Genomic DNA, 219,755 nt, shown 5'->3' with positions numbered 1-219,755 from the left:
GCGCTACGGCATCGTGAAAAATCTCGGCACCTTCAATCCGCTGAAAGTGGCGTTCCACGAATGGATCGGCATGTTCAGGGATGTGTTCGCGCCGGGGCTAACGCTCAGCGATCGCATCAACTACCTGATCAAGCCGCCGGGCTGGAGCCATGACGGTTCGCGCGAGACTTCAGAGAGTTTGAAGGCGGCCCATGTCAGGAGGAACCCGGGCGAGGCGGGCAAGCCGGGGCTGCCGATGGTGAGGGCTGAGCTGGCGGAGTAGGGGTTACTCCGCAGCTTCGGCAGTTTCTGGTTGCGCCGGCAATCCCAGCCACTCTCGGCAATCAGCCCGCGCACGCGACGTGATCGCGTGGCGCTTGGCAACCGTTTTGTCCTTGCCGCGCAGGCGCTTGCCTTCGGTTTTCGGCGCCTCTACCGGCGGGAACAGGCCGAAATTGACGTTCATCGGCTGGAAGGAGCGTTTGCCCGGCTCATCGTCGGAGACGATGTGGCCGCCGGTGATGTGGTTGAGCAGGGCGCCGAAAGCGGTGGTGAGCGGCGGCAGCGACGGTGCGTGGCCGAGCCGCTCGGCGGCGGCGAAGCGGCCGGCGAGCAGGCCGATTGCCGCGCTCTCGACATAGCCCTCGCAACCGGTGATCTGGCCGGCAAAGCGCAGGCCCGGCCGCGACTTCAACTGCAGCGAGCCGTCGAGCAAGGTCGGCGAATTGATGTAGGTGTTGCGGTGCAGGCCGCCCAGCCGAGCGAAGTCGGCGTTTTCCAGGCCCGGAATGGTGCGGAACACGCGCACCTGCTCGGCATGCTTCAGCTTGGTCTGGAAACCGACCATGTTGTAGAGCGTGCCCAGCGCATTGTCCTGACGCAGCTGCACGACGGCATAGGCTTTGACCGTCGGATTGTGCGCATTGGTCAGCCCCATCGGCTTCATCGGCCCGTAGCGCAACGTCTCGACGCCGCGTTCGGCCATGATCTCGATCGGCAGGCAGCCGTCGAAATAGGGCGTGCCTTCCCATTGCTTGAATTCGGTCTTCTGGCCGTCGATTAGTGCCTGCACGAAGGCGAGATACTGCTCCTTGTCCATTGGGCAGTTGATGTAGTCCTTGCCGGTGCCGCCGGGGCCGACCTTGTCGTAGCGCGACTGGAACCAGCAGGTGTCCATGTCGATCGTGTCGAAATGGATGATCGGGGCAATGGCGTCGAAGAAAGCCAGCGCATCGGCGCCGGTCGCCTCGGCGATCGACTGGGCGAGCGAAGGTGCTGTCAGCGGGCCGGTGGCGATGATCGCCTGGTCCCACTCCGCCGGCGGCAAGCCCGGCACTTCCTCGCGCTCAATGGTGATCAGCGGGTGCGCTTCGAGTTTTTTCGTAACCGCGTCGGAGAAACCGTCGCGGTCGACGGCCAGGGCGCCGCCGGCCGGCACCTGGTTGGCGTCGCCGGCGCTCATGATCAGCGAGCCGGCCAGCCGCATTTCGGCATGCAGCAGGCCGACGGCGTTGTTTTCGGCATCGTCGGAACGGAAGGAGTTGGAACAGACGAGTTCGGCCAGACCGTCGGTCTTGTGCGCATCGGTGCCGCGCACCGGGCGCATCTCGTGCAAGATGACGGGAACGCCGGCTTGCGCTGCCTGCCAGGCGGCTTCGGAGCCGGCGAGGCCGCCGCCGACGATGTGGATTGGATTTTTGCTCATGAGCGCCGGAATAATCGCTTGGCGCGCGGTTTGCAATTGGTCGGCTGCGCGCGTGGGCCGTTGCTGTCCCTCGCAACCACTGCGCAAGGGTGTCTGTTTACACAACAGGAAAATAGGGATATTTCATGTCCTTAATATAAGCTTGATCGGTATCGACCCGGAAACCCATTGATGATCCTGAAAAGCCAAGTCGAATGGGCGCTGCACTGCTGCGCCATTCTCGCGGGCCTGCCTGCAGGGCGCTACCTCTCCACAAAAGCGCTCGCCGAATTCCACGGCCTTCCCAAGGAGTATCTCTCCAAGGCGCTGCAAAGCCTGTCGCAAGCCGGCCTCGTGGATACGACGCTCGGTCCGTCGGGCGGGTACCGGCTGGCGCGGGCGCCGGCCGAGCTGACTTTCCTTGAGATCGTGGAAGCGGTGGAGGGCAAGTCGCGGACGTTTGTATGCACCAATATCCGCGAAAACAATCCGTGCCGTCCGCAGGGCTATTGCGAAAGCGGCCCTTGCGCAGTGTCTCGCATCATGTGGGAAGCCGACGAGGCCTGGCGGGCAAAATTGCGCAGCGTCAGGCTTTCCGACCTCACCGAAGCGCTGGCGCAGGAGATTCCGTCGGAGCTTTGGAAGAACAGTTTCGAATGGGTGCTAGAGCGCGTCGGATGAGCGCATGACCCTCGCTTGCGGCTGGTCAGCCGTCGCCGGCAAGACGACGGCATAGCTCTGCGGCGACATTGCAAGGGAAAGACCGTTCGCCTCGCAATGGCGATGGATAGTGTCGATCACTTCATTCCTGGCAAGCAAGCGGTCGGCCGGACCAGCCACGCAGAAGAACAGATCCATCCCGATTGCGACCGCATCGATGTCCTTGAGCGCGACGAGCGGTGCCGGCTCCTTGACGATCCGTTGGCACTTCTGGAGAACCGCGTGCATGGGCTCCTCGATGATGTGCGGCGCGTGCGTCGCCGCAATCCGCATGGTCAGCGTCATCAGCTGCCTCTCGTCGGGACGGCTTAGATTGGTCAGGCTTAGTTTCGCCAGCACGCTGTTGGGCAGGACGACGATGTTGTTGGCGCCGGTGAGCAGGTGGGTGGAGCGCCAGGTTGTTTCGACGATGCGTCCTTCCGTGCCGTCGCCCAGCATGATCCAGTCACCGAGCGTGTAGGGACGCCCCAGCGTCAACGCGACGCCGGAAAAGACGTCACCAAGCGTGTTCTGCAGCGCAAGGCCGACAATGATGGCAACCGCGCCCGACGTTGCCGCCAGCGTCGCTATGGGAACGCCGAAGACGAAACCCGTTATCGACAGCGCCACGCCCAAATAGATGACAGCGACGACCAGTTCCTGGAGCAGGCGCGCTTCTCGCGGCCGATGTTCCACGGCAATGTACAGGCGCACAAAGCCGATAAGCGTCCAGGCAAGGTGTATCCACCAGAGGATGCGCGCCGACTTCGCCAGATACGCGCCCGCGCCTTGGATATCTGTGAGATCTGTCTCAGCCACCCAATGCGGCAGGATACCGCTGAAGCCGAGCACCGCGGTCATGCCGGCGAAGAACAGAATCTGGACGACCAGGCGTGCCATCGGACGCCCACGGCCCTGGAAATACCAAACGACAATGCCGGCAAGCCCGAGAAGATTGATCAAGACCAGAGGCAGATGATCGCCGAACATGGGTCCCCGATAGGATACAGCTCACAGGCTAGGCCGGGCGCCAGGATGGCGTCCGGCCTTTTCGGCCTACTTCGTGACCGGATAGGTCAATTCTTTCTGGGCGGTATCGACCACGAAGACGGCCAGCAGTTTTGCCGGCTTGGTCTTGCTGCCGTTCTCGCTCACGCTGTGGCGGTCGCCCGGCATCTCCGAAAAGCTCTCGCCGGCCTTGTAGACCTTGGCCGGATCGTCGTTGACCTGGCTGCGGATGGAGCCTTCCAGAACCGTTGCGTAGATGAAGGCCGAGCTCGGATGGGTGTGGGCCTCGGAGAAGCCGCCGGGACCATATTCAACCAGTATGCCCTTGATGCTCTTGCCCGGCACATTCGGCAATTCATGTTCATAGACAAGCGTGACTTTGGCGGCTTTTTCGCCGGCGTGAGCATCCTTGGCTGCGGCCGGGCTGGCCAGGGCTGCCGTCAGGATGACGGCCGCGGCGATTGACTTGATCATTTCGAAGCTCCTTTTCTTGTGTTGGCAATGCGCTGCGCTGCGGCGCAGCCTTGGCGGTCATCTCCGCGCCGCGGTGGCGAACCACTGCTCGAAGCTGATGTGGCCAAGGCGGGGATTGTTGTCGGAGACGAGCGAATTGTCGTTCAGCCTGGCGCCGAAATAGAGCGCCCCCGGATCGGTGACGACCTTGCGGGGGTCGCCGGAAGCCTTGAGGTAGCGAGCGACGAGCTCGCTCATACGCACACGCTCCGGACCGGAAATCTCGATCGTGCCGTTGATCGGCGCGGCGAGCGCGACATTGGCCATGGCGTCGGCGACATCATCGGATGCGATGGGCTGCACATAGGCCGGCGACAGATGCACGGCCTCGCCGACAGCGCCGGATTTGGCGATGGCGGGCAGGAATTCCATGAACTGCGTGGAATGAACGATGGTGTAGGGAATGCCGGAGGCCTTGATCAGCTTTTCCTGGGCGAGCTTGGCGCGGAAATAGCCGGCATCCTGCAGGCGTTCGGTTCCGACAACCGAGAGCGCGATATGGTGCCTGACACCGGCAGCCTTGTCCGCCGCGAGCAGGTTGCGCCCTGAAATCTCGAAGAACTCCATCGCGGCCTTGTCCTCGAAGGAGGGTGAGTTGGCGAGATCGATCACGACCTCGGCGCCGGCGAGCGCCTCTTTCACACCTTCGCCGGTGATGGTGTTGACGCCTGTGTTCGGGGCGGCGGCGATCACCTCGTGGCCCTGCTTGCGCAGTCGCTCAGTGGTTTTGGAACCGATGAGGCCGGTGCCGCCGATGATGACGATTTTCATGATGCTCTCCATTTGCTGTCGCGCTGTCGCGCCACGTCGATTGATGGGTTTGCTCTGGGAAAGGGGGTTAGTTCAGGCCGGCCTTGTCGAGGCCGTAGAACTTGTCGGCGGAACCGGGCACGGCCTTGAAGGCGACACTGACGCGGTTCCAGGCATTGATGGCCATGATCGAGAAGGTCAGATCGGAGATTTCCTTTTCCGAAAGCTGCCCACGCACACGCTCATACAGGTCGTCGGGAATGCCGCCTTCGGGAAGTTTGGTGACGGCTTCGGTCCAGGCGAGGGCGGCGCGTTCACGCGGAATGAACAGGGTCGATTCCCGCCAGACGGCGACGTGATAGAGCCGCAGCTCGCTCTCGCCGTGGATCTTGGCTTCCTTGACATGCATGTCGAGACAGAAGGTGCAGCCATTGATCTGCGATGCCCGGATGTGGACCAGGTCGCGGATCGTCTCCTCGATCGCGCTATGCGCCTCGGCCATGCTGAGGTCGGAAAGCTTTTTGAACAGCTCGGGCGATTGTTGGGCGGCGTTCAGGCGCTGTGTCATGGCTTGTCCTTTGGGTTTTGAGGATATTTTATGTCCTTAAGGACAATTAATATCCATAATAGCTGGACAGTAAAGCGCCTGCCGCCTAGGATGCGGACATAAGGCTTATGTCGAAAAGTAATGGCGATGAGGATGGACGTTGTATCGGCGTTGCGAACGTTCCTGCGGGTGGCGCAGACAAGGTCCTTCTCCGCGGCCGCGATCGACCTCAATCTGACGCAGCCGGCGGTATCCCGGCAGGTCTCGGCGCTGGAAGCGCATCTGAAGACTCGCCTTCTGCATCGCACGACGAGCGCGCTTGCCCTGACGGCCGAGGGTGAACAGATGCTGCCGATGGCGCTGCGTGTGGTGGAAGCGGTCGAAGCGTTGAGCGAAGCGAGCGGCACTGAGGGTGCAACGGTGTCTGGAAAAGTGCGGCTCAGCCTGCCGGCGCCGCTCGGGCTCTCCATTAGCGACCGCCTCGCAAGGCTGCTGGACGATCATCCATCGCTTGCCGTCGAACTGATCTTGCGGGAGGAAGCCTCGGATCTGGTCGCCGATGCCATCGATCTCGAGGTACGCCTCGGGCCGGTCGGGGACAGCAGCCTGATCTGCCGCCGGATCGGCTGGACGACGGCGTTTCTCGTGGCCTCGCCCAGCTATCTCGAGGCGCGCGGTACACCGCAAGCGCCGCAAGACATCAAAGGTCACAGCTGCATTTGCTACAGCCGCGCCGGCGATGGCCGGTCATGGTCGTTCTCCAATGGATTGGATGAAGTGGTCATGCGCGTTGAGCCTCGTCTGGTCGCCAACAATTCAATGGCTGTCCATCGGGCGACGCTGGCCGGAGCAGGACTTGCGGTGCTCTCTCATATCCTGGCCGGGCCGGACGTCGAAGCAGGCAGGCTGGTCAAGGTGATGCCGGATTTTCCGCCGACGCGGCTGCCGATCAACGTCGTCTACCCATCCCGCAAGAACATGCCGTTGCGTGTGACGACGGTGCTCGACTTTCTTATCCAGTCTGTTCGCGGCGACGCTCTGATGGCAGCGTAAAAGCCCCTTGATCGACCGCATGCACTGCTGAAAAACCTGCCCTGAAACGACAACACCCGCCGGGGGAGGATCCGGCGGGTGTCGTTTTGGGGGCCGATCCTCGGGAGGAGGTGGGGATCGGCCGTATTCGTCATCGCCGGGGAGGAGGTCGGCTTTGACGAAATTCTTTTCGCCGGATCGAGGGAGGCGAAATCCCTAGGAAACAACGCCCGCCGCGGGAGGAGGTGCGGCGGGCGCCGTTTTGGTGGTCAACCCTCGGGAGGAGGTAAGGGTTGGCCGTATCCGTCAGGGTCGGGGAGGAGGTCGACCCTGGCGAAATTCTTGCCGTTAGAAGGTCGCCTTGCGGGCGACGATCTTGATCTCGTCGCGGACGATACCGAGATCATGGAGCTGGCGGTTCGAAAGGCGACCCAGCTCGGTAACGGTGTCGCGATAAACGCGCCAGTTACGGTAGTTGCGGATCAGGTTCATTGTCGTTCTCTTTTTCAAAACTGGTTCGGATCATTTGCGATCCGAAGAGGATTAGACCGCCTTGCGGGCGACGTAGTGGATGTCGCTGCGGCTGATGCCGAGGTCGGTCAGTTCACGGTTCGACAGGCGGCTCAGCTCGGAGACGGTGTCCCGGTAGCGGCGCCAGTTGCGGTAGTTGCGGATCAGGTTCATGGTAGTACTCGTTTCGTCTTTCTTCGGATCATTCCGTTTGTGTACGAATGGAAAATAGGTGGGACTATATCGATTTAAAAGTGCCATTGACGCATGGCAGCAATGCAAATTGTGCAATGCAACATTAACGCGCGTTCACGGCTTCGACATAAAGAAACCCGAATCGAAAAATGCCTAGAGTCGGATGATTTCAGGTCTGTTCGACCTGAAATCTGAATCCGCCTCTAAACTAAGAGATAGAGCATGATGTCGCCCGAAAACCGCGTCACACTTTTCGGCATCATGCTCTGGCGTCAGCGGTTTGACGCATCGGCTGACAAAAGGCCAAAACTGGGGGGAGAAGCGGCATGGCGAGCTATTCGTCACGGGTGAGGACGGATATCGGGCGTTGGCTGCAGGCCGGCCTGATCGACGCGAAGACGGCCGATGCGCTGACGCGGGACGTCGACGCAAACGAACGCAAGTCGCTGAGCTTCGGCACCATCATGGCGATGATGGCGGCGCTGTTGTTCGGCGCCGCGATCCTGCTCTTCGTTGCCGCCAATTGGGAGGCAATCCCGCGGCTAATACGGGTCGCGGCACTCTTTGCCGTCATTCTCGCCGGCTATGTCGGCGGCGCGGTGCTGAAGACGCGCGACCAGGCGGCGATGGGCGAGGCACTGTGGATCGTGGCTGCAGCGGCGTTCGGTGGATCGATCGCGCTGATCGGCCAGATGTACCATCTCACGGGTGACGAGGCCTCGGCCATCGTCACCTGGGGCATCGGCACAGCACTTGCCGCGGTGGCGTTGCGCTCGAACCCGCTGACCGTCGCTGCCGTGGGCATATCCGTGGCCTGGCTGTTCGTGCGCGAGTTTGACTTCTACAACCGCACCGAATTCCTGAATTTCTTCGTCATCATGGCGCCGGTGCTTTTTGTCGTCTCGTTCTGGACGCGCAGCCAGCCGGCCCGGCATCTGATTATTCTCTCGGTCATCTTCTATATCGCGGTGCGCGGCATGGACCACAACACGCTGCTGCTGGCCATCCCGCTGGTCGTGGTGTCGGTGTTGCTGTTTGCCGTGGCAATCTTCGCCGCTGAGCCGGTCGACCGGGTTCTGCAACTCGGCGGGCGGCTGCCATTGCATGCCTTGATCGGCTTTCTGACAGGCTTGTCAATGATTCAGTTCGAGCTTGGCGATCACAGCACCTTCAACGGCGGCTTTGCCATCGCCTCGGTCGTGGCGCTGGCCGGCATTGCCGCGGCGGTCATGCTGGGCGGGCGCGAGAGCAGGGGGCTGCGCTGGGTCGCCTATGCCGGCTTTGCCTTCGAACTCGCCGTCATCTACGTGGTGACACTGCAGTCGATGCTCGACACGGCCGGCTTCTTCCTGGCCGCAGCTGTGCTGTTCGGCATCCTGGCCCTCGTCATCATCCGCGTCGAAAAACGCATGAAGGCCCCGGAAGGAGCGGCAGCATGATGTCGGGAAAGAAACTTGTCATCTCGGCGCTGATCCTGGCGCTGGCGCAGATCGGCTTCCTGAGCTGGATCATCGTCGGCCGCGCCGCGATCCTGCGCAACGGCACGGAGGTCTTGCTGAAGATCGAGCCGGTCGATCCGCGCGACCTGTTGCGCGGCGACTATATTATCCTCGGCTACGAGATATCGCGCCTGCCGGTGAAGCTGATCGCCAACATTCCGGCCGGACAGCTCAGCACCGAGAACACACCGATCGTGCTCCGGCTGAAGCCGGGCGCCGACGGCTATTGGCATGCGACCACTGCCTGGTTCGGCAAGGCGCCGACGCCGCCGGCCGCCGACGAAGCCGATATTGTCGGCCAGGTCGCGCCGGGCTGGACGCTTGATCCCGAATCCACAATCGCACCGCAATATGGCATCGACCGTTTCTACCTGCCTGAGGGACAGGGCATCGCTATCCAGAACGACATGCGAGTGCGGCCATTCGGGGTGCGCATCGCGCTCGCCGCCAGTGGCGAGGCGCAGATCAAGGCGCTGATGGACGGCGACAAGACATTGTTCGAGGAACCGCTCTATTAAACTCATTCCAGGGCCTGGATTTCGGTAGACATCGATCGCTTCGCCCAGACGTAAACCAGACGGGCGGGAAACCATGCCAGTTGCGCTGACGACACGCGAAGACATCAATCTCGACTCTGTGTTTCGTGTCGCATGGAAAAACGACCGAGTCGAAATCAGCGACAAGGCCGTGCAACGCATTGCCGAATGCCGCGCCTCGTTCCTTAAACTCATCGAGTCCGATCCTCCGCCGGTCATCTATGGCGTCACCACTGCCATGGGCGAGCTGGCGAGCCGCAAGCTCGAACCTGACGAGCGGGACCGTCATGCGCGCATCAAGGCCTTTGCCGCTGCCACCTCCTTTGGCGATCCGCTGCCCGAGCGCGTGGTCAGAGCGATCGTGCTGGCACGGCTGACCAATTTCATCGAAGGCAATGCCGCCACCACGCCACGCATTGCGCTGGCCGTTGCCGCAATGCTCGACGGCGGACCGATGCCAATGGTGCCGTCGCAAGGGCAGGGCGGCGCCGGCGAGATTCTGGCCCTCTATCCGCTGTTTGCCGAGCTTACCGCTGGCCTGGAGCTCGAAGTGAAGGAACGGGGTTCGCTGATCAACGGCTCGCCTTGCGCGGCGGCACTGGTGGCCGATGCGGCGCTGGCGGCGCGGCGCCGCATCGCCATGGCGCACAAGGTGTTTGCGCTGTCGATCGAAGCGTTTCGCGCCCCGCTCGAGCATTATGATGCCGCGCTCGACGGGCTCTGGGGCGATGAACACGAGGCGGCGGCCTTGCGCGGGTTGCGGCAGTTCCTAGTCGGCGCCGGCGACAGGCGGCGCAACTACCAGGCGCCGGTCAGCTATCGCATCGTGCCGCGTGTGCTCGGCCATGCGCATCGCGCGCTGGCAGGCGCCGAGCAGGCGGCCACCGTTTCGCTGGCTTCGATATCGGACAACCCGGTCTACATTCCACCCGACGCGGCACATCCGCTGGGACGCTGCATCTCCACCGGCGGCTATCATAATGCCATGGCGACGCCGGCATTGGACGATCTGGCGGCGATCTGGGCCGATCTCTGCCTGCTCTGCGACCGCCATGCCTCAAAGCTGCTCAACGGCAAGGTGTCGCTGCTACCGGACCTGCTGATGACCGGGCGGCACTGGGCCGACAGCGACGGCCACGGCAATGTCGGCTATGTGCCGATGGCAATCACCGGCTATCTCGAACAGGCCAAGCTGGCAGCGCAGCGCACGTTCATCCCGGGCACCGAATCGGCAGGCGCCGGCCAGGACGACGTCGCCACGACAGCGTTCTTTGCCTGGACCAAGGAGGCGACCGCTGGCCGCTGCCTCGACGCCGCGATGGCGATGCTGGCGATGATCGCCTCACAGGCGCTGCACGTCACCGAACGCACCGCGCCGCCGGCGCTGCAGGACTATGTCACGGATATCAGGAAGATCGTGCCGCCGGTCGATGCTGACCGGGTGCTGGGGCCGGAACTGGCGAAGCTGGCGGAGTGGTTCACGAGCCAAGCGTTTGAAGTGTAGGGCGTCGCGCCAGTCCTCCTACGCCAAGGCTTCGGAGGACACCCTTTGCTCTGACGAGCCTCAGGTGGCCTGCCACCCGAAGCTCGATAGAGCGAAGGGTGGTGCGGGTAGAGGGACTCGAACCCCCACGCTTTCACGCCAGAACCTAAATCTGGTGCGTCTACCAATTCCGCCATACCCGCGTGGCCCGGCAATCCCATGTAGCCATCATTCTGTCAATGTCGGGGCGAAAATGGCGGTCATTCGCTGCAACGCGAAGATGGTTGAAAATTAGCCTCGCCTGTGACAAAAGGCGTGTCAAATGTGACGGGACGCGCCGATCCGCTTCTGCAGAATGTGATAAGAAGTAGGAAAAACAAGAACTTATTCACATCTTGGAACGCAGTTTGGAAGAATTTGAGCCGTAATTTCGGTCAAATCGCCAGGTTCCGTACCAAAAGCCATTCCCGGCAAGATTGTACCGGCAGGCTGTGAACGGCAGAAGGCCGTGGCAGTCTCTTTGGTGAAGATAAAGGTTTTACGATGCAGGTCACCGAAACGCTCAACTCCGGTCTCAAGCGCGAGATCAAGATCACCGTGCCGGCCGGTGATATGGAAGCCAAGCTGATGGCGCGGCTGTCCGACGCCCGCAACAAGGTCCGCATCAACGGCTTCCGTCCCGGCAAAGTGCCGGTCCAGCACCTGCGCAAGGTCTACGGCAAGTCGTTCATGGCCGAAGTGGTCAACGAGATCCTCAACGATTCGACCCGTTCGATCATCACCGGGCGCGGCGAAAAGGCCGCCATGCAGCCCGAAGTGATCATGACCGAGGACGAGAAAGAGGCCGAGAAGATCCTGGCCGGCGGCGCCGACTTCGAATTCCGCCTCAACTACGAGGTCATCCCGGCGATCGAGATCAAGGATTTCTCCGACATCAAGGTGACGCGCCAGGTGTTCGAAGTGCCGGACAGCGAGATCGACGAGCAGGTCCAGCGCGTCGCCGAATCGGCACGCAGCTTCGAGCCGAAGACCGGCAAGGCCGCCGAAGGCGACCGCGTTTCGATCGACTATGTCGGCAAGATCGACGGCGAGGCCTTCTCCGGCGGTGCCGGCACCGACCAGCCGCTGGTGCTGGGCTCCAAGGAATTCATCCCGGGCTTCGAGGACCAGCTGATCGGCTCCAAGGCCGGCGACGAGAAGCAGGTCACGGTCACTTTCCCGGAAAACTATCAGGCGGCGCATCTGGCCGGCAAGGAAGCCACCTTCGACGTCACCGTCAAGGAAGTGTCCAAGCCCGGCGCGCTGGAAATCAATGACGAGATGGCCAAGAATCTCGGCCTGGAATCGCTGGAGCGCCTGCGCGACGTGGTGCGCGGCCAGATCGAGAACCAGTTCGGTTCGATGACCCGCCAGAAGGTCAAGCGCCAGCTGCTCGACCAGCTTGACGCAGCCTATTCGTTCGAAGCGCCGTCGAAGCTCGTCGATGCCGAATTCAACAACATCTGGACCCAGGTGAACCGCGATCTCGAAGCTGCCGGCCGTACCTTCGCCGACGAAGAAACGACGGAAGAAGAGGCACGCGCCGAATATCTGCGCCTTGCCGAGCGCCGCGTGCGCCTCGGCCTGGTTCTGGCTGAGATCGGCGAGAAGGCCGGCGTCACCGTTTCGGACGAGGAATTGCAGCGTGGCCTGTTCGAGCAGGTGCGCCGCTACCCGGCCAACCAGCAGCAGGAAGCCTTCGAGTTCTACCGCAGCAACCCGGAAGCGCTGAACACGCTGCGCGCGCCGATGTTCGAGGAGAAGGTCGTCGACCATCTGCTCGGCCAGATCTCGGTCACCGACGTCAAGGTCAGCAAGGAAGAGCTGATGGCAGACGACGAGGAGGCCGACACCGCCAAGGCCAAGCCGGCCAAGAAGGCCGCTGCCAAGAAGGCCGACAAGGCTGAAAAGGCCGACGACGCGGAAGAGCCCAAGAAGAAGGCCGCGCCGAAGAAGAAGGCCGCCAAGGACGCCGAATAAGCGCTCGACGACAAGATCAGAAAAGGCCGCCCTCGAGGCGGCCTTTTTCGTTGTGGCGGCTCGAGCCACGGCAGACCACCTAAACCTTTGTACGGTCGACCTGTTCTACCTGCCGGCCAGATTCTGTGGTACACAGGTGCCGCAATTCCATTTGGGGGAGAAGCGGAGAATCCGTTCTGCCGTGCAAGGCGCATGCTGGCGGTATCGGCATGCGCAGATCGTCTCGGGCAAATTTGACGACCAGGGAGGAAATGCCATGCGCTTGGTTGCGTTTTTCGCTGTCGTGTCTGTTGCAACCTTCATCGCCAATCCATCGCGGGCACAGGATGCTGCGGCGGGCGAGAAGGTCTTCACCAAATGCAAGGTCTGCCACGTCGCAGACCAAGACACGAACAAGATCGGCCCGTCGTTGCACGGCGTTATCGGCCGGACGGCCGGCACGCATCCGGATTTCAAATATTCCGAGGCCATGATCGCGGCCGGCGCATCCGGCGTCAAATGGGATGAACCGACGCTGACCACCTACCTTCACGATCCCAAGGCCATGGTCAAAGGTACGAAGATGGCGTTTCCCGGCCTCAAGAAGGACGAGGATGTCGCCAACGTCATCGCCTATCTGAAGCAATTTTCCCAGTAGCTTGGCTCTTCGGTCGGCCAGGCTGCCCGTTTTCCATTGATGGTCGTCTCAAATGTCGGTCAAGGAAAGCCTCAAGGATACCGGCGTCCGCTTCTCGGAAGCGACGGCCGGCGATTTCTTTGCGCTCTTGAAGCCGCGGGTCATGGCGCTTGCCGTCTTTACCGCTTTCGTCGGTCTGATGGTGGCGCCCGGCGCGATGAACCCGGTCATCGCCGTGATCGCAATCGGTGCGATTGCGGTTGGAGCGGGAGCGGCCGGGTCGCTCAACATGTGGTACGATGCGGACATCGACGCGCTGATGTCACGCACATCAAAGCGGCCGGTTCCGTCAGGCCGTGTCACGCCCGGCGAAGCTCTCGGCTTCGGCTTGGTGCTTTCCGCGTTTTCGGTCATGACGCTCGGTGTGCTGGTGGGATGGCTTGCCGCGTCGCTGCTGGCCTTCACCATCTTTTTCTACGTCGTCATCTATACGATGTGGCTGAAGCGCTCGACGCCGCAGAACATCGTCATCGGCGGCGCGGCGGGTGCCCTTCCGCCGATGATTGGCTGGGCGGCGGCCACTGGCGCCATCGGCATTGAAAGCCTCATTCTGTTCCTGATCATTTTCCTGTGGACGCCGCCGCATTTCTGGGCGCTCGCGCTGTTCAAGGCAGGCGACTACGCCGCTGCCGGCATCCCGATGATGCCGAACGCCGCCGGCCAGGCCTCGACCAGAAGGCAGATCTTCGCCTATTCACTGCTCCTGGCGCCAATCGGCGTGCTGCCCTGGGCGTTCGGATTCGCGAGCGGGTTCTATGGGATTGTTTCGGCTGCGTTGGGCGCGGGTTTCATCTGGTACGCCTGGAAGGTTCTGGTCATCCTCGACAAGGAGATGAAGCCGGCAAAGGCGCTGTTTGCCTATTCGATTTTCTATCTTTTCGCGATCTTTGCCATGCTGCTTGCCGACACCATCGCGCTGCGCGCGTTCATGTCAGCCGGAGGTTGACAGCGTTGCACATCGGGATCGGCTCACGCTGGCAGAGCACAGAATCCCAGGATCAGCAGAGCGACGACGCCAAGGCCGAGCAGCAGAATGGTTTTTCCGTCCATGACCTACACCTTCGATTGAGAGGATATCGAAGAAGGGCCGCAAGAGCCAGCGCATGACCTTCCGCTCCTTCGTGACAAAAGGGCGACAAGTTCCAGGCAATGGAGTATGTTGATTTCGGTGCAGGTCGCGGTTTTGCGTGGCCAGTCATGCAGAACGGCAGCACCGTGAAACCGCGACCGTACCGGACCTGGTCTGGAGGAACGGGCATGGCAAGTTTTCACGTCATTGCAGGCGCCAGCGAAACGCTGGAACACACCAAAATTCGAAAAATCGGTATTTCCGATCTTTTCGATGCGCTCAAGCGCGGTGTTGACGATTTCATGGTCAAACCGTCGCACATCGTCTTTCTCTGCCTGCTCTATCCGCTTGTCGGCGTCGTGCTTGCTGCCTGGACTTCGGGCGCCAATGCGTTGCCGTTGCTGTTTCCGCTGGTATCCGGCTTTGCGCTGATCGGTCCATTCGCAGCGATCGGGCTCTATGAGATCAGCCGCAGACGAGAAGCCGGGCTCGACACCTCCTGGAGGCACGCTTTCGAGGTCAGGAATTCTCCGGCCGTGCCGGCCATCGCGGCAGTCGGGATCATGCTGTTTGCCATCTTCATCACCTGGCTTTTGACAGCGCAGATGTTCTATCAATATCTCTTCGGCCCGGCTCCGCCGGAATCGATATCCGGCTTCATCAATGAGATATTTGCCACCGGGCGCGGTTGGACTCTGATTATCCTGGGGCACGCCATCGGCTTCGTCTTCGCGGTGGTGGTGTTGTGCACGACAGTCGTCGCCTTCCCATTGTTGCTCGACCGCGATGTCGGCGCCTACGAAGCCATCCACACCTCGGTGCGAGCGGTGCTGGCAAATCCGATCACCATGGCTGTCTGGGGACTGATCGTCGCCGTCGCCCTGATCATCGGCTCGCTGCCGGTGTTTGCCGGGCTGGCGGTCGTGCTGCCGATCCTCGGTCACGCCACATGGCATGTCTACCGCAAGGTTGTGGAACCGCCGTCGCCGGTCAGGCCGACGAGTTGACGATATCCGGCTGGTCTGCACCGGCGAGAGTGCCGGTGCAGACGGTTGATTTTTCAGTAGGCAGCGTGGCTGAAGCGGGCGTGACGCGCGTCCATGGTCAGGTTGCGGAAATCCTTGCCGCTCACATGCACCAGCGTCCTGTGGTCGCCGCCCTCGAAATAGACGTCGGCGGCTTCGCCGAGGCTGTCGTCGAGGATCACCGGGACATCATAGGCCGCGCCGATCGGCGGAATGGCGCCGGCGTCACAATCGCCGAAGAGGGAGACCACCTCGTCTTCGGAGGCGAGTCCAAGACGCCTGTCCATGACGTCCTGCAGTGTACCGAACTCGATTCTGTGCGTGCTTGGGACCACGGCCAGCGCATAACCGAGTTCGTGGTGAACGACCACCGATTTAGCCATCATGCTGCCGGGCACATGCGCGGCAATGGCGGACTGCCTGCTCGTCGATGTGCGATGATGGGCGACGGTGTCGTAGGAGATTCCTCTCCCGTCAATGTAGTCCTTCAGTCTGTTTGCGATCGTCATCTTCGGCCTCCCTGCTGGAGTTCGCGGCGCATTGGAAACGAAGGCAATCATTCCCCTCCGATCGTTTCCAATAATAGCAAGATGGATCAGCCGCCGCTTGTTTCAAGGCAGCAGCATGTCGACCCGGACCGCAGTCAGGATCCTGCGGTTCCTGACTGGAAATGCCGCGGGCGAAGCCTCAAATCCGGATTGCGCGTCAGGGCCCCGGCCCGAAAAACACCATCCGGGTGAAAAGCGTGTAATCCGCTTCGAAGAGCATCATCGCCACGAACACCAGTATCAGAACCGGCGGCAGGATGATCGCATAGGTCAGTGCCAGCCGCTCCCAGGCCATGTGCATGAACACGGCGACAATCAGCCCCGCCTTGAGGATCATGAAGATGAGGATCAGCGACCATCTGAGATAGCCGTGGAGGCCGAAATAATCGACCAGATAGGAACAGGTGCTGAGGATGAACAGCCATGCCCAGACCACCAGATAGAGCTTGATCGGGTGTTCCTGATGAACCTCCGCCTGGGCGACGCCAGTCGCTGGCGCGTCATGCGCATGACCAGCGTGAAGTGCGTGTTGCCCCAGGCCGTTTGCGGTTGCTTCAGCCATGTCAGCCTCTCACCAAAGATAGAAGAATGCGAAAATGAACACCCAGACCAGATCGACGAAATGCCAGTATAGCCCCATGATTTCGACGTTCTCGTATCGACCCCGGCGGCTGGTGAAGAAGCCGGGACGTCCGACGTCGTAGTCTCCACGCCAGACCTTTCGCGCCACGATGATGAGGAAGATCACCCCGATCGTCACATGCGTGCCGTGGAAGCCGGTGATCATGAAGAAAGTCGAACCGAACTGCGCCGCGCCCCACGGATTGCCCCAGGGCCGTACCCCTTCGGTGATCAGCTTGGTCCATTCGAAGGCTTGCATGCCGACAAAGGTGGCTCCCAGCGCTGCCGTCAAAAGCATGAGGATTGCCGTTTTGCGGCGGTCGCGGCGATAGCCGAAATTGACCGCCATGGCCATCGTTCCGCTGCTCGAGATCAGCACGAAGGTCATGATGGCGATCAGGATCAGTGGAATGTCCGAACCGCCGATACGAAGCGCAAAGACCTCGCTCGGGTTGGGCCACGGCACGCGCGTGGAGGCGCGCGCGGTCATGTAGGAGAGCAGGAAGCAGCCGAAGATGAAGGTGTCGCTGAGCAGGAAGATCCACATCATGGCCTTGCCCCAGGACACGTTCTTGAACGCGCGCTGATCCGAGGACCAGTCGGCGGCAATGCCTTGCCAGCCTGCGGGCCGCGACTCCGTTTGGCCGGTATGCGTCAGCGTCGTTTCTGCCATGCTCCTCGACCTCCTAGGTCAGCAACTGCCGGCAAATATCGATGAACGTCGCGGCCCAGCCGGCCAAAAGAGCGAAGATGGCGAGCCAGACGAAAAGCAGGAAATGCCAGTACATGGCGCACAATTCGACGCTGAGGCGAAGCCGTTCCGGTCGTGCTCCGTTCCAGGCGCCCGCGGTTGTTCTGCCCAGGCCCACCAGCCCTCCCACTATGTGCAGGCCGTGCATCCCGGTTATCAGGTAGAAAAAGCTGTTGGCCGGATTGGAGGCCAGAAAATAACCATCGGCGGTCAGGTCCCGCCATGCCATGAGCTGCCCGACGAGGAAGGCGATCGCGGTGAGCCCAGCTGCGGCAAGGCCGAGCCTGACCGTGTCCATCTGGCGCTTACGCGCCGCGACCGAGGCGCATTGCAGCGCGATGCTGCTCAGGACCAGCATGCCGGTGTTGAGCCAGAGCAGGCGTGGCATGGGTAGCGGCTGCCAGTCCGACAGCGCCATACGCATAAAGTAGGCGCTGGTGAACAGCGCGAACAGGCAACCGACGACGGCGAGGAAGACGCCGAGACCGATCTTGGCGGTCGGTAGGCCCGACCGGTCGAAGGGGACAAAGTCTTCCGCCACACCTTGCTCGAGCCATGGTTTCGTCATCAGCCGCTGATGCGAGAGCCACCAGCCGGCAAAGCCGGCGATCACGAGCAGGAAGACCAGGATGACGCTCATGCCGGCTCCCTGGAGGGGCCGAAGGTGCCCGGCACGTTTTGCGGAATGAAGTCCTCCTTGGCGCCCGGCACGCTGTAGTCATAGGCCCAGCGATAGACGATCGGCAGCTCCTTGCCGAAATTGCCGTGCGCCGGCGGCGTCTGCGGCGTCTGCCATTCGAGTGTCGTGGCCCGCCATGGATTGCCACCGGCCTCGCGGCCATGGCGGATGCTCCAGATCAGATTGAATAGGAACACGATCTGGGCAAAGCCGACGATGAACGCCATGATGCTGATGAACGAGTTCAGGTGGTGAGCCGATTCCGTCATGACCGTCACATCGGTCATCTCGGCATAGCGCCGCGGCACGCCCATCAGGCCGATATAGTGCATGGGAAAGAAGATCAGGTAGGCGCCGAGGAAGGTGACCCAGAAATGGAACCGGCCGAGCGTCTCGTCGAGCATCCGGCCGGTGACCTTCGGATACCAGTGGTAGATCGCGCCGAAGATAACGAGGATGGGGGCAACTCCCATGACCATATGGAAGTGGGCGACGACGAACATCGTGTCCGATAGCGGGACGTCGACGACGACGTTGCCAAGAAACAGTCCGGTCAACCCGCCATTGACGAAGGTGACGATGAAAGCCATGGCAAAAAGCATCGGTATGGTGAGGTGGATGTCGCCGCGCCACAGCGTCAGCACCCAATTGTAGACCTTAATTGCGGTCGGGATGGCGATGATCAATGTCGTGGTGGCGAAGAAGAAGCCGAAATAGGGGTGCATGCCGCTGACATACATGTGGTGCGCCCAGACCACGAAGCTCAGCGCGCCGATGCCAACGATGGCCCAGACCATCATGCGGTAGCCAAAAATGTTCTTGCGCGCATGCGTGCTGATCAGATCGGAAACGATGCCGAAGGCTGGAAGCGCTACGATGTAGACTTCGGGGTGGCCGAAGAACCAGAACAGATGCTGGAACAGGATCGGGCTGCCGCCATTGTGCTGCAGCTGTTCGCCCATCTCGACGACTGCGGGCATGAAGAAGGAGGTGCCGAGCGCGCGGTCGAGCAGCATCATCACGCAAGCGACGAACAGCGCCGGGAAGGCCAGCAACGCCATGACAGTCGCGGTGAAGATGCCCCACACGGTCAACGGCAGGCGCATCATTGTCATGCCGCGCGTGCGGGCCTGCAGCACCGTCACGACGTAGTTCAGGCCGCCCATGGTGAAGCCGATGATGAACAGGATCAGCGAGACGAGCATCAGAATGATGCCCCATTCCTGGCCGCCAGGCGTGCCGGTCATGATGGCTTGCGGCGGATAGAGCGTCCAGCCGGCACCGGTGGGTCCGCCAGGCGCAAAGAAGCTCGACACCAGAACCAGCACTGCAAGCAGGTAAATCCAGTAGCTCAGCATGTTGACATAGGGGAAGACCATGTCGCGGGCGCCGACCATCAGCGGGATCAGATAGTTGCCGAAGCCGCCGAGGAAGAGTGCCGTGAGCAGGTAGATCACCATGATCATGCCGTGCATGGTGATGAACTGGTAGTAGGCTTCCGGGGTGATGAAGTCGAACGTGCCGGGGAAGCCGAGTTGCAGGCGCATCAGCCATGACAAGACCAGGGCGACCAGGCCGATAGCCGTTGCGGTCCCCGAATACTGGATCGCGATGACCTTGGCGTCCTGCGAGAAGACATACTTCGTCCACCAGCTGTGCGGATGGTAGAGTTCCATTTCCGCCACTTCGGCGGGCGGGACGGCATCTGCAGGCGTGACATCGACCATGGGAGCACCTCCGTGCCCTTCAGCGGGACCCGACAGTTTCGAGTTTTGCCGCAACTTTCAAAGCTGACACCGTGGCATTGCCCGGCGCCTGTTCCGCCGAGCCCGTCTGCTGGGGCGCCGATAATTGCGCGAACGTCTGCTGCTGGTCGAGCCAGGCCACATAGTCTTCCTGGGTGTCGACCATGACGATGCCATGCATCATCGGATGCCCCTGGCCGCACAGTTCGGCGCACAGAACCTGGAAGGTTCCGGTCTTGGTCGGGGTGAACCAGAAGTAAGTGACCGAGCCCGGGATCATGTCCATCTTGGCGCGGAATTCCGGGACATAGAAATCATGCAGCACATCGATCGAGCGCAGCAGCATCTTGACCGGCTTGCCGACCGGCAGATGCAGGTCGGCCGCTTCGACCACGACATCATCCTGGCCGTTGGGATCCTTGGCGATCACGCCCAGCGGATTTTCAGCGGTAACGTCACGGGTGTCGGATGTGCCGAGCTTGCCGTCCTTGCCGGGCAAGCGGAAACTCCACTGCCATTGCTGGCCAACGACTTCGACCACGGTTGCGTCGCTTGGAACGTTGACGAACCGGCTCCAGACGAACAGCCCGGGGACCAGCATGGCGGTAACACCCACGCCGGTGACGATCGTCAACCACCATTCGAGCCGCCTGTTCTCAGGTTCGTAGGCAGCCCGGCTCCCCTCGCGATGACGGAAGCGGAAAACGCAATAGGCCATGAACAGCACCACGGCGGCGAAGACGACGCCGGTGATCCAAAAGGTGATGATGATGGTGTTGTCGATATAGTCCCAGTTCGAGGCAATCGGAGTCCACCACCATGGGCTCAGGAAGTGGAACAACACCGAGCCCAAGACGATCAAAACGAGTACAACCACGATGGGCATGTCCCGTTCCTCCCGGTATTCCAGGGGCGTGAAGCCGTCGCTGGAAATACCAAAGTGCATCATGCGTGATTTGCGATGGAAATTCTAGAGCCGGCTGTGGAAGGGGCGAAAAATCGCTTTTGCGGCGGCGGCCGGGGCTCGGCACCGGATCAAAGCGCCTTGATGACAATGCAACCGGCCAACAGCAGCACGACGCCGGCGAGCCGCATGCCTGACACCAGCGCTGCGGCAGGCGGAACCAGCCGAACGTGTCGACGAAAATGCTGGCGACCTGCTGGCCGGCCACCGTCAGGCTGACGGCAGCCGCTGCGCCAATGACAGGGATGGCGGTGAACACGGTCGTGACATAGGTGGCGCCGGCGAACCCGCCGAGCCAACCCCACCAGGGCATCGACGACAGGCCTGCGAGGCGGGGGCGGGGCGCCTTGCTCAGGGCCAGCGTGGCCAGAAGCACCGCGGCCATGGCCAGCATCGCCACTAGGAACGAAATGGTGCCGACAGCAAACGGCGCGCCGCCAAGATCGTGCCGAAGCAAAGCGTTCACCGCGCCTTGCACCGGCAGCACGGCGCCGGCCAGCAGCGCCAGGCCGATCCAGCCCAGTTTCGACGGCGCGACATTGTCGGCCGCGCCCTTCTGTCCGAGAACGATGAGGGCCGCGCCTGCAAGCACGACAAGCATGCCAAAGGCAGGCCCGGCGCGCAGGCCGGCCTCCGGAATGCCGAGCCAGCCGAATGTGTCGAGGGCGAAGGACGCAAGCATTTGCCCGGCGATGAAGAGGCCGACCGATACGACGGCGCCGAGGCGAGGGAACAGAAGAATGGTTGACACGACGTAGAAGGCCGAAGCCATGCCGCCAATCGCGTGCCACCATTCGGCGTTGCGAACGGCCAGCAGCGCGGGCGCCGTTCCTGTAAGGGCCGTGACCGACAGCAGCACGATTGCGCCGACGGCGAGCTGAAGCGTCGTCGCGGCAAAGGGCGAGCCGACCGCCTTTGACAGTTGGGCGTTGGCGCCGGCCTGCACCGCGAGCAGACTGCCGGCAACAAGCGCCAGGGGTATGAAGAGGATTTCCATTTTGTTTCCTGAATTTTTGGGGCGTGTGAGCGTTGTGGCGCCGACTGGCCAGTCGGCTAAGCGGCGGCCGACGCTTCGGGCAGGGCGGGAACGGCAATGCCTCGGATGACAGCCGGGCGCCGGCCGATGGCCGCATACCACCGCGCCAGGTTTGGTGTGTCATCGAGGCTGAGGCCGAGCTTGATGACGCCCGCATGGATCCATGGCCAAGTCATCACATCGGCAATGCCGTAGCTTTTACCAACGAGGTTCTCATGGTTATTTAGCCGGCTCTCCAACACACGAAAGACGCGTCCGGTCTCGCGCTCGAAACGGCCGATCACGTAAGGCATCTTGTCCGGCGCGAAGACCTTGTAGTTCCACAATTGCCCAAGCGTCGGGCCGACATGGGCGGCCTGGAACAATGTCCAGGTCAACGTATCGTCCGCTTCCTGCGCGCTGGTCGGCTGAAGCTTGCCTGATCGGCGCGCCAGATAGTGCAGGATCGCGCCGGATTCAAAGACGGTACGGCCGGCATCCCGGTCGACGATCACCGGAATCTTGTTGTTGGGGTTGAGCGCCAGGAAATCGGGCCTGGTCTGGTCGCCCTTTTCGATATCGATCAGGCGGACGGAATAGGGCAGGCCGACCTCTTCCAGCATGATCGAAGCCTTGTGCCCGTTGGGTGTCTGGTAGGTGTAAAGTTCTATCGGCGTCATGGCTGTCTCCGCGACTGTCTTTCGTCGTCGGCTCCATATGGCGTGCGCGCCGGCGCAGATCGATCTGCCGATTTGCCTATTCGCTCTGCGTTTTCGCACAGGAAACACTTCTTTCGGCTCGCAGATCGCAGCGCTCTCCTCTATCTATCTGCGGAAATGCACAGCTCACGCGACCAAATCGACTGGGAAGATTTGCGTATGGTGCTGGCCGTCGCGGAGGGCGCTTCGCTGGCGGCGGCAGCGCGGATCCTGGGCGTGAACCACACCACTGTGCTGAGGCGCGTCAATGCGTTCGAGGCGCGGCTTGGCATCCGTCTTTTCGATCGGCTGCCGACGGGCTATGCGCTCACCGCCGGCGGCGAAGAGCTGCTGGGTGCGGCGCGCACAATGGCTGAGACGGTCAATGAGCTGGCGCGCAAACTGTCGGGGCAGGATCTCAGGTTCGAAGGCACGTTGCGGGTCACGACCACGGACACGCTGATGGTGTCGGTGCTGCCGCCGATCCTGACTGCGTTTCGTGAGCTCCATCCCGGCATACGGGTCGAGGCGATGACGCAAAACTCCATCGCCAATTTGACGCATCGCGATGCCGACGTGGCGATCCGGCCGGTGTCGCAGCCGCTGGAAATCCTGGTCGGCAGGCGCATCTCGGGCGTCGCCTTCGCCGCCTACGCGGCGCGCGCCTATGCCGAGACGCTGCCAGCGGAGCCGAAATTCGGTTCGCTGCGCTGGATCGCGCCCGATGACAGCCTGGCCAACACAGGTGTTGCTCGCTGGATGCGGTCGTCACTGCCGGATGCCGAGATAGCCATGCGCGCGGATTCCCTGGTGACGATGTCCCACGCCGCCGGCGCCGGCATGGGGATCGCCGCACTGCCCTGTTATCTCGGCGACAGCCTGCCCGGGCTTGTACGGGTCGGCGGGCTGATCGAGGAGATAGGCTCGGCGCTGTGGGTGCTGGTGCATGACGATCTGCGCCGCACGGCGCGCGTGCATGCCTTTACCAAATTCGTCTCCGGCGAATTGCAGCAGCGGCGCGATCTTCTGGAAGGCAGGCTCGGCGGCGTGCGTGACGTGGACGCCAACTGAAGCGCGTGCGTTCGGGCCCAGCAAAAAGCCCCAGAGCTTTGGCGAGAGCCAAGGCGCGCGATCACGAAGCGGTGACGGCCGTAACGAAGGCTCGGCAGGCTCCGAAGACTGGATGAAGGCGCCGGGCGAAGCATTTGCGGCGCGTCCCAGCCGAAGTCTGGGCGCGATCCGCCAACCTCTCAAGGAATCCACGATCATGATAAATCGCCGTACTTTCTCCACCGCGCTCGTCGCCGGGGTGGCGACGAGCCTATTGGCCGGCTCCCACACGACGCGGGCGCAGACGGCCCCCAAGGTTCGCAATGTCGTCCTTGTCCATGGCGCCTATGCGGATGGCTCGTGCTGGTCGGAGGTGGTTGGCCTGCTGCAACAGGCCGGCCTCAGCGCAACCGTCGTCCAGCATCCGCTGACCACGCTGGAGGCTGGTGTCGAAGCAACGCGCCGTGCGATCGCCCTCCAGGATGGACCGACGGTCCTTGTCGGACACTCTTTTGCCGGCATGATCGTCACCGAGGCAGGGATGGATCCAAAGGTTTCCTCGCTCGTCTATGTCGCCGCGCGCGCGCCGGATGCGGGCGAAGATTACACGGCGCTCGCCAAGACTTTTGCGGCGCCGCCCGCCTCCGCCGGGCTCGTCTGGTCCGAAGGCTATGGCAAGCTCAGCGAGGAGGCTTTCCTGCGGGATTTCGCCGGCGACATTCCTAGCGAGAAGGCGCGCATCCTCTGCGCCGTCCAGGGGCCGATCTCTGACAGGCTTTTCACTGGAAAGACAACGCAAGCGGCCTGGCGCTTGAAGCCAAGCTGGTATGCGGTCTCGACCGAGGATCGCACGATCAATCCGGATCTCGAACGCTTCATGGCAAAGCGCATGAATGCAAAGACCATCGAAGTGAAGGCAAGCCATTTGTCGCTGATCTCTCACCCCGACGTGATCGCAGGGCTCATCTCGCAAGCGGCCGGATCGCTCAGCTAGCGCGATTGGCCGAATCTGGAGCGGCATGGTGGCGGCCTCGCCGGGTGACCTGCCTGGCGAGGCGTCTTATGACCCCGTGGCCCGACAAACAGGCACCGTGTCATTTACATCCTCGCCTTGAACGCTAAGCTCCTCGGCCTAACCCATCTCTAGCTTCAGACCGCATTCGCCGTGCCAGGAACCTCATGACATCCGATAACAAAGCGCGTGAACATTTCGCCATCGATCTCGCGCAGCGCGCCGGCGAGCTCGGCCTGAAGTATTTTCGCGATCTCGACAATCTCACCATCGAGAGCAAGGGCCATCAGGATATGGTTTCGCAGGCCGACCGCGAGGTCGAGCTGTTCATCCGCGCGGCGATGAAAGCTGCCTACCCGGGCGACGGCATCGTCGGCGAGGAACATGCCTCGGTCACCGGGTCGACCGGGCATGTCTGGGTAATCGATCCGATCGACGGCACTGCGAATTTCGTGCGCGGCATTCCCGCCTGGTGCGTGGTCATCGCCTGCGCCAAGGACGGCGATACCGTCGTCGGCGTCATCCACGAGCCCTCGACCGGCGAGACCTTCCATTGCCGCAAGGGCGGTGGCGCGTTTCTCAACGGCAAGCCGATCAGGGCAAGTGCCGCCACCAGCCTGACCGAAGGTTCGGTCGGCACCGGCTTCTCCAATCGCGCCGAGATGCAAAATATCGTTACGCTCATCCGCTCGCTGACTGCCGAAGGCGGCGTGTTTTTCCGCAACGCTTCGGGTGCGCTCATGCTCGCCTATGTCGCTGCCGGCAGGTTGCTGGGCTATGTCGAGGAGCACATGAACGCTTGGGATTGCCTGGCCGGCATGCTTTTGGTGGAAGAAGCCGGCGGCACAATCGTCAAGCCGGACCCGAGAACCGTTTTGGAAAAAGGCACGCTGGTTATCAGTGCCGGCAACGGTGTGTTCGCCCAGATTCGCGACCTCTGCGTCGAACCCTTCAAGCTTTGATCAGGACCGGTCCGCGCTCCGGAAAGCCGATTCCGACGGCGTCGCCGGCCTGAAACGGTGCATCGACGTTTCGCGACAGCACGAACACGTCGCCAAGCGCCGTGGCAACGACCAGTTCGAGATGGCTGCCGGCATAGGTGACCTTTGCGAGCGTGCCTGCGATCGTCTGCGGCGCGCCGGCAGGACCGATCTCGATGCGGCTTGGACGGACGGCCAGCTGCGCAGGGCCGGCCTGGTGGCCACGCGCCGGCAGTTTCAAGGCAAGCGTGCCTAGCCGGACGGTAGCTTCGTCCCTTTGCACCGCGACCACCTCGCAATCCAGGATGTTGGCCTCACCGATGAAGTCGGCAACGAACGCGTTGGCTGGCGCGTCGTATAGTTCGCGCGGCGTACCGTCCTGCGCGACCACCGCCTTGTTCATGACGATGATGCGGTCCGAAACCGCAAGCGCCTCTTCCTGGTCGTGCGTGACATAAACCACGGTCAGCCCGAGTTTGGTCTGGATCTCCCTGATCTCCTCGCGCACATGCCGGCGCAGCTTGGCGTCGAGGTTGGAGAGCGGCTCGTCGAACAGCAACACCTGCGGTTCGAGCACCAGCGCCCGCGCGACCGCCACGCGTTGCTGCTGACCACCCGACAGTTCGCTGGGCAGGCGCGCCCCGAAACCGGTCAGGCCGACTAGCTCCAGCCCGGCGCGGGCGCGGGACGCGGCCTCCTTCTTGTCGTGGCCGGAGAAGCGCAGGCCGTAGGAGACATTTTCCATCACCGTCATATGCGGGAACAGTGCATAGGACTGGAACACCATTGACACGTCGCGGTCGGTGGCCGGCAAGCGCGTTACGTCGTTGCCGCCGATGAGGATACGGCCGCTGGACGGCATCTCCAGGCCGGCGATTATGCGCAGCGTCGTCGTCTTGCCGCAGCCCGAAGGTCCCAGAAGCGTCACAAGCTTGCCGGCCTCGATCGCAAGCGAAATGTCGTCGACCGCCGGCGTGTTGGCGCCTGGATAAGTCTTGGTGACATTTTCGAAGGTCACCGAGGCAGCGTTGCCGCGAATTTCGGCCATCACCCGGCTCCTGCTATTGTTGTCGGGCCACTTGCCGTTCCCGGCAGGCTGACATTGGTGCGCACGCTCCAGCCGCCGTCGCCCTTCTGGATGCCGCGCCGGCCGATATTGCGGCTGCCGACGACCAGTTGCATCAGGCCGATAACCACCAGCATGACGACGATCAGAACCGTCGAATAGGCGATGGCAATGCCGTATTCATTGTTCTCGACACGGCCGACGATGTAGCTGGTCGAAAGATCGTAACGCGCGCTGACCAGGAAGATGACGGCGCTGATCGCGGTCATGGCGCGCACGAAGGAATAGACAAGCGCCGCCAGCATTGCCGATCTCAGCAAGGGCAGGATGACGCGTCTGAAGGTCTGCCAGGAGTTGGCGCCAAGCGTCAGCGAGGATTCATCCAGGCTGCGGTCGATCTGCGACATCGAGGCGACACCGGCGCGCACGCCGACCGGCATGTTGCGGAAGATGAACGACAGCACGAGGATGATGCCGGTGCCGGTCAGTTCGATCGGCGGCACGTTGAAGGCTATGATGTAGCTAACGCCGATGACGGTTCCCGGAATCGCGAAAGACAGCATGGTGGCGAATTCGAAGGCATTCTTGCCGCGGAAATTCTGGCGGACGAGGAGATAGGCGGTCAGAAGCCCGATGCCGGCGGTCAGCGGCGCCGATATCAGCGCGATCTCCATCGTCGTCCAGAACGAACTCCACGCCGACCCCGACCAATGGATGCCGAATTCATTCCAGCTGACGGCGAACGCTTTCTTGTAGTGCTGCAGTGTCAGGCTCTGATCGACCCCCCACAGCCTGACAAAGCTGCCGTAGAAGATAACCGCGTAGACCAGCACGGTGAACGCCGTCCACAGGCCGGCGATGACATAGAGCGCACGTGTCAGCCCGTCCGGCAGGCGCGGATGGACGCCGGCGTCGCCCTTACCGGTGACGGTGGTATAGGAACGCCTGCCGATCCAGAAACGCTGCGCATAGAAGGCGCCAAGCGTGAAGCCCAGCAGCACCAGCGCCAGGATCGCAGCAAGTGCGGCATCGTTCTGCGCGCCGACAATGGCGAAGAAGATTTCCGTCGACAGGACGTCGTAGTTGCCGCTCAGCACCAGCGGATTGCCAAAATCGGCCATGCTTTCGATGAAGCCGAGCAGGAAGGCGTTGGCGAGGCCTGGCCGCATCAGCGGCAGGGACACGGTCCAGAAGGTCTGCCAGCGGCTGGCGCGGAGCGTCTGCGAGGCCTCTTCCATGGATGGGCTGACGCCTTCGACAACGCCGATCAGAACCAGGAAGGCGATCGGGGTGAAAGCGAGAACCTGGGCGATAAGCAGGCCGGGAAGGCCATAGACCCAGCGCGTCGGCTGGATGCCGAAGACGCCGGCCACGCTCTGGGTCACCGCGCCCGACAGCCCGAACAACAGGATGATGGCAAGGCCGATGACGAAGGCCGGGGTGATGATCGGCAACACAGTCAGCGCACGCAGCAGCTTGCCATAGCGGAAACCGGTGCGTGTCACGACAAGCGCGAACACCAACCCTAGAAACATGGTCAGCAGGCCGACGAGCACGGCGAGCAGCAGCGAGTTCCAGGCAACGCCGCACCGGCTGCCGCCGGCGAGACAGTCCAGGCTCCACAAGCGCGAACTGAACAGCTTGGCCAGGAACGCGACAAGCGAATAGCCACCGTCGTCGGTCTGCATGGCGTTGGCCAGCATCATCAGGATCGGCATGAATATGAAGATGGAAACCACCGCGACCACGAAGCCGATCGAGCTGACGACGAATACGTCGCCACCGACGGCACCGCGCGCGGCAATGCCAAGGGTGAGCAGAAACAGAAAGGCGCCACTGACCAGCAGGGCGCCGTAGCCCATGCCGAACTGGCGGTCGCCAAGATCGCCGAACAGGCTGGTTAGCCAGCTGAACTGCCAGCCGTGCAACCCGATGGCAAAGCCCTGGAACAAAAGCCAGCCAAAACCGGCAGCGCCGACAATGACCAGCAGCCGACCGAAAAACGGATCGGATTTGTTGCGACCCCACAGCAGCAGCGGCGCCGCCAGCAGGAAGCCGAGCGGCGCCAGCCACAGTTTTTCGCCCTTGAGGGCCAGAACCAGCGCTGGAGCGAATTTGCTATCGAACGGGTAGCCGTCGAACAGCCAGGAAAAACCGAAGAACCCGTCTTCGATGCCGTACCAGGGCAGCAGGGCAAACCCCACCCAGCCGATCGCCATCCAGAGGACGACGATCGGTTCGAGCGGCCCGCGGGTTTGGCGAAAGCGCATCTGCTATTGGGGCAGCGACGCGACCTCTTCGTCCCATTTTTTCAGCAGGCGCTTGCGCTCTTCGCTCGATCCATACTTCTTGAAGTCGTAGTCGATCAGCTTGATGGCAGCGAGGTCAGGCGCCTTGTCGGAGGTTTTTGCCGCCTTGTTCGACGGAACTTGGAACGACCCCGCATCCTGCGCCGTGGACTGGACATCGGCCTCGAGCGCCCAGTCGTAGAATTTTTTCGCGGCCTCCATGTTGCGGGCGCCCTTGATGATCGATTCCGAGCCAATCTCGTAGCCGGTTCCCTCGCAAGGAGTGACCGGAACGATCGGGAATCCGGCGACGACCTGCGACACGGCGTCGTGGATGAAGACGATGCCGATCGTGGTCTCGCCAAGCCCGGCGGCCTTGATCGGTGCCGAGCCCGACTTGGTGTATTGGTTGACGTTCTTGTGCAGGGCTTTCAGGTACTCGAAACCCTTGTCCTCGCCGAACAGCTGAACGATGGTCGCCAGCATGTTGTAAGCTGTACCTGAGGAATTCGGGTTGGCGACCTGGATATGCCCCTTGTACTCCGGCTTGGTCAGATCGGCCCAGCATTTCGGCTCGGGCAGATTGTTCTTGGCGAGCAGATCCTTGTTGTAGCCGAAGCCCAGCGCGCCGGAGTAGATGCCGACCGTGCGGTGGCCGGATGTTTCAGCCTGCTTGATCGCCCAGGGCTGCAACTGGTCGAGCAGGGGCGATTTGTACTCCTCGGTCAGACCTTCCTCGGCCGCCTGCAGGTGTGGATCACCGGTGCCGCCCCACCAGATGTCGCCCTTGGGATTGGCCGCCTCGGCGCGCAGCTGGGCATAGATTTCGCCAGCGCTCTTGCGGGTCATGTCGACGGTGATGCCGGTCTTTTCCTCGAAGGCCCGCGCCGTCTGCTGACACCAGACCTCGTCGACGCCGCAATACATGGTCAGGCTTTCGGCGGACGCCGATGACAACGCGCCCCACATGCCGGCGGCAAGGATACCGGCGCCGAGAATCGCCCTTTTTATCATGTTGAATTCCTCCCTAGGTTATTTGCCGACTTATGAAACCCAGATAGGCGGAAAATTCAAGTTGGAAGGTGGCTGGCAAGTTTTTGCTTCGAAATACAGCCGAATTTGATCTTTCTGCGGTGCCGCGACCCGCAGAAAGCAAGTGGACTGCGGCTTGCCTGGCTTAGATCAGCAGCAGGCCCTTCATCGAGGCATTGCCCTTCTTGCCGATGATGATGTGATCGTGGACGGCGATGCCGAGCGGCTTGGCGCTGTCGATAATCTGCTTGGTCATCTCGATGTCGGCGCGCGACGGCGTCGGGTCGCCTGAGGGGTGGTTGTGCACCAGGATGACGGCGCTGGCCGACAGTTCCAGCGCGCGCTTGATCACTTCGCGCGGATAGACCGGCGTGTGGTCGACGGTGCCGACCTGCTGCACCTCGTCGGCGATCAGAACGTTCTTCTTGTCGAGGAAGAGGATGCGGAACTGTTCGCGGTTCTCGAACGCCATGGCCGAGCGGCAATAGGCAAGAAGCTGCGTCCAATTGGACAGCACCTCGCGGTCGCGGACTTCGGTGCGTGCCATGCGCTGCGCGGCAGCGGCAATCACCTTCAGGTCGACGGCCACTGCGGGGCCGATGCCCTTCACCTCCTTCAGCAGTGCCACCGGTGCGCCAAGCACTTCGCCGAATGTACCGAAGCGCGCCAAAAGCGCCTTGGCGATCGGCTTGGTGTCGACGCGCGGGATCAGGCGAAACAGCAGCAGCTCGAGAAGCTCGTAGTCGGGCAGGGCGTCCGCGCCGCCCGCAACGAAGCGCTCGCGCAAGCGATCACGATGGCCGTGATAATGCGGCTTCTCCGTCGGTTTGTCTTTTGGCGCCTTGTCCTTCGCCGGCGGTTCAATCCACCGCTCGGAGAAGAACCCTCTTTCGTCGTCGCCACTCTTCCCCATCCATCCCCCCGAAGGCTTCCGCATGAGACTAGAGCGACAGGCTGGCAGCGGTCGAGTGCTTTTCGGCGACGAGCGTAAGGCCGGGGGTGAACGGCCTGCGCCTGGCCAAGCTGAGGCCTCAGAGGATCAGGCAGCTGCTGTGGTCCGGCGCTTCATTCGGCCGGCGCGGTTCGATTGCGAAACTGCTGTGCCATCCAGTCGATGAATACGCGCAGGCGCGGCGATAGTTGACGCGTGGGTGAATAAAGAACGTGAACCGGCAAGGGCGACGGCGGAAAGCCTGTGAGCACCTCGACCAGCGCGCCGCTGGCCAGCTCCGAGACGACCCGGTAGCGTGGCACCTGGATCAGCCCAAGACCAAGGCATGCGGAAGCGACATTGGTCTCGGGGCCGGTCACAGTCACATTGGCAGGCAAGGTGATCCGGCGGGGCTTGCCGTCGACGCTGAAGACGAGCGGAATGATCTCGGCTGCCTCGGGCGACATCAGCCCGACCATTTCGTGTCCCGCAAGATCGTCGGGCGTCTGCGGCGTGCCGAAGCGGCTGAGGTAGTCGGGGCTGGCGAAGGTGCCCCTTTCCAGCGTCGCCAGGCGTCGCTTGATCAGCGGACTGTCGGACAGTTCGCCGGCGCGCAGCAGGCAGTCGAACCCCTCACGGATCATATCCAGAGGCTGGTGCATCTCGCTGATGTGCAGCCGGATGTCCGGATACAGCTCGCGGAAGCGGGGCAGGCCCGGCAGCAGGAAATACCGCGCCTGGGTGCCGTGCATGTCGACGCGGACCAGGCCTGATGGCTTGGCGCCGACAAAGGCGCCCTCGGCGTCTTCCAGGTCGGCGACCAGGCTGACGCAGCGCTGATAATAGGCTTCGCCGTCCAGTGTCGGGCTGACCTGACGGGTCGTGCGCTGCAAAAGCCGCACGCCCAGCCGTGCCTCCAAACTCTTGACCGCATCGGTGACGGATGAGCGGGGCAGGCCCAGGTCGTCGGCGGCCTTGGTGAAGCTGCGCCGTTCGACGATACGGATGAAGACGCGCATGGCGTCGAAGCGATCCATTGTTCGAAATCTCGAATGATGATGTCGGATTATGCCTGATTATCCGCTAGGCGGGAAGGCGCATCTTGTTGGCAGCCGATCAACGGCACTCAACAAGGAGACAGACCATGACCAACCAGATCAACCAGGCCGGCAAGATCGCCCTCGTCACCGGCGCCTCGGGCGGCATAGGTGCTGCCGTCGCCGCGCGCCTCGCCAAGGACGGCTTCACCGTCGTCGTGAACTATGCCGGCAATGCGGCTGCTGCAGAGGCGGTCGTCGCCAGGATCGAAGCGGCCGGCGGCAAGGCGGTGGCGGCGAAGGCCGACATTTCGGACGCTGCCGCGGTGACGCGTATGTTCGACACGGTCGAAACCGCTTTCGGCGGCATCGACGTGCTGATCAACAACGCCGGCATCATGAACCTCGCCACCATCGCCGACAGCGACGATGCGCTGTTCGACCGCACGATCGCCGTCAATCTCAAGGGCACCTTCAACACGTTGCGGGAGGCGGCAAAGCGCCTGCGCGACGGCGGCCGGATCGTGAATTTTTCGTCCAGCGTCGTCGGCCTGCTGCAGCCGACCTATGGCGTCTATGCCGCCACAAAGGCTGCCGTGGAAGCGATGACCAGCGTGCTGGCCAAGGAATTGCGCGGCCGCAACATCACTGTCAACGCCATCGCCCCGGGGCCGACGGCAACCAAGCTTTTCCTCGACGGCAAGCCGCAGGATCTCGTCGATCGCCTGGCCAAATTGGCGCCTCTCGAACGCCTCGGTCAGCCCAAGGATATCGCCGACGCCGTCGCCTTCCTGGCCGGCCCGGACGGCGCCTGGATCAACGGTCAGACCCTGCGCGCCAATGGCGGGATCATCTGATCCCGCAACCGCTTCAATCCCTCAAAACCTCAATCAAGGAACCATCGTCATGTCCAAATTCGTCATCCTCGTCACCGGCGCGTCCTCGGGTTTCGGCCTGATGACCGCCAAGTCGCTGGCCGAAGCCGGCCACACCGTCTACGCCACCGTGCGCGAGACGACCGGGCGCAATGCACCCCAGGTCGCTGCCGTCGCCGCCTGGGCCGCCGAGCACAAGGCCGATCTGCGCACCGCCGAACTCGATGTGCAATCGGACGCCTCGGCCGAGGCTGGCATCGCCCACATCATCGCCGATGCAGGGCTCGATGTCATCGTCCACAATGCCGGTCACATGGTGTTCGGCCCGGCCGAGGCCTTTACCCCCGACCAGTTCATCCAGCAATACGACGTCAATGTTCTGGGGGCTCAGCGGGTCAACCGCGCTGCACTTCCGCACCTGCGCGGACAAGGCAAAGGCCTGCTGGTCTGGGTCGGCTCGTCCTCGACGCGCGGCGGCACTCCGCCGTTCCTGGCGCCCTATTTCGCGGCCAAGGCGGCGATGGATGCGCTGGCCGTGTCCTACTCCACCGAGCTCGCGCTATGGGGGATCGAAACCACCATCATGGTTCCCGGCGCCTTCACCAAGGGCACCAATCACTTTGCGCATTCCGGCAAGCCGTCCGATGCGGCGCGGGCCGCCGAATATGAAGCCGGGCCCTATGCCGGTATCGCCGATCGGGCGTTGAAGGGGCTGGCCGGCCTCGAGCCCGCCGATGCCGACCCGTCGGAAGTGGCGCGCGAGATCGTTCGCATCGTGGATATGCCGTTCGGCAAGCGGCCGTTCCGCGTCCATGTCGACCCGTCGCAGGATGGTGCGGAGATCGTCAACTGCGTTGCCGACCGCATGCGCCGGGAAATCTACCGCAACATCGGCCTCGAAGACCTGCTGCACCCGGCTGTTGTCGGCTGAGGCAACGGGGTGTGTGTTAGCGGGTCGTCAACCGGCCCGACAAATATCGACCGCTCAGGCCGGCAGGCCGGGGCGGTCGAGTTTGTTCGGCGACAGGGTAAAGATCTCGCAGCCGGTGTCAGTGACGCCGATCGTGTGTTCGTACTGCGCCGACAGCGAGCGGTCGCGGGTCACCGCCGTCCAACCGTCCGACAGCACTTTCACATGCGGGCGGCCAAGATTGATCATCGGCTCGATGGTGAAGATCATGCCCGGCCGCATCTCGACGCCTTCGCTTGAGGTGCCGTAGTGCAGGATGTTGGGCGCGTCGTGAAACAGTTGGCCGACGCCGTGGCCGCAGAAGTCGCGCACCACCGAGCAGCGCTCGGCCTCGGCATAGGTCTGGATGGCGGCGCCGATGGCGCCGGTGCGGGCGCCGGACCGGACCGCCGCGATGCCGCGCATCAGGCATTCATGGGTGACTTCAAGCAGGCGCTCGGCAGCGCGCTTGATGGTGCCGACCGGATACATGCGCGAGGAATCACCGTGCCAGCCGTCAAGGATGTAGGTGACGTCGATGTTGACGATGTCGCCATCCTTCAAGGGCTTGTTGTCGGGAATGCCGTGGCAGACGACATGATTGATCGAGGTGCACGACGATTTGGTGTAACCGCGATAGTTCAGCGTCGCCGGCAGCGCGCCATGGTCCATGCCGTACTCGAAAACGAAACGGTCGATGGTCTCGGTGGTGACGCCCGGCTGGACCATCGGCACCAGCTCGTCGAGGCAGCGCGCGGTGAGGTCGCAGGCCTTGCGCATGCCGGCAAAGCCTTCCTCGCCGTAGAGGCGGATCTGGCCGGTGTTCCTGAGGGGTGCCGTGGCGGCGTCGAGATAAGTGACCATAGTGTCCGTTTTGCCTGTAAGCGGGCGATGCATATCAGCCCGTTCGAAAATCTCTCCAGATTTGGCATTGGAAGCCGCAAGGTTCAAGGAAGAACTGCCGGCGAGGGGCTTGCGCCGGCGATATTCATGCCTTTCGGCGGTGTTGTTCCTTGTTCTGCTCGGGCGACCGAAGCTTTTCTTTTGGGGCTCGGTCGGCTAGGTCGGTGGAGATATCAGGAGATCTTGCCTTCCAATGGCGGTCAAGCGCGCAAAATCAGTCATGACGCCGATCAGGGCAACCTGCTCGGGCCTGATGGCGTTGCTGCTGCTGTCGCTGCTCAGCCTGTTCCAGGTGGAAGCAACGGCATCGGCGACCGCAAATTTGGGCGGACCGAGCATCAGTACTGCGCGCCAGGGCGATGCCGTGGCGCTGCTGCGCGTCACAGCCAAGGCGCAAGGGCTCGAAATCCGCGCCGGCCGGCCGGTGCCGGCCAAGGCCGTCAGCGGCAATGCAGCGGCGATCGCGCCTGCTACCGGCTTGTTCCTGCTGGACCAGGCTTGGCCGGTCCCGGCAGCGGCGCCATCGGCGTTTATCTCGGCGCCGCGCGTCCATGCCAACCAGCCACGGGCGCCGCCATCCGTTTAGGCTGAGCGCGGCTTAAAGCCGCATCTTTCAATCATCCCATTGTTTTCGCGTCGCGATTCCGCGGCGGCCGCAGGCCGACCATGGATTCGCGTGACGCGCCGTTTTTCGGAGTCTTCCATGCAACGCATAAAAACAGTCAAAACGCTCACCCGCGCGGTCTCGGCCGCCTTGTTCCTTTCGGTGCAGGCGCTCATCTGCATCGGCACGCTCTACTGGGCGATCGCCGAGACGCTCGGCATGGCGGGAACGGCCGCACTGGTGCTTGCCGCGATCTTCGCTTTGCCCTCGGCCTATGTGCTCTTCATCGCCGTGCGTATGGCCTATGAGGCCGAGACCGATCCGGCGAACCAATAGGGCCAAGCGCTCCCCGAATGCCGAGACCGCACTGACGACACATTTTTGGGCGAAAGGCGGTCGAAGCAACTTTTCGGAACGAACGGCGTTGCTGTGGTCGACGCCAGTTCGGGAGACTTGGAAATGGACAGATTGCAATTCGAAGTGCCGGTGCGTATCGCGCCCGCGCCCGGGCTGCCGGTAGAGGAGATCTACAGCGTCGAACAGGCGCTGGATGTCCTGCATGAGTGGCCAAAGAAGCGACAGGGCAAGGTCTATGAAGCGGCGTTCAATGCCTGCTTTGGTGCCACGGTGGATGTGGTCAAGACCGAGGACGCCTGCCGCGCCTTCATGGCGTTCTGCCGGGTGAGTGGCCTGCTGGCCAGGGACATGATGATTACGGCCAAGCGAAGCGGCGGCGAGGCGAGGGGCCTGCGGTTCTAGAGCCCTTTGATCTGGAGGCATGCCAACCGACTCGCTCAGATCGACGCGGACTCCGCAGCGTTAAGGTTCCGTTTCCGACTTCAGAGCTAGGCATGACGCATAGAGCAGCGTCTGATTCGTTGCGTCAGTGTCATGGTGCAGAATATGTCCTCAGCAAATGTGCGCGCCTTTCCGCTAGACCGGCAGACCATGCTGGTACGCGAGGTGGCGGCCAGGCTGGGCAGGCTACATGGCGACACGGCCACCTCCTTCTGGAAGGCCACCGCGCGCGAACTCCTCGACAAGGCGATTGCGGCCGGCAGCGACGCGGCTTCCGCCGCCAACGATGTCCGCCGGTTTTTTGCCGCCGTCCAGGACGAGATGCATTTTAAGGCGGACGATGCCGCACCGGGGCAGCGCCAGACGCGCACCCGCTTCTAAACCTGCGCAAACAAGCCCGCCGCCCGACATCACTGGCTCACAGGCGCTGATGCCAGCCGTGGCCCGGTCTTGGCGTCGATAATTTCAGGTTTTGTACTGTCGATCATGCCATCCCAGCCGCCGCCGAGCGCCTTGTTGAGCGCGACATAGTCGGTGGCAATGGCGATGCGGCTTAGCAGCAGACTGTCCTCGGCCGAATAGAGCGAACGCTCGGCATCGAGCACGTCGAGAAGGCTACTTTCGCCGGACTTGAACAGCGTGCGCTCGAGATTGGCGGCCTCGCCATAGGATTTTACGGAAGCGGCAAGCTTGCCGTTGCGGATGCGCTCCTGGCGCAGCGCAACGATGGCGTTTTCGACATCTTCCAGCGCCGTCAGCACGGACGCCTTGTAGGCAATGAAATACTGGTCGCGCTCGGCCCTGGCGACGTCGACCGCAGCCTTCAACTGCCCGGCGTTGAAGATCGGCACGCTGAGCGTCGGCCCGAACGACCAGCCGATGGTGGAATTCTTGCCGAGGTCGCCGAGTTTGAAGGCCGAGGTGTCGATGTTGCCGGTGAGGCTGACCGAGGGATAGCGGGCCGCCTCGGCCTGGCCGACCTTGGCAGTGTACTGGGCGTACTGCCGCTCGGCCATGCGCACGTCCGGCCGGGTCAGCAAAATGTCGGCCGGAATGCCGGTCGGCAGCGGCAGGCGCGGAGCCGGGATCGGCGCGCCGCGCTTCAACCGCTCGTTCAGCGCCGCCGGCGGGCGGCCGGTTAGAACGGAAAGTCGGTGTACGGCTTGGGCGTAACTGGCCTCGAGCGAGGGGACATCGGCCGCCGTGGCGCTTGCCTGTCCCTGGGCTTTGGCGACGTCGGCGGCCGTCCCCGTGCCGGCCAAAAGCATGGTGCGGGTCAGCGCCGCGGTCTGCTGTTGCGAGGCAGTCGTGCGCCGTGCGAGCTGGATGCGCGCCTGGTAGCCGCGTGCCTGGGCATAATAGGATGCGACGTCGCCAACCAGGGTCAGCAGGGTCGAACGCAGCTCCTGCTCGGAAGCGTCCACCCCATAGCGGGCGACCTCGACGCCCCTGCGGTTGGCGCCGAACAGGTCGAGCTCCCAACTGGCGTCGAAGCCGGCCTGGTAATAGCTGTAGGCATCGCCGGCGCTTCCGCCTTCCGTGGTCGCGGCGGTCTTGCTGCGGGTGGCGGAGCCACTGCCGTCGACCGTGGGAAACAAGGTCCCGGCGCTCTGGCGGTAGCTGGCGCGTGCCTGGCGGATCTTGGCCTTGGCGGTGGCGACATCGAGATTACCGGCAACCGCTTCCTCGACAAGGCTGTTCAACTGCGGATCGCGCAGGCGCTGCCACCATTGCGACAGTTGCGGCCTGGCCGGTTTGGACGACTTCTGGTTGCTCCATGCTGCCGGCATCGCCAGGAACGGCTTCTGATAGTCCGGCCCGACGACACAGCCGGAGAGCACGGCGGCGGTAAGTATAGGCGCAAGCGTCCGCCTCGCGGCCCGCGAGCCACGTTCAAAACCTGTCATACGAAAACCCTTATTGCTGGTTGGCTGCTGCTGTCGCTTCGCCCTGTTTAGCCGCCCCGCCCTTGAAGATGCGCCGCACCGTGACGAACAGCAGCGGCACCAGGAACACGCCGATCACCGTCGCCGCGATCATGCCGCCCATGACGCCGATGCCGACGGAGTTCTGCGCGCCGGAGCCGGCGCCGTTGGCGATCGCAAGCGGCGTGACGCCGAGAATGAAGGCCAGCGACGTCATCAGGATCGGTCGCAATCGTTGTCGCGCCGCCTCCAGCGTCGCCTCGACCAGACCCATGCCGGCCGTCTGCCGCTCGATGGCGAACTCGACGATCAGGATGGCGTTCTTGGCGGCAAGGCCAATCGTGGTCAGCAGGCCGACCTTGAAATAGACGTCGTTGGTCTGGCCGAACAGGCTTGCCGCAAGCAGCGCGCCGAAGATGCCGATCGGCACCGATAGCATGACCGCGAACGGGATCGACCAGCTCTCATAAAGCGCTGCCAGGCAGAGGAACACGACCAGGGCCGAGATCGCATAAAGCGACAGCGCCTGGTTGCCGGAAAGCCGTTCCTGGTGCGACAGCCCGGTCCATTCATGGGAGTAGCCGGGCGGCAGCTGCGCCACCAGCCGGTCGATCTCGTCCATCGCCGCGCCCGAGCTGATGCCGGCGGCCGCAGCGCCCTGGATCTCGACCGCGGCCGAACCATTGTAGCGTTCAAGCCGCGGCGAGCCGAATGTCCAGTGGCTTGAGGCGAAGGAGGAGAACGGCACCATGGTGCCGGCGGAATTGCGGACCTGCCATTTGTCCAGATCCTCCGGCTGCATGCGGAAGTTCGGGTCCGACTGCAGGTAGACCGGCTTCACCCGTCCGCGATCGATGAAGTCGTTGACGTAGTCGCTGCCCCAGGCCGCCGACAGCGTGTTGTTGATGTCGGCAAGGTTGACGCCGAGCGCGCTGGCTTTCTCCTGGTCGATGTCGACCGAGAATTGCGGCTGGTCTTCCTGGCCGTTGGGCCTTGTGGCGGTGAGCACCTTGCTCTGCGCGGCAAGACCCAGCAGTTGGTTGCGGGTCTGGATCAGCGCGTCATGGCCGGCGCCATTGACGTCCTGCAGGTAAAAATCGAAGCCGTTGGTGTTGCCAAAGCCCTGGATGGCGGGCGGGGCGAGCGCGAAGACCTGGGCGTCCCTGATCTTGCGGAAGGCGCCCATGGCGCGGCCGGCGACCGCTTGCGCCGCCAAGGCCGGCGATTTGCGCTGGCTGAACTCCTTCAACGGCACGAAAGCAATGCCGACATTCTGCCCGGCGCCGCCGAAGCCGAAGCCGGAGGCGGTGAACACCCCTGCGATGGCATCCTTTTCATCGTTGAGATAGTGGTCCGTGACTTGCTTCAGAACGCGCTCAGTGCGGTCCTGCGTCGCGCCGACCGGCAGCGACACGCTTGTGATCAGGATGCCCTGGTCCTCTTCCGGCAGGAAGGAGCTCGGCAGCCGGGCAAACATCCAGCCCATGGCGATGACGATGGCGAGGAAGACGGCGAGGAAACGCCAGGAGCGGTTGATGATGCCGTGCGAGCCGTCACGATAGGCCGTCGTGCCGCGGTCGAAGACGCGGTTGAACCAGCCGAACGGACCGGTCTGTGTCGCATGGTCCTTGGGCCGCCGCAGGATGGTGGCGCAGAGCGCCGGCGTCAGCACAAGTGCGACCAGTACGGACAGGATCATCGCCGAGACGATGGTCACCGAGAACTGCCGGTAGATGATACCGGTCGACCCGCCGAAGAAAGCCATCGGCACGAACACCGCCGAGAGCACCGTGGCGATGCCGACCAGCGCGCCGGTGATCTCGTTCATCGATTTGCGCGTCGCCTCTTTCGGCGACAGGTCTTCCTCCTGCATGACGCGCTCAACATTCTCGACCACGACGATAGCGTCGTCGACGAGCAGGCCGATGGCCAGCACCATGGCGAACATGGTCAGGGTGTTGATCGAATAGCCGAAGAAGGACAGCACGCCGAATGTGCCGAGCAGCACCACCGGCACGGCGATGGTCGGGATGATGGTGGCGCGCAAATTCTGCAAGAAGACGAACATCACCAGGAAGACCAGCACGATCGCCTCGAACAGCGTCTTCACCACCTCCTCGATGGACAGCCGGACGAAGGGCGAGGTGTCGTAGGGGTAGACGACCTCGACGCCTTGCGGGAAGGTCGAACTCAGCCGGTTGATCGTCGAACGCACCGCTTCCGCCGTGCTGATGGCGTTGGCCCCGGTCGCCAGATTGATGGCGACGCCGGCTGCCGGCTTGCCGTTGTAATTGGCTTGCGTCGTATAGCTTTCGGCGCCGAGCGCGACGGTGGCGACATCGTTGAGGCGGACCAGCGAGCCGTCGGTCTGGCTCTTCAGGATGATGTTGCGGAACTGTTCGGCGGTCTGCAGCCGGCTCTTGGCGGTTACCGTTGCATTGAGCTGCTGGCCCTTGCGTTGCGGCAGGCCGCCGAGCTGGCCGGCCGACACCTGCGTGTTCTGCGCCTCGATCGCGGCGGCCACGTCGCTTGGCATCAGGGCGTATTTGGCGAGCTGGTCGGGGTCGAGCCAGATGCGCATGGCATAGCCGGACCCGAAAAGCTGCGTCGAGCCGACACCCGCGACACGCTTCAGCGTGTCGTTGATGGTGGAGTCGACATAGTCGGCGAGATCGGTCGAGTTCATCTTGCCGTCGCTGGAGACGAAGCCGATGACCATCAGGAAGCCGGTCGAGGATTTGGAGACAGTGATGCCGTTGCTCTGCACCACTTGAGGCAGCTGCGACTGAACCAGCTGCAGCTTGTTCTGCGTCTGCACCTGCGCGGTATCGGGATCGGCCGCGGTGGTGAAGGTCAGCGTGATCGAGGCCGCACCGGTCGAGGTCGACGTCGCCGTCATATAGTCGAGATTGTCGATGCCGGTCATGCCTTGCTCGATGACCTTGGTCACCGAGTTTTCCACTGTCTGGGCATCAGCGCCGGGATAGGTGGCGCTGATGTTGACCGTGGTCGGCGCGATCTGCGGGTACTGCGAGATCGGCAGCGTGGTGAGGGCGAGCAGGCCGCCCAGCATGATCACGATGGCGATCACCCAGGCGAATATCGGCCGGTTGATGAAGAATGCGGACATCGGCTCAGTTCCCGGTCTTCTGGGCGTTGGCGGCCACCTCGGAGGTCGCAGGTACGGCCGAGGAGGTCTGCGCGCGGTCCTTGACCTCGCCGGTTGCCTCGTCGATCGTCACCTCGACGCCGGTCGCATCACCGCCCGGGCGCACCAGTTGCACGCCCTCGACGATGACGCGGTCGCCGTCGCCCACACCGGAATCCACCAGCCAGCTGTTGCCGACGGTGTTGCGCACGGCGAGCACACGCTGCTCGACCTTGCCGGCAGCATTGATGACCATGGCGGTCGCTTCACCCTTGGTATTGCGGCTGACGGCGCGCTGCGGCACCAGGAAACTGTTCTGGGCGACGCCTTCTTCGACCAGCGCGCGCACATACATGCCGGGCAAAAGCAGGCGATCCGGGTTGGGGAACTGAGCCCGCAGCGCAAAAGTGCCGGTGGACTGGTCGACATTGGCGCCGGCGAATTCCATCTTGCCGGTCTGCGTATAGACGGTGCCGTTGTCGAGCTTCAGCTTGACGCTGACATTGGGGCCGCTGAACTTCAGCCGGCCTTCATTGATCGCCTGGCGCAAATTGAGCAGGTTGGTGCTCGACTGCGTGACATCGACGTTGATCGGATCGAGCGCGCGGATGGTGGTGAGCACGGTGTCCTGGTTGGCGGTGACCAACGCTCCCGGCGTCAGTGACGACTTGTCGATGCGGCCGGCGATCGGCGCGGTGATCTTGGTGTAGTCAAGATTGATGCGCGCGGCTTCGACACTTGCCTTGGCCGACGCTACATCCGCCTGTGCCTGCGCCAGCGTCGCGGCGGCATCGTCGTAGTCCTGCTGCGAGACCACCTTCTGCGCCAGCAGCCCGGCATAGCGGTCGAACTTGGCCTGTGCGGTCGGCACTGCTGATTCAGCCTTCTGCTGCGAAGCTTTCGCGCTATCCAGGGCTGCCTGGTAGCTCGCGGGGTTGATGAGATAGAGCGGCTGGCCGACCACGACCTCGCTGCCTTCCTGGAAAAGCCGGGCCTGGATAATGCCGTTCACCTGCGGGCGGACATCGGCGGTCAGCGAAGCGCTGGTGCGTCCCGACAGTTCGGCGGTGATGGCCACCGACTGCGGATGCAGGGTGACGACACCGACCTCGGGCCGGCCGGCAGCGCCCATGCCTGCCGGAGCCTGGGCTCCCTCCCGCGAGCAGGCTGCGAGAAAGAGCGTGGCGCAAAGGGCGGCCCAGGATGCGGATCGACGCAACGGCAGAAAGGACTGGCTGGACGGGAGTGGCATGGCGTCGGTCATCTTTCGCTGGAGTTGCGGTCGAAGGTCATGGCGATCGGAAGGTGGCGGCAATCGGCGCTGCCCGCTTGCGTGCGGCGTCGAGCAATTCCTCGAAGCGGCTCATCCTGCGCTCCTTCTCGGCGGCCAGGGCGTGTTCGACAAGCAGAATGAAGTTTTTGGCAGAATGAAGTCTTGGCCGCGATGCCCAGCATCACCAATAGGCCAATAGACAGCGTTTCGCCAAGCGCTTTGCCCGTGATCGGCAACGGGCGGTCCTTACGCAATTTTCTTGTCATCAAGGGCGGCGCTCGACCGTGTCGAAAACGGCAGCGACAGGCGCCAGGCGGCGAAGCTTAGCCGGATCGCACCTTTGAGTGTGTCCGCCGGCAGGACCGGCTGCGCGGCTCGCGCGCCATGGCCGGTCGAGCCGGCTGGGCCATACGCCGCGATCAGCCGCAGCATCATCAGGGCTTCCCACATTGTCGTGCTTTCGTTGCTTGATGGCGGCCGGAACCGGCGACATAGTTTTTACGCAATTCCCAAGGGAAAGCGCTGTGCGCTTTTCCCGGGAAAACCGCTTCACACTTTTCCTGGAATTGCTCCACGGGAGAGGGAACCGGCCGGCCCGACACGGGCGTCAGCGGGCCGGCCGGCGCAGCCGGTCAGAGTTGCTCGTCAGTCCGGGGTAGGGCATTGGGAGCGTGTCTGTCATGGCCAGGCAGACCTCCTGGACCGGCTGCGTCCGGCGGATGGCCCCAGGGACCGGGGGGTGGTCCATGGGGTTCCGCCGAGGCAAGAATTTCAAGCTGTTCGGGCGTCAGTTTGGTGCGAAGGGCTGCGATGGCGTCCTTCAACTTGGTGGCTGCGACCGCGCGCTCAGTAACATCGTCGGCCAGCCTTTCCTGGAAGGCGAAGGGATCGCGGGGACCTTGGTCGGCTTTGCCGCCGGAGCCATCTGCGGCTCCAGGACCACGATTGCCGGAACCACCGGGGCCATGATCGGGACCGGGCGGCGCCAGCACCGCCTGCAGCGCGCTGGTGTAGTCGCGCCAGGCATCGAGCTGTTCGCTTCGTACCCCGATGCGGGTTTCAAGCGCGGCGAGCCGAGCTGCGAGCCTGAATTGCGGCGGCGGACCCATGCGATGCGAATCGAAGCCCTCCGGTCCGTGCCAGGCAGGCCGGTGCGGCCAGGGACCTTGATCCGGTGAGCCTTGATCCGGCGGACCCTGGTCGGGACCGCCTTGCATTGCAACAATTTGCGGTGGCTCGCCGGGCGGCGCGACAAAATCGACGTGCTGCGCAAGGGCGGGATGAATGGCGACCGCGGAGAACAGGCCGAGCGCCAGAAGTCTGCTTTGCATGACGTAATCCTTTCCCACATGCATCGGATGGCAGCAGGATAGGGGGCCTTTTTTTCCGCTTTGCTTCGGTGTGTTGCCGAAGGTTTCCAGCAAAGGGAGATTTGTTTCGGAACGTTTCTGGCGGATTGCTGGCAACATTCGGTTGCAATTTTATCTGCTGTGCGCCAGCGGCTTGCCTATAATCGGCGCGGTAACCGGCAAAGGGCATGTCGCAGGCAATGCAATCGCAACCCCATATCCTCGTCGTCGACGATGACCGCGAGATCAGGACGCTTCTCGGGCGCTACCTCGACGGCCAGGGCTTTCGCGTTTCGATGGCGGCGGACCGGCGCGAATGCGAGCAGAAGCTCGGCGCCGGCCAGTTCGACCTGATCGTGCTCGACGTCATGCTGCCCGATGGCTCGGGGCTGGATATCTGCCGGGGCTTGCGCGACCGCAAACCGCATATACCGATCATCCTGCTGACGGCCCTGAAAGAGGATGTCGACCGCATCATCGGACTGGAACTCGGCGCCGACGATTATATCGGCAAGCCGTTCAATCCGCGTGAGCTCACCGCCCGCATCCGCGCCGTGCTGCGGCGCGCGGCGCCGGAGGAGTTTGCGGCACCACGCGCGCGCATCTACCGCTTCGCCAGCTACACGCTGGAGCCCGACACCCGTAGAGTCACGGATGCGGAAGGGGTTCCTGTCGATCTGACCGGCGCCGAATTCGACCTGTTGCAGGTGTTTCTCGACCGGCCCGGCCGGCTCTTGTCGCGCGACCAGCTGCTCGATCTCACCCAAGGCCGCGAGCGCGAACCGCTTGATCGCTCGGTCGACGTTTTGATGAGCCGGCTGCGCCGCAAGTTCGGCGAGACCGGCGAGGGGCCGCTGTTCAAGACAGTGCGCAATGGCGGCTACCAGTTGACCGCGCGTGTCGAGGCCGTGGAGGCCGAGATATGAACTCGCTGCGCCGGCGGCTCATTTTGTTGCTGGTCGCTTCGATCGTCGGTGTGGTCGGCCTGGCCACCGCCGCCGTGATCAGCGTGCGCGGCGGCGGGCCGCCGCCGGAACTGACCGTGCCCTGGATTGCGCAACAGATGGAACTCGTGGTGCGGCTGCAGCCCGGCCCTGTCCCTGATGTGCTGAACGTGCAACTCACCGATCATCCCGCCGGCGGCAAGGTCGCCCGTGCCGAAACGGCGATGCTCAACGACATACTGCGCCGCCGGGGCTTCGACCTCCGGGCCATCGTCAGCGACAAGGCGGACGAACCCGGACAAATCGCATCGGTGCAACTGCCCGACGGCCGCTGGGCGATCATGGAGGTGCCGCACGTCAAGCCGCCAAGGCGAGAATGGCTGGTTCTGGCCGGCTGGATCTCGCTGATCGTGGCCGGCGCCACGGCGGTGTCCGTCTATTTCACGTCGGTGTTGATCCGGCCGCTGGAAATGCTGGAGGCCGCTGTCTCCAAGATCGGGTCGGACGGTGTGCTGGCGTCGGTGCCGGAAGTGGGCTCGGCCGAAGTCAAGGCGACCGCGCATGCGCTGAACCAGCTCTCCGCCCGGCTGAAGACGGCGATGGAAAGTCGCATGCGGCTGGTCGCTGCCGCCGGTCATGATCTTAGAACCCCGATGACACGCATGCGGCTGCGCGCCGAATTCCTCGACGACGACCGCGATAAATGGCTGCACGACCTCGACGAGCTCGACCGCATCGCCGACAGCGCCATCCGGCTGGTGCGCGAGGAGGTCAACCAGGACGCGGTGGAACCAGTCGACCTGGAAAGGCTGGTGCGCGACATCGCCGCCGAGATGCGGTCGCTGGGACACCAGGTGTCGGCCGACCACCTCGACAAGGTCTCGGTGCGGGCAGGGGCACTCGGTCTGCGCCGGGCCTTGCGCAATCTGATCGTCAACGCCGCCACGCACGGCAAGGGTTGCAGCGTTTCGCTCACCGCTGCCGACGGCCGCGCCGTCTTGGCAATCGCCGACCATGGCCCCGGCATCCCGCCGGAATTGCTAAACAAGGCGTTCGAACCATTCTTCCGCGTCAACCCCGCCCGCTGGCAATCCATCCCCGGCGCCGGTCTGGGCTTGGCCATCGCCAAGGAAATCGTCGAACGCTATGGTGGAACCATCACGCTGGAAAACCTGCCGGGCGGCGGGCTTTTGCAGACGGTTGGGTTTGAGGCGGTTTAGCGCGCGGCCAGACTCCTCGGCGATCCCGGTGCCGGCGCGGTCCGAATCGGCTATGCCTGCGCCATGCAGGAAACGTCTCTCTACGTCCCGGTGAAGCGGTTTCTCGAGAGCCTGGAATTCACGGTCAAGGGCGAAATCGGCAATTGCGATATCGTGGCGGTGCGCGATGGCGAGCCGCCGGTGCTGGTCATTTGCGAATTGAAACTGCAGTTCAACCTGGAACTTGTCCTGCAAGGCGTCGATCGGGCCGCCGCCTGCGACGAGGTATGGTTGGCGGCGCGGATGTCGGCGCGTGGCAAGGGCCGCGAGCACGACCGCCGTTTTCGCGCGCTCTGCCGGCGGCTCGGCTTCGGGCTTCTGGCTGTCAGCAGCAAGGGCGAGGTCGAATTGCTGCTCAGCCCGGCCGCTCTGCTGCCGCGCCGCGACCCGAAGCGGCGCTCGCGGCTGATGGAGGAACACCGGCGCCGGCGCGGCGATCCGGTGGTCGGTGGCGGCTCGCGCGCGCCTGTTATGACCGCCTACCGGCAGGATGCGCTGGCCTGCGCCGCCGCCATGACCGACGGCCCGAAGCGCCCGCGCGATCTGAAGGCGATTTCGCCACGGGCGGCCAGCATCCTTCTGGACAATGTCTATGGCTGGTTCGCTCGGGCCGAGCGTGGGGTCTATGCGCTGACCGAAGGTGGCCACGCCGCCCTGCAGCGCTGGCCGCAGGTGGCGCACGACCAGGGGTGAGGATTTTTCGCAGTGCCTGCAGCGTTACTCCTTGGCGGCGCTCAATCGCCGGTAGGAGACGCCATCGAAACTTGCCGTCACAAAGTCGGTGGCCGACATCTTTCGTTTGCGGCCGTCGCTGCAGCTGTAGAGCGGCCAACCGACATCGCTGCATTCGCTGGCGGCGCAAAAGCGGGCAAGGCAATTTCCGACGGTCACCCGGAAGCCGCCAGTGCCTGCAAAACCCTGCAGCAGGCTGCCGTCCGCCGCACGCCATGTCCGCGCCCTGAATTCCGCGCGCAACGACCATGGCTCGAGCGGGACCGCCAGATTGGTCTCACCGATGCGCCCGGCAAGGTTCAGGCGGCTGCGCGCCATGCCCGACGTGTAGGCAGTTACAAGGTCCGATTCGGCCGCATAGGCCGAGGCTGTGCTGGTGCGATCAAGCACATGCGAGATACGGTCGCCTGCCTCTGCCGGCTGTACCAAGGCCGCCGTCAAGGCGAGGAAGGCAAAGCAGGCTTGCAGACCATTCCAGCCGCCGGCCTGCCACCGGTCCGTATGCGATGTCTCCCAAGCCAGCATCCTGCCGATCCCGCCCGTGGCGTCTGCCACAATCTGCCGTCATCGATGAAGGCACAATGACAGCTGGATCCTGACATCACCCGGTAAAGACGGCGTTGCCATTCGGATGATGGATGCATCACGGACTCGAATGCCGCGCTTTACTCCAGCCCCTACGCCGATGCGCCCCCGGAAGGCTGCGAGAGTTTGCTGATCGCCAGGGATTTTCTGTCGCCTGTCGCGACGAAGGAATTGGCCGGCGCGCTGCGCACCCCCGCCGACCTGCTCGGCGCTTCACTCATCCACAACGAGCGCCCGACCGGCTGGGTGGACTGGCTGCGCAGCGTCGGCGTCGAGCCACAGGCGGGCGCCAGGACGGGCGAGGCTCTTCGCCGGCGGTAGGATGGCGGCCCGCGGAAACGCTCGCTGGTGGGGCTAGTAGCGGCCCAGCGGTCAAGGGCGGGGGGCTTGGGGTTTGACCACCGGGCCTAACCGGCGTGAGGGCGCCGGCTGGCAAGGGATCATACGCCGACATAACGTGTTGTAGAATGGGCTCCTTCCGTTCCCGAACCGTGCAGGAGACGTTCCTTTACGTAAGGGAAGGCTAAACAAACCCGCCGTCGCTTGGCGATGGTCCAGGCGCCGCGCTATATCAGCCGGATGGGCCACCAGCAGTCCGCCGCGTGCCCCCACGCGACGGACCTCTGATGGGAGCGGCTACATCCCTAAGGAATCGACCGCTTGTAGATGTATTGTGAACTGCCGGGATCGCGTTAGCCTATGGTGTGATCGCGGAAGCCCGAGAGAGGAGATTGGCGCCTGGGGCGAAGGGGCTAGGCGATCACGACATTGAAAAGGTCTGGTGGGCGGCTCGCGTGCTGCATTTTCCGAAATTGAACGTCTCGACTTGGTTCGAAGGGTCCGAGATCATGGGCATCACGCATGGGTCGCACACGGTGCTGGGCAAGGGTGAACGCGCGCTGGCGAAGGCGGCTAGTCGTTAACCCGCCCTTGATTTTCTTGGATCCAGCTTAGCGTAGCGGTACATCTCATTGGAGCCGATCACACCCGACTCCCCTTCAGAGAAGTTAGTTCGTGACGGCCCCGCAGCGGTGAATACTACACCAGCCACCTCAAACGCATGAAGTAGGGCGGCGAGCTTCGTGGGACGCGGAATCCTCCGCCCGTTTTCAAAGTCGCGTATTGTCCCTTCGCTCAAACCGCTCTTGGAAGCGAGCCGCACCTGAGACCAGTTCAATAGCGCCCGTGCCGCCCGTGACTGCTCTGGTGTCATCACCAGGGTCGAAGTGCTTTCGCCCCTGCCGTCCTGCTGGCTGACGCCGTGGTTCCTAATGTCGTCGGCCATGACCGTTCCTCCTGGCAAAGAACAGCGGCTGACAGCGAATGTTCCATCTCGCTTACATAAGAGACAGCTACGGAGCCGAACCAGACAATGAGACATTAAGCCCGCCGTCAGGTCTTAGTCAGCAGCCTGACTTTTGAGAGCCTTCGCCGAGCGAGTTTGCGAGCCGTATCTGCGAGGTGATTGCCAAAGACTTCTGTGACGAATGCAAGGGTCATCAAGTCGATCAAAAAATCGCCGATCGCGCCCGAGACAACGTAATCGGACCTAGGTCCCATGTGCAATGCGCCTGACGTCGGAACGCGGAACGTTTGCTGAAGCGCTACGCTCGGCAGTGTCATTCGCGTCGTTGTATTGGGGAGGTGGCTTAACGCCAATTTCGAATGAGTTGAAGGACGAGTACCTGGAATTTGAGTGCCCCAACTGTTCCCATGTAATGGTGAAAAAGGGCTCGTGGTTCAAGGTTATATCGAGCTTCAACTGCGACCAATGCGACGCGAGGATAAGGCTTGGCTATCCGGACAAGCTCACACTTTTTGAACAAAAAAGCGAAGCAGGAACCTGTCTGTACGGTGAGAGTTCAAGCGGGCCGGCAGTGCGTTGGGGTGGCGGGTTGAACGTCGGGCCTGACCGGCCCGGGGGCCAAGCCGGTTTGGTGGAATCGTTCATTAAGCGATGCTTATAGAGCCTGAAGGTGGCCGACGCGATCTTGGCCGGTGAGAACAGTGAAATCCGCGCCGGCCACCGCGGAATACGGGAACCGCCCACGGAAATTAGCGCTCTCCGAACGATCGGTAACGATTGGTTAAGGATGTACAGTGAGTCCTGGTTGAAGCCACCTCTGAGCGCATTAAATCCCCAAGGTCACCGGCGATGTATGGACATCGGTGCTTGGAGTTCGTTGCGCTTTCGCCCCGGGATTAGAGGTGGGCATCATGACCCAGCCAAGGATATCGGCTTCCGACTGCAATGTCTTGCGTGGCGCCTTCCTAAAATGCGTCATCGAAAAGAACATCCCAGAGGACCGATGGCGTGATGAGGCTGCCCTGTTGATCCGAGACTATACGGATAGTGATGACGTAGATTCCAACTTGCTGGAATGGATCATACGGACTGGCACTATCTAGCTGATGCGGCTGCCGGTCAAAGGAGCTCGGCCGGCTTTTTGCTATATAAGCGGAACCTGATATTTTGCGCCTGGTTTCAGATACGGCAGCGGCCCCCCGCTGCTGGCCGAGGGCCCCAACCCTTGGCCGGGCCCGCATCGCCCCCAGCGGTGCAGGCCCACTCACTCTCCAAAGTTGCAATGGTCTTTGCCTTGGTTCTGCAGGGCCGTTTTGCAGCGATGCGAGCCGTTTTCATGCCCGCGGCGCGAGCCAGCAGGTCGGGCTTTCTCTCTTGCCGCTTATGTCAACCGCCCGATGAGCTTCCTGCCTTCCCTTGCGCGAGCCGGAATGCGTAGTTGTTACGGATGTGGTTGTTGAAATAGCGGCCCTTAGCAAACGCAGATTGAAACGCGGCAAAGGCCTCAACCGGTACGTCCAAGAACTCGTAGTGCTTCCCGCTGGCTACAAACCAGACTGAGAGAACCCGGGTGTTTGGGTCATAGTCGAACTTGCTGATCGAGGTCGACGGCATGGTTGGTTGAGGGTCTTCGGCAACCGCCCCGCTCCTAGTTGTTCATTTCAAGCGGCTCGTGATCCGGCTGCTCGTGCCACATCACCTGGCGAAAGTCGCGCCGGTCGACCTTCTGGCCGCAGATCGGGCATGTGTGAAAATGGTCGTGGCCGTCTGCCTTCGGCTCGTGGGGCTTGCCGGGCTTAGGTGGTCCAAGGTCCGCAATTCTCGTCATTTGGCAAAGTCCCGGGGCACGCCATCCTCAAGACTGAATTCATGCGTGCTTCTCGCATCCTCATCGACCACACGAAACCAGTGTTCCTGAAGAGTTCGAGGCGACACTCGTTGCCCAGTGACTTTCTCTACCGCTGATATCGGATCATCGGCGTTTGTGGCATGGGACGAGACACGCTCGTCTCCATGCCACTCTTCCACTTGGTATTCTGGCATGCTGGCCTACCTGTCGCTTCCCATTGCCTTCGCTTCCCGCTCCAGCGTCGCGCGATTGTTCCCGTGCTTGGCGATCAGGTCTTTCACCTGCTGGGGCGTGATCCCGACCTTCTTGGCGAAATACTGGACCTCATAATCGTCGCCGGTTTCGCTGGGAGGATACCGGCCGATGGTGCTTAGTTGACTTGTTCGACCTCAGGAGCAGGCGCTTGGTCGGTCGATGGCACCGGCGTGCAATCTTGCCCCTTGCACTCCTCGACGTGGTCCTCGGCCGGCGGCAAGCAATTTTGCCCCTCGCAATGAACCGGCGGCTGCTCTGGTACCGCTGCGGCGTTCGGCGACACAGGCTGATCTTCGGCGCGAACCGACACCACGCCTGCCAGGCCGATCATGGCCGCGCACAAAAGCGCTGTTCGCAGCAAGTTCATTCCCGACCTCCACGGCTGAGAGCGAATGGAACTTATACTTTCGAACCGGGGCCGACATACCGTCACCCGCGAACGACGTTAACAGCGCGTTTCCGCCGGGATGTGACGCGCCGCTGCCGGCGGGTGTGGCTTGTGGGCCTCGTAACCTAAGCGGCGCGCCGTTGGGGGATATGGAGACCCGAACGGGCTCGACGAGGGTCCACGGCGGTCACAATGTTGTGGTGGTGATCGCAGTAGACACGATCTGGCGAAGTTGGCCCGGCACAAAAACGGTAGCCGCCAGGTACTGACGGGTCTTCGCTCACCGGGAAGCGGCACTGATAGACGCCGAGCTGAATGAGGGGAATGTCTCTCGAAGTTAGTCTGGTATTTTCAGGCATGATGGTTTTCAGGTTCCTTGGTTCATAGCCATTTCTGGCTGACAGCCGCAGTGCGACCCGTCGGGCGAGCTTCTCTCGATTTGGACGGCTTTGGATCACCATATGGTGCTGGTCGCACCGTCAATGAAGCCCGACGCCCTGCTTTTGAAGCCAATAGTTTGCGACTTAAGGCCACACCTGCGCCACTAGTTGTGCCGCTTTTTCGTTCGTTCAGAGCAAAAAGGAATGCTGGCTTAGGACATTGGTTAACCGCGAGCGGCCGACGGGGATTGGTAAGCGGCGCTAAAACAGTCGTGACGGTCCAGCCATTCAAAATAATCGACCTGAACTAACGAGCCCCTGCTTCGCCAAGCCTACCTTGGTGCGGAGACTCACCGACGCGGAGATGCATTTCGGGCCCCCTATCGGGTCCGCAGACATCAGATCACAATCAAGTCCTTGAAATATCTGGTACGCCCAAGGGGAATCGAACCCCTGTTACCGCCGTGAAAGGGCGGTGTCCTAACCGCTAGACGATGGGCGCGCTCAGACGAAGCGGCTTATAATTGCGTTGTTGCCAACCGGCAACCCATCAGCCGCCAGATGCGACAACTTTTTTCAAGAAGGGCAAGAACGGCTGTTCGGTGAGGCAGGCGGGCTCCGTAGTCGCGCGGAGATTGCATGTCTGTGGAGATTGGCCGAAGCGTTCCTCACGGTCATCCACGGGCGGAGCAAGGAGCGTAGCGACGCAGCGCAGACCCGAGGATCCATGCCGCGACGTTTGAGCGTCGCCACGGTGCAGAATTCTGCACCGCTGCGTTCTGCGGCTGGAGTCCTGGCATGGATCCTTGGGTCTGCGCTCCGCTTCGCGTCGCTGCGCCCAAGGATGACGAAGTCGCGGAGGCTTCGGCTAATCTCGAACGTTGCTCATAGCTAGCCGGAAGGAACGGTGGGCTGCTGGCAGCCCTCAACCCGTTTGCCGTATGTGGGCTTAGCCCCGCCGGCGGCAGCGCCAGTTCCAGTCGCGCTCGGGGCCGACGTCGACGTGGACGGATTCGGTGTGGCAGTAGGTGCCGACGCCGCCGCGGCCGGGCATGGTCCTGATATAGCTCGCCAGCTCCCATTTGGAGACGCCGGGAACCTGGATGTCGGCGGCGGCGCAATACATGTGCAGCGAATTCTTGGCGCCGTTGGCGCGGCGGTTGCGGGCCGGGTCGCGGTAGCCGGAGGTGACCATCATCTTGCGCCCGTAGTGGCCTTCGATGGTCTTCAGCACGCGCACCAGCGACGGCTTCAGGCAGGCGACGTCGACGCTTTCGTTCTGCTTCAGCAGGCCGTTGGGCGCCAGCCGGGCTAGACCGGCGGCCGAGGCCACCTGATAGCTGCCGCCCGAGCCTTCGTCCTCGTTCAGATCGACGTCGCTTTCGTCGTCGATGCCGGATTTGCGCTTGATCTCGAACAGCGCCGTCTGGCGCACGCCGGGCAGCGCATCGGCGCCGGTGATATGGCTGCTGCTGTCGTCGCCGAGCGAGGCCAACTGAACCGGCTTGTCGGCCGAGGTGGCAGAAGCCAGCGTGACAATGGGCTTGGCGGGCGCTTCCTTGGACTGGGCAGCAACCGCAGGCTGTTCGCCCGAGCGGGAGTTGATCAGCGGAGCGGGTGCAGCCGAGGCTGGTGCCGTGCTGAACAGCGAAGCGAAGAAACCCTTCTTCGGCGCATCGACCTGTTGGGGTGCGGCGGCCGTCACGTAGACTTCATTGGTCGCGGGGGTCGCGGGTGCCGCGGCCGTCGGCTTCGGTGCGGTCTCGCCGGCATCGGCAGCGGCAATCTTCTGCGCCGCGTCGTCCGTTGCGGCCGCAGTCTGTGCCGGCTGCTGCAGCGGCTGCGGCGTCTGGCCGACGATGGCTTCGGCGCCCGCGGGGACAGTGACCGGGAAGCCGGTTCCGGGCTTGGCCAGCGGCACATAGGCGACCTGCTCGGGCAGCGTCGCATCGCCCGCGGCCGTCATCATCATCTGTGGCCCCGTCGACGTGATCTGCGCGGTCGATGTGACCTGCACGGTCGAATCGCCCGGCGCCGCAGGGCTGGTGCCGGAAGCCGCGGCGATGTCAGAAGCAGTGGCGTTGTAGCCGGGCATGCCGACCGACATTGTAGGGTCGCCGGCGGAGGTGCAGGACGCCAGAAGCACGGAGAAAAGTGCTGCCGCTATTGTGCGACCCTCTCTCCCCGCGAGACGCGATCCTACTGATTTCAAAACTAAATTCCCCCTCGGTGTCCGGTCGGCCTGCTATTGGTGCGGCGTCGAAACGTTCACGTCCAATAACCCTATGTTCCCAAACCGGAAACGAGACTTGTGTCAATTCTGCAAGCCTCTGAATTAATCGCTCGTTGGAGGCGAATTGAGGCTACTTGATGGTTGACGACACCATTTCGCCCCGTTTTGCCGGTCCGTCAACTCACCAGACATTACAGTCTGTTACACACGCACCTTGACATAGGTGCCGGGGGCATCACCCAGGGTTTTCATATGGTTGCCCGGTTTGCGGGCCGGAACGAGGGTGTCGTCCTGGGTCTCGATCCAGTGCTGCCAGTGCGTCCACCAGGAGCCGGGATGCTCCACTGCATTGGCGAACCACTGGCCAAAATCGCCCACCGGCTTGCCGCCGGTCCAGTACTGATACTTCTTGGCCGCCGGCGGATTGACGACACCAGCGATGTGGCCGGAGCCGGCCATTACATACTCGACGTCGCCGCCGAAATATTGCGAGCCGAGGAATACCGAAAGCGCCGGCGCGATGTGATCTTCCTTCGATGCCAGATTGTAGACCGGGATGGTGACGTCGGCGAGCGAGACAATGCGGCCGGCGAGTTCCATCACGCCTCGTGTGAGATTGTTCTCGAGATAGCAGTTGCGCAGATAGAAGGAATGGTTGGCCGCCGCCATGCGGGTGGAATCGGCGTTCCAGTAGAGCAGGTCGAAGGGCAGGGGATCCTTGCCGCGCATGTAGTTGTTGATGACATAGGGCCAGATCAGGTCGCCCGAGCGCAGCATGTTGAAGGCGGTCGCCATCTTGGTGCCGTCGAGGTAACCCTTTTCGTTCATCGACTTTTCGACCGCCGCCACCTGGTCCTCGTCGACGAACACTTTCAGGTCGCCGGCATGGGTGAAGTCGACCTGCGTGGTGAAGAAGGTCGCCGACTTGATGCGGTTGTAGCCTTCCTGCGCCAGGAGCGCGAGTGCGGCCGCCAAAAGCGTGCCGCCGACGCAATAGCCGATGGCGTTGACCTCCTTCTCGCCGGTCGCCTTCTCGATCGTGTCGAGCCCGTATTGCAGGCCTTCGCGGATATAGGCTTCCCAGCCCTTGGCGCCGTGGCGCTCGTCGGGATTGATCCAGGAAATGACGAAGACGGTGTGGCCCTGCTCGATCGCCCAGCGGATGAAGGATTTTTGCGGGTTGAGATCGAGGATGTAGTATTTGTTGATCCACGGCGGACAGATCAGCAGCGGCCGCTTGAGCACCGTTTCGGTCGTCGGATCGTATTGGATGATCTCGGCGACATCGCTGCGCCCGACCACCTTGCCGGGTGAGGTCGCGACATTCTTGCCGATCTCGAAGGGCGAATAGTCGGCTTGTCTCAGCTTCAAGTCGCCCTTGCCGGCGGCTATGTCCTCGGCCAGCATCTTCATGCCGCGCACCAGGTTTTCGCCGTTGGAGGCGACGGTTTCGCGAAACAGCTCCGGATTGGTCAGGATGAAGTTCGACGGCGAGATGGCGTTGGACACCTGCTTGACGTAGAAGCTCGCCTTGTGGCGGGTGTGGTCGTCGAGGCCTTCGGCGTGCTCGACGAGGTCGGCCGCCCAGCGCGAGGTGACGAGATAGGCCTGTTTGAGGAAATCGAAGAACGCGTTGCGGCCCCACTCAGGGTCCTGGAAGCGCTTGTCGCCGCGCTCCGGCTTGACCGCATCGTCGGGCGCTTCGGTATTCGGGCTGATGCGCTGGATGGCGTTTCCCCAGACGGTCATGTAGCCGGCGAACAGCCGCGTCTGCGCTTCCAGCGCGCGCTGCGGATCGGCAAGCCAGTATTCGCTGAGCTTGGAGAAGGTTTTGACCATGTCGACTACGGGCTCGGCGACGTGATCGCGCACCTCACCTGTTTCACGCGGCTCGGCCCAGGCGGAGGCCGCCTTGCCGGCCTGCTCGACCATGCGCGCCATGTTCAACGCGAAGCGTTCCGGGTCTTTCACCAGATATTGCTCGACGGTCGAAGATTGATCATCTTCCGCTTTGCTCGAATCAGGTGTTTTGGACATGGCTCGCGGGGTTCCTCCCGAGGCGTTTTCTTGACATATTATCATGGGACATCTGACCGGGTCCAATGCGCTGTACCCCGGCTGCCAGGAAAACAATATGACGATTAACACCGGCAAGACCATTTTTTCGGGGGCAGGCCGCTTTTGCCGCATCGCTGTTGCGACAGCTTTTCTGGCGCCAGGGCTGTTGGCAGCAGGCGGCTGCACCAGCGCCAACACCGGCAACGGGATGAATGTAGGCCTGACACAGGGCGCGCAGGACACCGGCTCCTATCCCAATCTCAACATCCCGCCGCAGGTGGCGGCAAAGCAGCTCACGCCCGAGGAAAGCAAGGCCAAGCTTGACCAGCTGAAAGCCGAGCAGCAGGCGCAGGCGGGCAAGGGCGGCGGCGGTGTTCCGTCCACCAGCCCGGCGGCGCTGAACTCGCTGGCGAAGAACCACGGCAAGGATACGCTGAAGCAGATCGAAGCCAAATGCGATCCCGCCCTCGACCCTACCTGCAAATAGGGCTATATGGCGCGCCGAAAGCCCATCTTTGCCAAGGTCCGCTTTGCCAAGCCAACTCTGCCAAAGCCAATTCTAATCGTCTGGAACTGACATGGAAGAATTTCACAAGGTCCGCCGGCTTCCGCCCTACGTGTTCGAGCAGGTCAACCGGCTGAAGGCCAGCGCCCGTTCGCGCGGCGCCGACATTATCGACCTTGGCATGGGCAATCCGGACCTGCCGACGCCGAAGGCGATCGTCGACAAATTGTGCGAAGTGGTGCGCGATCCGCGCACGCATCGCTATTCCTCCTCGCGCGGCATTCCCGGTCTGCGCCGCGCCCAGGCCGCCTACTATCAGCGCCGCTTCGGCGTGAAGCTCAATCCCGACACGCAGGTGGTGGCCACGCTCGGCTCGAAGGAAGGCTTCGCCAACATGGCTCAGGCGATCACCGCGCCCGGCGACGTGATCCTGTGCCCCAACCCGACCTATCCGATCCACGCTTTCGGCTTCATCATGTCTGGTGGCGTCATCCGCTCACTGCAGGTCGAGCCGGATGACGGCTTCATTCCGGCGCTCGAGCGCGGTGTCCGCCATTCGATCCCGAAGCCGCTGGCGCTGATCCTCAACTATCCGTCGAACCCGACGGCGCTGGTCGCCTCGCTCGATTTCTACAAGGACGTCGTCGCCTTCGCCAAGAAGAACGACATCATCATCCTCTCGGATCTTGCCTATTCGGAGATCTACTTCGACGGCAATCCGCCGCCTTCGGTGTTGCAGGTGCCGGGCGCCATCGATGTCTGCGTCGAGTTCACTTCGATGTCGAAGACCTTCTCCATGCCCGGATGGCGGATGGGCTTTGCCGTCGGCAATGAGCGGCTGATTTCGGCGCTGACGCGGGTGAAGTCTTATCTCGACTACGGCGCCTTCACGCCGATCCAGGTGGCGGCGGCATATGCGCTCAATGGCGACGGCGCCGACATCGCCGAAGTGCGCGAGGTCTATCTGAAGCGCCGCGACGTCATGGTCGACGCCTTCAGCCGCGCCGGCTGGACCATTCCCGCACCAGCGGCCTCGATGTTTGCCTGGGCGCCGATCCCGGAGCCGTTCAAGCATCTCGGCTCGCTCGAATTCTCCAAGCTTCTGATCGAGCACGCCGACGTGGCTGTGGCGCCGGGCATCGGCTTCGGCGAACATGGCGACGATCATGTGCGCATCGCACTGGTCGAAAACGAGCACCGGATCCGTCAGGCGGCGCGCAACATCAAGCGCTTTCTGGCGTCTAGCGCCAAGCAGCCGAACAATGTGGTGCCGCTCGCCGCGCATCGCTAAGGTCGTCGCACATCTTAATTGAGCAGAGTTTGAGGGGCGTCGCCGGACATGGCTGAAGCGTTGCGTGTTGGAATTGCGGGTCTCGGCACCGTCGGCGCTTCGGTGGCGCGCGTGCTGCGCGACAAGGCGGCCGAACTGACGCGCCAGTGCGGCCGCGACGTCGTTGTATCAGCCGTTTCGGCCCGCGATGCCAAGCGCGATCGCGGCGTCGATCTCGGCGCCGCCAAATGGTTCGACGATCCGGTCAAGATGGCGCAGACCGCCGACATCGACGTCTTCGTCGAACTGATCGGCGGCGACGAAGGGCCGGCGCGCTCGTCGGTCAAGGCAGCGCTTGAGGCCGGGCGCCATGTCGTCACCGCCAACAAGGCGCTGCTGGCCAAGCACGGCGTCGCGTTGGCCGAAATCGCCGAGAAGAAGGGCGTGCTGCTCAACTACGAGGCGGCGGTCGCCGGTGGCATCCCGGTCATCAAGACGATGCGCGAGGCGATGGCCGGCAATTCGGTTACCCGCGTCTTCGGCATCCTCAACGGCACCTGCAACTACATCCTGACCCGCATGGAGGCCGAGGGCATTTCCTTCGACGCCTGCCTGAAGGACGCGCAGCGGCTGGGCTATGCCGAGGCCGATCCGACCTTCGACATCGAGGGCCATGACACGGCGCACAAACTGTCGATCCTGACCAGCCTGGCCTTCGGCACCAGGATCGCCGCCAACGACATCTACATGGAAGGCATTTCCAACATCAGCCAGGCCGATATCCGCGCCGCCGGCGATCTCGGCTACCGGATAAAACTGCTTGGCGTAGCGCAGCGCACCGACAGCGGGATCGAGCAGCGCGTGCACCCGACCATGGTGCCGACCGCCTCGGTGATCGCGCAGGTGCACGGCGTGACCAATGCGGTGGCGATCGAAACCGACATTCTAGGCGAACTCCTGCTCTCCGGCCCCGGCGCCGGCGGCAATGCCACCGCCTCGGCGGTGGTCGGCGACATCGCCGACATTGCCAAGAGCCGGCCGGGCTTCCAGCACGGTCCGGTTTTCGGCCTGCCGGCCAAGGAATTGCGCCCCTACAAGAAGGCGCAGATGCGTAGCCATGCCGGCGGCTATTTCATCCGGCTGACCGTGCATGACCGCATCGGCGTCTTTGCCGCAATCGCCAAGCGCATGGCCGATAACGACATTTCGCTGGAATCGATCGTCCAGCACGCGGCCGGGCCGGAAACCGATGCGCAGAAGACAGTGATTCTAGTCACCCACGAGACGACCGAAGCGGCGGTGCGCAAGGCTGTCGACGGCATCACCAAGGACGGCCATCTGACTGACAAGCCGCAGGTCATCCGCATCGAGCGGGCTGGGTGAAGGGGAGTCATATTTTCCCTTTAATCGATTGATATTGCTGCGATTTCGAAAAATTGACGCGGCAAGTCTTGCCCTTGTCATGGAGCTTTGACACAAGAAGCGCGCCCCTAGAGCATGAAGCCGAAAAGTGTGAAGCGGTTTTCGGATGACATCATGCTCTATCTCTTTGACTTAGAGCCGGATTCAGATTTCAGGTCGAACAGACCTGATATCATCCGGCTCCAGCGGCGGCACGTTGTGAACGAGGATTTCTCCCGATGAATGTGGCCCAGAACATTGTCGCCGGTCTCGACCGGATACTCACCATGGAAGTCGTGCGCGTCACCGAGCGCGCCGCGGTCGCGGCCGCCAGACTGCGTGGGCGCGGCGATGAAAGGCCGCCGACCAGGCCGCGGTGGCACGGTGGTGATCGGCGAGGGCGAACGCGACGAGGCGCCGATGCTCTATATCGGTGAAGAAGTCGGCAGCGGCATCGGTCCGGCGGTCGATATCGCGCTCGATCCGCTCGAAGGCACGACGATCTGCGCCAAGAACCTGCCCAACGCACTGGCCGTCATCGCCATTGCCGAAAAGGGCAGCCTGTTGTTTGCCCCCGATGTCTACATGGACAAGATCGCCATCGGCCCGGGCTATGCCGAAGGCGTCATCGACATCGACGCGTCGCCGGCCGAAAACATCGCCAGCCTGGCCAAGGCCAAAGGCGTCGCGGTCTCCGAAATCACTGCTTGCATCCTCGACCGTCCCCGCCATGAAAGGCTGATCGAAGCGGTGCGTGCCACGGGTGCTGCGATCCGGCTGATCGGCGACGGCGATGTCGCCGGCGTCATCCACACCACCGATCCGGAAGCGACCGGCATCGACATCTATCTCGGGACCGGCGGTGCGCCGGAAGGCGTGCTGGCCGCGGCAGCGCTGCGCTGCACCGGCGGCCAGATGCAGGGCCGGTTGATCCTCGACACAGCGGAAAAAGTGGCGCGCGCGGCAAAAATGGGCATTGCCGATCCGAAGCGGGTCTATCGCGCCGAGGACATGGCGCGTGGCGACGTGCTGTTTGCGGCGACCGGCGTCACCGACGGCAACATGCTGGCCGGCGTGAAGTTCGGCAGCAATTACATCACCACGCACACCATCGTGCTGCGCTCGTCTTCGCGCACCGTGCGCGAGATCAAGGCGCGTCACCAGGATCTGGAAAAGTTTTGAGACTTTCCTGTTTGGCCGTCGCATATTGCCGGAAATGACAATCTGCAGACGACCCCTCCTATGACGGGCGACAAACGCCTTTTCCTCGATGTCAGGCAGTCCGCGACCGGTGTTTCATGGGAACACCGGTTGAGCGAGCGGCAGGACATGACGGCGCTTGCCATCGCGCAGGGCCACGGCGTGCCCGACATTGTCGCGCGCGTGTTGGCTGGGCGCGGCGTCACCGCCGACCAGGCTGAGCGCTTCCTCGATCCGACGATCCGCGACCTGTTGCCCGACCCAGCCTCGCTGACCGACATGGACAAGGCTGCCACCCGTATTGCCGAAGCGGTCATGGCCAAGGAAAAGGTGGCGATCTTCGGCGACTACGATGTCGACGGCGCCGCCTCGTCGGCACTGCTCAGGCGCTTCCTGACGCATTTCTCGGTGCCGTCTGAAATCTACATTCCGGACCGCATCTTCGAGGGATATGGCCCCAATCCGGAGGCCATGCGCGAACTGGTCTCGCGCGGCGCGACGCTGATCGTCACCGTCGATTGCGGCACCAACAGCGCCGTTTCCATCGACGCGGCAAAGGCGGCCGGCGCCGATGTGGTGGTGCTCGACCACCATCAGGTCGGTGGCGCGCTGCCGGAAGCGACCGCGGTCGTCAATCCCAACCGCGAGGACGATCTTTCCGGGCAAGGCCACCTTTGCGCCGCCGGCGTCGTCTTCCTCGCCCTGGTGCAGACAGCCAGGATCCTGCGCAGCCGCTTGCCCGATGCCGCGCAGCCGGACCTGCTGTCGCTGCTCGACCTGGCGGCGCTGGCGACCGTCTGCGACGTCGTCCCGCTCGTCGGCGTCAACCGCGCCTTCGTGGTCAAAGGGCTGCAGATGGCGCGTCAGCAGAAGAATGAGGGGCTGGCCGCCCTGGCGCGGGTGTCGCGCATCGGCGAGCCGATCAGCACCTTTCATCTCGCCTATCTGATCGGGCCGCGCATCAATGCCGGCGGCCGCATCGGCGACGCAGCCCTTGGCAGCCGGCTGCTCGCCACCGACGATCCGGTCGAGGCAGGCACCATTGCCGAGACGCTCGACCGGCTCAACCAGGAACGCCAGCAGATGGAGCTGGAGATGCTGGCCGCAGCGCGCGCCGAGGCCGACGCCGAGCTTGCCGGCGGCAATGGCCCGGCAGTCATTGTCACCGCCAGCACCAATTGGCATCCCGGCATCGTCGGGCTGATCGCTTCGCGGCTGAAGGATCATGCGCGCCGGCCGGCCTTTGCTATCGCCTTCAACGCCAATGGCATCGGCACCGGGTCGGGCCGTTCGGTGTCGGGCTTCGACCTCGGACGGCTGGTGCGCGAAGCTGCCGATGCCGGGCTGATCGTCAAGGGCGGCGGCCATGGCATGGCGGCCGGCATCACGGTGGAGCGCGCAAAACTCGGTGAACTCCGGGCCTTCTTCGAGGAGCGCGCGGCGGCCGAGGTGTTCCGCCTGCAGGACGAGGAAAGCCTGGCCATAGACGGTGCGCTCGCCGCCGAAGGGGCGACATTGAGCCTGCTCGATGCCCTGGAGAAGGCCGGTCCGTTCGGGGCCGGCCATGTCGCGCCGGTGTTCGCGCTGCCACGCCACCGGCTGGCCGACGCGCGCGCAGTCGGCACCAACCACATCCGCGCCGACCTGCAGTCGGAGAGCGGCGGCCGCATCCAGGCGATCGCCTTTCGCGCGGTCGATACCGCGCTCGGCGAATTCCTGTTCAAGAACCGGGGCAAGACGATCCATGTCGCCGGTTCGTTGTCGGGCAATTACTGGAACGGCAACCGCTCGGTGCAGTTTCGCATCAGCGATGCGGCCAAGGCCTGAGATTACTGGATTGGTTTAGGCCAGAACCGTCTGCAGCCGCTTCAACTCGCCGATCTGCGCCATCGTCGCGTGGTAGCCGAGGCTGATGGCCTCGTCGGCGCGGTGGAATTCGGTCAGGCCGATATGGCTGAGCTTCGGCTGCAGCGACATGTCGGGCGGATCGCCGGCCAGCCTCGCGCGCGAAATCCGGTCCTGGATGATGTTAAAGGCCTCGACCATGACGCCGGTGATGCCGAGGCGCGTCTGGTGCGCCTGGTGGTCGGGGTCGGCCTGGCCCGGCCGAGGCGCGTCCTTCTCGATGAGCAGTTCGCCGGCGCTGTGCTTGATGACGGCGGCGCGGCCGAACAGATCGTAGTGAAGGTTGACCGCGACGACCAACGGCTGCTCGTAGGCGCGACAGACCGAGACCGGCACCGGGTTGACCAGTGCGCCGTCGACCAGCACGCGGCCGTTGCAATTCACCGGTTCGAACACGCCGGGCAACGCATAGGAGGCCCGCATGGCGGTGATCAGCGAGCCGCTCGACAGCCAGATCTCATGGCCGGTGCGGATTTCCGCGCCAACGGCGACGAAAGGCTTTGTCAGGTCTTCGAAACGGATGCCGGCCATGTGCTCGCGCAGCCTGGCGTCCAGCTTCATGCCGCCGAACAGGCCGCTGCCGCGCAGATTGAGATCGAGCAGGCCGAAGATGCGGCGCTTGGTCAGGCTGCGTGCGAATTCCTCGAGCTCATCCAGCTTGCCGGCGATGTAGCAGCCGCCGACCAGCGCGCCGATCGAGGTGCCGGCGATCATCGAGACTTCGATGCCAGCCTCGTCGAGCGCGCGCAGCACTCCGATATGCGCCCAGCCGCGTGCGCAGCCGCCGCCCAGCGCGAGCGAAATGCCTGTCTTCCCCGCAGGTTGCGGGTCAGGCACGCCGCCGGACGATGAGGGGCCATTGGCCTCCCGCGCGTCTGGTCTGCTACGCAATGACGCCCATTCGAGCATCATGATCTCCCATGTCCCGTGTCCGTTCTAAAGGAAGGACGTTTGAAAATAGTGAATATGGGTGGTTTGTGACTGTTGAATGGTTCACTTCCGATACGTTTGGTCCGCATCGAACAGCGGTTTGCTGCCATCGTCGGCAAGCGTCGCCTTGCCGTCGTTGAGCCCCACCGTCCGATAAAAGCATGAACGCCGGCCGGTGTGACAGGTTGCGTCGTGGCCCAACACATTCACGCGAAGCCATAGGGCGTCCTGGTCGCAGTCGGTCCGCATCTCGACGACCTGCTGAAAATTGCCGGAGGTTTCGCCCTTTTTCCACAGCGCATTGCGCGAGCGCGACCAGTAATGGGCGATACCGGTTTCCAGCGTCAGCGCCAGCGCCTCGGCATTCATATGCGCGACCATCAAAAGCATGCCGTCTTCGGCGTCGGTGACCACGACGGTGACGAGACCGCCGGCGTCAAAGCGCGGTGAAAACACCGCGCCTTCTTCCAGAGCCTTCTTGTCCGATGGAGCTTTGGGGAATTCCAGTGCCGACATCGCCGGTCCTTGATCTAGCGATGCCGACGAGGGGCCTCGAGGCCGCGCACCATGGTGACGAAACGGACCTGTTCCTCGGGCGTGTCCTTGAACACGCCGGTGAAGGTCGAGGTCAGCGTGGTGGAGCCTTGCTTGCGGATGCCGCGCATGGCCATGCACATATGCTCGGCCTCGATCATGACGGCGACACCGCGCGGATTGAGCACGTCCTGGATGACGCCGGCGATCTGCGCGGTCATGGCCTCCTGCGTCTGCAGGCGATGGGCAAAGATATCGACGACGCGGGCGATCTTGGACAGGCCGACGACCTTGCCGTCCGGCAGATAGCCGACATGCGCCTTGCCGATAATTGGCACCATGTGATGCTCGCAATGCGAATGGAACTGGATGTCCCTGACGATGACGAGATCGTCATAGCCGGCGACTTCCTCGAAGGTGCGGCCAAGTTCTTCGGCCGGGCACATGTCGTAGCCGTTGAACATTTCGAGGTAGGCCTTGGTGACGCGCTTGGGCGTGTCGATCAGGCCTTCGCGGTTCGGATTGTCGCCGGTCCAGCGCAACAGCGTGCGCACGGCGGCCTCGACCTCGGCTTCGCTCGGTCTGTCGGTGACCGGCTTGTCCAGATAGTCGGAGGGGGGCATGATCTTCTTGATGACGGCATCCATAAAGGCGTCTCCCGTAGTTCCTCTCTCAGGAGGAACGAGTTGAACGGACCACGACCTTTCGGGTGCTGGAAATTCGCCCGGCTTCCAGCCCGCAAGCGGCGTGAACGAATGGGCAAGGACGGCGGCTTTGCGTTGCCTTGTCGATACCCGACTGCCAGCATTATATATGGTCGTGCCCAGCGAATGAAAGACGCCATAGCGGCAATCGCTGTTCGCTTGGCGGCGACGGATTGGAAAAATATGATTGACGACGTCTACAATGCGAAAATTCTGGGTTTTGCCGGAAACATCGCACGCATCGGCCGGCTCGATGATCCGGACGCGACGGCACGTGCCCATTCCAAATTGTGCGGCTCGACGGTGACTGTCGACCTCAAGATGGACGATGGCGTCGTCACCGATTTCGCCCATGACGTGAAGGCCTGCGCGCTTGGCCAAGCCTCATCCTCGATCATGGCTCAGCATGTCATCGGCGCCAGCGCTGACGAATTGCGGGCTGTGCGCGACACCATGCTGAAGATGCTCAAGGAAAACGGGGCGCCGCCAGAAGGTCGTTTCGCCGATCTGAAATATCTGGAGCCGGTGCGCGACTACAAGGCGCGCCATGCCTCGACCATGCTGACCTTCGATGCCGTAGTCGATGCCATCGGCCAGATCGAGAAGAAACGCGCCGAAGAAGCCGCCTGACCTTGCTGTTTGACCGCCAGAGCCTGGTGTTTTTGCTTCGAGCCCTGCTGGCTCGCTAACTACCCGGTGGCTACAGCCTTCGTTTCCTGCGCGCGTCTGCTTTCGGCAAATTCGCTTCTCACCCAGTCTGCAAAGGCTTTGGCCGGCTCCGGCAGGTCGTTCAAACTCCTGGCCACCAGCCAGTAGGCGCCGGATGCGACATCGATGTCGAACGGCTTGATCAGCGCGCCGGACGCGATCTCCTCACCGATCTGCAAAAGGTCGCCCAGCGCCACGCCGTGTCCGAGCAGGGCCGCCTGCTTCGACAGCGACACATCCGCCAACATCGGGCCGCGCGCCGGAATGGCGTCGGCGGCCACGCCGGCTGCCTCGAACCAGCGCGCCCAGCCTTGACGGTTTTCCTCGTGCAACAGCGTGTAGCGGGCGAGGTCGAGCGGCTTTTCGAGAGGAGGGCCCGACGCCAGCAAGGCCGGCGACACGACCGGTGAATCGACAGTCGAAGCGAGCCATTCGGCCTCGCTGCGCGGCCATGAGGTGGCGTGCGCGCTGAAGCGCAAGGCAAGTTCGGGCTGATCGCTGCGGAACTCGATCGGCCTTGGGTCAACTTCGAGGGAAACGTCGATATCGGGCCGCAACTTGCTGAAGCGGTTGAGCCGCGGCAACAGCCATACCGAGGCCAGCGATGGCTCGACGCTGACGCGGACCACCGACTGAGCCGGGGCCGCCACCAGGTCCGAAAGCAGCCTGTCGATGTCGTCGAAACTTCTGACCAGCTGATCGAGCAGGCGCTGGCCCGCCTCGGTCAGTTCGACCCGGCGATGATGACGGTGAAACAGGGGTTGCCGTAGGAACTGCTCGAGCTCGCGGATCTGCCGGCTGATCGCGGCCTGCGAGACGAACAGCTCCTCGGCGGCCCGGCTGAAACTCAAATGCCGGCCGGCTGCCTCGAAACTTCGCAACGCTGTCAGGGGCAGCCGGCCGCGCTTCATTCGCATAACCCAAAGTTATCCGAAGCGGAAATTATACTCGTTTGAATGCGAAGACCAGTGGGCGTCTAATCCGTCTCAAAGGAGACACGGACATGATCCAGTTTCTGGAAATCTTTGGCGATGTGATGCGGATCGCGACGTTTCAATGGCGTGGCGACAGGCGGCATCACGCCCCGCGCATTGAGGAACGGCCGGCCACCCGCTGGGCGAGTCCAACGGAGCGGCATCCCTTTCGTCGCTCGCGACCCTGATGCCGACAGGGAAGCAAGTGAGTGAACGGGATTGCGTTTGCCTGCCGAAGCTCACATCTATCGGCTTGGAAGCGCAAGCCGATCCCGAAAAACGGGTTCGGATCACGTTCAGAAAGAGATCGCCGTGGGCGACCAGCACCGGCATGTGCATGCCACCGGACAGACCCAGCGCGGGCGCAACTGGCCCGGTCCCTGGCGCAGGACGCCCGGCCGCATTTTCGGCACGTCGCTGGTGCGGCTGTACCAGCTGACGCTGTCCGGCTTTGTCGGCAACTCCTGCCGGCATCTGCCGACCTGTTCCGAATACGCGCATGAGGCGATTGCCCGGCACGGCTTGTGGGCCGGCAGCTGGATGGGGTTGTTTCGCGTGCTGCGCTGCGGGCCGTTCGGAACGCATGGCATAGACCGTGTTCCGGAGGTGCTCGCCCCACGCTATGTCTGGTTCACACCTTGGCGTTATTGGCGGATCGGCAAGAAGCGCGGCGAGGCCTGACGGCGACGCTCTTGGCCCTTGATTCAGATCGCCAAGGCCGCATTTCTTTACGGTCCGGTAGGGTTAACAACGGCCTGCACAAAGACTGCGCATTTGAGTCAAAATCGAGCCAAGACAACTCGCTAAGCGCCTCCTGTCATTCCCAGGAGAGCTCACATGCGTCGGATCGAAACCCATCCCTTTATCATTGCCGCGGTCCTGTTCCTGCTGGCCTGGTTTTTGGGGTTTCCGATGCGGGCGCACTCGGCGCCGCTCGGCGATGTCGCATGCACGCTGATCCAGGACGCGGCGAGCGGCGAGACGCTCTATCAGAACGGCGTCTGCGACCAACGCGTCAGCCCGGCTTCCACCTTCAAGGTGCCACTGGCGCTGATCGGTTACGACAGCGGCATCCTGAGTGACGCGCATACGCCGAGCTGGGACTACAAGCCTGAATTCAAGGCCGTGAAGCGCGACCACAAAACCGTCGATCCGACGATCTGGGAGCGCGACTCGATCGTGTGGTATTCGCGCGAGATCGTGCGCCGGCTCGGCGCGAAAAGCTTTGCCGGCTACGTCTCGAAATTCGGCTACGGCAACATGGATGTGTCGGGCGATGCCGGCAAGGACAACGGGCTCACGCAATCCTGGATAAATTCCTCACTGCAGATATCGCCGGTCGAACAGACAGCCTTCCTGCGTCAGCTGCTTGCCGGCAAGATGCCTGTTACGGCCAACGCGCATGAGATGACCCAAGCCATCCTGCCGAGTTTTCAGGCCGGCGACTGGACGGTGCAGGGCAAGACCGGCAGCACAAGGCTCGGCAACAGCAAGGACAAGCGCTCGCTGGGCTGGTTCGTCGGCTGGGCCGAAAAGGGCGGCCGCCGGATCGTCTTTGCCCGGCTGGTGGTCGACACCAAGCCGGTCGACACGCCGAAAGGCCCTGCGACGCGCACGGCGTTCCTGAAGGATTTGCCGCAGCTGGTGAAGTGACCTTGCGTGGCTTAAGCGCTCCGGCGGGCACAGATGAGATGGCCGCCGGAATTCCTTGCCTCTGCCTTTGGCGCCCTGGAGAATTGGGCGGCGATCTCGCTGCTTTCCAGATCTTCGATCTCATCGAAGCCGAGTTCGCGCAGCGATCGCGCCAGCGCGGCGGGGACGAAGAAGCTGATCCAGGGCTCGCCGACAGCGGCGACGCGCGCTGCATGGAAGGAGAGGGCAGCCTGTCCCGCCGCATCGCGGTTCTCGGCCGGCTCGCTATAGTCGAAGACGACCTCCGAACCGGGCATTCCGGCAATCCAGGACAGGGTGCTGAAGATTGCGTCTTGGGTCAGATAAGGGACAACACCCAGCCAGATGAAGAAACTGGGCTCGGCTGGCCTCAAGCCGGCTAATGCCAGTTCGTCCGCCGGGTTCTGCCGCTCGAAATTGACTGGCACGAACGTGGTCGCCGGCGGTTCGGCAAGGCCAGCATCGGCGAGGCATTTGCGTTTCCAGGCCTGCGTTGCCGGATGATCGACTTCGAACACCGCGACATCCGGGTACGGATTGCGCAGCGAGAAAGTGTCGAGACCGGCGCCGAGCACCACCACTTGCCGGACGCCCCGGCGCACCGCCGCAGCCAGCCGGTCCTCGGCGAGACGGGCACGCGAAGCCACGAACAGGCGCATGCGCCGGCTGCGCTCATCTTCCTGGTCGAGCTCCTTTGCCGTCGGTGCGGCATCGCCCAGAATCGCACTCGCATATGGGTCGCGAAACAGCGCCGCCTGCGGTGAGAACTGCTGGAGGGCCCGCATGCGCGCGACGCCGAAGGCGGTCCGGTTGGGTTTTGCGTCTTCCATGCCGGGGATTCCAACCTCGTGTCGGGGAAATTCGCAAGCCTGTGCGACTGGCCTGCGACATCTGTCGCGCCAATTCCTGACGGCTGCGCCAACGACGGCTCTTTACCTCTTACCGTGCTGCCTCTAAAACCCGCCCGCTGCCGGATGCCTCCGGCTTCACACCACGACCACCCGCGCTCGTTTGCGGGACTGGATAGGAGATACCTGATGCTGAATTCCGTTTCCCTGACATTTCCCGATGGCTCCGTCCGCGACTACGACGCGGCGATGACCGGTGCTGGGCTGGCCGAATCGATCTCGAAGTCGCTGGCCAAGAAAGCCGTCGCCTATGCCATCGACGGCACTGTGCGTGATCTTTCCGACCCGCTCGGCAAGCCCGGCAAGGTCGAGATCATCACCCGCACCGATCCGCGCGCACTGGAGCTCATCCGCCACGATGCGGCGCACGTGCTGGCGGAGGCCGTGCAGGAGCTGTGGCCGGGAACGCAGGTGACCATCGGGCCGGTGATCGAGAACGGATTCTATTACGACTTCGCCCGCAACGAGCCGTTTACGCCGGACGATTTCCCGGTGATCGAAAAGAAGATGCGCGAGATCATTGCGCGCAACAAGTCGTTCACCAAGGAAGTCTGGTCGCGCGACAAAGCGAAAAAGGTCTTTGCCGAGAAGGGCGAGCGCTACAAGCTCGAGCTGATCGATGCCATTCCCGAGGACCAGGATCTCAAGATCTATGCCCAGGGCGACTGGTTCGACCTCTGCCGCGGCCCGCACATGGCCTCGACCGGGCAGATCGGCAACGCCTTCAAGCTGATGAAGGTGGCCGGTGCCTATTGGCGCGGCGATTCGAACAACCCGATGCTGACCCGCATCTACGGCACGGCGTGGGCCGACCAGGCTGAGCTCGATGCCTACCAGACGATGCTGGAGGAGGCGGAGAAGCGCGACCACCGCAAACTCGGCCGCGAAATGGATCTGTTCCATTTCCAGGAAGAGGGGCCGGGCGTCGTCTTCTGGCACGCCAAGGGCTGGAAGATGTTCCAGAACCTGGTCAACTACATGCGCCGCCGCCTCGACGAACAGGGCTACCAGGAGGTCAACGCGCCGCAGGTTCTGGACAAGAGCCTGTGGGAGACGTCGGGTCACTGGGGCTGGTATCGCGACGCCATGTTCAAGGTGACGGTGGCCGGCGACGACACCGATGACGACCGCGTGTTCGCGCTGAAGCCGATGAACTGTCCGGGCCACGTGCAAATCTTCAAGCATGGGTTGAAATCCTACCGCGATATGCCCGTAAAACTTGCAGAATTCGGCAATGTGCATCGCTACGAACCGTCCGGCGCGCTGCACGGGCTGATGCGCGTGCGCGGTTTCACGCAAGATGATGCGCATATCTTCTGCACCGAGGATCAACTCGCCGCCGAGTGCTTGCGCATCAATGACCTGATCCTGTCGACCTATGCTGATTTCGGGTTCGACGAGGTCAGCGTGAAGCTGTCGACGCGACCTGACAAGCGCGTCGGCACCGACGAGGCCTGGGACCACGCCGAAGCGATCATGAACAGCGTGCTGGATACGATCAGGACGCGGTCGGGCAACCGCATCAAGACCTCGATCAATCCGGGCGAGGGCGCCTTCTATGGGCCGAAGTTCGAGTATGTGCTGAAGGACGCCATCGGCCGCGAATGGCAGTGCGGCACCACGCAGGTCGACTTCAACCTGCCGGAGCGTTTCGGCGCTTTCTACATCGGTTCGGATTCGGAAAAGAAGCAGCCGGTGATGGTGCATCGCGCCATCTGCGGCTCGATGGAGCGCTTCCTCGGCATCCTGACCGAGCACTATTCCGGCCATTTCCCGCTGTGGTTCGCGCCACTGCAGGTGGTGGTGGCGACCATCACGTCCGATGCCGACGACTATGCCCGCAAGGTTGTCGCGCAATTGAAGGCGGCAGGGCTTTTGGCCGAAGTGGACCTGCGCAACGAGAAGATCAACTACAAGGTCCGCGAGCATTCGCTGGCCAAGGTTCCGGTGATCCTCGTCTGCGGCAAGCGCGAGGCGGAGGAGGAGACGGTCAACATCCGCCGGCTCGGCTCCCGCGACCAGGAATCGCTGACGCTGGCCGATGCGCTCAAGTCGCTGTCCGACGAAGCCACGTCGCCCGACCGCAGACGAAACGCGGCCTGAAGCATCAATATCTGCAGGAATGGCGGTGGAGCGATCCACCGCCATTTTCACATGCCTGTCACGCCAACCCTGTAACGAGCCCACATGCTCAAGCTGAAAATGCGGGAAAGACCGTTTCCCGAGCTGTCCTACGCCAATGCGAGCCAGCCCGCGCTGACGCGCTGGTTCATCCATTCCATTGAAGGCCTGTCGGGACGTGACCGCTATGCTGCGCTCTACGATTTTTGGCGCCGACAGGTGGTGCCGACCGGCGAACGCGTGTTCAGCCGCATGCTGGAGCTGATCGACGTCAAGGTGCGCAGCGCCGATCAGTGGCCGCCGGCGAAACTGCCGGACACACCGCTGGTGATCGTCGCCAACCATCCGTTCGGCATCGGCGACGGCATTGCCGTGCTGTCGCTGGTCGAGCAGCTCGGACGTCCGTTCCGCGTCATGATCCACAAGGATCTGCTCAAGATCCGCGAGATGGAACCGTACTCGCTGCCGATCGACTTTTCCGAGACCAAGGACGCCGTGAAGAACAACATGGCGGTGCGCCACGAGGCGGTTCGGCTGTTGAAAGAGGGCGTCACCATCGTCGTGTTTCCGGCCGGAGGCGTCGCCACCGCGCCGAAAGGCTTTGGCCGGGCGCGTGATCTGCCGTGGAAGATGTTTCCGGCGCGCCTCGTACAGGATGCCAAGGCGTCGGTGGTGCCGATGCATTTTTCCGGACAGAACGGCCGGCTGTTCCATCTGGTCAGCGGCCCCATGAACATGGCCGAGCGCGAGGGAAGGGTGGCGAAATTCGTCGGCAAGGCGTCGCTGACGCTGCGCCTTTCGATGCTCATCCGCGAATTCGCGCGGCTGTCCGGCAAGGCGATCGACGTGCGCGTCGGCAATGTGCTGAACTGGGCCGAACTGGAGCCGCTGCGCGATCGCAAGACCTTGCTCGACCGCCTTCATCGCGGCGTCTTCGATCTGGCGCCCGATGCACCGGGTGGCGGCGTCCATTTCCTGCCGCGCCGCCTGCGCAAAGGCCGCCTGAGAAACGCTAACTAGTCGGCGCCTTCCTCGGGATCGATCGCCGAGGCCTCGGTGGCCAGGACCTCGATCTCCTGGTTCTGTCCGGCAACGACGGTAAAATCCTTCTGGTAGATGCGGTCGCGGTTCTTGGCGATGATGGTGTATTGGCCTTCGGCCAGCACCATCGAGGCGAAGGCGCCGACGGCTTCCTTGATCGGATCGCCGGATTCGTTGAGCAGCGACCAGGATGTATCGGCGATAGCTTCGCCGCCAGTCTCGCGCACCAGCTTCATGGTCATTTCAGCCGCACGATGCTCGACCGTGGCTTCGGTCAGCTTGCCGGCCTCGACGCGTATGTCGGAGCGAATGACGGCATTCACCGCGCCATAGGTGGAGACGACATGGTAGACGCCGGCGTTGAGCCGCACGACGCTGTTCGGCTCGACATCGGGGATGATCAAAGCGCGGTCGCCATTGGTTTCCGCGGTGCCCTCATAGATGGAAAAGCGCAGCTTTTTCGGTGGAATGCGCACGCCGCCCGACAGCACCGCGTCGAGCTTGAGGCCGCCGGCATCGAGCACCAGGCTTTCGCGCTTGGCGTCCTTGCCGACGGTGATGCGCTTGGTGGCGCCGGCGCGTCCGTAGGAGGCGTGCACCAGATAGCTGCCCGGTTCGAGCTGGAACACCGCGGTGCCGCCATGCGCGGACGCCACCATCGGTAGCTTGCCGTCGCTGGCCGCCTCCGGCTTGAACACGCGCCAGACGATGCCGCGCGTGATATCGGCGCCCTTGTCGGTAAGTTGGGCCGAGAGCGTTATGGCGCCACCGCCACTAAGCGCCAGCGACGTCCCGCTCTTGGGCGATGTATAGCTCGAAATATCGGGGAGTTTCAGATTGAAGATGCCGTCGGCATTCTGCGCCATGGCCATTGAAGCCGGCACCATCAACAGCGCGGCGGCGAGCCAAATCAGGAAAAGGCGCAATGTCCCCTCAAACATGCCTTGCGTTGAAGCCCAAGGCGGTGGCAATTTCAAGGCTTAAGAGTCCGATCCGCCTTGGCAACAGGCTCTTTCGTCCGGCGCGTCCGCGCCAATTGCCCGAGCCGCCCCGATCCGCAAATGGCGCGCTTCAGCTCAAAATCGAGTGCTTTAGGAGACCAGGCCCCATGGCGTCGCCGATCATCGACTTCCTGCTGACCCGAAATTCCGCACCGATTCCTGAATTGAAGGAGCCGGCGCCCAGCGATGCCGATATTGCGACCATGATCGCGGCTGCAAGCCGTGTGCCCGATCACGGCCGGCTGGAGCCCTGGCGCTTCATCCTCTATCGTGGCGAAGCGCGCGTCGAGATCGGCAGGAAGCTGGCCGCCCTTGCCGAACAGCGCGAAGGGCCGTTGCTGGAAAACCGCCACAACCAGGAGCTGGCGCGGTTTTCGCGTGCGCCGCTGGTGATCGGCGTGGTGTCGGTTCCGAAGGACAACCCAAAAATCCCGCAATGGGAAATGTTCCTGTCCGGCGGCATGGCGGCGATGAACCTGATGATCGCGGCCAATGCGCTGGGCTACGGCACCAACATGATCAGCAACTGGTATTCCGACGTGGCCGAGGGCAGGGCACTGCTGGGGCTGGCGCCGCAGGAACGCGTCGTCGGCTTCGTCCATATCGGCTCCTACCAGGGGCCGGCGCCGGAACGGCCGCGGCCCGATCCGGCAAAGCTCTATGCCGACTATACGGGGCCGTGGAAGGCTTGAACGCGTGCCGTCGTGAGCCGGCGCATCCGTGCCGACGAGCGGCCGTTGGGCGGCGTTACACTCAACGGGACTAAGTAGAAACGCCCGCAGCGCCGGCCCGGGCCAGGAGCCGTTCGGCCAGCCGCAGATGCGGCCGGTCATACATCTTGCCGTCAATGCCGACCACGCCGGGATTTCCGGCAGCTTCGAACGCTGCGACGATGGCCTGCGAGCGTTCCACCGCCTCGGCCGATGGCGTGAAGGCGGCGTTGATGATCGGCACTTGCGCCGGATGGATCGCCATCTTGCCGGTAAAGCCGTCACGCTCGGCCCCGGCGCATTCGGCTTCGAAGGCAGCCATGTCACGAAAGGCGGGGAAGACCGTGTCGATCGCCGCGACTTCGGCCGCGCCGGCAGCGAGGATGGTCATGGAGCGGGCAAGACGGAAGACATCGGTATAGCGGCCGTTGTCGTCGCGCGCGGCGCGCGCACCGATCGCAGCCGACAGATCTTCCGCACCCCAGGTGAGGCCGGCAAGCCGGGCGCTTGCCCCCGCATAGCTCGCGGCGGCAAGCACGCCGGCAGCGGTCTCGGTGATGATCGGCAGGATTTTTATGCCGCCGTCCGGCAATCCGTTTTCGGCTTCGTGGACGCGGAGCTTTGCGGAGAGCTGCTGAACATCCTGGCCGCTGTTCGACTTCGGCAGCATGATGCCGTCGGGTTTGACTGCCACCAGCGCTGCAAGATCATCGTCGGTCAATCCGGTCGAGAGATCGTTGACTCTGATATAGATGGCGGAGCTTGTCTGCTGCCTGTTGCCGGCAATGAAGCGTGCCGCGATCTCGCGCGCCGCCACCTTGTTTTGTGGCGCGACGGAATCCTCGAGGTCGACGATGACCACGTCGGCGCCGGCGCCAAAGCCTTTCTCCAGCTTCTTTTCGGAATCGCCGGGCACAAACAGCAGCGAGCGCATCAGATCGCCTTTTTCATCATCATCGCTTGGCGCGTGCATTTGGCGACAAGCACATCGCTCTGATTGTAGGCGCGATGCTCGAACTCGACGATGCCGCGGTCCGGCTTCGATTTCGATTCCCGGACCGAGAGCACCGTCGTCTCGACACGGATGGTGTCGCCGTGGAAAACCGGGTGCGGAAACACCGTCTCCTTCATACCGAGATTGGCAACCGTCGTGCCGACGGTGATGTCATTGACGGAAATGCCGATCATCAGGCCGAGCGTGAACAGTGAATTGACCAGCGGCTTTCCCCATTCGCTTTTGGCGGCGAAGTCGAAGTCGATATGCAGCGGCTGCGGGTTCAGCGTCATCACCGAAAACAGCATGTTGTCGCTTTCGGTGACGGTCTTGCGCAGAGTGTGCCTGAAGACATGGCCGACGACGAACTCTTCGAGATAAAGCCCGGCCATTATCATTCTCCTCTGCTGCCTGACGGGTGATAGGCGCTGCCCATGCCTCCCGCAAGCCAGTTAATAAACATGGTGAACCGTTCGTAAACCTTTTCTGCCTAGGGTCATTCCTGGGGCCGGAAGCTTTCCGGCAAGGGGCATAAGCAGGCAGTATGGTTGTCTCGCATTTTCTCAAATGGATCTACACGGCGAGGGTTTCGGAGCGTGCCGCGGCGGCGAGCGCGCTCGCCCGCGCCTATATCAATTCCGACCTGCCGTTCGAGGACCGCTGCGCCGCCGAGGCGGCGCTGACGCTGCTGCTCGACGATGCCTCGTCGAAGGTGCGGCTGGCGCTGGCCGAGGCACTGTCGATGAGCCATCACGCGCCGCTGCAGATCATCAGCGCGCTCGCCTCCGATCAGCCGGAAGTGGCAGCCCTGGTGCTGGCGCGCTCGCCGCTGCTCACGGATGCCGATCTGATTGACCGCGTTGCGGCCGGTCACAAGGCGACGCAAAAACTGATCGCCGACCGGCCGGTCGTCTCGATGGCGGTTGCCGCGGCCATTGCCGAGATCGGCGAACCGGAAGCATGCGCCGCGCTGCTCGCCAATGACGGTGCCGATATTGCATCGCTCAGCTTTCGCCGCATGGCCGAGCGGCATGGGCATATCGCTCATTTGCGCGAGGCCATGGTCACCGATATCAGGCTGCCCGCCGACTGCCGGCACATGCTGCTGGTCAAGCTCGGCGAAACGCTGAAGGGTTCACCGCTGGTCATGGCGCTGATGGGGGCAGCCAGAGCCGAGCGCGTCACGCGCGATGCCTGCGTCAAGGCTTCGGTGCGGTTGGTCGAATGCACGCGCACGGAGGAACATGGCGCACTCATCGAACATCTGCGCCTGCGCGGCGACCTGACCGCAAGTTTCATCATACGCACCATTGCCCATGGCAAGGTCGACTTTTTCGGCTCGACCCTGGTCGCGCTCAGCCAACAGTCGGAGCAACGGGTGCGGGCGCTGCTTGCCGGCGGACAAGACGTTGCGCTGCAGGCGCTGTTTCGCGGCGCCGGTCTTGCCGCTCCGACCCACGCCATCATCCTGCGCGCGCTCAAGATCTGGCGCGAAGTCGCCAACGGCAAGCGCGTCGCCGGCGTGCAGGAAGTCAGCTGGCTGATGCTGAAGGAACTCGGCGGCCAGTCCACGGAGGGCGATCTCGCCGGCCTCGTCAAGTCGATCCATCTCGACGCGCTGCGCGAAAATGCGCGTGGTCACGCACTGGCAATTGCCGCAGCTTGACGTCCTAGCCCCGATCCTTGGCGAAGAAATCCGGGAAATCCTCGATCGCTGCGGCGATGATGCGCAGCGAGGCTGCGATCTGCAGCGTGTCGGCACTGCCGCTGCGCTCTGAAAGGCCGGTCGCATATTGCCGGGCGACGGCGATGGTTGCCGTCTGCGGATCGCCGGGTGCGCGAAAGAGCAGTTCACGCGCCAGACCGCGCAGGAAATTGCCGATCGAAAGCGCGGTTTCGGAAGGCGTGGCCGGGCTCTGCTGCGCGGTGCGCAGCCGCAGGATCTCGAGACCGACGGTGACGGCGGCAACGCTGCCGCCGAGGACGGCATCGCCTTTCCTGCCGGCATTCTGCAAGAGTGGCATCAGCTGGTTGATACGGTCATAGGCCAGGCTCTCAAAAGCCGAACGCCGCGGCATACGCTCATGCAGGCAAAGCCGGGCCAGGTCCTCTCGCATGGCGCGCACGATGCGGTTGGCCGCAAGCCACGGGTCGGCGGGCAACACAACGATGAAGACGCCGATCGCCAGCAGGATGCCGACCAGCACCGACGCCGAGCCGGCGAAGAACGGGCCCGGAGCATAGGTCATCGCCTGATGCGGGCTGAGGAAGGCGAGGAAGTTGATGGCAAAGGCGGTCGCCACGCCGACGGTGCGCGGATTGGCCATGCCCAGCGCCGTCGGAATCAGGATCGGCACGACAAATAGCGTGAACCAGCCGAAGCCGGGCAGGGCGGGCAGCGCGACCTGGCCGACAAGGAAGGCAAAGGGCAAAGCCAGCAGCGTTCCCCTGAAGAACCCCCATGACACCTGAACCGGGTCAGGCCGGGCGGCGAAAAGACTGGAGACGACGGCCACGAGAATGACGGTGCCGGCGGCATCGGACCATTTCGTCGTCAGCCAGAAGGCGGCGACCGCCAGCGTGGCGAGGGCCGCGCGTATGGCATTGCGAAAAGCGCCGGGGTAGTCGCGGTGCACCACCAGCGCGGGCTGCTGCCTGTTGCCTTGACCAGGACGGGTCACCGGTGCGCGCAGGGCATCCAGACCGCGCAGCACCTGCCTGAAGGCTTCGGCGAAATCGGCGGCGATGGTGAGGCGCGTTATGGTGCCGACCCTGTCGTCGCCCTGATCGGTCGAGGCGTCGGGCATTTGCCGGGCCTTGCCGGCGATCGCGTCAAGCCGCGTCACCCAGGGCGACGTGTCGTCCAGCGCCTCGGACGTGGCTGCAAGTTCGCTGACCAGCGACTGCAGTTCGGAGCGCACCGGGATGAGTGCTGCGTTTTTCGGCGCGGCGTGCGAATGCAGCGCGCGCGCCGCCGACAGCGCCGACAGGAGCTGGCCGATAGTGCGCCGGACCGGATGGGCGCGGGTGGCGAAGCTCGGCGCTTCGAGCCGGGCATAGGTGCGCATCTCGGCCAGCGTCTGGGCGTCAGCAATAAGCTTGCGGTGCAGGCCGGCTAGCGTCGCCGGGTCGCCGCCGGAAAAAGCGCCGCCTGCATAAATGGCAAGGTCGAGGATGCTGCGCTTCAGCCTGGAGATGATGGCGTCGGCCGCCAGCTTGGGCAGGATCAGACGGCTCGTCAGCCCGGCACAGACAATGCCGAGCACGATCTCGGCGCAGCGCGCGACAGCGAGATCGACGATCACATGCGGCTGGCCAAAAGCCGGCAGCCCGATGATCATCGCGGTATAGCCGGCAAGTGCGGCGCCATAGGCTTCCGGGTTGCGCAGCAGCGACGAAGCCAGCGTGCACAGGCCAATCCAGACGGACAACGCCGTGACCAGCAGCCAGGGGTTGGTGCCGAAAACGGAGGTGATGCCGATCGCCGCAAGCCCACCGGCCAGTGTGCCGAGCAGCCGGTAAAAGCCTTTCGCCAGCACCATACCGGCGACCGGCTGGGCGACGATGAAGACTGTCATCATCGCCCATTGCGGGTGTTCGAGTTTTAGCGCGTAGGCAAGGAGAAGCGCGATCAGGCCGGCCGAAACGGTGCGTAGCGCGAAAATCCAGTCCGAGCGTGTCGGCTGAGCCAGCCCCGCCAAACTGGCTTCGAAATAGCTCTTCAGCCGCGCCCAGATCACAAGCTGGTCTCCGTATCGGAAGCGCAGGCTAGACCGGCTGACGCTTAGATATCCAGCACTTCCGTCGCGGCGAATTCGGCGCGTTCCTGGATGAAGCGGAAGCGGGCCTCAGGCTTGGTGCCCATCAGCTCATCGACCCTGTCCTTGGTGGCTGAATCGATTTCGTTCACATCGACCCTGAGCAAAGTGCGCTTCTTCGGGTCCATGGTGGTCTCCTTAAGCTGCGCGGCCATCATCTCGCCCAGGCCCTTGAAGCGGCCGATTTCGACCTTGGCACGGCCAGTGAATTCGGTGCGCAACAGCTCGTCCTTGTGCGCATCGTCACGGGCATAGGCGACCTTGCCGCCTTGCCGGATCGAATAGAGCGGCGGCACCGCCAGATAGAGATGGCCGTCGCGCACCAGGCCCGGCATTTCCTGGTAGAAGAAGGTGATCAGCAGCGACGCGATATGGGCGCCGTCAACGTCGGCGTCGGTCATGATGATGACGCGGTCGTAGCGCAGATCCTCGTCGCGGTATTTCGAGCGCGTGCCGCAACCGAGCGCCTGGATCAGATCCGAAATCTGCTGGTTGGCGGCCAGCTTGTCGTTGCCGGCGCTGGCGACGTTGAGGATTTTTCCGCGCAGCGGCAGGACGGCCTGGCTGGCGCGGTCGCGCGCCTGCTTGGCCGAGCCGCCGGCCGAGTCGCCTTCGACGATGAACAGCTCGGCGCCGGCTGCGGCATTCTGCGTGCAGTCGGCGAGCTTGCCGGGTAGCCTGAGCTTGCGCACCGCGCTCTTGCGCGACACTTCCTTTTCCTGACGCCGGCGCACCCGCTCGTCGGCGCGCGCGATCACCCATTCCAAGAGCTTGGAGGCTTCCTGCGGATTGTCGGCCAGCCAATGGTCGAAGGGATCGCGGATGGCGGTCTCGACAATGCGAATGGCCTCGATCGTTGCCAGCCGATCCTTGGTCTGGCCGACGAATTCCGGCTCGCGGATGAACACCGAAAGCATGCCTGCCGCCGAGATCATGACGTCTTCGGAGGTGACGATCGAGGCGCGCTTGTTGCCGACGAGATCGGCATAGGCGCGAAGCCCGCGTGTCAGCACATTGCGGAAGCCGGCTTCGTGCGTGCCGCCTTCGCCGGTCGGGATGGTGTTGCAGTAGGAGTTGATGAAGCCGTCGCCGCCGAACCAGGTCACCGCCCATTCCAGCGAGCCGTGGCCGCCCTGCTTCTCGCTCTTGCCGGCGAAGATTTCCCGCGTCACCTGGAAGTCGTCGCCGAGCGATGCCTTGAGGTAGTCCTTCAGGCCGCCGGGGAAATGGAACTCCGCCTTGGCCGGCGTCTGGTCCTTTTCCTTGATCAGCGACGGATCGCAGCTCCAGCGGATCTCGACACCGCCGAACAGGTAGGCTTTCGAGCGCGTCATGCGATAGAGCCGTGCCGGCTCGAAGGCTGCGCCCTTGCCGAAGATCTGCTCGTCGGGATGGAAGCGGATCTTGGTGCCGCGGCGGTTGTGCACTTCGCCGAGCTGCTCCAGCCCGCTCACCGGAACGCCACGAGAGAATCTTTGGCGGTAGAGCTGGCGGCCTCGCGCCACTTCGACTTCGAGATGGTCCGACAGCGCATTGACGACGGAGACGCCGACGCCGTGCAGGCCGCCCGAGGTCTCATAGACCTTGGAGTCGAATTTGCCGCCCGAATGCAGCGTCGTCATGATGACTTCGAGCGCCGGCTTCTTGAATTTAGGATGCGGATCGACCGGGATGCCGCGGCCATTGTCGGTAACGGTCAGAAACCCGTCGGCCGAAAGCTCGACGTCGATGAAGGTGGCATGGCCGGCGACCGCCTCGTCCATCGAATTGTCGATGACCTCGGCGAACAGATGGTGCATCGCCTTGTCATCGGTGCCGCCAATATACATGCCGGGACGGCGCCGCACCGGCTCCAGCCCTTCCAGCACCTCGATGTCGGCAGCGCTGTAGCCTTCGCTGCCATCCTTGGTCGCAACGGGACGCTTCGCGGCCTGCACCAGCGGATCAGCTGGGCGCGCCGTTGTCCGGGTCGGTTGGGGCTGCTTTTCCAGATTGCCGAAAAGATCGTTGTTGTCGTCCATGCCTGCCATAGAATCCGGTGCCGCGAATCACCCGTCGATACTGCCACGCTTTTCAGCGCCAAGCGACGGAAGTTCCTGTTACGTTCGGGGATTTAACCCCTTCTTATCCTAAAACCTTTCGATAACCAAGCCGGCGGAAATAGGTCCGTGCGGACCGGCCGGGATTCCTGAATCTTTAACCAAGCGGCCTAGTGTGGGCCTCAATAAACAAAAGACCATCAGGGTGTCAGGGGTTAGTTGTGAGGGGCAAGGCCATAACCATGATCGGAATCGCCGCCGTCTTCGGCGCGATCTCGATCTTTGCCGCGGATTTCTGGGTCAAGAGCCAGGCCAGGACCGATGCCGAGGAAAAGACGGCGGCGATCCCGGCGCCCGTGACCCCAAAAGTTGAGTTCAAGACCATTGTGGTGGCCAACGCACCGCTGCGTTACGGCATGGAACTCGACCGCGCACAGCTCACTGAAATCCCATGGTCGGAAGAGTCCGTGCCGCAGGGCGCCTTCACCACCATCAACGCATTGCTTGCCGAAGGCAGCCGTGTTGTGCTGTCGCCGATCGAGATCAACGAGCCGGTGCTGCTCAGCAAGCTGTCGGGGCCGAACGGCCGCGCGACGCTGTCTAACATGATGACGCCCGGCATGCGGGCGGTGACCATCCGCACCGACGAGATCGCCGGGGTCGGCGGCTTCGTGATGCCGGGTGACCGCGTCGACGTGGTGCTGACTCGCGATGCCGGTGAAATCCAGGAAGTGGCCAAGAATGCGCAAGGCGCGGCCGGTTCGACCGTTACCTCCGAAATCGTCGTCTCCGACGCCAGGGTGCTGACCGTCGGGCAGGGCGCCGACGAGCGCCAGACCACGCCGCAGATCGCCAATTCCGTAACCATCGAGGTAACAACGGACGGCGCGCAGAAAGTGGCGCTTGCCCGCACCGTCGGCACCTTGTCGCTGTCGCTCCGCTCCTCCGCCGACGGCGGTGCCGCAAAGGACGGCGTCACCACCATCTCATCCTTCGGCGGGTCGGTCGCGTCCAGCGTTCAGGCCGCTGCCGGCGCGCTGTTCACGGCCGCGACCAAGGAGCCTGAGAGGCCGAAATTCAAGACGATCATCGTGACGCGCGGCACGCAGGTCGAGGAATACCAGGTTCCTGCGCGGGACCAGCCATAACTGCCGGTGGGGACCGGGCGAGGGACGGGACAGATGTCGGGACTTCATGCATATCGGATGACGAAAGGGCTGCGCCCAATGCGGGCGTTTGCGATGGCGGCTTGCCTCGCCGCGGCCGCAATGCTCGGCCTCAGCGCGCCGGCCAGGGCCGACAACGACATCGTCTATGTGTCGTCGACCAAGAATGCGTCGATCAAGGTGGCCAAGGGCAAGCCGAAGACGATCATGACCAATGCCGCCTTCTACCAGATCGTCATCGGCGATCCGGAGATCGCCAACGTCAATCCGCTGACCGACAAATCCTTCTATGTGCTGGGCAACAATCTCGGCACCACCGGAATCGCGCTGTTCGACGAGAACAAGCAGCTGGTCGGCACCGTTGACATCGAGGTGACGTTGGACACCGACCAACTGGCCAGCACCATCCGCGCCAGCGTGCCGGACGCCAAGATCAAGGTCGGCTCGGCCAATGGCCGCGTCGTGCTGTCGGGCGAGGCGGACGACGCAGTCGCCGCCGAGAAGGCGAGCAAGATCGCCAGCCGCTTCTCCGGCAATGAGGAAGTGATCAATTCGGTCAACATCTCGTCCTCGCAGCAGGTTCAGCTCAACGTCCGCTTCGTCGAGATCAACCGCCAGGCCGGACAGGATCTTGGCGCCAAATACAGCGCCAATTTCGCTTACGGCCTTGGCGGGCGAGACGTCACCATCGAGCCGGGCTCGTTGCCGGCGGCGGGCAATGGCGAGATCATCGGCCGGCTGCTGTCAAACGGCCTGTCGATCGACGTTGCCATCAAGGCACTGGAGGAGCGCGGCCTTGCCAGGCGGTTGGCCGAGCCCAACCTGATCGCCCGTTCGGGGCAGACGGCAAGCTTCCTCGCCGGCGGCGAGTTCCCGATCCCGGTTTCCGAGGACAATGGCAAGATCTCGGTCAGCTACAAGAAATACGGCGTCAGCCTGGATTTCACGCCGACCGTGCTGAAGGACGGACTGGTCAGCCTCGACATCGCGCCGGAAGTGTCTTCGATCGATGCCTCGGCCTCCTACAATATCGGTGAGATTTCGGTGCCGGGCTTTATCGTGCGTCGCGCCAGGACATCGGTCGACCTGAAGAACGGCCAGAGCTTCATGATCGCCGGTCTACTTCAATCGCAGAACGACATCACCACGTCGCGTCTTCCCGGCCTCGGCAAGCTGCCGGTGCTCGGCCCGCTGTTCTCCTCGAAATCCTATCAGCGGCGCGAGACCGATCTGGTGATCATCGTCACCCCCTATCTGGTCAAGCCGGTCGATCCGTCGAAGAAGTTGCTCGAGCCGACCGACGGCACGCAGCCGGCCAGCAATGTCGACTATTTCCTCAACAACACCGAAGAAGTGAAGGCGTCCGACGCCAACCGCGCAATGGCAATGGCCAGCGGCAGCACGGCACAGCCGGCCCCGGTCACCACGGTCGGGCATTTCCTCGACCTGCCGAAGGATTGAAGCCATGCGCATGGGACCATGCATCGCCCTGCTGTTCGCCGGCCTCGCCAGCGGCTGCACCAGCGACGACTATATCCGCAGCGAGGGGCCGACGACGGCCGCCGGCAACGCGCAGGCTGCCAATACGGCCATGCAGATGGTCGATCCCTGGAAGTACGGCGTCCAGAACACCAGGCTGCTGGTGCCGGCGCAGCGCAGTGAGGCGGCGGTCAACGCCGCCGATCAGGCGGCGGGCGCCAAGGCAGTGCAACCAACGTCGACAACCGATTGATCTTCCTGGCGATTTTACCGGGAATGACCTGACAGGCTGACAAAATGGCAAGCGGCATCAAAACCAAGAAAATCCTGCTGGTGTCCAGCGACCGGACCTTTGTGCAGGATACGCGCACCGCGTTCGCGGCCTCGGAGGTGATCCAGCTTTCGACCGTCGAGAAGAACATTTCCGAACTGCGCGGCGAGGTCCAGGAAGCCGATTTCGGCGCGCTCATCGTCGACATGGATGCGGCGAAGCTGGAAGAGATCGAGTCGCTGCAGCGCATCATGCGCCGGCTCGAAGGCCGGGTTCCGGTCGTCGTCGTCACCCAGGAGTTCAACGCCGCCGCGGTGCGCATCCTGGTGCAGCTGCAGGTCGCCGATTTCCTGGTCAAGCCGATCACCACCGCAGACCTGGTGCGCTCCGCCATCCGCGCGCTGCAAGGGCCGGGACGCGAGGAAAACACCGAGTCGCAGATCTACACCTTCATGCCGGCCGCCGGTGGCGTCGGCACCACGACGCTGGCGTTGCAAACCGCCTTCCAGCTGCATCATTCGGTGACGCGCGGCGCGTCGACCTGCGTGGTCGACCTCAATTTCCAGCAGGGCGCCTGCGCCGAATATCTCGACCTTGAGCCGCGCTTCGACATCACCGAAATCGAGAACCAGCCCGAGCGCCTCGACCGGCAGCTGCTGGATGTGATGCTGTCCAAGCATGCCAGCGGGCTCTGCGTGCTGGCCGCCCCCACACATCCATCCGAAATGCGCTCGTTCAAGACCGATGTCGTGGTGCGCATGCTCGATCTCGTCTCGGCCTATTTCGACAATGTCGTCATCGACATGCCGCGCACCTGGTTTCCGTGGACGGAGACGGTGCTGCTCGGCTCCAACAAGCTCTACATCGTCGCCGAAATGACGGTGCCGTGCCTGCGCCACACACAGCGGCTGATCCAGGCAGTCTACGAGACGGCCGGCAAGGAAGTGAAGCCCAATGTCATCGTCAACCGGTTCGAGCAGAAGATGTTCGACAACGGTATCAAGCAGGCGGATGTGCAGGAAATCCTCGGCGAGCATTTCGTCGGCGGCATCTCCAACAATTACCGGCTGGTGCGCGAAGCGGTCGACCGCGGCGTGCCGCTGCACGAGATCGACCCGAACGCCAATGTCGTCAACGATCTGAAGAAGATCATCCTGCCGGAAGAAGCCGTGGCGACGCCGGAGAAATCACGCTCGCTGTTCGGCATCGGCAGGGGACTCCTGAAGAGGAAAGCGGGATGACCAGTCGCTTCTCGACCCTGCAGAACCGTGACGTCCGCCCGCTGAAGCCGGCCGATGCCGCGCCGGTCGCGCATCATGCGGTGGTCATTCCGACGATCCGCAAGGCCTCGCCGCCGAAGCCAGATACAACGCCGGGAAAAAGCGCCAACAAGGTGCTCGACGCCCGCGTGCGCATTCACCGTCTGTTGCTCGAGGAAATCAACCTTGTCGCGCTGGAGCGCCTGCCCAAGGAAGAGATGCGTCGGCAAGTGCAGGAATTCGTATCGGAAAAGACCCGTCAGGAGCGGATGGCGATCAACACCGTCGAGCTCGAGTCGCTGGTCGACGACATCGTCGACGAGATGGTCGGCCTCGGTCCGCTGGAGCCGCTGCTCAAGGACCCCGACATCAACGACATCCTGATCAACGGCCACCAGAACTGCTTTGTCGAAAAACGCGGCAAGCTGCAGCAGGTCCACATCCCGTTCAAGGATGAGGCGCACCTGTTGCGCATCATCAACAAGATCGTCGCCGCCGTCGGTCGCCGGGTCGACGAATCGCAGCCGATGGTTGACGCCCGCATGCTCGACGGCTCGCGCTTCAACGCCGCCATCCGGCCGGTGGGCGTCGACGGGCCGCTGGTGTCGATCCGCAAGTTTTCCAAGAACAAGCTCGGCCTGCACAAACTGGTCGAGTTCGGCGCCATCACCCAGAATATGGCCGAGGTGCTGGCCGCCGCCGTGCATGCCCGCAAGACCACCATCATCTCGGGCGGCACCGGCACCGGCAAGACGACGATGCTCAACGCGCTGTCGGCCTTCATTCCGGAAGACGAGCGGCTGATCACCATCGAAGACGCGGCCGAACTGCAACTGCAGCAGCCGCATGTCGCGCGCATGGAAACGCGCCCCGCCAACATTGAAGGTCATGGCGAACTGAAGCAGCGCGACCTGGTCAAGAACGCGCTGCGCATGCGCCCCGACCGCGTCATCCTCGGCGAGTGCCGCGGCGAGGAGGCCTTCGACATGCTGCAGGCGATGAACACGGGCCATGAAGGTTCGATGGCGACCATCCACGCCAACACGCCGCGCGACGCCATTTCACGCCTGGAGCAGATGCTGGGTATGACCGGCATGCCGATGACGGTGCAATCGATCCGCAGCCAGATCGCCAGCGCGCTCGACCTTATCGTCCAGCTGACGCGCCTCTCCGACGGCAAGCGCAAGGTGACCAGCGTCGCCGAGGTGACCGGCATGGAAGGCGACGTCATCCAGATGCAGGAGATATTCCGCTTCGTGCGCACCGGCATGGAAGCCGACGGCACCATCCTCGGTCACTACGAGGCGACCGGCATTCGCCCGCGCTTTCTTGAGGATCTGCGCAATATGGGCATCGAATTCCCCGGTAAATATTTCGAACCCGGCCGACCGCAGGAGTAGGCTGGTGTTCGAGAGTTTCAGCCCGATCTATGTCGTCTATGCCGCGGCAGCGCTGACCGGCATCATGATCGCCGAAGGCTGCTATCTGCTTTTTGCCGGCCGTAGCGACAAGCGCCTGGCCATCAACCGGCGCATGAAGCTGCAGGAAAACAAGATCAGCCAGGAACAGGTGCTGATCCAGCTGCGCAAGGAGCGCGGCCTGGACGCCGGCACCTCGCTGTTCTCGCCCGATCGTTTTCGCGCCTTGCGCACGCAGTCGGGCATGGTGATGCCGTTGCCGAAATTCCTGATGATCACGACGGGCGTGGCACTGGCGATGATGCTCACCGCACTCTGGTACGGTCTGCCGCTGCTGCTCGCCATCTTGCTGTTTGTGATGCTCGCGCCACTGCTGCCGGTGCTGGTGCTGCGTACCAAGCGCAGCCGCCGGGTCAAGCGGTTCGGCGTGCAACTGCCGGAAGCGCTGGAGTTGATCACGCGCGGCCTTAAGGCCGGGCATCCGGTTCCGGTGGCGATCTCCATGGTGTCGCGCGAGATGCCCGATCCGATCGGCACCGAGTTCGGCGTTATCTCCGACGAGGTGACCTATGGTTCCGACCTGGTCTCGGCGTTGAACTCACTGTTCGACCGGGTCGGCCAGGAGGATCTGCCGCTGTTCGTTACCGCGGTGTCGATCCAGACGAGTTCGGGCGGCAATCTGCGCGAGATCCTCGACGGGCTGTCGACGACGATCCGCGAACGCGGCAAGCTGCGCCGCAAGGTGCGCGCCATTTCGACGGAAGGCCGCATGTCGGCCTATATCCTGACTGCGGTGCCCGCGCTGCTGTTCGCCGCCATCATGGTGCTGATGCCGCAATTTTACAGCCAGGTCTGGGATGTGCCGAAGACCTGGTACCTGCTGGGCGGCTCGGTGTCATGGCTGATGCTGGGCAACATCATCATGTTCAAGATGTCGAACTTCCGGTTCTGAGATGGAACAGATGATCCAGTTCCTCGCCTCGCTGGCGCCGACCTCGATGATGCCGGTGGCCGCGCTGCTGCTGGCATTGGGCGGCGGCGCGGTGGCATGGCCGCTGGTGTTGGCCAAAGGCGACCGCAACGATCTCAAGCGCCGGCTCAAGGTCGACGACAGGAAGGCTCCCGAACAGGTCGAGGCGGCGCCGAAGAAGAGCCAGAGCGTCGTGCGCGAGAAGGCGGTGAAGCGGGCGCAGGAATTCTACGCCAAGAGCGATCCGGAAAATGTCGCCCGGCTGCGCATGAAGCTGATCCAGGCGGGCTATATGGAGCCGCGCGCGGTCGGCACGTTCTTCCTGATCCGCTTCGGCTGTCTCGTGGGCACAGCGATCGGCGCGTTCCTGGTCAATCAGTGGATGGCGAGCGCCGATTCCACCGCGACCAGCCGCTGGACCTTCATCATCCTGTCGGGAGCCGCCGGCTATTTCGTGCCCGGCCTGGTGCTCAGCCAGAAGGTGCGGGAAAAAATGCGCGAATACCGCAACGGCTTTCCCGACTTCATGGATTTGATGATCGTCTGCTCCGATGCCGGCATGAGCATGGAAGCCGGCATCGAGCGCGTCTCGAAGGAACTGGCCAAGACCTATCCGTCGCTCAGCCAGAACCTGCAGTTGGTGTCGCTGGAACTGAGGGCTGGCCGCAGCCTCGACGATGCCCTGAAGGCGCTCGCCGACCGCCTCAGCCTTGACGAGGTGCGCTCCTTCGCCACGCTCCTGCAGCAGTCCAAGGAACTCGGCACCAGCCTCGCCGGGGCGCTGCGTGTGTTCTCCGACGAAATGCGCCACAAGCGCATGTCGCTGGCCGAGGAAAAGGCACATGCCTTGCCGGCCAAGATGTCGGTGCCGGTGGTGGTGTGCATCCTGCCGGTGGTGCTGATGATCGCCGTCATTCCGATCATCGTCAAAATGACTGCCGCGCAGTAGATACGTCGGAGCCGCCCGGCGACTTCCTGCGGTTACTCTCTTCAATTAGCCCTGCCTGGATTTCGCGGGACCCGGCCAGTGTGGCCGCTTCGGCAAAACCTGCAGATGAGTGATCAGCCAATGCGAATAATCTTGTGCACCGTCTTCCTCTGCCTTGCCACGGCTGGCTTGTCGCCTGCCCAGGCTGCGGCCGGCAACTGCGGCGATGCTGCCGCTCTCGTGCAGCAGGCCTATCCCAAGGCTCGAAAGAGTGCTGACGGCACCTCGTTCACACTCGAGCCCCATACCAGCATCGCTCAAACCCTCCGGGACGGCGATACGCCGTTCGGTTTGGTCTGCAAGGTCTGGCCCGCCCATGACGAATTGTTGCTGGTCGCGGTGCCGCTGATTGACAGCTCCCAATCCAGCGACGACCGACACGTCGGCGATATCGAGTTGCTGGTGGTCGACCGGAACAGCCTGCAGGTGCGCCAGCGGCTGCTCCAGCCTGATCTGATGACGGATGACGCCATCGCAATCCGCGAGATCGAGTTCGACACCGGCCGCTATGGGCTGGCCCCTGGTATCACCGCCTTCGGCCTGCGCATCGAGATGGCAAACCATTCGCAGCCGAATCCTTTTAGCGAGACCGATCTGCGGCTCTATGCGGTTGACGGCAACGGCCTGCGGGTGGTGCTCGCTGGCATGATCGTGGCAGGCAGTGGCGGCGAGGGCGATACCAACTGCGCAGGATCGTTTCATTCCACTCAGGTGACGCTGACCATGGGCCGGGCGATACATCACGGCTATCACGACATTCATGTGGTCGAGCGATCGGATACCGATAATCCATTTCCTGATGCGAACGGGGAGTGCCAGTCCCATCCCGGCAAGTCCACAGGCCATACCTATCGGCTGCGTTATGACGGCAGCCGCTATCCGGTTCCGGCGGCGCTCAACGCCTTGGAACCTTGAGGCCGGTGGCGTCGATGCCGATCGAAGGCTGCGCCTCGTGGTTAACGGACGGTGTGCCGGAAACCAAATTTTCAGCGCATTTCAGCACTGAAGCTTAATCGCTCTCCTGTACACATGATCCCCAGAGAATGACCCGATAAATCGGGCGATTGGGGCAGGGGCATGCGTCACAGAAGTCTCACTGCAATGGCCGCGCTAGCGGCCGTCTTGGCGGTCAGCGGTTGTACGACTGAGAATGTCGACAAGACCAAGACCACATCGATCCAACCGGCGGCAAAGGACGTCAGCACGTCCGACCTGGCGCAGGGCAAGGCGCAGTTCCGCGACGCCAATTACGGTCTTGCCGAACAGCATTTCCGCAAGGCCGTGGAGCTGAAGGCCGATAGTGCCGAGGGATGGATGGGGCTGGCGGCGTCCTACGACGAGCTCGGCCGCTTCGACTTCGCCGACCGCGCCTATGACCAGCTGTTGAAGGTTGCCGGGCGCAAGCCGCAGATCGTCAACAATATGGGCTATTCGCAGCTGCTGCGCGGCAACAAGCAGAAGGCAAGAGCCCTGCTGATGGAAGCAAGGGCAGGCATGGCCGACCCGACCGTGGTCAACGCCAATCTGGCGCTGCTCAACAAGGGGTGAGGCTTCGCAACCGTCGTTTGCGGTATCTGCCGCGATCTATCGACGGTTTGTAAACCCTGTCGGAAATTTGCACTGCAAGCCCGGTCAAAAACGGTATCTCGAAGCGGCCGCTCGCCTATGATGCGGTGTAACCGACGATCCCTGAAGGCTGTCGTTCACCCATGCTGGATTTCAGTTCCCTCCTGCTGGCGGCTGCGCTGTCGGGCACATGCCTCAGCGTTACCATGTTTGCGATCTGGTTCACGGCGCCGCGTGCGCGCTTTGTGCTGACGGTGGCGTGCGGCATCCTGGTCCTTGTCGCCCATGTCATCGTGTTCTGGCGCTACACAAGGGAGCCCAATCCCTGGCTTTCCCAGGCAGCTCTGGCGCTGCTCAGCCTCGGTTTCCTGGCCCTCTCGCTTTCGGCCATGCAGTATCTCGGTGTGCGCGACCACAGTCGAGCCGTCCTGCCGACCCTGCTTGCGATGGCGATCTGCGCCGGCGTGACCTATCTCGGTTTCGACGGTGTCGGTTTCATCCTCACCTATACGACGGTAACGGTGCTGCTCGCCTCGATCGGGGTGATGTTCTGGGTAAAGGGCGGCGGTCATGATCGCGGCATTCTTCTGGTCGTCTCGGCCTTGAGCGGCGTCTGTGGTCTGTCCTTCGGGCTCTGCGGCGCGGTGCTTCTGGTCAAGGGCCAGTGGGTGCTTGGCGTCGCGCCCGACAATTGGGCCGAGCGGCTGAATTCCGTCGTCGCGGTCGCATGCATGACGGCGCTCGGCGCGCTGACGCTGTCGCTGCACCATTTGCAGGCGCAGATCGAACTGAAGGCCGAGACCTTGACCGACCCGCTGACCGGCCTGATGAACCGGCGGGCTTTGAATTCACTCTATGGCGAGCGCGTCTTCGGTCCGTTCATGTCGGTCGCCATGTTCGACCTCGATCATTTCAAGCGGACCAACGATGTCTATGGCCATCCGGTCGGCGACCGGGTGCTGTGCCGCTTCGCCGCAATCATCAAGAAGTATGACAGGGCCGGCGTCCACGCCTTCCGGCTGGGCGGCGAGGAGTTCGCGCTGGTCATGTCGCGGATGACCGAGGACAAGGCCTACGATCTCGCCAGCAAGATCGGCGTCGCCTTCGGTACGGAAGTGGTGCCGACGCCGCGCGGTCCGCTGCGCAGCAGCGTCAGCGGCGGCATCGGCTTCGGCGCGGAGGGCGGCAGCAGCCTCGACGAGGTGCTGGCCGAGGCCGACAAGGCGCTCTACGCGGCCAAGCACGCCGGGCGAAACCGCGTGCTGATCCTGGACAAGACGAGCAAGGCCGACGGGCCGGCCTTGCGTTCTGCTTGATCCATTTGCTTTTCCGCAATTCCCAAGGGAAAGCGCTGCGCGCTTTTCCCGGGAAAACCGCGTCGCATTTTCCCGGGAATTGCCTGTAGCCTCTACTCGGCGGCGCCGAGATATTCCGACAGCGGCGGGCAGGAACAGACGAGGTTGCGGTCGCCGGCGACATTGTCGATGCGCGACACCGGCGGCCAGTATTTGGCCGCGGTATCGACGTCTCCGGCGGGGTAAGCCGCTTCCAGCCGTGAATAAGGATGCGTCCACTGGCCGGCAAGCATTTCGGCCGCCGTGTGCGGCGCGTTGACCAGCGGGTTGTCCTCGAGCGGCCATTCACCCTTCGCCACTTTGGCGGCCTCGCCGGCAATGGCGATCATCGCCTCGCAGAACCGGTCGAGCTCGCGCTTGGGCTCGGACTCGGTCGGCTCGACCATCAGCGTGCCGGCGACCGGGAACGACATGGTCGGCGCGTGAAAACCGTAGTCGATCAGGCGCTTGGCGATGTCGTCGACACTGATGCCGGCGCTTTCCTTGAGCACGCGGGTGTCGAGGATGCATTCATGCGCGATGCGATCGTGCCTGCCCTTGTAGAGAAGCGGGAAGTACGGCGCGAGCCGCGTCGCCACATAGTTGGCTGAGATGATTGCCGTCTCCGTCGCCTGCTTCAGCCCGCCGGCGCCCATCATGCGGATGTACATCCAGGTGATCGGCAGGATGGAAGCGCTGCCGAACGGGGCAGCCGACACGGCATGCGCCGAGCCTTCGGTGACATGACCCGGCAGATAGGGCTTGAGATGCGCCCTGACGCCGATCGGGCCGACGCCCGGACCGCCGCCGCCATGCGGAATGCAGAAGGTCTTGTGCAGGTTCATATGGCAGACATCGGCGCCGATGTCGGCGGGTCGCGCCAGGGCGACCAGCGCGTTGAGGTTGGCCCCGTCGAAATAGACCTGGCCGCCATGCTCATGGATCAGGGCGCAGAGGTGGCGCGCGCCTTCTTCGTAGACGCCGTGCGTCGAAGGATAGGTGAACATCAGCGCTGCGAGATTCTTGGAATGCTCGTTGGCCTTGGCCCGCATATCGTCCATGTCGATATTGCCGTCTTCCAGGCAGCGCACGACGACGACGCTCATGCCGGCCATGGCCGCACTCGCCGGATTGGTGCCATGCGCGGAGGAGGGGATCAGGCAGATGGTGCGATGGCCTTCACCGCGCGCGCGGTGATAGGCGCGGATGGCGAGCAAGCCGGCATATTCGCCCTGGCTGCCGGCATTGGGCTGCAGGCTGACGGCGTCGAAGCCGGTAATCTCAGACAGCCAGCCCTCCAGTTCGCCGACCATCGCGCGATACCCCTGCGAATGGCTGGCCGGCGCGAAGGGGTGCAGATTGGCGACGCTCGGCCAGCTGACCGGCATCATTTCGGCCGCCGCGTTGAGCTTCATGGTGCAGGAGCCCAGCGGGATCATGGTGCGGTCGAGCGCCAGATCCTTGTCGGCCAGCCGGCGCAGCAAGCGCATCATGTCGGTCTCGGAGTGGTTCTCGCGGAAGACCGGCTGGGTCAAAAACTCCTTGCCACGCGGCTTGCCGGGCATTGCGCCGGCTTCGGCGGTGCCTGGCTTGGCGCCGAACAGGGCGGCGATCGCCTCGAGATCGGCTTCGGTCGAGGTTTCGTCGAAGGCGATGCTGATGCGGTCGGCATCGATGATGCGCAGCAGCCGGCCACCCTTTTCAGCGGCAGCCGCAATCGAAGCAGCCTTGCCTTTCACTTCGGCCGTCACTGTGTCGAAACGGCGTAAGCCGAGCACCGAAACGCCTGATGCCTTCAGGCCTGCCGCGAGGCGATTGACGAGCTCATGGATGCGCGCTGCAATCGCCTGCAGTCCGGCGGGGCCATGCCAGATCGCATAGGCCGTCGCCATGTTGGCAAGCAGCGCCTGCGCGGTGCAGATGTTGGAGGTCGCCTTGTCGCGGCGGATGTGCTGTTCGCGTGTCTGCAGGGCGAGACGATAGCCCGGGCGGCCTTTGCTGTCGGTGGACTGGCCGACGAGGCGGCCGGGCATCAGCCGGGTCAGTTTGTCGGAGACGGCGCAGTAGGCGGCGTGCGGGCCGCCAAAGCCCATCGGCACGCCAAAGCGCTGCATCGGGCCGACGGCGATGTCGGCGCCGAGCTTGGACGGGGCATCGGTCAGCGTGAGCGCGAGCGGATCGGCGATGAAGACGACGACCGCACCGGTGGCGCGGGCCTTGTCGATCGCCGCCTTGTGGTCGCCATAGACACCAAACGTGTCCGGCCAGGAAACGAGCAGAGCGGCGGTGTTGTCGTCGATGGTCTCGCCGTCGATCTCGATGCCGAGCGGTTCGGCGCGGGTGCGCACGACGTCCAGCGTCTGCGGATGTGGCGTACCGGCCAGCGCCACCTTGGTGCGCTTGTCGCGATGATGGCGCAAGGCGATGCCGACGGCTTCGGCCACCGCCGTCGCCTCATCGAGCAGTGAGGCCGAGGCCACGGGCAGCCCGGTCAGCTCGGTGACCAGGGTCTGGAAATTGAACAGCATTTCCAGGCGGCCCTGGCTGATCTCGGCCTGGTAGGGCGTATAGGCGGTGTACCAGGCCGGGTTCTCAAACAGGTTGCGCTGGATGACCGGCGGCACATGGACGCCGTGATAGCCGGCGCCAATGAAGCTCTTCAGCACCGTGTTCTTCGCCATGGTCGCCGACAATTCGGCCAACGCCTCGGCTTCGCTCGCCGGTGCGGGCAGCGTCAGCGGCAGGTCGAGGCGGATCGACTGCGGCACGGCCTGGCTGATCAGCGTCTCGACGGAGGGAACGCCGATCACGGCAAGCATGGCTCTGACATCATTGACATCAGGGCCGATATGGCGGGCCGAGAAGGGGGTAAGTGCTGCGCTCATCGTTTTTAAGTCCTGTTATCAGCCGATATGGGCTTTGTAGGCGGCGTCATCCATGAGGCCGGCGAGCTGGCCTTCGTCGGCAAGCTTCATCTTCCACAGCCAGCCGTCGCCGGTCGCCGCCGAGTTGACCAGCGAAGGGTCCGAGGACAGTGCGCCATTGGCGTCGGTGATCTCGCCATCGACCGGCGCATAGACGTCGGAGGCCGCCTTGACGGATTCGACAACCACGGCCGTATCGCCCTTGCTCAGCTTCGTGCCGATTTGAGGCAGTTCGACAAAGACAAGATCGCCAAGCTGTTCCTGCGCATAGTCGGTGATCCCGACGGTGGCGATGCCGCCCTCGACGCTCAGCCATTCGTGATCTTGTGTGAAATAGGTTTTTGCCATCGGGATTTATCCTTTGCGGTAGCGATGAGGAGTGAAGGGCAAGGAACTGATATCGATCGGGATTTTCGTCCCGCGAACGTCGGCGAAGAGTTTTGTCCCTGGCTTGGCCAGGGGCGTTGACGCGTATCCCATGGCGACGGGGTGGCCGGCCGAAGGGCCGAAGCCGCCTGATGTGACATGGCCGGCCGCATTGCCGTCGGCGTCGAACAGGGCAGCACCGGCGCGCACCGGTTGGCGGCCGTCCGGCTTCAGGCCGACGCGCTTTTGCGCCGCGCCACGCTCCAGGATCGCCCGCAAGGCGTCGGCACCGATGAAGGATCCGCTGGCACGGAGATCCTTGGGGATCGCCCACATCAGGCCGGCACTGGCCGGATCGATTTCCGGCGTGATGTCCTGGCCATGCAGGCAGAGGCCGGCCTCCAGCCGCAGCGAGTCGCGTGCAGCAAGGCCGATCCACAACACGCGCTCGTCCTCAAGCAATTTCGCAACCAAAGCCCGCGCATCCGCTTCCGGCAGGCCGATCTCGAATCCGTCCTCGCCGGTATAGCCGGAGCGGCTCATGAACCAGTTCTGCTTCGGCTCGATGCCGTGCATGAACAGCAGCGAGCCGGTCTCAATGCCGGCGCGGGACAAGGCAGCCCACGCTTCGGGTCCCTGGATGGCGAGAAAGACGCGGTCAAGCGCCTCGACCTTCACATCGAAATCCGCCGCCAGCGCGCGCAAATGCTTCTCGTCCTCAACAGCATTGCCGGCATTGGCGACCACCATGAACCTGGTATCGCCGAGCCGGGTGACGATCAGGTCGTCGATGATCCCGGCGGCCTCATTGAGGAAAAAGGTGTATTTGGACTGCGAAATGTCGAGCGCGCCGGCATCGAGCGGGCAGGCGCGGTTGAGCAGGGCGCCGGCGCCAGGGCCGCCGACTTCGAACAGCTTCATATGCGAAATGTCAAACAGGCCGGCATGTTCGCGGGTGTGGAGGTGCTCCTTCATCACGCCGGCCGGATAGGTCAGCGGCATCGACCAGCCGGCAAAGGCGCCAAAGCGCGCGCCGGCGGCGGTGTGTAGGTCCTCGAGGGGAAGGTGTTTGGTATCGTCGCCCGTCATGTCATCTCCAGAGTCGCACGCAATCGGCCGCTGCTGGCGACCAGTCCGTGCCCCTCTGTCTGAAGCCTGAGAGACTCGCGCAACCGGAACTCTGTCAGCGGCGCTTACACCTTCGGCGCGGGGGCAAGCCCCGACTTTCCAGAGTGTCTTTCCCGTCTACGGTTCTTTTGCCTGAGAGATTTCGGGCGATTTCCCCTTCGGCGGCAGCTCGCGCTGCTCTCTCCCGCAAACAGGTAGGACTCAGACCTGAGCCCTCGACGCGCCATCCATAGCTTGTCGGCGACACGTTGTCACCTGCCAGCGACATCTTCCTGACAAGTCTTCGCTAACCACGCCGTTTGCCGGTTTTTCAAGACACTGCTGATAGTTTGGCCGGTAGTTGGGTTAGCACGACGGACGGGGACTGACAGATGGGCGAACGGATCGGGAGCGCACCGGTGGCGGGGCTGACTTCGAAAGATCGCATCACGGCGGAAGATGTCGTCATGTTGCGCCGCGAAGTGTTCGCCGATGGCGTGGTGAGCCGTGGTGAGGCCGAGGCGCTGTTCGCGCTTGACGCCACGGCCAGGGACAAATCCCCGGAATGGCCTGAATTCTTCGTCGAGGCCGTCACGGATTATATCGTCCACCAGGAAAAGCCGGCGGGCTACATTTCCGAGGACAATGCCGACTGGCTCATCAGGACGATCTCGCGTGACGGGATGGTCGATAGTCGCACCGAGCTGGAGCTCCTGGTGCATGTGCTGGAGAGGGCGAAATCATCGCCCGGCCGGCTGTCCGCCTATGCGCTGGAGCAGGTCGCCCATGCGGTGGTCGACGGTAAGGGGCCGCTGATGCTTGGCGGCACGCTGGTTCCCGGGCTGGTCGCCAAGGCCGAAGTCGATCTGTTGCGCCGCATCCTCTATGCCTATGGCGGCGACGGTAACATCGCCATCACCCGCACCGAGGCCGAAGTCCTGTTCAGGATCAACGAGCAGACTTCCGCCGCCGGCAATGATCCGTCCTGGAACGAACTGTTCGTCAAGGCGCTCGCCAATTTCGTCATGTGTTCGGCCGGCTACGAAGCGCCGACGCGCGAGGCTGCCTTGCGCCGTGACAGCTTCTTCGAACAGGCCGAGCCTGAGATTGGCGGCTTTTTCAGCCGGATGGTGTCGGGCGGGCTCGCCGGCATCATGGAAGCCTATCGTTCGCCCGGCGATATCGAGGCCGAGTGGGAATCGAAGAACCGGGCTGCCGAAGCGCTCGCGCGCCGTGCCGAAACGATCGATGCCGGCGAGGCAAAATGGCTGGCCGAGCGTATCGGCACCCACCGCCCGCTGCACGACAATGAACGCGCGCTGCTGACGCTGATCAAGCACGCCTCGCCGGAGATTCACCCGGCGCTCAAGCCACTGCTCGACAAGGTGGCGTGAACTCGATCGGCAGGCTCAATCAAATCCCGCCATACCAGTCGTAGCCATTGTCTTCCCAATAGCCGCCGCGGCCGCCGCCGACAGCGGCAAAACTGTCGACGAGTTCTATTCTGTAGAGGTATTTCGGCATCTTGTAGCCGAGCTGGCGCTCGACGCGCACGCGCAGCGGCGCGCCGTTTTCGACTGGTAGCGGCTTGCCGTTGACGCCGTAGGCCAGGATCGTTTGCGGATGACGGGCATCGATCAGGTCGATGCTGCCGTAATATTTGATCTCGCCGGAGAGGCTGCGGTCGATCGTGTCGAGGCAGTGGAACATGACGTAGCGCGCCTGCGGCTTGACCACAGCCTGATCCAGCACCAGCGACAGCGGCGTTCCGGTCCATTTGGCGATGCAACTCCAGCCTTCGACGCAGTCATGCCGGGTGATCTGGGTGCGGCTCGGCATGTTCTGCAGCTGCTCGCGGCTGAGCGACAGCGGCTTTTCGACCAGGCCCGTCACTTCCAGCCGCCAATCGGCGAAATTGTTGGCGAGCAGGCCTTTGTAGGTGTCGTCGTCGGGCGCGGTCACGCCGTTCGGCCGCTGCGGCTGGCGGATGTCGGCCTCGGAAAATTCCGGCGCCAGCGCGTCGCGGCCGGCAAGCCAGCGCTGCGCGCGATAGGTTAGGCCGTTGGCGTTTTCGAGGAAGCTGCGCAGGCCGTCGCCCATGCCGAGCTGGCTGTCGAAGGCATCGCAGCCCGACAGCATGATGCCGGAAACACCGAGGCTGGCACCGGTCAGGAATTTGCGGCGGCTGATCTGGAACTTGGCCATGTCAGACGCTCCTCTCGGCGGGTTTGTCGTCATGCGCGGGAGGATCGGTGCGGTACCAGCCGGTGATGATCGAGCGCAGTTCGTTGATCGGGCCGGCAGCAAGGATCATCAGCATGTGGATGATGAAAAACCCGACCAGCAACACCATCACCGTGAAATGGATGGTGCGAGCCGTCTGCCGGCCGCCGAGCACCTCGTTGAGCCAGGGCAACACCGAATTCATGCTCGGCGACATGGCAAGGCCGGTGATGATCATCAGCGGCAACAGCACGAACAGCACGCCGCCATAAGCCATTTTCTGCAGCGTGTTGTATTCACGGGTGTGGTGAAACCTGAGCTTGGCGTGGTCGATAATGTCCTGCGGCAAGCGCTTGAGGTCGTCCAGGCGCGGAGCCAGATCACGGCGCAGGTGGCCGTTGACCAGGCTGGCGACCAGCCAGACGACCAGGGTGGTAGTCAGTATCCAGGCAAAGAAGAAATGCACGACGCGGGCGGTGCCGAGGTCGTAGTAGGACGGGATCGTCGCCCAGGACGGGAAGGCGCGCGAAGTTTCCTGACCGGCCGGGCCCGACCAGCCGAGCACGCCGGTGGTGTCGAAGCGATGGCCGAAGATCTCGGTATAGCCGCGCGGACCGGTCGTGGTGTTTTCGGCGCCGATGGCAAAGACAGTGTTGTTGTACTCGAAGCCGGATTGCTTGCCGATGTAGAGCTGCGGGCGGGCGTTGAAGATCTGCAGACCGGACAACAGCATGAAGAATAGCGAAATCGCCCACAGCCAATGCGTCAGACGGGTCCAGCGCGATTGCCGGTAGATTAGCGTCTTATCCTTCGTCGCGGCGGCATCGGCCCCGGCGTCAGGCTGGCTCATGGCAACGGTATTCATCTTTTTCCTTGCCTTCTGGCTGCGCGATCCTGGCATGGCCGCGCAAGTCGTTCTCCTCCCAATACGTCGCTATCGAAAGCGATGTTTCATGCGATCACGTTTTTATTACGGGCAGATTCTCATTACGGGCCCGAATTGCCAAGGCTGACCGCGAGATTGACGACGGCAGCGACGATGACCGTGTTGAAGAAGAACGACAGGATCGAATGGACAAGCACGACGCGGCGCATATGCGAGGTGGTTATCGCCGTGTCGGCAGTCTGCGCGGTCATGCCGATCACTGTCGCGAAATAGAGGAAATCCCAGCCATCCGGCCGTTTGCTGCCGGGAAAATCGAGGCCGCCGACCGGCATCTTCTTCTTTGTTTCGGCATCGATTGCGTCGCCGTCCATCCAGTAGACATGAGCATAGTGAAGCGCCGCCAGGGAGTGGATGGTGAACCAGCCAAGCGGGATCGACAACATAGCAATACCGAGTTCGGTCGGGTCGCGGTCCTTGTGGTTGATCAGCAGGAACAAAAGGACGATGGCGATGCTGACGACACCCAGCGTAATGGCAAAGATGCCCAGCACCGGCAGGTCGACCTCGCGCGCATTCTTGCTGAGATAGCGACCGGACAGCAGCGGCATCTTGGCGAGGACGAGTGCGATGAAGACGACGAAGAAGGCGTCGGCAGCGATCGAGACGGAATAGGCAAGCGGCAAGCCCGCGATCAGCGCGATAACCAATGCCGGCAGACCGACGCATGCCGACACCAGGAATTGCTTGTGTCGGTGCAGCGGGTTCGTGATGGGGATGTCTGTTGCCATGGGCCGGCCTCGGGTGCCGTTTCTATTCCGGTGTGACGGATTTCAGCGCCCGCCGCAAGATACGGTCGAGTTCACCCAGGAAGCGCGAGCGGTCCTGCGGCGCAAAGCTGGCATTGTAGCCCTTGCTCTCGCCGGTCTCGCGCAAATGCTGCTTCAAATCGCGCATCGCCACCGCCATGCCGATGGTTTCGGGCGTGAAAGGGCGACCGGTTGGCCCAAGCACATGGGCGCCCAGCGCCACGGCGCGGGCGGCAAGCGGAATGTCGGCGGTGATCACGATGTCGTTGGATTTCGCGTTGTCGACGATCCAGTCGTCGGCGGCGTCAGCACCCTTGGAAACGACGACGTTGCGGATCATCGGATCGCGCGAGGGACGAAGCCCGCCATTGGAGACGTAAGTGACGACGACGCCATGGCGCTCGGCGACCTTTTCGATCTCGGCTTTCACCGGGCAGGCGTCGGCGTCGACGTAGATCTGGGGAGGGTCGACGCTAGTCGCGTTCATAGCGTGTGAACTTCAAATTATAACCGCGCGGCTCGGCGCCGGGCGGTTCCTCGGCCTCGGTGTCATAGACGTAGATTTTCCCAGTACAAGCAAATCCGACATGTTGGCCGATGGTGCGGATCATATCGGTCGCTTGATCGGAGTTATAAGCCCAGACGCTCATGCCAAAGAAAGCGGGTCCCGCGTCGGCAGTTCCGTACTCCGCGTTTGGAGACACCACTTCGCCGTCGGCCAGCAGCGTGTAGTGATGAAAGTCGGTTCTCACCCGCCCATAGCGGAGCTTCAACTTCCAGTTTTTGAAGCCCCTGAGATTCATCAACTACCCGGTAGCAATACGCGGTGGCCTGGGGAGAAGGGCTGGCGTCGCAAGCCAGCCCTCTCGTTTCATTCAGGCCGGCAGCGCGCCGGATTTCTTCGCCGTCCAGGTGGCGATATAGTCCATCAGACCGGGGTTGAGGCAGTCATAAGGCTCGAGCCCGATCGACTTCAGCTGGCCGCGGATACCGTCCATCCGCTTGGGGTCGACACCGGATTCGATGATCGACGACACGAAAGCGGTGAAGCCGGGCGGTGACCAGCCGTCCTCCTCGAAACGCTCCGGATGGATGAAGGTCAGGCCCTTGAACGGATGATCGCGCTCGACTGGGCCATGCATGTGGACGCCACAGCCGGTGCAGGCATAGCGCTGGATGAGCGCTGAGGGATCAACCACCTTCAGCTTGTCGCCGTTCTCGGTGACGGTGACGTCGCCGGTGCCGGCGACCGCCACGACCGAGAACACGGCGCCTTCTGGTTTCCAGCACTTCGTGCAGCCGCAGGCATGGTTATGGGCGATCTGACCCTTGACCTTTACCTTCACCGGCTTGCTGGTGCAGGCGCAGACCAGCGTGCCGCCGGCAAAGCTCGCGCTTTCCTTGGGCAAGCCATTGTCGATTTTCGGATGCAGTTTTTCAGGCATTTTCTTCCTCCCTTGTTGAACCCGTGCAACTTCAGTCGCTGGCCCTTCGGTCGGCGGCTCTTCTCCTCAGTAAACGACGACGCTCCGGATCGACTTGCCCTCATGCATGAGGTCGAAGCCCTTGTTGATGTCTTCCAGCTTCAGCAAATGCGTGATCATTGGGTCGATCTGGATCTTGCCGTCCATGTACCAGTCGACGATCTTCGGCACGTCGGTGCGGCCGCGCGCGCCGCCGAAGGCGGTGCCCATCCAGGTGCGGCCGGTGACCAATTGGAAGGGTCTGGTCGAAATCTCCTGGCCGGCGCCGGCGACGCCGATGATGACCGACTTGCCCCAGCCGCGATGCGAGGCTTCCAGCGCCTGGCGCATCACCTTGGTGTTGCCGGTGCAGTCGAATGTGTAGTCGGCGCCGCCAATCTGGTCGGCGCCTCGCTTGGTCATGTTGACGAGGTGCGGGACGACGTCGCCGTCGATTTCCTTCGGATTGACGAAATGCGTCATGCCGAAGCGCTCGCCCCAGGCCTTTTTGTCGTTGTTCAAATCAACGCCGATGATCATGTCGGCGCCGGCGAGCTTCAGGCCCTGGATGACGTTGAGGCCGATGCCGCCGAGGCCGAAGACGACGGCCGTCGCGCCTTGCTCGACCTTGGCGGTGTTGATGACAGCGCCGATGCCGGTGGTGACGCCGCAGCCGATGTAGCAGATCTTGTCGAAGGGAGCGTCCGGATTGACCTTGGCGACCGCGATCTCGGGCAGCACGGTGAAGTTCGAGAAGGTCGAGCAGCCCATATAGTGGAAGATCTTGTCCTTGCCGACCGAGAAGCGCGACGAGCCATCGGGCATCAGGCCCTGGCCCTGGGTGGCGCGGATGGCGGTGCACAAATTTGTCTTCCTGGACAGGCAGGACGGGCACTGCCGGCATTCCGGCGTGTAGAGCGGAATGACGTGGTCGCCCTTCTTGACCGACGTCACGCCCTTGCCGACATCGACGACGATGCCGGCGCCCTCGTGACCGAGGATCGCCGGGAACAGGCCTTCCGGATCGGCGCCCGAGAGTGTGAATTCATCGGTATGGCAAATACCGGTCGCTTTGATCTCGACCAGCACCTCGCCCTCGCGCGGTCCGTCGAGGTCGACCTCCATGATCTCCAGCGGCTTTCCGGCGGCGACAGCGACTGCGGCGCGGGTTTTCATCGGACAATTCCTCCCATGCGATTTTGGCTCCAAGGTTTCAGGTTTTGGCCGCTCCAGCAACTGCCAGATGAGGCAAAATGCCCGCTTTCTTGACGCAGATAGCACACCATCGGCCAATAAGCTGACCGGGTCGGGAAAGGATCGGTTATGCATGCCAATCTGCTGCTTGCGGCACTCCTCGATGTGCTGACATTTCTGGTCCATGCTGCCGGGCTGATCATGCTCACGCAGCTCATCGCCTATCTGCTGGCCCATCCGTTGCTGGACGGCAGCCAGGTGGAAAAGGTGGTTGCGCTGGTGGTGCTGGCGCTCGGCATGTTCGTGCTTGTCTGCGTCGAACTGGCGCTTTGGGCCACCGGAATGGTGGCCGTCGGCGCCTTCGCAGAGTTCGACACTGCCTTCTATTTCTCTGCATCGGCCTTCGCCACGATCGGCTTCACCGACGTGGCGCCGCTGGCCGAGTGGCGGCTGCTGGCGGCAATGGAAGGCATCACCGGCTTCCTGATCATGGGCTGGTCGGCCGCCTATCTCGTCACATCAGGCATTCGCTTCGGTCCGTTCGAGCGCGACAAGCATTTTTGAAACAGGCGCCTTGGAGCATGCTTTTGGCATGCGTATGCCGCCACTTGAGCCACAACCGGATAGTCCATAGAACAGGACGGCTTCGCCGGAGGAACGACGTCTGCATGTTCACGAAAATCCTGATCGCCAATCGCGGCGAGATCGCTTGCCGCGTCATCAAGACGGCGCGCAAGATGGGCATCGCCACGGTTGCAGTCTACTCCGACGCCGATCGCGACGCCGTGCATGTCGAAATGGCCGACGAAGCCGTGCATATCGGGCCGTCGCCCGCCGCGCAAAGCTACCTCCTGCCTGAGAAAATCATCGCTGCCTGCAAGGAAACAGGCGCGCAGGCCGTGCATCCCGGCTACGGGTTCCTGTCGGAGCGGGCCGCCTTCTGCGAAGCGCTAGAGGCCGAGGGCATTGTCTTCATCGGCCCGAAACCCAAAGCGATCAAGGCGATGGGCGACAAGATCGAATCGAAGAAGTTCGCCAATGCGGCCAAGGTTTCGACGGTGCCCGGCTGGCTTGGCGTCATCGAAAATGCCGACCATGCCGAAAAGATCGCCGGCGAGATCGGCTATCCCGTGATGATCAAGGCCTCGGCCGGCGGCGGCGGCAAGGGCATGCGCATCGCCTGGAGCCAGTCGGAAGTGCGCGACGGCTTCGACCGGGCGCGTTCGGAAGCCAAAAGCTCGTTCGGCGACGACCGTGTCTTCATCGAGAAATTCGTCGTCGATCCGCGCCATATCGAGATCCAGGTGTTGGCCGACGCGCAAGGCAATGCGCTCTATCTCGGCGAGCGCGAATGCTCGATCCAGCGCCGTAATCAGAAGGTGGCGGAAGAGGCGCCGTCGCCTTTCCTCGATGCCAAAACCAGAAAAGCGATGGGCGAGCAGGCCGTGGCTCTCGCCAAGGCGGTCGACTATCAGAGCGCCGGCACCGTCGAGTTCATCGTCGATGCTGAAAAGAACTTCTATTTCCTTGAAATGAATACACGATTGCAGGTCGAGCATCCGGTGACGGAGCTCGTCACCGGCATTGATCTGGTCGAGCAGATGATCCGCGTCGCTGCCGGCGAGAGGCTGGCTTTGAAGCAGAGCGACGTCAAGCTGAACGGCTGGGCGGTGGAAAGCCGGCTCTATGCCGAGGATCCCTACCGCAACTTCCTGCCGTCGATCGGCCGACTGACGCGCTATCGGCCGCCGGAGGAGGGCACGTTCGGCGATGTCATCATCCGAAACGACACAGGCGTCACCGAGGGCTCCGAGATTTCGATGTTCTATGACCCGATGGTGGCAAAGCTCTGCACCTGGGCGCCGACGCGTATCGAGGCGATCGATGCCATGTCGGAGGCGCTGGACAGTTTCGTCGTCGACGGCATCGAGCACAACATTCCATTCCTGGCAGCGCTCATGCAGCATCCGCGCTGGCGCGAAGGCCGGATATCGACGGGCTTCATCGCGGAGGAATATCCGGATGGTTTTGCGCCGATCGTCCCCGACGCTGACGAAAAAGCCGTGCTGGCGGCAATCGCCACCGCGGTCGAGCTTCTGCGCCGCGACCGGCTCGACCGGCTAGGCGGCCGGCTGGCGCCGCATTCGGGTGCGCTCAAACGCGACTGGGTGGTGAAGATCGGCGAGGATTATCTTTCCGCCTCGATCCTGGAAGGCATGGTCTCCATCCCGATGGAAATCGACCTGTCGGTCAATGGTGGCAAGGCGCTGACGGTGACTTCCGATTGGCGGCCGGGCGATCTGATCTGGCGCGGTCATGTCGGCGCCCGCAGGGTCACCGCGCAGATCAGGCCGCTGCCGAATGGCTTGCGCATCGCCTGGAAAGGCATGTCGGTGAACGCACGCGCCATGCTGCCGCGCATAGCGGAGCTGGAACGGCTGATGCCGGAAAAGGTGGCGCCGGACACGTCCAAGATGCTGCTTTGCCCGATGCCTGGCCTGGTCGTGTCGATTGCGGTTGCCGAAGGGCAGGAGGTCAAGGCGGGTGAAACGCTGGCCGTGGTCGAGGCGATGAAGATGGAAAACGTTCTACGCGCCGACCGTGATCTTGTCGTGTCGAAGCTCAACGCCAAACCTGGCGATAGCCTTGCCGTCGACGCGGTGATCATGGAGTTCGCCTGAGCAGGCTGGAATGCTGTGGTCGGCGGTCGTTTGTGCTGGACTGGTATCGCGCGGTCCCGGACAATACATCTCCATCGACTCAAAGCCTTAGGCAGCGCGAGAAATCATGGCGGATGACAGACTTCCACGCGATCCCCTGAAGCGCGAAGCAGCGATCGCCGCTTCGCGCCCGGAGGCACCGGCGCGGCCGTTCATCCATCTGCGCGTGCATTCGGCGTACTCGCTGCTCGAAGGCGCCTTGCAGGTCGGCGCCGTTGTCGGTCATGCCGTCAAGGACGAGTGCCCGGCCATCGCCGTCACCGACACCAACAATCTGTTCGGTGCACTGGAATTCGCCCAGAAGGCGGTGAAGGAGGGCATCCAGCCGATCATCGGCTGCCAGATCGATCTCGCCTTTTCCGGGGAGACCAGCGACGCGCAGCGCGACCGCCGCCGTCATGGGCCGGAGATGCATGCCGTGCTGCTGCTCGCCGCCACCGAGGCCGGCTATGGCAATCTGGTCAGGCTGGTCAGCCAGGTCTATCTGGAGACGCCGCCGGGCGAGGCGGTTCATTTGACGACCATGATGTTGGAGGGCCATAGCGATGGCCTGATCTGCCTCAGCGGCGGGCCGCGCGGTCCGATCGGCCGGGCGCTGAAGGAAGATCGCCGCGACCTCGCCGAAGTAAGGCTGCTGGCGCTCAAGGCGCTGTTTGGCGACCGGCTCTATGTCGAGTTGGACCGGGTTTCCGGCTATGACCGCGCCATCGAGAAATCATCGGTCGATCTTGCCTATATCCATGGTCTGCCGCTTGTCGCCACCAATGAGGCGTTCTTCTCCGCCCGCGACGACTATGACGCGCATGACGCGCTGATCGCCATTGCCGAGGGTTCGGTCGTTGCCGCCGACAACCGCCGCCGCCTATCGCCGGACAATTTCCTGCGCAGCCAGGCAGATATGGCACGACTGTTCGCCGACCTGCCGGAAGCGATCGACAACACCGTCGAGATCGCGCTGCGCTGCTCCTATTATCCCAAGACCCGCAACCCGATCCTGCCGCGTTTTACCGGGGGCGATGTCGCCGACAATGAGGTGGCGCTGAAGGCCGAGGCCGACGAACTGCGCCGCCAGGCCCATGAAGGGCTCGATGCGCGGCTGGCGGCGCATGGACCCACTGCCGGCTATACTGTCGAGCAGTATCGCCAGCGGCTCGATTTCGAGCTTTCCATCATCGAGAAGATGAAATTCCCCGGCTACTTCCTGATCGTTGCCGACTTCATCAAATGGGCGAAGGCGCAAGGCATTCCGGTTGGGCCGGGCCGCGGTTCGGGCGCCGGATCGCTGGTTGCCTATTCGACGACCATCACCGACATCGACCCGCTGCGCTTCTCCTTGCTGTTCGAGCGCTTCCTCAATCCCGACCGTGTGTCGATGCCCGACTTCGACATCGACTTCTGCCAGGACCGGCGCGAGGAGGTTATCCGCTACGTCCAGCAGAAATACGGCCGCGATCAGGTGGGGCAGATCATCACCTTCGGTACGCTGCAGGCGCGTGCCGTGCTGCGCGACGTCGGTCGTGTGCTGCAGATGCCTTACGGCCAGGTCGACAAGCTGTCCAAAATGGTGCCGCAGAACCCGGCCAATCCGGTAAAGCTCGCCGACGCCATCGCCAACGAGCCGCGCTTTGCCGAAGAGGCCGAGAAAGAGCCGATCGTCCAGACGCTGCTCGATATGGCGCAGAAACTGGAAGGCCTCTACCGCCACGCCTCGACGCATGCCGCCGGCATCGTCATCGGCGACAGGCCGTTGTCGGAGCTGGTTCCGATGTACCGTGATCCGCGTTCGGACATGCCGGTCACCCAGTTCAACATGAAATATGTCGAGCAGGCCGGGCTGGTGAAGTTCGACTTCCTCGGCCTGAAGACGCTGACGGTGCTGGAGACGGCGGTGAAGCTGATCCGCCGCCGCGGCATCGAGATCGACCAGGCGACGATCCCGCTCGACGATCCCGACACCTACGCCATGCTGTCGCGCGGCGAAGTGGTCGGCGTGTTCCAGGTGGAAAGTGCCGGCATGCGCAAGGCGCTGATCGGCATGCGGCCCGACTGCATCGAGGACATCATCGCGCTGGTCGCGCTCTACCGCCCCGGTCCGATGGAGAACATCCCAACCTACAACGCCAGAAAGCATGGCGAAGAAGAGATGGCATCGATCCACCCCAAGATCGACCATCTGGTGAAGGAGACGCAAGGCGTCATCGTCTACCAGGAACAGGTGATGCAGATCGCGCAGGAGCTGTCGGGCTATTCGCTCGGCGAAGCCGACCTTCTGCGCCGCGCCATGGGCAAGAAGATCCGTGCCGAGATGGACAAGCAGCGCGAGCGCTTCGTCACGGGCGCCGTCGAGCGCGGCGTCGGCAAGCCGCAGGCAGACTTCATCTTCGATCTTCTGGCCAAGTTCGCCGACTACGGCTTCAACAAATCGCACGCCGCGGCTTATGCCGTGGTTTCCTACCAGACCGCCTATCTCAAGGCGCATTACCCGGTCGAATTCCTGGCGGCGTCGATGACGCTCGACATGGGCAACACCGACAAGCTCGCCGATTTCCGCCAGGATGCGCTGCGCCTCGGCATCGAGGTGGTGGCGCCGTCGGTGATGACCAGCTTCCGCAATTTTGAGGTCGGCGAGAACCGCATCTACTATTCTCTTGCCGCGCTGAAGGGCGTTGGCGATGCGGCGGTCGAGCACATCGTCGCGATGCGCGGCGAAAAGCCGTTCAAAAACCTCGCCGATTTCTGCGAACGGGTCGACCCGAAGATCGTCGGCAAGCGGGTCTTCGAAAGCCTGATCATGGCCGGCGCGCTCGATTGTTTCGGCCATGACCGCGCCCAGATGATGGCCGGCGTCGAGCGGATGATGGGGCTGGCCTCGCTGGCCCAGCAGAACGCGATTTCGGGCCAGCACGACATTTTCGGCGCGTCACTTGGCGCGCAGCAACAGGCGCTCAATTTGCCGCAGACCGATCCGTGGCTGGCCGCCGACCGGCTGCACCGCGAATTCCAGGTGGTCGGCTTCTATCTCTCGGCGCATCCGCTCGACGAGTACAAGGCGGCTTTGCAGAAAATGCGGGTGCAGAACTGGGGCGAGTTCTCGGCCGCGGTCAAACGCGGTGCCGCCGCCGGGCGGCTGGCTGGCACGGTCACCACCAAGCAGGAGCGCAAGACCCGAACCGGCAACAAGATGGGCGTCATCGCCTTTTCCGACACGTCGGGCCAGTATGAAGCTGTTCTGTTTTCAGAGGGGCTGGCGCAATATCGCGATCTGCTCGAGCCCGGCCGTTCGGTGGTAATCACCGTTTCGGCGGAGGACCGGCCAGAAGGCGTCAATCTGCGCATCCAGACGGTGCAGTCGCTGGAGGATGAGGCAAGCCGTATCCAGAAGGCGCTGCGCATTTTCGTCAGGAACGATGGACCTGCCTCGATGATCCAATCCCAGCTCGCCCAGCGCGGCGAAAGCCAGGTGAGCATCATCGTTATCAAGGAAGAGGCGCAGGGCGAGGTCGAGATTGCCTTACAGGGTGGCTACCGCGTCTCGCCACAGATCGCCTCGGCGATGCGTGCTGTGCCTGGCGTGGTCGAGGTCGAGCTCGTCTAGGCTGCGCTGATGCTCAGGCGATGCCGACGGCAATCACATGGACGTCGGCCAGCGCGGGCCTCGAGAACTATATCGACGAGCTGTATTTCACCGTCGCCACGGTGACGACCACCGGTTTCGGCGACATCGTGCTGCCGGGGATCGCCGGCAAGCTGACCGCAATCGTCACCATGATCATCGGAATATCGCTGTTCGTCAGGCTGGCGACGGCGATCTTCCGCCCCGCCAAGGTGTTCTTTCCCTGTCCGCAATGCGGCCTGCAGCGGCACGAGCCGGACGCCGTTCATTGCAAAGCCTGCGGCCACTTGCTCAACATACCTGATGAGGGGAACTGACCGGGTGGATCGCTACGACGCCGCCATTTCGGCCGGTTTTGGCGCCTTGCGCTGCAGGTTGAGCAGGTTGCCCATCAGGATCAGCAGGGCGCCGCCGGCGGTAAAAATGTCGATCTGCTCGCTGTAGAGCAGCCAGCCGACCAGCGCCGACAGCGGCACGCGCAGGAAGTCCATCGGCGAGATGATGGTGGCGTCGGCATAGACGAGCGCGCGGGCCAGGCAGAAATGCGATGACATGCCGGTGAAGGCGATGACGAAAATCCACGGCCAGAGTGCCAGCGAGGGATTGCGCCACTCATAGAGCGCCGGCACGAGGCCGACCGCCGACTGGATGACCAGCATCCAGAAGATGATGCGCACGACGCTGTCGGTGCGCGTCAGAGACTTGACCAGCACCAGCGAAATGCCGAAGCAGACGGCTGCGCCGAGAACCACGAGGTGGCCCGGATCAATGGAGCCGACGCCGGGGCGCACGATGACCACCACGCCGACCAGGCCGAGCACGATCGCCGCCAATCTTGGCCGCGACAGTTTTTCGCCAAGGAAGCTGACGGCCAGGATCGCGGTCCAGATCGGTGTGGTGAATTCGATCGAGATCAGCACCGCAAGCGGGATCAGTGTCAGCGCATAGAGCCAGGCCGCCTGGCCGGTATAATGGATGACGTTGCGGGCGATATGAGCCAGCGGTCGCCGCGTGCGCATCGCGGCGAAACCGCCGCTCATCATCACCAGCGGCAACAGGATGAAAAAGCCGATCATCGAGCGCAGTTCGAGCACCTGGAAGACGTTGAGCTCCGCGGTGGTGGCGCGGCCGGCGACCGACATCGTCAGGAACGAAGCGATCGACAGCGCCATCCAGCACGCGGCTTTGGGGATCGAGGGAGCAGGGGCCATGCGCGCTATGTCGCAAGCCGGGACTTCTATCGCAACCGCTAGGCGACGCATTCGACTGGGCCAGACCCGTTGCAAAACAGCCAAGCAGGAAGTGGAACCTGACACGACGGCAGGCGTTGGTTCCCGATATTGGCCAATTCCTGGGCGCATTGTTCTTCAACATCAACGGGGGAGAGATACCAATGAAATCATTCGCGCGATTTCTGCTATCCGGCTGCCTGATAACTGCGAGCGGGGCGGCCCATGCCGACGAGGCGGATTTTCTCAGTTCCCTGCAGGGCAATTTCTCCGGCAAAGGGACAGTCAAGGTCACGACCGAAGCACCGACGGTGAACGTCTCGTGCACTTTCAATTCCGACGCGACGTCGACATCATTGTCGCTTGACGGCAACTGCCGCGGTCTGATCGTGGTGACGCGCGCGATCAGCGCGGATCTGAAGGCCAGCGGAGCGAAATACACCGGCGTCTATGTCGGATCGCGCACCGGGCCCGCGCAACTCGCCGGCAGTCGTTCCGGCAACGCGATCAATCTCGGTATCAGCTGGGCGACGGAGGTCAATGGCGACCGCAAGGCGCGGTTGACGGTCGAGAAAACCAGCGGCGACGGAATGCGGTTGACCGTTACCGACGTCGATCCGAAAACCGGCAAGAGCGTGGTGACGAGTCGCATCGATCTGCAGCGCATCTAAGCCGATTACTCTTCGATCGGCTCCGGCGGGTTGGCGTTGCGGCCCTTGCCGAAGGTGTAGCCGGTTTCCACCGCCTTCTTGCCGAACTTGTCGCGCAGCGTGTCGATGGCGCTTTCGGCCATGGCTCGCTTGCGCGAGCCGACATCGACGAGATCGGGCGGGTCGGCCTTCCCGTCATCCGAGAGATCGCTGACGCCGATGCCGAGCAGCCGGTATTTCGTGCCGTCGGCTTCCTTGCGCAACAGATCAAGCCCGGTCTGGAAAATGCGATCGGCCAGCCTTGTCGGGTCGCCGAGCTGGCGGTTGCGGGTGCGCAGCTTGAAGTCCTGCGTCTTCAGCTTCAGCACCACGGTGCGCCCTGCAATGCCTGACTTTTTCAGCCGCGCCGAAACCTTTTCAGACAGCCCTCGCAGCACCGGGACCAGCTCGTCCATTTCAGCTATATCAGTGTCGAAAGTGGTTTCGGCCGAGACGCTTTTTGCATCCTGATCGGGGTCGACACGGCGGTCATCCTGGCCGCGCGACAGATGGTAGAGCCGGGTGCCCATCACACCATAGCGGCGCATCAGATCGACGCGCTCCATGCGCTGCAGCTGGGCGATGGTGCGGATGCCGTCGCGTTCGAGCGTTGCGGCAAACGCCTTGCCGACGCCCCAGATCAGCGTCACCGGCTGCTCGGCCAGGAAACCCAGCGCCTCGGCCTCGCCGATCACCGAAAAGCCGCGCGGCTTGCGGAAGTCGGAGGCGACCTTGGCCAGGAACTTGCAGTAGGAGAGGCCGGCCGAAACGGTGATGCCGATTTCCTTTTCGACGGTCAGCGAAAAGCGCGCCAGCACCACTGCCGGCGGCATGCCGTGCAGGCGCTCGGTGCCGGCAAGGTCGAGAAACGCCTCGTCAATCGAGAGCGGTTCGACCAGCGGCGTCAGGGCCTGCATCAGCGCGCGCACCTCGCGGCCGACGCGGACATATTTTTCCATGTTGGGCGGGATGACGACCGCCTCCGGACAGGCCTCGAGCGCCTTGAACATCGGCATTGCCGAGCGCACGCCCTTGATGCGGGCGATGTAGCAGGCGGTGGAGACGACGCCGCGCTTGCCGCCGCCGATGATCAGCGGCTTGTCCTTTAGCGCCGGGTTGTCGCGCTTTTCGATCGCCGCATAGAAGGCGTCGCAATCGATATGGGCGAGATGCAGACGGTAGAGCTCGGGATGACGGGCGAGCCGGGGACTGCCGCAGCGCTCGCAGCGTCTGACATCGCTGCGCTGAAGGGTCAGGCAGTCGCGGCAAAAACCGTGCTCGGGATTGTTGACAGGGGCCGCCATCGCTGCGAACATAAAGAGAACAAATGCAATGGTACGTCAGGACGGGAGCCGCCACAAGCGGTTAGCCGGGAGAGAACTCATGAGCACGACCATAGCGCCGCTGAAGCCCGACCTATGGGCGGATTTCGAGGATCTTTTCGGCAAGCAGGGCGCCTGCTACGGCTGCTGGTGCACCTATTTCAGACAGGCGCCGGCGGCGCGGCGCGCCAGCGACAAGCAGCGCAACAAAGATCTTATCAAGGCGCGCATCGAGGTCGGGCCGCCGCCGGGGCTCTTGGCTTTCGAGGATGGGGTGGCGGTCGGCTGGATGCAGATCGGCCCACGCGCCGACGTGCCCGAATGGAACAATCGGGGCAGGGGTTCGGCGCCGGTCGATCCGGCAGACGCCGCCGATCCCGGCGTGTGGGCGATCTCCTGCTTCTTCATTCGCGCCAGTGCGCGCGGCAGGGGCATCAGCCATCGCCTGGTCGAGGGCGGCATCGCCTTTGCCCGCCAGAACAAGGCGCGGCTGGTCGAGGCCTGTCCGATCGATGTGTCGCGCGATTCGCGTTCGATCGGCCTGTTCGTCGGCTCGTCGCGTGTGTTTGAAAAGGCCGGCTTCGAGCGGCTTGTCGAACGCAAAGCCGGCCGGCCGCTGATGCGGCTGGTGTTGTAGCAGGCGGCCAGCAATCCCATGGGTCTTGTCTTGCGGCTGTGATGGTATTTCCCTACCAGTGGCAGAAACGGTTTTGACGGCCGCAATAGAGTGGAGGATCGATATGAAGCGCGTTTTGCCATTTGTTTTGCTTCTTGCCTGCAGCGCACCGGCGTTTGGCCAGACGGTCGACAGCCAGGGCGCCAAGCAGCTCACCGACAATCTGGCGCACTATTTCGGCAAGAAGCCTTTCGACATTGGATTTGTAAAAGTCTCGGTCGAAGGCGATGCCTACAAGCTTGCATTCGACTTCAAGCCGCTCGTGGAAATGATCGGCAAACAAGACGGCTTCAAGTTCGATTTCAGCCCCTACGCGCTTTTGACCAAGCCGCGCAGCGACGGCGCTTGGGATGTATCGGCCAATTTCACTGCGCAAGGCTCGATGGAGTTCAACGGTGATCGGGGTCCGCAAAGCGCGAAGATGTCGTTCAAGGGTCATAGGCTCGTTGGCATCTACGATCCTAAACTCGCGGCTTTCAGCTCCGCGACGTCGTCGCTGGAAGGTATGACGATGACGTCGCAAGACCCCACGCAGCGCACGGATTTGAGCACAGGCGCTGGAACCGCGACCATAGGCGCCACCAAGGGCCAGAATGGCGGTGTCGATTTCACCATGGGTCAGACGGTTGCGGATTTTAACGAGACGGTCACGATCGGCAGCCCAGGCAGCGGGCAAAAAATCCCGCTGACGCTGAAGTCGCCGGAATTGTCGGTGGATGCAAAAGGCAAGGGGGTGCGTACGAAGCCTCTCTTGGACCTGCTGGCATTTGCCGTAGCCAATGAGGACGAGGCGAAACTGAAGGCCAACCAGGCGGAGCTCAAGTCGCATCTGCTGGCCGCGCTGCCGCTTTGGGAGCGGATCGATGGGGCGTACAACTTCAAGGATGTGCGTGTCGTGAGCCCGACCGGTAATTTCGGCGCGGCCGAGGTCGGCATCGCTTTCGGCATGGACGGCATAGCCCGCAACGGAACCATCAACTACGCGATAAAGGCGTCGGGTCTTTCGATGCCGAAAAATCTTATTCCAAGCTGGGCCATCGCGCTGCTTCCCACGGATCTCGACCTCGATTTCGGTGGCGCCAACATCGATCTCGACACGATGGCCAAAAAGGCGATCGAGGCTTTCGATCTCAACAAGAACCCGCCGCTTTCGCAGGAGTTTGGTGACGGACTGAAGAAAGAGTTCCTGGCGAACGGCCCGAAGATCGTCATCGGCCACAGCACGGTCAAGGGCGGCGGTGCCGAAATCGCGCTGGAAGGCGACATGACGTTTCCCGATGGCGGGAAGCCCGATGCCAACGTAACCATCGACGTCACCGGCTACGACAAAATCGTGGCGGCCTTGCAAGAGGCGGCGAAGACAGATCCGCAGGCGTCGCAGGCTTTCACCGGGGCGCTGGCCATCAAGGGATTTGCCAAGACCCTGCCGGACGGCCGTATCGAATGGGTGATTAACGCCAGGCACGACGGGTCGGTGACGGTCAATGGCGCCATGCTGAAAGGCTCCGATCCCGTCGTCGAAGACAACGCCGATCCGGGTGCAACCCCTGGGACAGCGAAGAAGCCCTGAGCGCTGGACTCAGAGGCGGCTACTCAGAGTCCCAGCGCGCTGGCGATCTTTGGCGCCGCCTCGCGCCAGTCCTCGACCGAGACGATGTCGTCGGGCACCGGCGGCAGGTAGGCGCGCAGCGAATTGTCGGCCATCAGATGGAAGAGATGGGCATCGGCGACTGAATTGCGCGCCGAGATGAGGTTGGCGGGCTGGTCGTCGACAAAGGCCACCGGCCGGCCTTTGCTGCCGCGCAACTTGGCCACCGCCGGTCCCTTGGCCATCTCGGTGGTCAAAAGTGGATAGGGCAGTCCGAGCGCGTCCAGATGGGCGCGGCGCGCCGCGCGATGGCGGTGCGGCATGGCGGTCAAAAGGACGATTTCGGCGCGGTCGCCGAGACTGGCAAGGGCTTGTTCAGCGCCGTCGGTGACGCTTTGCCAGTCGGCCTGCGCGTCGAAGAAATCGCCAAGCAGTGCCGTCACCTTCGGCTGTTCGATCAGCCGGCCGCTCGCCGTTTCGGCGATGTTGCCGGTGAGGCGGAAGGAGGCCAGCGTGAGCCCAAAGCCGCGCGATTTCAGGAAATGTGGAAACGGTCGGATGAATTCGAGCACGACATCATCGACGTCGAGGATCAGCAGAGGCCGGTCGTCGGCTGCAAGTTCGGCGATCTGGCGTGCCGTCTCGGGATCGTCGCTCATATCGAATGCTCATGGTCATCGCCGCCAAGCGGCAGCGCGCGCAACGCCTTGCCGACGGCAGCCGGTGGGGTGCCGGTTTCCTCGGCAAAGCGAAGCAAAGTGGGTTCATGGGCAAGGATGAACTGCAGGACGCCAGCCAGAAAACCCGGTTCGCTGGCCGCCCGGCGGATGGAATGCGCCTCGATGCCGGTGATTGCCAGGAAGCGCGGCAGGAGTTCGGGGTCGGCGGCGACGAAGCCCAGTGCCTTCACGGCAATGGTTTCCGCCTCCTCGCGCATTGACGCTGCGTTTGCCATCATTACCTTCTGGTTTGCGGAAATGAGTCTCTTTTCCGCAGTAATGGCAAGCGTCGCTTGCGGCAAGCCACCGCCCCAATCCAGTGTGGTTTTCGAGGTGGAATCCGAAGGGCTTTTACAGCTGCGGGTTTCCGTTTCGTCAATCATATTGTCGTAGAGTGAAGGAGGGTTTGGTGTGCTCCGACAAGGGCGCATGACGGCGGGTTTCAGGCAGAAGCCCGGCCGGGACGGGAAATCGATGCCTAAGAAGGTGATGATCGTCGAGGACAATGAGCTCAATATGAAGCTCTTTCGGGACCTCATCGAAGCCAGCGGTTACGAGACGGTGCGCACGCGCAACGGCCTCGAGGCGCTCGATCTGGCGCGCCAGCACCGGCCGGACCTGATCCTGATGGATATCCAGCTGCCGGAAGTGTCAGGCCTGGAAGTGACGAAATGGCTGAAGGAGGATGACGACCTCCGTTCCATTCCGGTGATTGCCGTCACCGCCTTCGCCATGAAGGGCGACGAGGAACGTATTCGCCAAGGGGGCTGCGAGGCCTACATTTCCAAGCCGATCTCGGTGCCGCGTTTCATCGAAACCATCAAATCCTATCTGGGTGACGCCTGATGCCAGCACCCATTCCAGCCGGAGCCTTGTGAAATGACTGCGCGGATTCTCGTCGTCGACGACATCCCTGCCAATGTGCGGCTACTGGAGGTTCGGCTGCTGGCCGAATATTTCGAGGTGCTGACCGCCTCCAACGGGCTGGATGCGATCGAGACCTGCGAAAACGGCAAGGTCGATGTCGTGCTGCTGGACGTGATGATGCCCGACATAGACGGGTTCGAGGTCTGCAAGCGGTTGAAGAGCGATCCGGCCACGTCGCATATCCCGGTGGTCATGATCACCGCGCTCGACCAGGTTTCGGACCGGGTGCGCGGCCTTGAGGCTGGCGCCGACGATTTCCTGACCAAGCCGGTCAACGATTTGCAGCTGATGACGCGGGTCAAGAGCCTGGTCAGGCTGAAGTCGCTGACCGACGAGTTGCGTCTGCGCGCCTCGACCACCCGCAACATCGGCATCGAGGGGCTGTTGAGCCGCAGCTTCACGTCCGAGGACGCGACGCCGAAGGTGTTGTTGATCGACGAGCGCAAATCCTCCTTCGAACGCGTCCAGAAAATGCTGCGGGGCAGCGCCGAGCTCGACATTGCCACCGACCCGCATGCCGGTTTCTTCCAGGCTGCCGAGGCGCCATACGAATGCGTGCTGATCTCGACCGGTTTTGCCGATTTCGATCCGCTGCGGCTATGCTCGCAATTGCGTTCGCTCGATCGCACCCGCTTCCTGCCGATCATCCTGCTTGCCGAGGAAGGCGAGGAGGGTCGCATCATCCGCGGCCTCGAACTCGGCATCAACGACTATCTGATGCGGCCGATCGATCAGCAGGAGCTGATGGCGCGGCTGCGCACGCAGGTGCGCCGCAAGCGCTATAACGACCAGCTGCGCGCCAGCGTCACCCAGACCATCGAGATGGCGGTGACCGACGGGCTGACCGGGCTGCACAACCGGCGCTACCTCGACAGCCATCTGCAGACGCTGTTCGACCGCGCCGTGGCGCGGCGGCGGCCTCTGTCGGTGATGATCACCGATCTCGACCGCTTCAAGACCGTCAACGACGCGCATGGCCATGATGGCGGCGACGACGTGTTGCGCGAATTCGCCCGGCGGCTGCGCAAGAATGTCAGGGGCATCGATCTTGCCTGCCGCTTCGGCGGCGAGGAATTCGTCGTGGTGATGCCGGACACGGACGGCGCGGTTGCGGAAAAGGTTGCGGAGCGCATTCGCGCCGAAATCGCCCAGTTGCCGTTTGCCATCGGTCAAGAAGGCAAGACCATCGAGGTCACGGTCAGCGTCGGCGTGTCGTCGGTGCTGAACGGCGCTGACACGGTCGCGGCGTTGATGAAGCGCGCCGACGTGGCGCTTTACGAAGCCAAGAGCGGTGGCCGCAACCGCGTCGTCGCCAAGGCCGCGTAGATCCGACGCCGAATTATCCAGTCAACCCGATAGGGTTAGGAATTTACCTTAATCCAAGCGATTCCCGAGCCTTGGTTAAGAAACTGTTGATTTTCATACGTTGTTGCGCAAATGTGCACTGCAAGAACTAAGGCGATGCGGGCACGAGGGTAGACAGCCGCATTGCTCCGAATACCCCATGATGCTCAGGTCCGCCGCATCTCCTGGGTCCGTGGGGTCGGCCGGCCGGCCTTGGCACATAGTGGCCTCCTCGTACCGCTGCCATACGCCGACCGGCCCCCTTTTTTGCCAAAAATTACTTGAACCCTCCGCGTCAGGCTGCCGAGATTTCTGGCTTTTCTGAGCCTACAAAACAAAAACGCCGCCCCAAGGGACGGCGTTTTAAAGACGTGTGGAAAACCAGATTACTTGATCTTGGTTTCCTTGAACTCGACGTGCTTCTTGGCGACCGGATCGTACTTGCGGAAGGACAGCTTGTCCGTCTTGGTACGGCTGTTCTTGCTGGTCACGTAGAAGAAACCGGTGTCGGCGGTCGACAGAAGCTTGATCTTAATGTTTGCGGCTTTGGCCATTGTATCAGTCCGTTATGTTCGTGGGGTTTTGGCCGCTGGAGCGGGGGAAAACACCCGGACGCGGGAAACTTGGCGCGACACATAAAGAACGTGCCCGGAAAGTCAAGCCCGGCGCACCAGCTGTGACCGAGGCAAGCCGCCCTTTGGCTTGAAATCACGCGCGTTGCGCTATCGGCGCTGCCGCTTTCTTCCAGTCGCCGGTGGTGTTCCACCAGCGATTCGGATTGGCGCGATCGTCCAGGCCCTTGGAGCGGCTGGCGAGGATCGGCTGAATGCGGATCACCGGCTCCTGACAGGAATGCGCCTGGAAAATCGCCTCGACGACGCGGGCGGCGAGCATCTGGTCATCGGGCAGTTCGAACGAGACCTCGACCGTGCCGGGGCGGCGGCGCAATTCGGTTTCGGCGCCGGCGGCAGCACCTTCAAGTGGCCTGTAGCGTTCGATGCCGTGCGCCGTTTGATAGGCGTTACGATCGTATTTGCCCATGGCGAGCGGGGCGATCGCGACCACGGCGTCCATGATGCGGTCGACATCGGCTGCCGGGGCCTGGAAGCTGACAAGCAGCAGAAGCGTCATGCGTAACGATGTGGTTTCAAAGCCGCTGTCGATCATCGCAGTATCCTCAAACTCGGGTGTTTTGGGACACCCTTTTAGCTGAGGCCTCCTGACACGGTTCTGTCAGCAGCCATGTCTTTGCGTTGTGGAAAAGGGCTTGCCGCGGCGGGCTACAACAGGAGCTTGCGGATCAGCCTGACGCTGACCAAGGCGATGTAAGCGCCGAAGAACAGGCCGAGCGACCAGCCAAATCCGGATGGGCCGAACGCATCCATGCCGATGCCGATCGCCTGCGGGCCGAGCACCATGCCGACACCGTAGCAGAGCACGAAGGCGGCGTTGGCCGAGGCCAGTTCATGGCCGGAAAGCTGGGAGCCGAGATGGGCAAGGCCGATCGTGTACATGGCGGCCACCACACCGCCCCAGACGAACAGAAGCGCCGCCATCAGGTGCCAATTCTGAGCGAAAAACGGCATGAAGATGGTGCCGGCAAGCCCGACCGCGGCGCAAGCCAAAAGCAGATAGCGGCGGTCGCTGACGCGGTCGCTGATCATGCCGATCGGAATCTGCAGCAGCACGTTGCCGAGACCGATCATGGTGAGGAGAAGGGCTGCATCCGCTTCGGAATAGCCGATGCGGTTGCCATAGACCGGGAACAGCGCAAAGCCGCCGGTCTCGACGGCACCGAACACGAGCACGGCGGCAGTCGCCGTGGGTACCAGCCAGATATAGCGCAGGAAGTGGCTGGTCTCGCCGTCGACCACAATGGTGGGGCTTTCGTTGCGCGCGGCCAGCACGGGTATCGCGGCCAGTGCCACCAGGACGATGATGACGCCGAACGGCCTGAAGCCGGTGCTGCCGATATGAGCGAAGATCCAAGGTCCGGCGGCAAAGCCGAGCGACAGCACGGTGGCGTAGATGCCGAGCACCAGGCCACGCCGGCGCGGCGGCGCCGATGTGCTGATCCAGAATTCCGACAGGATGAACAGCACCGTGAGCGCGATGTGCAGGACGATGCGCAGCGGGAACCACATCCAGAAGTCCGGGGCGAAATGGAAACCGACAAAGGCGAGAGCGCCGGCGACGATCATGGCAACCATCGTCCAGGCGACGCCGAAGCGCATCGCCAGCGGCGTGGCGAGCGGGGCGCCGGCGATCGAGGCGAGGCCGGCGACCGCCGTGTTGAGGCCGATCATCGAAGCCGAATGGCCGCGCGTCTCCAGAATGACGCTGAGCAGCGGCATGCCGAGGCCGATGGCGATGCCGACGACGCTGATGGACGAGATCGCAGCCACCATCGGTAGCCAGTGTACGCGTTCGTCGCCCTCTTGCTGGGTATCGACCGTCATGGGATGCCTAATTACTCGATGCTAGTAAATTTCGGGGGGCTAAAGAATTTCGCGAACGAAGCGGTTGCGGACAAGCCGGTAGAACGGCGCGGAGCCACCGGGGCGCAGCAGCGGATCGTCGGCAAGCCGCTTTTCCAGCTCCTGCAGGATCGTCCGGGTTATGTCGGGGATATCAGCCTCTCTCGCCTTGGCCAGCGGCAACCAGACCAGTTCTTCCAGCTCATTGGTCGGACCGCCACTCGGCAGCTCGACGGCGACGTCGCTGCGCCAGGCGCTGAAGAACCTTGTGTCGAAACGACGCACGCGATTGGGCGGGGTGATGGCGCGGGCGACGAAGCGCAGCGGCGCCAACGAAGGCTGGACGCCGTGCTCGACAAAGCCCTGCCAGTCGCGTTTGTCCGTTGCGAAGGCGGCCTTGCGGCCGATGAGCAGGCCGGCTTCCTCATAGGTCTCGCGGATGGCCGAGAGCGCGATGGCGCGGGCCCGCGACCGGCTGATGCGGCCTACGCTGGCGGTGAGCTTGGCTTCTTCCTCGGGATGAAGCACTGTGGCAACGGCAATGCGGCTGTCGGCCGGATCGGTGCGGCCGCCGGGAAAGACGAATTTGCCGGGCATGAAAGCGTGGCCGGCATGGCGCCGGCCCATCAGCACCAGCACCTCGTCGCCCTGGCGTTCCAGCAGGATCAGGGTCGCGGCGTCGCGGGGACGCATGGGCTGGCTGCTATGGGCGATCGTGCCCCGCTCCATCCTGTCGACTTCCGCCTTGGTCATACCTTCCATGCGCAGGACCTAGCGGAAACTTCTGGCAAACGAAAGTGGCCTTTCACGGTCGGCATGTTGCGCCAGGCGACATTGCCCGATGCGGGTCAGGTTCCGGGACGTGGCTCTGTCGCGTCCTTTTCGCCGCCGAAGCCGTGCATATAGAGCGCCCATTGCAGTCCGATAACGGCGCCCTTGACCGGTTGCAGCAGAGCGACCGACAGCGCGATGGTCAGCGGTACCCAGATGGCGATGTGCTGCCACGTGGAGAGCGCCGAGGTCGCCTCGACAGCCATAAAGGCGCCGAGAACGATGTGGCCGACAATGACGATGACGAGATAGGCGGGCAGGTCGTCGGCGCGGTGGTGATAAAGCTCCTCGCCGCAGACAGCACATTTGTCGACGCTCTTGGTGAAGCCGGCAAACAGTTTGCCTTCGCCGCAATGCGGGCAGCGGCCAAGCGCGCCGCGCTTCATCGCCGTCCATAGCGGGCGGGCGACCCGGCCCGAATGATGTTCGCCGCCGAAAACCTGTTCCTGGATCCCCAGTTCGCTTGCCATCCCTAATTCTTTCGGCATTTACCGCCTCCTGCCGCGCGACCCCGGGCGCGATTGCGACGCACGGGCGCGGCCTTTTGCCTTGTGAAACGACCTCTTGGAGCCGGGCAGGGGCTTCGGGTCGGTCAGCATTTCGAACCGCATCGCGCCAGCCATCGGCGCCACCTCGATCAGGCGAACCTCGACGCGGTCGGCAAGCTGATAACCCTTGCCGGTGCGTTCTCCGAACAGCGATCGCGCGGTTTCGTCGTATATATAGTAATCGCCGTTCAGACTTGACACCGGGATGAAACCATCCGCGCCAAACTGCGGCAATTGGACAAATAGTCCTGCCTTGGTGACGCCGGAGATGCGCGCGTCGAAGCAGTCATCGATGCGCTCGGCGAGATAGGCGGCGATCAGCCGGTCGACCGTGTCGCGCTCTGCCGCCATGGCGCGACGCTCGGTACCGGAGATCAACACCGCCACGTCTTCCAGCCGCGCCTCCTCATCCTGCGTCAAACCGCCCGGGCCAAGCCCGAGTGCGGCAATCAGTCCACGATGCACGATCAGATCGGCATAGCGGCGGATCGGCGAGGTGAAATGCGCGTAGCGCTTCAGGTTGAGGCCGAAATGGCCGATGTTCTTGGGCGAGTATTCGGCCTGGCTCTGCGAGCGCAGCACCACTTCGTTGACCAGCCCTTCATTGTCGGCGCCACGCACGCGCTCGAGGATGCCGTTGAACTGGGCGGGCCGCATCTGTGCGCCGCGCGCCAGCGACAGGCCGAGCGTCTGCAGGAACTCGCGCAGCGATTCCTGCTTGGCCAGTGACGGCGCGTCATGCACGCGGTAGGCCAGCGCCTGCTTCTTCGCCTCCAGCGTTTCAGCCGCGGCGACATTGGCCTGGATCATGAATTCTTCGATGAGCTTGTGCGCGTCCAGCCGTTCCGGGACGATGACGCGGTCGACCGTGCCGTCCGGCTTGAGCATGATCTTGCGCTCGGGCAAATCGAGTTCCAGCGGCTGGCGGCCATCGCGGCCGCGCTTGAGGATGGCGTAGGCGTCCCACAGCGGCTTCAGCACCGTGTCGAGGATCGGCCCGGTCTTGTCGTCCGGCACGCCGTCTATCGCGGCCTGAGCCTGCGGGTAGGCGAGCTTGGCCGCCGACTTCATCATGACGCGGTGGAAGGTGTGGCGGAGCTTGCGGCCGTCGGCCGCAAAAATCATCCGCACGGCGAGCGCCGGCCGGCCCTGGCCTTCGCGCAGCGAACAGAGGTCGTTGGAGATGCGCTCGGGCAGCATCGGCACGACACGATCGGGGAAATAGACCGAATTTCCGCGCTTCAGCGCCTCGCGGTCGAGTGCGGTGCCATAGCGGACATAGGCCGCCACATCGGCGATCGCCACGGTGGCAATCACGCCGCCCGGGTTCTTCTCGTCGAGGTCCGGCGTGGCGAACACCGCATCGTCATGGTCCTTGGCGTCGGCTGGGTCGATGGTGACCAGCGGCAGGTCGCGCCAGTCCTCGCGGTGAGCAAACGTCGCCGGCTTGACCGCTTCGGATTCGGCGATGACGTCGGCCGGGAAAATATGCGGAATGTCATGCGCATGGATGGCGATCATCGAGACCGCCTTTTCACTGGTCAGCGAACCCAGCACCGCCAGCACTTTTGCGCGCGGCAGGCCGTAGCGTGACGCGCGCGCCGGCTCGACCTCGACCAGGTCGCCGTTCCTGGCGCCGTTCTGGAATTCCTTGTCGACGATCAGCTCAGGTTGGCGCCGTTCCACCGGCTCGATGCGGAAAGTGCCGTCCTTAAGGATGCGGAAGACGCCGAGCACAGCATCGGTCCGCTTCTCGAAAATCTTCATCACCCGCCCGGTATAGGCGGGGCCGGTCGGTTCATCGGTCGGGAAGGTTTTGGCCAGCACGCGGTCGCCAATTCCGGGCGCCGGGCCGTTGCCGCCGCGCGAGACGCGGATCGAGACGACGGGCGGTTCGCCCGGGCCCACGGCCTCGGCCGGATGCGCCAGCAAGATGCCGTCGCCGTCGCGGCCAAAAATGTCGAGTATGGCGACATGCGGCAGGGCGCCGACACGGGCCAGCCGCTTGCGCTCCTTGGTCAGCACGCCTTCGTCCTGCAGGTCGCGCAGAATGTCCTTCAACCAGATGCGGTCGTCACCGCGCAGCGCGAACGCCTTGGCGATTTCGCGCTTTCCCGCGCGGTCGGGATTTTCGGCGATGTAGCGCAGGATTTCGTCACGCGAGGGCCGGTAGTCATCCTTGACCTTGGCCCTGGTGTCGGCGGTGCGCGGATCGCCGTGGCTTCTACCGGTGATCCTGCGCGCCACGCTGCTATCCCTTTTTCTTCGCCGCCGGCTTCTTGGTCGCCGACTTCTTGGCAGTGGTTTTCTTGGCTGCAGGCGCCTTGGCGGCTGCCGCCTTGCGGAACGGCTTCTTGCCGCCACCGCCCTTGGCTTCCTTCTCGGCGATCAGCGCCAGTGCATCCTCGACGGTCACCGACTGCGGATCCTTGCCCTTGGGCAACGTCGCATTGACCTTGCCGTAATTGACATAAGGCCCGTATTTGCCGTCGCGCACGACGATCTTGCCGCCGCCGTCGGGATGGTCGCCCAGTTCCTTGAGTGCCGCGGCAGTGGCGCCATTGCGGCCGCCTTTGCCCTTCAACTGCTTCTCGGCGATGACCGACACGGCGCGGTTGAGGCCGATCGAGAAGACGTCCTCGATGCTGTCTACATTGGCATAGGTGCCGTCATGCAGCACGAACGGACCGTAGCGGCCAAGCCCGGCCGAGATCATCTTGCCGGACTCCGGATGCTTGCCGACATCGCGCGGCAAAGAGAGCAAAGCGAGCGCCTTCTCATGGTCGATTGTATCCGGCGTCCAACCCTTGGGCAGGCTGGAGCGCTTGGCTTCCTTGCCGTCGCCGCGCTGGATGTAGGGGCCGAAGCGGCCTGAGCGCAGCGTGATTTCCTCTGATGTGTAGGGGTCCTTGCCCAGTACCTTGGTGCCGTCCTCGCCGCCGCCATTCTCGCCATTCGGGTTGGCGGCGTCGCCGAGCTGGCGGGTGAACGAGCATTCCGGATAGTTCGAGCAGCCGACGAAGGCGCCGAACTTGCCGAGCTTCAGAGACAGGTTGCCGGTGCCGCATTTCGGGCAGATGCGCGGATTGGAACCGTCTTCGCGGGCGGGGAATACCAGCGGCGCCAGTTCCTCGTTCAGCGCGTCGAGCACGTCGGTGACGCGCAGTTCCTTGATGTCGGCGACCGCGCCGGAAAAATCCTTCCAGAAGTCGCGCAGCACGTCCTTCCAGGCGAGCTTGCCGTCGGAAATCTCGTCGAGCTTTTCCTCCAGCGAGGCCGTGAAGTCATATTCGACATAGCGTTCGAAGAAGCTTTCAAGGAACGCCGACAGCAGGCGGCCTTTGGCCTGCGGCACCAGCCGGCGCTTGTCGATGGTGACGTAGTCGCGGTCTTCCAGCGTCTTCAGGATCGCGGTGTAGGTCGAGGGACGGCCGATGCCGAGCTCTTCCAGCTTCTTGATCAGCGACGCCTCGGAGTAACGCGGCGGCGGCTCGGTGGTGTGCTGGGTGGCGTTGATGGCCTGGCGCGCAAGCTGCTCGCCGGCGCGAATCTCGGGCAGGCGGCGGTTTTCCTCGTCCTCCGCGTCATCGTCCTTCTGGTCGGTGTAGGCGGCAATGAAGCCGTCGAAGCGGACGACCGAACCGACGGCGCGAAGCTCCGCCGTGCGCGCGCCGTTGACCGCCTCGATTTCGACCGTGGTGCGCTCGATCTCGGCCGACTGCATCTGGCTGGCGATGGCGCGCTTCCAGATCAGCTCGTAAAGCCGCAGCTGATCGGAATCGAGATACTGCCTGACCGAAGCCGGGGTGCGCATGAAATCGGTCGGGCGGATCGCCTCGTGCGCTTCCTGGGCGTTCTTGGCCTTGGTCGTGTACTGACGCGGCTTTTCCGGCAGATATTTGGGGCCGAATTCCTTGGCGATGGCGTCACGTGCGGCATCGATCGCCTCGGGCGCCATCTGCACGCCGTCGGTTCGCATATAGGTGATCAGGCCGGTGGTCTCGCCGCCGATCTCCATGCCTTCATAAAGCCGCTGTGCCACCTGCATGGTGCGTGTGGCCGAAAAGCCGAGGCCCGACGAGGCCGCCTGCTGCAGCGTCGAGGTGGTGAAGGGCGGGCCGGGATTGCGCCGGGTCGGCTTGGCTTCCACCGACAGCGCCTTGAAGGTTGCGCCCTCGAGCATGCCCTTGATGTCGTCGGCCTGCGCCTTGTTGGCGATATCGAGCTTCTGCAGCTTCTTGCGCTCGAAAGCGGTCAGCCGCGCCTCGAAATTCTCGTTGCGCGGTGTGCCCAGCAGAGCGGCGATCTGCCAGTATTCCTCGCGGATGAAGCGCTCGATTTCGGATTCGCGGTCGCAGACCAGACGCAGCGCCACCGACTGGACACGGCCGGCCGAGCGAGCGCCCGGCAGCTTGCGCCACAGCACCGGCGACAGCGTGAAGCCGACGAGATAGTCGAGCGCCCGGCGGGCGAGATAGGCATCGACCAGCGGTCCATCGATCTGGCGCGGATTGGCCATCGCTTCCAGCACCGACGATTTGGTGATGGCATTGAAGACGACGCGGCTGACCGGCTTGTCCTTCAGTGCGCGCTTCTGCTTCAGCACTTCCAGCACATGCCAGGAAATGGCTTCGCCCTCGCGATCCGGATCGGTGGCGAGGATCAGGCCATCGGCATCCTTGACCGCCTTGGCGATGTCGGCGAGGCGCTTGCCCGACGCGGTATCGACCGCCCAGGACATGGCGAAATCCTCGTCCGGGCGCACCGAGCCATCCTTGGCCGGCAGATCGCGGACATGGCCGAACGAGGCCAGAACCTTATAGTTCTTGCCGAGGTATTTGTTGATTGTCTTTGCCTTGGCCGGCGATTCGACGACGACGACGTCCATGAGTTCTCATATCAGCTGTGGTGCGGCAGAAGGATTCCGCTGCGCGCGACGAAATCTCGTTCTATTTGTCGCTCACATGGCCGCCCTTTTGCATCCGGTCAAGGGGAGGCGGCCAAATTGCCGGCACGTCTGACGCAATACACTCTAAGAGTGTATGGAGAAAATCACAGAATTCGGGGACGTCCGGTTTGGGCGTCAAGTCTTGAACAAACGACTCAGAAGCTGCGGCCGGTCCGTCCTTCGAGCTGCCGAAAAACGAAACTGGCCACCGGGTCGCTTGGAGCCGGCAGCCAGTTGGGTCCCGCCGATCGGCGGGGATAGAGGTTCGAAGATCAGTCGGCCTTGACGATGTGCCAGACTTCGCCGACGCCGTCGCCGGTGACGTCACCAGCCTTCTTGTCCTTGATGAAGGTGTAGACCGGCTTGCCGTCATAGGCCCACATCTTGGTGCCGTCGGTGCGGTCGACGATGGTCCATTCGTCGTCCGCCTTGGCGCCGTCGTCGGCCTTCAGCGGCGGCCAGTTGGTGGCGCATTTATCGTAGCAATTGCTCTTGCCCTTCTCGTCCTTGTCGTAGGTATAGAGCGTCATGCCGTTGGCATCGGTGTAGATCTTGGTGCCGTTGACTTCGGCTTCCTTCCAGGCTTCGGCGGCGAAGGATGCAGCGGTGCTGAGCAAAAGCGCGGCCAGGCCAACAGTTATCGTTTTCATAGAAATCTCCCTGGGTATCCGAAGAAGCGCGCAGAAATCGCGGCTTCGCTCTGTGAACGCTTGGCGAGGGGCGTTTCTTCCCTGGCTTGGTCATCTGACGATGGGCCGGTAACAATTCCTCCGGCCGAGCCGTACCTGTAGCCAAATGCCACACGATGGTGATTGGCGAACATAGTTTTGCATCGCTATATCGGCGCCAGCGAATTTGGAGTTTCGGGATGGCATTGGATATCGGCTATGTCAGCGCGGTCGGAGCGGGGGCAATCTCGTTCCTGTCGCCTTGCGTGCTGCCGCTGGTGCCGCCCTACCTCTGCTACATGGCCGGCGTGTCGGTCGACGACTTTCGCGGGGACAATGCCGGTGTTACGGCCAAGGCCGGCGCACGCGGCGCGCTCATTTATTCCTCGATCGCCTTCGTTCTCGGCTTCTCCACGGTGTTCGTGGCACTCGGCGCCGGCGCCTCGACCATCGGCCATTGGCTGCGCGTCTGGCAGGAACCGCTGGCGATGGCCGCCGGCGTGCTCATCATCCTGATGGGGCTGAATTTCCTCGGCATATTGCGCATTCCGCTCCTGTCGCGCGAGGCGCGCTTCCAGTCGCAGGGCAAGCCGGCGAACGCTGTCGCGGCCTACGTCATGGGTTTGGCCTTCGCCTTCGGCTGGACACCCTGCATCGGCCCGGTGCTGGGGCCGATCCTGACGCTGGCCGGCGGCCGCGAGACGGTGGGCGAAGGCGCGCTGCTGCTCGCCGCCTATTCGCTCGGCCTTGGCATCCCGTTCCTGATCGCCGCCCTGTTTTCCGGCGCTTTCATGCGCTTTCTCGGCAAATTTCGTGTCCATCTCGGCCGCGTCGAAAAAGCCATCGGCGCCCTGCTGGTCGTCGCCGGCGTGTTCTTCCTCACCGGTGGGGTGCAGACCGTGTCCTACTGGCTGCTCGAGAATTTTCCGGTGCTGGGACAGCTGGGATAGGTCGCCTGCCAAACTGCACCGCAAACCCGCTGATTAAGAGTCAGCTGCTCTATGGTCTCACCGGAATTTAACCGCATTGGTGCAGCATGGCGCCAGATGCTACCACTCTGCGATTCCTGATCCCTTTCATACGGTTGTCCTTCCATGAGCCAGAGATCCTGCCTGTCCGTCATCCTCGCCGCCGGCGAAGGCACGCGCATGAAGAGCGCGCTGCCTAAGGTGTTGCACCAGATCGCCGGGCTTCCGATGGTCGCGCATGTGGTGAAGGCAGCGGAAGCCGCCGGCGCCGGCAGCCAGGCGCTGGTGATCGGCCATGGCGCCGATGAGATGCGCAAGGCGACGGCGAAATTCGCGCCCAAGGCCGAGACCTTCGTGCAGGAGAAGCGCTTGGGCACCGCGCATGCCGTGCTGGCCGCGCGCGATGCGATATCAAAGGGTTATGACGATATTCTCGTGATGTTCGGCGACACGCCGCTGATCGAGGCCGAGGCGCTCGCGAACGCGCGGCAAAAGCTGGCCGAAGGAGCCGCTGTGGTGGTGATCGGGTTCCGTCCGCCCAACCCGACCGGCTATGGCCGGCTGATCGAAACAGGCGGCAAGCTCAACGCCATCCGCGAGGAGAAGGATTGCAGCGCCGAGGAGAAAAAGATCGGCTTTTGCAATGCCGGCATGATGGCGGTGGCCGGCAAGCATGCGCTCGATCTGCTCGACCGGGTCGGAAACAAGAACGCCAAGGACGAGTATTATCTGACCGACATCGTCGAGATCGCCGGCGCGAAAGGCCTCGATGTCGTTGCCACCGAAGCCAGCTTCGAGAGCGCGCTCGGCATCAACAATCGGGCCGAGCTGGCGCAGGCAGAAGGCATCTGGCAACAGCGTCGGCGGCACGAGGTTATGCTGTCCGGCGTTACGCTGATTGCGCCCGAAAGCGTGTATTTCTCGTATGACACGGAAATCGGCGCCGACACCATCGTCGAACCCAATGTCTGGTTCGGCCCGGGCGTGAAGATCGCTGGCGGCGCGAAAATCCACGCCTTCAGTCACATCGAGGGCGCAACCATTGCCTCCAACTGTGACGTCGGGCCGTTCGCGCGGTTGCGGCCGGGCGCCGATCTCCGCAACAAGGCCAAGGTCGGCAATTTCTGCGAGGTCAAGCAGGCAGTTATCGAGGAAGGCGCCAAGGTCAACCATCTGACTTATATCGGCGACGCACGAGTGGGTGCGGGCGCCAATATCGGCGCCGGCACCATCACCTGCAACTATGATGGCTACTCGAAATTCTTCACCGACATTGGCGAGGGCGCCTTCATCGGCTCAAACTCGTCGCTGGTGGCGCCGGTGACCATCGGCAAAGGCGGCTACATCGCCTCGGGCAGCGTGATCACCCAAAGCGTGCCCGACGATGCGCTGGCTTTTGGCCGCGCCCGCCAGAAGACGATCCCCGGCAAGGGCAAGGAATTGCGCGAGCGCTTTGCTTCGGCTGCGGCGAAAAAGAAAGCCGCTGCCGACCACTAGGGTCAAAACCAATCAGCCGGTTGCCGCCAACGGGCGAGATGGTGGAAAATGGTCGCGCGCGGGGACGGCCTAAGTAGCCTCATCTGCCAACAGGGCGACCATTGCGGATCAAGGACGGCGCTATGACGCGCGCTTGCTCGCGCAGGCCTATGGGCGTCCTGGGGGCTGCTCTTGCGGAAACTTGTCTTCATGGACGATTGCCACGGCCCGCTCAAGGTTGCCTCTCACCTCGAAACCGATCCAGTGGCCATCCATCAGGTGCGTTTGTCTCGGGCAGGCGAGGAAATAGCTCCCGGCCTGCTGCGCAACAAAGTTGAGTTGTCTCCGCTCATTAATTTTGATCCCATCCAGCGGAGTGGTGTACGCTCCCCAGATCGCGTCCGAAGCCTTCAACTTCACTGGCATCTCTGACTGAGCATAGACCCTGGTCACCATCAGGCCGTGCCAGAAATTCGAGGAGCCGTTAATGAATTCGATCTGTACCGACCATTGCTCTGGCACGATGATCGAGAGATTGCCGCCCCAGTAGCCATTGAAGTCGATAATGTCGGTCCGGATGTTGTCCCTGCGGTACCGCTCGATTTGGTTCCAATCGGCAACAATCCTATGGCCACCGCCTTGGCCGCGGGATCGTTTTTGATCCAGCTCGGGACGAAAGGCTCCCCAGCCAGTGCAATTCCAGGCAACAATCCCAGGGCGAAGGCGAGGAGGGCAAGGTGGGCAAAGCGCGCCATCGCAATCAGAGGCTCCTCCGAGGCGGGTTGGCCGAGAGCAATCGACCGCAATCGTGGTCGACTGGGCCTGTTCCTTAAGCAGAAACTAATATCACAATTGGAACCCGGGTCACAGCGTCACATGGATGGGTGCTCGGCTGGGTCTGCGATGGTCGAATTCCGTGGCTCAGAGTGATTGGTTCTGACCCTACCGGTCAGCCGGCAGGCTCCGTATCCTCGCCGAAAGCGGGGTCACTTCGATCCTGCCGACGATCGATTTGTAGAACTCAGGCAGGTCTTCGGCAGGGATCCAGTATTCCAGATGCGCCTTGCTGCCGGCGTGTTCGACCCGGTACCGGTCGAGAAAATCCTTCAGCACGTCGAACCGGGTCACAAAACCGGAGCCGCTGGCCCAGAACCAAGCGCTTGAAAAGCCGAACGATTGCAGTAACCGGATTGCAATAGCGGTCTGTCATGGTGCATTGCGAGCAAGACCCGTTCCGCTGACACGGAACGAAACGCAAATTGACTTTCACGGCAGGCCGGCAATCCCTAGATAGCGCTGGGTTTCTGCAGGGAATCGGGGTAACGGCCATGTGCGGCATCGTCGGAATTGTCGGCCAACAGCAGGTGGCGCCGCTCATCGTCGACGCGCTGAAGCGGCTCGAATATCGCGGCTATGACTCGGCCGGTGTCGCCACCGTCGAGAAAGGCGCGCTCGGGCGCCGCCGCGCCGAAGGCAAGCTGATCAACCTCGAACGCCGGCTGAAGGACGAGCCGCTCGACGGCACGATCGGCATCGGCCACACACGCTGGGCGACGCACGGCGTGCCCAACGAGACCAACGCGCATCCGCATTTTTCCGACGGCGTCGCCATCGTCCACAACGGCATCATCGAGAATTTCGCCGAGTTGCGCGACGAATTAATCCGCGATGGCTATTCGTTCTCCTCGCAGACCGACACCGAGGTCGTGGCGCATCTGGTGGCGCGGGAACTGGCCAAAGGGCTGAAGCCGGTCGAGGCCGCGCACCAGGCGCTGAAGCGGCTGGAAGGCGCCTTTGCGCTGGCCATCATGTTCACGGGCGATGAGGACCTGATCGTTGGCGCCCGCAACGGCCCGCCTCTGGCTGTCGGCCATGGCGACGGCGAGATGTTTTTGGGCTCGGATGCCATCGCGCTGGCGCCGTTCACCAATTCGATCACCTATCTCGAAGACGGCGACTGGGCGGTGGTGCGCCGCGAGGGCGTCACCATCTTCGACATCGATGGCAAAAAGGTCGACCGCAAGCGCCAGCAATCGCTGTCGACCTCCTTCATGGTCGACAAGGGCAACCGCCGCCATTTCATGGAAAAGGAAATCCATGAACAGCCGGAAGTGATCTCGCACACGCTGGCGCATTATGTCGATTTCGTCTCCGGCGTGTCGAGACCGCTGGAGCTGCCGTTCGACTTCGCCAAGATCGGCCGGTTGGCGATCTCGGCCTGCGGTACCGCCTATCTCGCCGGCCTGATCTCAAAATACTGGTTCGAGCGCTATGCGCGGCTGCCGGTCGACATCGATGTTGCCTCCGAATTCCGCTACCGCGAAATGCCGCTGTCGGCTGATGACGCCGCCTTCTTCATCTCGCAATCGGGCGAGACCGCCGACACGCTTGCCTCGCTGCGCTACTGCCGCAAGGCCGGCATGAAGATCGGCGCCATCGTCAATGTGCGCGAATCGACCATGGCGCGCGAATCCGATGTCGTGCTGCCGACGCTTGCCGGGCCGGAGATCGGCGTCGCCTCGACCAAGGCTTTCACCTGCCAGCTGTCGGTGCTGGCGTCGTTGGCGGTGCGCGCCGGCGTGGCGCGCGGCACGATCTCCAAGGACGAGGAGAAGACGCTGGTGCGCGCGCTTTCGGAAGCGCCGCGCTACGCCAACCAGGTGCTGAAGCTCGAGGAGCAGATCGAGCGCATCGCGCGCGAAATCTCGCGCTACAAGGACGTGCTCTATCTCGGCCGCGACACCAATTTCCCGCTGGCCATGGAAGGCGCGCTAAAACTCAAGGAAATCTCCTACATCCATGCTGAGGGCTACGCCGCCGGCGAGCTGAAGCACGGCCCGATCGCGCTGATCGACGAGAACATGCCGGTGATCGTCATCGCCCCGCATGACCGCATCTTCGAAAAGACCGTGTCGAACATGCAGGAAGTGGCGGCGCGCGGCGGCAAGATCATCCTGATCACCGATGCCAAGGGCGCGGCGCAGGTCAGCGTCAAGACGATGGAGACCATCATCCTGCCCGACGTGCCGGAAATCATCTCGCCGATCATCTACGCGCTGCCGATCCAGATGCTGGCGTACTACGCCGCCGTCTTCATGGGCACCGACGTCGACCAGCCGCGCAATCTGGCGAAATCGGTGACGGTGGAGTAGGTTCCTGGCACGAACTCGTATCAGTCATTGATACTTCATGTTGCAAGTCACCTTGTATCAGAGTATGATACAAGGTGAGGGGTGCAACTTTGATCGTTTCGTTCAAAGGCAGGGCGGTCGAAGCGGTTGCAGCGGGTAAGGCACCGAAAGGCTTTCCGTCAGATTTGGTCGCTCGCGCTGAGCGTCGTCTTCGAGCAATCGACAATGCCGTCCAGCTGAACGACCTTCGATCGCCGCCCGGAAACCACCTCGAACCTCTGAAAGGAGGTCGTGCCGGACAGCATTCGATACGCATCAACGACCAATGGCGCATCTGTTTCAGGTGGACCACTGCAGGTGCCGAAGACGTGGAGATCGTTGACTACCATTGAGCGGGCACTCGCCCTAACCCTTTGAGGATATTGATGCCCAAGTTCGCACGCCCCATTCACCCCGGAGAATTCCTGCGGGAAGAGTATCTTGTTCCACTCGGCATGAGTGCCGGTGCGCTCGCGAAGAAGCTCAACCTCCCGCGCACCCGTATCGAGCGCATTGCCAAGGAGGAGATCGGTCTGACCCCCGACACAGCCTTGCGCCTCGCCCGTTTTTTCAACACGACGCCTCAGTTCTGGATGAATTTTCAACAGGCCTATGAACTGGAAACCGAGGCCGAGAAACTGGCGCCGGAACTTGAGAAGATCGAACCGCTCGAAGCGGCGGCTTAATCGGTTCTTTAAAAACTTCGTAGTTTCAAAGCGACTTCGGGTTCACTAATGTTGCGCTGCAACCCGCGCCCCCCGGTGAACCATGTCCGATGCTCCCAGAACTTCAGGCATGACCCGGTTGAGGAACTATTTTCTCACAGGCTTCATCGTCTGCGCGCCGCTGGCGATCACCGCCTATATCGCCTGGTCGTTCATCGGCTGGGTCGATTCGTGGGTAAAGCCGTACATTCCGGCACGCTACAGCCCCGACACCTATCTGCCGTTTCCGGTTCCGGGTTTCGGCCTGATCGTGGCGCTGATCCTGATCACGCTGATCGGCTTCATGACCGCCAACATTGTCGGCCGAGCCATCGTCAATTTCGGTGAGCGACTGCTGGGCCGCATGCCGCTGGTGCGCGGCATCTATGGTTCGCTGAAGCAGATTTTCCAGACGGTGCTGTCGAACAAGGGCGACATGTTCCGCCAGGTCGGGCTGGTCGAATATCCGCGCAAGGGCGTCTGGTCGCTTGTCTTCGTCGCCAGCGAGAAGGAGACCGAGATCAACCGGAAGCTCGACCAGGAGGGCGACCCGATGATCGCCGTGTTCATGCCGTGCACACCGAACCCGACCACCGGCTTCCTGATGTATGTGCTGAAATCCGACATTGTGCTGCTCGACATGACGATCGAGGACGGCGCCAGGCTGATCGTTTCGGCCGGGCTGGTGGCGCCCGAGGTCAAGCCGAAAATGATGACGGTGAACGGTGAGCCGATCGAAGGAGATCTCGCCAATCCGCCGCTTGGCGCCCTGGCTCAGCCGGCGCGCAAAAGCCGAACAGCCTCGTCGCGGCCGAACAAATAGAGCAACAGGCGCAGCGCGTCGCCACGCTCGGATTGCAGTTCCGGGTCGCGCGACAGGACCAGCCTTGCATCGTCGCGGGCGGCTTCGAGCAGGTCCGCATGCGCCTCGATGCGCGCCACCTGGAAGCCCGGCGTGCCGGATTGGCGGGTGCCCAACAACTCGCCTTCGCCGCGCAGTTTCAGATCCTCCTCGGCGATCAGGAAACCGTCTTCGGTCTCGCGCATCACCGACAGCCGGCGTTTGGCCGTCTCGCCGAGCGGGTCCTTGTAGAGCAATACGCAAGAGGAGGGCTTGTCGCCGCGCCCGACGCGGCCGCGCAACTGGTGCAGTTGCGCCAGACCAAAACGCTCGGCATGCTCGATGACCATGATCGTGGCATCCGGCACGTCGACGCCGACTTCGATCACCGTGGTGGCGATCAGGATGCGGGTCTCGCCGACCTTGAAGGCGCGCATCGCCTCGTCCTTTTCGGCGCCCTTCATGCGGCCATGGACGAGGCCGATGCGGTCGCCGAACAAAGGTTGCAGCGAGGCAAAACGGTCCTCGGCCGACATCAGCTTGATCTCTTCGGATTCCTCGACCAGCGGGCAGATCCAGTAGATTTTCTGACCATCGGCAACGGCGTCGAGCATGCGGCCGACCAGTTCGTCCAGCCGCTCCAGCGGCAGGGTGACGGTACGGATCGGCTGGCGGCCGACCGGTTTTTCCGTCAGCTTGGAGACGTCCATGTCGCCGAAAGCGGTCAGCACCAGAGTGCGCGGGATCGGAGTCGCCGTCATCACCAGCATGTCGGGCGCGTCGCCCTTGGCGGTGATGGCAAGCCGCTGGTGGACACCGAAGCGGTGTTGCTCGTCGACGACGGCAAAGACGAGGTCGTGATAGGTCACCGTTTCCTGAAACAGCGCATGGGTGCCGACGACGATGTCGATGTCGCCGCTGGCAAGACCTGCCAGCGTTTCGGTGCGCTCGCGGCCCTTCTCCCGGCCGGTCAGGATGGCGACACGCAGGCCGGCCTGTTCGGCCAGCGGCGTGATCGTTGCCAGATGCTGGCGCGCCAGGATTTCGGTCGGCGCCATCAGCGCTGCCTGTCCGCCGGCCTCGACGGCGCGCGCCATGGCAAGCAGCGCCACCACCGTCTTGCCTGAGCCGACATCGCCCTGCAGCAGGCGCAGCATGCGTTCGGGATCGGCGAGATCGGCGTTGATTTCGGCGAGTGCGAATTCCTGGCTGCCGGTCAATGAATAGGGCAAGGCTGCACGCAGTTTCTCGACAATGCGGCCGTCGCCGATCAGCGGTCGGCCCGACAGGCGGCGCACTTTTGCCCGCACCAGCGCCAGCGACACTTGGCCAGCGAGAAATTCGTCATAGGCGAGGCGCCGCCATGCCGACCCCTCGATGGCGACATCGATCGGGTCCGAGGGATGATGGATGCGGGCGAGTGCGTCGCCAAAGGCCGGAAAAGTCTGCTTGCGCATGAAGGCACCGTCCTGCCATTCCGGCAACTCCGGCAGCCTTCCCAGCGCCTGGCCGATGGCGCGGCGCAGCACCTTGCCCGAAAGGCCGGCGGTGAGCGGATAGACCGGCTCGACCAGGGGCAGGGTTTCCGCTTCGCTGACCAGGGCGATATGGTCGGGATGGACCATGGTCGGGCGGCCGTTGAACCACTCCATGCGGCCGGAGACGACGACGTGCTCGCCCACCGGCATCGCCTTTTCGAGATAGGCGGCATGGGCGTGGAAGAAGGTCAGCCCGATCTCGCCGGTGTCGTCATGGGCATAGACGCGGTAGGGCACCGAGCGGTTGCCGCGCGGCGGCGGCTGGTGACGGTCGATGCGCACGTCGAGCGTGACGATGGCGCCTGCCGGCGCGAGCGCGATGCCCGGCCGGTTGCGGCGGTCGATGACCGAGTTTGGCAGCACGAAGAGAAGATCGCCGGCGCGCGCGGCGCGGTCGCCGAGATCGGCCGCCACGACCTTCTCGATCAGCGCGCCGACCTTCGGCCCGACGCCGGCAAGCGAAGTGATCGGAACGAACATAGGGTCGAGGAGGGAAGGTCGCATGCCTTACCCTCCCCCTTGTGGGGGTCCGTAGGACGGGCGAGACGCGTGGCTCGCCCCGGCAAGTCGATCCGCGAAGCGGAGCGGGGTGGGGGTCGGTGCGCGTCTAACTTTCGAGGAGGTCGGTAGGTCAGCGCCGTACCCCCATCCCGTCTCACCCGCTTCGCCTTGCGAAGCGTGCTCGCCGACCCTCCCCACAACGGGGAGGGTGGTGCGCCGGCGATATCCGCCAGGACAGAGGGAGGTGTTGTCAGGAGCGTTGGCCACGTGCGGATGTTTAGACGCCCACCCGGCTGTTGCAAGGCTGACACCGCCCTCTATCCACGCTATATGCGCCGCACCAAGCGAGGATGCGGCACGATGACCGGGACGAAACGATCGAGCGAGGGGCTGGATATCAGGCGCCGCAAGCTGCTGTTCCGCTCCTGGCATCGCGGCATGCGCGAGATGGACCTTATCCTCGGCACCTTTGCCGATGCCGAGATCGGCGCCTTGACCGGCGACGAAATCGACCAATATGAAAGGCTCCTCGACATTCCCGACACCGAATTCCTGTCCATGGTCACCGGCGAGCGCCCGGTTCCCGGGGATATCGACTGTGCCGTCCTGCAAAAGATCCTGGCATCGCGCCGGACCATGACATTCTAAACACAAGCAATTCCAGGAAACGTGCGAAGCGGTTTTCCGTCCGGAATTGCGACAACCAAGACCGTGCAATCATGAGCCTCATCCCCAAAATCGGTCTGCCGAAAGGCCGCGCCGGCCAGTTCATCGTCGATGGCGTCGCCGACGGCTACGAAGCCTTTGCGCTGGTGCAGGCGATCCATGAGATCGCGCCCGACAAGCCTGTGCTGTTCGTGGCGCGCGACGGCCAGCGCCTGCCGGCGATCACGGAAGCACTGACTTTCGCTTCGCCCGGCCTGCCGGTGCTGGAGCTGCCGGCCTGGGACTGTCTGCCTTACGACCGCGTCTCGCCCGGTTCGGACGCCGCCGCCAAGCGGCTCGATGCGCTGACGGCGATGATCGCGCTGGCGAAAAAGCCGCATCGCGCGGTGATCCTGACCACGGCCAATGCGCTGCTGCAGCGCATTCCGCCGGCCGACCTTGTCGAGGCACAGACCTTTCACGCCAGGCCCGGCAACCAGATCGACATGAACGCGCTGGTGTCGCGGCTGGAGATTTCCGGCTTCGAGCGAGTGCCGACGGTGCGCGGCGTCGGCGAGTTCGCGGTGCGCGGCGGCATCCTCGACCTCTACGCGCCCGGCTGGACCGAGGCTCTTCGGCTCGACTTCTTCGGCGACACGCTGGAATCGATCCGCGTCTTCGACGCCGCCACCCAGCGCACCACCGGCCAGCGCAAGTCGATGGCGCTGCAGGCGATGAGCGAAGTGGCGCTGACGCCTGAAACCATTAGCCGCTTCCGCCGCTCCTATATCGAAGCCTTTGGCGCGCCGCAGCGCGACGACGGGCTTTATGCGGCGGTGAGCGAGGGGCGGCGCTTTGCCGGCATGGAGCATTGGCTGCCGCTCTTCTATGAGCGGCTGGAGACCGTGTTCGACTATCTGCCGAATGCGCCCGTCATCTTCGACCATCTGGCGCATGAGGCGCTGGCCGAGCGCCATACGCTGATCCTGGATCACTACGAAGCGCGCCGCAAACAAGCGGATGCCGCCTTGAAGGATGCCGTGCCCTACAAGCCGGTGGCGCCGGACTTGCTCTATCTCTCGCCGGAAAACCTCGTCGCGTCGCTTGGACCGCGCGAAGCCATCGACTTCACTGCCTTCGATGCGCCAGACGTCGGCGCCAAAAAGGTCTTCCATGGCGGTTCGCGCCACGGCCGCAGCTTTGCCGAGGAGCGCGCCGACCCCAACGCCAATGTCTTCGACGTTGTCGTGAAGCACATTGCAGACGAGCGCGCGGCGCGCCGCCGCGTCATTGTCGCCGGCTGGACCGAAGGTTCGCTTGACCGTCTGGGCCAGATCCTGGCCGAGCATCATCTCGGCAATCTCGTGTCGGTGGCGACGCTGGCCGAGGTTGAAAAGCTCGAGCCCGGACAGGCCGCACTTGCGGTGCTGCCATTGGAATCCGGCTTCGAGACCGAACAGCTGGTCGTCATCGCCGAGCAGGACATTCTCGGCGACCGGCTGATCCGCCGTTCCAAGCGCAAGAAGCGCGCGTCCGACTTCATTGCCGAGGCTTCGTCGCTGTCGGCCGGCGATATCGTCGTCCACACCGACCACGGCATCGGCCGCTTCATCGGCCTGCGCACCATCGAGGCGGTCGGCGCGCCGCATGACTGCCTGGAGATCCACTATGCCGGCGACGACCGGCTGTTCCTGCCGGTGGAGAACATCGAGCTTCTGTCGCGCTATGGTTCGGATTCGGCCGAAGCCTCGCTCGACAAGCTCGGTGGCGGCGCCTGGCAATCGCGCAAGGCACGGCTGAAGAAGCGCCTGCTCGACATGGCAGGGCAGCTGATCCGCATCGCCGTCGAACGGCAGATGCGCTCCGCCCCCACCATGGTGCCGGCGGAAGGGCTTTATGGCGAGTTCTCGGCGCGCTTCCCCTATGAGGAGACCGACGACCAGCAGGGCGCGATCGATTCCGTCATGGACGATCTCGGCGCCGGCAAGCCGATGGATCGGCTGATCTGCGGCGATGTCGGCTTCGGCAAGACCGAAGTGGCGCTGCGCGCCGCCTTCATCGCGGCGATGGAAGGGTTCCAGGTCGCGGTCGTCGTGCCGACGACGCTGTTGTCGCGCCAGCATTTCAAGACGTTTTCGCAGCGCTTCTCCGGCCTGCCGATCCGCGTCGCCCAAGCCTCGCGGCTGGTCGGCGCCAAGGAACTGGCGGAAACCAAGAAAGGCATCGCCGAGGGCCAGGTCGACATCGTCATCGGCACCCACGCACTGCTGGGCTCGGCGATCTCGTTCAAGAATCTCGGCCTCTTGATCATCGACGAGGAGCAGCACTTTGGCGTCAAGCACAAGGAACGGCTGAAGGACCTCAAGACCGATGTCCATGTGCTGACGCTGTCGGCGACGCCGATCCCGCGCACCTTGCAGCTCGCCTTGACCGGCGTGCGCGAGCTGTCGCTGATCGCCACGCCGCCGGTCGACCGCATGGCAGTGCGCACCTTCATCTCGCCCTTCGATCCGTTGGTGATCCGCGAAACACTGCTGCGCGAGCGCTATCGCGGCGGCCATTCCTTCTATGTCGTGCCGCGCATCAGCGATCTCGCTGAAATCCATGATTTCCTGCGGGAATCTGTTCCCGAGTTGAAAGTGGCGGTGGCCCATGGCCAGATGCCGCCGGGCGAACTCGACGACATCATGAACGCCTTCTATGACGGCCAGTACGATGTGCTGCTATCGACCACCATCGTCGAATCCGGGCTCGACATCCCGACCGCCAACACGCTGATCATCCATCGCGCCGACATGTTCGGCCTGTCGCAGCTTTACCAGCTGCGCGGCCGTGTCGGCCGCTCCAAGGTGCGGGCGTATGCGCTGTTCACGCTGCCGGCCAACCGCAAGCTGACCGACACCGCGGAACGGCGGCTGAAAGTGCTGCAGTCGCTGGACACGCTCGGCGCCGGCTTCCAATTGGCCAGCCACGACCTCGATATCCGCGGCGCCGGCAATCTTCTCGGCGAAGAACAGTCCGGCCACATCAAGGAGGTCGGCTTCGAGCTCTACCAGCAGATGCTGGAAGAGGCTGTCGCCGAGGTGAAGGATTCCGGCGAGGTCCAGGATGGCGGCTGGTCGCCGCAGATCGCCGTCGGCACGGCAGTCATGATCCCGGAAAGCTATGTGCCGGACCTGCAGCTCAGGCTGGCGCTCTATCGCCGCCTTGGCGATCTCGAAAATACCGAGGAGATCGATGCGTTCGGCGCCGAACTGATCGACCGCTTCGGTCCGCTGCCGGAAGAGGTGAAGCATCTGCTCAAGATCGTCTTCATCAAGGCGCTCTGCCGCAAGGCCAATGTCGAAAAGCTGGATGCCGGGCCAAAGGGCGTCGTCATCCATTTCCGCAAGCGCGAATTCTCCAACCCGGTCGCGCTGGTCAAATACATCGGCGAGCAGGGCTCGCTGGCCAAGATCAGGGCCGATCACAGCGTGGTCTTCATCCGCGACTGGCCGACCGCGGAGAAGCGTCTGGCGGGCTCGGCGGTCGTCATGACGCAGCTGGCGCGGCTGGTCGAGAAGGCCGCCTAGGGCGGGGCTTCGCCTAGCAAAGGTCTCTCCGGAGGTCTGCGACGATTGGAGCCATTGAGGTATTTGGGCCCAAGGCGTCAGATGGATTCTGCAACTCATCGCTGAACGGGGAAATCCATGAACCCGCAGACCTTCGATGAATACTGGCTCGGCTATCTTGCCGGCCATTCAAAAGCTTCGACCCGGCTTATCCACTATATCGGCCTGTTTTTCGCGCCGCTCGCAGGGATCGCCGCATCCTTTCTGGTCGTCTGGTGGGCCTTTCTGGTCATCATTCCGTTCTTCTATGTCGCCGCTTTTCTCACTCACCCTTTCCTCGAGCACAACAGCAACAAGCCGTTCGCGGATCGGCCGTTGTGGAGCGCCATCGCGCTGCTGCGCATGCTTGCTCTCGATCTGACCGGCGGGCTCGGTCGCCAGCTCCGGCGGTTGAACGAGGTCGCCCGATAGGCATGGCGAGCGTGGTCGTCGCTTTCTGCTCGGCCATTCTGCTGCTCGGCGCGGGCATTCATCTCTATTGGGGTTTCGGTGGGCGCGTTGGCGCCGGCGTCGCGTTGCCGCAACGCGAGGACGGCACTCCCGCCATCAAGGAGACGGCCTTTGGGGCGATGGCGGTAGGGTTGATCCTGGCGCTGGTGCTGCTGCTGGTTCTTGGCTTCGCCGGTGCGGTTCACCTGCCATTACCGCAATCCTTGCTGAAGGCCGGCATCATCTTGTGGGCGCTTATCTTCACCGCGCGAGCGTTGAGCTGGTCCCGGTATTTCGGGCTGTTCAAGCGGGTCAGGACCACACGTTTTGCCAGCTACGACAGCTGGTTCTACAGTCCGTCATGCCTGCTGTTGGGGCTGGGCCTTTTCTATCTCGCTTTGTCACAGGCAGCAGAGTGAGCCGCCGGCCACCATTCGCCAGCACTTGAATTCCGGTCTAGAATAGGAAATCGGCTTCGTGTATGGAGCCGCGATCCCCATATGGGGCGGGAATGGCGGGCAACAGCTCGCTGGAAAGAGCGTTTGGGTGCAGCGATGACGAAATGGTCGCCGAATTCTTGGAGAGCAAAGCCGATCAAGCAGGTTCCTGCCTATCCGGACCTTGCCGCGCTGAAGAACACGGAAGCCCAGCTCGCCACCTTTCCGCCGCTGGTTTTTGCAGGTGAGGCGCGCAAGCTGAAGAAGCAGCTTGCAGCTGTCGCTGCCGGTGACGCATTCCTGCTCCAGGGCGGCGATTGCGCCGAGAGCTTCGCCGAGCATGGCGCGGACAATATCCGCGACTTCTTCCGCGTCTTCCTGCAGATGTCGGTGGTGCTGACTTTCGCCGGCGCGCAGCCGGTGGTGAAGGTCGGCCGCGTTGCCGGCCAGTTCGCCAAGCCGCGCTCGTCCGACAACGAGACCAAGGGCGAGGTGACGCTGCCGAGCTATCGTGGCGACATCATCAACGGCATCGAGTTCGACCCAAAGTCGCGCATTCCCGACCCGGCCCGCCAGGAGATGGCTTACCGCCAGTCGGCGGCGACGCTCAACCTGTTGCGCGCCTTCGCCCAGGGCGGCTATGCAAGCCTGGAGAACGTGCATAGCTGGATGCTGGGGTTCGTCTCCGACAGCCCGCAGGGCGAGAAATATGGCAAGCTCGCCAACCGCATCACCGAGACGATGGATTTCATGAAGGCCGTCGGCATCACCTCGGAAACCAACTATGCCTTGCGCGAGACCGATTTCTACACCAGTCACGAAGCGCTGCTGCTCGGCTACGAAGAGGCGCTGACCCGCGTCGATTCAACCTCGGGCGACTGGTATGCAACCTCCGGCCACATGATCTGGATCGGCGACCGTACGCGCCAGCCCGATCATGCCCATGTCGAATATTGCCTCGGCATCAAGAACCCGCTCGGCCTCAAATGCGGCCCGTCGCTGACGCCGGATGGCTTGCTGGAACTGATCGACCTGCTAAATCCGGAGAACGAGCCGGGCCGGCTGACGCTGATTGCCCGCTTCGGCTCCGACAAGGTCGCCGACCATCTTCCGAAGCTGGTGCGCGCGGTGCAGAAGGAAGGCCGCAGCGTGGTGTGGTCATCCGATCCGATGCACGGCAACACCATCGAGGCCGCCGGCTACAAGACGCGGCCGTTCGACCGCATCCTCAAGGAAGTGCAGACCTTCTTCGAGGTGCATCGCGCCGAAGGCACGCATCCAGGCGGCATCCATGTCGAGATGACCGGCAAGAATGTTACCGAATGCACGGGCGGCGCCCGCGCCATCACCGCCGAGGAGTTGCAGGACCGCTACCACACCCATTGCGACCCGCGCCTCAACGCCGACCAGGCGATCGAGCTGGCGTTCCTGGTCTCCGACCTGTTGAAGAAGAGCCATCCGGTCCAGCACAAGCAGGTAGCCAACGGTTGAACCTGTTTGCAGGCTGAAGAGAAAAAGCGCCGGCGAAATCCGGCGCTTTTTTGTTGATCAGCGGCCGCGTTCCCAAAGCAGGCCGTTGAGCCGGGGATCATTGGCGAAAGCGGTTCTGGAAAACTCGATGCGCCTTTCCGGAAACTCACAGATCGCCTGCACGCCGAACGAGCCGAGCCGGATGCGCCAGGTATGCGGCTCCAGCGGCTTGGCCTTGGCGAAGCCGCGGCATGCCAGCAGCGCCACGTTGGCGCCTTTGGGATCACGCGCCGAGCGGTAGCGGATCGCTTCCAGCCCGGCCTCGCGCGTAACGTCGGCAATTGCCTGGCAGGCGGCATAGTCGGTCGGATGCGTCCACTGAGCCTGGTCGCGGTCAAGCGGTGGCCGCGTTAAGTCGACAGCTTTGTGGGTGCGGATCGCGGCTGCGAAAGCGGTGTATTCGGCGGCGTCATGCGGCCATGGTGTGTCGGGCGAATCGGCAAAGAACAGCAAGCGGTAGAAGGCCATTTCGGCGACGGCGGTCATGATCGTCTCCGCCGCGTAATAGACGCCCAGGGTGCGGCCGGCGCGGCGGAAGCGCGAGCCGTAAGGGTAGATCGAGCCGTAGCGAAAGGGCGTCGCCAGGAGATAATGGAGATGCCGGCATTCCATGGGAGTCTGCGGCTTGGTCTCCTCGATCAGATCCTCGATCAGCGCCTGTTCGTCCAGCGTGTCGACGATTTTCAGCGTCGAGACGCGGTGCTGCGCCTCGACCATGCGCCAGTATTTGCCGTCGAGCCGTACGGCTTCAGACGAGAGCGCGTCGGGAGTCCAGATAGGCAATGACATCGACAAGCCCGGTGATGGTGAGGATCTTTTCAAGCGGGCTGCCGTCGAACGCCGTGTTGGTGTTCTTGAGCCATGCCCGGGCGATCGCCTCGTCACCGCCGACAATGGCGTCGAGCGAACGGAACAGCCGCACGAACAGCACCGCGAGTTCGAATGGCTTGGTGCCGCGCTCGAGCAGGAATTCCTGCCTGCGCATGCGCGAAACCGTGGCTTCCGAGACGCCGATGATCGACGCCAGCGTCCTGGCGGTAATATCCATAAGCTCGGCGGCGCGCAGCGTGGCCTTGGTCAGAACCGCGTTTTCGGCCGTCTTGGCGGCAGCATTGGGTTGTGAAACAGACATGGCCTCTCTCTTTCCATGGAAAATATAGGCCATGAAAATTCATATGGAAAGAGACCATGCTCGATAAATTTGCCCACGTCCGCGAATTGGCTGTGCGCCGAAGCGTCAGTCTTTCTTGTAGAGCAGCCAGTTCTTGCCAGTGCGGCCGGCCATTGTCGAATGCCTGGTGACGCGGTTGCGCCCGCCGACCTTGGAGCGGTAGAGCGCCCGATCCGCCTTGGTGTAGAGATCTTCCGGGCTTTCGGCCTCGGAAGCCATGCAGATGCCCATGGAAACGGTCACCGTGCCGTAATTGGTGCCGGTCTGGCTGCTGGTGAAGGGCGTCTGTTCGATCAGCACGCGGATGCGTTCGGCGATCTCGTAGGTGGTATCCTCGCTGGCGCCCTCGATGATCAGCGCGAATTCCTCGCCGCCGGTGCGGGCAACGAACATGTCTTCACGGATGCTGGTCTGGAAGATTTCGGCGATGATCTGGATGATCTTGTCACCGACCGGGTGGCCGTAGCGGTCGTTGATGTCCTTGAAATGGTCGATGTCGGCAAGAATCAACGCGTTGAACAGGATGCCCCTGTTGGAGGTGTAAATCCCGGTGATTTGCTTGTCGAAGGCGCGGCGGTTCCAGATATGGGTCAAGGGATCGGTGTCGGCGAGCCGCTTGTACTCCTCGAGCTTCGACTTGACGCTCTCCAGTTCCGCCGTCTTGTCGCTGAGCGTGGTGGCAACCTGCCTGCCATGGTCGAGGGTCGAATTGGTGGCGACCGCCATGGCGTTGGCGACCTTCTGCAGCAGATCCTGTGAAAGCAGGCTGCGGTTGGCGAGGCCGCTCGACGTCTCATCGAGGATCTTGCCGTATTTCTCGATATGGCTGCGTTCGCTTCGCAGCAGCAAGGCGATATCCTCGAGTTCCCTGGCCAGCACATCGCGCGCCTGCTCGACAATGCCTGGACCATGGTGCTGGGCAAAGAAGGCGCGGCCGATGCGGTCGAGTTCGTCCTGCGTCGGCCGGTTGCCGAGCGCCACGACGGCAAGGCTGAGTTCGCGATTGGTGCCTTTCAGCGCTTCGTAGAAGATCTCGTAATTGCGCGGCAGACCAAGCACGCCGAGCTGGCGCATGGTCGTCACAACAGCTGTTGCAATGTCGCTGTTTCGGTCGGTCTGGGCGGCTGCCGGCTGCATGTTCTGTTCACTCTACCCCTGGGAACCATCGCAGACTTGCGCGTGCGAGATGTCGCCGACCGGGGGAGAACCAGCCGTATTTCGGATCATCTTACGAAGGACGCGTCCCCGATCGCGGCCTTCGCTTGGCAGCGACCATAAATGCGCTGGCGCTAAAGTTTCCTTAATGTGCCGCTAGGTGACGCGACTATTCTACTTCAGGCTGCAGGGAAGAAGCGCGAACACGCCCATCTCGTGTCGCATTTGCTCGTACCTGGCCGCCGCAAAACTGAAATCCTCTCCGGTGGCGGTGGAGCCGTGAACGATGGCCGGTGGAGGGCAGGGATGAGTGATATCAGCAGCGGATCTTGCCTGTGCGGGGCGGTGCGTTTCCAGACGCGAGGGCCGCTGCGCGGCGTGATCTATTGCCACTGCTCGCAGTGCCGCAAGCAGAGCGGGCATTTTTACGCCGCAACCAACGTCGCCGATGACAACATCACCGTAACAGGGTCTGAGAATATCGCCTGGTACGAAGCATCTTCGTTTGCCCGGCGCGGCTTTTGCAAGACATGTGGCTCGGTGCTGTTCTGGAAGCCGGGCCAGGATGCCTACGTCTCGGTTCTGGCCGGGTCGTTCGATGGGCCGACCGGGCTCGAGGGCGAATGCCATATCTTCGTCGGCGACAAGGGCGATTACTATACGATCGACGATGGGCTGCCGCAGTTCGAGAGGTCGACGCCGACCATCAAGGTCGCGGACGAATGATTTTTGGTATGGCTGCCTTATTCCCTTGATCCAGCCATTGCGATATCTCCTGCCGGTGATTCGAAGGGGATGCGCGGGCAATGCAGCGGCTGATCGATGCTTTCTTCAATTCGGTGCGGGCTTTTCGCAAGCTCGCAGCCAGCGAAAAGGCGTTCCAGCAGGAGCTGATGCTGCTCGTGCTCGCCTTGCCGCTCGGCTGGTTCGTCTCGGTGTCGTGGCGGGGCTATGCGCTGCTGATCGGCGCCGTGCTGCTTTTGATCATGGTCGAGGTGCTGAACACCGGTATCGAGGCTGCCTGCGATGCCTTCAGCCGCGAGTTCAACGTCGAAATCCAGCTTGCCAAGGATTGCGGCTCGCTGGCGGTGCTGATTTCGGTAATCATCGTCGCCGGCGTCTGGGGCATCGCCATCATCGAGCGCATCACGGGTCTACCGATCTAGAACCTGCGTTCCTATCTGTCAGTCACTAAAGGAGACTGACGTTGAGCGAAGCCGCCAATTCCCTCTTGCTTGAACGTGCCGGCCTGCCGGACGATTTGCGCTGGCTGGCGCAGAAATACCCGCGCGAAAACTGGCAGGGTCACACCAACATCCATGGCCTCGCCAATATGTGGCTTCAGCGGCACGACATGTTTCGCGAGCTCGGCGGCATGCTGACTAACGGCATTGGCGACTATCGCGAGGGCAGGCTGACGGCACCGGATTTCGCGCGCTGGTTCGCGCCGCGGCTCAACCATTTCCTCGGCAATCTCGACGGCCACCACAATGTCGAGGACTATCAATATTTCCCGGCTTTCGCCAAGGCCGAGCCGCGCCTGAAGCGGGGCTTTGACATACTCGATGCCGATCACCATGCCATCCATGACGGGCTGGAGCGCAATGCCGAGACCGCGAACGCCTTCATCCGCACGCTCGAGGAGAGCGAGGACAAACAGCGCTTCGCCGCCGATGCCTATGCCGACGAGAACAGCCGGCTGATCGCCATGCTGAAACGGCATCTTGCCGACGAGGAGGATTTGATCATCCCGCTGATCCTCGACCGTGGCGACCGCGCTTTGGTCGAGGACGACGACTGAGCTTCAGCCGGCTTCGCTCTCGCGAGCGTCCTTGGCGCGCTCCTTGCCGGCGACGGTGCGGGCGATGAGCCAGGCAAGGATGGCGACGGCGAGCCCAATGCCGAGGGCGATCAGCAACCTTTCGTGATGGAGCAGTGCCTTGCCGACCATCTGCTCGGCGCCGAGGCCGAAGACATAGCCGATGCCGCAGAACAAGGCTGCCCAGACCAGCGACGAGATGGCGTTGAGGATGACGAAGCGCGGCACCGATATGCTGGCGAAGCCGGCCGCGATGCCGCCGACCAGGCGCAGACCGTAAATGTAGCGGTTGGACAGCACGAAGATGTTGGGATGCGACGAGACGAGGCGATAGGCGTGGTTGAAGCCGGGACGCGCCTTCAGTTTCAGTACCCTGGGATGATCGGCGAAGCTGCGGCCGAGGACGAAGAAAAACGTGTCGCCGACGAAGGCGCCAATGGCGGCCGCGAGGAAAGCCTTCCAAGGGACGAAGACATGCTGGTGGGCGAAGAAGCCGCCAAGGATGGCAGCGCTTTCGCCTTCGGCGACACAGCCCAGGAAAACCGCGATCAGCCCGTATTGCTCGATGAGGTGATGGACGATCCCGGTCATTGAGACGTTTGCCGGCCTGACAGTCTTTCGTCGATGCGGCTCACCTGTTCGGCCAGGCGCGCTATGTCCTCGCGCACGCCGATGATCTGGCTGTGGCGCAGTTCGTCCAGCTTTTCATGCAGCGCCATGATCTCGATCTCGGCCTTGAGATTGACCTCGTAGTCGTGCGCGGCATCGATGCGGTCGCGCGCGGCCTGCCGGTTCTGCGACATCATGATCACCGGCGCCTGCAAGGCAGCAATCATCGACAGGACGAGATTGAGGAAGATGAAGGGGTAGGGGTCGAACGAATCTCGCCCCAGCAGCCACCAATTGGCGCCGATCCAGAGAACCAGGAAGGCGATGAAGGACAGGATGAACGTCCACGAACCGCCGATGCGGGCGATGGCATCGGCGATCCGGTCGCCGGCCCCCTGAAGCCCGGCGAGACTGTCGTTGATGTCCTGCGAGATCGGCTTGCGATCGACGGTGCTTTGCAAGACCCGCCGCTCAAGCTCGCTGAGGGTCTCAGGCGTTCGCCTCAGCCAGCGGTCGGCCAGTTCGGGCACGGTCTTATGCATGGTCGCCTCCATGGTCAGCGTCTGGCCTAGACCTAGAGGCTACCGGTGCGCACGGGAAGTGGTAGATTGCCGCGTCCATCCATACTGAAGCAGGGCGGCAATGGCAGACTTCCAGAAGATTCGTGCCCGTGCTGCAAAACGCAAAGGCGGCGACGCCGTGCTGACGTCGCTGCTCGGGCCTTCGCCCGATAACGCCGCCGTGGCCAAGATCACCGACGACCGCATCCTGTCGACGATGGCCGAGCGGGTGTTTGCTGCCGGCTTCGTCTGGCGCGTCATTGAACAGAAATGGCCGGGTTTCGAGGAAGCGTTCCTGCATTTCGAGCCGAAGCGACTGTTGTTCCAGCCCGACGATTTCTGGCACGATCTGACGGCCGACAAGCGCATCGTGCGCAACCCGCAGAAGATCAAGTCGGTGCGCGACAACGCCGCCTTCGTCGAGCGTGTGTCGAAGGAGCATGGCGGCTTCGGCAAGTTCTTGGCCGAGTGGCCTGCTGACGACCAGGTCGGGCTGATGGCATATCTCGGCAAGCATGGCAGCCGGCTCGGCGGCAACACCGGCCAATATTTCCTCCGCTGGCTGGAATGGGATGCTTTCGTCATTTCGGCCGATATGGCGGCCGCCCTGCGCTACGCCGGCCTCGACATCGCCGAAGGCCCGACGTCGAAGAGGGATCTCGACAAGATCCAGGCGCAGATCAACAAATGGGCACAGGAAACTGGCCTGCCGCGCCGGCACATCTCGCGCATCCTGGCGATGTCGATCGGCGAGAACCATTCGCCGGAGGCGCTGCGCGAATATATGGGCGAGTAGGGCTGTCGCCCTCAGGACACGATCGAACTCGATCGGTCTGGATTGGTCCAAACGAACGCCATTGCCGGGGCAATTTTGCCGCGCTAAACCGCAGGCATGACCAAGAAGACCGCTCCCGATATTCTGCGCATCGCTGTCGCCCAGCTCAACCCCACGGTCGGCGATGTCGCCGGCAATCTTGCCAAGGCGCGCGAGGCGAGAGCGGATGCGGCCCGCCAGGGCGCCGACATCGTGCTCTTCACCGAGCTTTTCCTTGCCGGTTATCCGCCCGAGGATCTGGTGCTGAAGCCGGCCTTCCTCAAGGTTTGCGAAAAGGCTGCGCAAGACTTCGCTGCGGACACCGCCGATGGTGGGCCGGGCGTCATTATCGGGACGCCGCTGAAGCGTAAGAGCGGCACCCACAATTCGATCATCTTCGCCGATGGTGGCAAGATCCTGGCCGAGCGCTACAAGCTCGATTTGCCCAACTATGGAGAGTTCGACGAGAAGCGCGTCTTCCAGGCCGGACCCGAGGCTCAGGGACCGGTCAACTTCCGTGGTGTGCGCATCGGAATTCCGATCTGCGAGGACATCTGGGGAGACGTCGGCATCTGTGAAACCTTGGCTGAAAGCGGAGCCGAAATCCTGCTGGTGCCGAACGGCTCGCCCTACTACCGCGCCAAGATGGATGTGCGCCATCAGGTCGTTATCCGCCAGGTCATCGAAACCGGTTTGCCGATGATCTATGCCAATCAGATCGGCGGCCAGGATGAGTTGATCTTCGACGGCGCTTCTTTTGCGATCGGCGCCGACAAGTCGCTGGCTTTCCAGATGAGCCAGTTCGAGGAGACTGTCGACGTCACCACTTGGAAGCGCACGGATGCCGGCTGGGTCTGCTCGGAAGGGCCGATGTCGAAAATACCCGAGCGCGAGGAAGCGGACTACCGCGCCTGCATGCTGGGCCTGCGCGATTACGTCAACAAAAACGGCTTCAAGAACGTCGTGCTCGGCCTGTCCGGCGGTATCGATTCGGCGATCTGCGCCGCATTGGCCGTTGATGCGCTCGGCGAGGAGCGGCTACGCGCGGTGATGATGCCCTACCGCTACACCTCAAAGGACTCGCTGAAGGATGCCGAGGACTGCGCCCGCGCGCTCGGCTGCCGCTATGACATCGTGCCGATCTTCGAGCCGGTCGAAGGGTTTCTGCATGCTCTGACGCAGCTTTTCGAGGGCACCAAGGAAGGCATCACCGAGGAAAACCTGCAAAGCCGCGCGCGCGGCACGATCCTGATGGCGATCTCTAACAAGTTCGGCTCGATGGTCGTCACCACCGGCAACAAGAGCGAGATGTCGGTGGGCTATGCCACGCTCTATGGCGACATGAATGGCGGCTTCAACCCGATAAAAGACCTCTACAAGATGCAGGTCTATGCGCTGTCGCGCTGGCGCAATAGCCATGTGCCGCCGGGCGCGCTCGGGCCGTCGGGCGAGGTGATCCCGAAAAACATCATCGACAAGGCGCCGTCGGCGGAATTGCGCGAGAACCAGACCGACCAGGATTCGCTGCCGCCCTATCCGGTGCTGGACGATATTCTGGAGTGCCTGGTCGAAAACGAGATGGGCGTCGATGACATTGTCGCGCGCGGCCACGACCGGGCGACGGTGACGCGCATCGAACATTTGCTCTACATTGCCGAATACAAACGCCGGCAGGCAGCGCCGGGTGTGAAGATCACCCGGAAGAATTTTGGCCGCGACCGCCGTTATCCCATCACCAACCGTTTCAGGGATCGCGGCTAAAATCCTGATTTCATTCGAGAACCTTGGGGGAGACCAGGGGCGGCATCACTTCAGCGACCTGATGGAAGTCGATTTGGTCGACTTCAAATCCAGCACCGACGTTACGATCGCGACCGCCGACCAGAAGGCTTATTCGGTGGTGCCGTGACAGTCCTCCATATCTGTTGTTGCAAAATAACATCACTGGTTGGACCAGTTACGCTTTTGCGCGTGCGCCCCGTCTTGGCGATCCGTCATGGCGTCTCTATAAGGACCCCTCCGCAATTGTCTTGCGGGAGGTCCGAATGGCAGTATTTCACATGGTAATGCGAGGCCGCGAAGCCTAGGTCTCACCCGGCGTCCGGCGAAGGTTTGCCCTTCGCGCCGATGCCGGGCCGAGTACAGGCTTCTGCCGATGCCGGTCGCCACCCGATATCCAGGGCGCGCCGCCACCTATGCCGAACCTCCGCAGCCCCGGGCGAATTGCCCAGCGCGGTTTTCAATTTTCGACTTTACCGGGACCGGGCACGTTTGCGCCCGGATGACATCATGGCTCGTTTTCGAATCGATCTGCGCGCTAGCGCCTTTCGCAGTGTTCTTGGCTTTACGCTCAGCCACTGGCGACGCCAGCCCTGGCGGCTTTCGCTGATCATGGGCGGCTTCCTGCTGTCGACGCTGGCCGACGTCTTGACGCCGCTCTATTCCGGCCGGCTGGTCGATGCCGTCGCCAGCAATGCGGCGGCCGACAATGTCGCGTGGAATGCCGCGATGGCAGCCTTCTTCGCGCTCATCGGTCTCGCGCTGACCGGCGTGGTGCTGCGCAACCTCGCCTTCATGGGCATTGTCGAGCTGACGCTCAAGATGATGGCCGACATCGCCGCCGACGCGTTCCACCGCGTGCAGCGCTTCTCCACCGACTGGCACGCCAACAGCTTTGCCGGATCGACGGTGCGCAAGATCACGCGCGGCATGTGGGCGCTCGACCTGCTCAACGACACGATCCTGATCGCGCTTTTGCCGTCGGTCGCCATGCTGATCGGCTCGACGCTGCTGCTCGGCTGGTTCTGGCCGCTGATGGGGCTGGTCGTGGCAGTCGGCTCGGTGCTGTTCATCATGGTGACGGCGCTGCTGTCGCTCGGCTATGTCGCGCCCGCGGCACGGCTTGCCAATGGCTGGGATACGCGGCTTGGCGGCTCGCTTGCCGATGCGGTGAGCTGCAACGCCGTGGTCAAGGGTTTTGGTGCCGAGACGCGCGAGGAGACGCGGCTTGCCAAGGTCGTTGCCAAATGGCGCGCGCGCACGCGCCGCACCTGGGTGCGCGGCACCATCAACGGCACCACGCAAGGCGCCATGTTGCTGGTGCTGCGGACGGCGGTGATCGGTCTGTCCCTGATGCTGTGGACCTGGGGCCAGGCGAGCACCGGCGATGTCGCCTTCGTGCTGACCTCGTTCTTCGTGCTGCAGGGCTATCTCAGGGATATCGGCACGCATATCCGCAATTTGCAGCGTTCGATCAACGACATGGAGGAACTGGTCGATTTCCAGTCGCAACCGCTTGGCATCGAGGACCGGCCCGGGGCTGCGCCGATCCGGATCACGCAGGGCGCTATCCGCTTCGACAACGTCACCTTCCACTATGGCAGTCATCGGCTGCCGCTCTACCGCGACTTTTCGGTGGAGATCGCGGCCGGTGAACGCGTCGGGCTGGTCGGTCATTCGGGCTCAGGCAAGACGACCTTCGTCAAGCTGATCCAGCGCCTCTATGACGTCAGCGGCGGCAGGATCCTGATCGACGGCCAGGACATCTCTCAGGTGGCGCAGGCGTCGCTGCGCGCCCAGATCGCCATCGTCCAGCAGGAGCCGATCCTGTTCCACCGCTCGCTGGCCGAGAACATCGCCTATGCCCGTCCGAACGCCACGCAGGCCGAGATCGAGCATGCCGCGAAGCTCGCCAGCGCACATGACTTCATCACCAGCCTGCCGAAGGGGTACGGGACGCTGGTCGGTGAACGCGGCGTGAAACTGTCGGGCGGCGAGCGTCAGCGCGTGGCGATCGCGCGTGCCTTCCTGGCGGACGCACGCATCCTGATCCTGGACGAGGCGACATCGAGCCTCGATTCAGAATCGGAAGTGCTGATCCAGCAGGCGATGGAGAGGCTGATGGTCGGCCGTACAACGCTGGTCATCGCGCACCGGTTGTCGACGGTGCGAGCGTTGGACAGGCTGCTGGTGTTCGATCGCGGCAAGATCGTCGAGGAGGGCTCGCATGACGAGCTGATCCGGCTGAAGGGCGGCATCTACCGCCGCCTGTTCGAGCGCCAGGCACTGGAACTGACCAAGGGCCTGGTGGTCTGAGCTGAAAGCAGAGCCCTGTCCGAGGGGATAGGGCTCTGCTTGGTTCATCCAGGCATTCTCTCGAATGGTTGGAGCACGGGATCGATCGTGTCCCAGGCGTGGCCCCGAACGGTGTAAGTGACCGCCTGCGGGTTGAACTGGCCGGGATCGTCGAGGCTGGTCGCGTTGATCGCCGTCACCTCCGGCATGGCGACGAAGGTCACGTATACCGGCGTTCCGCAGGTCGGGCAGAAGGCCTGGATTTTCTCGTTTCCGCTGTCTGCGATCATCCGCCAGGTGCTCGGCTGGCCGCTGATCTCAACGTCAGCGCGCCTGCCGAAGGTTACATAAGAGCCATGACCCGTGCCGCTGCGCTTCTGGCAATCGAGGCATTGGCAGTGATTCTGAAAGATCGGCTCGCCGCTCGCCTCATAGCGGATCGCGCCGCAGGCGCAGCCGCCGGTAAAGTGCCTGGTCATTGTGGTTCTCCTGCTGGAAACTTGCTTCAGGCCGATTTCGGTTTGGCGAACAGGTCGATTCCGCTGCCGGTTTCGAGGAAGGATTTCATGCTGGACAGCACGGCCGGCCAGCCCTGGCTGATGCCCTTGGCCATGCCGCTGCCGGCCTCGAGTTCGTCATGGCTGACGGTCAGCTTGACCATGGCGTCATATTCCTCGATGGCGAAGGTCACCCGGCTTTGTTTGGTCGGGTCATCGGCTTGGGACGCGTTGGCCCAGGTCATGACCAGACGGGTCGGCGGCGAGATCTCGACCACCTTGCCGACGAGTTCGACGGTGCGCTCGTCATTGGCGCGGATGTGTTCCCATTTCGAGCCGGGCTTCCAGTCGGAGACGTTCTCGTGGGCCCAATAGCGCTTGGCGATATCGGGCTTGGTGATGGCCTCGAACACCTTTTGCGGCGTCGAGCGGATGTAGGTCACATAGACAAAACTGGTGGTTTCTCGGGTCATTGGTTGTCTCCTTCGAGTTCCTGTTTCAAGTCGTGCAGCAGGCTCAGCCGCTGCCGTTCGAATTTGCGCACCCACCGCTCGTAGACTTCATGCAGCGGCACGGGGTTGATGAAATGCAGCTTTTCGCGGCCACGCTTGACCGTGCTGATCAGATTGGCCGCCTCCAACAAGTCGATGTGCTGGGTCGCGGATTGCCTCGCCATGTCGAGGTTTTCGCAAAGCTGGCCCAGCGTCTGTCCGTTCTTCTCGCACAGAAGATCGAGCAGCTTCCTGCGTGTCGGGTCACCCAGCGCTTTGAAAACCTTGTCGGCGTCCATCGGTCTCACTCATCCTGCAATACAATATGCAGGTAAATACCTGCATGTCAAGCGCGGCTGTCGATGTTAGGCTGAAATGAGGTAGCCGGCGTTTCGGTGCCGGATGAGAGATGGTCATGTCATTAATTGCGCAGTTTTTGATATTGGCGTATCGTACTTACTGACAGGAGATGTGCTATGAACGTGTCATTGGGAGATCGCTGGGAGGCGTTCGTCGCGGAAATCGTTAAGCGCGGCCGCTATGGTTCGGCGAGTGAGGTCGTTCGCGAAGGCTTGCGTCTGGTCGAGGAGCGCGAGGAAAAACTGAAGGCGCTGAGCGCCATGCTCGACAGGTCATTTTCTCAAGGCGGTGAGGCTTCGGAAGACGCCATCGATGCCGCTCTTGAAGCCAAGGCTGAGGAACTGGCAAAGGCGGGTTTCTAAGCCATGCCACGCCTGCGAATGCTGCCGTCGGCACAGGCTGACCTTGTTCATTTGCTGGAGCACATCACCCACGAAAGCGGCAACCTGCAGATCGCTATGCGATTTGTCAGCGCGCTGCGGCAGAAATGCCGCGACCTGGCGACCTTGCCGGCGACCATCGGCCGGGCACGCCCGGAACTACGGCCAGATGTGCGAAGCGTTCCGTACCGGGGTTATGTGATCTTCTTCCGCTATCGCGAAAACTATCTCGAGGTGGCCAACATCATAGAGGGACATCGTGATATTGACGCACTATTCGCGGAAGACGATGGCGACGCATGAAGTAGCGGCCGGCGGCAAGCGTTAGTGTGCCGCTAGAAGCCCTAGCGCCGTGTCTAGGTTTTAACGACGAATTTGTCCGGATCGGCGCAGAAATGGGCGATGATCTGGCAAAGATCGGGCTCGTTGATCATGCGCACGGCCTCGGCCGCGTTGACCCATTTACGGGTGCGCGCGCGCTTTTCCTTCCAGCGGTCGGAGACACGCTCGACCTGCATTGGAAACACCAGCACTTCGCAAGGCACTTCCTCGCCGGACGCCAATGCCTTGGCGTAGAAGTAACGGCCAGCCTCGAAATGAGAGATCTTGCCGCGCAATCCGGCTTCCTCGCCGGCCTCGCGCGCCGCGGCCTCGCAGAGCGGTTCCTTGGCCTCGGGCCAGCCCTTGGGCAGCACCCAGCGGCCTGTGTCGCGGCTGGTGATCAGCATGATTTCGATGCCGTTTTCGGTGGTGCGCCAGGGTAGCGCGGCAACCTGAAGACGGCACGGCGCGGTGCCGAAGAGTCGCCGGACCCTTTCGGCCATATGGCTGTGCGTCGTTGGTCTCGTCAGCATCGGAGAAGCTACCCCAGCCCTCAGAATCGTTTGCCGTCACACGAATCTTACGGCGAAGTGTAAGTCATAAAAGTAAAAAACGTCACACCAACCCGTCAAAATCCGCCAACAGGTGTCGATCCAACAGAATATTGTGTCTTACGGCGCCAGTTTCCACAGCAAACCGCGCGGGCCTTGCCACTTGGGCGGATAAAGGGGTGCTGCGAATCAGCCGGCGTGATCGTCGGCGATCGGCTTCTGGTAGGTAAAACCCATATCCCAGGGAAAGTAGATCCAGGTGTCCTGGCTGACTTCGGTGACAAAGGTGTCGACCAAAGGCCGGCCTTTCGGCTTGGCATAAACCGTGGCGAAATGCGCCTTGGGCATCATGGCGCGCACGATGCCGGCCGTCTTGCCGGTGTCGGTGAGGTCGTCGATGATCAGCACGCCGACGCCGTCATCGGTGAGCAGGGCGGGCGTGATCTCCTTCAGCACCTGCAACTGCCCTTGGCTGGTATAGTCGTGATAGGAGGCCACGCAGACCGTCTCGATGACGCGGATGCCAAGTTCGCGCGAGATGATGGCGGCGGGAACCAGTCCGCCACGGGTGATGCAGACAATGGCTTTCCACTGACCCTTGTTGGCGCCGGCAAGCCGCCAGGCGAGCGCCCGGGCATCGCGGTGGAACTGGTCCCAGGAGACCGGAAAGGCTTTTTCAGGAAGAGACATGGTCGCGCACTCCGCAGGGCGCGCAAGCCGCGCGCAGTCACGATGGAATGCGCGCGGAATTAGCTGGAAAGCCTTGGTCTTGGCAAGGGCCGCATCGATTGTAGGTTTAGCGCGACAGGAAAGCCGCCACCGGCACGGTGCGCAACACGGTGCGTGTCACGCCGCCGAACAGAAGCTGGCGCAGCCAGGAATGGCTGTAGGCGCCGAGCACCAGAAGGTCGGCGCCGGTTTCTGCGATCCGGGTCTGGATGACGTCATCGATCGAGGCATTGCCCGACTGCTGCACCGAAACACTGACGGTGGCGCCATGCCGGGAGAGCGCCGCGGCGATCTCCGCGCCGGCTGCCTCCGGATTGTCGTCCAGTGTATCCGGCGGATCGATAACAAGAATATCGGTCTTTTCGGCTTCGATGATGAAGGGCAGGGCGTCGAAGGCGGCGCGTGCGGCTTCCTTGCTGCCGTTCCAGGCCAGCAGCACATGTTTGAATGTGGTGACGAGTGGACCCTCATGCGGCACCACCAGCACCGGCCGGCCGGCATCATAGACCAGCGTGTCGACATCGGCGCTCGGATCGCCGCCGGTCTCGCGCTGCGCGGCGATGATCAAATCGGCCGCGCGTACGCTGGAAATGCCGGTCAGCGCACTGTCGCCCGAAAAGCTCTCGAGGCTGCGCCATTCGAAGGAAAGGCCCGTTTTTTCGATCCGCCCGAGGAAAAGCGCCTGCAGTTTTTCGGCGCGCTCGCGATTCATGTCGGCGGAGACCTGCAGGAACTCGGTGTCGGGAAAGCCGGTGGCGGAAGTGTAGGGCACGGGCAGCGCTTCGGCATGAATGCCGATGAGGTGGCTCTCGAACCGTTCGGCAAGCGGGATGGCACAGTCGAGCACGCGCTCGGCATCCTGTTCGTTCTGCAATATGGCGACGATGGTCTTGAAGCGCATCGGAAATCCCTCAAATCTGCCGGCGCCAGATGCGCCCGAGGGAAAACGTCAGAGTATGGCGCTTGGTTCCGGCTCGGCGACGGGCCGCGAACCCAGCTCAGCTGGCGGCGGTGAAGCCGGCCACCATCGCCTCAACGTCCTTGCGCGCCGAATCCAGCGCCTCCTGGCTGCGGGCGCGGACGACCAGCTCCGTCCAGAATTTGCCGTCGCCATATTTCGGGTAGGAACCGATGATCGTGTCGGGATGCGCCTTCTGGATGTCGCCCAAGGGACCGCCGATCAGGCCTTCGCCGAACGGGCAATGGACGGTGGCCGACAGCATCTTGGTGCCGGCCTTCAGCGTCGGCACGACATTGTCGAGCATGGCCTGGAAGATCGCCGGCACGCCGGCCATGACATGGACATTGCCGATGCGAAAGCCGGGCGCGACGGAGACCGGGTTGTCGATATGGTCGGCGCCGCGCGGCATGCGTGCCATGCGCTTGCGCGCCTCGGTGTATTCGATGCCGCGCGCGGCATAGCTCTCGCCCAGCATGGCATAGGCCTTGGCGTCGTATTCGCATGGAACACCAAAGGCCTCGGAGATCGAATCGGCGGTGATGTCGTCATGCGTCGGGCCGATACCGCCGGTGGTGAAGACGTAGGTGTATCGAGCGCGCACGGCATTCACCGCCGCGACAATCTCGTCCTCCTCGTCGGGGACGATGCGCACTTCCTTCAGGTCGATGCCGATGGCCGTCATGATGTCGGCGAGGTGGCCGATGTTCCTGTCCTTGGTGCGGCCGGACAGAATCTCGTCGCCGATGACGAGCATGGCGGCAGTGACGATTTCGGGCATGGAAGGCTCCGGTGGAAGGTGCCTCAGGGCAGACGGATCGCCTGGGCAGACAAGATCGCCTGAGATAGCGCGACATGGGGCGGGCGGCAATGCCGTCAGAAGCCGGCAGGCTGCCTTGCCGTGCGTCCGGCGGTGGGTGATGGTGTGCGCCGGTTCGCTCCCGGGTGAAACATGCTGGTATCGATTCTGCTGTGGCTCTTGGTCGGCCTGTTGGTGCTGGCTCTCGTCATCGTCGCCTGCCTGGTGGCGGCGACGCTCTGGATTGCGGCCAAGGCCGAAAGACTGGTGTCGGCCAGCGGACAGTTCGTCGAGATCGACGGCAACCGCATCCACTATGTCGAAACGGGCGAGGGGCGGCCGATCGTGTTCGTGCACGGACTTGGCGCGCAGCTCCACCAGTTCCGGCACACGCTGTTTAGCCGCTTTGGCCCGGGCTACCGGCTGATCGCGCTCGACCGGCCGGGATCGGGCCATTCGGTGCGGGCGAGAGGAGCCACCGGCCGATTGCCGGAACAGGCCGAGATCGTCAGGCGCTTCATCGAAACGCTCGGGCTGGAAAGGCCGCTCGTGGTCGGCCATTCGCTGGGCGGCGCCGTCACGCTGACCCTGGCGGTGGAACATCCCGAGGCGATTTCCGGCATCGCCTTGCTGGCGCCGCTGACGCATCTGGAAGCCGGCGTGCGCGAGCAGGCGGGCCTGCTCTATATCCGCTCGCGGCTTTGGCGCCGGATCATGGCTTATACCGTCGCTGTACCGACGAGCCTCCGATATGCGCGGCAGACCCTGGAGTTCATCTTCGCGCCGCAGGCCGTTCCCGCCGACTACATGGTCCATGGCGGCGGATGGCTCGGGCTGAGGCCAAGCCATTTCCATGCGACCTCCACCGATTTCGTGGCGGTCGAAGAGGATCTTGGCCGCATTGAGCAGCGTTACGGCGAGATCGCCATGCCGGCCGGTATTTTCTTCGGGAGCGCCGACCGCGTCATTGCAATGCGCATCCACGGAGAGCCAATGAAGGATAGGATCGGCGGGCTCGATTCCGAGACGGTCGATGGCCTCGGCCACATGCCGCAATTCGCCGACCCGGACCGCGTCATCGCCTTCATCAAGCGCATCGCCGAGCGGGCATTTTTGCCATAGGCATCACCACGACCTCACGACAATTTCACTGAACCATTCGGCGGATATCCAGATTTACTCCGTGTCGCACCCAAGGCGGCAGATACGGAGTAATTCAATGTACAGGAAACTTTTCGCACCATCTGTTCTGACGATCGGTCTCGCCACGTCGGCGATGGCTCAATCATCTGACGGAACCTCCTCCAACCATCGCAGCTGGTGGCCGTTCGGCAACGAGCGGTCCTCGACCGTCGACCAGAGCACCACCGGCAGCATCAATGCCGACAGCTCAGGCGGCCAGGGCTATATCGGTCCTGCCGGGCCGTGCGCCTCTGACCCGTCAGGACCCTACGGAAATGTGAGGCCCAACGTGAACGATCAGTATTGCGGCAAATAATCGACGCAGACTCTCGACTGACCGGCAGGATGCCTGAAACAGGCATCCACGGCCGGCAACGATATCAAACAACCAAGGATTAGTCGGAAACTTCGGTCTGTGGCCGATCGCGGCCGTCGGCCAGTTCGTCGTGCCACTTGCCGTCGGCATCCTCGTACTGGATGCCGTCTGTCGCGCCGGCGACCTGCTGCTCGGCAGAGGCGATCTCGGCGGCGCGCAGAGCGTCCTGGTGGGTGGGGAATGTCTCCGAGAATGTCGAACCGACCTTGTAGGCCCAACCCCCGTCATGCTCGACGATCTTGTAAGTCAGCTTCGCCATGAAATCCTCCGGTTCGTCCGTTCGTTCTATGCGGCCGGTTCTTCAATGCAATTTGGCGTCGGGCAACCGGTCTTCGGGAACCAGCACTTCCGATTCCTTGGCCGCTTCGATCAAAGCCCTGCGCGCATCGGCCGTCGAACGATAACCTTCCAGCACTTTGAGGCAAGTGTCGAGAGCATCACGATGGCGCGGGCCGCGATTGAGCGGCCAGACAGTCATCAGACACTCCGCCGCTTCCTGGGTGCTGCGGATCTGGCGATATTTGCCGACGTGGCCGAGTTCGACCACGACGGGCGTTTCAAAAGGTTTGTTATCCATGATGGCCGCAACGCAAAGCAGCCAATTTGGTTGCAAAAGTGGCAGTCAGCCTGCGCCCAAACGTCTCATAGGCCTCTCAGTAGCCGCAGTCGTTGCGCAGCCAGCGCGCGTTGGCCCAGCCGGTCCGGCCCTTGAAGTCGATCTGGTACCAGTTGCCGCGACGGTCGAAGATTTCGGTGTGGTCGCCGTTGAACAGTTGGCCGATCATGCGCGACGACGAGTTCGGCCGCGCGCGTACGGCAAGAAACCCGCTGCCTGAGTCCAGATCGTAGTGCCTGGACAGGCCATGCACCGTACCTTCGCAATATTGCGCGCCAACCGGAGATAATGCAGCGAACGACAGCGCGACCACCAGAGCGGCGGCCGCGGGATAGAGTGCCCTTGATACCATGACTTTGCTCCCAACCCGGCCGCAAAGGCGACCTTACCCCACGGAAACAGTGTGGGTGGATTAAAGCGAAGCTGCTGCAGCCTGTCCAGCGAATGCGTTTTTGCGCATCCGTCGGTGCAGCCTGCTTAGACCTTCATCCAGTGCTGCATCGTCGTCACCGAGCGGGCAAGCTGCGGCGCCGGATGAATCGTCTCGGCGAATGTGGCGGCAGCGCGCCAGCCCCAGCGCGGATCGGCGAGGAAGGCGCGGGCCAGCGCCACCATATCGGCGCGGCCGTCGGCGACGATCGCCTCGGCTTGGCCCGGATCGTCGATCAGGCCGACGGCCCGCGTTGGAATGCCGGCGCCCTTGCGCACCGCTTCAGCCAGATGCACCTGATAGCCGGGGCCGGTCGGCAGCTTCTGCAAGGGAGAATTGCCGCCACTCGAGCAGCAGAGATAGGCAATGCCCAGCGCTTTCAACGCCTTGGCCACCTCGATCGCGTCCGGTCTTTTCATCGATCCTTGACCACGCCCTGTCAAAGAAGATCGCGTCAGAAATAACACGCGTGCTCGCAGCAGATGGGGTGGTAGTTTGGCGCGACATCCGTTACCCAAACCCGTGGAATCACCATACAAGGGCTATGACGAAGCCGCTAATCCACGATTTGTTTCGCACCATGAAAGCCGAACTCAAGACGGTCACACTCATGCCACCCATTGCAGAACGGCTGGGCCGATTGACGGACGTGTTGTATCCCCTCTTGGTGTCGATACCACCTCTTAGATCGCACTACTTTGGGCTTCTGCGGGCGACACGGTCGATGCCGTCACGGTCGAACTCGTGAAAACGTTTCGTCGACCCAAGGCACCACGCAGCTCGTTGACACGTCGACGTTTGATACTTCTCTGGGTAGCGACTACAACCTCTTGAAGTCGGCAAGCCCTAGGCGCATCCGCTGGCCTTCCGCGAAGGCTAGAGCGAACGATTCCAGTTCGAAGGATCGGGTTAGTTCTTGGTCATCCTCGACCACGCGGACGAACCATTCGCCGCAGGCTTCGACCACTTCAATGCACGGCGATACCTTGCCGGCAGGCTCCACGCTATCCATCGCAGCCTCCATACGAAAGCAGTGGCAACGTCGCGTTTTATAAGTCTGCCGAAACCGGCCTTTCAATAAAAAAAGATGGTACGGAAACGTACAAAACGGCATCACGCATCCTGGCAGGACGGCAAGTGGCAAACTCGCCGGGCGAAGACCCCCACGACCTCAAGCCCGGCGAGCCTCACAAACCTGATCAGAGTACGCGATCAGGACCGGGGTCAGCCGGCAAACCTGCGCTGCAAGATTGATGCCGACAAATCTCATTCGAAATGGCACAGGCTCACATCTGCGCGCCAATCAGAGAATTGGAGGAGCCGCTATAGCCTCATTGACCATAACACCACCAGTGCCACCACGATACCGACCAAACAGTATGCGACCCAGACGCTGGTCACGGGTCCTGCTTAATCTGCAAATCGTGCTGCACGTGAGCGCACCTTACCGCTGCCCTTCGGCGCCGCCGTGAAGATATAGGCCCATCCGCCGGCGGTTCTTCATTGCCTCCAACATGACTTCGAACACGCTGCCTACGTCTTCGCTGGTGGCCGCCTCAGAAACGGCTTCTTGGTCGACTGGCCGTCAAGATTCTTTATCGCCGTTTGGATTTGGCGCCGGCGCCTCGCGCACATCTCGCGGTGGCGGGTCGATATGTTGAGGCTCCGGCGATGCGTCCTTGTCCGGACGGACTGGCGCCTTCCTCTGCATGCCCAAAGAACCGACATAGCCGCTTCTTGTTCCCACACACGCTCTGATATTTTAGCAGCAGCGAAACAAAGTCCCCGCTCCCGCGTTGAGATTTCGTCCACAAAGGGGAGAAACTCGCAAATGGATCCGGCAACTGCAGCAATGATGGTTCTGCTGTCGTGCAGTCCAGGCCAGGCTGTCTGCAAACCGCTCGATCCGTCACCGGCCAAGATGTTCGTATCCCTTGACGAATGCCGGGTTGCGTTGGCCAACAGGCTCGCAGGCGCCCCCAACGGGGAGATCGTAGGGCGATGCAGTCCGGTCGACCCATCCGCTACAGGTTCCCTTCCCGCGGGATACAGGACGGTTGTCGTCACGCGGGGCAAGGGCGCGAATGCGGTGAGCAGTCGCTACATCGTGCTGCACAAAGACTGAAGCCCGCCACCGTGAGGAAGCCGGCACGGCCGCCCGAGCTACTCCAAAGGCGGCTCTTCGCTCGGCGGAGTCAAAACGGTAATATCCATTCTGGCGATTGTCGACGCGGCGCGCCCCTGCGCACCAGGATCTGTGTCGCCACTTTCTGCCACCATAGCCTTGGCGCGATGTCCTACGCTATCCGCGCTTTTGCCTGGAGCAAACACTTCGCCCGGTTCTGTCTTTGCGGGTTTCGGTTGAGTTTCCGGTGCCTGCCGATGTTGATTGCCAATCGCCGAGACCATTGATACCTCCGCTGATGAGGCCATGACCTTACCTGTCAAGGCTGTAGCGAGCCTGACCATTCTAAACTGCCGGCCACCGTGAGGCGGCGGACTTCAAGTCGCCAGCGTGGGCAACTGTCGTGCCGATAGGTGAGCTCCCACGACGTCGATGTTGGGATATCTCGTCGGTTCAACCTCAGTCCCCTTGATGCCGCATCGGTTTCGCCCGACAATAGGGAACAATTTCGCCCGCCATGTGTTACGCAGTTATGGACTTTGCGGACCCCGGACCCAGAATGGCAGTTGATCTTCTGACGATGCGAGTCGCCGATGCCGAGCAGCGCATCAAGCAGACCGAACTCGCGCTGGTACTCAGCGAGAAAATGGTGGCTGAGAACCTCGCCGCATCCAGCAGGATACGATCTGCGCGGCGGCGTGTCGTGAAATCCGGTCTGACGACAATCGACCCAACAGCGCTGAAACAGTTCGCACAATAATCGCACTCCACTGCGGATAATGTGGGAGAGGTTGTTTGCAGCCCTTGGCGGTGATCGGCCAATACGTCGCAGGAACCAAAGCGTTCGGCAGGGGTTGGTGTTCCGAAGGGATCGCAACCAAAAGGACGCGGAACAATGGACCTGATGAACTTGGAACTGGCCAGAGCGCGACAGAGCGTCGGTCGGGCAAAGTTGGATCTCGAACGCGCTGAAAACTTGCTCGATGAAGAGGGCGGCGTCGCCGTGAACCTCGCCTTGTGTTGCCGAATTCGCTCTGCGCAACGGCGCGTGGTCGAGGCTAGGCGGCGGCTGACGAAGATCGATCCCATCAAGGCAAATTGACCGATGATCGCGACCCTGAACCCCGAAATCGCGAGAAGTGGGCCCATCTATCGCCCGGCGCAACTCGCGCTACTCCGGCATCAGTTGATGCAACACTTCGAAAGCACCGACTCTGCGGCAAGGCAGGTCGAGGACGAGCTGGCCAAGCTGTCCAAAGCAACCGCTACAGATCGGCAAGCGCCCCACATCTGAAACGGGCAGGTCACCCGAAGCAGTTGCCTCAAATGTCGAGATAGCCGGCAGCGACAAGCATAGCCTTGTATCATCGGGCAAATCGGCTGGGCACACGGCTGAGGTAGCCGGAGGCGCCAATATCCCAATGCGCGCCCAGTGCAACTTCCGGACGACTAGGCGACCGGGATTCGCGGGTCAAGCCCGATAATGCGCGCGCCGAAGTGGAGCCGTGGTTCAGCCCGAAAGCGGATTGAGTCTCAGGTGCTGGATCAGAGTTTTATTACCCACGACGTCGCTCCAGTCGCATCAATCGCCGATTCCATCGTCACTATGCATCGCGGTTCTGCGCTACGGAGCCAAGGGCAAGGTTCTCACCAGCCTTTCGTGCGACCCAACAGCGTTTGCCCATCCGCAGCGCTAATTCGGAACAACCAATGACAATAACGATAGATGGCAACGCCAGCTGGCGCGACATCGCGCAGGTGAGCGAAGGCGAATCCCTGGCGCTCAGTCCGGCAGCGTGGGAGAGGATCGCCTTTGCGAACCAGATCGTCGCTTCCATCGTCGAAAAAGGCATTCGCGCCTATGGCGTCAATACCGGGGTCGGCGCATTGGCAAGCAAGGTGGTGGCGCCTGCGCTGCAAAAGAAACTGTCGCGCAACATCATTCGCAGCCACGCATGCGGTGTCGGTGACCTGGTGCCGAGACGCGGCGTGCGCGCCATCATTGCCGCTCAAGTGGCAAATTTCGCGCATGGCCATTCCGGTGTAAGCCCCGCAATCGTCCGTAATTTGCTCACCTTTATCGAGCGCGACTGCATTCCCGACGTGCCATCCAGGGGATCGGCCGGGTATCTGACGCACAACGCTCATGTGGCACTGGTCTTGATCGGTGAAGGCAGTGCAACCGTGGCAGGTCGCTCGATGAGCGGACTGGAAGCGCTTGCCGAAATGGGTCTGGAGCCCCTGGAGCTTGGCGCGAAGGAAGGCTTGAGCCTCGTCAATGGAACGGCGTGCGCGACCGGCCTGACCAGCATCGCCGTGCAGCGCGCGGAGCGCTTGCTGGGATGGGCTGACGCCGCGGCCGCTTTGACGCTTGAAGCCGCAGGCGCACAAATGCCGGCCTTCGGCGAGCAGATCCTGGCGATGCGGCCCTCACCCGGCATTCAGGATGTGGGCAAAGCGCTGCGCGGCTGGCTTCACGGCAGCGAGCTCATCGCGCTTGCTCACGGCAGTCGCACGCAGGACGCTCTCAGTCTTCGCGCCGTGCCGCATGTTCATGGCGCCGCCCGCGAGGTGTTGGACCGGTCCGCTGAGCTGGTTGACCGTGAATTGGCTGCCGTCACGGACAATCCCGCGGTATTCGGGTCGTTGAACGATCCTCAGGTTGTCTCGGAGGCGCATGCGGTGGCGCCGGCGCTCGGACAGGCCGCCGATGGCCTGACGATCGCCTTGGCGCAGGTGGCCGGTATGAGCGAGCGTCGCATCGACCGTCTCGTCAACCCACTCGTCAACAATCTGCCGGCCTTCCTTGCCGATGAGGACGGCAGCAACTCCGGCTTCATGATTGCCCAATACACCGCCACGTCGCTGAGCAACGTCAATCGCCGCCTGGCCGCGCCGGCCGCGACCGACGGTGGCGTCACATCCGGCCTGCAAGAGGATTTTCTGGCGCATCCAACGGTGGCAGCCAACAAGCTGCTCGCCGTTATCGACAACGCGGAATACATTTTGGCAATCGAACTCATGGCCGCCGCGCAGGCCCATGATTTTCTGGCCGAGCGCGGTGCACGCGCGCCCGGCACCGACGCCATCTACCGCATGGTCCGGGACAACATAGCGCACTATGCCGACGATCGGCCTCTATCCGGGGACATGGAGGAATTGCGCAACTTCATCCGCGAAGTGGACGTGCCACCCTGTCCGCAGCCCACCGAGTGAGGCCCGCCGAGCTTCGCGGAGCTAAGCCTTCAGCGGGTACAGTTTCAGGTGCTGGATCAGGATGATCGTCTTGGCGTCTATGATGCGGCCGTCGGCTATGCCGGCGAGCGCCTCGTCGAGCGGCATTTCGAGCACCTCGATGTCCTCGCCCTCTTCCGGTGCGCCGCCGCCGGCCGAGATGCGGTCGGCAGGTGAATAGCGCGCCACGAAGAACCACAGTCGTTCGGTCACGCTGCCCGGGCTCATATAGGGCGCAAACAGCCGCTCGATGTTCTCTAAGTGATAGCCGAGCTCTTCCTCGGCCTCCTTGAGGATGGCGGTTTCCGGGTCGTTTTCGTCGAGCAGACCGGCGCAGGCCTCGATCAGCGGTTCGCGGTGGCCGGTGACATAGGCGGGATAGCGGAACTGCCGCACCAGAAGAACCGTCTGGCGCTCGGGATCGAAGGGCAGGATCACCGCGCCGTCGCCACGATCGTAGGTCTGGCGAATCTGCGTCTCCCACTGCCCGTCGCGCCGGCGATAGTCGAGGATGGTCTTCTTCAGGACCGCCCAGTCATCGGACAGGACTTCCTCCGAGCGGATACGGATGCGATCTTCCATGATGAACTCCATGCTGTCGGCGCCATGGCGTAACCGCGAACCGTTTTTCGCGCAACCAGGACGGCAAAGCTTCACCGTCTCGTGTCTGGTGCCATCAGCTGCCATCGCCTAAATAGCTGCAATCCCTTCCCCGGAGTTTCCTGATGACCGCAGCGCTTTTCCAGCCGATCACTCTCGATGGCCTGACCTTTCCGAACCGCATCGCGGTGGCGCCGATGTGCCAATATTCCGCTGATGACGGCTCGGCCAGCGATTGGCATCTCTACCACTGGATGAATCTGGCCATGTCGGGCGCCGGCATGGTCACCGTCGAGATGACGGATGTCGAGCGGCGCGGCCGCATCACCCATGGCTGCCTTGGTCTCTACTCGGACGACAATGAGGCCGCCGCCCGGCGCACGCTGGATGCGGCCAGGCGCGTCGCCGCGCCGGGAACGAAATTCGGCATTCAGCTTGCCCATGCCGGCCGCAAGGCCTCGAACCGAAAGCCTTGGGAAGGCGGCGGGCCGCTGCGGCCGGGCGAGGATCCCTGGCAGACCGTCTCGGCCTCGGCCATCGCCTATGACACCGGCTGGAATGTGCCGCATGCGCTGGAGGATGAGGAAATCCTGCAGCTCATCGAACGGTTCACCGAGGCCGCAAGGCGGGCCGAGCGCGCCGGCTTCGACTTCCTTGAGCTGCACGCCGCGCACGGCTACCTGATCTTCCAGTTCCTGTCGCCGCTTTCCAACCGGCGCACCGACCGCTGGGGCGGATCGCTGGAAAACCGCATGCGTTTTCTGCTTGAGATCGCCAAATCGGTGAGGAAGGCCGTTCCAAACCTGATGCTTGGCGCACGCCTGTCGGTAAAAGACTGGGTCGATGGCGGCTTCACCAGAATGACGATAGCGCCACCGCCGGCCCGCAAAAGGGTGGTGACGACCAGGGTGAGGATTCCGATGATGCCAGCGGTGATATCGGTGAGCACCAGACCGGCGAGCATCAGAGTGGCGAGCATCAGAGTGGTGAGCACCAGAGCGGTGAGCATGCCGGTGGCGAGGGCGGCGGCAGCGGTGGCGAGGGTGGTGGCGACGGCGGCGGTGACAGCGGCGGTGACGACTGACATAGGCGGCTTAGCCGGACACCCGAAGGACCAGTTGCCCCAGATGTAAGCTTCGGCTAAATTATCTTGCGACGAGAATTCAAACCCTTACCCTCGTCAATCTGTGACGCCCGCTGGCTCCCTGGCGGGCTTTTCTTGTGAGGAACCTATACCGGTTTTCCGTGGTTGAGGGTTCCGATCGCGTTACCACTGATCACTTTATACCCGCCAACATCAGTAACGCCGTCGCCACGTCTATGACGCTGCACGCAGGCTTGTGCGGGAACGTCGCCTGGTCCTGGGTCGGGCCGGTTCCGCTGCCACGCTGCCAACACCAATGGCGCCCTCACGTTCCCTTGCACTCGTTACTTTGTGCAAGCGCTCATATGGCAACAACCCTTTGACGCGCGCACTGAGCGCAGCGATTTCTCCCCGCATGTCCTCGCATTCCTGCCTCTGGACATCGGACTGCATCTGTTCGGAGGCGTACTGGACAGAGAGCTGCGAGAGGTCCGCAGTCAACCTCGAAAGGCTCAGCTTATCAGCTTCGCTCTCTTTCATGAGATCAGAATACCTTTCATCTGCAACCTGCTTTTCGGCCATGGTATCGCTCCATTGAGCCGTCAGCCTGGCGATCTCACCGGATGCTTCGCTTGCCTTGCTCAGCGCCACGTCCAGTCGCGATTGAAGGCTTTGAATTTCAGAACGCAAGCCGCGTATCTCCGCAAGAGTGCGTGCGCGTTCGGCTTCCCTGTCATCTTCCGTGATGCGTGCGGCTTCTGTCATTTCCGACAATTTCGCCTGCATGATCTCAAGCGACTTCTGCAGCCGCGTTTCCTCTTTCTCGCTCTTGCCAAGCGCAGCCAGCAGTTCCGAATGCCGCGCCGCGTCGTTGGCATGGATGGTCGATAGCTCATCGAGCCTGCGCCGCGCCTCAGCTTCGCGCTTTTGTGCCTTGTCGAGGTCGATCGAAAGCCTCACATGCTTTTCCCGCAAAGTGTCGTTTTCCCGTGAGCGCCTATCGGCCTCGGCCGTTCTCACCGAAAGAGCTTTGGCAACCTCGCTGAATTCCGCTTCCCGCTTTGCGCTGGCATTGGCTGCCTCCACCAGTTCCAGCCTTACTGCGGCCAGTGCGCCGCGAAGAGCGTCCCTGTCCTGAACCAGACTCGCCTCACGCTGCTGCATGGCACCGAACGCGCTCTCGTGCTCGCGCTGCTTCCTCGTCACATCGTGCAGTTGTTCGGACAGGACCTTCTGTTCCGCAGTCAGGTTGGCGTTTGCTATTTCCAGTTCGTTGGCGCGAAAGAAGTCTGCTTGAAGGATGTGGAAGAATTCGCGTGTGTAGTGGTGTGAGGTTGCAACCTCCAGAAGCTTCGCTTTGACTTCCTCCAAATGCTCCTCAGCATCGTCGAACAGCCTCTCAAAAGAGCCCAAAGCATCGAGCCGGCTCTGCGTATGCGAAGTCAGCTGTCGAGGAGCTTCAACGGAAACGCCCTCAAGTTGAGGGGCATCGGTCTCTATCGCGAGGTCGTCTTTCGGGACACTATCGTCCTGCGATGGAGCCATATCGTCGAGGCTCAGGGAGTTGTTCAAGGCCTCGGCTAGCTCTATCTGGAGTTCCTCGGCAGCCTTTTCCACTTTGTCATAACGTTTGATAAAGTTCGGCAAATTCATATCAAGCACTCCCTACGCAACATAACCTTTTTCGACGCCACTTTAAGCCACCTTTAAGGCGAGAGGTTCATGCATTTGAAGGGCAAGATGCTGGAGTGATTACAACGCTATCCGTGGATATCTAAGATCTTCGGATATATCCGTCACCTGACCTCAAGACACGCTGACCGAAACAGGCACCGGCGGGGCCTTCTGCGGTCAGGACAGATCGCGGGACTTCCGCCAACTCGCAGCGCGTGCTTGTGTATCCAAACTTGGAAACGCAACCGCAGGTTTCGCGCCTTCCATCGGATACGTGCGTTAGGCATCTATTCGTTCATGAGCGATCGCGGCATTCACTTCCTGGACGAATGGATGGCAGAACACCTTCTGCACGTCACCAACGATGATCCAGCCACGGCCGTCGACCTGGCTGACCAGGTGATTGAAGCGGCGAAAGAGCAGGGTATAAGCGCCGACGAGATTAGCGAGGAAGTTGGCAGCGTATTCAAAGTCATTCTCGATATGATGCAGCGTCGCGGAAGCGATTGGGCAGAGTAGAACCTTCCTGTGGCGAGAGATGCGATTGTGCCCTACACCGCTCCTCCTTCGTGATAAGATATTGTCCAAGCGGATCGGCTGGCTCGGCGCCGTCTCTTGCCGGGGCAGGCGGCACGAGATCAGAGAGCTTGGTCATTTTCGGGAAAGGTTGCCGATAAGCGGAGTTTTTCGCTTCGGCGGGACGTAGCTTTCCACCAGGCGGACATGCTCGGCGTCGACCGTCACCAACGGCCGGAGGCTGATGGTTACCTTATCGCCGTCGATGCGAGTGACATGGCCGGTTAGCTCCATATGCTGGCCGATCACGGCCTTTGAAGTGGAATCGACAACCGAATGCGGGAAGGCATAGGAGGGGATCGTCACACTGATGCGATCGCGTGTCACCCGACCGCGCACAATCGCCGTGACGGCGACCTCATCGCCTACTTTGATATTACCCCGAGCCATGCTGAAGATTCTGGCGCGGCCTGCCGGTTAGTCAAGGGGTTGCTAATATGCGACCCGAGGCGCAAAGTTTCCGACAAATGAGGCTTGTTTTGATCGCGCTTGTCGTCGCTCATAACTGGTATTCCGGCTACCATGATCCGGTCACCGGCTATGAATGCTGCGATGACAAGAAGGACTGTCGAGTCATCAGCTCACGTCACGTCGAGCCGTTGCCGGGCGGCGATTTCAATATTCGCACGGGGTCCAAATCCCCCTATTTCATCTCCAAGAACCGCGTCATGGAGAGTGAAGACAGTCAGTATCACATCTGCACGTCCTCCCCGCCTTTGACTATCCGCTGCTTCTTTGCGCCGCACACGGAGGCCAGCCGCTAGCTTTGCCTCTCGGAGACGTGCGGCGCTACTCAGCCGCAGGGGGCTTCACCGGCCCTGTCATGTTCGGCTGGATGAATGGCGCCCGCTTGCCGGTGATGGTCTCGATCGACTTCAACAACGGTCCGTGGACCTCACGAAGCGTTTGGCAGTGCTCGCTGTGGTACGCCAGGAGGGGACCGATGATGCTCTTGTGCAGCGCCTCTGCTGCCACGAGGAAGCGCTCGATTTCGTCCTGCGAAAGCTGTTTTGAAGGTTTGGTTCTGGCCATTGGCGAACTCGGTTTGAGGAGATCGCCGCAACGAGGATTATAATCCTACATGGCACACCAGCTGACAAGCGTTTTTGAGCGGAGGCCGACCTTCGAGAGGGGGCTTAGGGGACTTCAGTCTTAGTTGAGCGATCGCTAATATGCCTGTAGCTTGGGCAGTGCGGGAAACCCGAATACCAAATGTCCCATGGGTAGCATCGGACCAGTTCGCCGCATTATCAGAAGGCTGTCCTAAGTGCTCTCAACTGTATTGCGGGAAAAGCTGGTTTGCGAATGCGGTCGCACCGGGTATTTGAAACTACGAGAAGACGCTCAGCCCCTCAGCGGCACCTGGGAATCCTACAGCTTGGAGGGTTTCGAGGGCAGCAGCCTGACGATCACTAGTTCGGGAAATATTTCGGGCGACAAGTTGGCCTATCTCCATCCTTTGTGTCCTCAATGCAGTCAGTGGGGCAAGGTGAAGTATGCCAGCCGTGCCTGAGCCCGCAAGACATGCTCGAATGGATCGTGCGCAAGTAGGCGCTACCCAGCCATAGATGAGTGGCCGGCAGGGTTGGGTTGCCTTGTGGGGCTAATGTCATGCCGGCCACTGCGGGTGAGTTTGGTCCCCCGCGCGGATGACCCTATGGGTGTATTAGCAATCGCGCAATTAACCCGTATGGACTACCCCGCCGTAGGAGGCCGCGCCGGCCCTCTCAGGTTCCATTGAATAAACCTAGCTTTCTGCCCGGTGATTTTCTCGCTCGATTTCATAAGCGGCCCGTGGACCTCACGAAGCGCTCGGTAGTGCTCAGCTGTGGTACGCCAGGAGCGGCCGGACGATGCTGTTGTGCATCCTCTGCTGCCACGAGAAAGCGGTCGATTTCAGCCTGCGATAGTTGCTTCGAAGGTTTGAACGCTTTGGTGAATGCAACGTCTCGCGCGCGAAGTGTTTCGAAAAGAGACGCTAGTGCGGCATGCAGCTTGCTTCCTCGAACCGGCAGGAGGTAACCACATGATACTTTCACGAGATCGGAACGAAGACGATATGATCGTCCAATGTCCTAACTGCAAGCGAATGATGATCCGCAAAGGGCGCCTGATCAAAAGCGCCAAGTCTCTGACATGTGAGGCTTGTGGTAATGAGATCCGCCTGACTTATTCGTACAAAATGGCAATCTTTGAAAACCGCAGGCCACCATCATAGTTGTCCGGCCGAATTGCCAAAAGCTCGACGGTTGGCTGGAACAGGCAAGTGGCCGACGCCAGGGGTTGGGGAACCTCGGGTGGGGCAGGCGTCAGTCAAAAACAGGCAGTGAGCAACCCCACCCGGCGCCCCGTAGTGACGGCAGGCCGCGCCCCCAAACCCATGACCCAGCGCAGCCTACCGTCCCATAAGGTACGCGGAAACAAAGCAAGTAGTTGCAGAGAAAATGGCCGGCGTCGTGTGAGTTGGGGACTCGGGTGGGTTGGCGCCGGCCAGGGCGGGTGGGGTTCCACCGCTTGGAAGCATAGGCGGGGCAGTGGCGGCGAATATGGTGCGATCGCGCAACTCAGTCGCTGGCCGGCAGCATCAGCACTGCGACCGCAAGGACGGCCACAGGAGGTAAACTGCCATGCCGATCATTTCGCGCTGCCGGTAGCGCTACAAGGCGCCAGCGAGCATCACAGCGGAGGCGCTGCTGTTACCGCCGGAAAGCGGTTCCGAAATCTCACATCGTCTAAAGGTCAGGGCCTGAATGTTGCTAGGGTCGACATATGATGAGCGCAAAGATCTGGCGAAGGTCATAGGCAGCTTCTACTCGATAAGGAGCCGTGTGGTTCGTGGGGCAGTCGTCGGACCGTTGCCAAATCAAATCGACACGATAGGCCAAGCTCAGGTACTTGCAGAAAGGCTTCTACGGCTTGAGATTGACATGGGTCGAACACCGGATTTCGCAGCGATCGATCTCGGAGGAGCTGCCTAGTTGGCTCTGTCGGTTACCCTAGCCTAATGTCATTAGGGTAGCCAGAAATTCGACTAGGGAGAAATTGTCAATTGATTTCAGTGTGGTGCGGACGACGGGAATCGAACCCGTACGATCAGAGATCGAGGGATTTTAAGTCCCTTGCGTCTACCAATTCCGCCACGTCCGCAGGCCAACCCTTTTCAGACGCCAGTGAAAACCCGTCAAGCCATCTTTTGCCGAGTGTCGCCACTCGAATTCATGAAAGGTGGTTCGTGATTTTAAAACAATTGGTTGTTGCGAAAATCTCAGTCGATCAGTCGTAGGCCTTCCGAGTTGTGACTGCACTCATTCATACACATTGGGTATGGCTTGCCTGTCGTCTGGACACACTTCACCCTGAGGCTGCTCAGTGGACCAGACAGTTGGACGGGCAGAGATCAATTCGCTCGCCAAAGCGTTTTCGCCCAGCAGAGTGGCAACAAGGTCATTGATGTTCCACGCGCCTCTTGTGCGCCCCGTCCGCGATAGATACGGGCGTGACCCGACTGTGACTGGGGCTCCGGGCGTTAGCGATCATTGCCGGATTATTGGTGGGATGGCCTAGGCCGGTTTTGCAAATTAGCGCCCTCTAAATAACGGGATATATCTGGGACTTAAGGCCTACGCATTGGTCGCAAGGCAACTGGACTTATGGTTAAGTCAGAAATCTCTTATGTTTCACAGATACTTAGCTGTAAAAAAAGCTGCCTCCAAAGCATTCAAAGGTTAACCGTTCGTTAAGCGATAGTTGACTCATCCCGGTTTTGAGGAAGACGATCAGCATCGGGACCGGGGGATGAGCACCTACAGGGGCACCTTTGTCCGGGTAATGGGTAAAAAGGGGTAGACAATGACTAAGCTTCTCAAGCAGTTCCGCGACGATGAAAACGGCGCGGCCATGGTCGAATATTCGATCCTCATCGGCATCATTGCCGTCGCATCGATTGGCTTCATCATCGGCATTGGCGGTTGGGTCACTGGCCGCTTCACGGGCCTTTGCACTGCCATGGACAACTCGGGCATCGGCTCTTGCGCTTCGGGTGCGGGCAGCTAATTTGACTATATCGCGCGCCTAACCAGTGCGCATGCGATAGATGGCATGGGGTGGCTGGAGGTCGCCCTGCGCCAGGCTATCGGCCTAGAGGGAGCCGGTGTTCATAGCGCCGGCTCTTTTCGTTGTCTCAGTTCGAAAGACTCGCCAGATGCCCTTAGCATCGCCAGCGCGCGGTAGTCGTCGGCATCGCCAATTGGGGATACCGCGGCGAGAAGTGGTGCATGAAGCTAGAGCCGACTGGCAGCCATTGCCGGAGCGCTATCGGCTCGAGCCAGAGCGCCAGAAACAGCGCGAGCTCGACCTATTCCGAGAGCGGGTCCAGAAGCGCTGCCTGCAGGCCACAGCGAGGCGCCAAGACACGCACGGGCTGACTCCAAAGGATTAGCGGAACCTAATTTGCTGCCGCAACTTAATCTCGCATGGACGAACAGCCGAACCGTAAGAAACTTGTGCCCGCCCCTCAGCCAAGGCGGGGCGTGAGCAAGGGGGTATTGGTAGCGGCCGCGGCGCTGTTTCTTGTCTCCTTCGTTCTGGTCGCTTTTTGGTTCCTTCAATGAGCAAGCGCGGAATCGACTTCCTAGAAAAATGGATGGCGGAGCACCTGCCGAACGCCTTCACCGACGATCCGGCGGCAATTACCGACCTTGCCGATCAGGCTATTCGGGCGGCGGAAAAAGAAGGCATCAGCCTGGAAGAGATCAGCGAAGAAGTCGGCAGCGTGTTCGACGTCATCTTCGATGCGATGCAGAATCGTGCCGGCGGCGAGGGTGGATGACCGTGCCGAAATCGAAAAGGTTCTGGATCGCTACAGGGATTCTGGCAACGCTCGTCATCGTTGCTCTGGTGCTGTCCCTGTCCTTTGCGGCTCTCTCACCCCATTGAAGTCAAGTGGACGTGAGAGCGGCCCGACTGCCGAACACCAGGGCAAGGCCAAAGTAGCCGGGCCAAGGCATGGAAAGAGTTCCGCTCCTCCCCAGCCCGACGGACAGCATCGCGCCGGTTGAGCGCGAGCAAGGATATTAGGCTGCGCCGTTTCGCTGCTGGCGTGTTTGCTGCTTTTAAAAGCTATGGCTACGGACCCGCCCTAACCGATAGGCCGGCCGATTCCAGGGCGGCCCGGCACCTTGGCCGAGGAAGCCAAGTACGCGCCGGGCCTGGCCGGGGCATGGACCTCAAAACCGGCTTGGAATCTATAACGCTCCCAAGCGGGTATGGGCGAAACATACAAACGAAGGACGCGATCTAGGCCGCGGCTTGCCGATAAGCCGCGGCTTATGCGATATTCCGGCGTTCTCCCAAGCGAGGCGCGGCATGCTGGCACGAACTCCCTTCACCGAGATCGAGATCGAGGACGTCGGCGTCTATCGTTTGCCGAGCATGTGGCAGCGACATAGGATCAAGCGCATCAAGCGCAGCGACCGCGACGTTGCCGCCCTAGCTTTCGGTTGCGGCATGACGGTTCGGCAATTTCGAAAGCTGCCGGCCGACAAGCAGGCACTCGTTCGGCAAGCCTGGCTGGTCCTGATCTCCCCGAGAAACACATAGCCGCCAGCGCTGCCCCATGCGGGGCGCCAAGACGCGCGGGGGGGTCGGCGGTGTAGGACAGCGGCCAGCCGAAACGCGCCCTGGCGAAGGCTCTGGGTCGCTGCCGGATGCGCACCTGCGCTTGCGCCATCATATCAGACAAGCCTAATGTAATTCATGATCTGGGGATCGAGGGGTTGCGTCGGCGCATGCGGGTTGGGCGCTATCATCGCCGCAGCCTCCGCTTTCGGAATGCCGTCGGCATCGGCACATAGTTGGTACGAAAAACAGTGCTGCCAGGACGAGCATTGCGAGCCAATGGCGGATGGCACCGTTCGCGAAACAAGCAAGGGCTTCAAGGTGCCGTCCGGTGAATTGCTGCCTTACGGGGACGGCAGGGTGCGTCAGTCACCCGACATGCGTTTCCATTGGTGCCATGCCAACAAATCAACGGTAGGCCGGCATCGTGAATTCCCATCTGGCAACCCTGACATTACGATCTGCCTGTACGTGCCGCCCAGGTCATTCTGACATTCTGCTGCCAACCTACATCGTCAGCGTGTTCGAGAAACCGCACTGGCGGACCGCAACGATTTCAAGCGCAGGGAATGGCCGGTGCGACCCGGGGCTCTCGCTTGGGGGTACAGGCCGCACCGGTCACTGCGGGTTTGATTAGATCTCCTCCCCGCGCTGAACAACGTATTTACATATTAGAAATTGCGCAACTAAGCCGATCGGTCTACCCAGACGTAGGCGGCTGCGCTGGCCCTGTCATGTTCTGCTGGATGAACGGCGCCCGCTTGCCGGTGATGGTCTCGATCGACCTCAACAGCGGTCCGTGGACCTCACGAAGCGCTTGGTAGTGCTCGCTGTGGTACGCCAGGAGGGGACCGATGATGCTCTTGTGCAGCGCCTCTGCTGCCACCAGGAAGCGTTCGATTTCGTCCTGCGAAAGCTGTTTTGAAGGTTTGGTTCTGGCCATTGGCGATCTCCGTTGAAGGGGTTCGCCGCAACGAGGACTATAATCCTACATGTCGGGTCGACTGGCAATTGCCGATGCCTAGCTTGACGCGAATTATTCCCGGGAGGAGCCGAGCAGAAAAGCCCGTCCAAACCTGAGATTTTTGTAGCCTCCTTTGTCAGGTTGGGGTTCATCAAGGCTTCGGCGATGCGCTGGAGGGACATCCTGTTTTCGATCGATCTGAGTTCATTATCGATCTGGTTGATGTTGTCGATCTGCTCGAGAAAGTCCTCGATCGACAAGTCCATCTCAGGGAATTCCAACTTACTGGTTGCTGACACCAGGAAAAACTCGACACCATCCGACTTCACGCTGTGTCGAAATGGCGTATGGGCCACTCGATTTCGGAGTTCACCGCATTGCGGGCACGCGTTGCCAGCGCGTCGAAAGCTTTTGCCTTTTCCTTGTCGCTTATGAAAAGTCGACCAGTGCTCGCAATGTTTTGACCTTGTCGTCAAAGCCCATGTTCCGGCAGACGATGGCAAGCCGCGCGCCTTGAACGCCCATAACCTGGCCGATCGCTTCATTAATGCCAACTTCGAGGAGCGCAAAATATCCCATGAACGCACCGACGAGCGTGAAGGCCCTGGTGTCGGAATCAAGATTCAAGAGGTGGGCTTTTATCAGCATCTCGGGAGCATCGCGCCCAAGCTTCGCCCCCGCAAGGGCGCGCTTGACGATTTCAGCGAATGAGAGCGTCGACCTGATCGCCAGCTAAGCTTCCATGCTCTACCAGAGCCGCCGCGACGCGTTTCATCGCTGCCCGGTGTTGGATAACTGCCAAGCGCGCCTTCGCTCGCAGGCGAGCCTCGTGGCGGTCGAAGACATCGTCGCCAACATATGAGGCACCGGGCAATCCGAGCCAAGCGAGGCAGGCCGTTGCGCGCTCGCAATCAACGTCTTCACCGACGTCGACTGTTCCGAGAATGATCCGCTCGGCTTCGGCGGCTAACCCAGGCCGCGTTATTCGCAATTTGAATTCGGTCAACTGTGGCGGAAATACAACTGCATGTATCGGTGCGCGCTGCTACCAAAGGGTGGGTTTACGGGAGATCACCTATGAAGAAGCTGCTTCTTGCTTTGTCGTTGTCTCTGCTGGCGTCATCGGCCTATGCTGCCGATGCCATCATCGCAGAAGCCGCGCCGGTTTTTAGCTGGACAGGCGGGTATATCGGGCTTCAGGCAGGCTATGCTTGGGGTAATGGCAACGTAGACCAGATCGGTGGACCGGGCTTTATCGACACAGACCCTGACGGGTTCCTTGGAGGCGTCTACGCCGGTTACAACTATCAGATGTCGAACAACATCGTGATTGGTGCGGAATTGGACATCGTTTATGCGAATGTTGATGGCAGCGGCCAAGTATTCCTCGCTCCTGGTGTCCCAGCCGGCGTCACCGCCACCGAAGAACTCAATTGGAGTGGGGCGGCAAGACTTCGCTTGGGGTATGCCGCTGATCGCTTTCTTCCTTATATCGCGGGTGGCGTTGCGTTTGGCGACATAGACATAAGCAATGATAACGGTCCAGGTTCGTTCGGAGATACATTCACAGGATGGACAATAGGCGTGGGCTTGGATTATGCCATGACCGACAATCTGCTGCTGCGCGCCGAGTATCGCTATACTGACTTCGGCAACAAATCATTTGAGGATTTCGGTTCGGAAGTTGATCTGAAGACCAACGAGGTTCGCTTCGGCATCGCCTACAAATTCTAGTCCTCTGAAGGCCCTATAGAGAGCCTGTCGCAAACCGCGACGGGCTTTTTCTTTGCGCAGGAATCAGAAGAAATATCCCGGCAATGCGTCGTCGGCGGGAATCTCAATCAACTGCCGGCAACGAGATGCGGGCTTCAGCCCTAACAACCTTTCGCCCGCAGCTACAGTTGCGCTGATCGAAGGCGATCGAATGTATTTGCAGGTTTGAGGCCAACGACCTGAATTTAACGCGCCGTCAGCGCGCGAAATAATAGCGCATCGAGCCTTTTTTTCCGAGAACCGTACTGTACCAGCACATGCCATGCAGTGTTTATGCTATTTCTTCAAAAGTGTTTGAACGCGATTCTGCGGGCAATTGGTAACAAGTATTGAGCACCTCTAATTTTCGACCCGAGATTCAGGGGCTGCGCGCGATCGCTGTCTGTTTCGTGGCGGTATTCCACGTTTGGCCGCATCTGGTTCCTGGCGGCTATGTCGGCGTCGATGTGTTTTTCGTCATTTCCGGATATCTCATCACGGGCGTTCTGCTGCGCGAGGGGGAGCGAACCGGAAAAATAGACCTTCTCGCCTTTTATGTTCGCCGCGCTCGACGGCTTTTACCCGCCGCCATGCTTGTACTGTTGCTCGTCGGCCTGTTGACTCCATTTTGGCTCCCCTCGGCCCTTTGGCGAGACGGTACGAACGAATTGGCCTACAGCGCCTTCCAGTTGGAGAACTGGCGTCTCGCCGCGAAGGCAATTGATTACCTGGCTGCGACCAACGCTCCGAGCCCAGTCCAGCACTACTGGTCACTGTCCGTCGAAGAACAATTCTACGTTGTCTGGCCTGGGCTGATCATTTGCGCTTTCTGGGCTTCGCGGGCGCTGCGTTTGTCCTCGCGTACCTTGCTTCGAATTCTATTCGGAGCCATCGTCGCCGGCTCGCTCGCCTCCTCGGTGTGGCTCACTTTCACAGACCCCGCGCCAGCTTACTTCGTCACATATACGCGAATCTGGGAACTTGGCCTCGGGGGGCTGGTTTCTCTGGGTGTGCCCGCGTTTGAAGAAGGAGCTAGGCGGTTTCTTGGGTTTGCCGGCGTTGCGGCGATATTGGCTGCAGCGTTCCTGTTCTCCACCAAAACGCCATTTCCGGGATATGCGGCGCTGTTGCCAACGGTAGGGACGGTATTGGTGATCGTCTCGGGCCAAAGCACTTCGCAGCTTAGTGCGTTTGTCCTGCTGAAGATGCGGCCGTTCCAGTTCCTCGGCGATATTTCTTACTCGCTCTATCTCTGGCATTGGCCGATAGTCGTCTTCTTCACGCAGCAAACTGGCGAGGCTATCAGCTTTTGGGGCGGCCTGGCCGTTCTTGCCGCAAGCGTCGGTCTGGCCGCCATCTCGAAGGTGTATGTCGAGGACCGCTTCAGATTTCCGCAGCCGTCGGCGACGTTACGTCGCCGGCTCGTCGGATTGGCCGCTCTTTTTGCTCCTGTCCCGCTCGTGTCTCTGATTGCGTTCTGTGCGGTCTCGATAGCAATTGCGCGACAGCAAGCACTAATCTCGGGCAACCCAGACGATTATCCAGGCGCCAGATCGTTGTTCTCCAACAAACCCGTGCCGAAGGTGGACGCCTATGCCCCCTCCTTGCCGACGATAAAGCGGGACCTCCCACAAACGGATGGTTGCCGGCCGCCCTCTGATGGTGGCGAGCCTGTCGGTTGCCAGTTTGGCGACCCAAACGGGCGCCTCAAGGTATTTCTGGTGGGCGATTCCCACGCTGAACAGTGGGTGCCGGCGTTTGAAAGGACCGCGGCGGATCGTGGCTGGAATGCAAAGAGCTTTACCAAGCCCGGGTGCCCACTATTTCCGACGATGACCCTATTCGCGAACACCGATCGTCCGTTTCCGGATTGCCTGAAATGGGGGCAGTACGTGTTGCGAATTATTCAACAGCAAAAGCCTGATGTTGTCATTCTGGGGCAGAGAGACAATCTGCGTGCTTACCCCGACGACGGGAAGCAAGTGCCCGTCAGCGATACGTTGGTGCAATTGTGGCGCAACGTCGAGGCGTCGGGTGCCAAGGTGATCGTCATCGCCGATACTCCATATTGGGGAGTGAAGCCCGAGCTATGCCTGGCTCGGGACCGTCACTGCTCCATTCCGTATAAGTTCGTCGCGGGGTCCGATCCTCTCGTCCTCGCTCAGCGCCTCTATCCACATGTTGCACTCGTCAATTTCAATGACATCGTGTGCCCAAGCGGCGATTGTCCCGCGGTTATCGGCAATGTCTTTGTGTGGCGCGACACCGATCACCTAACCGCAACCTATTCACGCTCTATGGCCGACGTATTTGGCAGGCGCATCGACGGCGCGATCACGGTGAATTAGCGATGCAGGTGTTGTTTTCTGCGTTGGCGATCGGACATCACCACGGCGCCTCTACCGACGAGTTCGCCATTCAAAACAAGATGTTGCCGAGGATATCAGAGTCTTGAGGACAATCAGAACTTGTAGCTCAGGTTGATGCCGACCGCGTTCAGCTTCACATCCTGATCGCGATCGTTGAAGGGTTGCGCCACGTCATAGTGCTCGGAGCCGAAATCATAGTAGCGATACTGCGCGCCGACGATGAACTTGTCGGTCAGCGCGTAGTCGACGCCGGCACCCACGGTCCAGCCGACGTTCGTGCGCGTGCTGGCGAACGACGCCCCCGCGACTTGCGACGTTTCGATGCCAGCAAAGGCGACGCCGCCGACGCCATAGACCAGCACGCGGTCCATGGCGAAGCCCGCCTTGGCGTTGACTGATCCGAACCACTTGATGTCGGTGCCAAATATGCTTCCAAGGCCAAATTCCGCCGTGCCATCGATCGAGGAATAGTTGAGCTCCGCCTCGGCGCCGATAACCGCCTGATCGAACTGCCAGAGGCCAGCGACATGGCCGCCGACGAAACCGCCGTCAATGTCGGGCGAGATGGAAAACGGCGCGCCTTCTGTTCCTGATATGTCGGACTGGCCCCAGCCATAGCCGGCCTGCAGGCCGGCGTAGTAGCCGGTCCAGTCGAAGCCCGGTTCGGTCATTGGCACTGCCATCGGGTCGGCGGCAAAAGCCGGCGCGGCCAGAACAATCAGCGCACTTGCGAACGTCAGGCGACGCATTGAGTTCTCCGAAATGGCGGTTCAGAAGACGTCTTTTCGGAAGGTAACCCTATTCGCCGCAAAACGGAACCCATTGTTCAACAATCGAAATACGCCTGTTGCTGCGCGCTATTCTCTATTTGGCGTCGATGAAGTCCAGCGCCGCCTGGCTATATTCGTCTGGCGCCTGCAGCATGGCGAAATGACTGGCGTTGGGCAGGATGATGAGCTTGGCGCCTGGAATGACGGAGGCCATGTATTCGGTGTGTTCGCGCTTGATCGCCTCGTCATGATCGCCGGCGACGATCGCCGTCGGCGTGGTGATCTTGGCGAGCTGTTCCTTGGTCCAGGTAGGCTCCGACTCCCACATGTGGCTGATCTGCGAAACGAAGGCATCGTACTGGTCCGGCGTCTTCGACATCTTCTTGTAGTCGCGGCCGGGGCGTTCGATGTAGGCGGCAAAGGTCTTGTTGGTCATCACGCCGGATCGACGCCATCGGTGGTGACATTGGCGGCCTGCGCAAAGAGCCTGGTCAGCCGCTCGGGATGATGCAGCGCGATGTCGATACCGATAATGCCGCCGTCGCTCCAGCCGACAAGAGCGGTCTTGTCGATCTTGAGGTAGTCGAGCAGGGCCAGATAATCGGACGCCATGAGGTCGTAGCCGTAAGGTTGCTCGGTGCGGGTGGAGCGGCCATGGCCGCGGCTGTCGGCGACGATCACCTTGTGGGTCTTGGACATAGTCGCCACCTGGCTCGCCCAGATATCGGCGTGGCCAAGGCCGCCATGGATCAGGAGGATCGGATCCCCGGCGCCGAAAACGGCATAGTACATCTGGATGCCGTTGACCGGCGCATAGCCGCTCTGATCCGGTTTGGGCATCGCCGCCGGCTCCGGCAGCGTCAGCCAGCGCTCCTCGGCGGATGCAAAGCCGGCCGAGATCAGGAACAGGGTGACGAAGACGAACGCTTTCAGGAACCGGGTCATGACTTCACCTCAGGAGGTTTCGTCCTTGGGTCGTTTCGGCCTCGGACGATTGCGAAGGTCGATCTAACAGTCTTCCCGTGTGCGGAGTCAACGAACGCGGGTTTCGCGGCCAGTACAAAAAGCGAATTGCGGGGCAACAGCAGCCAGCGACCTCGAGCGCTATGATTAGCACTCACTAATATGCTATAGGCAAAATGGTGAGGGGCTAGTTCCATGAGACAGTTGCTCGGGCACTTTGCGTTGGCGTGGCTTGTGCTGCCCGGCGATGCGGACGCTCGTGATTGGTATACGGGAAAGACTGATCCCGTTCTTCACTATGACTGCTGCGGAAACAAGGATTGCCGCCCCATCGACTCCAACGACGTCAGGATGACTAAAGACGGGTATTTTGTCAGGCTGCATCCTGCCTACCTGAATGAGTCACAAGAAGCAGAGTGGTTCATCCCGAGAGAACGTGTCCAGGCTGCGCCTGATGATCGATACCACATCTGCGAGCGTCTGATGACGTTCTATCGAACGATCATTCCCCATATGAAGTTCGAAGCCTACCAGAGATACCGATGGACGTGCTTCTTTGCTCCGATGGGTACCGGCTCAATCGATTCGGAATGAACGTCACAGACTGGATTTCAAACTGACCCACTACCGGGTTTCGGGCTGGCGGCGTGAATTGAAATTTCAATCCGTGCCGCCCGCCGCAACGCGTCCGGTTCCGCCTGTGACGGCAATCGCAACAAAAAACCCGCCTCGGGGCGGGTCATTGGCGCAAATCAGCACCATCTACAAAACAATAGCATAAGTGCCGGCACAAATAAACCTCGCCGAGCGGATTTCGCCCGCAATCGCTGGCCAAAGCCATGCCGGCTTGGCACAGTCGGGGCAAACAGGAGTCTCCTATGGCAAAGACCGCGCACGCGACGAAACCCAAGCCTTGGACCGAGATGGCGACCCATCTGGTCGATGTCGCGACCGGGCGCAAGCCGGCCGATCTCGTCATTCGCAACGGCCGCTGGGTGAATGTGCATTCGGGCGAGATCATCGCAGGCACCGACATCGCCATTGCCGGCGGTCGCTTTGCCTATTGCGGGCCGAATGCCAGCCACGCCATCGGCCAGGGCACCAAGGTGGTCGACGCCGGGGGCCGCTATCTCGTGCCCGGCCTTTGCGATGCGCACATGCATGTCGAGAGCGGCATGGTGACGGTGACCGAATTCTGCCGTGCCGTCATCCCGCACGGCACCACCTCGATGTTCATCGATCCGCATGAGATCGCCAATGTGCTGGGGCTCCCCGGTGTGCGGCTGATGCATGACGAAGCTGTCGCCATGCCCATCAACGTCCACGTCCAGATGCCGTCCTGTGTGCCTTCGGCGCCGGGGCTGGAGCATGCCGGCGCCGAACTGACGGTTGCCGATGTCACCGAAGCGATGACCTGGGAGAACATCATCGGCCTCGGCGAGGTGATGAATTTCCCCGGTGTCGCCGCCAACGATCCGGTGATGTCGGGCGAGATCGCCGCCACGGTTAGGGCCGGCAAGACTGTTGGCGGCCACTACGCCTCGCGTGATCTCGGCCTGCCGTTCCACGGCTATGTCGCCGGCGGTCCGGAGGACGACCATGAGGGCACGCGCGCCGAGGATGCGATCGCGCGTGTGCGCCAGGGCATGAAGGCGATGCTCAGGCTCGGCTCGGCCTGGTACGATGTCGCCTCGCAGATCAAGGCGGTGACGGAGAGCGGGCTCGACCCGCGCAACTTCATCCTGTGCACCGATGACAGCCATTCCGGTACGCTGGTGCATGAAGGCCATATGGACCGGGTGGTGCGCCACGCCATCCAACAGGGCCTGAAGCCGGTGACGGCGATCCAGATGGCGACGCTCAACACCGCCCAGCATTTCAAGCTGGAGCGCGAGATCGGTTCGATCGCGCCGGGACGGCTGGCCGACCTGCTGGTCGTTTCCGATCTCGCCGCCATGACCATCGACGAGGTCTATGGCCGCGGCGTCAGGCTGGCCAAGGCCGGCAAGCTCGAGATCGACATCCCGGCCTATGACTATCCGAAGACGGCCAAGAACACGGTCAAGCTCGGCAAGAAGCTCAAGGCAGGCGACTTCGATATTGTAGCGCCCAAGGGCGCCAATGAGGTGCGGGTGCGGGTCATCGGCGTCATCGAGAACCAGGCGCCGACGCGAGCGCTTGAGGCCGACCTGCCGGTCGAGGACGGGCTGGTCGCCATGGATCGCCGCAACGACATCTGCCAGATCGCGCTGGTCGAGCGCCATCGCGGTACGGGCGGCGTCACCAACGCCTTCGTCTCCGGCTTCGGCTATATGGGCGACTGCGCCCTGGCCTCCAGCGTGGCGCATGACGCCCACCACATCATCTGCGTCGGCACCAACAAGGAAGACATGGCGCTGGCCGTCAACCGGCTGGGCGAGGTCGGCGGCGGCGTGGTGTTGTTTTCAAAGGGCAAGGAACTGGCGCTGGTCGAAATGCCGATCGCCGGGCTGATGTCGGACGAACGCGCCGAGATTGTCGCCGCCAAGGCCGAAAAGCTGACCGAGGCGATGCGCAAGATGGGTTGTTCCCTGAACAACGCCTACATGCAGCACTCGCTCTTGGCGCTGGTCGTCATTCCGGAGCTCAGGATTTCCGATGTCGGCCTGATCGACGTGACGACGTTCCAGAAGGTCGACCTTTTTATCTGACAGACCCGGCTGTCATCCGCCGGTGGCGATGGTCAGCACCTTGAACGGGGTGGTGATGACGACTTCGGCCATGGAGCCGACCGCCTTGCCGATCCCTTGGCCGATGTCGTCAAACTCGCCCGGATCGTTCGATCGCAGGGCGGCTGGTGTGCGCAGCCGGTCACCGAGCAATTGAACCAGGATCGGATTGTCCGCGAACTTGGCGTGGTTCAAACGGTCACCGCCCTTGGTCTTGGTGAGATCCGCCACGACCACGCCATAGCTGGCGAGGTCGGCCGCGTTGCCGTAGTCGCCGACGCGCGGCTTGTCGCCGGAGATAATGGACGACAGCTTCAGCGCACGGTCGTCTCCTGAGAGCAGGATGGCGAATGGCTTGTCGGGTTTGCCGTAGCGGATCATCTGTTTCTTGAAGACGTCGACATCGATATCGGGCGAGGCGAGGACGACGTAGCCGAGCTTGCCGCCGAGATCGCGGTCGCCGGCGATGGCGAGCTGGCGCAGCGCCTCCATCGTCACCCAGGTGCCCATCGAGTGGGCGATGATGTCGATGCTTTTCACCCGGGTCTTTGCGAGCATCCTGAGCGTCGCCTCGAGGTCGTCGCGCGCGGCGTTGGCGCTTTCCTTGTCATAGATATAGCCCGTGGTCTTGCCGCTCGAAGCCCAGGAAAACAGCACCGGCGTGCCCGGATATTTGGTGTCGTGGGCGATTTGCGTCAGCCGGTAGACGCCATCGTCGAAACCGTTGTTGAAACCGTGCACGAAGACCAGGGCGCGGTCGCCGTTTATGGCGATGTTGGCGCCGACAGCCTTGGCGAATTGCGAGGCGTCGCCATAGTGGACGACGTCGGTGGCGGTGAACTGCTTGGCCGGGTTGGAGTTGGCCGAACCCTTGGCGCGCTCGATGGCGCCGAGCTGGTGCACCTTCGGCACGGTGACGTCGACGCGGGCGTAGTTGGTGGTCAGCGAACGGTCGCCGTCGAACACCTGGCGCGGATCCTTGGTCGCCGGCTGGCGGGTGGTGGCGACGAAGATTTCGTGCGTGGCCGCGATGTCGGAAGCAGGCACCGACACCGTCGTCTTGTTCAAGAGGTCATGCGTGTTCTGGCCGGCGCAGCCGGCGACAGCGAGCGCGAACGCAAGGACGAGGACGGTCTTCCAACGCACGTTCACGCGGGCTCCCGCTGGCGCATGGCGCCGATTTTATTGTCGATAGAGGCAGAGACCGGCCCGGTCCAGTTGAAAATGAGCGGGCCGGGCGGCATTTGCGAACTCACGCGGCGACAGTAGCCGCAGGGCAACAGCCTTATTGTCCGAGCGCGCTAATGCGGTCGGTCACCGTCTGGTCGCTGGCAAAGCCGTCATCCTCGCGCAGCCGCTGGCCGATCATCTTCACCAGTTCGGGGTTGTCGGCGAATTTGGTGTGGTTGAAGCTGTCAGTTCCCTTGACCTTGGAGAGGTCGACCACGGTGACGCCATAGGCGGCGAGGTCCGCGGCATCCTTGTAGTCGCCGACGCGCGGCCGTGAGCCGGCGATCAGACCGGAGAGCCGCAGCGCTCGGTCATCGTCGGAGAGCAGCAGGATGAACGGCTTGTCGGGCTTGCCGTAGCGGCGCATCTGGCTCTTGAACACGTCGACATCGATGTCGGGCGAGGCGAGCACCACATCGCCGAGCTTGCCACCGAGATCGCGGTCGCCGGTGATGGCCATTTGGCGCAGCGTTTCCATGGTGACCCAGGTTCCGAGCGAATGGGCGACGATGTCGATGCGCCGCGCGCCGGACTGCTGCAGCATGCGCAAGGTCACTTCGAGCTGGTCGCGGGCAGCACTCGCACTTTCCTTGTCATAGACATAGTCGGTGGTCTTGGCGCCCGATGCCCAGGAAAACAGCACCGGGGTGCCGGGATAGCCGGAATCGTGGACGATCTGGGTCAGGCGGTAGACGGCGTCGTCGAAGCCGGTGTTGTAGCCATGCACGAAGACCATGACGCGGCCGCCGCGCGCGGCGATATCGGCGTTGAGCGCGGCGGAGAATTTCGGCTGCGCATCGTAGCCGACGACCTCGGACGCCATGAAATACTTCGCCGGGTCGTTGGACTTGCCGCGCGAGCGGCGCTCGATCTGGCCGATCTGGTGGACGCCGGGAACGGTGACGTTGACGCGGGCATAGTTCAGCGTCGCGGAGCGTTCGCCGTCGAAAACCTTGTTGGGATCGTCGGATTTCTTGCGTGTCGTGGCGATGAAGATCGAGTGATTGCCCGAGATTTCGGTCACCGGCGTGGACATGACGGCGCTGCCGAGCAGTTCCTCGGTTTTGCGGCCGCCGCAGCCCGCCACAAGCAAGGCAAGCGCAAGAATGCAAATCGTCTTCAAACGCACGTCAAAATTCCACTTAAGCCCAAAAGGGCCATCCACCCTCCGCGACACCTCCCGGACAGGGCAAGTGCGGCAGAAGTAAGTCGTGTCCAGCCTAAATGCGTTCAGCGCCGAGCCACGGTCATCGCACTGTTGCGCGAAAGCCAAAATGGCGGCAGGAACGCCGGGATGTTGGAGAAGGGCAGCACCTCGGGCTTCAGCCTTATGCCGAGCACGTCCACCATGAAGGCACGGCGCGCCTCGATGCGGCGCCAGGCCTCGGGATAGCGAGCCGCGAACTCCTCGCGCAAGGCCTGGTCTGCGAGCGCGATGCCGTCCTCGATGTTGGTGGTGAAATAGCTGGTTCCGGTCGCCGGGATGATGTCGACCTGCAGCGCCATGCCCGATTGCAGCTTGATGTCCGAACCGGAAAACACCGGCGAATGCATCCATTCGTCGATATGGACGAGATGGCCGGGATTAAGCGAGACGCCGAAGAATGGATCGCCGATGCGGTCATGCACGGCTTTCCACAGCACGCCGCCAGTAACGCCTATGCCGACGGTCTCGTACCAGTCGACGACGGCGGCGAAATAGGGCGCGACCAGTTTGTCGACATAGTCGTTTATCCCGCGCGGCAGTTCCTGCGCACTCTCGACCAGGAAGCCGGCGCGGGCATTCAGCGAACCCTGGATGCCATAGGCCATGGTGATCGGATCGCCGCGCTTGATGATGTCCAGGCGCGGGCTTGGCAGGCCGTAGGGCGCACGCTTGCCGGCGGACAGCATCGGGTGGCAGCACAGAGGCAGGCCATTCATCCCCATCAGCCGCGCCGCCTGCAATTCGCTCATGCCGGGCTCGATATCCCTGAGCACATTTCGCAGGCCTTGCGAGGAAAAGGTCGCTGCGAATTCGAAGGATGCCAGCTGGTCGGTCTCGTTGATGGCGCGCAGACCATCCGTTGGGTTCATCAGATGGTTGGCGGCATTGACCACCGCGCCCTTGTCGCCGGCCAGTGTGCGCAGCGTATCGGCGATGAAGGACGGCAGGTCGAGCGTCGCCTCGCCAAACCCGCCATCGCCGGGGCCGAACGGCTTCCAGCCGATGGCGCCGATCTTCTGGCCGGTCGTCAGGCCGCAGGCGGCAAGCGTGTCGGACAGGGAGGCGGAGCGGTCGCGTGGCTGCGCCGGCAGCGAGAAGGTCTGGTAGAGGACGCGCTCATAGGGTCCGTCGCAGATTTCGGCATAGCCCCAGCCCTCATTGCCGACGAGAAGTTTTGGCTGGTTGCCTGGAACGATGACCAGCAGCGTCTCCTCGAAACGCGGGTCGTAACCACTGAGGTAGGCGACATTGGCGGCATGCTCGCGGTCGCCATAGACGGCGAAGGCGTCGAGCCCCGCCTCGGCGCCGCGCGCCAGCAGAGCCTCGATGCGCGTCTCGTAGGTCCGGCGTTGAAGCACAGGCATCACCGTCGGCTCACCGAACTCGGGAAGCGCTACGGTCTTCAGGGCAACAGCCGAAACAGGCATGGACGGCTCCATCGGATTTTCCTGCTGGCGCGTCAAAAGCGGCCGCGCGGCATCGGTGGCCGCAAACGGCGAATTGTGCAATAGGCTTGGCATTCCAACCACGTGATCACGGGCGCCATGAACAGTTTCTCCTCCCGCGTCGCCATTGCTGCCGCAGCGATCCGCGAAATCTTTCCCGAAACGCCGCTGCAGGAAAACGACTATCTGTCGAAGAAGACCGGGGCGCGGGTGCTGTTGAAGCGCGAGGATCTTTCGCCGGTGCGCTCCTACAAGATCCGCGGCGCCTTCAATTTCTTCCGCAAGGCGCTGGCCGCCGGCAACGAGGCCGAGCTTTTCGTCTGTGCTTCGGCCGGAAACCATGCGCAAGGCTTTGCCTTCGTGTGCCGCCATTTCGGCAAAAAAGGCGTGGTCTTCATGCCGGTGACGACACCGCAGCAGAAGATCGACAAGACGCGGCTGTTCGGCGGCGATTTCGTCGAAATCAGGCTGGTCGGCGATTTCTTCGACGACTGCTACCGCGCCGCCTTCGAATTCACCGAAAGTTCGGGCGCGCATATGGTGCCGCCCTTCGACCACAAGGACATCATCGAGGGGCAGGCGACGGTCGCCTATGAGATCGCGGACCAGATGCCCGGTGCGCGCATGCCCGACATCATTATGCTGCCGGTCGGCGGCGGCGGCCTGGCGGCCGGGGTGACGCACTATTTCGCCGATCAGCAGCGCGAAGCCCGCTACGTCTTCTGCGAGCCTGCCGGGGCGCCGAGCCTGCATGAGAGCCTGGCCAGCGGAAAGCGTATCAAGCTCGCCAATGTCGACAATTTCGTCGACGGCGCGGCGGTGGCCGAGATCGGCCGCGAGCCGTTGCGCCACCTCAAGGAGTTCGCCGCTGACGCCGTGCGTCTGATCCCCGAGAACCGGCTCTGCGCCACCATGATCGAAATGCTCAACATCGAAGGCGTGGTGCTGGAGCCGGCTGGCGCGTTGGCGATCGATGCGCTGAAGGATTTTTCGCGGAAGGAGATCCGGGGCAAGACCATCGTCGCCGTGGTGTCGGGCGGCAATTTCGATTTCGAGCGGCTGCCCGACGTGAAGGAGCGGGCGCTGCGCTTCGAGGGCCTGAAGAAATACTTCATCATCCGTTTCCCGCAGCGGCCCGGCGCGCTGCGCGACTTCTTGGAAATGCTCGGTCCCGACGACGACATTGCCCGCTTCGAATATCTGAAGAAATCGGCGCGCAATTTTGGTTCGGTGCTGATCGGGATCGAAACAAAGGACCGGCGCAATTTCGACCTGCTGAAGGCGAATTTCGAGGCCGAGGGCGTCCACTATCAGGACATCACCGACAACGAGACCCTGGCGGGGTTCATCATATGAGCGCCGCAGTCTTTGTTGCGCTGTTTTCCGGCATCAATGTCGGCGGCAACCGCATCGTCAAGATGGCGGAGTTGCGGGCGTTTTTCGAGGAACTCGGCTTCACCGATGTCGCCAGCTATGTGCAGAGCGGCAATGTCGTGTTCCGCGCCAAGAAGGGAGATGCGGTCACGCTGACCAAACAGCTTGATGCAGCGTTCGAGAAGAAATGGGGCTTTCATTCGCGCATCATGGTGCGCGATCTCGGCTGGTTCGAACGGCTGGTGAGTGAAAATCCCTATCCGGAGGTGGCCGGCGACCCGACCAAGCTTCACGCCTATACGCTTGAGCGCCAGCCGACGGGGGACGAAATTGCCAGGCTTGCCGAAAAGTGCACCGGCCCCGAAAGCTTTGAGGTCAAGGGCGATGTGCTCTACCTCAAGGCGCCGGACGGGCTCGGCAAATCGGCGTTCGCCAACATTCTTCCGCGCGTGCTCAAAGTACCGGGCACCGCGCGCAACTGGCGTTCGGTGCTGGCGCTGCTGGAGATGGCCGGCCAGGCCGGCGCAAAATAGAGTTATGCCGGCGCGTGCTTCCAATCGAAGGTCAGTTCTTCGCGGAAAGCAAAACGCTTGATGTGATCGGCAACCACACTTTCCAGGCGCTCCAGCGATCCGCCTTCATCCGTCGACACCGTGATATGTAGCGCTGCCGCATCGGCATCGAGAACCGTGCGGCCGAGCGACAGATCGATGGTGCCATGGTTCGGATCGAACTCGACGGGAAATTTGTGTGCCCAGTGCTTGCACAGCTGCTGCAGATAGCGGCTGGCATAAGCGGTGGTGACATCGACACGGCTGGTCGGCATGAATGAATTCTCCTGGACGGAGCGCTGGCTTTGACTGGCTCGCGCGTCAGGCAGGTAAATAGGTGCGGTCGCCCGAAATGGCAAAGGCGGCCGGCTTGGTCGCGCGGCCGCCTCGCTCAAGATGGCGTGATCGCTACCAGGTGCCGGTGTTGGGCATCGACGCCCACGGCTCGGCCTTGGGCTTGGCCGGTCCCTTCTGCAGCAGCTCGAACGAGATGCCATCCGGCGACTTGACGAAGGCCATGTTGCCGTCGCGCGGCGGCCGGTTGATGGTGACGCCATTGTCCATCAGATGCTGGCAGGTGGCGTAGATGTCGTCGACCTCATAGGCGAGGTGGCCGAAATTGCGGCCGCCCTTGTAGTCCTCCGGATCCCAATTGTAGGTCAGTTCGATCAGCGGTGCCTTTTCGGCGATGCCGCTCTCTACGTCCTCGGAGGCGGCGAGGAAGATCAGCGTGAAGCGGCCCTGCTCGTTTTCGTAGCGGCGCACTTCCTTCAGGCCGAGCTTGTTGACATAGAAATCGAGCGAGACATCGACGTCGGCGACACGGACCATTGTGTGGAGGTAGCGCATAGGATTTCCTCGGGGATGTTTGGGTTGCGAGGCAACATAGGGTCCACCCCGCCGAAGGGCAACGAGCACCGGACCGAAAAAGCGGTGGCCGGTTTTGGAAAAGTCAGATTGCTCTGACAAAAGCGTCGGACACCAAGTGGTTGCCGATTCCGGCAAAATCCTGCGCAAATTGCCGACCGGTTGACGGCCTGGACAGATCGTCATTGCGGCCGCCAGCAACGCCGGCAAACAACAAATCAGCTATTCTTGTATCCAACCGTGAAAAAAGGCACGGCAGGTCTTGCACACCTGGGAAGCGGCGGTGTTAATCTGATGTCAAGAATCACTTGCGGTTTTCTTGAAAAAAGGGGGCGTTCTTATGGGGGATAGGGCCTCTTTCACGAGGCGGGATGAGAACCTTGACGACGCCCTGAAGCGCGACAGTGGCGGCGATACCGCCGATCTGGTCGAAATCGCCGGCGCCATCAAATGGTTCGACGTGGCCAAGGGCTACGGCTTCATCCTTCCCGATGACGGTTCTTCGGGCGACATCCTCCTCCATGTGACCTGTCTGCGAAAGGACGGTTTCCAGACTGCATTGGAGGGCGCGCGTGTCGTGTGCCTCGTCAAGCACGGCGACCGCGGCTTGCAGGCGTTCCGGGTGCTGTCCATGGACACCACCACCGCGATCCATCCGGCCGAGATGCAGGAACAGCGCACCCATGTGTCGGTGACGCCGGAAAGCGGTCTCGAACGGGCGCTGGTGAAGTGGTTCAACCGCACCAAGGGCTTCGGCTTCCTGACCAGGGGCGAGGGCACCGAGGATATCTTCGTCCATATGGAGACGCTGCGCCGCTACGGAATCACCGAACTCAGGCCCGGGCAGGTTGTTCTGGTGCGCTTCGGACGCGGTGACAAAGGCCTTATGGCTGCCGAGATTCACCCCGATATGGGCACCTTGCCGGTCGCGCATTAGGACGCGAGCCATCCCGACGAATTCGGGACGGTCTCTTTCCTTGTTTTCTTGGTTTCACCACGATCTTATCCGAATACCTGAGACCACTTTTGGGGATCATGGTTTCCGGTTGAGGATTTCAGATGGCGCACAGGAACTGGCTGACTGCGGGAGCGCTCTGCGTCATCGTTGCCGTGGCCGCCGGCGCCTACTTCTATTCGGGGCGGCCGACCGCATCCCAGCAGGCTCCCGCCGGCGACAGCCAGGCGATGATCCTTCCCGTCGACCCGACGCCGCTGGTCGTGGCGACGAAAGGCGGAGACAAGTCCTTCTCCATCGAAGTCGCGAACACCGAAGCAGAGCGCGAGGCCGGCCTGATGTTCCGCCAGGACATGGCGGACGATCATGGCATGCTGTTCGTCTTCGAGATGCAGAAGCAGGTCGGCTTCTGGATGCGCAACACGCCGATGCCGCTGGACCTGATCTTTGTCGGCCAGGACGGCAAGATCCGGGCGGTCAAGCATGGCGAGCCTCAATCGGACGCGGTCATTTCACCGGGTGTGCCGGTGCGCTTCGTGCTTGAGCTCAAGGCCGGCACCGCCGCCAAAAACGGCATCGAATATGGCGATCTGCTGCGCCATCCGGCCGTTGGCACGGTGCCCGGGCCTGGCATGCCGCCGGCGGACAAGGGCGATTCGCCCACGCCCGGCGCCGGCTGAGCGGCGTCGATGCAGTTCTTTTCGCATGACGGGTTCGATCTCGCCTTCCTCGACCGCCAGCCGGCGTCGGGTAAGGGCGATCCGGTGCTGATGATCCACGGCTTTGCCTCCAGCCATTATGTCAACTGGGTATCGCCGGGCTGGTTCAAGACGCTGAACGACGCCGGCTACCGCGCCATCGCCTTCGACAATCGCGGCCATGGCTCGTCGTCGAAGAGCTATGACGAGGCCGACTACACGCCGGCCAAAATGGCCTCGGATGCGGCAGCGCTGCTCGACCATCTCGGCATCGATCGTGCGCATGTCATGGGCTATTCGATGGGCGCGCGCATCTCGGCGTTCCTGGCGCTGTCCGATCCGGACAAGGCGGCGACGCTGGTCTTCGGCGGCCTCGGCATCGGCATGGTCGATGGCGTCGGCGACTGGGACCCGATCGCTGAAGCGCTGCTGGCCGATGATCCGGCCGCCACCAGCCATCCGCGCGGCCGCTCGTTTCGCGCCTTTGCCGATCAGACACGCAGCGACCGCCGGGCGCTGGCGGCCTGCATCGTCACCTCGCGGGAGCTGCTCAGCGAAGATGACATGACGCGCATTGCCCAACCGACGCTGATTGCGGTGGGGACGACAGACGATATCGGCGGTTCGCCCGATGAACTTGCCGCGCTGATGCCGAACGCCAGGGCATTTCACATCGATGGCCGCGACCATATGCTGGCCGTCGGCGACAAGATCTTCAAGCAGCGCGTGTTGGAGTTTTATGCCGAAAATCCGCTCTGACGCGGACCGCAAGGGGGCAATGTGGTGCAATGGGGAAGGGGCGCGGCCGCCGTTCCAGGCGAGGTCGTGCAGACAAAGCTCGGCAAACGTTCAGTTATACTGGCGCTGGCTGCCTTTGCTGCCGGAGCGGTTGCGATCGCCATCATGGTGGCGTTGCCGAGCGACGCATCGCAGCTTACGCAGGGCGTTGCGACGGGCTTCTTCATGCTGGTGTTTCTGCTGGCAGCTCCGGTGGCGCATGTCGCCGGCGTGGTCTTCGGCGTGATGGCGCTGGCGCGCTCCAACGACAGTCGCGGGCTTGGGCTGCTGGGGATTGTGCTGAACGGGCTGTCGGTGGCGGGTGGGCTGACGCTGCTGGCGGCAATGGCATCGACGATCGGCGCTTTCACGTGATTGCGCGCGAGCTGCCGCCTTGCTGCTTTTCGCGGTACTGGTGCCGCTTTGGTTGATCTTCTCGTCACCTACATGGAAATGCGCCAGGCCAATCCGGCGCCTGCCCGCGTCAAGCCGGCAGCCGGCGCCTCGGTTGCGCTGGAGAGGCTGGACAGCGCCAGTTACATCAGCCTCTACCGCGCCGTCGGCGAGCCTGTGCAGTGGGATCAGCGGCTGCGCATGGCGGCGGAGGACCTCGAGCGCCTGCTGGCGCTGCCGTCGACACACATTTACGTGCTGCGCGTTGGAGGCGAGGCAGCCGGCCTGTGCGAATTCAACGGCGTCGGCCAGCCTGACGTCGAGCTGGTTCACTTTGGGCTGGTTCCCGCCTTCCAGGGTCGCAGGCTCGGGCCGTTCCTGCTCGACCAGGCGCTTCGCGCCGTCTGGTCGCATGCGCCGCAAAGGGTCTGGCTTCATACGGACACCTATGACCATCCGGCCGCGCAATCGGTCTACAGCCGCGCAGGTCTCAAGCCGTATGAGCAACGCATGGAAACTTTTCCGGACTAGCCGGCTTTCCCTGCAGAGTTTCTGGTCAGTCAGCCGCGAGTGCCTCGATCGAGCGCGCTATGTTCTGCCTCGCCTGCGGTTCAAACCGCTGCCGGAACTCATCGGTGTGGAAGATGTGGTCTCGAGCGAGGAAAGTCTTCAAGACAGCGCCGCGCCCGGCGCGCCACATCGGCTCCTCGACCCAGGCATATTCCTGTCGGACCGCGCGCTCATAGGCGTCGAACGCATCCGGCTCGGCGCCCAGGATCGACAGATCCATGTCGAGGAAGAGGCTGGCGTCGCGTATTGCCGCTGCATCGTCGAAGGACGGCAGCTGGTGCGTTGATGTAGCGAGGATCATCGCAGCGATGCGGCTCAAGCGTTCCGCATCGGTGCGTCCAGCCAGGTCTTTCTCGGCAAGGGCCGCACTTTGCGCCTCATTGTCCTTGGCCTTGCTGTCATAGATGGCGTCGTGGAACCAGATTGCCGCTTCGACGGCTTCGGGGTCGTGCAGCAATGCGTGATAGTTCTCGGCCAGCGCCAGCATCGCCTCGATATGTCCAAGGTTATGGTAGTGGCGGTCTTCGGCCCGATAGAGCTCCGAGAGTTGCCGCTTCAGCGGTTCGTCGATCAAGGGCTGGTCTTTCAAGTTTGTCATGCGTCCAGTTAACCGATCTCAGCCCCTCGGAGTCAAAACCAATCATTTCGAACCTTGCGCGGGCAGGGGCTCTGGGGAATGTTGCCATTCCATTCAACCAGGAGGCTGCCATGACGAATACCTTGCCGGGGACGATCGACATGAAGCTGGAGGCCGTCATCATCGCGGTTGCGGACGCAGAACGTTCCAAGCGTTTTTATGGCGGCCTCGGTTGGCGGCTCGACGCCGACTTCGTCGTCGGCGATGCGTTCCGGGTGGTGCAGTTCACGCCACCGGGTTCGCCATGCTCGATCCATTTCGGCAAGGGCCTGACGACAGCCGCGCCAGGCTCGGCAAAGGGACTTTATCTCGTAGTATCCGATATCGTGGCGGCGCATGCCGAACTCGTGGCACGCGGCGTCGAGGCCAGCGAGGTGTTCCATCGTGCGGGGCCTGGGCAGCCGCCGGTCAGCGGCAGGCATCCGGAAGGGCGCAGCTATTCGTCCTATGTCACGTTCAGCGATCCCGACGGCAACAGCTTCATCGTGCAGGAAATCACCCAGCGTTTGCCCGGCCGCGTGGACGCCAGCGACACGATATTCACCTCGTCGGGCGAACTTGCCGCGGCACTGCGACGCGCGGCGGCGGCACATGGCGAGCACGAGAAGCGGACCGGCGGGAAGCACGATGTGAACTGGCCCGACTGGTATGCAGAATATATGGTGGCGGAACAGGCCGGAAAGCCGCTGCCGACCTGAAAGGCTCGGCATCAGGCGGGTCCGCTGGCCCCGTTTCCTGGGCGGGCGGTGATCAAGGGTTCGTTTTCCATGGTGGCTTGAATCCGCGTGAACCAAATCCATTTGATCAGTGACTAAGGAAAATTGAGTTCAATCGTGCTATGATCTGGCCTATATGTGCAACAAGCCGGCAGGCCGGAGACGTCGATGAACAGCATTACGATAGCCCGCCCCACAATGGTGCAGCCGGTCGATCCGATCTGGCGCTCGATCCGCGACGAGGCGATGGAAGCGGTCAACCGCGACCCGCTTCTGGCGGCGTTCCTCTATTCGACCATCCTCAACCAGGAGAGCCTGGAAGAGGCGGTCATCCACCGGCTGGCCGAGCGGCTTGCGCATCAGGATATCGGTTCCGACCTCATCCGCCAGACCTTCAAGTCGATGCTGGCCGACGACAAGGAATGGTCGTCGATCGTGCGTGTCGACATCCAGGCCTATTACGATCGCGACCCGGCCTGCGACCGCTTCATCATGCCGGTGCTCTATTTCAAGGGTTTCCACGCCATCCAGACGCACAGGCTGGCGCATTGGCTGTGGAATCAGGGCCGCAAGGATTTCGCGCTCTATCTGCAGAGCCGCTCCTCCTCGGTGTTCCAGACCGACATCAACCCGGCCGCCCGTATCGGCAAGGGCATCTTCATCGACCACGCCACCGGCCTCGTCGTCGGCGAGACGGCGGTGATTGAGGACGACGTGTCGATCCTGCACGGCGTGACGCTGGGCGGCACCGGCAAGGCCGGCGGCGACCGTCACCCCAAGATCCGGTACGGCGTGCTGATCGGCGCCGGCGCCAAGATCCTCGGCAACATCGAGGTCGGCCATTGCTCGAAGATCGCGGCAGGCTCTGTGGTGCTGTCGCCGGTGCCGCACAACAAGACGGTTGCCGGCGTACCGGCCCGCGTCGTCGGTGAGACCGGCTGCGACCAGCCTTCGCGCCAGATGGACCAGCTTTTGCCGTCGCAGTCGATGGACCAGGTCGTCAGCTTCGACATCTGATTTGCACGATCCGGTGTGCCGGGCTGAAGTCCGGCTGCCGGCGCTGTTGCCCCTTAACTTCGCGTTCTATCCAGCCGGCTTGCCTTTACATCGCCATTGTCGACGTGCCAGAAGCGCGTTCCAACGAGCAAGCCCGACGATCGGAGAAGACTTTTGAAGCCGGACGAAATCAGAAAGCTGGACGCCTATTTCAAGCGCGTCTTCCACAATCCCAAACTCGAAGTGAAGGCGCGGCCGCGCAAGGAAGATTCGGCCGAGGTCTATGTCGGCGACGAGTTCCTCGGCATCGTCTTCAAGGACGAGGACGACGGCGACTATAATTTCTCGATGGCGATCCTCGACATCGATCTGGCTTGAGCCCAGAAGGCTACAGACTTTAGCGATCGGCGGCAGCCAGCCGCACCATCGTCATCCCAGGGCAAAGCAGCCGCGCAGCGGCGTCGCGGAGACCCTGGGATCAATGCCGGGGCATCGGCCAGGAACGCGGCGGTCCAGAACTGCCTTCTCTGCTCTTCCAATAGCGAATTCTGCACCGCTTCGCCGCCTGAAAAGGCACGGACTGGATCCTCGGGTCTGCGCGATCGCTTCGCGCCCGCTCCGCCCGTGGATGACGAATGGGGCTATCTCGCTGCCTTGAGGACACGCGTGGCCTCGGCGACGATTGCCGCGTCAAGCGTCGGCCAGTTGCCCAGAAGTTCCCGGGGAAAGCGGTAGGTCAGGCTGAGGCTGTCGCCGACCTGAATGTCGCGCTCGCAGGGCGCCAGCGATTCCTCGGCACTTGGTCCGCTCAGGCAGCGGGCGACGAACGGATCCTTGCCGGTGCGGCCGGCAACCGCGAGCACCTCGTTGAGATAACCTGATTTTTCGCTGAAGCCGTAAATCATCGTGCCGCCGGGGCCGGGCGTTCCGGGCTGGTCGATCAGCGCGCTGTAGATTGGCGCGAAACGGCCGCTCATGTCGCGCGACATCATCTGCGGTTCGAACGACAGGAAGATGATGTTTTTGGCCGTTCCCGTGTGGTTGAAGTCGTCGCGGGCGGCTTCGCTGTAACCTTCCATCTGGGGATAGCGCAGATAGAGGTCGAGGCGCGAAGCGATGCCGTCGCGGCGCGCCTGCAGGAAGCGGATGGCGTTGGCCGGCACGGCAATGACATTGTTGCCCATTACCACCCGATGGACCGTGGTGTCGTCGGTATAGCCGGCCATGGCGATCGAGCGGCCGAACCATTTGCCGCCAAGGCTGATCGCCAGCGACAACAAAGCCAGTGCCGCAAAGGCATAAAACACCCGCTTCATCAGCACGGAATCGACGACGTTGAATTCTTCGGCGGTCGCTGCCTGCTTCATCGCAATCCCCACAATCGCCGCCTTCTGTCCTTGGACGGCACAACTTGCCACGGCATGGCTCTTGCAGCGCGGCTGTCGGATGCGACTGTGCGATTTCATGGTAAACGGAAGGTAAAGATGAGCCTGCTGCTGCCCGTTCTGTTCGCTTTTGCCGTCGGCCTCACCGGCTGCGGGCTTGCCGGATCCGTGATGGAACTGGTCGCGGGCCGCCGGCTGGCCTTTGCCGAGCCTTATGTATCGCCGGCGCACATCCTGCGCTCGCTGGCAGCGACCGCTTGCGCCGGGCCGTTCATGCTCGCCAACGATGCTCTCGATGCGCGGCGCGAAGGCCGCATTTCGACGCTGATGCTGATGTCCTGCGGCTGCACCGTGATGGCCTGGGCGCTGGCGCTGGGCATCGTTCTGATCGCCATTGCCTCGTGGGGCGTCGGCTCACCTGGAGCAGTTCAGCTTCTGGTGGAGTCGCTGGCCCGATATTTGTCTTGAACGGAAAACCACTACGCGATTTTCCCCAGGAAGAACCGCCACGCGGTTTTCCTTGGATTGTTTTAGGGTTCGTTCCGCCTGAGACGAATCGGAGACTAAAATGCCGACCTATGCGATCGACGGAAAGGCGCCTCGTTTCGAGGATGCCGACAGCAACTGGATTGCGCCCGACGCGACGTTGATCGGCGACATCAAGGTCGGCCGCAATGCCGGCTTCTGGTTCGGCGCGGTCATCCGCGGTGATAATGAGCCGATCGTCATCGGCGCCGACAGCAATGTCCAGGAGCACACGGTGATGCACACAGACCCCGGCTTTCCGCTGACAATCGGCCATGGCTGCACCATCGGCCACCGCGCTCTGCTGCATGGCTGCACGATCGGCGACAACAGCCTGATCGGCATGGGTGCCATCGTGCTCAACGGCGCCAGGATCGGCAAGAACTCACTGGTCGGCGCCGGCGCGCTGGTCACCGAAGGCAAGGAGTTCCCCGATAATTGCCTGATCGTCGGCTCGCCCGCGCGGGTGATCAGGCCGCTGGACGACGCCGCGATCGCCAGGCTGCGCGCCTCGGCCGCGCACTATGTCGCCAACGGCAAGCGGTTCAAGGCCGGGCTGAAAGAGACGTAAGGCCAGCCGGACAATCCGTATCGCCGACAGTTCCATCGCAGTCCAACTTACCGTCTGTTGGAGCCAGGCCCGGCCATTGCATCGCGCAGCAATGAAGCGCCGGCCTCAAAGCCGGAATTGTCGGCTTCCTCGAGGGGCGTCGTATAGTCATCAATCCGGGTTTCGAGCGCCGGGTCGGCGCCTGCGGCCAAAAGAAGGCGGATCGCATCGACACTGCGGATGGCCACCGCATAGTGAAGCGGCGTCCAGTCGTTCACGCCCCGCATGTCGGGGTCGGCGCCACCGTCGATCAGCATCCTGACGATTTCCAGCCTATCGGTTCGGTCTGTGGACAGCGCGGCAATGATTGCCGGAAACCCACCGTGATCGTGATAATTCGGATCCGAGCCGGCATCCAGCAAGGTCGAGATGAACCCGGCCGGGCTCCAATAGATCGCATACTCCAGCGGATGGCCGAGGCCGAGCTCGAACGGCATGTGCTCGTCGAACCAGCGGGGCGAGCCGCCCAATGCTACGCCGAGCCCCTCGAAATCGCCGGCCTTGAAGGCATCGTCGATCGCTTTGAACAGGCGATGGCGTTCGCATCGATCTTCCGGGATTTCCAACATCGCCGTGATCCAGGGGTGAGACCAACGGCATATAGTGCTTCGATCTTCTGTGTCTGAAAAGGTGCGTCGCGATCTTCAGGTGCGCCTGACGGCTCGATGAGGTCAGTGACCTTTCGATATCAAGCGTTCATCGTCGTTTTGGTGGTGCACTTCTTGGCAAACATTAGTGCCCAAATTGACATCGGGCACCTCTTGGTCGCTTATTGTTGCAACTGAGACATGACCGTTAATACGTAAATCTAAGTCGTGGAGGTAGCTTACTTGCATGCCACCTGAGCTTGTCGAGCTGACAGCGAAACCTATTCTGCTAGTCGTCATTTTCGTTGCCGGCGTCCTTGCGGGCATACTCGTGGAGCGTTTCTTATCGAGGAGGCGGCGGCAAGCAGGGAGGGAAAGGAATCGCGCGCGCTGGGCGAGAGAGCGCAGTGGAGGCGACATCCTTAGCGGCCTATGGGTCGCCCCGAAGCCTGTTTCCGCGCCACCGAAACCGACTGATCCTGCCGACCAGTTGCGGATTGTTATGGAGGCGAACTTCACTATTCAGCCGCTCCTCAACAGGAGCGAAGTGCGCGTCTTCAAGGAACTTGATCGCATGGTGATCGGCTGTAATCCGGGATGGCAGGTGATGGCCCAAGTGTCATTGGGCGAAATTCTGCGAAGCAAGAATGCCGACGCCTACAGCTGCATCAACTCGAAACGGGTGGACCTTCTTCTTGTAGATGAGAATTGTCTGCCACGACATGCAGTCGAATACCAAGGTTATGCTCATCATCAGGGTGCGGCCGCAGCGCGGGACGCGGTCAAAAAGGAAGCATTGCGGCGAGCAGGCATTAGCTATCACGAGATCGTTGGCGGCCAAACGACACCTTCCGAACTCAGGCGGTTGGTTGAGAAGCTCGTGGACAAGCCTTCGGCGGATTAATAGCTCGCCTATGTTTGGGGCGTGATGCCCCTGTCTCGGGTTCGACCAAAACCGCTGCCCTTATGCCTTGCGGTGGAAATGGTGGAGCCGGCCCGGGGACGGGGCCGGCTCCTAAAACCCGGTCGTTGGGGACGGGGAGGGTGGGGACTCGACCGGGCTTTCTCGTCGCGTCCTGAGCGGACGTGATTCTTGTTTGGCGTCCTAGCGGACGCTGGCAACCGCGTCGGCGCGGCCGTCATTGATCGTTACCCAGACGCCGGAATTCGTGTCGGACTGGCGCTTCAGATAGGTGTAGTCGGTGTCAGTCCAGGACAGCACCTTGGACTCCAGATTGTCGAGGATGAACTCGCCGAGGCTGGTGCGCACGGTCAGCACCGCATGGCCGTCGCCGTTCGGCTGGCGCGCTACGGTCATCAGCAGATTGCCGGCCGGAACGCCGAGCGCCATCAACTCGCGGCGCTTCTCCAGCGCATAGTCCTCGCAGTCGCCGAAGCCGCTGTCGGGGTAGGACCAGACCTCTTCCTTGCCCCACATTTCCATGTCGGTGCGCGGCACGATCCGGATGTTGACCGAATTGTTGATGCTGACGATCGACGACCACAGCTTGCGGGTCAGTTCGACCGGCGCCTCCTTGGGTGTGCGCTGCGCGCATTCCTGCGGCAGCTTCTGACAGAATTCGTAGTGACCGACCGGCTGTGTGGTGCGACCGCCAGTGTGCATGTAGGCCGGTCCCGCTGCTTGCGCCGTTCCCCAAGCGGAAAGCTGCATCGCCATTGCCAAGAGCAACAGCTTGCCCCACGTCTTCGCCATTTGGTCAGTCTCCCCGTTTGAGGAGACAATGACACGGGTCGATTTATTTCACGCAAAAACCCGAAGTAGACATTGAGTAAAACCCCAATAGAATAAGCGTAAAATTTGATCTATTTTAATATAAAATCGTTCAGACACGGGCGCAAAAGTCGGAGCTTTTGCAATGCGGTCGCTGGCCGCAGGCGTGGATTTCAGGCGTTGGCGGCGGTCCCGCATCCTTGCGTGCCGACGCGGGATGTCGGGCAACAAAAAACCGGCCGCGAAGGGCCGGTTCGTTTTCTTGCTGCGTGTTCGTTCAGGCGCGCGGGGCGTTGAACTCGGAATCGAGCGTTTCCGGGCGCTGGATGACAGCGAATTCTATGGCGACGCCGTCCTCGAAATGACGCACCACCTGGCCGCGCATGGTTCCAAGCATCACCTGGATGCCGATCGCTGGCTTGACGTCGATCTCGACCGCCGCGCCCGACAGGGACAGGTCGATAATGCGGCACTGATACTGGCGCCCATCGGTGAGCTGCAGCACGCTGGTCGGGTTGCGCGGCGCCACGCGTTCGTGGCGGCGATCTTCCGGCAGGTCGAGCTCATGCTTGTTGGCAAGCCAGGTCAGCTGCGCGGCAAGCTTGTCCTTCTTGCGGTCCGAGGCAATGACGGTCATGGCAAAGCCGTCCTGCGAGGTGCGCGTCACTACGCCCTCGATGCGGCCGATATGATCGATATAGGCAATGACTTTTTCGCCCGGCATGCCGACACGGTCGGTGCGCAGCGCGACATTGCCCGGCGACATGTCGACAACCTGGCAGGGGTGTTCGGTGCGGTCCTCCAGCATGAAGCGTCCGTAGATCTTGACCCGGACGCGCTGAAAGTTACGCCTTTCGGCGCGGGACGGCGCATATTCGACCGCCGCTGACCTCATGACTGCCTACACCCCGTTGGGATTCCCGCGTCGTGCGTGGAACTTCACGCCGAAACGCTACAGCAAATCAGGTTAACAAAGGGGAAAAGCGGGCTGCCGATACTTAAGGTCGGGGCCTGGATTTGAGCCTAAAGCGCGTCGTGTTTGAACGGATTCAGGCGACGTGCATTATTCACCACGCCCTCCCTCGAACACGACGAGGTGGCGGATGCGTCGCGACCGACCGAGCGCCGAGATGGTCTCCGGGGCGTCGAGCTCGGTAGGAGCCAGTGAAGGAACCGGTATTTCCGGCCGGTTTTTCAGGAACATCGGTTCCTTGTCGGGATCGATGACACGGATGGCATCGATCAAGGCGTCGGTAATCGGGTCTGCGCCCAGCCAGAACGGCTTTTCGACGGCGCTGACGACGCCGAGGCAGCGCGGGTTCTCGACACCGCCGTCGAGCGGCAGGGCAAGCAGTTCGAAGCGGTTCGAACGGCCGTTGCGGCTGAACCCCTCATAGGTGATGAGCACCACGGATTTCTGCTCGAAGACGCCGTGAATGAGCCGCGACACCAGCCGCTGGTCCTTGTCGCGCCACAGCGACGGGAAGGAAAAGCCCTTGAGTTCGCGGCCATAGCCGGCGCAAAGCCTGGTGCCGGCAAGCCGGAACACCGCTTCGCCGCGCGTGTCTCTTTCCAGGATGAATGTATCGGCCAAAAGCGCCTTGATGTCGGCGGGTTCGACTTCCGATCGTTTCGGGGCAGGGCGCCTATCACGCAGCCGGTTCCAATATTGGAACAGCGTGATTGATCCGTTCTGGTTCATGCTATGCGGCTCCGCGCGATCTGTCTTTTGGTGTCCCATCGGTGAACAGAAAGGGCGCTCTCCGATGACCTACATGCGGTGCCTCGCAGGATGCGTGCCAGCGTCGTTAACACTTGTTCACGGGTCGGGGACGTTAAGGTTAACAAGTGGTTTACGTTGCGCGGGCGAGGCCGCCATGGCACAGAAAAACCACTCCAGAAGCGGTCGTTTCGCGACGATCGGCAGCACTTCAGTCAAGAGTTTTAGGGGGAGCAGGGGCTCGACCGGCCGTTCAAGGGAAACCTTGGACGGCTTCTTTTTGATTCGCGCCCGGTGATTCGCGCGCTTCGAAAACGGTCGAGGGTCTCGACGCCAAGCTTCCTGCAGTCGGCGAGCGATGAACGCGCCGCCACCAGCTGGATCCCTCCAACTGATCCCTTCTCCCTCGCTTGCGGCCAGGGATATGGTCGGGAAGGTGGGGTACCTGTTCCCTGGCCTAACCGCCGCTGATTGCCGTTAGGATAAAAACCTCGGTGCCGGGCGTGAGCCCGGTTTCCAGGGTTGCCTTCTCGCCATCGACAAAAACGTTCATATGGCGGCGGATGGCAGGGCGGGAATCGCACATCCGGTCGCGCATGCCAGGCCAGAGCGCGTCCAACCCGTCGATCATTTCCTTCACAGTCGAGGCCGGCAGTTCGACCCGGCGCGGCGCGCCAGGAAACAGGTCGATGAGCACGCCCGGGAGCCGCGCGATGACATGGTGCACACTGCGGGCGGAGTTGTTCGACATTTGCCCTACTCGCCCACCACCATCGTCTCGACGGACAGAATCGTGGGCAGATGCTGAGCGATCTCCGACCAGTTTTCGCCTTCGTTGGCACTGGCAAAGAGCGAGCCGCCGCTGGTGCCGAAATAGACTCCGGCCGGCTCGAGGCTGTCGGTCGCCATAGCCTGCCGCAACACGCCCGCATAGCAGTTCTCCTGCGGCAGACCCTTGCGCTCGTCGAGCCATGTGGCTCCCGCATCCTCCGTCTTCCAGACCGCCGCCTTCGCGTCCGGCACGTAACGGCCGGCGCTGTCGCCGTTGAGCGGCAGAAGGAAGAGCGTGTCGGGGTCGCGCGGATGCGTGGCCGCGGGAAAACCGAAGGTCGAGGGAAGGCCCTTCTCGATGCTCTGCCAGTTCTTGCCGCCATCGTCGGAGCGGTACATGCCGCAATGGTTCTGCTGGTAGAGCCGGTCGGGCTTGCCGGGCGCCATCACCAGACAGTGTACGCACTGGCCGAATTCTGGATAGTTTTGTCCTTCGGGCAGGAAGTCGGCGCGGGTGCCACGGTTGCGCGGCTCCCACGTCTTGCCGCCGTCCCAGGTGTAGAACACGCCTGCGGACGAGATGCCCACCCAGATCTGCTCCTCGTCTGCGGGGTGCGTCACGATGGAATGGAGGATGAGGCCCGCGCCACCTGGGTTCCAGTCCTTGCGGCTCGGGTGATGCTGCAGGCCTTCGATGTGGCTCCAGGTGGCCCCGCCGTCGTCGGAGCGAAACAGGCCGGCCGGCTGCACGCCGGCATAGAGGCTGCCGTTGCGCCTGGCGAGGCTCCACACCGCCTTGATCGGTTCCTCGCCAGCCGCATAGGCCAAGCCCTCGCTGGAATGCGTCCAGGTCTGGCCAAGGTCGTCCGACTTCCAGACCGCCGGACCGAACCATTCGTTGCCGCCGGTGCCGTAGATCGCGCCGGTCTCGGGGTCGCCGACTACATGGTTCATCGGCCAGTGCTCGCAGAACGGACCGCGCAGCTTCCACGACCCGCGCTTGCCATCGCTCTCGGCGATGAAGGCGCCTTTTTTCGTGCCGATGAGCACGAGGATTTTTTCTGGCATTTTCTCCTCCCGATTGCGTCGCTTTCACCAAGGACGGCGGAGCGCGGGCCTAGCCGACAGGACCAACGATTTTTTTCAGTCTAAACCCGTCGAGGCCAAGGTGAGAAGATCTGCCGCCTCCCTGGCTCTGGCATCGGGGACAGCGCGATCTGTGCTGTCATCACCTGACGCCGGGCTGGAAAGCGTCATGCGAGATGTCAGAGGATGCAGGGCAGTTTCAACCGAAGCATCCTTGCTCTAAAGCTCGCGGAACGAATCCTGGACCCAAGTGAATGAGCGATCCGACAAGCCCGGCCGAGACCGAACAGACCGAAGAGCCGCCGCCGCCGCGCCGCGAGCCGGTGTTCAACCTGCCACCGGTGGTGCTGGCGGTGATCGGCATTTGCGTCGCCGTGTTCCTGCTGCAGCAATATGTGCTGACCGAAGACCAGCAGATAACATTGCTCACCGACGGGGCCTTCATTCCCGTCCTCTACACCGGCCAGTACGGCTTCGACTGGTTCCTCTTCACCCGTCCTTTCACCTATGCCTTCATGCATGGCGGCCTTGCCCACATTGCCATCAACATGGTTGCGCTGGCCGCCTTCGGTTCGCCGCTGGCCAACCGTCTCGGCTGGTTCTGGTTCGCATTGTTTTTCGCCGCCACCGGCTTGGCCGCGGTGGTGCTGTTCTGGGCCGTCCATCCATACGGCGAAGCGCCACTGGTCGGCGCTTCCGGAGCGATATCGGGCATGATGGGTGCTGCTGCGCGTTTCGGGTTCCGTACCGACCACTCGTCCGGCAGGGCTGCCTTTGCCGGTCCCGTGCTGCCGATCGCAATCGTTCTGCGCATGCGCGGCGTCGTCAATTTTCTCGGCGCCTGGATGATCATCAATCTCGTCACCGGCCTCTATGGTCTCGGGCTCGGCGAGCCCGGCCAGATCGCCTGGGAGGCGCATATTGGCGGGCTTGTCGCCGGTTTCTTCGGATTGCGCTGGTTCGACCGGCGCTGGCAGGCGCCTGAATGGGAAATCCCCGAGGACCAGAGCACTCCCGACTAGCGCACCCCACTGGCGCACTTGAAAAGGAACCGATCACGGCGCACGATGTTCACTCTTATGTGAAGCCGGTCAGGGCGGGAGCTGGCTAGGCAAGCAGGAGGAGGAGGACGCCATGACGGTTAAGGCAATTCTCGAGAAAAAAGGCCATGACGTGTTCACGCTCGGGCCGAATGAAAAGCTGAGCGAAGCCATTCGAATCCTGGTCGACCACAAGATCGGTGCACTGGTCATCACCAATGGCGATCGCAAGATCGTCGGTATCCTTTCCGAGCGCGACATCGTGCGGGTGGTTGCCAAGGAAGGCGCTGCCGCACTTGATATTGCGGTGCGCTCGGCGATGACGCCGAAAGTGAAGATCTGCAACGAGAACCACACGGTCAACGAGGTGATGGAGATTATGACCAAAGGCCGCTTCCGCCATCTGCCGGTGGAAAAGGACGGGATGCTCGACGGCATCGTATCGATCGGCGACGTGGTCAAGCGCCGCATCGAGGATGTCGAGCGCGAGGCTGAAGAGATCCGGGCCTATATCGCAACGGCTTGACTCGACGAAGAATCCGCCGACCGGAAGACCGGCCGGCGGTATTTTACTCTATCGGTTGTCTAGTTCGGAGCGGACGAGTTGCAGTCCGCGCCTTGTGATGCGGTAGGGGCCGCCATCGCAAGATGAAACCGCCTTCCTTCGCCTCAGTTTTCGAAACAGATCGAGATCGACGCCTGGATAGTGCCCTGTCTCGCTACGAGGTCAGGGCCTTACCGGGACTGAGCGTAAGCGGACATCCACTCTCCATTGGGATGGGCGTCCTCTAGGCGAAAGTGGCGGAAACGGCCAGACTGCGGCTTTGGCCTTGTCTCTTTTGGCGGTTTGCACTAGCGAAGTTTCACATCCAAATATGCGTCTCATGCATATCCGAGAATTCTAGGTACGCAGGCCACCATGACCCTCATCGATACCCGCACGCCCGACGCCAAGCGCCTGATCTCCGGTGCCACCGGCGATTGGGAAATCATCATTGGTCTCGAAGTGCACGCGCAGGTCATCTCGGAAGCAAAATTGTTTTCTGGCGCTTCGACCGCTTTCGGTGCGGCCCCCAACGGCAATGTCAGCCTGGTCGATGCGGCCATGCCGGGCATGCTGCCGGTGATCAACGAGGAATGCGTCAAGCAGGCGATCCGCACCGGTCTCGGGCTGAAGGCGCAGATCAACCACAAGTCGGTTTTCGACCGGAAGAACTATTTCTATCCGGATCTGCCGCAGGGCTATCAGATCTCGCAGTTCAAGCAGCCTATCGTCGGCGAGGGCACGGTGATCGTTTCTGTAGGGCCCGACCGCCAGGGCGAATTCGAGGATATCGAGGTCGGCATAGAGCGGCTGCACCTCGAGCAGGATGCCGGTAAGTCGATGCACGACCAGCATGCGACCATGTCCTATGTCGACCTCAACCGTTCGGGCGTGGCGCTGATGGAGATCGTCTCCAAGCCTGACCTGCGCTCCGGTGACGAGGCCAAAGCCTATGTCACCAAGTTGCGCACCATCATGCGCTATCTCGGCACCTGCGACGGCAATATGGACGAAGGCTCTATGCGCGCCGACGTCAACGTCTCGGTACGCCGGCCCGGTGGCGAGTTCGGAACGCGCTGCGAGATCAAGAACATGAACTCGATCCGCTTCATCGGCCAGGCCATCGACTATGAGGCGCGCCGCCAGATCGCGATCCTGGAGGACGGCGGCAAGATCGAGCAGGAAACGCGGCTGTACGATGCGGTCAAGGGCGAGACGCGCTCCATGCGTTCGAAGGAAGAGGCGCATGACTACCGCTATTTCCCCGATCCCGATCTCTTGCCGCTGGAATTCGACCAGGCCTATGTCGATGCGCTGGCCAAAGACCTGCCGGAACTGCCCGACGACAAGAAGGCGCGGCTGGTCTCTTCGCTCGGGCTATCGACCTACGACGCCTCGATCCTGGTGTCGGAAAAGCCGATCGCCGATTATTTCGAGCAGGTGGCCAGCGGCCGCGACGGCAAGCTTGCCGCCAACTGGGTCATCAACGATCTGCTCGGCCAGCTCAACAAGGCCGGCAAAGATATTGAAAATGCTCCTGTCACACCGGAGCAGCTCGGTGCCGTCATCGACCTGATCAAGGAAGGCACCATCTCCGGCAAGATCGCCAAGGATCTGTTTGAGATCGTCTGGAACGAGGGCGGTGATCCGCGCCAGCTGGTCGAAAGCCGCGGCATGAAGCAGGTCACCGATACCGGCGCCATCGAGAAGGCGGTCGACGAGGTCATCGCCGCCAACCCAGACAAGGCCGAACAGGCGCGCGCCAAGCCGACCATGGCCGGCTGGTTCGTCGGCCAGGTGATGAAGGCCACCGGCGGCAAGGCCAACCCGCAGGCGGTCAACGATCTGGTCAAGGCCAAGCTCGGCATCGAATAGGGCCATGTTCGTCCGCACCGCCAGCGAGCGCGACCTTGCCGCCATCCGCGCGCTGCTGGTCGAAACCTGGCATGCGACCTACGACGCTATCTACGGCACTGAGCGGGTGAGAGAGATCACCGACGACTGGCATTCAATCGCCTCGCTCAAGGCGCGGCTGATAAGGCCGAATTCAGAATTCCTGATCGCCGACGACGGCAAGCGCATCGGCGGCATGGCTTTCGCCGCCGCTACGACGGATGCGAAGATCGTGCTGTTGAACCAGCTCTATGTCCTGCCCGCCTGCCAGCGGCAAGGCATCGGCCAGGCCTTGCTGGGCGAGGTCGAGGTCAGCTTTCCCGAGGCAACCACCTTGCGCGTCGAGGTGGAAGAGGCCAACAAGCCGGCCATTGCCTTTTATCGGGCGAAAGGGTTTGTGCTAGCCGGCAGCACTGCCGATTGCGGCGGTGGCTCAGGATTGCCAGCGCTGATCTTTGAGAAGCCACTGGGATAGATAGCTGACGGCGCGTGTCAGGCCGAGCGCAGCGGCGGCGTCAATTCGCGCATCAGGAGTTGGAGCTCGCGCTGGTCGCCGGTGGCGGTCTTGTCGAAGATCGTCGCCAGCTGTGATTTGATGGTGCCGTCCGAGACGCCGCTGGCAGCCGCGATTTCACGCCGTGTCCGGCCAGCGAAGACATGGCCGGCAACGCGCTTTTCCGCCGCGGTCAATCCGAACAGCGCTGCGATCGCTTCCAGCGCCGGCACGGGTGCTGCGCCGGCGGCGGCGATGAAGATGGCGGCGGCGGCGCGTTGCGACATGCGGGCCGAAATGTCGCGTCGCGCCAGCGGCATGACATGCGCCACCGCCGGAGCCATGGACCGGACCAGGGGAATGTTGATGCCTGACGGTCCGAGCGCGAATTCGTTGCGGGTGCCGAGCTGCACGGCACGGCCGATCGCGGTGTTGGCATTGGCGTAGGCGAAGGCGAGCTGGCCGCGCACCGTGGACACCGAGGTGTTCTCCGTGAGCAACGCTTCCGCTGCCGGGTTGGCGAAGATGATCTGCATGTCGTCGGCCACGATCAGCACCGGATGGTCGAGGCTCTCGATGATCGAGCGGAAGATGTCAGCCTTGCGCCGCTCGGCCTCGAACAGGTCGCCGATGGTCACTGCGCGCCGGACGTGAGGTGCGAGCGTCGAAATCAGGTTGAGATCCCTGGCCGAAATCTGCGGCCTGTCCTTGTCGGTCACCACCATCATCGTGCCGGTGCGTGCCGGCTGCTTCATCAGCGCCACCCAGAAGAAATCGTCGAGACGGTTGGGTTCCACCCACTCGCGCACGATGCGGCTTTCGATCCAGTTCTGGCGCGCGTCGGGGCCTTGCAGCGCATAGACGCTATCGACGGTGAACGGCATATCGATATCCATCTTCGGCAGCGCCTTGAAGAACGGCACTTCGGAGGCGTAGTCGCGCTGCAGCGGCTCGAGCAGGGCGGGATCGCCGCAACATATCGAAAACCGCGCCGAATTGCTTGATGTGTCGACGACCGCCAGCATGGCAAGCCGGCCGACTGCCAGCCTGCAGATTGACTCAAGCGTCGATTGCCAGCGGCCGACATCGGCAACCGAATCGTAGATGGCCTCGACGATCCTCGGCAATGCGCTGCCAATGCTGTTGACGTGATAATTCATGGTGCCTCGTTTGCTGCCGCACTATCGTGTCATGCTCCACAGTGATGTTGCTTGAGGTCTCACATAGACTTCACAGCGTCTGTGAAGCGGATCACAACGGCTTGGGGGCTGAGGCCGCGTCAAAAAATTAAACAAATCCAACGTAAGTGGCCGCTATAGGCGCGCTTACACGACCTTGCGATACAAATCAAATTGAACGCAATTGAAGTTTTTTCAGGGAATAAATGAGGAAACTTCCACATTGTCGATCAGCCTGGTCCTGCCAAGCCAGGCCGCAGCGAGAAGGCGGCCGTTGCTGTCACGCCGCCAGGGGGCAAGGGTCAGGCTCTCGCACGCGGCAACATAGTCGACGCGGTCGAAGCCTGCCTCGAGAAGCGCGGCGGCGGCTTTGGCGGTCACGCTGCTTTCGTCGGTGCCCGCTGCAAGCGCTGCCGCCGCCTGGCGCAGGATGATGTTGAGCTGGCGTGCGACACCGAGTTCGGCGGCGCTGAGATAGGCATTGCGCGACGACATCGCGAGGCCGTGCGCGTCGCGCACGGTCGGAGCGCCGACAATGTCCACTGGCAGGTCGAGATCGCGGCAGAGTTTTCGGACGACGCAAAGCTGCTGGTAGTCCTTTTCGCCGAAGATGGCGCGGTCGGGTAGGGCTTGCAGAAACAGCTTGGCCACGACGGTGGCGACGCCCTCGAAGAAGGTCGGCCTGAAATCCGATTCCAGGCCCGAAGACGGGCCGCCGACCGAAATCTTCGTGGCGAAACCCTCCGGATACATCTCGGAAACCGTCGGCGTGAAGGCCAGATGCGCACCGGCATGCGTCAGCCGGTCGAGGTCGCGGGCCAGCTGGCGCGGATATTTGTCGAGGTCTTCGCTGGGGGCGAACTGGGCCGGATTGACGAAAATCGAGACGATGCAGCGATCGGTCGTCGAAAGCGCGGCCCTGACCAGCGAGATATGGCCGTCATGCAGCGCGCCCATGGTCGGCACCATGGCGACGCTGAGGCCGTCGCGCCGCCAGTCGCGGATTGCAGCGCGAAGGGCAAGCACAGTGTCGACAACGACAGGCTGGTTCATGCGTTATCCTTGCCCGTTTTGGCTGAAAAGACATGGCCTGGTCCGGGAAAGGTGCGACTGCGCACCTCTGCCGCATAGCGCGCGGCGGCATCGGCGACCACGCTGCGCAAATCGGCATATTCCTTGACGAATTTCGGCACCCGGTCGACGGTCAGGCCGATCATGTCGTCGATGACCAGGATCTGGCCGTCGCAATCGCTGCTGGCGCCGATGCCGATGGTCGGAATGGCGATGCGCCGGGTCAGGTCGGCGGCAACAGTCTCGACGGTACCTTCGATAACCAGCGAAAACGCGCCGGCCTTTTCGACCGCATCGGCGTCGCGCATGAGGGCAGCGACATTCTCCGGCGTGCGGCCCTTGATCTTGTAGCCGCCTTCCTTTTCCACCGATTGCGGCTGCAGGCCGATATGGCCCATCACCGGAATGCCGGACGCGACGATGGCCGCGATCTGACCGGCCACGTCAACGCCGCCTTCCAGCTTCACCGCCTGGCAGCCGGTTTCCTCAACGATGCGGCGCGCCGAGGCAACGGCTTGCGCGACTGACGTTTCATAGCTGCCGGCCGGCATGTCGACCACCACGCAGGCCTTTGCCGAGCCGCGCATCACCGCCTGGCCATGGGCGATCATCATCTCCAGCGACGCGCCGAGCGTGGTCTTGTGGCCATGCAGCACCATGGCAACGCTGTCGCCGACCAGGAGAAGGTCGACATGGTCGTCGAGCAGGCGGGCGACGGGATAAGTATAGGCGGTCAGACAGACGATCGGCACGCCGCCCTTGCGGGCGCGTATAGTCTCCGCGCTGATCCTGACGACAGCTGTGGCCATTCCTCACCTCCCGCGGCCAGCGTTGACCAGCGCCGGGCGATGAGAGCTTTAGGAAGACGCAGCCTGCTTGGCAAGCGTGCTGTTCGCAGGTGCGAAATGATCAGCAGACAGCAGAGGCTTTCCCATGCCGTCAGTGCCGCAGCCGCCGCAAAACCCTTGCCTTCGCGATGACCTGACGCCATAAGCAGGGAAGCAGGCACCGCCGCGCGCGCCGCGAGGATTTTTGATGAAAACCTTCCTTACGCAGTTTTTCACCTGGTGGAACAGCCAGACGCTGGGAACGCGTTTCCACACCTGGCGCCACGGCACCAAGGTCGGCCAGGATGCAACCGGCAATGTCTACTATGAGGGCGGCGTCGATTCGGAAGGCCGCACCCGCCGCTGGGTCATCTACGCCAACTATTCGGAAGCCTCGGCGATCCCCCCGGGCTGGCACGGCTGGATCCATCATCGCGTCGATGTCGCGCCGCCGAGCGACGACTATCGCCCGCGCGAATGGGAAAAGGCGCATGAGCCGAATCTAACAGGAACGCCGGCCGCCTATCGCCCGAAGGGTTCCGTGCTCACCAATCAGCACCGTCCGCAGGTGACGGGCGACTATGATGCGTGGACGCCTGGTTCTTGACCACAGGCCGGTCTTTTGTCGCCACAATTGGCGTTTAGCTGCTTGTCGGTATGACAACGGCGAATAGCCTTGGGCGTGACAGAATCGCCCAGGCCCAAACCACCGGTATATCAGCATGAACATTTTCAGCCTGACATCGATGGCCGGACTGACGGCAGTTGCCGCTGTTGCCATGTGCCCGACAGCGTTTGCGGCAGCCCAGGAGCCCGCCGCGGCGCCGGCAATCTCGGAACGCATCACCAACCCGGTCGCCGAATTCGCCGGCATCGACAAGATCACCGGCCGCATCATCACCTTCGATGTCTATATCGACGAAACGGTGCAGTTCGGCGCTTTGCAGGTGACGCCGCGCATCTGCTATTCGCGGCCGGAGAACGAGGAACCGAAGACCGATTCCTTCGTCGAGGTCGACGAGATCACGCTGGACCGCAAGATCCGCCGTATCTTCACCGGCTGGATGTTCGCCGAAAGCCCCGGCCTCAACGCCGTCGAGCACGCCGTCTATGACGTCTGGCTGAAGGGCTGCAAGCAGAAGTCGGACGTGCCGCCGCCGGACGCCGCCAAGGCCGAGACGCCCAAAGTCGATACCTCCAAGCCGAAGCCCGCCGCTGCTCCGGCTGTGGAACAGCCAGATCCCGCGGAGCCTGACGCGACCGACACCAACTGATCCCTCCGGAACCGTCATGGCCACCACGCGTTTGGCCATGAACGACCGCGCATTTATGCGCTTGGAGGATTTTGCGATGTCAGACAGCAAGCGGATTACGGCCAGCAAGAAAGACCTGCTCGAGCTCGAAAAGGGTTTCTGGACGGGCGACTCGGCCTATTACGCGGCCAACGCCGACACAGAATGCCTGGTGGCATTTCCTGAGATGGCGAAGGCGATGGACAATGCCGACCTCGCCAAGACCGCGACCAAGCCCAACCGCTGGCGCGATCTGCAGATCGACCTCAAGGGCATCATCGAGCCCGGCAGCGACATTATCATGCTGACTTATGAGGCGCATGCGACACGGGAAAACGGCGAGCCCTACGCCGCGCTTGTCAGCACCGGCTATGTCCACCGCGTCAACGGCTGGAAGATGATGTTCCACTCGCAGACACCGATGGAGACCGCGGCGAAAGCTGATCACTAAAGCCGTCGATGAGTGGGCCGGGCACGTCCGGTCTCCCGGTCAGGGATAGAAAACGGCTTCGCCCTTCAGCGCGTCGGCCAGCATCTTCTCGTATTTGCCACGCGGCACGTCGACCGCGCCGAAACGCTTGAGGTGTTCGGTGGTGAACTGCGTGTCGAGCAGCGCGAAGCCGCGTGCCTTCAACCGCTCGACGAGATAATAAAGGCAGGTCTTGGACGCATCGGTCTCCCTGGCGAACATGCTTTCGCCGAAGAACACCCGTCCCAGCGACACGCCATAGAGGCCGCCAACCAGCCGTTCTTCGCGCCATGCTTCGACCGAATGGCAATGCCCGAGACGGTGTAGCTCGATATAGGCTTCGCGGATTGGCGCGTTGATCCAGGTCGAGCGGCGCTCCTCGCGCTTTTCGGCGCAGCCGTCAATCGTCGCCTCGAAATCGAAGTCGAAGCGGATGTCGAACGGGTGCTTGCGGATCGTCTTCTTCAAGCTCTTCGGCGTGTGGAAACCGTCGAGCGGAATGATGCCGCGTGTCTCCGGCCGCACCCAGAACACCTCAGGGGCCGAAGCGCTCTCGGCCATCGGAAAGACGCCCGAGGCATAGGCCTTGAGCAAAAGGTCGGTCGGAATGCGATAGCCGGGCGCGTAGGGGCGGGTCATTGCGGCATCATAGCGGCAATTTGGGCGCTATTCCTCTTTGGCCAGATACTTTTCCAGCCAGTGGATGTCGTAGTCGCCATTGGCGATGTCGGCATTGCCGACAAGGTCGCGAAACAGCGGCAGCGTCGTCTTGATGCCGTCGACGACGAACTCGTCGAGCGCCCGGCGCAGCCGCATCATGCATTCGACGCGGTTGCGTCCATGCACGATCAGCTTGCCGATCAGGCTGTCGTAATAGGGCGGGATCTTGTAGCCGGAATAGACACCGGAATCGACGCGGATGCCGAGGCCGCCAGGCGTGTGGAAATGCGTGATCGTGCCGGGCGAGGGCGTGAAGGTGCGCGGATCCTCGGCATTGATGCGGCATTCGATGGCGTGGCCGTTGAACTTGATGTCCTCCTGGCGAACCGAAAGCCCGCCGCCGGAGGCGACGCGGATCTGCTCGTGGACGAGATCGATGCCGGTGATGGCTTCCGTCACCGGATGCTCGACCTGCAGGCGGGTGTTCATCTCGATGAAGTAGAACTCGCCATTCTCGTAGAGAAATTCGATGGTGCCGGCGCCGGAATAGCCGAGGTCGGCGATGGCCTTGGCGCAGATACCGCCGATGCGGGCGCGCTCCTCGGCATTGAGGGCCGGCGAGGGCGCCTCTTCCCAGACCTTCTGGTGGCGGCGCTGCAGCGAACAGTCGCGCTCGCCGAAATGCACGCCGCGGCCGGCGCCGTCGCCGAACACCTGCACCTCGATGTGGCGCGGCTTTTGCAGGTATTTTTCGATGTAGACGGCATCGTCGCCGAAGGCCGCACCCGCCTCCGTGGAGGCTGTCTGCAAGGCGATCTCAAGGTCGGCCTCGGTAAGAGCGACTTTCATGCCGCGCCCACCACCGCCCGCCGACGCCTTGATGATCACGGGATAGCCGATCTCGGCGGCAATGCGCTTGGCTTCCTTCTGATCGGTTACGGCGCCGTCCGAACCGGGCACCACCGGAATGCCGAGACGTTTTGCGGTGCGCTTGGCCTCGATCTTGTCGCCCATGATGCGGATATGGTCGCCGGACGGGCCGATGAAGGTGATGTTGTGGGCGGCCAGGATGTCGGCGAACTTGGCGTTCTCCGACAGGAAGCCATAGCCCGGATGCACGGCGTCGGCGCCGGTGATCTCGCAGGCGGCGACGATCTGGTGGATGTTGAGATAGCTGTCGCGCGACGGCGGCGGGCCGATGCACACGCTCTCGTCGGCAAGCCTGACATGCATGGCGTCCGCATCGGCGGTCGAATGCACCACCACGGTCTGGATACCGAGTTCCTTGCAGGCGCGCAGCACCCGAAGCGCGATTTCGCCGCGATTGGCGATGAGGATCTTCTGGAACATCCGGCCCGCTCTACTCGATCACGACGAGCGGCATGCCGTATTCGACCGGCTGGCCGTCCTCGAACAGGATCGCCGTCACCATGCCGGCGCGGGGCGACGGGATCTGGTTCATTGTCTTCATCGCCTCGATGATCAGCAGCGTCTGGCCTTCCTTGACCTTCTGGCCGATCTCGATGAAGGCCTTGGCGTCGGGCGAGGGGGCGAGATAGGCGGTGCCGACCATCGGCGAGGGGACTGCGTTCTTGGACGGATCGGCTGCCGCGGGTGCAGCAGCGCTCGCCGCGGGCTGCGCTGCCGGCGCATAGCCTGCTTGAGGTGCTGCAATGGCGTGGACGGCCGCCGGCGCCTGGCGCGATACGCGCACCTTCAGGTCGCCGAGCTCGACCTCGATCTCGGTCAGATTGGTGTCGTTCAGTATGCCCGCCAGATCGCGGATCAGTTGCTGGTCAACACCGGTCTTCTTTATCGACATTTTCGAGCCTTCTGTTTGTGGGCCGGTCATAGGCGTGCCGCCAGCGCCTGCAGCGCCAGCGAGTAGCCAAGCGGCCCGAACCCGCAGATCATGCCGACAGCGACCGGCGCGACCATGGAGACGTGGCGGAATGGTTCCCGCGCGTGGATGTTGGAGAGGTGAACTTCGGCGACGGGCAGCGGCGCGATAGCGCGGATGGCGTCGTGAATGGCGACCGAGGTGTGGCTGTAGGCACCCGGATTGATGACGATGCCGGCAGCCTTGTCGCCGGCCTCCTGGATCCAGTCGACGAGGTCGCCCTCATGGTTCGACTGGCGAAAATCGATCTCGAGGCCAAGTGCGGCGCCTGCCTGCTTGCAGTCGTCGGCGATCGCGGCAAGCGTCTTGCCGCCATAGATGCCGGGCTCGCGCTTGCCGAGCGCGTTCAGGTTGGGACCGTTCAGGACGAAAATCGTTTTCAAAAATGCCGACCTTTTCCCAGCACCTGCCTCAAGCCGGCGCGCAGGGCCTTCTATAATGGGCATAGTCGCCTGCGGAAAGAGCGCAAGTGCGATCTTTCACTGTCCACAACAGGCCGAAATTTGCCCGTGAGAGATAGGCTCGCGCGCAAGATCAGAGGGCGGCTTTCGCCGCCGCGATCTTTTCGGCCAGCACTTCCTGGCCAAGCGCACCGAACACCACCTCGTTGCCGACCACGTAGGACGGCGTTCCGGTGATGGCCAGCTTGTTGGCGAGGTCGAAGGTCTTGGAGAAAGCCTCGGTGATGGTCGGGTCCTTCATCTTCTCGCGCAACTCCGCCTCATCGGCGCCGAGCGACAGCGCCACCTTGATGGCCGCAGCCTCTGTGGCGCGGCCCTGGCCGCCGAGCAGCGCATTGTGGAACTCGCCATACTTTTCCGGCTTCATCAAGTGGAAGGCCATCGAGACGACGCTGGCCTTTTGCGAATCCGGGCCGAGGATCGGGAATTCCTTGAGCACGAAGCGCAGGTCCGGATCGGACTTGGTCAGTGCCCGCATGTCCTCGATGGCGCGTTTGCAGAAGCCGCAATTGTAATCGTAGAACTCGACGATGGTGACTTTGCCCTTCGGATTGCCGACGACGCCGTCGAAGGTCGAGTTGAAGATCTCATCCTTGGCGTTCTTGATGACGCCCAGTGCGGCAATGCGCTGCTCTTCCTTCTGCTTGGCCTCCAGCGCGTCCTGCACTTCGAGGAGCACTTCCGGGTTCTTCAACAGATAGTCGCGGATGATGCCCTCGACCTCGGCGCGGTCGATCTTGGTGTCCGAGGACGCTACCTGCACGATCTGCGCCGTATCGGCCTTAGCCACCTGCGGACTGCCGGCGACGAACCCGAAAGCCAGCATGGCAAGAGCGGCCGCCACTCCCGTCGTGCCTAGCAATATTGCCTTGTTCATCGTCTGATCCTCTTACCGGTTCCGGTCTATTTTAGTCGCTGCGAGCGACCGGAAGGTTCATTTCTTGAGTTTGCCTGAAGGGTTGTAGTTTATGATGTCCTGCGCGCGAATCCAGCCGGGCTCGCCGCGCTTCAAGTCCTTTTGCGCGCGCATGGCAAAGATTTTCGCATTCCTGTAGTCGCCGGAATAGAAATGGCCCTCGGCGGTGGCGAGCTCCGCGGCCGGGATGTTGCCGAGTTCGCCATAGGCCTGGGCCAGATAGCGGTACCCGGCGGTGTTTTCCTTGTCGCGCCCGAGACCGTTGTTGATCTGCACCACCGCCTTCTTCAGTGAATTGGGCGTGCCGATGGCCATCAGCGCCTGGCCGAGGGACACGGGCAACAGGCCCGACTTCACCGGATCGAGGCTGACCGCCTTGGCATAGGCATCCGCCGCGTCCTTCGGCTTGTTGGCCTTCATCAGGATGTCGCCGCGCAATTCCTGGAAATAGGGGTTCTTCGGCTGTTCCTTGATCAAGGCGTTGGTCTTGGTCAGTGCCGCACCCAGATTCCCGTAGAGATAGGCCATCTGCGCCTCGCCATAGCGCGATGGGAGGCTGCCCGGGGCCTTGCGCATCAGCCGCGTCGCGGCGGCCTGGCCGCCCATATAGGCGGCGATCTTGATGCGCATCATGTCGTGCCGCTGCTGCAGCGCGGGCGGATCGACCTTGTCGACATTGGGGCTTTGCTTGACCAGCACTTCGAGATTGGCGATGCGCTCCTGCGGCATGGGATGGCTGATCCGGTAGGGATCGACCTGCGTGCCGGACAGAGACAGCGCGTTCTGGAAGCGAGCGAAGGTCTTCAGCATGCCCATGCCGGACTGGCCGGTGGCATTGAGATAGGTGATGGCCGAGCGGTCGGCGGTCGACTCTTCGGTGCGCTGGTAGGCAAGAATGCTGCGCTGCGCCATCTCGCCGCCGCCGGCGGCGACACCCATGCCGGCACCGGCAAGGCCGCGGCTGTTGGTGGTGGCGCCGGCAACGATGGCGCCGGCGCCAAGCAGCGTAGCGATGATGGCCATCGTCTTGGCGCGCTCGAGCTGGTCGCGCAATTTCTGCTGATGGCCGCCGGCGATGTGGCCGGCTTCGTGGGCGATGACGCCGATGATCTCATTGGGCGTTTCGGCTTGCATAAGCGCGCCGGTGTTGATGAACAGCCGGCGCCCGGTGACGAAGGCGTTAAAACTCTGATCGTTGACCAGGACGATATCGACGCCGTCATTGGCGAGACCAGCCGCCTTGAAGATCGGCCGCGCATAGTCGCGCACCAGCGCCTCGATCTCGGCATCGCGCACCACCGGCACCGCCTGCGCGAATGCTGTCACCGTGCCGGAGATCGCAACAGTGGCGGCAAGCAAAAGCGTCGCGAAGCCGCGCGCTGTCTTCCCGATGGAATATTTTGAAATCGTCGATTTGGGTCGGCTCAGCATGAGGTCCACTGGTAAACGAGCGGGCGAACGATGAAAAGAGTCGGCACCGAAACTAGGCTAACTTGTGATCCTCACATCAATCGGGCATTTGTGCGGCGCTGCCATCGGGGTTGCTGGCCTGGAGCGGCAGGATTGGGCGGAAGAGGTGAGGTCAAATGGTTGTTTCGCTGTCGCGCCGCGGTGAAGTCGAGCCGTTTCACGCCATGGACATCCTGGCCGAAGCCAACCGGCTGAAGGCGACAGGCGTGCCTGTCGTGTCCATGGCCGTCGGGCAACCATCCGATCCGGCGCCGGTGGGGGTCAGGGAAGCCGCCGTAAATGCGCTGAAGATCGGCCGCATCGGCTACACCGATGCGCTCGGCCTGGCGGATCTGCGCAAGGCGATCGCCGCGCATTATAGCGATCACTACGGAATCGATGTCGCGCCGAACCGCATCGCCGTGACGACGGGATCGTCGGCAGCCTTCAATCTGGCCTTCCTGGCGATGTTCGATCCGGGCGACCGCGTCGCCATCGCGGCACCCGGCTATCCCGCCTATCGCAACATCATGGCCGCGCTCGGCATCGAGATCGTCGAGATCGAGCTCGGCCTGGACGCTTATCTGCATGCCGACCATTTGAAGGTGGCGCATCGGGAAAACCCGTTGAAGGGCGTGCTGTTCGCCAGCCCGGCCAATCCGACCGGCGCCGTCATTCCCGCCGATGAGCTCTCGGCGCTGGTGAGGACAGCCGAAGAACTCGGCATCGCGGTCATATCGGATGAGATCTATCACCGGCTGGCCTATGCCGCGCCCGACACTACGGCGCTGGCCTATGGCTCGGGCGTAACGGTGATCAATTCCTTCTCAAAATACTATTGCATGACCGGCTGGCGTATCGGCTGGATGGTGCTGCCGGACGCCCTGGTGCGGCCCATCGAGCGCATCGCCCAGAGCCTCTACATTTCGCCGCCGGAACTGTCGCA

The 219,755-nt window shown here is 62.4% G+C and carries 226 protein-coding genes, 3 tRNA genes, 6 pseudogenes and 1 riboswitch (2 of these 236 running past the window's edge); of the genes and pseudogenes, 114 read left to right on the top strand and 121 right to left on the bottom strand.

The genetic code is table 11. The features are described from left to right. A protein-coding gene (locus ACYHH6_RS24735; protein WP_352588627.1) for a sterol desaturase family protein crosses the window boundary here: on the top strand, positions 1 to 262 show its 3' end. It extends 689 nt beyond the left edge of the window; 262 of the gene's 951 nt are visible here — the last part of the coding sequence; the start codon falls outside the window, past its left edge; it ends in the stop codon at positions 260 to 262. A gap of 3 nt (positions 263 to 265) precedes the next feature. Here ACYHH6_RS24735 and trmFO read toward each other — a convergent pair whose 3' ends face one another. Further along, positions 266 to 1,684 (bottom strand): methylenetetrahydrofolate--tRNA-(uracil(54)-C(5))-methyltransferase (FADH(2)-oxidizing) TrmFO, encoded by a 1,419-nt coding sequence (gene trmFO / locus ACYHH6_RS24730; RefSeq protein ID WP_352588630.1) that lies wholly within the window; start codon positions 1,682 to 1,684, stop codon positions 266 to 268. Positions 1,685 to 1,855: 171 nt separating this feature from the next. Here trmFO and ACYHH6_RS24725 point away from each other — a divergent pair, with 171 nt between their 5' ends. Beyond that, positions 1,856 to 2,344, top strand: a complete 489-nt coding sequence (locus ACYHH6_RS24725; RefSeq protein ID WP_352588633.1) for an RrF2 family transcriptional regulator — start codon at positions 1,856 to 1,858, stop codon at positions 2,342 to 2,344. Here the strand turns inward: ACYHH6_RS24725 and ACYHH6_RS24720 are convergent. The 4 genes from ACYHH6_RS24720 to ACYHH6_RS24705 all read right to left on the bottom strand — a co-directional run bounded on the left by ACYHH6_RS24720 (position 2,327) and on the right by ACYHH6_RS24705 (position 5,201). Continuing rightward, positions 2,327 to 3,352 carry a mechanosensitive ion channel family protein gene (locus ACYHH6_RS24720; protein ID WP_352588636.1) on the bottom strand — a complete coding sequence of 342 codons (1,026 nt, stop codon included), beginning with the start codon at positions 3,350 to 3,352 and terminating at the stop codon, positions 2,327 to 2,329. The genes ACYHH6_RS24725 and ACYHH6_RS24720 overlap by 18 nt on opposite strands. A 66-nt stretch (positions 3,353 to 3,418) precedes the next feature. Continuing rightward, positions 3,419 to 3,844, bottom strand: a complete 426-nt coding sequence (locus ACYHH6_RS24715) for a cupin domain-containing protein (RefSeq protein ID WP_352588639.1) — start codon at positions 3,842 to 3,844, stop codon at positions 3,419 to 3,421. A 57-nt stretch (positions 3,845 to 3,901) separates the two neighbouring features. Beyond that, positions 3,902 to 4,654, bottom strand: a complete 753-nt coding sequence (locus ACYHH6_RS24710; RefSeq protein WP_352588642.1) for an SDR family oxidoreductase — start codon at positions 4,652 to 4,654, stop codon at positions 3,902 to 3,904. Between the two features lie 67 nt (positions 4,655 to 4,721). Continuing rightward, entirely contained in the window at positions 4,722 to 5,201 is a 480-nt protein-coding gene (locus ACYHH6_RS24705) for a carboxymuconolactone decarboxylase family protein (protein WP_352588645.1), read from the bottom strand. A 132-nt stretch (positions 5,202 to 5,333) separates the two neighbouring features. Between ACYHH6_RS24705 and ACYHH6_RS24700 the strand changes: the two genes are divergently transcribed. Continuing rightward, positions 5,334 to 6,233: a LysR family transcriptional regulator gene (locus ACYHH6_RS24700; RefSeq protein WP_352588648.1), complete on the top strand. Its 900-nt coding sequence runs from the start codon at positions 5,334 to 5,336 to the stop codon at positions 6,231 to 6,233. Positions 6,234 to 6,560: 327 nt separating this feature from the next. Here the strand turns inward: ACYHH6_RS24700 and ACYHH6_RS24695 are convergent, their stop codons facing one another. Together ACYHH6_RS24695 and ACYHH6_RS24690 are read right to left on the bottom strand one after the other, a co-directional pair. Further along, positions 6,561 to 6,704, bottom strand: coding sequence for a DUF1127 domain-containing protein (locus ACYHH6_RS24695; RefSeq protein WP_112564748.1), 144 nt, complete (start codon positions 6,702 to 6,704; stop codon positions 6,561 to 6,563). 51 nt (positions 6,705 to 6,755) lie between these two features. Continuing rightward, positions 6,756 to 6,896, bottom strand: a complete 141-nt coding sequence (locus ACYHH6_RS24690) for a DUF1127 domain-containing protein (protein WP_006335194.1) — start codon at positions 6,894 to 6,896, stop codon at positions 6,756 to 6,758. Positions 6,897 to 7,243: 347 nt separating this feature from the next. Between ACYHH6_RS24690 and ACYHH6_RS24685 the strand changes: the two genes are divergently transcribed. The 3 genes from ACYHH6_RS24685 (at position 7,244) to ACYHH6_RS24675 (ending at position 10,456) form a co-directional block, all read left to right on the top strand. Continuing rightward, positions 7,244 to 8,356, top strand: a complete 1,113-nt coding sequence (locus tag ACYHH6_RS24685; protein ID WP_352588651.1) for a DUF2157 domain-containing protein — start codon at positions 7,244 to 7,246, stop codon at positions 8,354 to 8,356. Further along, entirely contained in the window at positions 8,353 to 8,934 is a 582-nt protein-coding gene (locus ACYHH6_RS24680) for a GDYXXLXY domain-containing protein (protein WP_352588654.1), read from the top strand. Before ACYHH6_RS24685 ends, ACYHH6_RS24680 begins: the two co-directional genes overlap by 4 nt. A 73-nt stretch (positions 8,935 to 9,007) precedes the next feature. Further along, on the top strand, positions 9,008 to 10,456 hold the full coding sequence (locus ACYHH6_RS24675; protein ID WP_352588657.1) for an aromatic amino acid lyase: 1,449 nt from the start codon (positions 9,008 to 9,010) through the stop codon (positions 10,454 to 10,456). A gap of 99 nt (positions 10,457 to 10,555) precedes the next feature. On the opposite strand, the gene ACYHH6_RS24670 is transcribed toward ACYHH6_RS24675, so the two are convergent. Continuing rightward, a tRNA-Leu gene (locus ACYHH6_RS24670) sits at positions 10,556 to 10,638 on the bottom strand. Positions 10,639 to 10,978: 340 nt separating this feature from the next. Here ACYHH6_RS24670 and tig point away from each other — a divergent pair. The 4 genes from tig (at position 10,979) to ACYHH6_RS24650 (ending at position 15,206) form a co-directional block, all read left to right on the top strand. Next, the gene (tig, locus tag ACYHH6_RS24665) at positions 10,979 to 12,454 is read left to right on the top strand and encodes a trigger factor (protein ID WP_352588660.1); all 1,476 of its coding nucleotides are present in this window, start codon (positions 10,979 to 10,981) and stop codon (positions 12,452 to 12,454) included. Between the two features lie 256 nt (positions 12,455 to 12,710). Next, positions 12,711 to 13,091 carry a c-type cytochrome gene (locus ACYHH6_RS24660; RefSeq protein ID WP_352588933.1) on the top strand — a complete coding sequence of 127 codons (381 nt, stop codon included), beginning with the start codon at positions 12,711 to 12,713 and terminating at the stop codon, positions 13,089 to 13,091. A 52-nt stretch (positions 13,092 to 13,143) separates the two neighbouring features. After that, complete coding sequence (locus tag ACYHH6_RS24655; protein ID WP_352588663.1) at positions 13,144 to 14,076, top strand: heme o synthase; 933 nt, start codon at positions 13,144 to 13,146, stop codon at positions 14,074 to 14,076. 311 nt (positions 14,077 to 14,387) lie between these two features. Next, positions 14,388 to 15,206, top strand: a complete 819-nt coding sequence (locus ACYHH6_RS24650; RefSeq protein ID WP_112564858.1) for a DUF2189 domain-containing protein — start codon at positions 14,388 to 14,390, stop codon at positions 15,204 to 15,206. Between the two features lie 53 nt (positions 15,207 to 15,259). On the opposite strand, the gene ACYHH6_RS24645 is transcribed toward ACYHH6_RS24650, so the two are convergent. The 8 genes and pseudogenes from ACYHH6_RS24645 to ACYHH6_RS24610 form a co-directional block, all read right to left on the bottom strand. After that, the gene (locus ACYHH6_RS24645; RefSeq protein WP_352588666.1) at positions 15,260 to 15,733 is read right to left on the bottom strand and encodes an aminoacyl-tRNA deacylase; all 474 of its coding nucleotides are present in this window, start codon (positions 15,731 to 15,733) and stop codon (positions 15,260 to 15,262) included. A gap of 196 nt (positions 15,734 to 15,929) precedes the next feature. Then, on the bottom strand, positions 15,930 to 16,334 hold the full coding sequence (locus ACYHH6_RS24640) for a cytochrome C oxidase subunit IV family protein (RefSeq protein WP_192257254.1): 405 nt from the start codon (positions 16,332 to 16,334) through the stop codon (positions 15,930 to 15,932). Positions 16,335 to 16,343: 9 nt separating this feature from the next. Then, positions 16,344 to 17,066, bottom strand: a complete 723-nt coding sequence (locus ACYHH6_RS24635) for a heme-copper oxidase subunit III family protein (RefSeq protein ID WP_112564734.1) — start codon at positions 17,064 to 17,066, stop codon at positions 16,344 to 16,346. A gap of 13 nt (positions 17,067 to 17,079) precedes the next feature. After that, on the bottom strand, positions 17,080 to 17,784 hold the full coding sequence (locus ACYHH6_RS24630) for a cytochrome c oxidase subunit 3 (RefSeq protein WP_352588670.1): 705 nt from the start codon (positions 17,782 to 17,784) through the stop codon (positions 17,080 to 17,082). Next, positions 17,781 to 19,550, bottom strand: a complete 1,770-nt coding sequence (gene ctaD / locus ACYHH6_RS24625) for a cytochrome c oxidase subunit I (protein ID WP_352588674.1) — start codon at positions 19,548 to 19,550, stop codon at positions 17,781 to 17,783. The genes ACYHH6_RS24630 and ctaD overlap by 4 nt, the downstream gene beginning before the upstream one ends. Before the next feature lie 19 nt (positions 19,551 to 19,569). Then, positions 19,570 to 20,454, bottom strand: a complete 885-nt coding sequence (locus ACYHH6_RS24620; protein ID WP_192257249.1) for a cytochrome c oxidase subunit II — start codon at positions 20,452 to 20,454, stop codon at positions 19,570 to 19,572. Positions 20,455 to 20,686: 232 nt separating this feature from the next. Next, positions 20,687 to 21,529: pseudogene (locus ACYHH6_RS24615) on the bottom strand (DMT family transporter); the annotation flags it as partial. 56 nt (positions 21,530 to 21,585) lie between these two features. Further along, positions 21,586 to 22,227, bottom strand: a complete 642-nt coding sequence (locus ACYHH6_RS24610) for a glutathione S-transferase family protein (RefSeq protein ID WP_352588677.1) — start codon at positions 22,225 to 22,227, stop codon at positions 21,586 to 21,588. A 156-nt stretch (positions 22,228 to 22,383) separates the two neighbouring features. On the opposite strand from ACYHH6_RS24610, the gene ACYHH6_RS24605 reads away from it, so the two are divergent. The 3 genes from ACYHH6_RS24605 (at position 22,384) to ACYHH6_RS24595 (ending at position 25,269) form a co-directional block, all read left to right on the top strand. Continuing rightward, on the top strand, positions 22,384 to 23,316 hold the full coding sequence (locus tag ACYHH6_RS24605; protein ID WP_352588680.1) for a LysR family transcriptional regulator: 933 nt from the start codon (positions 22,384 to 22,386) through the stop codon (positions 23,314 to 23,316). 193 nt (positions 23,317 to 23,509) lie between these two features. Continuing rightward, positions 23,510 to 24,289, top strand: coding sequence for an alpha/beta hydrolase (locus ACYHH6_RS24600; RefSeq protein WP_352588936.1), 780 nt, complete (start codon positions 23,510 to 23,512; stop codon positions 24,287 to 24,289). Between the two features lie 185 nt (positions 24,290 to 24,474). Next, entirely contained in the window at positions 24,475 to 25,269 is a 795-nt protein-coding gene (locus tag ACYHH6_RS24595; RefSeq protein WP_352588682.1) for an inositol monophosphatase family protein, read from the top strand. On the opposite strand, the gene ACYHH6_RS24590 is transcribed toward ACYHH6_RS24595, so the two are convergent. The 5 genes from ACYHH6_RS24590 to ACYHH6_RS24570 form a co-directional block, all read right to left on the bottom strand. Beyond that, positions 25,259 to 26,335 carry an ABC transporter ATP-binding protein gene (locus ACYHH6_RS24590; RefSeq protein ID WP_352588685.1) on the bottom strand — a complete coding sequence of 359 codons (1,077 nt, stop codon included), beginning with the start codon at positions 26,333 to 26,335 and terminating at the stop codon, positions 25,259 to 25,261. The two genes, ACYHH6_RS24595 and ACYHH6_RS24590, sit on opposite strands and share 11 nt — an antisense overlap. After that, a complete protein-coding gene (locus tag ACYHH6_RS24585) occupies positions 26,335 to 28,623 on the bottom strand; it encodes an ABC transporter permease (RefSeq protein WP_352588688.1) in 2,289 nt (762 codons plus the stop codon). Before ACYHH6_RS24585 ends, ACYHH6_RS24590 begins: the two co-directional genes overlap by 1 nt. A gap of 3 nt (positions 28,624 to 28,626) precedes the next feature. Further along, the gene (locus ACYHH6_RS24580) at positions 28,627 to 29,655 is read right to left on the bottom strand and encodes an ABC transporter substrate-binding protein (protein WP_352588691.1); all 1,029 of its coding nucleotides are present in this window, start codon (positions 29,653 to 29,655) and stop codon (positions 28,627 to 28,629) included. Between the two features lie 163 nt (positions 29,656 to 29,818). Beyond that, the gene (radC, locus tag ACYHH6_RS24575) at positions 29,819 to 30,586 is read right to left on the bottom strand and encodes a RadC family protein (RefSeq protein ID WP_352588694.1); all 768 of its coding nucleotides are present in this window, start codon (positions 30,584 to 30,586) and stop codon (positions 29,819 to 29,821) included. 152 nt (positions 30,587 to 30,738) lie between these two features. Next, on the bottom strand, positions 30,739 to 31,641 hold the full coding sequence (locus ACYHH6_RS24570; RefSeq protein ID WP_352588697.1) for a LysR family transcriptional regulator: 903 nt from the start codon (positions 31,639 to 31,641) through the stop codon (positions 30,739 to 30,741). A 107-nt stretch (positions 31,642 to 31,748) separates the two neighbouring features. Between ACYHH6_RS24570 and ACYHH6_RS24565 the strand changes: the two genes are divergently transcribed. Next, positions 31,749 to 32,498 (top strand): SDR family oxidoreductase, encoded by a 750-nt coding sequence (locus tag ACYHH6_RS24565; RefSeq protein WP_352588700.1) that lies wholly within the window; start codon positions 31,749 to 31,751, stop codon positions 32,496 to 32,498. 49 nt (positions 32,499 to 32,547) lie between these two features. Next, positions 32,548 to 33,447 carry an SDR family oxidoreductase gene (locus ACYHH6_RS24560; RefSeq protein ID WP_352588703.1) on the top strand — a complete coding sequence of 300 codons (900 nt, stop codon included), beginning with the start codon at positions 32,548 to 32,550 and terminating at the stop codon, positions 33,445 to 33,447. A 54-nt stretch (positions 33,448 to 33,501) separates the two neighbouring features. Here ACYHH6_RS24560 and map read toward each other — a convergent pair whose 3' ends face one another. Continuing rightward, entirely contained in the window at positions 33,502 to 34,329 is an 828-nt protein-coding gene (gene map, locus ACYHH6_RS24555; RefSeq protein WP_352588707.1) for a type I methionyl aminopeptidase, read from the bottom strand. 232 nt (positions 34,330 to 34,561) lie between these two features. On the opposite strand from map, the gene ACYHH6_RS24550 reads away from it, so the two are divergent. The 4 genes from ACYHH6_RS24550 (at position 34,562) to ACYHH6_RS24535 (ending at position 36,151) form a co-directional block, all read left to right on the top strand. Further along, a complete protein-coding gene (locus tag ACYHH6_RS24550; RefSeq protein WP_352588710.1) occupies positions 34,562 to 34,954 on the top strand; it encodes a hypothetical protein in 393 nt (130 codons plus the stop codon). 117 nt (positions 34,955 to 35,071) lie between these two features. Next, positions 35,072 to 35,308, top strand: coding sequence for a hypothetical protein (locus tag ACYHH6_RS24545; protein ID WP_352588714.1), 237 nt, complete (start codon positions 35,072 to 35,074; stop codon positions 35,306 to 35,308). Between the two features lie 123 nt (positions 35,309 to 35,431). Further along, on the top strand, positions 35,432 to 35,731 hold the full coding sequence (locus ACYHH6_RS24540; protein ID WP_352588717.1) for a DUF982 domain-containing protein: 300 nt from the start codon (positions 35,432 to 35,434) through the stop codon (positions 35,729 to 35,731). Between the two features lie 144 nt (positions 35,732 to 35,875). Continuing rightward, positions 35,876 to 36,151, top strand: coding sequence for a DUF6074 family protein (locus tag ACYHH6_RS24535; RefSeq protein WP_352588720.1), 276 nt, complete (start codon positions 35,876 to 35,878; stop codon positions 36,149 to 36,151). Positions 36,152 to 36,180: 29 nt separating this feature from the next. On the opposite strand, the gene ACYHH6_RS24530 is transcribed toward ACYHH6_RS24535, so the two are convergent. From ACYHH6_RS24530 to ACYHH6_RS24505, 6 genes are all read right to left on the bottom strand, one after another. After that, complete coding sequence (locus tag ACYHH6_RS24530; RefSeq protein WP_352588723.1) at positions 36,181 to 37,677, bottom strand: efflux transporter outer membrane subunit; 1,497 nt, start codon at positions 37,675 to 37,677, stop codon at positions 36,181 to 36,183. A gap of 10 nt (positions 37,678 to 37,687) precedes the next feature. Continuing rightward, positions 37,688 to 40,825, bottom strand: a complete 3,138-nt coding sequence (locus tag ACYHH6_RS24525) for an efflux RND transporter permease subunit (RefSeq protein WP_352588726.1) — start codon at positions 40,823 to 40,825, stop codon at positions 37,688 to 37,690. A gap of 4 nt (positions 40,826 to 40,829) precedes the next feature. After that, a complete protein-coding gene (locus tag ACYHH6_RS24520) occupies positions 40,830 to 42,095 on the bottom strand; it encodes an efflux RND transporter periplasmic adaptor subunit (protein WP_352588729.1) in 1,266 nt (421 codons plus the stop codon). Positions 42,096 to 42,103: 8 nt separating this feature from the next. Beyond that, positions 42,104 to 42,352: a hypothetical protein gene (locus ACYHH6_RS24515; protein WP_352588732.1), complete on the bottom strand. Its 249-nt coding sequence runs from the start codon at positions 42,350 to 42,352 to the stop codon at positions 42,104 to 42,106. Between the two features lie 10 nt (positions 42,353 to 42,362). Further along, positions 42,363 to 42,551 carry a hypothetical protein gene (locus ACYHH6_RS24510; RefSeq protein ID WP_352588735.1) on the bottom strand — a complete coding sequence of 63 codons (189 nt, stop codon included), beginning with the start codon at positions 42,549 to 42,551 and terminating at the stop codon, positions 42,363 to 42,365. 197 nt (positions 42,552 to 42,748) lie between these two features. Next, positions 42,749 to 43,585: a hypothetical protein gene (locus ACYHH6_RS24505; protein ID WP_352588738.1), complete on the bottom strand. Its 837-nt coding sequence runs from the start codon at positions 43,583 to 43,585 to the stop codon at positions 42,749 to 42,751. 80 nt (positions 43,586 to 43,665) lie between these two features. Here ACYHH6_RS24505 and ACYHH6_RS24500 point away from each other — a divergent pair, with 80 nt between their 5' ends. The 3 genes from ACYHH6_RS24500 to ACYHH6_RS24490 all read left to right on the top strand — a co-directional run bounded on the left by ACYHH6_RS24500 (position 43,666) and on the right by ACYHH6_RS24490 (position 46,361). Beyond that, positions 43,666 to 44,391: a response regulator gene (locus ACYHH6_RS24500; RefSeq protein WP_352588939.1), complete on the top strand. Its 726-nt coding sequence runs from the start codon at positions 43,666 to 43,668 to the stop codon at positions 44,389 to 44,391. Further along, positions 44,388 to 45,629, top strand: a complete 1,242-nt coding sequence (locus ACYHH6_RS24495; protein WP_352588741.1) for an ATP-binding protein — start codon at positions 44,388 to 44,390, stop codon at positions 45,627 to 45,629. The genes ACYHH6_RS24500 and ACYHH6_RS24495 overlap by 4 nt, the downstream gene beginning before the upstream one ends. A 63-nt stretch (positions 45,630 to 45,692) precedes the next feature. Next, positions 45,693 to 46,361, top strand: coding sequence for a DUF2161 domain-containing phosphodiesterase (locus tag ACYHH6_RS24490; RefSeq protein WP_352588744.1), 669 nt, complete (start codon positions 45,693 to 45,695; stop codon positions 46,359 to 46,361). A 24-nt stretch (positions 46,362 to 46,385) separates the two neighbouring features. Here the strand turns inward: ACYHH6_RS24490 and ACYHH6_RS24485 are convergent, their stop codons facing one another. Beyond that, positions 46,386 to 46,955 carry a hypothetical protein gene (locus ACYHH6_RS24485; protein WP_352588747.1) on the bottom strand — a complete coding sequence of 190 codons (570 nt, stop codon included), beginning with the start codon at positions 46,953 to 46,955 and terminating at the stop codon, positions 46,386 to 46,388. Between the two features lie 156 nt (positions 46,956 to 47,111). Between ACYHH6_RS24485 and ACYHH6_RS24480 the strand changes: the two genes are divergently transcribed. Together ACYHH6_RS24480 and ACYHH6_RS24475 are read left to right on the top strand one after the other, a co-directional pair. Further along, positions 47,112 to 47,306, top strand: a complete 195-nt coding sequence (locus ACYHH6_RS24480; RefSeq protein WP_352588750.1) for a type 2 periplasmic-binding domain-containing protein — start codon at positions 47,112 to 47,114, stop codon at positions 47,304 to 47,306. 410 nt (positions 47,307 to 47,716) lie between these two features. Next, the gene (locus ACYHH6_RS24475) at positions 47,717 to 47,908 is read left to right on the top strand and encodes a hypothetical protein (protein WP_352588753.1); all 192 of its coding nucleotides are present in this window, start codon (positions 47,717 to 47,719) and stop codon (positions 47,906 to 47,908) included. Here the strand turns inward: ACYHH6_RS24475 and ACYHH6_RS24470 are convergent. The 8 genes from ACYHH6_RS24470 to phaC form a co-directional block, all read right to left on the bottom strand. After that, positions 47,905 to 48,270, bottom strand: a complete 366-nt coding sequence (locus ACYHH6_RS24470) for a helix-turn-helix domain-containing protein (RefSeq protein ID WP_352588756.1) — start codon at positions 48,268 to 48,270, stop codon at positions 47,905 to 47,907. The two genes, ACYHH6_RS24475 and ACYHH6_RS24470, sit on opposite strands and share 4 nt — an antisense overlap. Positions 48,271 to 49,677: 1,407 nt before the next feature. Continuing rightward, positions 49,678 to 49,905 carry a KTSC domain-containing protein gene (locus ACYHH6_RS24465; RefSeq protein ID WP_352588759.1) on the bottom strand — a complete coding sequence of 76 codons (228 nt, stop codon included), beginning with the start codon at positions 49,903 to 49,905 and terminating at the stop codon, positions 49,678 to 49,680. Between the two features lie 34 nt (positions 49,906 to 49,939). Then, complete coding sequence (locus ACYHH6_RS24460) at positions 49,940 to 50,119, bottom strand: hypothetical protein (protein ID WP_352588762.1); 180 nt, start codon at positions 50,117 to 50,119, stop codon at positions 49,940 to 49,942. 221 nt (positions 50,120 to 50,340) lie between these two features. Further along, on the bottom strand, positions 50,341 to 50,505 hold the full coding sequence (locus ACYHH6_RS24455; RefSeq protein WP_352588942.1) for a DUF3606 domain-containing protein: 165 nt from the start codon (positions 50,503 to 50,505) through the stop codon (positions 50,341 to 50,343). A gap of 403 nt (positions 50,506 to 50,908) precedes the next feature. Then, positions 50,909 to 51,244, bottom strand: a complete 336-nt coding sequence (locus ACYHH6_RS24450) for a GcrA family cell cycle regulator (protein WP_352588765.1) — start codon at positions 51,242 to 51,244, stop codon at positions 50,909 to 50,911. A 346-nt stretch (positions 51,245 to 51,590) separates the two neighbouring features. Next, positions 51,591 to 51,665: transfer RNA gene (locus ACYHH6_RS24445), tRNA-Glu, on the bottom strand. Positions 51,666 to 52,112: 447 nt separating this feature from the next. Continuing rightward, entirely contained in the window at positions 52,113 to 53,270 is a 1,158-nt protein-coding gene (locus ACYHH6_RS24440; protein WP_352588768.1) for a YcbK family protein, read from the bottom strand. A gap of 327 nt (positions 53,271 to 53,597) precedes the next feature. Next, positions 53,598 to 55,433: a class I poly(R)-hydroxyalkanoic acid synthase gene (gene phaC, locus ACYHH6_RS24435; protein WP_352588771.1), complete on the bottom strand. Its 1,836-nt coding sequence runs from the start codon at positions 55,431 to 55,433 to the stop codon at positions 53,598 to 53,600. 97 nt (positions 55,434 to 55,530) lie between these two features. On the opposite strand from phaC, the gene ACYHH6_RS24430 reads away from it, so the two are divergent. The 5 genes and pseudogenes from ACYHH6_RS24430 to recJ all read left to right on the top strand — a co-directional run bounded on the left by ACYHH6_RS24430 (position 55,531) and on the right by recJ (position 61,657). Beyond that, positions 55,531 to 55,941 carry a hypothetical protein gene (locus ACYHH6_RS24430; protein ID WP_352588774.1) on the top strand — a complete coding sequence of 137 codons (411 nt, stop codon included), beginning with the start codon at positions 55,531 to 55,533 and terminating at the stop codon, positions 55,939 to 55,941. Between the two features lie 91 nt (positions 55,942 to 56,032). After that, positions 56,033 to 57,250: an LL-diaminopimelate aminotransferase gene (locus ACYHH6_RS24425; protein ID WP_142865034.1), complete on the top strand. Its 1,218-nt coding sequence runs from the start codon at positions 56,033 to 56,035 to the stop codon at positions 57,248 to 57,250. Positions 57,251 to 57,298: 48 nt separating this feature from the next. After that, positions 57,299 to 58,612, top strand: coding sequence for a homoserine dehydrogenase (locus ACYHH6_RS24420; protein ID WP_352588777.1), 1,314 nt, complete (start codon positions 57,299 to 57,301; stop codon positions 58,610 to 58,612). 257 nt (positions 58,613 to 58,869) lie between these two features. Beyond that, positions 58,870 to 59,812, top strand: a pseudogene (gene glpX, locus ACYHH6_RS24415) (class II fructose-bisphosphatase). A gap of 60 nt (positions 59,813 to 59,872) precedes the next feature. After that, positions 59,873 to 61,657 (top strand): single-stranded-DNA-specific exonuclease RecJ, encoded by a 1,785-nt coding sequence (recJ, locus tag ACYHH6_RS24410; RefSeq protein ID WP_112564676.1) that lies wholly within the window; start codon positions 59,873 to 59,875, stop codon positions 61,655 to 61,657. Between the two features lie 15 nt (positions 61,658 to 61,672). On the opposite strand, the gene ACYHH6_RS24405 is transcribed toward recJ, so the two are convergent. The 3 genes from ACYHH6_RS24405 to folE form a co-directional block, all read right to left on the bottom strand. Beyond that, positions 61,673 to 62,644: a patatin family protein gene (locus tag ACYHH6_RS24405; protein ID WP_112564844.1), complete on the bottom strand. Its 972-nt coding sequence runs from the start codon at positions 62,642 to 62,644 to the stop codon at positions 61,673 to 61,675. Between the two features lie 84 nt (positions 62,645 to 62,728). Continuing rightward, positions 62,729 to 63,181 (bottom strand): phosphoribosyl-AMP cyclohydrolase, encoded by a 453-nt coding sequence (gene hisI / locus ACYHH6_RS24400; RefSeq protein ID WP_352588781.1) that lies wholly within the window; start codon positions 63,179 to 63,181, stop codon positions 62,729 to 62,731. A gap of 14 nt (positions 63,182 to 63,195) precedes the next feature. Then, complete coding sequence (gene folE, locus ACYHH6_RS24395; RefSeq protein WP_112564672.1) at positions 63,196 to 63,846, bottom strand: GTP cyclohydrolase I FolE; 651 nt, start codon at positions 63,844 to 63,846, stop codon at positions 63,196 to 63,198. A gap of 240 nt (positions 63,847 to 64,086) precedes the next feature. On the opposite strand from folE, the gene ACYHH6_RS24390 reads away from it, so the two are divergent. Next, positions 64,087 to 64,533: an iron-sulfur cluster assembly scaffold protein gene (locus tag ACYHH6_RS24390; protein ID WP_112564670.1), complete on the top strand. Its 447-nt coding sequence runs from the start codon at positions 64,087 to 64,089 to the stop codon at positions 64,531 to 64,533. Between the two features lie 59 nt (positions 64,534 to 64,592). Here ACYHH6_RS24390 and ACYHH6_RS24385 read toward each other — a convergent pair whose 3' ends face one another. Continuing rightward, a complete protein-coding gene (locus ACYHH6_RS24385) occupies positions 64,593 to 65,522 on the bottom strand; it encodes a LysR substrate-binding domain-containing protein (RefSeq protein WP_352588784.1) in 930 nt (309 codons plus the stop codon). A 92-nt stretch (positions 65,523 to 65,614) separates the two neighbouring features. Here ACYHH6_RS24385 and ACYHH6_RS24380 point away from each other — a divergent pair, with 92 nt between their 5' ends. The 3 genes from ACYHH6_RS24380 to blaOXA all read left to right on the top strand — a co-directional run bounded on the left by ACYHH6_RS24380 (position 65,615) and on the right by blaOXA (position 67,238). After that, positions 65,615 to 65,773, top strand: a complete 159-nt coding sequence (locus ACYHH6_RS24380; protein ID WP_352588787.1) for a hypothetical protein — start codon at positions 65,615 to 65,617, stop codon at positions 65,771 to 65,773. 124 nt (positions 65,774 to 65,897) lie between these two features. Further along, complete coding sequence (gene yidD / locus ACYHH6_RS24375) at positions 65,898 to 66,266, top strand: membrane protein insertion efficiency factor YidD (protein ID WP_352588790.1); 369 nt, start codon at positions 65,898 to 65,900, stop codon at positions 66,264 to 66,266. Positions 66,267 to 66,422: 156 nt separating this feature from the next. Further along, on the top strand, positions 66,423 to 67,238 hold the full coding sequence (gene blaOXA, locus ACYHH6_RS24370) for a class D beta-lactamase (RefSeq protein WP_352588793.1): 816 nt from the start codon (positions 66,423 to 66,425) through the stop codon (positions 67,236 to 67,238). Between the two features lie 11 nt (positions 67,239 to 67,249). On the opposite strand, the gene ACYHH6_RS24365 is transcribed toward blaOXA, so the two are convergent. Beyond that, a complete protein-coding gene (locus ACYHH6_RS24365) occupies positions 67,250 to 68,086 on the bottom strand; it encodes an SAM-dependent methyltransferase (protein ID WP_352588796.1) in 837 nt (278 codons plus the stop codon). 207 nt (positions 68,087 to 68,293) lie between these two features. On the opposite strand from ACYHH6_RS24365, the gene thrS reads away from it, so the two are divergent. Continuing rightward, a complete protein-coding gene (gene thrS / locus ACYHH6_RS24360) occupies positions 68,294 to 70,267 on the top strand; it encodes a threonine--tRNA ligase (protein WP_352588799.1) in 1,974 nt (657 codons plus the stop codon). Positions 70,268 to 70,351: 84 nt separating this feature from the next. After that, on the top strand, positions 70,352 to 71,305 hold the full coding sequence (locus ACYHH6_RS24355) for a lysophospholipid acyltransferase family protein (protein WP_352588802.1): 954 nt from the start codon (positions 70,352 to 70,354) through the stop codon (positions 71,303 to 71,305). Here ACYHH6_RS24355 and ACYHH6_RS24350 read toward each other — a convergent pair. Continuing rightward, positions 71,302 to 72,267: a hypothetical protein gene (locus ACYHH6_RS24350; RefSeq protein WP_352588804.1), complete on the bottom strand. Its 966-nt coding sequence runs from the start codon at positions 72,265 to 72,267 to the stop codon at positions 71,302 to 71,304. The two genes, ACYHH6_RS24355 and ACYHH6_RS24350, sit on opposite strands and share 4 nt — an antisense overlap. A gap of 167 nt (positions 72,268 to 72,434) precedes the next feature. Here ACYHH6_RS24350 and ACYHH6_RS24345 point away from each other — a divergent pair, with 167 nt between their 5' ends. Then, positions 72,435 to 73,019, top strand: coding sequence for a nitroreductase family protein (locus tag ACYHH6_RS24345; protein WP_352588807.1), 585 nt, complete (start codon positions 72,435 to 72,437; stop codon positions 73,017 to 73,019). A 70-nt stretch (positions 73,020 to 73,089) separates the two neighbouring features. Here ACYHH6_RS24345 and ACYHH6_RS24340 read toward each other — a convergent pair whose 3' ends face one another. Next, positions 73,090 to 73,971 (bottom strand): HpcH/HpaI aldolase/citrate lyase family protein, encoded by an 882-nt coding sequence (locus ACYHH6_RS24340; RefSeq protein WP_352588810.1) that lies wholly within the window; start codon positions 73,969 to 73,971, stop codon positions 73,090 to 73,092. After that, the gene (locus ACYHH6_RS24335) at positions 73,971 to 74,423 is read right to left on the bottom strand and encodes a MaoC family dehydratase (RefSeq protein ID WP_352588813.1); all 453 of its coding nucleotides are present in this window, start codon (positions 74,421 to 74,423) and stop codon (positions 73,971 to 73,973) included. Before ACYHH6_RS24335 ends, ACYHH6_RS24340 begins: the two co-directional genes overlap by 1 nt. A 152-nt stretch (positions 74,424 to 74,575) precedes the next feature. On the opposite strand from ACYHH6_RS24335, the gene ACYHH6_RS24330 reads away from it, so the two are divergent. Next, entirely contained in the window at positions 74,576 to 75,697 is a 1,122-nt protein-coding gene (locus ACYHH6_RS24330) for a DUF2336 domain-containing protein (RefSeq protein WP_352588816.1), read from the top strand. A 4-nt stretch (positions 75,698 to 75,701) separates the two neighbouring features. On the opposite strand, the gene ACYHH6_RS24325 is transcribed toward ACYHH6_RS24330, so the two are convergent. Next, the gene (locus tag ACYHH6_RS24325; RefSeq protein ID WP_352588819.1) at positions 75,702 to 77,771 is read right to left on the bottom strand and encodes an FUSC family protein; all 2,070 of its coding nucleotides are present in this window, start codon (positions 77,769 to 77,771) and stop codon (positions 75,702 to 75,704) included. Between the two features lie 44 nt (positions 77,772 to 77,815). Next, positions 77,816 to 79,870, bottom strand: coding sequence for a DNA topoisomerase IV subunit B (gene parE / locus ACYHH6_RS24320; protein ID WP_352588822.1), 2,055 nt, complete (start codon positions 79,868 to 79,870; stop codon positions 77,816 to 77,818). 260 nt (positions 79,871 to 80,130) lie between these two features. Between parE and cpaB the strand changes: the two genes are divergently transcribed. The 10 genes from cpaB (at position 80,131) to ACYHH6_RS24270 (ending at position 90,321) form a co-directional block, all read left to right on the top strand. Beyond that, a complete protein-coding gene (cpaB, locus tag ACYHH6_RS24315) occupies positions 80,131 to 81,036 on the top strand; it encodes a Flp pilus assembly protein CpaB (protein WP_352588825.1) in 906 nt (301 codons plus the stop codon). Between the two features lie 78 nt (positions 81,037 to 81,114). After that, a complete protein-coding gene (locus tag ACYHH6_RS24310; protein WP_352588828.1) occupies positions 81,115 to 82,515 on the top strand; it encodes a type II and III secretion system protein family protein in 1,401 nt (466 codons plus the stop codon). 4 nt (positions 82,516 to 82,519) lie between these two features. Next, positions 82,520 to 82,786: a hypothetical protein gene (locus ACYHH6_RS24305; RefSeq protein ID WP_352588831.1), complete on the top strand. Its 267-nt coding sequence runs from the start codon at positions 82,520 to 82,522 to the stop codon at positions 82,784 to 82,786. Between the two features lie 44 nt (positions 82,787 to 82,830). Beyond that, positions 82,831 to 84,045 carry a CpaE/TadZ family protein gene (locus ACYHH6_RS24300; protein ID WP_352588834.1) on the top strand — a complete coding sequence of 405 codons (1,215 nt, stop codon included), beginning with the start codon at positions 82,831 to 82,833 and terminating at the stop codon, positions 84,043 to 84,045. Beyond that, complete coding sequence (locus ACYHH6_RS24295) at positions 84,042 to 85,463, top strand: TadA family conjugal transfer-associated ATPase (protein WP_192258762.1); 1,422 nt, start codon at positions 84,042 to 84,044, stop codon at positions 85,461 to 85,463. The genes ACYHH6_RS24300 and ACYHH6_RS24295 overlap by 4 nt, the downstream gene beginning before the upstream one ends. A 4-nt stretch (positions 85,464 to 85,467) precedes the next feature. Then, positions 85,468 to 86,433, top strand: coding sequence for a type II secretion system F family protein (locus ACYHH6_RS24290; protein ID WP_352588837.1), 966 nt, complete (start codon positions 85,468 to 85,470; stop codon positions 86,431 to 86,433). Position 86,434: 1 nt separating this feature from the next. Next, positions 86,435 to 87,400: a type II secretion system F family protein gene (locus ACYHH6_RS24285; RefSeq protein ID WP_352588840.1), complete on the top strand. Its 966-nt coding sequence runs from the start codon at positions 86,435 to 86,437 to the stop codon at positions 87,398 to 87,400. A gap of 132 nt (positions 87,401 to 87,532) precedes the next feature. Further along, complete coding sequence (locus ACYHH6_RS24280; RefSeq protein WP_352588843.1) at positions 87,533 to 88,354, top strand: PA3715 family protein; 822 nt, start codon at positions 87,533 to 87,535, stop codon at positions 88,352 to 88,354. Positions 88,355 to 88,516: 162 nt separating this feature from the next. Then, positions 88,517 to 88,987 carry a hypothetical protein gene (locus tag ACYHH6_RS24275; RefSeq protein ID WP_352588846.1) on the top strand — a complete coding sequence of 157 codons (471 nt, stop codon included), beginning with the start codon at positions 88,517 to 88,519 and terminating at the stop codon, positions 88,985 to 88,987. 161 nt (positions 88,988 to 89,148) lie between these two features. Then, on the top strand, positions 89,149 to 90,321 hold the full coding sequence (locus ACYHH6_RS24270; protein WP_352588848.1) for a GGDEF domain-containing protein: 1,173 nt from the start codon (positions 89,149 to 89,151) through the stop codon (positions 90,319 to 90,321). A 92-nt stretch (positions 90,322 to 90,413) separates the two neighbouring features. Here the strand turns inward: ACYHH6_RS24270 and gcvP are convergent, their stop codons facing one another. From gcvP to gcvT, 3 genes are read right to left on the bottom strand one after another with little or no spacing between them, the layout of a single operon-like run. Then, the gene (gene gcvP, locus ACYHH6_RS24265) at positions 90,414 to 93,224 is read right to left on the bottom strand and encodes an aminomethyl-transferring glycine dehydrogenase (RefSeq protein WP_352588851.1); all 2,811 of its coding nucleotides are present in this window, start codon (positions 93,222 to 93,224) and stop codon (positions 90,414 to 90,416) included. A gap of 18 nt (positions 93,225 to 93,242) precedes the next feature. Then, positions 93,243 to 93,611 carry a glycine cleavage system protein GcvH gene (gene gcvH, locus ACYHH6_RS24260; RefSeq protein WP_112564620.1) on the bottom strand — a complete coding sequence of 123 codons (369 nt, stop codon included), beginning with the start codon at positions 93,609 to 93,611 and terminating at the stop codon, positions 93,243 to 93,245. 6 nt (positions 93,612 to 93,617) lie between these two features. Next, a complete protein-coding gene (gene gcvT, locus ACYHH6_RS24255; protein ID WP_352588854.1) occupies positions 93,618 to 94,718 on the bottom strand; it encodes a glycine cleavage system aminomethyltransferase GcvT in 1,101 nt (366 codons plus the stop codon). A gap of 149 nt (positions 94,719 to 94,867) precedes the next feature. Continuing rightward, positions 94,868 to 94,954: riboswitch (glycine riboswitch) on the bottom strand. 174 nt (positions 94,955 to 95,128) lie between these two features. Between gcvT and ACYHH6_RS24250 the strand changes: the two genes are divergently transcribed. After that, on the top strand, positions 95,129 to 96,130 hold the full coding sequence (locus ACYHH6_RS24250; protein ID WP_352588857.1) for a hypothetical protein: 1,002 nt from the start codon (positions 95,129 to 95,131) through the stop codon (positions 96,128 to 96,130). A 19-nt stretch (positions 96,131 to 96,149) separates the two neighbouring features. Here the strand turns inward: ACYHH6_RS24250 and ACYHH6_RS24245 are convergent, their stop codons facing one another. The 7 genes from ACYHH6_RS24245 to ACYHH6_RS24215 all read right to left on the bottom strand — a co-directional run bounded on the left by ACYHH6_RS24245 (position 96,150) and on the right by ACYHH6_RS24215 (position 101,290). Further along, on the bottom strand, positions 96,150 to 96,941 hold the full coding sequence (locus ACYHH6_RS24245; RefSeq protein WP_352588859.1) for a molybdopterin-binding protein: 792 nt from the start codon (positions 96,939 to 96,941) through the stop codon (positions 96,150 to 96,152). A gap of 1 nt (position 96,942) precedes the next feature. Next, positions 96,943 to 97,809 (bottom strand): cytochrome b/b6 domain-containing protein, encoded by an 867-nt coding sequence (locus ACYHH6_RS24240; protein WP_352588945.1) that lies wholly within the window; start codon positions 97,807 to 97,809, stop codon positions 96,943 to 96,945. A 137-nt stretch (positions 97,810 to 97,946) separates the two neighbouring features. After that, a complete protein-coding gene (locus ACYHH6_RS24235; protein ID WP_352588862.1) occupies positions 97,947 to 98,633 on the bottom strand; it encodes a DUF1345 domain-containing protein in 687 nt (228 codons plus the stop codon). Positions 98,634 to 98,655: 22 nt separating this feature from the next. Next, on the bottom strand, positions 98,656 to 99,138 hold the full coding sequence (locus tag ACYHH6_RS24230) for a YaiI/YqxD family protein (protein ID WP_352588865.1): 483 nt from the start codon (positions 99,136 to 99,138) through the stop codon (positions 98,656 to 98,658). Next, complete coding sequence (locus ACYHH6_RS24225) at positions 99,125 to 99,454, bottom strand: hypothetical protein (protein ID WP_352588868.1); 330 nt, start codon at positions 99,452 to 99,454, stop codon at positions 99,125 to 99,127. Before ACYHH6_RS24225 ends, ACYHH6_RS24230 begins: the two co-directional genes overlap by 14 nt. 72 nt (positions 99,455 to 99,526) lie before the next feature. Further along, the gene (gfa, locus tag ACYHH6_RS24220; RefSeq protein ID WP_352588871.1) at positions 99,527 to 100,096 is read right to left on the bottom strand and encodes an S-(hydroxymethyl)glutathione synthase; all 570 of its coding nucleotides are present in this window, start codon (positions 100,094 to 100,096) and stop codon (positions 99,527 to 99,529) included. 66 nt (positions 100,097 to 100,162) lie between these two features. Beyond that, entirely contained in the window at positions 100,163 to 101,290 is a 1,128-nt protein-coding gene (locus ACYHH6_RS24215) for an S-(hydroxymethyl)glutathione dehydrogenase/class III alcohol dehydrogenase (protein ID WP_352588874.1), read from the bottom strand. 147 nt (positions 101,291 to 101,437) lie between these two features. Between ACYHH6_RS24215 and ACYHH6_RS24210 the strand changes: the two genes are divergently transcribed. The 4 genes and pseudogenes from ACYHH6_RS24210 to ACYHH6_RS24195 all read left to right on the top strand — a co-directional run. Further along, on the top strand, positions 101,438 to 101,872 hold the full coding sequence (locus ACYHH6_RS24210) for an ion channel (RefSeq protein WP_352588877.1): 435 nt from the start codon (positions 101,438 to 101,440) through the stop codon (positions 101,870 to 101,872). Positions 101,873 to 101,976: 104 nt separating this feature from the next. Then, positions 101,977 to 103,989, top strand: a complete 2,013-nt coding sequence (locus tag ACYHH6_RS24205; RefSeq protein ID WP_352588880.1) for an acetyl-CoA carboxylase biotin carboxylase subunit — start codon at positions 101,977 to 101,979, stop codon at positions 103,987 to 103,989. Between the two features lie 106 nt (positions 103,990 to 104,095). After that, positions 104,096 to 107,623 carry a DNA polymerase III subunit alpha gene (gene dnaE, locus ACYHH6_RS24200; protein WP_352588883.1) on the top strand — a complete coding sequence of 1,176 codons (3,528 nt, stop codon included), beginning with the start codon at positions 104,096 to 104,098 and terminating at the stop codon, positions 107,621 to 107,623. A gap of 53 nt (positions 107,624 to 107,676) precedes the next feature. Then, positions 107,677 to 107,958: pseudogene (locus ACYHH6_RS24195) on the top strand (potassium channel family protein); the annotation flags it as partial. A gap of 12 nt (positions 107,959 to 107,970) precedes the next feature. Here the strand turns inward: ACYHH6_RS24195 and ACYHH6_RS24190 are convergent. Next, complete coding sequence (locus ACYHH6_RS24190) at positions 107,971 to 108,852, bottom strand: DMT family transporter (protein WP_352588886.1); 882 nt, start codon at positions 108,850 to 108,852, stop codon at positions 107,971 to 107,973. Positions 108,853 to 109,034: 182 nt separating this feature from the next. On the opposite strand from ACYHH6_RS24190, the gene ACYHH6_RS24185 reads away from it, so the two are divergent. Then, positions 109,035 to 109,541: a hypothetical protein gene (locus ACYHH6_RS24185; RefSeq protein WP_352588948.1), complete on the top strand. Its 507-nt coding sequence runs from the start codon at positions 109,035 to 109,037 to the stop codon at positions 109,539 to 109,541. Between the two features lie 5 nt (positions 109,542 to 109,546). On the opposite strand, the gene ACYHH6_RS24180 is transcribed toward ACYHH6_RS24185, so the two are convergent. Continuing rightward, the gene (locus ACYHH6_RS24180; RefSeq protein WP_352588888.1) at positions 109,547 to 110,875 is read right to left on the bottom strand and encodes a DNA polymerase IV; all 1,329 of its coding nucleotides are present in this window, start codon (positions 110,873 to 110,875) and stop codon (positions 109,547 to 109,549) included. Between the two features lie 67 nt (positions 110,876 to 110,942). Between ACYHH6_RS24180 and ACYHH6_RS24175 the strand changes: the two genes are divergently transcribed. Both ACYHH6_RS24175 and ACYHH6_RS24170 read left to right on the top strand, forming a co-directional pair. Then, positions 110,943 to 111,518 carry a GNAT family N-acetyltransferase gene (locus ACYHH6_RS24175; protein ID WP_352588890.1) on the top strand — a complete coding sequence of 192 codons (576 nt, stop codon included), beginning with the start codon at positions 110,943 to 110,945 and terminating at the stop codon, positions 111,516 to 111,518. A gap of 103 nt (positions 111,519 to 111,621) precedes the next feature. Continuing rightward, the gene (locus tag ACYHH6_RS24170) at positions 111,622 to 113,127 is read left to right on the top strand and encodes a DUF2125 domain-containing protein (RefSeq protein ID WP_352588892.1); all 1,506 of its coding nucleotides are present in this window, start codon (positions 111,622 to 111,624) and stop codon (positions 113,125 to 113,127) included. A 23-nt stretch (positions 113,128 to 113,150) separates the two neighbouring features. Here ACYHH6_RS24170 and ACYHH6_RS24165 read toward each other — a convergent pair whose 3' ends face one another. Together ACYHH6_RS24165 and ACYHH6_RS24160 are read right to left on the bottom strand one after the other, a co-directional pair. Then, on the bottom strand, positions 113,151 to 113,804 hold the full coding sequence (locus tag ACYHH6_RS24165) for a hypothetical protein (RefSeq protein ID WP_352588895.1): 654 nt from the start codon (positions 113,802 to 113,804) through the stop codon (positions 113,151 to 113,153). Continuing rightward, positions 113,801 to 114,100: a DUF3572 domain-containing protein gene (locus ACYHH6_RS24160; protein WP_352588951.1), complete on the bottom strand. Its 300-nt coding sequence runs from the start codon at positions 114,098 to 114,100 to the stop codon at positions 113,801 to 113,803. Before ACYHH6_RS24160 ends, ACYHH6_RS24165 begins: the two co-directional genes overlap by 4 nt. A gap of 238 nt (positions 114,101 to 114,338) precedes the next feature. Here ACYHH6_RS24160 and ACYHH6_RS24155 point away from each other — a divergent pair, with 238 nt between their 5' ends. After that, positions 114,339 to 114,710, top strand: a complete 372-nt coding sequence (locus ACYHH6_RS24155; protein WP_142864985.1) for a response regulator — start codon at positions 114,339 to 114,341, stop codon at positions 114,708 to 114,710. A 33-nt stretch (positions 114,711 to 114,743) separates the two neighbouring features. After that, positions 114,744 to 116,117 carry a PleD family two-component system response regulator gene (locus ACYHH6_RS24150; RefSeq protein ID WP_352588898.1) on the top strand — a complete coding sequence of 458 codons (1,374 nt, stop codon included), beginning with the start codon at positions 114,744 to 114,746 and terminating at the stop codon, positions 116,115 to 116,117. A 404-nt stretch (positions 116,118 to 116,521) separates the two neighbouring features. On the opposite strand, the gene rpmG is transcribed toward ACYHH6_RS24150, so the two are convergent. From rpmG to ACYHH6_RS24110, 8 genes are all read right to left on the bottom strand, one after another. Beyond that, positions 116,522 to 116,689 carry a 50S ribosomal protein L33 gene (gene rpmG / locus ACYHH6_RS24145; RefSeq protein ID WP_006201775.1) on the bottom strand — a complete coding sequence of 56 codons (168 nt, stop codon included), beginning with the start codon at positions 116,687 to 116,689 and terminating at the stop codon, positions 116,522 to 116,524. Positions 116,690 to 116,843: 154 nt separating this feature from the next. Continuing rightward, positions 116,844 to 117,302 (bottom strand): YqfO family protein, encoded by a 459-nt coding sequence (locus ACYHH6_RS24140; RefSeq protein ID WP_352588901.1) that lies wholly within the window; start codon positions 117,300 to 117,302, stop codon positions 116,844 to 116,846. A gap of 113 nt (positions 117,303 to 117,415) precedes the next feature. Continuing rightward, entirely contained in the window at positions 117,416 to 118,594 is a 1,179-nt protein-coding gene (locus tag ACYHH6_RS24135) for an MFS transporter (protein ID WP_112564581.1), read from the bottom strand. 39 nt (positions 118,595 to 118,633) lie between these two features. After that, positions 118,634 to 119,374 (bottom strand): NUDIX hydrolase, encoded by a 741-nt coding sequence (locus ACYHH6_RS24130; RefSeq protein ID WP_352588904.1) that lies wholly within the window; start codon positions 119,372 to 119,374, stop codon positions 118,634 to 118,636. 86 nt (positions 119,375 to 119,460) lie between these two features. Then, the gene (locus tag ACYHH6_RS24125) at positions 119,461 to 119,913 is read right to left on the bottom strand and encodes a DUF983 domain-containing protein (protein WP_352588954.1); all 453 of its coding nucleotides are present in this window, start codon (positions 119,911 to 119,913) and stop codon (positions 119,461 to 119,463) included. Positions 119,914 to 119,931: 18 nt separating this feature from the next. Then, positions 119,932 to 122,238, bottom strand: coding sequence for a ribonuclease R (rnr, locus tag ACYHH6_RS24120; RefSeq protein ID WP_352588907.1), 2,307 nt, complete (start codon positions 122,236 to 122,238; stop codon positions 119,932 to 119,934). 4 nt (positions 122,239 to 122,242) lie between these two features. After that, the gene (topA, locus tag ACYHH6_RS24115; RefSeq protein WP_352588910.1) at positions 122,243 to 124,879 is read right to left on the bottom strand and encodes a type I DNA topoisomerase; all 2,637 of its coding nucleotides are present in this window, start codon (positions 124,877 to 124,879) and stop codon (positions 122,243 to 122,245) included. Positions 124,880 to 125,211: 332 nt separating this feature from the next. Then, positions 125,212 to 125,589 carry a COG4315 family predicted lipoprotein gene (locus tag ACYHH6_RS24110; RefSeq protein WP_352588913.1) on the bottom strand — a complete coding sequence of 126 codons (378 nt, stop codon included), beginning with the start codon at positions 125,587 to 125,589 and terminating at the stop codon, positions 125,212 to 125,214. Between the two features lie 218 nt (positions 125,590 to 125,807). Between ACYHH6_RS24110 and ACYHH6_RS24105 the strand changes: the two genes are divergently transcribed. Next, positions 125,808 to 126,557, top strand: coding sequence for a cytochrome c biogenesis CcdA family protein (locus ACYHH6_RS24105; protein ID WP_352588916.1), 750 nt, complete (start codon positions 125,808 to 125,810; stop codon positions 126,555 to 126,557). 144 nt (positions 126,558 to 126,701) lie between these two features. Next, positions 126,702 to 128,072 (top strand): bifunctional UDP-N-acetylglucosamine diphosphorylase/glucosamine-1-phosphate N-acetyltransferase GlmU, encoded by a 1,371-nt coding sequence (glmU, locus tag ACYHH6_RS24100; RefSeq protein WP_352588919.1) that lies wholly within the window; start codon positions 126,702 to 126,704, stop codon positions 128,070 to 128,072. Between the two features lie 147 nt (positions 128,073 to 128,219). Here the strand turns inward: glmU and ACYHH6_RS24095 are convergent, their stop codons facing one another. Together ACYHH6_RS24095 and ACYHH6_RS24090 are read right to left on the bottom strand one after the other, a co-directional pair. Then, positions 128,220 to 128,573 carry a hypothetical protein gene (locus ACYHH6_RS24095; RefSeq protein ID WP_352588922.1) on the bottom strand — a complete coding sequence of 118 codons (354 nt, stop codon included), beginning with the start codon at positions 128,571 to 128,573 and terminating at the stop codon, positions 128,220 to 128,222. Positions 128,574 to 128,993: 420 nt separating this feature from the next. Beyond that, the gene (locus ACYHH6_RS24090; protein WP_352588925.1) at positions 128,994 to 129,179 is read right to left on the bottom strand and encodes a hypothetical protein; all 186 of its coding nucleotides are present in this window, start codon (positions 129,177 to 129,179) and stop codon (positions 128,994 to 128,996) included. Between the two features lie 200 nt (positions 129,180 to 129,379). Here ACYHH6_RS24090 and glmS point away from each other — a divergent pair, with 200 nt between their 5' ends. From glmS to ACYHH6_RS24070, 4 genes are all read left to right on the top strand, one after another. Then, complete coding sequence (gene glmS, locus ACYHH6_RS24085) at positions 129,380 to 131,203, top strand: glutamine--fructose-6-phosphate transaminase (isomerizing) (RefSeq protein WP_488500478.1); 1,824 nt, start codon at positions 129,380 to 129,382, stop codon at positions 131,201 to 131,203. A gap of 89 nt (positions 131,204 to 131,292) precedes the next feature. After that, positions 131,293 to 131,574 carry a type II toxin-antitoxin system RelE/ParE family toxin gene (locus ACYHH6_RS24080; RefSeq protein WP_352585846.1) on the top strand — a complete coding sequence of 94 codons (282 nt, stop codon included), beginning with the start codon at positions 131,293 to 131,295 and terminating at the stop codon, positions 131,572 to 131,574. A gap of 33 nt (positions 131,575 to 131,607) precedes the next feature. Next, positions 131,608 to 131,907, top strand: coding sequence for a HigA family addiction module antitoxin (locus ACYHH6_RS24075; protein ID WP_142865495.1), 300 nt, complete (start codon positions 131,608 to 131,610; stop codon positions 131,905 to 131,907). Positions 131,908 to 131,989: 82 nt separating this feature from the next. Continuing rightward, a complete protein-coding gene (locus tag ACYHH6_RS24070; RefSeq protein ID WP_352585848.1) occupies positions 131,990 to 132,748 on the top strand; it encodes a DUF502 domain-containing protein in 759 nt (252 codons plus the stop codon). Here the strand turns inward: ACYHH6_RS24070 and recG are convergent. Continuing rightward, a complete protein-coding gene (gene recG / locus ACYHH6_RS24065) occupies positions 132,700 to 134,808 on the bottom strand; it encodes an ATP-dependent DNA helicase RecG (protein ID WP_352585850.1) in 2,109 nt (702 codons plus the stop codon). The two genes, ACYHH6_RS24070 and recG, sit on opposite strands and share 49 nt — an antisense overlap. A 357-nt stretch (positions 134,809 to 135,165) precedes the next feature. Here recG and ACYHH6_RS24060 point away from each other — a divergent pair, with 357 nt between their 5' ends. The 5 genes from ACYHH6_RS24060 (at position 135,166) to ACYHH6_RS24040 (ending at position 141,418) form a co-directional block, all read left to right on the top strand. Beyond that, positions 135,166 to 135,453 (top strand): FAD assembly factor SdhE, encoded by a 288-nt coding sequence (locus ACYHH6_RS24060; protein WP_352585852.1) that lies wholly within the window; start codon positions 135,166 to 135,168, stop codon positions 135,451 to 135,453. Between the two features lie 71 nt (positions 135,454 to 135,524). Beyond that, entirely contained in the window at positions 135,525 to 139,022 is a 3,498-nt protein-coding gene (gene mfd, locus ACYHH6_RS24055) for a transcription-repair coupling factor (RefSeq protein ID WP_352585854.1), read from the top strand. 117 nt (positions 139,023 to 139,139) lie between these two features. Next, positions 139,140 to 139,472, top strand: a complete 333-nt coding sequence (locus tag ACYHH6_RS24050; RefSeq protein WP_192251155.1) for a DUF962 domain-containing protein — start codon at positions 139,140 to 139,142, stop codon at positions 139,470 to 139,472. 2 nt (positions 139,473 to 139,474) lie between these two features. Further along, positions 139,475 to 139,909, top strand: a complete 435-nt coding sequence (locus ACYHH6_RS24045; protein WP_352585857.1) for a DUF3995 domain-containing protein — start codon at positions 139,475 to 139,477, stop codon at positions 139,907 to 139,909. Positions 139,910 to 140,044: 135 nt separating this feature from the next. After that, a complete protein-coding gene (locus tag ACYHH6_RS24040; protein WP_352585859.1) occupies positions 140,045 to 141,418 on the top strand; it encodes a class II 3-deoxy-7-phosphoheptulonate synthase in 1,374 nt (457 codons plus the stop codon). Between the two features lie 57 nt (positions 141,419 to 141,475). Here ACYHH6_RS24040 and ACYHH6_RS24035 read toward each other — a convergent pair whose 3' ends face one another. The 3 genes from ACYHH6_RS24035 to ACYHH6_RS24025 all read right to left on the bottom strand — a co-directional run bounded on the left by ACYHH6_RS24035 (position 141,476) and on the right by ACYHH6_RS24025 (position 143,765). After that, the gene (locus ACYHH6_RS24035; RefSeq protein WP_352585861.1) at positions 141,476 to 142,246 is read right to left on the bottom strand and encodes an RES family NAD+ phosphorylase; all 771 of its coding nucleotides are present in this window, start codon (positions 142,244 to 142,246) and stop codon (positions 141,476 to 141,478) included. Further along, positions 142,206 to 142,589 (bottom strand): antitoxin Xre/MbcA/ParS toxin-binding domain-containing protein, encoded by a 384-nt coding sequence (locus tag ACYHH6_RS24030; protein WP_112567311.1) that lies wholly within the window; start codon positions 142,587 to 142,589, stop codon positions 142,206 to 142,208. The genes ACYHH6_RS24035 and ACYHH6_RS24030 overlap by 41 nt, the downstream gene beginning before the upstream one ends. Positions 142,590 to 142,694: 105 nt before the next feature. Continuing rightward, complete coding sequence (locus ACYHH6_RS24025; RefSeq protein ID WP_352585863.1) at positions 142,695 to 143,765, bottom strand: GGDEF domain-containing protein; 1,071 nt, start codon at positions 143,763 to 143,765, stop codon at positions 142,695 to 142,697. A 324-nt stretch (positions 143,766 to 144,089) separates the two neighbouring features. On the opposite strand from ACYHH6_RS24025, the gene ACYHH6_RS24020 reads away from it, so the two are divergent. From ACYHH6_RS24020 to ACYHH6_RS24010, 3 genes are all read left to right on the top strand, one after another. Beyond that, the gene (locus tag ACYHH6_RS24020; protein ID WP_352585865.1) at positions 144,090 to 144,509 is read left to right on the top strand and encodes a GFA family protein; all 420 of its coding nucleotides are present in this window, start codon (positions 144,090 to 144,092) and stop codon (positions 144,507 to 144,509) included. An 80-nt stretch (positions 144,510 to 144,589) separates the two neighbouring features. Then, the gene (locus ACYHH6_RS24015; RefSeq protein ID WP_352585866.1) at positions 144,590 to 144,949 is read left to right on the top strand and encodes a diacylglycerol kinase; all 360 of its coding nucleotides are present in this window, start codon (positions 144,590 to 144,592) and stop codon (positions 144,947 to 144,949) included. A 41-nt stretch (positions 144,950 to 144,990) separates the two neighbouring features. Next, positions 144,991 to 145,584: a hemerythrin domain-containing protein gene (locus tag ACYHH6_RS24010; RefSeq protein WP_352585868.1), complete on the top strand. Its 594-nt coding sequence runs from the start codon at positions 144,991 to 144,993 to the stop codon at positions 145,582 to 145,584. A 3-nt stretch (positions 145,585 to 145,587) separates the two neighbouring features. On the opposite strand, the gene ACYHH6_RS24005 is transcribed toward ACYHH6_RS24010, so the two are convergent. Both ACYHH6_RS24005 and ACYHH6_RS24000 read right to left on the bottom strand, forming a co-directional pair. Further along, positions 145,588 to 146,193 (bottom strand): DedA family protein, encoded by a 606-nt coding sequence (locus ACYHH6_RS24005; RefSeq protein WP_352585870.1) that lies wholly within the window; start codon positions 146,191 to 146,193, stop codon positions 145,588 to 145,590. Further along, on the bottom strand, positions 146,190 to 146,753 hold the full coding sequence (locus tag ACYHH6_RS24000) for a DUF1003 domain-containing protein (protein WP_352585872.1): 564 nt from the start codon (positions 146,751 to 146,753) through the stop codon (positions 146,190 to 146,192). Before ACYHH6_RS24000 ends, ACYHH6_RS24005 begins: the two co-directional genes overlap by 4 nt. A 100-nt stretch (positions 146,754 to 146,853) precedes the next feature. Between ACYHH6_RS24000 and ACYHH6_RS23995 the strand changes: the two genes are divergently transcribed. The 4 genes from ACYHH6_RS23995 (at position 146,854) to ACYHH6_RS23980 (ending at position 151,680) form a co-directional block, all read left to right on the top strand. Further along, a complete protein-coding gene (locus tag ACYHH6_RS23995) occupies positions 146,854 to 147,567 on the top strand; it encodes a DNA-3-methyladenine glycosylase I (protein ID WP_352585874.1) in 714 nt (237 codons plus the stop codon). A 96-nt stretch (positions 147,568 to 147,663) separates the two neighbouring features. Beyond that, complete coding sequence (locus ACYHH6_RS23990) at positions 147,664 to 149,346, top strand: NAD+ synthase (protein ID WP_352585876.1); 1,683 nt, start codon at positions 147,664 to 147,666, stop codon at positions 149,344 to 149,346. Then, entirely contained in the window at positions 149,294 to 149,494 is a 201-nt protein-coding gene (locus tag ACYHH6_RS23985) for a hypothetical protein (protein ID WP_352585877.1), read from the top strand. The genes ACYHH6_RS23990 and ACYHH6_RS23985 overlap by 53 nt, the downstream gene beginning before the upstream one ends. Positions 149,495 to 149,874: 380 nt before the next feature. Then, complete coding sequence (locus ACYHH6_RS23980) at positions 149,875 to 151,680, top strand: ABC transporter ATP-binding protein (RefSeq protein ID WP_352585879.1); 1,806 nt, start codon at positions 149,875 to 149,877, stop codon at positions 151,678 to 151,680. 44 nt (positions 151,681 to 151,724) lie between these two features. Here the strand turns inward: ACYHH6_RS23980 and ACYHH6_RS23975 are convergent, their stop codons facing one another. Genes ACYHH6_RS23975 through ACYHH6_RS23965 form a run of 3 tightly spaced genes read right to left on the bottom strand, consistent with a single transcriptional unit; the run spans position 151,725 to position 152,946 of the window. Continuing rightward, positions 151,725 to 152,138, bottom strand: a complete 414-nt coding sequence (locus ACYHH6_RS23975; protein ID WP_112567250.1) for a GFA family protein — start codon at positions 152,136 to 152,138, stop codon at positions 151,725 to 151,727. A gap of 26 nt (positions 152,139 to 152,164) precedes the next feature. Continuing rightward, the gene (locus tag ACYHH6_RS23970; protein ID WP_352585881.1) at positions 152,165 to 152,629 is read right to left on the bottom strand and encodes an SRPBCC family protein; all 465 of its coding nucleotides are present in this window, start codon (positions 152,627 to 152,629) and stop codon (positions 152,165 to 152,167) included. Continuing rightward, on the bottom strand, positions 152,626 to 152,946 hold the full coding sequence (locus tag ACYHH6_RS23965) for an ArsR/SmtB family transcription factor (protein ID WP_112567254.1): 321 nt from the start codon (positions 152,944 to 152,946) through the stop codon (positions 152,626 to 152,628). Before ACYHH6_RS23965 ends, ACYHH6_RS23970 begins: the two co-directional genes overlap by 4 nt. Before the next feature lie 177 nt (positions 152,947 to 153,123). On the opposite strand from ACYHH6_RS23965, the gene ACYHH6_RS23960 reads away from it, so the two are divergent. Beyond that, complete coding sequence (locus tag ACYHH6_RS23960; RefSeq protein ID WP_192251095.1) at positions 153,124 to 153,369, top strand: type II toxin-antitoxin system ParD family antitoxin; 246 nt, start codon at positions 153,124 to 153,126, stop codon at positions 153,367 to 153,369. 18 nt (positions 153,370 to 153,387) lie between these two features. Further along, positions 153,388 to 153,690 (top strand): type II toxin-antitoxin system RelE/ParE family toxin, encoded by a 303-nt coding sequence (locus ACYHH6_RS23955; protein ID WP_352585883.1) that lies wholly within the window; start codon positions 153,388 to 153,390, stop codon positions 153,688 to 153,690. Between the two features lie 53 nt (positions 153,691 to 153,743). Here ACYHH6_RS23955 and ACYHH6_RS23950 read toward each other — a convergent pair whose 3' ends face one another. The 4 genes from ACYHH6_RS23950 to ACYHH6_RS23935 all read right to left on the bottom strand — a co-directional run bounded on the left by ACYHH6_RS23950 (position 153,744) and on the right by ACYHH6_RS23935 (position 156,727). Further along, entirely contained in the window at positions 153,744 to 154,241 is a 498-nt protein-coding gene (locus ACYHH6_RS23950) for an NUDIX hydrolase (protein WP_352585885.1), read from the bottom strand. Between the two features lie 207 nt (positions 154,242 to 154,448). Beyond that, complete coding sequence (gene gpt, locus ACYHH6_RS23945) at positions 154,449 to 154,949, bottom strand: xanthine phosphoribosyltransferase (protein ID WP_112567259.1); 501 nt, start codon at positions 154,947 to 154,949, stop codon at positions 154,449 to 154,451. 106 nt (positions 154,950 to 155,055) lie between these two features. Further along, the gene (locus tag ACYHH6_RS23940; protein WP_352585887.1) at positions 155,056 to 155,889 is read right to left on the bottom strand and encodes a universal stress protein; all 834 of its coding nucleotides are present in this window, start codon (positions 155,887 to 155,889) and stop codon (positions 155,056 to 155,058) included. Between the two features lie 97 nt (positions 155,890 to 155,986). Beyond that, entirely contained in the window at positions 155,987 to 156,727 is a 741-nt protein-coding gene (locus ACYHH6_RS23935; RefSeq protein ID WP_352585888.1) for a competence/damage-inducible protein A, read from the bottom strand. Between the two features lie 171 nt (positions 156,728 to 156,898). Between ACYHH6_RS23935 and ACYHH6_RS23930 the strand changes: the two genes are divergently transcribed. Continuing rightward, positions 156,899 to 157,867 (top strand): alpha/beta fold hydrolase, encoded by a 969-nt coding sequence (locus ACYHH6_RS23930; protein WP_352585890.1) that lies wholly within the window; start codon positions 156,899 to 156,901, stop codon positions 157,865 to 157,867. A gap of 97 nt (positions 157,868 to 157,964) precedes the next feature. Then, positions 157,965 to 158,243, top strand: a complete 279-nt coding sequence (locus ACYHH6_RS23925; RefSeq protein ID WP_352585892.1) for a hypothetical protein — start codon at positions 157,965 to 157,967, stop codon at positions 158,241 to 158,243. A 79-nt stretch (positions 158,244 to 158,322) separates the two neighbouring features. Here the strand turns inward: ACYHH6_RS23925 and ACYHH6_RS23920 are convergent, their stop codons facing one another. The 5 genes and pseudogenes from ACYHH6_RS23920 to ACYHH6_RS23900 all read right to left on the bottom strand — a co-directional run bounded on the left by ACYHH6_RS23920 (position 158,323) and on the right by ACYHH6_RS23900 (position 160,361). Further along, entirely contained in the window at positions 158,323 to 158,562 is a 240-nt protein-coding gene (locus tag ACYHH6_RS23920; protein ID WP_112567278.1) for a DUF2188 domain-containing protein, read from the bottom strand. 42 nt (positions 158,563 to 158,604) lie between these two features. After that, positions 158,605 to 158,883, bottom strand: a complete 279-nt coding sequence (locus ACYHH6_RS23915) for a DUF982 domain-containing protein (RefSeq protein WP_032891817.1) — start codon at positions 158,881 to 158,883, stop codon at positions 158,605 to 158,607. A 73-nt stretch (positions 158,884 to 158,956) separates the two neighbouring features. Further along, on the bottom strand, positions 158,957 to 159,271 hold the full coding sequence (locus ACYHH6_RS23910; protein ID WP_352585894.1) for an SH3 domain-containing protein: 315 nt from the start codon (positions 159,269 to 159,271) through the stop codon (positions 158,957 to 158,959). Positions 159,272 to 159,396: 125 nt separating this feature from the next. Continuing rightward, positions 159,397 to 159,759: pseudogene (locus tag ACYHH6_RS23905) on the bottom strand (oxidoreductase); the annotation flags it as partial. Between the two features lie 410 nt (positions 159,760 to 160,169). Then, the gene (locus ACYHH6_RS23900) at positions 160,170 to 160,361 is read right to left on the bottom strand and encodes a hypothetical protein (RefSeq protein ID WP_352585896.1); all 192 of its coding nucleotides are present in this window, start codon (positions 160,359 to 160,361) and stop codon (positions 160,170 to 160,172) included. A 1,672-nt stretch (positions 160,362 to 162,033) separates the two neighbouring features. Here ACYHH6_RS23900 and ACYHH6_RS23895 point away from each other — a divergent pair. The 4 genes from ACYHH6_RS23895 (at position 162,034) to ACYHH6_RS23880 (ending at position 164,690) form a co-directional block, all read left to right on the top strand. Continuing rightward, positions 162,034 to 162,234, top strand: coding sequence for a hypothetical protein (locus tag ACYHH6_RS23895; RefSeq protein ID WP_352585898.1), 201 nt, complete (start codon positions 162,034 to 162,036; stop codon positions 162,232 to 162,234). 135 nt (positions 162,235 to 162,369) lie between these two features. Then, positions 162,370 to 162,576: a hypothetical protein gene (locus ACYHH6_RS23890; protein WP_112567296.1), complete on the top strand. Its 207-nt coding sequence runs from the start codon at positions 162,370 to 162,372 to the stop codon at positions 162,574 to 162,576. A gap of 3 nt (positions 162,577 to 162,579) precedes the next feature. Then, positions 162,580 to 162,768: a hypothetical protein gene (locus ACYHH6_RS23885; protein WP_352585900.1), complete on the top strand. Its 189-nt coding sequence runs from the start codon at positions 162,580 to 162,582 to the stop codon at positions 162,766 to 162,768. Between the two features lie 416 nt (positions 162,769 to 163,184). Then, complete coding sequence (locus ACYHH6_RS23880) at positions 163,185 to 164,690, top strand: HAL/PAL/TAL family ammonia-lyase (RefSeq protein ID WP_352586162.1); 1,506 nt, start codon at positions 163,185 to 163,187, stop codon at positions 164,688 to 164,690. A gap of 21 nt (positions 164,691 to 164,711) precedes the next feature. On the opposite strand, the gene ACYHH6_RS23875 is transcribed toward ACYHH6_RS23880, so the two are convergent. Further along, complete coding sequence (locus ACYHH6_RS23875) at positions 164,712 to 165,290, bottom strand: NUDIX domain-containing protein (protein ID WP_352560870.1); 579 nt, start codon at positions 165,288 to 165,290, stop codon at positions 164,712 to 164,714. Positions 165,291 to 165,433: 143 nt separating this feature from the next. On the opposite strand from ACYHH6_RS23875, the gene ACYHH6_RS23870 reads away from it, so the two are divergent. Beyond that, positions 165,434 to 166,441, top strand: a complete 1,008-nt coding sequence (locus ACYHH6_RS23870) for an oxidoreductase (protein WP_352585901.1) — start codon at positions 165,434 to 165,436, stop codon at positions 166,439 to 166,441. Positions 166,442 to 166,626: 185 nt separating this feature from the next. On the opposite strand, the gene ACYHH6_RS23865 is transcribed toward ACYHH6_RS23870, so the two are convergent. After that, a complete protein-coding gene (locus ACYHH6_RS23865; protein ID WP_352585902.1) occupies positions 166,627 to 168,045 on the bottom strand; it encodes a coiled-coil domain-containing protein in 1,419 nt (472 codons plus the stop codon). 318 nt (positions 168,046 to 168,363) lie between these two features. Here ACYHH6_RS23865 and ACYHH6_RS23860 point away from each other — a divergent pair, with 318 nt between their 5' ends. Next, on the top strand, positions 168,364 to 168,585 hold the full coding sequence (locus ACYHH6_RS23860; RefSeq protein ID WP_352585903.1) for a DUF768 domain-containing protein: 222 nt from the start codon (positions 168,364 to 168,366) through the stop codon (positions 168,583 to 168,585). A gap of 132 nt (positions 168,586 to 168,717) precedes the next feature. Here ACYHH6_RS23860 and ACYHH6_RS23855 read toward each other — a convergent pair whose 3' ends face one another. Beyond that, positions 168,718 to 169,032, bottom strand: coding sequence for a hypothetical protein (locus tag ACYHH6_RS23855; protein ID WP_352585904.1), 315 nt, complete (start codon positions 169,030 to 169,032; stop codon positions 168,718 to 168,720). A gap of 89 nt (positions 169,033 to 169,121) precedes the next feature. Between ACYHH6_RS23855 and ACYHH6_RS23850 the strand changes: the two genes are divergently transcribed. After that, a complete protein-coding gene (locus tag ACYHH6_RS23850; RefSeq protein ID WP_352585905.1) occupies positions 169,122 to 169,406 on the top strand; it encodes a hypothetical protein in 285 nt (94 codons plus the stop codon). A gap of 25 nt (positions 169,407 to 169,431) precedes the next feature. On the opposite strand, the gene ACYHH6_RS23845 is transcribed toward ACYHH6_RS23850, so the two are convergent. Then, positions 169,432 to 169,674: a hypothetical protein gene (locus ACYHH6_RS23845; protein ID WP_352585906.1), complete on the bottom strand. Its 243-nt coding sequence runs from the start codon at positions 169,672 to 169,674 to the stop codon at positions 169,432 to 169,434. A 2,029-nt stretch (positions 169,675 to 171,703) separates the two neighbouring features. Beyond that, positions 171,704 to 171,789: transfer RNA gene (locus ACYHH6_RS23840), tRNA-Leu, on the bottom strand. 702 nt (positions 171,790 to 172,491) lie between these two features. Here ACYHH6_RS23840 and ACYHH6_RS23835 point away from each other — a divergent pair. The 3 genes from ACYHH6_RS23835 to ACYHH6_RS23825 all read left to right on the top strand — a co-directional run bounded on the left by ACYHH6_RS23835 (position 172,492) and on the right by ACYHH6_RS23825 (position 174,240). Beyond that, complete coding sequence (locus tag ACYHH6_RS23835; protein WP_352585907.1) at positions 172,492 to 172,695, top strand: Flp family type IVb pilin; 204 nt, start codon at positions 172,492 to 172,494, stop codon at positions 172,693 to 172,695. Between the two features lie 553 nt (positions 172,696 to 173,248). After that, positions 173,249 to 173,470: a DUF768 domain-containing protein gene (locus ACYHH6_RS23830; protein ID WP_352585908.1), complete on the top strand. Its 222-nt coding sequence runs from the start codon at positions 173,249 to 173,251 to the stop codon at positions 173,468 to 173,470. A 536-nt stretch (positions 173,471 to 174,006) separates the two neighbouring features. Next, on the top strand, positions 174,007 to 174,240 hold the full coding sequence (locus ACYHH6_RS23825; RefSeq protein ID WP_352585909.1) for a hypothetical protein: 234 nt from the start codon (positions 174,007 to 174,009) through the stop codon (positions 174,238 to 174,240). Positions 174,241 to 174,958: 718 nt separating this feature from the next. Here ACYHH6_RS23825 and ACYHH6_RS23820 read toward each other — a convergent pair. After that, complete coding sequence (locus ACYHH6_RS23820) at positions 174,959 to 175,201, bottom strand: hypothetical protein (protein ID WP_352585910.1); 243 nt, start codon at positions 175,199 to 175,201, stop codon at positions 174,959 to 174,961. A gap of 450 nt (positions 175,202 to 175,651) precedes the next feature. Then, positions 175,652 to 175,870 carry a hypothetical protein gene (locus ACYHH6_RS23815; protein WP_352585911.1) on the bottom strand — a complete coding sequence of 73 codons (219 nt, stop codon included), beginning with the start codon at positions 175,868 to 175,870 and terminating at the stop codon, positions 175,652 to 175,654. 429 nt (positions 175,871 to 176,299) lie between these two features. Here ACYHH6_RS23815 and ACYHH6_RS23810 point away from each other — a divergent pair, with 429 nt between their 5' ends. Together ACYHH6_RS23810 and ACYHH6_RS23805 are read left to right on the top strand one after the other, a co-directional pair. Further along, on the top strand, positions 176,300 to 176,956 hold the full coding sequence (locus tag ACYHH6_RS23810) for an outer membrane protein (protein ID WP_352585912.1): 657 nt from the start codon (positions 176,300 to 176,302) through the stop codon (positions 176,954 to 176,956). A 368-nt stretch (positions 176,957 to 177,324) separates the two neighbouring features. Then, positions 177,325 to 179,322 carry an acyltransferase family protein gene (locus ACYHH6_RS23805; RefSeq protein WP_352585913.1) on the top strand — a complete coding sequence of 666 codons (1,998 nt, stop codon included), beginning with the start codon at positions 177,325 to 177,327 and terminating at the stop codon, positions 179,320 to 179,322. Positions 179,323 to 179,435: 113 nt separating this feature from the next. Here the strand turns inward: ACYHH6_RS23805 and ACYHH6_RS23800 are convergent, their stop codons facing one another. Together ACYHH6_RS23800 and ACYHH6_RS23795 are read right to left on the bottom strand one after the other, a co-directional pair. After that, complete coding sequence (locus ACYHH6_RS23800) at positions 179,436 to 180,092, bottom strand: outer membrane protein (protein WP_488500477.1); 657 nt, start codon at positions 180,090 to 180,092, stop codon at positions 179,436 to 179,438. Positions 180,093 to 180,207: 115 nt separating this feature from the next. Then, a pseudogene (locus ACYHH6_RS23795) lies at positions 180,208 to 181,058 on the bottom strand (alpha/beta fold hydrolase). Positions 181,059 to 181,271: 213 nt separating this feature from the next. Between ACYHH6_RS23795 and ACYHH6_RS23790 the strand changes: the two are divergent. Together ACYHH6_RS23790 and ade are read left to right on the top strand one after the other, a co-directional pair. Then, entirely contained in the window at positions 181,272 to 181,670 is a 399-nt protein-coding gene (locus ACYHH6_RS23790) for a hypothetical protein (protein ID WP_352585914.1), read from the top strand. 284 nt (positions 181,671 to 181,954) lie between these two features. Then, positions 181,955 to 183,766, top strand: a complete 1,812-nt coding sequence (ade, locus tag ACYHH6_RS23785) for an adenine deaminase (protein ID WP_352585915.1) — start codon at positions 181,955 to 181,957, stop codon at positions 183,764 to 183,766. A 12-nt stretch (positions 183,767 to 183,778) separates the two neighbouring features. Here ade and ACYHH6_RS23780 read toward each other — a convergent pair whose 3' ends face one another. The 3 genes from ACYHH6_RS23780 to ACYHH6_RS23770 all read right to left on the bottom strand — a co-directional run bounded on the left by ACYHH6_RS23780 (position 183,779) and on the right by ACYHH6_RS23770 (position 187,648). Then, complete coding sequence (locus tag ACYHH6_RS23780; RefSeq protein ID WP_352585916.1) at positions 183,779 to 184,936, bottom strand: alpha/beta hydrolase; 1,158 nt, start codon at positions 184,934 to 184,936, stop codon at positions 183,779 to 183,781. A gap of 133 nt (positions 184,937 to 185,069) precedes the next feature. After that, complete coding sequence (locus tag ACYHH6_RS23775; RefSeq protein ID WP_352585917.1) at positions 185,070 to 186,143, bottom strand: alpha/beta hydrolase; 1,074 nt, start codon at positions 186,141 to 186,143, stop codon at positions 185,070 to 185,072. Between the two features lie 101 nt (positions 186,144 to 186,244). Beyond that, entirely contained in the window at positions 186,245 to 187,648 is a 1,404-nt protein-coding gene (locus ACYHH6_RS23770; protein WP_352585918.1) for an aminopeptidase P family N-terminal domain-containing protein, read from the bottom strand. 117 nt (positions 187,649 to 187,765) lie between these two features. Between ACYHH6_RS23770 and ilvA the strand changes: the two genes are divergently transcribed. Beyond that, complete coding sequence (gene ilvA, locus ACYHH6_RS23765) at positions 187,766 to 189,022, top strand: threonine ammonia-lyase IlvA (protein WP_352585919.1); 1,257 nt, start codon at positions 187,766 to 187,768, stop codon at positions 189,020 to 189,022. Beyond that, positions 189,019 to 189,573 (top strand): DUF1697 domain-containing protein, encoded by a 555-nt coding sequence (locus ACYHH6_RS23760; RefSeq protein ID WP_352585920.1) that lies wholly within the window; start codon positions 189,019 to 189,021, stop codon positions 189,571 to 189,573. Before ilvA ends, ACYHH6_RS23760 begins: the two co-directional genes overlap by 4 nt. 2 nt (positions 189,574 to 189,575) lie before the next feature. Here ACYHH6_RS23760 and ACYHH6_RS23755 read toward each other — a convergent pair whose 3' ends face one another. Continuing rightward, positions 189,576 to 189,866: a DUF2218 domain-containing protein gene (locus ACYHH6_RS23755; RefSeq protein ID WP_352585921.1), complete on the bottom strand. Its 291-nt coding sequence runs from the start codon at positions 189,864 to 189,866 to the stop codon at positions 189,576 to 189,578. A 133-nt stretch (positions 189,867 to 189,999) separates the two neighbouring features. Then, positions 190,000 to 190,440 (bottom strand): VOC family protein, encoded by a 441-nt coding sequence (locus tag ACYHH6_RS23750; RefSeq protein WP_352560904.1) that lies wholly within the window; start codon positions 190,438 to 190,440, stop codon positions 190,000 to 190,002. A 358-nt stretch (positions 190,441 to 190,798) separates the two neighbouring features. Between ACYHH6_RS23750 and ACYHH6_RS23745 the strand changes: the two genes are divergently transcribed. The 5 genes from ACYHH6_RS23745 to ACYHH6_RS23725 all read left to right on the top strand — a co-directional run bounded on the left by ACYHH6_RS23745 (position 190,799) and on the right by ACYHH6_RS23725 (position 193,812). Continuing rightward, positions 190,799 to 191,395, top strand: a complete 597-nt coding sequence (locus tag ACYHH6_RS23745) for a cold-shock protein (RefSeq protein ID WP_112563409.1) — start codon at positions 190,799 to 190,801, stop codon at positions 191,393 to 191,395. A 122-nt stretch (positions 191,396 to 191,517) separates the two neighbouring features. Further along, complete coding sequence (locus tag ACYHH6_RS23740) at positions 191,518 to 192,093, top strand: DUF192 domain-containing protein (protein WP_352585922.1); 576 nt, start codon at positions 191,518 to 191,520, stop codon at positions 192,091 to 192,093. Between the two features lie 9 nt (positions 192,094 to 192,102). Then, entirely contained in the window at positions 192,103 to 192,870 is a 768-nt protein-coding gene (locus tag ACYHH6_RS23735; protein ID WP_352585923.1) for an alpha/beta fold hydrolase, read from the top strand. 66 nt (positions 192,871 to 192,936) lie between these two features. After that, positions 192,937 to 193,263 carry a hypothetical protein gene (locus ACYHH6_RS23730; protein ID WP_352585924.1) on the top strand — a complete coding sequence of 109 codons (327 nt, stop codon included), beginning with the start codon at positions 192,937 to 192,939 and terminating at the stop codon, positions 193,261 to 193,263. A gap of 48 nt (positions 193,264 to 193,311) precedes the next feature. Beyond that, entirely contained in the window at positions 193,312 to 193,812 is a 501-nt protein-coding gene (locus ACYHH6_RS23725) for a GNAT family N-acetyltransferase (protein ID WP_352585925.1), read from the top strand. Positions 193,813 to 193,837: 25 nt separating this feature from the next. On the opposite strand, the gene ACYHH6_RS23720 is transcribed toward ACYHH6_RS23725, so the two are convergent. Further along, on the bottom strand, positions 193,838 to 194,449 hold the full coding sequence (locus tag ACYHH6_RS23720; RefSeq protein ID WP_352585926.1) for an HD domain-containing protein: 612 nt from the start codon (positions 194,447 to 194,449) through the stop codon (positions 193,838 to 193,840). Between the two features lie 110 nt (positions 194,450 to 194,559). Between ACYHH6_RS23720 and ACYHH6_RS23715 the strand changes: the two genes are divergently transcribed. The 3 genes from ACYHH6_RS23715 (at position 194,560) to ACYHH6_RS23705 (ending at position 196,578) form a co-directional block, all read left to right on the top strand. Further along, a complete protein-coding gene (locus ACYHH6_RS23715; RefSeq protein ID WP_352585927.1) occupies positions 194,560 to 195,186 on the top strand; it encodes a VOC family protein in 627 nt (208 codons plus the stop codon). Positions 195,187 to 195,372: 186 nt separating this feature from the next. Further along, positions 195,373 to 196,221, top strand: a complete 849-nt coding sequence (gene cysE, locus ACYHH6_RS23710; protein WP_112563436.1) for a serine O-acetyltransferase — start codon at positions 195,373 to 195,375, stop codon at positions 196,219 to 196,221. A gap of 153 nt (positions 196,222 to 196,374) precedes the next feature. Continuing rightward, the gene (locus ACYHH6_RS23705) at positions 196,375 to 196,578 is read left to right on the top strand and encodes a DUF3126 family protein (RefSeq protein WP_112563401.1); all 204 of its coding nucleotides are present in this window, start codon (positions 196,375 to 196,377) and stop codon (positions 196,576 to 196,578) included. Positions 196,579 to 196,841: 263 nt separating this feature from the next. Here the strand turns inward: ACYHH6_RS23705 and ACYHH6_RS23700 are convergent, their stop codons facing one another. Then, entirely contained in the window at positions 196,842 to 197,567 is a 726-nt protein-coding gene (locus ACYHH6_RS23700) for a hypothetical protein (protein WP_352585928.1), read from the bottom strand. Between the two features lie 117 nt (positions 197,568 to 197,684). Between ACYHH6_RS23700 and ACYHH6_RS23695 the strand changes: the two genes are divergently transcribed. Together ACYHH6_RS23695 and ACYHH6_RS23690 are read left to right on the top strand one after the other, a co-directional pair. Continuing rightward, positions 197,685 to 198,053, top strand: coding sequence for a DUF6949 family protein (locus ACYHH6_RS23695; protein ID WP_352585929.1), 369 nt, complete (start codon positions 197,685 to 197,687; stop codon positions 198,051 to 198,053). 100 nt (positions 198,054 to 198,153) lie between these two features. Next, entirely contained in the window at positions 198,154 to 198,681 is a 528-nt protein-coding gene (locus ACYHH6_RS23690; protein WP_352585930.1) for a gamma carbonic anhydrase family protein, read from the top strand. A 47-nt stretch (positions 198,682 to 198,728) separates the two neighbouring features. Here the strand turns inward: ACYHH6_RS23690 and ACYHH6_RS23685 are convergent, their stop codons facing one another. Beyond that, entirely contained in the window at positions 198,729 to 199,289 is a 561-nt protein-coding gene (locus ACYHH6_RS23685; protein ID WP_352585931.1) for an ankyrin repeat domain-containing protein, read from the bottom strand. A gap of 265 nt (positions 199,290 to 199,554) precedes the next feature. On the opposite strand from ACYHH6_RS23685, the gene ACYHH6_RS23680 reads away from it, so the two are divergent. After that, positions 199,555 to 200,211 carry a DUF2726 domain-containing protein gene (locus ACYHH6_RS23680; protein WP_352585932.1) on the top strand — a complete coding sequence of 219 codons (657 nt, stop codon included), beginning with the start codon at positions 199,555 to 199,557 and terminating at the stop codon, positions 200,209 to 200,211. 201 nt (positions 200,212 to 200,412) lie between these two features. Here the strand turns inward: ACYHH6_RS23680 and ACYHH6_RS23675 are convergent, their stop codons facing one another. The 5 genes from ACYHH6_RS23675 to ACYHH6_RS23655 form a co-directional block, all read right to left on the bottom strand. Continuing rightward, entirely contained in the window at positions 200,413 to 201,021 is a 609-nt protein-coding gene (locus tag ACYHH6_RS23675) for a transglutaminase-like cysteine peptidase (protein WP_352585933.1), read from the bottom strand. Between the two features lie 295 nt (positions 201,022 to 201,316). Then, a complete protein-coding gene (locus ACYHH6_RS23670; protein WP_112564302.1) occupies positions 201,317 to 201,934 on the bottom strand; it encodes a PilZ domain-containing protein in 618 nt (205 codons plus the stop codon). Between the two features lie 168 nt (positions 201,935 to 202,102). Further along, positions 202,103 to 202,741 (bottom strand): PAS domain-containing protein, encoded by a 639-nt coding sequence (locus ACYHH6_RS23665; RefSeq protein WP_352585934.1) that lies wholly within the window; start codon positions 202,739 to 202,741, stop codon positions 202,103 to 202,105. A gap of 475 nt (positions 202,742 to 203,216) precedes the next feature. After that, the gene (locus ACYHH6_RS23660; RefSeq protein WP_352585935.1) at positions 203,217 to 203,510 is read right to left on the bottom strand and encodes a MoaD/ThiS family protein; all 294 of its coding nucleotides are present in this window, start codon (positions 203,508 to 203,510) and stop codon (positions 203,217 to 203,219) included. 5 nt (positions 203,511 to 203,515) lie between these two features. Beyond that, on the bottom strand, positions 203,516 to 204,598 hold the full coding sequence (locus ACYHH6_RS23655) for a WD40/YVTN/BNR-like repeat-containing protein (RefSeq protein WP_352585936.1): 1,083 nt from the start codon (positions 204,596 to 204,598) through the stop codon (positions 203,516 to 203,518). A gap of 272 nt (positions 204,599 to 204,870) precedes the next feature. On the opposite strand from ACYHH6_RS23655, the gene ACYHH6_RS23650 reads away from it, so the two are divergent. Together ACYHH6_RS23650 and ACYHH6_RS23645 are read left to right on the top strand one after the other, a co-directional pair. Then, positions 204,871 to 205,638, top strand: coding sequence for a rhomboid family intramembrane serine protease (locus ACYHH6_RS23650; protein ID WP_352585937.1), 768 nt, complete (start codon positions 204,871 to 204,873; stop codon positions 205,636 to 205,638). 112 nt (positions 205,639 to 205,750) lie between these two features. Then, on the top strand, positions 205,751 to 206,182 hold the full coding sequence (locus ACYHH6_RS23645) for a CBS domain-containing protein (protein WP_112564313.1): 432 nt from the start codon (positions 205,751 to 205,753) through the stop codon (positions 206,180 to 206,182). A gap of 48 nt (positions 206,183 to 206,230) precedes the next feature. Here ACYHH6_RS23645 and ACYHH6_RS23640 read toward each other — a convergent pair. Beyond that, positions 206,231 to 206,362, bottom strand: a pseudogene (locus ACYHH6_RS23640) (YjhX family toxin); the annotation flags it as partial. Between the two features lie 213 nt (positions 206,363 to 206,575). Here ACYHH6_RS23640 and gatB point away from each other — a divergent pair. Continuing rightward, positions 206,576 to 208,075 (top strand): Asp-tRNA(Asn)/Glu-tRNA(Gln) amidotransferase subunit GatB, encoded by a 1,500-nt coding sequence (gene gatB, locus ACYHH6_RS23635; protein WP_352585938.1) that lies wholly within the window; start codon positions 206,576 to 206,578, stop codon positions 208,073 to 208,075. A 4-nt stretch (positions 208,076 to 208,079) separates the two neighbouring features. Beyond that, a complete protein-coding gene (locus tag ACYHH6_RS23630; RefSeq protein ID WP_352585939.1) occupies positions 208,080 to 208,568 on the top strand; it encodes a GNAT family N-acetyltransferase in 489 nt (162 codons plus the stop codon). Positions 208,569 to 208,585: 17 nt separating this feature from the next. Here the strand turns inward: ACYHH6_RS23630 and ACYHH6_RS23625 are convergent, their stop codons facing one another. From ACYHH6_RS23625 to panB, 3 genes are all read right to left on the bottom strand, one after another. Continuing rightward, positions 208,586 to 209,746 (bottom strand): helix-turn-helix transcriptional regulator, encoded by a 1,161-nt coding sequence (locus tag ACYHH6_RS23625; RefSeq protein ID WP_352585940.1) that lies wholly within the window; start codon positions 209,744 to 209,746, stop codon positions 208,586 to 208,588. 213 nt (positions 209,747 to 209,959) lie between these two features. Then, complete coding sequence (gene panC, locus ACYHH6_RS23620; protein WP_352585941.1) at positions 209,960 to 210,817, bottom strand: pantoate--beta-alanine ligase; 858 nt, start codon at positions 210,815 to 210,817, stop codon at positions 209,960 to 209,962. Next, positions 210,814 to 211,644 (bottom strand): 3-methyl-2-oxobutanoate hydroxymethyltransferase, encoded by an 831-nt coding sequence (gene panB, locus ACYHH6_RS23615; protein WP_352585942.1) that lies wholly within the window; start codon positions 211,642 to 211,644, stop codon positions 210,814 to 210,816. Before panB ends, panC begins: the two co-directional genes overlap by 4 nt. Positions 211,645 to 211,870: 226 nt before the next feature. Between panB and ACYHH6_RS23610 the strand changes: the two genes are divergently transcribed. The 3 genes from ACYHH6_RS23610 to ACYHH6_RS23600 all read left to right on the top strand — a co-directional run bounded on the left by ACYHH6_RS23610 (position 211,871) and on the right by ACYHH6_RS23600 (position 213,405). Then, positions 211,871 to 212,269 (top strand): NADH:ubiquinone oxidoreductase subunit NDUFA12, encoded by a 399-nt coding sequence (locus ACYHH6_RS23610; protein ID WP_192251611.1) that lies wholly within the window; start codon positions 211,871 to 211,873, stop codon positions 212,267 to 212,269. A gap of 115 nt (positions 212,270 to 212,384) precedes the next feature. Further along, positions 212,385 to 212,936, top strand: coding sequence for a DUF2155 domain-containing protein (locus ACYHH6_RS23605; protein ID WP_352585943.1), 552 nt, complete (start codon positions 212,385 to 212,387; stop codon positions 212,934 to 212,936). A 76-nt stretch (positions 212,937 to 213,012) separates the two neighbouring features. Further along, positions 213,013 to 213,405 (top strand): hypothetical protein, encoded by a 393-nt coding sequence (locus tag ACYHH6_RS23600; protein WP_352585944.1) that lies wholly within the window; start codon positions 213,013 to 213,015, stop codon positions 213,403 to 213,405. Positions 213,406 to 213,444: 39 nt separating this feature from the next. On the opposite strand, the gene aat is transcribed toward ACYHH6_RS23600, so the two are convergent. The 6 genes from aat to ACYHH6_RS23570 form a co-directional block, all read right to left on the bottom strand. Beyond that, positions 213,445 to 214,062, bottom strand: coding sequence for a leucyl/phenylalanyl-tRNA--protein transferase (aat, locus tag ACYHH6_RS23595; RefSeq protein WP_352585945.1), 618 nt, complete (start codon positions 214,060 to 214,062; stop codon positions 213,445 to 213,447). 27 nt (positions 214,063 to 214,089) lie between these two features. Then, positions 214,090 to 215,433 carry an acetyl-CoA carboxylase biotin carboxylase subunit gene (gene accC, locus ACYHH6_RS23590; RefSeq protein ID WP_112564333.1) on the bottom strand — a complete coding sequence of 448 codons (1,344 nt, stop codon included), beginning with the start codon at positions 215,431 to 215,433 and terminating at the stop codon, positions 214,090 to 214,092. A gap of 10 nt (positions 215,434 to 215,443) precedes the next feature. Then, positions 215,444 to 215,905: an acetyl-CoA carboxylase biotin carboxyl carrier protein gene (gene accB, locus ACYHH6_RS23585; RefSeq protein WP_352585946.1), complete on the bottom strand. Its 462-nt coding sequence runs from the start codon at positions 215,903 to 215,905 to the stop codon at positions 215,444 to 215,446. Positions 215,906 to 215,931: 26 nt separating this feature from the next. Next, complete coding sequence (gene aroQ, locus ACYHH6_RS23580) at positions 215,932 to 216,366, bottom strand: type II 3-dehydroquinate dehydratase (RefSeq protein WP_352585947.1); 435 nt, start codon at positions 216,364 to 216,366, stop codon at positions 215,932 to 215,934. A 151-nt stretch (positions 216,367 to 216,517) separates the two neighbouring features. Further along, entirely contained in the window at positions 216,518 to 217,321 is an 804-nt protein-coding gene (locus ACYHH6_RS23575; protein ID WP_112564339.1) for a DsbA family protein, read from the bottom strand. A gap of 57 nt (positions 217,322 to 217,378) precedes the next feature. Beyond that, positions 217,379 to 218,791, bottom strand: a complete 1,413-nt coding sequence (locus tag ACYHH6_RS23570) for a M48 family metalloprotease (protein WP_488500476.1) — start codon at positions 218,789 to 218,791, stop codon at positions 217,379 to 217,381. A 155-nt stretch (positions 218,792 to 218,946) separates the two neighbouring features. Here ACYHH6_RS23570 and ACYHH6_RS23565 point away from each other — a divergent pair, with 155 nt between their 5' ends. After that, positions 218,947 to 219,755, top strand: partial view of a pyridoxal phosphate-dependent aminotransferase gene (locus ACYHH6_RS23565; RefSeq protein ID WP_352585949.1) — the 5' portion only. It continues 340 nt past the right edge of the window; the window shows 809 of its 1,149 coding nt (coding positions 1–809); the start codon lies at positions 218,947 to 218,949; the stop codon falls past the right edge of the window.

Source organism: Mesorhizobium sp. P171375, from assembly GCF_057786075.1.
Note: the sequence above shows the minus strand (reverse complement) of the source record. Positions and strands in the feature narration are given on the sequence as shown.

Bases quoted from the DNA above. Each gene is read 5' to 3' on its own strand.
- trmFO (WP_352588630.1), bottom strand. From the start codon at position 1,684: ATGAGCAAAAATCCAATCCACATCGTCGGCGGCGGCCTCGCCGGCTCC.
- ACYHH6_RS24725 (WP_352588633.1), top strand. From the start codon at position 1,856: ATGATCCTGAAAAGCCAAGTCGAATGGGCGCTGCACTGCTGCGCCATT.
- ACYHH6_RS24720 (WP_352588636.1), bottom strand. From the start codon at position 3,352: ATGTTCGGCGATCATCTGCCTCTGGTCTTGATCAATCTTCTCGGGCTT.
- ACYHH6_RS24715 (WP_352588639.1), bottom strand. From the start codon at position 3,844: ATGATCAAGTCAATCGCCGCGGCCGTCATCCTGACGGCAGCCCTGGCC.
- ACYHH6_RS24710 (WP_352588642.1), bottom strand. From the start codon at position 4,654: ATGAAAATCGTCATCATCGGCGGCACCGGCCTCATCGGTTCCAAAACC.
- ACYHH6_RS24705 (WP_352588645.1), bottom strand. From the start codon at position 5,201: ATGACACAGCGCCTGAACGCCGCCCAACAATCGCCCGAGCTGTTCAAA.
- ACYHH6_RS24700 (WP_352588648.1), top strand. From the start codon at position 5,334: ATGGACGTTGTATCGGCGTTGCGAACGTTCCTGCGGGTGGCGCAGACA.
- ACYHH6_RS24695 (WP_112564748.1), bottom strand. From the start codon at position 6,704: ATGAACCTGATCCGCAACTACCGTAACTGGCGCGTTTATCGCGACACC.
- ACYHH6_RS24690 (WP_006335194.1), bottom strand. From the start codon at position 6,896: ATGAACCTGATCCGCAACTACCGCAACTGGCGCCGCTACCGGGACACC.
- ACYHH6_RS24685 (WP_352588651.1), top strand. From the start codon at position 7,244: ATGGCGAGCTATTCGTCACGGGTGAGGACGGATATCGGGCGTTGGCTG.
- ACYHH6_RS24680 (WP_352588654.1), top strand. From the start codon at position 8,353: ATGATGTCGGGAAAGAAACTTGTCATCTCGGCGCTGATCCTGGCGCTG.
- ACYHH6_RS24675 (WP_352588657.1), top strand. From the start codon at position 9,008: ATGCCAGTTGCGCTGACGACACGCGAAGACATCAATCTCGACTCTGTG.
- tig (WP_352588660.1), top strand. From the start codon at position 10,979: ATGCAGGTCACCGAAACGCTCAACTCCGGTCTCAAGCGCGAGATCAAG.
- ACYHH6_RS24660 (WP_352588933.1), top strand. From the start codon at position 12,711: ATGCGCTTGGTTGCGTTTTTCGCTGTCGTGTCTGTTGCAACCTTCATC.
- ACYHH6_RS24655 (WP_352588663.1), top strand. From the start codon at position 13,144: ATGTCGGTCAAGGAAAGCCTCAAGGATACCGGCGTCCGCTTCTCGGAA.
- ACYHH6_RS24650 (WP_112564858.1), top strand. From the start codon at position 14,388: ATGGCAAGTTTTCACGTCATTGCAGGCGCCAGCGAAACGCTGGAACAC.
- ACYHH6_RS24645 (WP_352588666.1), bottom strand. From the start codon at position 15,733: ATGACGATCGCAAACAGACTGAAGGACTACATTGACGGGAGAGGAATC.
- ACYHH6_RS24640 (WP_192257254.1), bottom strand. From the start codon at position 16,334: ATGGCTGAAGCAACCGCAAACGGCCTGGGGCAACACGCACTTCACGCT.
- ACYHH6_RS24635 (WP_112564734.1), bottom strand. From the start codon at position 17,066: ATGGCAGAAACGACGCTGACGCATACCGGCCAAACGGAGTCGCGGCCC.
- ACYHH6_RS24630 (WP_352588670.1), bottom strand. From the start codon at position 17,784: ATGAGCGTCATCCTGGTCTTCCTGCTCGTGATCGCCGGCTTTGCCGGC.
- ctaD (WP_352588674.1), bottom strand. From the start codon at position 19,550: ATGGTCGATGTCACGCCTGCAGATGCCGTCCCGCCCGCCGAAGTGGCG.
- ACYHH6_RS24620 (WP_192257249.1), bottom strand. From the start codon at position 20,454: ATGCCCATCGTGGTTGTACTCGTTTTGATCGTCTTGGGCTCGGTGTTG.
- ACYHH6_RS24610 (WP_352588677.1), bottom strand. From the start codon at position 22,227: ATGACGCCGATAGAACTTTACACCTACCAGACACCCAACGGGCACAAG.
- ACYHH6_RS24605 (WP_352588680.1), top strand. From the start codon at position 22,384: ATGCACAGCTCACGCGACCAAATCGACTGGGAAGATTTGCGTATGGTG.
- ACYHH6_RS24595 (WP_352588682.1), top strand. From the start codon at position 24,475: ATGACATCCGATAACAAAGCGCGTGAACATTTCGCCATCGATCTCGCG.
- ACYHH6_RS24590 (WP_352588685.1), bottom strand. From the start codon at position 26,335: ATGGCCGAAATTCGCGGCAACGCTGCCTCGGTGACCTTCGAAAATGTC.
- ACYHH6_RS24585 (WP_352588688.1), bottom strand. From the start codon at position 28,623: ATGCGCTTTCGCCAAACCCGCGGGCCGCTCGAACCGATCGTCGTCCTC.
- ACYHH6_RS24580 (WP_352588691.1), bottom strand. From the start codon at position 29,655: ATGATAAAAAGGGCGATTCTCGGCGCCGGTATCCTTGCCGCCGGCATG.
- radC (WP_352588694.1), bottom strand. From the start codon at position 30,586: ATGGGGAAGAGTGGCGACGACGAAAGAGGGTTCTTCTCCGAGCGGTGG.
- ACYHH6_RS24570 (WP_352588697.1), bottom strand. From the start codon at position 31,641: ATGGATCGCTTCGACGCCATGCGCGTCTTCATCCGTATCGTCGAACGG.
- ACYHH6_RS24565 (WP_352588700.1), top strand. From the start codon at position 31,749: ATGACCAACCAGATCAACCAGGCCGGCAAGATCGCCCTCGTCACCGGC.
- ACYHH6_RS24560 (WP_352588703.1), top strand. From the start codon at position 32,548: ATGTCCAAATTCGTCATCCTCGTCACCGGCGCGTCCTCGGGTTTCGGC.
- map (WP_352588707.1), bottom strand. From the start codon at position 34,329: ATGGTCACTTATCTCGACGCCGCCACGGCACCCCTCAGGAACACCGGC.
- ACYHH6_RS24550 (WP_352588710.1), top strand. From the start codon at position 34,562: ATGGCGGTCAAGCGCGCAAAATCAGTCATGACGCCGATCAGGGCAACC.
- ACYHH6_RS24545 (WP_352588714.1), top strand. From the start codon at position 35,072: ATGCAACGCATAAAAACAGTCAAAACGCTCACCCGCGCGGTCTCGGCC.
- ACYHH6_RS24540 (WP_352588717.1), top strand. From the start codon at position 35,432: ATGGACAGATTGCAATTCGAAGTGCCGGTGCGTATCGCGCCCGCGCCC.
- ACYHH6_RS24535 (WP_352588720.1), top strand. From the start codon at position 35,876: ATGTCCTCAGCAAATGTGCGCGCCTTTCCGCTAGACCGGCAGACCATG.
- ACYHH6_RS24530 (WP_352588723.1), bottom strand. From the start codon at position 37,677: ATGACAGGTTTTGAACGTGGCTCGCGGGCCGCGAGGCGGACGCTTGCG.
- ACYHH6_RS24525 (WP_352588726.1), bottom strand. From the start codon at position 40,825: ATGTCCGCATTCTTCATCAACCGGCCGATATTCGCCTGGGTGATCGCC.
- ACYHH6_RS24520 (WP_352588729.1), bottom strand. From the start codon at position 42,095: ATGCCACTCCCGTCCAGCCAGTCCTTTCTGCCGTTGCGTCGATCCGCA.
- ACYHH6_RS24510 (WP_352588735.1), bottom strand. From the start codon at position 42,551: ATGATGCTGCGGCTGATCGCGGCGTATGGCCCAGCCGGCTCGACCGGC.
- ACYHH6_RS24505 (WP_352588738.1), bottom strand. From the start codon at position 43,585: ATGTTGCCAGCAATCCGCCAGAAACGTTCCGAAACAAATCTCCCTTTG.
- ACYHH6_RS24500 (WP_352588939.1), top strand. From the start codon at position 43,666: ATGCAATCGCAACCCCATATCCTCGTCGTCGACGATGACCGCGAGATC.
- ACYHH6_RS24495 (WP_352588741.1), top strand. From the start codon at position 44,388: ATGAACTCGCTGCGCCGGCGGCTCATTTTGTTGCTGGTCGCTTCGATC.
- ACYHH6_RS24490 (WP_352588744.1), top strand. From the start codon at position 45,693: ATGCAGGAAACGTCTCTCTACGTCCCGGTGAAGCGGTTTCTCGAGAGC.
- ACYHH6_RS24470 (WP_352588756.1), bottom strand. From the start codon at position 48,270: ATGGCCGACGACATTAGGAACCACGGCGTCAGCCAGCAGGACGGCAGG.
- ACYHH6_RS24465 (WP_352588759.1), bottom strand. From the start codon at position 49,905: ATGCCGTCGACCTCGATCAGCAAGTTCGACTATGACCCAAACACCCGG.
- ACYHH6_RS24460 (WP_352588762.1), bottom strand. From the start codon at position 50,119: ATGACGAGAATTGCGGACCTTGGACCACCTAAGCCCGGCAAGCCCCAC.
- ACYHH6_RS24450 (WP_352588765.1), bottom strand. From the start codon at position 51,244: ATGGTGATCCAAAGCCGTCCAAATCGAGAGAAGCTCGCCCGACGGGTC.
- ACYHH6_RS24440 (WP_352588768.1), bottom strand. From the start codon at position 53,270: ATGTCGGTCGGCATGCCCGGCTACAACGCCACTGCTTCTGACATCGCC.
- phaC (WP_352588771.1), bottom strand. From the start codon at position 55,433: ATGTCCAAAACACCTGATTCGAGCAAAGCGGAAGATGATCAATCTTCG.
- ACYHH6_RS24430 (WP_352588774.1), top strand. From the start codon at position 55,531: ATGACGATTAACACCGGCAAGACCATTTTTTCGGGGGCAGGCCGCTTT.
- ACYHH6_RS24425 (WP_142865034.1), top strand. From the start codon at position 56,033: ATGGAAGAATTTCACAAGGTCCGCCGGCTTCCGCCCTACGTGTTCGAG.
- ACYHH6_RS24420 (WP_352588777.1), top strand. From the start codon at position 57,299: ATGGCTGAAGCGTTGCGTGTTGGAATTGCGGGTCTCGGCACCGTCGGC.
- recJ (WP_112564676.1), top strand. From the start codon at position 59,873: ATGACGGGCGACAAACGCCTTTTCCTCGATGTCAGGCAGTCCGCGACC.
- ACYHH6_RS24405 (WP_112564844.1), bottom strand. From the start codon at position 62,644: ATGCTCGAATGGGCGTCATTGCGTAGCAGACCAGACGCGCGGGAGGCC.
- hisI (WP_352588781.1), bottom strand. From the start codon at position 63,181: ATGTCGGCACTGGAATTCCCCAAAGCTCCATCGGACAAGAAGGCTCTG.
- folE (WP_112564672.1), bottom strand. From the start codon at position 63,846: ATGGATGCCGTCATCAAGAAGATCATGCCCCCCTCCGACTATCTGGAC.
- ACYHH6_RS24390 (WP_112564670.1), top strand. From the start codon at position 64,087: ATGATTGACGACGTCTACAATGCGAAAATTCTGGGTTTTGCCGGAAAC.
- ACYHH6_RS24385 (WP_352588784.1), bottom strand. From the start codon at position 65,522: ATGAAGCGCGGCCGGCTGCCCCTGACAGCGTTGCGAAGTTTCGAGGCA.
- ACYHH6_RS24380 (WP_352588787.1), top strand. From the start codon at position 65,615: ATGATCCAGTTTCTGGAAATCTTTGGCGATGTGATGCGGATCGCGACG.
- blaOXA (WP_352588793.1), top strand. From the start codon at position 66,423: ATGCGTCGGATCGAAACCCATCCCTTTATCATTGCCGCGGTCCTGTTC.
- ACYHH6_RS24365 (WP_352588796.1), bottom strand. From the start codon at position 68,086: ATGGAAGACGCAAAACCCAACCGGACCGCCTTCGGCGTCGCGCGCATG.
- thrS (WP_352588799.1), top strand. From the start codon at position 68,294: ATGCTGAATTCCGTTTCCCTGACATTTCCCGATGGCTCCGTCCGCGAC.
- ACYHH6_RS24355 (WP_352588802.1), top strand. From the start codon at position 70,352: ATGCTCAAGCTGAAAATGCGGGAAAGACCGTTTCCCGAGCTGTCCTAC.
- ACYHH6_RS24350 (WP_352588804.1), bottom strand. From the start codon at position 72,267: ATGTTTGAGGGGACATTGCGCCTTTTCCTGATTTGGCTCGCCGCCGCG.
- ACYHH6_RS24345 (WP_352588807.1), top strand. From the start codon at position 72,435: ATGGCGTCGCCGATCATCGACTTCCTGCTGACCCGAAATTCCGCACCG.
- ACYHH6_RS24340 (WP_352588810.1), bottom strand. From the start codon at position 73,971: ATGCGCTCGCTGCTGTTTGTGCCCGGCGATTCCGAAAAGAAGCTGGAG.
- ACYHH6_RS24335 (WP_352588813.1), bottom strand. From the start codon at position 74,423: ATGGCCGGGCTTTATCTCGAAGAGTTCGTCGTCGGCCATGTCTTCAGG.
- ACYHH6_RS24330 (WP_352588816.1), top strand. From the start codon at position 74,576: ATGGTTGTCTCGCATTTTCTCAAATGGATCTACACGGCGAGGGTTTCG.
- parE (WP_352588822.1), bottom strand. From the start codon at position 79,870: ATGGACGACAACAACGATCTTTTCGGCAATCTGGAAAAGCAGCCCCAA.
- cpaB (WP_352588825.1), top strand. From the start codon at position 80,131: ATGATCGGAATCGCCGCCGTCTTCGGCGCGATCTCGATCTTTGCCGCG.
- ACYHH6_RS24310 (WP_352588828.1), top strand. From the start codon at position 81,115: ATGCGGGCGTTTGCGATGGCGGCTTGCCTCGCCGCGGCCGCAATGCTC.
- ACYHH6_RS24305 (WP_352588831.1), top strand. From the start codon at position 82,520: ATGCGCATGGGACCATGCATCGCCCTGCTGTTCGCCGGCCTCGCCAGC.
- ACYHH6_RS24300 (WP_352588834.1), top strand. From the start codon at position 82,831: ATGGCAAGCGGCATCAAAACCAAGAAAATCCTGCTGGTGTCCAGCGAC.
- ACYHH6_RS24295 (WP_192258762.1), top strand. From the start codon at position 84,042: ATGACCAGTCGCTTCTCGACCCTGCAGAACCGTGACGTCCGCCCGCTG.
- ACYHH6_RS24285 (WP_352588840.1), top strand. From the start codon at position 86,435: ATGGAACAGATGATCCAGTTCCTCGCCTCGCTGGCGCCGACCTCGATG.
- ACYHH6_RS24275 (WP_352588846.1), top strand. From the start codon at position 88,517: ATGCGTCACAGAAGTCTCACTGCAATGGCCGCGCTAGCGGCCGTCTTG.
- ACYHH6_RS24270 (WP_352588848.1), top strand. From the start codon at position 89,149: ATGCTGGATTTCAGTTCCCTCCTGCTGGCGGCTGCGCTGTCGGGCACA.
- gcvP (WP_352588851.1), bottom strand. From the start codon at position 93,224: ATGAGCGCAGCACTTACCCCCTTCTCGGCCCGCCATATCGGCCCTGAT.
- gcvH (WP_112564620.1), bottom strand. From the start codon at position 93,611: ATGGCAAAAACCTATTTCACACAAGATCACGAATGGCTGAGCGTCGAG.
- gcvT (WP_352588854.1), bottom strand. From the start codon at position 94,718: ATGACGGGCGACGATACCAAACACCTTCCCCTCGAGGACCTACACACC.
- ACYHH6_RS24250 (WP_352588857.1), top strand. From the start codon at position 95,129: ATGGGCGAACGGATCGGGAGCGCACCGGTGGCGGGGCTGACTTCGAAA.
- ACYHH6_RS24245 (WP_352588859.1), bottom strand. From the start codon at position 96,941: ATGGCCAAGTTCCAGATCAGCCGCCGCAAATTCCTGACCGGTGCCAGC.
- ACYHH6_RS24240 (WP_352588945.1), bottom strand. From the start codon at position 97,809: ATGAGCCAGCCTGACGCCGGGGCCGATGCCGCCGCGACGAAGGATAAG.
- ACYHH6_RS24235 (WP_352588862.1), bottom strand. From the start codon at position 98,633: ATGGCAACAGACATCCCCATCACGAACCCGCTGCACCGACACAAGCAA.
- ACYHH6_RS24230 (WP_352588865.1), bottom strand. From the start codon at position 99,138: ATGAACGCGACTAGCGTCGACCCTCCCCAGATCTACGTCGACGCCGAC.
- ACYHH6_RS24225 (WP_352588868.1), bottom strand. From the start codon at position 99,454: ATGAATCTCAGGGGCTTCAAAAACTGGAAGTTGAAGCTCCGCTATGGG.
- gfa (WP_352588871.1), bottom strand. From the start codon at position 100,096: ATGCCTGAAAAACTGCATCCGAAAATCGACAATGGCTTGCCCAAGGAA.
- ACYHH6_RS24215 (WP_352588874.1), bottom strand. From the start codon at position 101,290: ATGAAAACCCGCGCCGCAGTCGCTGTCGCCGCCGGAAAGCCGCTGGAG.
- ACYHH6_RS24210 (WP_352588877.1), top strand. From the start codon at position 101,438: ATGCATGCCAATCTGCTGCTTGCGGCACTCCTCGATGTGCTGACATTT.
- ACYHH6_RS24205 (WP_352588880.1), top strand. From the start codon at position 101,977: ATGTTCACGAAAATCCTGATCGCCAATCGCGGCGAGATCGCTTGCCGC.
- dnaE (WP_352588883.1), top strand. From the start codon at position 104,096: ATGGCGGATGACAGACTTCCACGCGATCCCCTGAAGCGCGAAGCAGCG.
- ACYHH6_RS24190 (WP_352588886.1), bottom strand. From the start codon at position 108,852: ATGGCCCCTGCTCCCTCGATCCCCAAAGCCGCGTGCTGGATGGCGCTG.
- ACYHH6_RS24185 (WP_352588948.1), top strand. From the start codon at position 109,035: ATGAAATCATTCGCGCGATTTCTGCTATCCGGCTGCCTGATAACTGCG.
- ACYHH6_RS24180 (WP_352588888.1), bottom strand. From the start codon at position 110,875: ATGTTCGCAGCGATGGCGGCCCCTGTCAACAATCCCGAGCACGGTTTT.
- ACYHH6_RS24175 (WP_352588890.1), top strand. From the start codon at position 110,943: ATGAGCACGACCATAGCGCCGCTGAAGCCCGACCTATGGGCGGATTTC.
- ACYHH6_RS24170 (WP_352588892.1), top strand. From the start codon at position 111,622: ATGAAGCGCGTTTTGCCATTTGTTTTGCTTCTTGCCTGCAGCGCACCG.
- ACYHH6_RS24165 (WP_352588895.1), bottom strand. From the start codon at position 113,804: ATGAGCGACGATCCCGAGACGGCACGCCAGATCGCCGAACTTGCAGCC.
- ACYHH6_RS24160 (WP_352588951.1), bottom strand. From the start codon at position 114,100: ATGGCAAACGCAGCGTCAATGCGCGAGGAGGCGGAAACCATTGCCGTG.
- ACYHH6_RS24155 (WP_142864985.1), top strand. From the start codon at position 114,339: ATGCCTAAGAAGGTGATGATCGTCGAGGACAATGAGCTCAATATGAAG.
- ACYHH6_RS24150 (WP_352588898.1), top strand. From the start codon at position 114,744: ATGACTGCGCGGATTCTCGTCGTCGACGACATCCCTGCCAATGTGCGG.
- rpmG (WP_006201775.1), bottom strand. From the start codon at position 116,689: ATGGCCAAAGCCGCAAACATTAAGATCAAGCTTCTGTCGACCGCCGAC.
- ACYHH6_RS24140 (WP_352588901.1), bottom strand. From the start codon at position 117,302: ATGATCGACAGCGGCTTTGAAACCACATCGTTACGCATGACGCTTCTG.
- ACYHH6_RS24135 (WP_112564581.1), bottom strand. From the start codon at position 118,594: ATGACGGTCGATACCCAGCAAGAGGGCGACGAACGCGTACACTGGCTA.
- ACYHH6_RS24130 (WP_352588904.1), bottom strand. From the start codon at position 119,374: ATGGAAGGTATGACCAAGGCGGAAGTCGACAGGATGGAGCGGGGCACG.
- ACYHH6_RS24125 (WP_352588954.1), bottom strand. From the start codon at position 119,913: ATGGCAAGCGAACTGGGGATCCAGGAACAGGTTTTCGGCGGCGAACAT.
- topA (WP_352588910.1), bottom strand. From the start codon at position 124,879: ATGGACGTCGTCGTCGTCGAATCGCCGGCCAAGGCAAAGACAATCAAC.
- ACYHH6_RS24110 (WP_352588913.1), bottom strand. From the start codon at position 125,589: ATGAAAACGATAACTGTTGGCCTGGCCGCGCTTTTGCTCAGCACCGCT.
- ACYHH6_RS24105 (WP_352588916.1), top strand. From the start codon at position 125,808: ATGGCATTGGATATCGGCTATGTCAGCGCGGTCGGAGCGGGGGCAATC.
- glmU (WP_352588919.1), top strand. From the start codon at position 126,702: ATGAGCCAGAGATCCTGCCTGTCCGTCATCCTCGCCGCCGGCGAAGGC.
- glmS (WP_488500478.1), top strand. From the start codon at position 129,380: ATGTGCGGCATCGTCGGAATTGTCGGCCAACAGCAGGTGGCGCCGCTC.
- ACYHH6_RS24075 (WP_142865495.1), top strand. From the start codon at position 131,608: ATGCCCAAGTTCGCACGCCCCATTCACCCCGGAGAATTCCTGCGGGAA.
- ACYHH6_RS24070 (WP_352585848.1), top strand. From the start codon at position 131,990: ATGTCCGATGCTCCCAGAACTTCAGGCATGACCCGGTTGAGGAACTAT.
- recG (WP_352585850.1), bottom strand. From the start codon at position 134,808: ATGCGACCTTCCCTCCTCGACCCTATGTTCGTTCCGATCACTTCGCTT.
- ACYHH6_RS24060 (WP_352585852.1), top strand. From the start codon at position 135,166: ATGACCGGGACGAAACGATCGAGCGAGGGGCTGGATATCAGGCGCCGC.
- mfd (WP_352585854.1), top strand. From the start codon at position 135,525: ATGAGCCTCATCCCCAAAATCGGTCTGCCGAAAGGCCGCGCCGGCCAG.
- ACYHH6_RS24050 (WP_192251155.1), top strand. From the start codon at position 139,140: ATGAACCCGCAGACCTTCGATGAATACTGGCTCGGCTATCTTGCCGGC.
- ACYHH6_RS24045 (WP_352585857.1), top strand. From the start codon at position 139,475: ATGGCGAGCGTGGTCGTCGCTTTCTGCTCGGCCATTCTGCTGCTCGGC.
- ACYHH6_RS24040 (WP_352585859.1), top strand. From the start codon at position 140,045: ATGACGAAATGGTCGCCGAATTCTTGGAGAGCAAAGCCGATCAAGCAG.
- ACYHH6_RS24035 (WP_352585861.1), bottom strand. From the start codon at position 142,246: ATGTCATTGCCTATCTGGACTCCCGACGCGCTCTCGTCTGAAGCCGTA.
- ACYHH6_RS24030 (WP_112567311.1), bottom strand. From the start codon at position 142,589: ATGTCTGTTTCACAACCCAATGCTGCCGCCAAGACGGCCGAAAACGCG.
- ACYHH6_RS24025 (WP_352585863.1), bottom strand. From the start codon at position 143,765: ATGCAGCCGGCAGCCGCCCAGACCGACCGAAACAGCGACATTGCAACA.
- ACYHH6_RS24020 (WP_352585865.1), top strand. From the start codon at position 144,090: ATGAGTGATATCAGCAGCGGATCTTGCCTGTGCGGGGCGGTGCGTTTC.
- ACYHH6_RS24015 (WP_352585866.1), top strand. From the start codon at position 144,590: ATGCAGCGGCTGATCGATGCTTTCTTCAATTCGGTGCGGGCTTTTCGC.
- ACYHH6_RS24005 (WP_352585870.1), bottom strand. From the start codon at position 146,193: ATGACCGGGATCGTCCATCACCTCATCGAGCAATACGGGCTGATCGCG.
- ACYHH6_RS24000 (WP_352585872.1), bottom strand. From the start codon at position 146,753: ATGCATAAGACCGTGCCCGAACTGGCCGACCGCTGGCTGAGGCGAACG.
- ACYHH6_RS23995 (WP_352585874.1), top strand. From the start codon at position 146,854: ATGGCAGACTTCCAGAAGATTCGTGCCCGTGCTGCAAAACGCAAAGGC.
- ACYHH6_RS23990 (WP_352585876.1), top strand. From the start codon at position 147,664: ATGACCAAGAAGACCGCTCCCGATATTCTGCGCATCGCTGTCGCCCAG.
- ACYHH6_RS23980 (WP_352585879.1), top strand. From the start codon at position 149,875: ATGGCTCGTTTTCGAATCGATCTGCGCGCTAGCGCCTTTCGCAGTGTT.
- ACYHH6_RS23975 (WP_112567250.1), bottom strand. From the start codon at position 152,138: ATGACCAGGCACTTTACCGGCGGCTGCGCCTGCGGCGCGATCCGCTAT.
- ACYHH6_RS23970 (WP_352585881.1), bottom strand. From the start codon at position 152,629: ATGACCCGAGAAACCACCAGTTTTGTCTATGTGACCTACATCCGCTCG.
- ACYHH6_RS23965 (WP_112567254.1), bottom strand. From the start codon at position 152,946: ATGGACGCCGACAAGGTTTTCAAAGCGCTGGGTGACCCGACACGCAGG.
- ACYHH6_RS23960 (WP_192251095.1), top strand. From the start codon at position 153,124: ATGAACGTGTCATTGGGAGATCGCTGGGAGGCGTTCGTCGCGGAAATC.
- ACYHH6_RS23955 (WP_352585883.1), top strand. From the start codon at position 153,388: ATGCTGCCGTCGGCACAGGCTGACCTTGTTCATTTGCTGGAGCACATC.
- ACYHH6_RS23950 (WP_352585885.1), bottom strand. From the start codon at position 154,241: ATGCTGACGAGACCAACGACGCACAGCCATATGGCCGAAAGGGTCCGG.
- gpt (WP_112567259.1), bottom strand. From the start codon at position 154,949: ATGTCTCTTCCTGAAAAAGCCTTTCCGGTCTCCTGGGACCAGTTCCAC.
- ACYHH6_RS23940 (WP_352585887.1), bottom strand. From the start codon at position 155,889: ATGCGCTTCAAGACCATCGTCGCCATATTGCAGAACGAACAGGATGCC.
- ACYHH6_RS23935 (WP_352585888.1), bottom strand. From the start codon at position 156,727: ATGCCCGAAATCGTCACTGCCGCCATGCTCGTCATCGGCGACGAGATT.
- ACYHH6_RS23930 (WP_352585890.1), top strand. From the start codon at position 156,899: ATGCTGGTATCGATTCTGCTGTGGCTCTTGGTCGGCCTGTTGGTGCTG.
- ACYHH6_RS23925 (WP_352585892.1), top strand. From the start codon at position 157,965: ATGTACAGGAAACTTTTCGCACCATCTGTTCTGACGATCGGTCTCGCC.
- ACYHH6_RS23920 (WP_112567278.1), bottom strand. From the start codon at position 158,562: ATGGCGAAGCTGACTTACAAGATCGTCGAGCATGACGGGGGTTGGGCC.
- ACYHH6_RS23910 (WP_352585894.1), bottom strand. From the start codon at position 159,271: ATGGTATCAAGGGCACTCTATCCCGCGGCCGCCGCTCTGGTGGTCGCG.
- ACYHH6_RS23900 (WP_352585896.1), bottom strand. From the start codon at position 160,361: ATGGATAGCGTGGAGCCTGCCGGCAAGGTATCGCCGTGCATTGAAGTG.
- ACYHH6_RS23895 (WP_352585898.1), top strand. From the start codon at position 162,034: ATGGCAGTTGATCTTCTGACGATGCGAGTCGCCGATGCCGAGCAGCGC.
- ACYHH6_RS23890 (WP_112567296.1), top strand. From the start codon at position 162,370: ATGGACCTGATGAACTTGGAACTGGCCAGAGCGCGACAGAGCGTCGGT.
- ACYHH6_RS23885 (WP_352585900.1), top strand. From the start codon at position 162,580: ATGATCGCGACCCTGAACCCCGAAATCGCGAGAAGTGGGCCCATCTAT.
- ACYHH6_RS23880 (WP_352586162.1), top strand. From the start codon at position 163,185: ATGACAATAACGATAGATGGCAACGCCAGCTGGCGCGACATCGCGCAG.
- ACYHH6_RS23875 (WP_352560870.1), bottom strand. From the start codon at position 165,290: ATGGAAGATCGCATCCGTATCCGCTCGGAGGAAGTCCTGTCCGATGAC.
- ACYHH6_RS23870 (WP_352585901.1), top strand. From the start codon at position 165,434: ATGACCGCAGCGCTTTTCCAGCCGATCACTCTCGATGGCCTGACCTTT.
- ACYHH6_RS23865 (WP_352585902.1), bottom strand. From the start codon at position 168,045: ATGAATTTGCCGAACTTTATCAAACGTTATGACAAAGTGGAAAAGGCT.
- ACYHH6_RS23860 (WP_352585903.1), top strand. From the start codon at position 168,364: ATGAGCGATCGCGGCATTCACTTCCTGGACGAATGGATGGCAGAACAC.
- ACYHH6_RS23855 (WP_352585904.1), bottom strand. From the start codon at position 169,032: ATGGCTCGGGGTAATATCAAAGTAGGCGATGAGGTCGCCGTCACGGCG.
- ACYHH6_RS23845 (WP_352585906.1), bottom strand. From the start codon at position 169,674: ATGGCCAGAACCAAACCTTCAAAACAGCTTTCGCAGGACGAAATCGAG.
- ACYHH6_RS23835 (WP_352585907.1), top strand. From the start codon at position 172,492: ATGACTAAGCTTCTCAAGCAGTTCCGCGACGATGAAAACGGCGCGGCC.
- ACYHH6_RS23830 (WP_352585908.1), top strand. From the start codon at position 173,249: ATGAGCAAGCGCGGAATCGACTTCCTAGAAAAATGGATGGCGGAGCAC.
- ACYHH6_RS23825 (WP_352585909.1), top strand. From the start codon at position 174,007: ATGCTGGCACGAACTCCCTTCACCGAGATCGAGATCGAGGACGTCGGC.
- ACYHH6_RS23820 (WP_352585910.1), bottom strand. From the start codon at position 175,201: ATGGCCAGAACCAAACCTTCAAAACAGCTTTCGCAGGACGAAATCGAA.
- ACYHH6_RS23815 (WP_352585911.1), bottom strand. From the start codon at position 175,870: ATGCTGATAAAAGCCCACCTCTTGAATCTTGATTCCGACACCAGGGCC.
- ACYHH6_RS23810 (WP_352585912.1), top strand. From the start codon at position 176,300: ATGAAGAAGCTGCTTCTTGCTTTGTCGTTGTCTCTGCTGGCGTCATCG.
- ACYHH6_RS23800 (WP_488500477.1), bottom strand. From the start codon at position 180,092: ATGCGTCGCCTGACGTTCGCAAGTGCGCTGATTGTTCTGGCCGCGCCG.
- ACYHH6_RS23790 (WP_352585914.1), top strand. From the start codon at position 181,272: ATGAGACAGTTGCTCGGGCACTTTGCGTTGGCGTGGCTTGTGCTGCCC.
- ade (WP_352585915.1), top strand. From the start codon at position 181,955: ATGGCAAAGACCGCGCACGCGACGAAACCCAAGCCTTGGACCGAGATG.
- ACYHH6_RS23770 (WP_352585918.1), bottom strand. From the start codon at position 187,648: ATGCCTGTTTCGGCTGTTGCCCTGAAGACCGTAGCGCTTCCCGAGTTC.
- ilvA (WP_352585919.1), top strand. From the start codon at position 187,766: ATGAACAGTTTCTCCTCCCGCGTCGCCATTGCTGCCGCAGCGATCCGC.
- ACYHH6_RS23760 (WP_352585920.1), top strand. From the start codon at position 189,019: ATGAGCGCCGCAGTCTTTGTTGCGCTGTTTTCCGGCATCAATGTCGGC.
- ACYHH6_RS23755 (WP_352585921.1), bottom strand. From the start codon at position 189,866: ATGCCGACCAGCCGTGTCGATGTCACCACCGCTTATGCCAGCCGCTAT.
- ACYHH6_RS23750 (WP_352560904.1), bottom strand. From the start codon at position 190,440: ATGCGCTACCTCCACACAATGGTCCGTGTCGCCGACGTCGATGTCTCG.
- ACYHH6_RS23745 (WP_112563409.1), top strand. From the start codon at position 190,799: ATGGGGGATAGGGCCTCTTTCACGAGGCGGGATGAGAACCTTGACGAC.
- ACYHH6_RS23740 (WP_352585922.1), top strand. From the start codon at position 191,518: ATGGCGCACAGGAACTGGCTGACTGCGGGAGCGCTCTGCGTCATCGTT.
- ACYHH6_RS23735 (WP_352585923.1), top strand. From the start codon at position 192,103: ATGCAGTTCTTTTCGCATGACGGGTTCGATCTCGCCTTCCTCGACCGC.
- ACYHH6_RS23720 (WP_352585926.1), bottom strand. From the start codon at position 194,449: ATGACAAACTTGAAAGACCAGCCCTTGATCGACGAACCGCTGAAGCGG.
- ACYHH6_RS23715 (WP_352585927.1), top strand. From the start codon at position 194,560: ATGACGAATACCTTGCCGGGGACGATCGACATGAAGCTGGAGGCCGTC.
- cysE (WP_112563436.1), top strand. From the start codon at position 195,373: ATGAACAGCATTACGATAGCCCGCCCCACAATGGTGCAGCCGGTCGAT.
- ACYHH6_RS23700 (WP_352585928.1), bottom strand. From the start codon at position 197,567: ATGAAGCAGGCAGCGACCGCCGAAGAATTCAACGTCGTCGATTCCGTG.
- ACYHH6_RS23695 (WP_352585929.1), top strand. From the start codon at position 197,685: ATGAGCCTGCTGCTGCCCGTTCTGTTCGCTTTTGCCGTCGGCCTCACC.
- ACYHH6_RS23690 (WP_352585930.1), top strand. From the start codon at position 198,154: ATGCCGACCTATGCGATCGACGGAAAGGCGCCTCGTTTCGAGGATGCC.
- ACYHH6_RS23685 (WP_352585931.1), bottom strand. From the start codon at position 199,289: ATGTTGGAAATCCCGGAAGATCGATGCGAACGCCATCGCCTGTTCAAA.
- ACYHH6_RS23680 (WP_352585932.1), top strand. From the start codon at position 199,555: ATGCCACCTGAGCTTGTCGAGCTGACAGCGAAACCTATTCTGCTAGTC.
- ACYHH6_RS23675 (WP_352585933.1), bottom strand. From the start codon at position 201,021: ATGGCGAAGACGTGGGGCAAGCTGTTGCTCTTGGCAATGGCGATGCAG.
- ACYHH6_RS23670 (WP_112564302.1), bottom strand. From the start codon at position 201,934: ATGAGGTCAGCGGCGGTCGAATATGCGCCGTCCCGCGCCGAAAGGCGT.
- ACYHH6_RS23665 (WP_352585934.1), bottom strand. From the start codon at position 202,741: ATGAACCAGAACGGATCAATCACGCTGTTCCAATATTGGAACCGGCTG.
- ACYHH6_RS23660 (WP_352585935.1), bottom strand. From the start codon at position 203,510: ATGTCGAACAACTCCGCCCGCAGTGTGCACCATGTCATCGCGCGGCTC.
- ACYHH6_RS23655 (WP_352585936.1), bottom strand. From the start codon at position 204,598: ATGCCAGAAAAAATCCTCGTGCTCATCGGCACGAAAAAAGGCGCCTTC.
- ACYHH6_RS23650 (WP_352585937.1), top strand. From the start codon at position 204,871: ATGAGCGATCCGACAAGCCCGGCCGAGACCGAACAGACCGAAGAGCCG.
- ACYHH6_RS23645 (WP_112564313.1), top strand. From the start codon at position 205,751: ATGACGGTTAAGGCAATTCTCGAGAAAAAAGGCCATGACGTGTTCACG.
- gatB (WP_352585938.1), top strand. From the start codon at position 206,576: ATGACCCTCATCGATACCCGCACGCCCGACGCCAAGCGCCTGATCTCC.
- ACYHH6_RS23630 (WP_352585939.1), top strand. From the start codon at position 208,080: ATGTTCGTCCGCACCGCCAGCGAGCGCGACCTTGCCGCCATCCGCGCG.
- ACYHH6_RS23625 (WP_352585940.1), bottom strand. From the start codon at position 209,746: ATGAATTATCACGTCAACAGCATTGGCAGCGCATTGCCGAGGATCGTC.
- panC (WP_352585941.1), bottom strand. From the start codon at position 210,817: ATGAACCAGCCTGTCGTTGTCGACACTGTGCTTGCCCTTCGCGCTGCA.
- panB (WP_352585942.1), bottom strand. From the start codon at position 211,644: ATGGCCACAGCTGTCGTCAGGATCAGCGCGGAGACTATACGCGCCCGC.
- ACYHH6_RS23610 (WP_192251611.1), top strand. From the start codon at position 211,871: ATGAAAACCTTCCTTACGCAGTTTTTCACCTGGTGGAACAGCCAGACG.
- ACYHH6_RS23605 (WP_352585943.1), top strand. From the start codon at position 212,385: ATGAACATTTTCAGCCTGACATCGATGGCCGGACTGACGGCAGTTGCC.
- ACYHH6_RS23600 (WP_352585944.1), top strand. From the start codon at position 213,013: ATGTCAGACAGCAAGCGGATTACGGCCAGCAAGAAAGACCTGCTCGAG.
- aat (WP_352585945.1), bottom strand. From the start codon at position 214,062: ATGACCCGCCCCTACGCGCCCGGCTATCGCATTCCGACCGACCTTTTG.
- accC (WP_112564333.1), bottom strand. From the start codon at position 215,433: ATGTTCCAGAAGATCCTCATCGCCAATCGCGGCGAAATCGCGCTTCGG.
- accB (WP_352585946.1), bottom strand. From the start codon at position 215,905: ATGTCGATAAAGAAGACCGGTGTTGACCAGCAACTGATCCGCGATCTG.
- ACYHH6_RS23575 (WP_112564339.1), bottom strand. From the start codon at position 217,321: ATGAACAAGGCAATATTGCTAGGCACGACGGGAGTGGCGGCCGCTCTT.
- ACYHH6_RS23570 (WP_488500476.1), bottom strand. From the start codon at position 218,791: ATGCTGAGCCGACCCAAATCGACGATTTCAAAATATTCCATCGGGAAG.